The sequence below is a fragment of the Rhizobium sp. BR 314 genome (assembly GCF_047445805.1).
Taxonomy (GTDB): Bacteria; Pseudomonadota; Alphaproteobacteria; order Rhizobiales; family Rhizobiaceae; genus Rhizobium; species Rhizobium lusitanum_B.
In genome coordinates this window covers 1-230,686 of record NZ_JARWLA010000006.1, presented here as the reverse complement: position 1 = coordinate 230,686, position 230,686 = coordinate 1, and the positions used below count along the sequence as shown (strand labels likewise).

Here is a 230,686-nt window from a genome sequence, read left to right as displayed (position 1 = left end):
CGCAACTATATCCCGCGCTTCTGCTCCGAATTCGGCTGGCAGGCGCCCCCCACCTTTGCAACGCTTGCCCAATCCGTGCGAGAGAAAGATCGTGCCCCGGCTTCGCCGGGCGTACTGCATCATCAAAAGGCGACGACCGGCAACGACAAGCTGCTGATGGGATTGGAGGGCTGGTTCCCACATCCACAAACATTCGACGACTGGCTTTTCGTCACGCAGCTGAACCAAGCGCGCGCGATCAGCTACGGCATCGACCATATGCGCTCGCACCGGCCGACCTGCATGGGCACTATCGTCTGGCAACTCAATGATTGCTGGCCCGTCACCTCCTGGGCTGCCGTCGATGGCGCCGGCCGGAAGAAGCCGCTCTGGTACGCCTTGAAGCACAGCTATGCACCGCATCTCCTCACCATCCAGCCGCGCGGCGATGGTCTGACTGCGGTTGCCGTCAACGATTCAACCCTGTTCTGGCGCGTGCCCTTCACCGTTGAACGCTTCGATTTCAACGGCACTCTGCTTGCCCGTCACCATGTCTGGCGCGTTCTGTGCGATCGTTTCGAGAATGCTGACATCGAGATCCCCGCCGATGTCGCGACGCCCGGCGATCCCAGCCGGGAATATCTGCGCGCCCGCCTCGGCGATACCGAGGCCTGGTGGTTTTTCGAAAAGGATATGAAGCTGCGTTATCCGCAGCCGCGCTTCGACATCGAGAGCGCCGAAACGCCGGACGGGATAGCGGTGACCATCACCGCGCAGTCGCTTCTGCGCGACCTTTGCCTCTTCGTCGATCGCATCAGCCCGAATGCCGAGGTGGACGACATGCTCGTCACCCTCGCGCCAGGCGAAAGCAGGACATTCAAGGTGAAGGGCGTTTCCAGGGAGGCGTTCGACGATGCCGATCTGTCGACCGTCCTTCGCACGGCCAGTCAGGTTGCAGAGCGTTCGCATCATTGAACTTGGCACCGGCTTTTCCTGAAATTTCGGGCGCCTAGTGACGGATCGGAGCAGCTATCGCATGTAAACCGTCACGAAATATTGCGCAGGTGAACGAAGATTTGCCTCCTATGATCAGGCGCCGCCTTGTGATCTAGTGCCTCTTATCCGATCCATGAATCAGCGAGACACCGCTTATGTCCTTCGACGCCAATCGCAGCTTTCAAACGCCCCGTCGCGAAGAACTTGGCCTTCTCACGCTTGGCAATAGCGCCGGTCTTTCGGCCTCGGCTCTACCGAACGGCACGCTTTTCTCAATCGATTTCGCCGACCAGCAGGGCGGTGTCATGATCAGCCAGGTGCTCGGCTCGCCCGTTTACGGCGGAATAGGCAGGCTTTATCTGCGCGTTGGCGGCGCTAAGCCAAAGACGGCTGAAATTGTCGGGCCGAAGGCTGCGGTGCGGTTCGGTCATGCCGAAAGCGGCTTTTGCTGGAGCGGCGAGACGGCAGGTATCAGGCACACGGTCAACTTAACGCTTCATCCGAGTGAAGCGGCATGGTTCTGGCAAGTGTCGCTGGAAAATTCGACCGGCGCGGCTCTCGAGGCCGATCTTGTTCTTCTTCAGGACGTCGGCCTTGGCGACCGTGGCTTCCTGATGAACAGCGAAGCCTATGCCTCGCAATATATCGACCACCATATTGCCGGCCATGCCGCCTTCGGGCCTGTCATCATGAACAGGCAGAACCTCAAGCAAGGTGGTGGACGCAATCCATGGCTGGCGCAAGGTTGCCTGGAAGGAGCTGCAGCCTACGCGACCGATGCAATCCAGCTCCTCGTGCCGTCGAAAAACAATGACGGCGTTATGGTGCCTGACTTCGGCACTAGCTTGCCGAGTATCCGCAAGCAGCACGAGGTTGCCTGCCCGGCGATCCAGTCGAAGCCGCTGACGCTTGCGCCGACCGCAAACACAACGACAACCTTCTTTGGCGTGTTCGTCGCCGACCATCCGGCAGCCTCAAGCGATGCCGATCTTGCCCGCCTCGACAACCTCGCGACATTGCATGGCGCACTGACCAAGGACACAATCGCTGCCACCCAACCTGCCCGCAGCCTCGTCCAGGACGCGCCTCTCGCCGCGAGTGCGAGCCTCGGTCAGTCCGAAATCGATGCGCTTTACCCCAAGCGCATGCTCGAGGAGCACGTGGGCGGAAAGCTCGTTTCCTTCTTTGTGCCCGACGGTGGGCACGACCGACATGTCGTGCTCGCTGACAAGGAACATCTTGTGGCTCGCCGGCACGGATCCATCATCCGCAGCGGGCAGAACATTCTCCTCGATGACAAGACCTTGGCGGCCACCTGCTGGATGCAGGGTATTTTCGCCGCGCAACTGACCATCGGCAACACCTCTTTCCACAAGCTCTTCTCCGTCTCCCGCGACCCCTACAATCTGACCCGCGCGAGCGGCCTGCGCATTCTGGTGGATCTCGGCGAAGGCTGGCGTCTGCTCGGCGTACCCTCCACTTTCGAGATGGGCCTCAGCGATGTGAGCTGGACCTATCGGCTGTCTGGCCGCACCATATCCGTGTCCGCAATCGCTTCCGGCGACGATCCGGCCATGCAGTGGAGCGTCACCGTCGAAGGCGACGCCTGCCGCTTCCTCGTCTTCGGCCACATCGTTCTTGGCGAACGCGACTATGAAGCCGTGGCCAATATCGCCATCGACACGGTCAACAAGAGGATTTCCTTCCGCCCGCAACCCTCCTGGCTGTGGGACCGCTATCCGAATGCCGCCTACCACCTCGTCACGTCGACGCCGGATGCCTTCGAGGCCATCGGCGGCGACGAGCTGCTGTATAGCGACGGAATCTCGCGCAATGGTCCGTTCATCGCGCTGAAGTCGCATCCCACGCAGACCTTCCGCTTTGCCGTTACCGGTTCGATGGCCGACGCGGCGACCGGTGAGGCTTTTGCGGCACGTTATGCCAAGGGTGTGGAGAGCAGCGAGATGCTGGCGCCTGCGCAACGCTTCTGGAGCCACGTAACGCGCGGTACGCGTATCGAAGGCGATGGTCGGGATGTGGCGGCACAGTCCGTCATGGTGCCTTGGATCGCGCATGACGCCATCGTGCATCTGAGCGTGCCGCATGGGTTGGAGCAATATACGGGCGCGGCCTGGGGTACGCGCGACGTCTGCCAGGGGCCGATCGAGTTCCTGCTCGCCTATGAGCATGACGAAGAGGTCCGACAGATCCTCATTACGCTGTTCTCCGAACAATATCGGGATCGCGGCGACTGGCCGCAGTGGTTCATGCTGGAGCCCTACGCCAATATCCGTGCAGGCGAGGCGCATGGCGACATCGTCGTCTGGCCTTTGAAGGCACTCTGCGACTATATCGAGGCCACCGGCGATATCACCCTGCTTGCCGAAACCGTTCCGTGGCGGGCCGACGATACCGTACAATTGACCTCGGAACGCGCGACGATCTCCGATCATGTCGAGAAGCTGCTCGACACCGTGCGCAGCCGCTTCGTGCCAGGAACCAGCCTCATTCGCTATGGCGAAGGCGATTGGAACGACAGCCTGCAGCCGGCCGATCCGCACCTGCGCGACTGGATGGTAAGCAGTTGGACCGTTTCGCTGCTGTATGAGCAGCTCGTGCGCTATGCCAATATCCTGACGCTTGCCAGCCGCAACGAAGAGGCACAGTCGCTGCAGGCAACGGCTGCCACCATGCGCGCCGATTTCAACCGGCTGCTGATGCGCGACGGTATCGTCGCCGGCTACGGCGTCTTCGACCCGAGCCATGACGGCGTCGAACTGCTACTGCATCCCGACGATACAAGAACCGGTCTGCATTATTCGCTGATCGCGATGACCCAGCCGATGATCGGCGGCCTGTTCACACCCGATCAGCGTCATGCTCACATGAAGATCATCCGCGAGAACCTCCTGTTCCCGGATGGCGTGCGTTTGATGGAAAAGCCGGCGACCTATTCCGGCGGCCCGGAAAAGTTGTTCCGGCGCGCCGAATCCTCATCCTTCTTCGGTCGCGAAATCGGGCTGATGTATGTGCATGCGCATCTGCGCTACTGCGAGGCGCTGGCACTCGACGACGATGCGGAAGCAGTGTGGGAAGCGCTCGCGCTTGCCAATCCGATCGCCGTCAGCGGCAGGCTGGAGCATGCATCGCTGCGCCAGCGCAACACCTATTTCAGCAGCAGCGACGCCGCCTTCGACGACCGTTATCGCGCATCTGCGGATTGGGCTCGCGTCAAGGCGGGCGACATTGCCGTCGATGGTGGCTGGCGCACTTATTCCAGCGGTCCCGGCCTCTATACCAAGAGCCTGATAGGGAATGTCTTCGGCATTAAACGGCAGTTCGGCCAGCGCATCCGCAAACCGCTCTTGCCCGCCTCGATCGGCGCTTGTGAGGTCAAACTGGATTTCAAGGCCTGAAATCATCAGTAAAAAAGGGGGCCGTTGAGCGGCTCCCTTCTTAATTGTCCTGCGAGAGTTAAGCAGCTTCGTCCCAAACCGGCGCGAGCCCGTCGGGGCTGACGATACGGCCCTTCGGCTGCGCCAGTGCGTGGATCGCAGCCATCTCGTCCTGCGAAAGCGCAAAATCGAAGATGGCGGCATTTTCTGCCGCGCGGGTTTCCGACACCGTCTTGGAGAGGGTGATCAATCCCTGCTGGACGATCCAGCGCAGGACGATCTGGGCAATCGATTTTCCATGCCGATCGGCAATGTCCTTCAGCACCGGATCAGAAAGCACCTTGCCATCAGCCATAGCGTAATAGGCGGTTACCGACATGCCGAGGCTGACGGCGGTCTCCATGACAAGCGACTGGTCGAGATAGGGGTGATATTCGACCTGGTTGTTGACGAGCGGCAAATCGCTGACGCGAGCCGCCTCGCGCATCAAAGTCCGGTTGAAGTTGGAAACGCCGATATGGCGAACCTTGCCTGCCTTTGCTACCTCATTGAGGGCGCCGATCTGCTCAGCAAGCGGCACGGCGTCATTCGGCCAATGCAGAAGCAGGAGGTCGACGTAGTCTGTCTTCAGCTTCTTCAGACTTTCGTCGACCGAAGCGACGAAGGCGTTGTGGGAATAGTTCTCGACCCAGACCTTCGTGGTCAGGAACAGATCTGCGCGAGCGATACCCGAGCGGAGAATACCGTCGCCGACGTCAGCCTCGTTGCCGTAGATCTGGGCGGTATCGATGTGGCGATAGCCATTGCGCAGCACATGCTCTACCATGCGCTGGGTGTCCGGGCCGGGCATACGGAACGTGCCGAAGCCGAGAGCTGGGATGGATGCGCCATTGGCGTTGACGATTTCCATTGGGATAGTCCTTTCCTTTAGAGAGTATGATCAGGCGGCGTAGGAAACGGCCTGCGTTGCGGAAGCCGAGCGGCGATCGAGCGCGCCGCTCCAAAGGGTAAGCACCAGGGCAGCGACGACGAGAATTGCACCGACCCAAGGTGTGGCGCCGAGACCCAGCGAGGATTCCACCACCAGACCGCCGACCCAAGCGCCTGCGGCTATGCCGAGGTTGAAGGCAGCGATATTGAGCGCCGAGGCCACATCGACGGCGGCGGGGCGCACCTGCCGGGCAAGCTGGACGACATAGAGCTGCAGGCCCGGCACATTAGCGAATGACAGGAAGCCGAGAGCTGCGAGCGTCGGGATTGCAAGCCAAGGCGAGACGGCGGTGAAGCTGAAGAGGACAAGGACGACTGCTTGCGCGGCAAACAGCCAAATCAGAGCCCAAACCGGGTTGCGGTTGGCAAGGCGACCACCCACGACGTTGCCGATTGCGATCGCAATACCGTAAACCACCAGGATGAGGCTGACGGCCGACGCGGCAAAGCCGGTGACTTCCTGCAGGATAGAAGCCAGGAACGTGAAGGCGACGAAGGTGCCGCCGTAACCGAGCGCGGTCATGGCAAAGACGATCAGCAACCGACCACTGGCAAGCACTCCAATCTGCTCACGAATACTCGCAGGCGGAGCTTTCTTAAGATTGGCAGGCAGCAACAGCAATATACCGACAAAAGCGACGATCCCGAGGCCTGCGACAGCAGCAAAAGTCGCGCGCCAGCCAAAGGTCTGGCCAATGAACGTACCGAGGGGAACGCCGGTGACGATGGCAACGGTCAGACCCATGAACATCATGGCGATCGCCGAGGCACGACGGTTCTCCGGCACGAGATCGGCGGCAATTGTCGAGCCAACGGAGAAGAATACACCGTGAGCGAAGGCTGAGAGTACGCGCGCGACCAGCAGCGGCGCATAGGACGGGCTCAAGGCCGCCATGCTGTTGCCGATGATGAACAGCGCCATCAGCCCAAGCAGCAGCGGCTTGCGCTCGATGCGGCCGGTGAGTGCCGTCAGGATCGGCGCGCCGAAGGTGACGCCAAGCGCGTAGACGCTGACAATGAGCCCGGCAAGCGGCAGGTTGATATGGAGGTCGTTCGCCACGGTGGGCAGCAGGCCGACAATAACGAATTCGGTTGTGCCGATCGCATAGGCCGCGATCGTCAACGCAAAAAGTGCGAGAGGCATGGGATCACCCGATCGAGAAGGCAACCGGCAAACCCGGCTGCAGTGGTTCTTATTCGAAAGGGAATATGAGGCCGGGACATTCAATCGATAATCACCTATATTGCCTCAACACTTATGAATTAAATTCAAAGTTAGGAGGCAAGCTTGGATAATCGCGCTGGCGAGATGGACGTCTTCGTTCAAGCGGCGACGTTGAAAAGCTTTTCGGCGGCCGGCCGCAAACTGCGCCTTTCGCCCTCCGCAGTGAGCAAACTCGTCACGCGGCTGGAAGAGCGGCTGGGCACGCGCTTACTGGTACGCACCACCCGCTCGCTGGAGCTGACGCCCGAGGGAGAGATCTATTTCGAGAAAGCGCGGACGATCCTGACGGATATTCAGGAGGCAGAGCGGATCGTGGCATCCGGCGGCACCACGATCCCTCGCGGCCCACTGCGCGTCAGCGCTTCGGTCGCTTTCGGCGTTCAATGCCTTGTCCCGATCATGCCCGACTTCCTGCAGCGCTACCCGGAGATCGAACTCGATATCTCTCTGACGGACAGCGTGATCGATATTATCGGTGAGCGAGCCGATGTTGCCATCCGCTCGGGCGCTTTGCGGGACAGTTCACTCAAGGCGCGCAAGCTCTTGGAGAGCCGCCGCGTCATCGTTGCCGCCCCCTCCTATGCCGAGCGGAGAGGCCTGCCCAAAACGCCGGAGGAGCTCGACGATCACAATTGCCTGACGTTCAACTTTCGCCCGACGGCAGAGGGCTGGCCCTTTCGCGATCCGACAAGCGGCGTACATTTCGTCAAGATGGTACAGGGAAACTTGCAGGCCAACAACGGACCGACCGTTCGCAGCCTCTGCGTTGCGGGCATGGGCCTTGCCCGGATCGGTCAATTCCATGCCCAGCCGGACATCGACGCCGGCAGGCTCGTGCCCGTTCTCGAAGATTTCAATCCGGAAGACATAGAGCATGTCCATGCCGTCTATGCCGGCCATGAGCATCTGGCAGCCCGCATCCGCGCCTTTATCGACTTTCTGGTTAACCGAATCGGATAGAAATAGCCGGATGTGCAAAGCCCGGAGGCAGATTTGGAAACGGCGCTCTATCTCCCGATCAAGTCATTTCTCGAAGCCGCGGGCTACGCAGTGAAGGGCGAAATCGGCGGCTGCGACCTTGTCGGGCTGAACGATGACGAACCGCCGGTCGTCGTCATCTGCGAATTGAAGATGAGCTTTAATCTCGAGCTCATCCTGCAAGCGGTGGATCGGGCCGCGGCAAGCGACGAGGTCTGGATCGCCGCCCGCGTCTCGGCAAAGGGCAAGGGGCGAGAAGGAGATCGCCGCTTCCGCGATCTTTGCAGAAGGCTGGGCTTCGGCATGTTAACGGTATCGGACAGCGATGTCGTCGATATCATGGTCAGCCCAGTCGCTCCGATGCCGCGCAAGAATGTGCGACGCAGATCACGCCTTGTTGAAGAACATCGCCGGCGCAAGGGCGATCCGGCCCTCGGCGGCAGCACGCGCAAGCCGATCATGACAGCCTATCGGCAGCAGGCGCTTGTCTGCGCTGCTGCGATCGAAAATGGGGCGCAGCGGCCTAAGGAGATGCGTGAAGCAGCGCCGAAGGCCCCGCAAATTCTGAGGGATAACGTCTATGGCTGGTTCGAGCGCGTCGATCGCGGCATCTACGCGCTGACGGAGCTCGGCACAGAGGCGCTCAAGAGATGGCCGGTACCGCAGAGCTAAATATGGAAAAATTCCGGCAAACCAACATTAAATTCATGTAATATCTTACAGTTTTGCAATAAAAACATGATCAATATTTAATTTGTAAAAGTCGATTGGCGGATCATATTGTTCATCAGCGCCAATTCAGATTTATACTTCACTTCGCTGGAGTAAAAACGGGAAACCAAGGTTTCCCGAGTGATTTGACGCGGCCCCATTCGACGCCTGTCCCGGACATGGACAAGACGCCAATTCGCCAACAATCTCGCAAGGGACTTTTGCCATGTCATCTCTTCTCCGCAAGCACCGCACCGCCGCTATCGTAGGCGCCGCCATCATCGTCGGCGCTGGCGCACTGCCTTTCGCCTTCAGCAACTCCGCCACCGTCGCCGCTGCCGCCGAGCCCGCCGGCATTGTCGCACCCGGCGGCTCCTTCGCTCCCATCGTTGATGCCGACAAGCCGGCCGTTGTAACCGTCACCACGACCATGAAGGCGACCGACACCAGCGCCGACAGCAACTCACCGATGGACGAACAGTTCCGCCAGTTCTTCGAAAACCAGGGCATTCCCTTCCCGAAGCAGGCCCCGCGCCAGCAGCAGGGCCAGCGCACCATGGCGCTCGGCTCTGGCTTCGTCATCAGCCCTGACGGCATCATCGTCACCAACAACCACGTCATCCAAAACGCCGTCGATATCAAGGTAACGCTCGATGACGGCACCGAACTGCCGGCCAAGCTTTTGGGTGCCGATGCCAAATCCGACCTCGCCGTCCTCAAGATCAGCGCGCCGAAGCCGCTCGCAACCATCGCTTGGGGCGACTCCAACAGACTGAAGCTGGGTGACCAGATCCTGGCGATCGGCAATCCCTTCGGCATCGGCACGACGGTTACCGCCGGCATCGTCTCGGCCCGCGGCCGCGACCTGCATAGCGGCCCTTATGACGACTTCATCCAGATCGATGCCCCGATCAACCACGGCAATTCCGGCGGCCCGCTGGTCGACCGTGAAGGCAATGTCGTCGGCATCAACACGGCCATCTATTCGCCGAACGGTGGCAGCGTCGGGGTAGGCTTTGCCATTCCTTCCAACGAAGCCAAAGCGATCGTCGCCAAGCTGGAAAAGAGCGGTTCGATCGATCACGGCTATCTCGGCGTCGCGATCCAACCCGTGACATCCGACGTCGCGAACGCCATGGGTCTGTCGAAGACCGAAGGCGCGCTCGTTGCCAATGTCACAGACGACACGCCGGCGGCTCGCGCCGGCATCAAGAGTGGCGACATCGTGACCGCGGTCGGCAATGAGACAGTCAAGACGCCGAAGGATCTGTCGCGGCTCGTCGCCGATCTCTCCCCCGGCGACAAGCGTTCGGTTACGCTATGGCGCGATGGCAAGAGCGTAGATGTCAGTGTCACCATTGGCGGTAATGACGACACCAAACAGGCTGCCAACGACAATGGCGATGGCAAAATCCAGCCGTCCAATCAGCCGAGCATCGGTGTCGGCCTTGCCAATCTCACGCCAGATGTCCGTCAGCAGCTGAACCTGCCGCGCGGCGTGGAAGGTGCCGTCGTTGCCAGCGTCAATCCGGACAAGCCGGCCGCTGCCGCCGGCATCCAGACCGGCGACGTCATTGTCTCTGTCAACGACCAGCCGGTGCGTAACGCTCATGATGTACAGACAGCGGTGGCCAAAGCCGGCAAGGATGGCCGGAAATCCGTCCTGCTGCTGATCGAACGTGACGGCGGCAAGACCTTCGTTGCCGTGCCCTTCATCGCCGCCTAATCGTCGGAAGTACTGATGATCGGCCCGTTTCCTTCGAGGAAGCGGGCCGATTGTTGTTACATCACCAATATCCCCTGGCGCTCAGCAAGGCCGACCGTCGCCAGCGTTCCGGCATTAAAGGGCAGAAAATCCGCCTCGATGCCATCGCTGAAGATGATGCCATGCTCGGCCATTTCGGAAGTGACGGTCATCGGCATCTCTGCTGCGATCTGTCCCGAAACCAGCGAAACACCCGTTGTGCGGCTCGGGAACGGCTCCCGCACGAAATAGTGCAAGAAGTTCGCATCCCAGGGAAACGAAGCGTCGGCAATGCCCGCCGGCAACTCAATGCCGCAGCTCGCGGCCGCGCCGGCCCAACCGGCATAGAGGCTCTTCAGCCAGCCCGTCGACCCCATGCCTGTGGACACGATGATGCCGCTCGACGACTGCCTTTCGTGCCGTTCTCCAACCCGAAGATCGTAGCGTGCCGAGACATGGCTACGCGGGCCGATGAAGAGGTCGTTCACCGCATAAAGTACCTCGCCGGTATTGAGCGTGGCCCTTGCCATGCTGACGCGCTTGAGCGGCCGGCGCTGCGCCAAAGCTTCCTGCATGATTTTTCGCACGTCGGTCGCCTTAAATGGCAACAAGATGCCGTCCCATCGTTTCGGATCCGGGTTCACTCCAAGCACATTCTGGCCATCGAGATATTTCAGCGTATTGGCGACCAGACCGTCCTGCCCCAGCACGACGACGAGATCATCGGCACCGAAGATGAAGTTTGCGAGGTAGCGCCGGTTGAGCGTCTGCACTCGGGCGATCGCGCGCAGGCTTGCTTCCACCTCGCGCACAGCCGCTTGATAATGCTTCTGCTCTGCCAGGTAATCATCGAAATCCGCGCCGAGATGTTCGACGTAGAACTGCGCCTGCTGAACGGTGTTGAAGCGTGTGACGAGTTCATCGAGGCGGGTATCACGTGTGATCAGCACGATCTTGCGATCATCCGCCCTTCCATTGCTTGCCACCGGCATGGCTTATCTCCCTGCCTGCGGCTGCAGTATTTCGCGCAGGAGATCGGGAGTGACGTTCAGCTGGCCGATCTTGGTGGCGTTGTCGGCAAGGTCGCGGAAGGCGAGCGCCATCAACTGGCCGGGATCCATGCCGACCGAAGCCAGCGCCTGCAGCATCTTGGGATCGGCGTCGCCGAACGATTTCATCATGGCAGCCAGGCCATAGGCCTTGGCATCGGCTTCCTCGCGCGCATTGCCCGAAGCGAGAGCGACGAGGGCCTTGTTCTGTTCCTCGAGCGCGATCTTGCCGGTCATCTCCTCGCGGCGGATCTGCAGCTGCCGCTCCTGCACCGAGCGTTCCGCATCCATCTGCGCCTCGCGAACCTGACGCTTCTTGTTTTCAACGGCGATCTCGGTCGCCAGTTCATTCTCCTTGATGGTTCTTTCCTGCTCAACGCTTGCGTTGCGGCGGGCATAGATTGCCTCGTCGGCACTGCGCAGCAGCGCTTCACGCGCGCCGGCTTCCAGTGCCTTGGCGGTCTCCGGCTTGGGTTTGACCGCAAGGATCGACAGGCTGAGAAGTTCCAGACCCAGCGCTTGCAGCACCGGATGATCATGCAATACCCCTGCCACGCGGCCGACCAGCAGCTCGCCAGCGGCCAGTACCTCTTTCAGCGACAGAGCCTGCACCTCGGCGCGCATGACAACCTGAACCTGATCGATCAACCGCTGCGACAGCTTCTGCGGATCTTCCGAACCGTAGATCCCTTTGGCGTTAAGCGAAAAATCGAGGAGCTCCGCCGTCCGCTTCGGCTCGGCGATGCGATAGGTGATCTGCCCCTGAACGGTTACCTCCTGGAAGTCCGCGGTCACTTCCGGGAAAATGAAGGGCTCGTTGACACTCGCAGTCGGCACCACGACCAGCGAGGTCGACGGCGCGAAATACCAGAACGAGAGCCCTGCGCCCTCCCGCTGCGGCTGACCGCTGCGATACTGGATTACATATTGGGTCGGCTGAGCCTTGATGAAACGAAATCCGAACATGAATGCCTCCTGAAAAGTGGCTTTGCGACTGCGATGAGGCGAACAAACATCAGTTATTGTATTTTGTCAACTAAGTTAGTTGAAACTTTACACTAAGGCTTTACTGCGATATGTAGAAAGTCATGAACAGCCTAGATGACCTTCATCAAAGACCGATCGTTTCGGTCGATCTTGCAATTTTCGCATTGGCGCCAAACGAACTTGAGGTTCTGCTGGCGCAACGTGGAACGGAGCCGTTTGCCGGCAGCTGGGCCCTGCCCGGCGGCTGGATTCACGTCGATGAAGACCGAGACTTGGAGGCGGCGGCGCAACGTGTGCTCCACGACAAGACCGGGGTCGCCGCGCCCTATTTCGAGCAGGTTGGCGTTTTCGGCGATGCAGCGCGCGATCCCCGCGGCTGGAGCTTGAGCGTGACCTACATGGCGCTAATCGCCAAGGAAGCTGTCACCCTTAAGCACGGCGGCAATGTCACCGGCGCGGCATGGCATCCGATCGGAGGCCACACCACGACGGTCCCGCTTGCCTTCGACCACGCCGCCATTTTGAAGGCTGCTATCACGCGACTGCGCAACAAGGTGGAATACACGACCTTGCCCGTTCACCTCCTGCCCGAAGCGTTCACGCTTAGCGAATTGCAGGCGGTTTATGAGCGGCTTCTCGGACGCCTTCTCGATAAGTCTGCCTTCCGAAAACGCATTGCTGAGGTGGATTTCGTCGAGCCGATTGCGGGAGAGATGCGTCGGGCCAGCAATCGCCCGGCCCAGCTCTACCGGCTCAAACAGGCGCGCTCGACCGTCTTCTTCGACCGGACGATTTGAGCCAACCGATTTCCACAGATGAGGCAGTTCACCTTTGACACCGGCCTCTTTTTGTCCAAACTCTGCCTTTGTGATGGTACAAATAGGCCCGGGACCGATTGAAACGGCCCGACAAGACGTCTAAGCCCTGCCGCCAGCCCGGTTGCAAGGGCTCCAGAATCTAAAGGCCAGAGCGTGATGTTGTCCGAAAACCGCTTACACTTTTCGGCATCACGCTCTGGTAAACAGGAATAAGCGGCGGCAGGAGTTGGAGTGACTGATCCCTACGATATTCTCGGCGTTGCGCGCGATGCGAACGAAGAGCAGATCAAGTCGGCCTATCGCAAGCGTGCGAAAGCCGCGCATCCCGATTCCGGCGGCGACACGGATGCCTTCTCGCGATTGCAGAAGGCCTATGAGCTGCTTCTCGACCCGGTGCGCCGGAAAGTCTTCGATGACACCGGCTATGATGTCGAGTTGACGGATGCGGTCGACCTGCAGGCTCTGGTCGCCATCGAGAAGCTCATCACGGAGATGGTGCTGGACGAGCGCGAGCCTGGAACCTTCGATCCTGTTGCCAAGATGCGCGCGGCTCTGCTTGAGGAAATCCGCAAGGCGCATTTCAGCAAGAGCGAACTGGAGCGGCATTCCAACCGCATCGGCCTTCATCTCGATCGTCTCGGTAAGCGCCCCGGCAAGGATGTCGTCGGCCACATGCTGCGCGCCCGCATCAAGGCAATCGCGACCGCCATCACCGAAACGGAAGCAAAGATCGGCGCCAGCGAGCGTGCCTGCGATATGCTCGACGGCTATCTCTATGTCATGAACGAACCCGACGACGAGATTGAACTTGCGCCCGACATCGAGTGGGATGACGCGCCAAAAGTTCGCACCGCCGCTCAGTGAGGGCGCTCAGCGCTTAAGCCCTGCGGCCACGGCTGTTCACAGTTTTCTATGAGACCGACGGCAAGTGCCACCTCGTCTGGTCTCCGGCGGCGTTCGAGTTTGCGTTGAAAACGGCAGACATACGCGTTTATCTCGATCGTGGAATCTTTTTGGCAACGTAATGTTGCAATGCAACAACCATCCCTAGACAAATCGAAGAGCTGGCCTAGATCAAGCCTCCAGAACGACGCCTTCCAATCCATCGAAGGATGACGAAGCGGCGATTGACCGATGCCGGGCAAGGCTGGCGTCGGTTTGGGATCAAGAAGGCGAGGTATGCGGTTGCTGGCTTCCGAAGCAGATGAAATCGTCTTTGAACATCTGAGTGAAAACCGATCGCGGGCAGCCCTGAGAGGCGCGTTCTGGTCGGCCCTAGACACATTGATCCCGACCGCGCTCAACAGCCTCGTCTTCGTCGTGACCTCGCGATTTCTTCTGCCGCAGGATTTCGGCCTCGTTGCGCTCGCCTTCGCCATCGTCAGCTTCACTGCCGGCTTTGGCCCTACCGCCTTCGGCGAGGCGCTGATCCAGCAGAAGTCGATCCGACGCAGCCATCTCGATACCGTCTTCTGGCTTTCCTTCTTTTCGGCCGCCATTCTCTATGCCGCACTGTTCATGCTGTCACCGACGGTTGCCCATTGGGTCGGCCACGACGAGATCGTAAACCTTTTGATGATCATCGGGCTGAAGATCTTCTTCGACATGATGATCATCGTTCCGAACGCCCTGATCGGCAGGACGATGTCCTTCCATCTGGCAGCCGTTCGCACCGCGATCGCCACCTTCGTCTCGGCGACCATCTGCCTGTCGCTGATCCTTGCCGGCTTTGGCCTGTGGGCGCTCGCGATCGCGCAGATCGCCGCACCCGCCGCAGCCTGCGTTGCGGCCTTCTGGGGTGCAAGGTGGCTGCCTGGTGTCCGGATCAAGCTGGCGAGCCTGCGAGAGCTGCTGCATTACGGCATCTTCGCCTCCGGCAACCGCTTCCTGCAGACCATGAACCTCGATCAGCTAATCATCGGTACGCTGGTGAGTCCTGCCGCTCTCGGTATCTATAATTTCGCCCGACGGCTGTACGAGATGCTCAACAATGTCGTGGCTGGTGGCCTGACTTCAGTCAGCCACGTGCTGCTCTCCTCTCTACAGCACGACCAGAACAAGGTGCGCGAGGCCTTCCTCATGGCGACCTTCGGCTGTTCGCTAGTATCCTTTCCTGCCTTCATGGGGCTCGCGGCCGTCGCCGATGATGCCATTCCGCTGATCTTCGGCGCGCACTGGACGGCGGCGATCTGGCCGGTTCGCTTCTTCTGCGTCATCGGCCTCATGGGCGGCATCGGTGTGATCCAGGCGTCGCTCATCACCAGCCAGGGCAAGTCCGATTGGTGGTTCTATTATCAACTGGTGCGCAATATCGTCACCATTCTGACGGTCCTTGCCCTCTACCAATATGGCGTCTCGACCATCGTCTTTGCGCTGATGCTCGAAGTGCTGATGCTGTGGCCTGCCACATTGTGGATGGTCTCCCGACTGATCGGGCTCAGCATTCCGCAATATTTCGGCCAGTTCCTAAGGCCGATCGCTGCCTATCTCGGCATGCTCGTCGCGGTTCTGGCTACGTCGTCTGCCTTGAGCGACTGGTCCATGGCCGGACGCCTAGTCTGCGAGATTCTCGTCGGCGGTATCACCTATTCGGCCCTGATCTTCCTTCTATGCAGGGAAAGGATTCTCTTCCTGGTGCGCACGACCCTGCAAGGTCGCCGCGCCCGAACCCAATAAACGAGATTGCGGCTGCCAGACCCAGCAAAGACAAGGGCCTGCAGCGCCTCTTCAGTTCCCGCAACAGCCGTACCTTCTCTCAAAAGGGCGTGTCATGACACTGGTTACCTTCATCATCCCCGTTCGCCATCAGGCCAATTCCAACGATTGGCCCTCGCTGAAAAGCCGTCTATCCCAGACGATCGCCTCCATTTCCGGGCAATCCAACAGTGACTGGCGCGGCGTCATCGTTGCCAATGAAGGTGCCGATCTGCCGGACCTGCCGCCAAAATTCTCCGTTGAGCGGGTCACCTTCCCGCCGAACCAGCTGCATGACATCAATGGCGCCGACAGGGAAAAGGTCTATGACGCCTTTCGGCTGGACAAGGGGCGCCGAGTGTTAAGCGGCATGCTGGCGGCGCGCGACGCGCGCTTCTTCATGATTGTCGACGACGATGATTTCGTCAGCGCTAATATCGTCGAATTTGCCGGCAGGAACAGCAATGCCAATGGCTGGAAGATCGACCGCGGCTATCTCTGGAACGAAGGTGGCCGGTTGTTGCTGCATCACAATGACTTCGCCAATTTCTGCGGCACATCGCTGATTATCCGCTCCGACCTCTATGGGCTGCCGGCCAGTTTTGAGGAGGCCGATATCGACTACATCAAGTCGATGCTCGGCAGCCATGTCCGCATCGGCAAGATACTTGCGGATGCCGGTCACCCGCTCGGGTCGCTCCCCTTCCGCGGCGCCATCTACCGGGTCGGGCATGCCGGCGCACATAGCAAGTCCTCCAACCTCATCCGGACGCACTTTTTGAATGCATCGGTGCTGCGCCGCCCCCGCCAGCTCCTGGCCAATCTCTCGCGTGTCCGCCCGCTGGATCAAAGGCTGCGACGCGAGTTCTTCGGCGCCCGCACGGTCGGATAGAACACAAGCTGTGCTGTTATCCAAAAAGGTCTCGACCCATGACGGCTGATACGCCCAGACACAGATATGCCGCCCTGGACGCGATGCGCGGCCTCGCGGCACTCGCCGTTGTCGTCTATCACCTCGACAGGCCCTATGCGCCATCGGCCTATATCGCAGTCGACTTCTTCTTCGTGCTGAGCGGCTTCGTCATCGCTCGAGCCTATGGCGAAAAGCTCGCCGCTGGCATGACCGTCCCTGCCTTCATGAAGGCGCGCTACGCCCGCCTTTATCCGCTATTTCTGATTGGCAGCGTCTTCGGCCTCGTGCAATTGCTGATGCACTGGCAGGCAGCCGGCGTCGGACGGGCGGATCTTGGGGCGAGCATTTTATCGACCGTCTTCATGCTGCCGTCGCCGAGCTTCCTGACGCGATCGCCCGGCGATATCTGGCCGCTCTATCCGCTAAACGGGCCGGCATGGTCGCTGTTTTGGGAACTATTGGCCAATTTGGTCTTCGCGCTCGTATTGTTCAGGCTGAAAACGCGAAGCCTTGTTCTCATCGCCGCCGCATCCCTCGCGATGTTGGTCGGTTCGGTCTTCTTTCACAAATCGCTCGATCTCGGCTGGGAATGGCGCTCGGTCGACGGCGGTCTTGCGCGCGTCTTCTTCTCCTTCACGCTCGGTATGATCATCTATCGCCTTCGAAACGTCACCTCGCTCGGACGGACGGTAAACAGCTATGCCGCCCTGTTGCCCATCGCGGCGATCTGCCTCCTGCTGTTTCTGCCGACTTACTCGCTGAAATATGCGCTGGTGTTCTGTGTCCTGGTCTCGCCGCTGATCGTCCTTGCCGGCACGATGCTCGAATTGCCGCCCAAGCTGCAGCAACCAGGCATCTTTCTCGGCTATCTCTCCTACCCGATCTATATGTGCCATCGCGGTTTTACGGAGATCTACGGGCATCTAATGGGTGATATACAACTGCCTCATCCCATCTACATCGCGATCTACCTCATCGCGATCATCACCATAGCGCTCATTTCGGCGAAACTTGCAACGATGCTGGTTCGCTATACCGGGTCCTTGAAAGCGGCGCCGAAGAGCGCCAGAGCAACTCAGGGGAACTGATCTTGCCCGGTCACGTGTGAATGGCGGCTAGTGCGATGGCATCGGCCACCTCCTCGAGGCGTTCGGAAAGAGTGGCCGTTACTACGCGCAGGTGACTGCTCGGCAGAATAGAGAATTTTGCACCCGGACTGACCGCGATGCCGCGTGCTGCCAACGTGACCATTGCGAATGGTTCGGATGAAATCGGTATCCAGGCACATAGGCCAGCACCGTGCAGTGCAGGCACCTCGCGCTCGCCGAGCGCGTCGATCAGTGCAGCGCGGCGTTTAGCATAGACGTTGCGGGCATGATCCAAACAGGCTTCGGTCGCGGGATCGCGCAACAGCCACGCCGCCGCCGATTGAAGGATACGGCTCGTCCAGCCGGCACTGAAGCTGCGATAGGATTGAATCTGATCGACGATGGCCCGCGAACTCGACAGCACCGCCAGCCGCAGATCAGGCCCATGCGTCTTCGAAAACGAGAGAATATGGATGACGCGATCGGGAAAAAGATGTCCCATGGATTGGCGTGGCGCGGCGGAAATATCCGCCACGCCGTCATCCTCGACGATCAACGTATCCTTGTCGCGAAGGATCTCCGCAAGTTTTGTCATTCGGGTCTCGCTCACACTCTGGCCGGTAACGGAATGAAGACGCGGCTGAAAGACAAAGGCGACTGGGCGATATTTCATCGCCTCCTCCAGCGATGATGCCAGAGGGCCTTCTTCATCGCATCGCACCGGAATAATTCGAGCGCCGCGATCTTCGAGAATATCGAGAAGCCGCATGCCGGTCGGATCCTCGATGGCGACCGCGGCGCCCGGCATGACCAAAGCATTGATCAGCGTATAGACGGCATTGTATCCGCCGTTGGTCGCAAGGAGAGCCTCCGGCTCGTAGGGCCAGGTTTTCCTGACTGCCGCCTCGAGCTCCGGGAGAATACGGCTGCGTTCATAGCTATTGAGATTGGCGGCCGAAGCACCGTAAGCCATCGCGGCCTCCAGCTGCGGAAGCAGCCGCACATCCGGACCAGCCGACGTCAGATCAAGGACGTGATCGCCATAGTGTCCAGCGCTTGCAAGTCGGGCCGGCTGGTTGATGAAACGATCGCCGCTGACCCAAGTGCCATTGCGGCCACGCCCGCCGATGATTTTCTGGCGCCTAAGTTCGCTCCATGCTTCCGAGAGCGTCGCCGGGCTTATGCCGAGCGCAAATGCGAGATCGCGGATCGGAGGCAACTTCGTACCGACGGGCAGCGCTCCGGCGCGGATGAGAGCGCTCGTCTCCAATGCTATGCCACGAATTGTCCGGTCGTTCAATTTTTCGGCAAACCACGCCGCATCTCGATTTCCGCTCATTCTCGCGCCATTTTTAATGTTCAATAACGTAATAACATTTGATCACCTCATATTGAACATTTACTCACTTAGAAAACAAGTTTTTCCGCGAGTGAATTTCATGCCTCTTACGCTCCGCCTGGCCTTGCGCGATTGGGACTACATAACCCCGCTGATCCTGGGCGATGTCTCCTCCCCGAAACTTGACCTCAAGGTGGACCGGGTCGGAACCCTGATCTCGCATGTCGGCAAAAGCGACGACTATGACGCAGCCGAAACCTCGTTCAGCCGCTACACGCAGATGCGCATCGAAGGCGACGACAGCATCGTCGGCATGCCGAATTTCATCATGCGCGGCTTTCGCCACCGCTGCGTCATCACGACCAAGGAGAGCCCGGTCACGAGCTTTCCCCAGCTGGCGGGCAAGCGCATCGGCGTGACGGGCTGGCGGGATTCCGGCAACACCTGGACGCGCGCAGCGCTTCGCCGCGAAGGGGTCGGCGTCGAGGATGCCATGTGGTATGCCGGTCGCCTGACCGGGGCCCATCCGATCACCGACCGTCTCGATGGGTTCGGCCGCACCGGCCGCATCGAGGCTGCCTCCGGCGAACGCCCGATGATGGATCTGCTCAGGGAAGGCCAGCTCGACGCGGTTTTCACGCCTTTCATGCCGGACGGCTATTTCGCCGGCAATTCCGGTTTCCGCCAGCTTCTGCCGGATTTCCGTACCGCGGAGCATCGCTATTTTGCCGATGTGGGCTATGTACCCGGTATGCACCTGATCGGCTTCAAGTCGGAGTTTGTCGCAGAGCATCCGTGGGTCATGGCCGAATTGAACGCCCTGCTCGATGAATCGCAGCGCGTGTGGCTGAGCAAGCGGCGCAAGTATGCCGATACGACACCCTTCATACTCGACGAATTGTTGAAATCAGCAACCGAGTTGCCGGAGGGCTGGGATGCGAGCGGCTTTGCCGCCAATCGCAAGATGATCGCGGACTTCGCCTCGGAACTGCATGTGCAGGGCATTCTGCCGAGACTGATGACACCCGAGGAGCTCTTTCCGCTTGACGTCGACGGCAGCCGGACGAGCGACGCCTGATCATCATCAGAAATTCAACGACGCAAAGCAAAAGGGGAACAAGCATGTCATTGAAAAAACTCACATACGTCGCGGCGGCAAGCCTGATGATTTCCGGTTCGGCCTTCGCTGAGGATGCTGCATTGCCGAAGCTCTCGATCAATGAACAGCTCCATGCTAAATTGCCGGAGAACATTCGCACGTCGGGCAAGATGGTATCCGTCAACAGCGGCTCCTTCCCTCCCTATGAGATCGTCAACGGCGCCTCCGACGTTACCGGCGCGAGCGCCGAGTTGACCAAGGCGATCGGGCAGATTCTCGGCGTCGAGATCAGTCACGCGACGGTCGGCGGCCTGCCCGCCCTCTTGAGCGGAATCAATTCGGGTCGCTTCCAATATGCCGAAGGTCCTGTCGGTGATTTCAAGTCGCGTGAAGATGCCAATGACTTCGTCGACTATGTTCAGGAATTCGTCGTCTTCGCCGTCGAGAAGGGTAATCCGAAGGGCATCACTGCGCTCGACACCGCGTGCGGCCATCGCATCGCCGTGATGGCGGGCGGATCCGCGGAGAAAGTCATCAAGACGCAGGCCGAGAAGTGCACGAAGGACGGTAAGCCGGCGCTGCAGGTTCAATCCTTCACCGATCAGCCGACATCGATCCTATCGGTCCGTTCGAAGCGTTCCGACGCATTTTTCTCCTCGCAGGCACCTCTGACCTACTTCGTTTCGCAGGCAAACGGCCAGCTGGAGCTGGCAGGCGTCGGCCAGAAGAACGGCTTCGACGACCTGTTCCAAGGTGCGGTTTTGCCGAAGAATTCGCCGCTCAGCCCCATTTTGCACGATGCAATCAAAGAATTGGTCGACAACGGCACCTATGCGGCCATCATGAAGAAGTGGGGCCTTGAGAACAACATGATCAAGGAGCCCGGTATCAACCTGGCGGCACAGGCGAGCAAATGACGACCAATCCCAGAGACAGTGCACCGCCGCCATCCGGCGGTGCAGATCTTGAGCGGCGGGATGTGGCAAACGCCCATATGCCATTCCCCAAGGGTCGTGTCGCGGCCTGGACCGTGACGCTTTTGATTGCCGCCTACTGTGCTTGGTCGATCGCCCGTAACGACAATTTTGGCTGGCATGTCGTCGGCCAGTATTTCTTCGATCCGGTCGTTATCGATGGCCTTTACGTCTCGCTGGGGTTGACTGTCGTCGCTATGGCCTTCGGTATCGTGCTGGGCCTACTGCTGGCGATCGCCCGGCTATCGAAGGATACGCTGGCAAGCGCGCTCGCCTCGCTGTACATCTGGTTCTTCCGCGGCACGCCGCTGCTCGTGCAGTTGATCTTCTGGTACAATCTCTCGACACTCTTCCCGACGCTGTCGATCGGCATCCCCTTCGGCCCGACCTTCATCAGCTGGGACACCAATTCTGTCATCAGCCCGATGACGGCGGCGATCGCCGGCCTCGCCCTCAACGAAGCTGCCTATATGGCCGAGATCATCCGCGGCGGACTGCTTTCGGTCGACAAGGGCCAGTTCGAGACGGCCGAAGCCTTCGGCATGACGCGTATACGCGCTCTGCGCCGCATCATTATCCCGCAGGCCATGCGGTCCATCGTGCCGCCGACCGGTAACCAGCTGATCAGCATGATCAAGGCGACGTCACTCGTCAGCGTCATTGCCATGGCCGACCTGCTCTATTCCGTCCAGTCGATCTACAATCGCACCTTCGAAGTCATTCCGATGCTTCTGGTCGCGGTGATATGGTACCTGCTGATCACCTCAGTGCTCAATATCGGTCAGAGCTACGTAGAGCGCCATTATAGCCGCGCCGACCGTCGCTCCGCCGCCACGAAAGCTGCAAAGGAAGGCACGCCAGCGCTCGTGCCGGCACAGGAGGCGGGACAATGAACGTCGCAATGCATGCCGACACGACCGTGGAGCCGCTCGTTCGCGCCCGCAATGTCCACAAATCCTTCGAACATCTCGAGGTTCTAAAGGGCATCGACCTTGATGTGACACCGGGAGAAGTGGTCGCCATCCTCGGCCCATCCGGTTCCGGCAAGTCGACGTTCCTGCGCTGCATCAATCACCTGGAATCAATCAATCGCGGTTCCATCGAAGTGGATGGCGAGCAGATCGGCTACCGGCTGAACAAGGGGCGGCTCGTCAAGCTGTCCAACCATGCGATCGCGCTGCAGCGACGCAAGATCGGCATGGTGTTCCAGCAGTTCAATCTCTATCCGCATATGACGGCTCTGCAGAATGTTATCGAAGCGCCGATCGGCATCCATGGTGAAAGCCGAAAACGGGCAACCGACAATGCACGGGCGCTGCTCGATCGCGTCGGGCTTTCGGCCAAAGCCGACAATTACCCGCGCCAGCTCTCGGGCGGCCAGCAGCAGCGCGTGGCGATTGCCAGGGCGCTTGCGATCAAGCCGAAGCTGATGCTGTTCGACGAGCCGACCTCCGCTCTCGATCCAGAGCTGGTCGGCGAGGTGCTCGCCACCATGCGCGACCTTGCCAAACAGGGATTGACGATGATCGTCGTCACCCACGAAATCGGCTTTGCGCGCGAAGCGGCCGACCGGGTCGTCTTCATGGATGGCGGCAAGATCGTCGAGCAGGGTAAGCCGGAGGATGTAATCGGCAATCCGCAACATCCCCGCACCCGAAGCTTTCTGTCGCGCTTCATCTAGCGCGACAGCTCCATCATCACAAAAATGCCTTCACGCTCTATGGCGGATGGCGGCTCAAGCGACCCATTGGAACAGCCATGACCCTCGACAACGATTTCGCCCGCCTCACCGACTTCGAACCGATGAAAGCCGAGTTGATCGGTATCCGACAGCACCTGCACGCMAACCCGGAGCTTTCATTCGAAGAGGCTGAGACAGCCCGTTTTGTCGCTGAAAAGCTGGATGCCTGGGGCTATGAGGTGACGCGCAATGTCGGTGGCCATGGCGTCGTCGCCCGGCTTACCTCTGGAGCCGGCAAGAAGAGCATCGCCATCCGTGCCGACATGGATGCGCTGCCGATCCTCGAGCAGACCGGCCGCCCATATGCCAGCAAGACGCCGGGAAAAATGCATGCCTGCGGCCACGATGGCCATACGACGATGCTCCTGGGGGCTGCCGAGCATCTCGCCCGTACCCGCCGCTTCAACGGCACTGTGAACCTGATTTTCCAGCCCGCCGAGGAGGCCGGAGTGATCAGCGGCGCCCAGGCCATGATCGAGGACCGCCTGTTCGAACGCTTTCCCTTTGACGCGATTTTTGGCCTGCACAATCATCCAGGCGCTCCGGAGGGCAGCTGGCTGATGCGCTCAGGCCCGATGATGGCGGCAGCCGATACCGTCGAGATCACCATAACCGGCAAGGGCGGCCACGCCTCACGCCCGCACCTGACCATCGACCCCATCGTCGTCGCCTGCAACCTGGTCGTCAGCCTGCAGACGGTAGTTGCGCGTAGCATCGACCCGACGCAGACGGCCGTGGTGACGGTCGGCTCCATTCACGCCGGTGAAGCGTCAAACGTCATTCCTGAAAGTGCAAGGATGGCGCTGAGTGTGCGCTCCTTCGACCCGAAAATCCGCGAACTTCTGGAAACAAGGATCCGCCAGCTGACGCAATCCGTTGCCGAGGGTTATGGCGCCAGCGTCGATATCAACTACATCCGCGGCTATCCAGTCGTCGTCAATTCGGAAACGGAGACCGAACTGGCACGCACGGTGGCGGAGGAGCTTGTCGGCGCCGATAAAGTCTCGACCTGTAACCTCATTCCCGGCAGCGAAGACTTCGCCTACTTCCTGGAACATAAACCCGGCAGCTTCCTGCGCCTCGGCAATGGCGTCAACTCGCCGGTGCTGCACAGTGCAAAATATGATTTCGCCGATGAAAGTCTGACGGCCGGCGCTGCCATGTGGGCACGCCTGACCGAACGCTATCTCGACGCTTAGGACGCGATATCGCTCAGCATGCCGCAACAGCCCCGGGGTAGATAATCGGGGCCGTTGCGAGTTTCTTCTAGAGATACAGGGAAGAAGAACGGCGTCTGGCGCCGTTTGAAGATCTCTTCGGATCAGGGCGCGATCAACAGCGATCGCGGAAAGCCCATCATTTTTTCAAAGATGCAAGACGCTCTGTTGCGGCAGGTGCGGTATTCTCTCGAGTATCCGCGCGCAGCCCGGTCTTCAGCTGCAGATCCTGCGTCTGCACCAGCCGCCACTCGCTTTCGAGGCGATCAATCACATACGTAGGAATCTCATTTCTTACGTTTTCGAACTCTTGCATCACGACCTCCATTGTCATGCGACAATGGGATGACATGGAAGAGTTTCTTTGTAAATCAAGGCATTAAATAATTTAAACGATTAAAATTACTTTAATCGTTTGAAATCTCCGCGCTTGTGGAAAAGCGATAGGCTCCCTTCGCGTTTCACAGGCATCGCGCTCGCAACAAGGCGAATTTTCGGCATTAGTCACTGCCGCTTTGGTGAAGGAGCAGTTTCGGCGCCGCTCCGGTTTGAGGGCTGCGCCAGACCGTTGAGGCCGAAATCCTGCGCTCGCCAAACCGAATCGTGGTGTTCGCGCATCGCCTCGGCCGACTGGCGAACGACCTCAGAAATCCGCAGAAGCTGCTTGGCAAGCGGGCTCGTCTTGCGCCAGATCATGCCGATAGTCCGCGAGGGCTGCGGGCTCTGGAACCGCACGGCCGATACCGAGGCAGACCGCGTTTCGACGGCGACCGCCATCTCGGGGATCAGAGTGACGCCGATGCCGGCGCTGACCATTTGCACTAGCGTCGATAGCGAGCTGCCGTCCATCAACTCCCGGGGAAGCGCGGATTGTATGTTGCAGAAGGACAGCGCCTGATCGCGGAAACAATGTCCCTCCTCCAGCAACAACAGGCGCATTTCGCGCAGCGCTTCGCGATTAGGCACCGGCTTGCCTTCATCCTCGCTCGGCCGAACCAGCACGAAACTTTCGGAGAAAAGTGCCACCTCCGTCAGGGAGGGCTCGGAGACCGGCAGAGCAACGATGGCCGTATCCAATCGGCCCTCGGCCAGTTCCTCGACGAGCTTCGACGTGAGTGTCTCCCGCACATGAATATCGAGACCGTCATACAGGTTGGTGAGATTGCCGATGATCGTCGGCAGCAGATAGGGCGCGACCGTCGGGATGATGCCGATCCTCAGGCGTCCGACCGGCTGACTGCGGGAGGCCCGCGCGAGATCCCCCAACTCATCCACGGACCGCAAAATCTCACGGACGCGCTCAGCGAATGCCTCGCCGAAATTGGTGAGGCGAACCTGTCGGGCGCCCCTTTCAAAGAGATCGGTACCGAGTTGCTCTTCCAGCTCCTTGATCTGCATCGAGAGGGCGGGCTGGGAGATGGCGCAAACATCGGCCGCACGACCAAAGTGGCCGTGCTTTGCCAAAGCTTCGAAGTAACGCAGCTGCTTGAGGGTAAGATTTATCATAACCTCACCTTATCGCACCAATCAGGAAATCCAACTTAAATTAATCGAAGAGCTTGGCTAGACTGCACACAACAGCGGCGGGATGCCGTCGTATGTCATACGCAGCTCACATTGCGAGCTTTGACTAGGTGAATTCATCGATGCCCGGGATCGATCTGAATCTCGGGCATCGAACCGTGTTTTAGTTCCGGCAGACCCGCCACGCGGAGGCTGGAGCGACGAAAGTTCGAAGATTGCTTCCCCAGGGAAGCGCGACCCTTTTTTCGGCAGTACAATTCAAGGCATCCAAGGGAGAAAGTCATGGATACTAAGGTTGAAAACGCAGGCAAATGTCCGTTCCCGCACGGCAACACGAACGTCTCGGCAAGATCAAACCGCGACTGGTGGCCGAACCAGCTGAACCTCAAGATCCTTCACCAGGGTTCTTCCTTGTCCAGCCCGCTCGACAATGGCTTCAACTATGCCGAAGCGTTCAAGAAGCTCGACCTGAAGGCGCTCAAGCAAGACCTCGTCGCCCTGATGACGGATTCGCAGGATTGGTGGCCGGCAGACTTTGGTCATTACGGTCCGCTCTTCATTCGCATGGCCTGGCACAGTGCCGGCACTTACCGCACCGGCGACGGCCGCGGTGGCGCCTCCTCCGGCACGCAGCGCTTCGCCCCGCTCAATAGCTGGCCGGATAACGTCAACCTCGACAAGGCACGCCGCCTTCTCTGGCCGATCAAGCAGAAGTACGGCAACAGCATCTCCTGGGCCGACCTCCTGATCCTTACCGGCAACGTCGCGCTCGAATCCATGGGCTTCAAAACCTTCGGCTTCGGTGGCGGCCGCGAAGACGTCTGGGAACCGGAAGAAGACATCTATTGGGGTGCGGAAGACACCTGGCTCGGCGACAAGCGCTATAGCGGTGATCGCAATCTCGAAAATCCGCTTGCGGCCGTGCAAATGGGTCTCATCTACGTCAATCCGGAAGGCCCGAACGGCAATCCCGACCCGCTGGCCGCCGCGCGCGATATCCGCGAAACCTTCGCCCGCATGGCCATGAACGATGAGGAAACGGTTGCCCTCATCGCCGGCGGCCACACCTTCGGCAAAACGCACGGCGCAGGTGACGCTGCCCTCGTCGGTCCCGAACCGGAAGCGGCTGGCATTGAAGAGCAGGGCCTCGGCTGGAAGAACAGCTTCCGCAGCGGCAAGGGCGGCGATGCGATCGGCAGCGGTCTCGAAGTCACCTGGACCTCGACACCCACCAAGTGGAGCAACAACTTCTTCTGGAACCTGTTCGGTTACGATTGGGAACTGACGAAGAGCCCGGCCGGCGCGCATCAGTGGACGCCGAAGCATGGTGCAGGTGCCAACTCGGTGCCAGATGCGCACGACAAGTCCAAGCGCCATGCTCCGGCAATGCTGACCACAGACCTGGCGCTACGCTTCGACCCGGCTTACGAGAAGATCTCGCGCCACTTCTTCGAGAACCCGGAAGCCTTCGCCGATGCCTTTGCTCGCGCCTGGTTCAAGCTGACGCATCGTGACATGGGTCCCCGCGCACGCTACCTCGGCCCTGAGGTGCCGAGCGAAGAGCTCATCTGGCAGGATCCGATCCCGGATGCCGACTACGCGCAGATCGATGCCAACGATATCGCGGCACTCAAGGGTCAGATCGCAGCATCCGGCTTGACGATCCCGCAGCTCGTCTCGACAGCCTGGGCGTCTGCTTCGACCTTTCGCGGCTCCGACAAGCGCGGCGGCGCCAACGGCGCGCGCATCCGTCTTTCGCCGCAGAAGGACTGGGAGGCCAACCAGCCGACTCAGCTCGCTTCCGTGCTTGAGACACTCGAAGGCATCCAGAAGAAGTTCAACGACGCCCAGACCGGCGGCAAGAAGGTATCGATTGCCGATCTGATCGTTCTTGGCGGTTCTGTCGCCATCGAGCAGGCCGCAAAGAAGGCCGGCCATGACGTGGTCGTTCCGTTCACCGCCGGCCGCACCGATGCGTCGCAGGAACAGACAGACGTTGAGGCATTCGCCGTTCTGGAGCCGATCGTGGATGGCTTCCGCAACTATCAGCGGCAGGCATACACCGTTTCCTCGGAAGAGCTGCTGCTCGACAAGGCGCAGTTGCTGATGCTTTCGGCGCCGGAATTGACCGTGCTCATCGGTGGCCTGCGCGCGCTCGACGCCAATGTCGGCCAGACGCAGTATGGTGTCTTCACCAAGCGCCCGGAAACACTGACCAACGACTTCTTCGTCAACCTGCTCGATATGAGCACGGAGTGGAAGGCGATTTCCGACGCGAAGGATGTGTTCGAGGGGCGTGACCGCGCAACCGGTGACGTCAAATGGACCGCCACCCGCGCCGATCTGGTCTTCGGCTCCAACTCGCAGCTGCGAGCGATTGCCGAAGTCTATGGCCAGGCCGATGCCGAACAGAAGTTCGTGCACGACTTCGTGGCTGCCTGGACCAAGGTGATGAACGCGGACCGCTTCGACATCGCCTGATGTGACCTGGAAAGAGATTTGGACGCGGCAGCTTCAAGCCGCGTCCAAACATGCCGTGTGGCTAATATTGCGCGGTTGGATCAACCCGTTGTTGTAACAGCGCTTTGGGTCCGCTGTTTTCCGATCCATCCATTCAGTCGAGAGCGAGCCGGCTGTTCGATCAGATAGAAGCTGATGGCCCCGCACGAGATTCCCAATGCCAAAGCCAGAGGCGGCGACAGCAGGCCCTTCACAGCTGCAACAAAAAATGGCTGCTGCCAAATATAGAGCAAGAATGACATCCGACCGATCTGCCGGTGTCGCATGTCAGATACTCGATCACAGCCATCCAATTCGACTGTTGTTAGCAGTGCCCAGGAAAGGCCTCAGGGGAGCCGGCGCTTTATCGTGTCGTAGTCCACGCAGCTCAATGGTGCGGCATTCTGCAGAACCAGCGGCAGATCGAGGGACGGAATCGGAAGCGTCAACACGTCGAGCGTGGCCGTCTGCTCGGGCGACAGACGAACGTCCAGAGCGCCAAGATCGTCATCCAGTTGTTCCAGCGTATGCACGCCGATGATGGTCGACGATACGGCGGGCCGCGCCAACGCCCAAGCCAGCGCGACACGAGCAGTGGTCGTTTCAAGTTCCTCTGCGATGCGGATCAAGGCGTCGACGATGTCGAGGCGCTGCGCGTCAGGCTGTACAGCGAAAGGAGACGGGTGTTCGGACTCGAAGTTTGCGATATTCTTGCGGTTATATTTCCCGCTGATCAAACCGCCATTCAGCGGCGAATGCGAGACGACACCCAGGCCCATTCCCCGCGCCATCGGAATAAGTTCGCTTTCGAACAGCCGGGCCGCCAGCGAATACTCAATCTGCAGACCGATAAAGGGTGCCCAGCCATGAAACTGGGCAATGACCTGCGCATGCGCCACCTTCCAGGCGGGAGCATCGGAAATGCCGAAATAGCGCAATTTTCCCAAGCGGATGAGATCATTCAGTCCCGCCAATATTTCGTCGAGAGGAACCTGCATGTCCCAATTGTCAAGCCAAAAGAGATCGAGATAGTCAGTGCGCAGTCGGCGCAGGGTCTCTTCGCAGGCGGCAACGATCGCCTCGCGACCGTCGCCCTTTTCCTGCTGCTCGACGCCGAATTTGGCACCGAGGACAAGGCGGTCGCGGCTTGCCGCTTTCTGCGAGAGATAATTGCCGACAATCGTCTGGCCGCCAGGCTTTACATCGCCTCTACCGGTGTCGAGATAATTGCCGCCCCGGTCGAGATAACGATCCAGAATTGCCGCTGGTCGACTTGCCCGCGCCTGCCAAACGAAACTCTCGCCGAAAGTCATGGTTCCCAAGGCAAGCGGACTGACACGCAAGCCGGAGCGGCCGAGCGCGGCAAAATCTTCAAGATGCATTCCGAGTCCCCCGACCGGCATGAATTCCATGGACACACTACTAAGGCTACATAAGTAATATCGCCGACGAAAGGAATTAAGCGGCGATTTATGATTTTACTATTCGGGATTCCGGACAATGCGCCGGATTCCGACCGCGCCGCCTGTTTTGAAGAGGCGTCCGCTATTCGCCATCGTTGCAGACCTTGGATGCCGACATAGTCTGCAGTTTGCGGCGGTCCGGCTTCATGGTTTGAGATCAACCCCGATAGCTCAAGGTGTCGATCAGCAGCGAGAACGCGGCCGACGGCTGCCTGCGACTGGGATAATAGAGGTAGTAGCTGGAAAACGGCGCACACCAGTCGCCAAGCACCTGCACCAGGCGGCCAGTGGCCAAGATCCTCCGCACGTGATCTTACATGACGAAGCCGAGGCCTAGCCCTCCTTTCGCGACCCGCACGATCATACCGACGTTGTTGAACACCAACTGGCATCCACGCGGACACGCACCTCGCGCCCATCCTTTTCCAATTCCCACGCATATAGGCCGCCGGAGCTGAGCAGGCGCAGATTGATGCAATGGTGCTCGGCGAGATCGTTTGGCGCTCTTGGAGCGGGATGTCTTTCGAGATAGGCGGGCGAGCCGACAACCGCTATGCGCATGTCGGGGCTGATCCTCACCGCAATCATGTCTTTGGCGAACGCTTCCCCTAGGGCTATCTTGCCATTCGCCAGAAGGCACATGACGGCTTTGACCGTGTGTGCCGGTGGACGACGGAACCGTTTGGATTCAAGTCGCCTTCTTGAGGCGAACGCCAACACCGGCGATTTCGTCCTCGGGAATGAAGATGATCCCAGCTTCCTCCATGACTGCTCTGATGCGATCGAGCGTCGCAGGACGAAGCTCTTCACCCTTCTCACATCGGACAATTGTTTGCTGCGAGACATCGGCAGCTTTAGCCAACTCTCGTAGGCCCCATCCCAGAGCTACTCGCGCTAGGCGGCACTGAATTCCGATCAAATCATAGCGGTGCGATGATTTTGGTTGCGTTCTTTCGGTGTCCAAGGTATCGTCCTAGATAGTTGTCGGCCGTGCCGAGTGTTTGCACCACTCAGCACGACCTAACCACAACCAAGCTTTAGGGAGCTCGGATCATGGGTGATTCTGAGAATAGCAGAACTTYGTCTTCAAATACCCGYATAAACAYTATTTCGCGCACGACAGACTTTCTAATGCGAGGGCAGAAGCACCAAAACAGCAGCGYCGRTATCGATCCGGCGCATGCAAAGTGGTTGGAATGGAACGACGCTCATCGGGAATTCCGCCTGCGCTGCCATCAGCAGCAACGTCTGGAGACGCAATTGGTCGAGGCCGTCGGCTTTCCGAMAATARAGGTTAGCGTCCCCGGCAAGCCGACACCAGTCACCATCCAGAGTTATGCGGATATCGAATCCTGGCTGGATGGCCCGGATAACGCTGCAGCACGCGAAAAGGCCAGAGGAGACCTGTCGGCAAAACTCAGCCGCTGGAAGGCCGAAGATAAGGTCCTTGGATATTCCAAAGCACGGAAAGCCGAGCGCCTGGCCGGTGATCGCGAACTCGCTCTGGCCGCGGAATTATGGGACTTGCCTGCGAGGTCCATCGAAGGTGTGATCGCCAAGCTGCATGCCGTTCTAACCCTCGGAATATCAGGGCCGGACTGCAACGAGTTCCCCTGGCCACCACTGCGCTCGGTAATGAACGATCTCCTCGAAATGGTCAGAATGCAGCATTTCGTCGCATCGAATGGAGTGGCAGCAGCTCTTCCCGATCATCATTGCGATTTCAAAGGCATATGATATCGATCGAACCTTGGACCTGATCCTGTGCCACATGATACGGTTATTTGTCGTCAGCACCTATTGTATTGCGCCGCTGACCACTATTTGGCGAGCCGCCGGCGAACCGTCAGTTTTCTGGCTTCAGGACTGACGCCGGCCAGGGATTGCTGCCCTCGCGCAACCACTGAAGCGTATCGGTCCAGAAGCCGGCCGTATGGCTGTCGTGAAACAGGTTGAAGTGACCAACTGCCTTGCGGCCGAAGTCTTCCGGAGTCAGCAGCACCGCAACGCGCTCCGCTCCCACATAGTAGCTCAACGTCCGGCTAACTGCCCGCACTGTGCCAAGTTCATCATCAGAAACCACGACAGCAAGGATCGGCGCCCGGACGGCAGCAATCCGGCTCAATGCATCCTGCCTCTCGCTTTTCGGGTAGTTGAGCTCGAAGCGACGGCGACGAAAGCTCCATTCGTTGGCCACACCAGCCGGCAGATCCTCCAGCCACCCCAGCCGGCGACCAGGGAAATAGCCGCAGACAGCCGTCATGACAGGCATGACTAAATGCCATTTCAAGAACAGACCGAGCCGCCGGCCCGGCGCGTATTCTCCCCACCAGGCATATTGCGCACCCATGGTCAGGATACGGTCGATCATCCCGGCACTTTCCGCCAGACCCGGCAGGAAACCGCCGATACTGTGACCAACGACCATCAGCGGACCGCCGCGATGACGATCCGCCATGAGCCGCAGCGCGGCTTCGAAATCCTGCATACCCCAGTCGCGCCAGCGATAGCCAATGCCCTTGAGCTGCGGCGGACGGGACTGGCCGATGCCGCGATAATCGAAGGTCAGGACATCGAATCCGTGTCGCGTGAGAAATTGCGCGTAGCGATGATAATAGCGTGCGAGCACGCCTGTCGCCGGATTGATGATGACGCTGCCTTCCGGCCTATTCGCCTCCGCGAGCCAGAGATGCCCGCCGAGAACGACGCCATCCTGGCAGCGAACGGAAAGCGGCAAGCTGCTTGCACGTGAGGAAGGGATCGGTTGCTGGCTCATGGTCCGCAGGATGGAACGATCGTCGCGTTGTGTATACTCACTACGCGGTATACATTGAGCCATGAGAGACAACACCCAGCCGACACGTGAGCGCATTCTCCAAGCCGCCGGAAAGCTGTTTCGCCGGGACGGCATCCGCGCGATCAGCGTCGATGCGATCGCCGAAAAGGCCGGCGTTACCAAGCGTACGCTCTATTATCACTTCCGCAGCAAGGATGACCTGATCGCTGCACATTTGCAGGCGCGCGACGAGCCGAACCTCGCGCTCTTCAAACGCTGGTTTGATGAGGCGGACGGCGATATCGCGGCGAAAGTGGCCGGCATATTTCGCAATCTGGCTCAGTCAGCCCGCGACGCCAAATGGAGTGGATGCGGTTTCCTGCGCACCTCGGTCGAGCTGGTCAATCTTCCAGGCCATCCGGCCCTGATCGCGGCTCGCGCTCATAAAAAACGCGTCGAGGACTGGCTATGCACTCTTTTTGCAGAGGCCGGAGCTGGCGACGACGCGATGCCTCTTGCCCGCCGGATAATGCTGCTGCTCGACGGCTCGTTCGCAATCGTGCTGCTTCATCGAGATCCGAGCTACATGGAAACAGCCGCGGATGCAGCGGCTGACGCCATCAGGCACGGCCTCACCAGGTCAGCAGCATCGAGATCCAGCGATAACCCAAACTAACTGAACGACAAAAGGCTATACAGGCTGGCAGCTGCGTGATCGATCACCACCGACTTGTTCGCCTCGCCATCTCCGTCCTTCTTGTCGTCATCCTTCTGATGCGATCGCTTTTCGAGCGCGCGCGTGACTTTGTCGTTATCACCACCCTCCGTGGCGCTACTGATGACATCCTCAAGCGACAGGCCAAGCTTGTCGAGGCCGAGCTCTTTTTCGAGCCCATGAATAGCTCCTGCCGCGCCAGGTTGCACCTTTAACTCTCCGAAGGCCTTCTTCATCGCCGCGACAAAGTCGTCCATGGATGCGTAGTCGTTTCGCACAATGCCCAAAGCCTTGCCCGTGCGTTCGATAAGCTCGAGCTTTTGCTTGGCGATACTGTCCCCGTTCATGCTGAACATCGCTTCGGAGACTTTCGACTGGGCAGGGTTCGGCTGCTTGGAGACGCTTACGATATTCGGCTGACCGGTTGACACCGCAATCAGCTTGTCGGCGCTGGACTGCGGCGGCGTCACGCTTGCGTTCAACTGCTGGAGAATAGCCAGAGCCGCCGAAGGCGTGCTGGGAATCGATGTCATCGCGAACCCTCGAACGCTTCGGCCTCTCCCTCATGGGAGCCTAACGCAAGCCCTATCCCTCATGCGATAGTCGATGACGGAAATACTACCTGCGGTTAGTTAAGTCTTGAATAACAAAAGCTGCACAAATCCAGAGCGCGACCCCATAAGTTGTGTGATCTCCCGGCAAAAACTGCGGGGAAGATGCGTGGTAGTCCCACTGCGGCTGGACGATAGGGACATCGCTTTATGATCAATGATATTTCAAGCGCTCTCGCCCCAATATGGCTGACGCATCGACGCCGGCGATTGGCTGGGACAGATCACTTGAAATGTCACCTGCAAGCTGCAAGTCGAGATAGCGTGCGCAGCATACCCGCAGGAACGAGGTAAAATTGCCGAGATCGTGGCCGGCATCGATCGATTCATGGTGCAGCTTGGTAATCAGCTGCACCACGTTCATGCCGTCACGCCGTGCGATTTCCTCCAGCTTCGACCAGAAGAAGTTCTCCAGCCTGACGCTGGTCACCATGCCGTCGATGCGAAGGGAGCGCGTCGTGCTTTCCCAAAGTTTGGCATCGGCCTTGATGAACAATTCGCACATGCATGCCTCCCCTTTCGGTCTCAGGCGGCGTTTGCTTCCGACAATGCGGCGGCGTCGAGCACCGCCATGAACTGCCGTAGCCACGACGGATGCGCCGGCCAGGCCGGTGCGGTCACGAGGTTACCATCGGCGACAGCGTCATTGATGGCAATATCGGCGTAGATGCCACCGGCAAGTTCCACCTCGGGGCGGCAGGCCGGGTAGGCCGAGCAGGTACGTCCCTCGAGGACACCTGCAGCTGCAAGGAGTTGCGCGCCATGGCAGATGGCGGCAACGGGCTTGCCTGCCTCGAAGAAGTGCTGGACGGCCTTGATCACATCAGGATTGAGGCGAAGATATTCCGGCGCGCGGCCGCCTGGAATGACGAGCGCGTCGTAATCTTCGGCGCGGACACTGGCAAAGGTCGCGTTGAGCGCGAAATTATGCCCGCGCTTTTCCGAATAGGTCTGGTCGCCTTCGAAATCATGGATAGCGGTTGCGACGGTCTCGCCAGCATTTTTGCCGGGGCAGACGGCATGGACCGTATAGCCGCAGGCAAGCAGCGTCTGAAACGGCACCATGGTTTCGTAGTCCTCGGTGAAATCACCGGTGATCATCAAGATCTTTGCAGCTGGCATCGTCTTCCTCCCTGAAAACCAACGCCCGCACCCTAACAAAGGATTTCGCAGCACGGGTATTAGGCAAATACTACAGGCAAACATCCCGTCGTTTCATCGAGCCTGCGACCCGCCGATACCCGGAATGACGCAAGCCTCACCGCCGCCAAACAGGCGCGAGCGTGTGAGAAAGCGTTTCTCGCGCCCATTATCGAGAGAGAACATGCCACCGCGCCCGGGCACGACATCGATGATGAGCTGCGTGTGCTTCCATGCCTCGAACTGGCTGCCGCTGATGTAGACCGGCACGCCGCCGATCTCGCCCAGCTTGACGTCGTTGCCGCCGATCATGAACTCATTTGCCGGATAGCACATCGGCGAAGAGCCGTCGCAACAGCCGCCCGATTGGTGAAACAGGATATCGGGATGATCCTGCTGGATCTCCCGGATGAGGTCCAGTGCCTTGTCCGTCGCCAGAACCCTTGGCTCGGTGCCTGTGTTAGCCATGACCGTCCTCCTTGATAGGTCGTGACGTGCGAGGGCTCCCGGCCGCAACCGGGAGCCCCATTGACTTCGTTGGGAGGTCTTAAAAGAAGCCGAGCGCCTTCGGGCTGTAGCTGACCAGCATGTTCTTGGTTTGCTGGTAGTGGTCGAGCATCATCTTGTGGTTCTCGCGTCCAATGCCGGACTGCTTGTATCCGCCGAAGGCCGCATGCGCCGGGTAGGCATGGTAGCAATTCGTCCAGACACGCCCTGCTTGGATCTCGCGGCCGAAGCGATAGGCGCGGTTGCCGTCGCGGGTCCATACGCCGGCGCCGAGGCCATAGAGCGTGTCATTGGCGATTTCGAGTGCTTCCTTTTCGTCCTTGAAGGTCGTCACGGACACGACCGGGCCGAAGATCTCCTCCTGGAAGATGCGCATCTTGTTATGGCCTTTGAAGATGGTCGGCTTGATGTAATAGCCGCTTGCCAATTCACCACCAAGATCGGCGCGCGCGCCGCCCGTCAGCACCTCGGCACCTTCCTGTCTGCCAATGTCGAGATAAGAAAGAATCTTCTCCATCTGCTCGCTCGATGCTTGCGCACCGATCATGGTTGCGGAATCGAGCGGATTGCCCTGCTTGATCGCTTCCACACGCTTGATGGCCCTTTCCATGAAGCGGTCGTAGACGGATTCCTGGATCAGCGCGCGGCTCGGGCATGTGCAGACTTCGCCCTGGTTGAGGGCAAACATCGCAAAGCCTTCCAGCGCCTTGTCGAAGAAGTCGTCGTCCTCGGCAGCCACATCGGCAAAGAAGATGTTCGGCGATTTGCCGCCGAGCTCGAGCGTGACGGGAATCAGGTTCTGGCTGGCATATTGCATGATGAGCCGGCCGGTCGTCGTCTCGCCGGTAAAGGCGATCTTGGCGATGCGCGGGCTGGTCGCCAGCGGCTTGCCGGCCTCAAGGCCAAAACCGTTGACAATGTTGAGAACGCCCGGCGGCAGGAGATCGCCAACCAGTTCTGCCCAGACGAGCAGCGAAGCTGGCGTCTGTTCGGCAGGCTTGATGACGACGCAATTGCCAGCGGCAAGTGCGGGCGCAAGCTTCCAGGCTGCCATCAGGATCGGGAAGTTCCAGGGAATGATCTGGCCGACGACACCGAGTGGCTCATGGAAGTGATAGGCTACGGTATCGTGGTCGATCTCGCCGATCGAGCCTTCCTGCGCGCGGATGCAGGAGGCGAAATAGCGGAAGTGGTCGATGGCGAGCGGAATATCGGCTGCCATGGTCTCGCGGATCGGCTTGCCGTTGTCCCAGCTTTCCGCCTGCGCCAAGATCTCCAGCTTGTCTTCCATGCGCTGTGCGATCTTCATCAGGATGTTGGAACGCTCGGTGGTCGAGGTCTTGCCCCATTTGTCCTTGGCCGCGTGGGCGGCATCGAGCGCAGCGTTGATATCCTTCTCGTCGGAGCGCGGTATTTCGCAGATCTTCCCGCCGGTGATCGGCGTCAGATTGTCGAAATACTTGCCGGCAATCGGCTCGCGCCACTCGCCACCGATATAGTTGCCATATTTCAGCTTGAACGGAGATTCGACGATCTTTTGATGCAGCATGCCATCCTCCCTTGGTCGGCAGGTCCGATGAGCGAACCCGATGAGAGAAATCTGCGTCCGTCCGGTCGTAAACGGTAGTGCCCCTGCGCGATGCTGCAGCGCACAGTGTCGCAACTCTGCGACAGCTACGCCACGCAAGTGCAGATTGCCGAATGATCAGTGCAGATTGAGCCGCTTCATCTTGCGATGGAGTGTTGAACGGCTCATGCCGAGCGCCGCCGCTGCCTGCGAGACGTTGCCGCCGGCACGGGAAAGGGCACGCAGCAAGGCGGCACGCTCAGCCTCCAGTAGATCTTCTCCCGACTCCCCCCGCTGCTCGCGCAAAACGTCGGAAGCMGGGATTCCGGCCTCGATCCGATAATCGTCGAGTTTCAATGCGAGGCGAGCGGCTCGCGTCGCTCCAAGCACGAGATCGTTGCGATCGACGGCCAGAAGCGCCGAGGTGGAGGCGGTATCCGTTGGGACCATGACAAAACGAGCGCCGGCAAAGGCACTCCTGAACAGGTTGAGCTCGATGCGCACCGCCGCGTCGCGAACGGTCTGCGACAGGATTGCCAGGGTCGCATCGTTGACATCATCGCGGCAGGTAGAAATATCCAGCGCTCCGGCCAGCTGCCCGCGATGGTCACGGATCGGCGCGGTCGTGCAACTCAAGTCGATGTTGGCGCACAGGAAATGCTGATCGCGGAAAATAGCGACGGCCCGGTCGTCCGCCAATGCCGTTCCGATACCGTTCGTGCCGACGCTTGCCTCGGTCCAGACCGAGCCTGTCCAGAGACCGAGATCGCGAAACTCCTTGTCGTCGCCGGCTGCCCCGCGACGCTGGAGCGCAATACCATCCCGGTCGGTCAGCAGTAGGCAGCAGCCGGCCTTGCCGACTGCAAGGAAGAGACGATCCAATTCATTCGTAGCTTCGGCCATCAACCGCCCGGCACGCTCGACGGCGGCGGCAAACTCCTGTCCGCTCAACCGCATTGGTGAGCGCTTTTCCTCCGGAGCAAGACGATGCATGACCATGCAACGCCGCCAGGAGGCGGCAACAGGCGAACTCGCCGCAGCCGACTGAGCCGACGCATAGACCTGATCCGCATGCGCGGAATATTGATGCATCTGGCTCCTCCCACCGAACGCGAAGACGATTGTCGCTAAAAAAACAGGCCAAGGCAATCCTTCATTGGTTCCTTGCCTGTTCGCACCTACGGGGCAGTGGGGCGGCTTACTTCATGCCGAAGCCCCAAATTCCCGACTCCATCTCTTTCAGGCGGCTGTCAGCGTGTTGTTGTAACAGCAACGAAACGACAGGACGGAGCTTGAGACCCATTTTCATGAATGCCAGGTTCATTGGTGCGTATTTTGCCCGCCAGGGAGCGTTGACTTATTGCCTGCATCCGGATTTGTCCCGATGAAGCAAACCCTGATGGGCACCGCCGACACCTGCCGCGCACGCCTCATCAACGGCTTTCGTCGGTTTTTCGAAACGCCGGCATTCGCGCCGCCGGCCAACCGTCCGCTCCTCGAGCGCCCCGTCGCTGTTCTCATCATCTTCCTCGTGCTGTCCCTGCTCGTCATGACGACGGCAGACTACCCGCTTGGGGTCTGGATGAAGTCCTTTCCCGAGCAGTTGCGCGGAACGGCCAAATGGATCAGCAGTTTCGGCACCGGTCTTCTCGTTCTGTCATTCAGCGGCGCCCTTCTGATATTCGGTATCCTGATGCCGGCACACAGGCTGCGCAAGTCAGCCCGCACCGGAGCCGATCTCGTTGCGACCGCGGCAGCCTTCATCTTCCTGTCGGTTGCCGGCGGCGGCATCGTCGACTCGCTTTTGAAGAACTCAATTGGCCGCGCGCGCCCCGAACTTCTGGACACGAACGGCGCCTTTTCCTTTCGGCCTTTCGCCTTCCATGCCGATTTCGCATCGTTTCCGTCCGGGCACTCCGCAACGGCAGGAGCAATGGCCATGTCGCTGGCGCTCGTTTTTCCGCGTCTGCGCGCGGTATTCATATCGGCCGGCGTGCTGATCTGCCTGTCACGGCAATGGGTAGGTGCCCATTGGGCGAGCGACACCCTTATGGGCTGGGGTGTTGGCGTTGCGTTCGCCTTGTGGCTCGCTCACGCCTTTGCCCGTCGCAGATTGCTCTTCTCCTACTCCGCCGATGGTCGTCTGTGCCCTGGAGAGCGGTATAAGACCGTCTTAATGATCTTGCGTGTGCTGCTGCGCCGTGGGCTGACGAGGAACGCAAAGGGGCGGAAGACCTGCGCTTCGAAACCAAACCTTCCCTCCCCGGTGTTGGAAACACAGCCCTGATCAATCGCGGGATCATCGTCCCTCTCATTCCGTTCCTCTGACGAAAGAGCCGATCATTCGGCCGTTGACCCAGTGCAATGGCGAGTGAAACGCGCCTTCAATCTCTCCATCAAAGACCTCAGCGCTAGTTAGCACCGATCTCCCGGCGCCTCCCTTCCGGCCGCACTCAAATTTCTCGCGCAGGCCACGACGGATTTGCCGGTCTGCCTCGTTCAAGAACTGAAGGGATAACAATCCGTTTCTTCAGGAAGAGAGTACACCATGAAAAAGCTCACTTTGCTCGCCTTGGCGGCAGCAGCCTGCTTTGCAGCCATTTCACCGGCCGAAGCCCGCGATGGATGCGGCCTCGGCTTCCATCGCGGCCCATATGGCTATTGCCGCCCGAACGAACGGCCTGTCGTCGTCGTACCAGTCGGTCCGGCCGTTGGGATCTTCTATCCCGGCCGCGGCTATTGGGACGGACACCGCTATTGGGTGCACCGCGAACGGTGGCATGATGGCTGGCGCTACCGCTAAGAGGTCACGACCGACCCGATCCTCCTGATCGACATTGGACGGGATCCGTCTTGCATGGCCTGCAGACCAGCGTAGCCTTGCACGCGTTGGTCTGCAATTGACGCGCGGCTCACAACCGGGAAAAGCTGTCTTCGGAACTAGCGATAACGAGCACGGCCTCGCGCATGAGCGACAGCGACGACATCGACCATCACGGCCCCATCATCGTTTTCGATGCCATGTGCGTCCTGTGCTCTGCCAATGCACAATTCGTGCTGAGCCACGACCATATCGGTCGCTTTCGCCTCGCCTCGATGCAGAACGAAACCGGCGCCCGACTCTACCGGCGCTACGGCATCGATCCCGCCAACCCCGATAGCCTCATCATCGTGGATGGAACAATGGTGCTGCGCGATAGCGCCGCCGTGCTTTCCATCTATGCCGGTCTTGGCTGGCCCTGGAAAGCGCTTTCGCTGCTGCACCTTATACCGCGCGCATTGCGCGATCCCGCTTATCGCGCTCTGGCTCGGAATCGCTATCGATTTTTCGGGAAGCGCGAGACCTGCTGGGTACCGACGCCTGAACAAGCGAACCGCATACTTTGAAGAAGATTCTCGTCCTAGGCGGTTATGGCGGTTTCGGTTCGCGCCTGTCGCGACGACTGGCCGGCGATGGCTTCCAAGTTCTGGTTGCCGGGCGAAACCACGAGCTGGCAGCAGCGCTTGCCCGCCGGCTACCCAACGCACTTGCCCTTCGGGCCGACCGCAACGGCGACCTGACGGCAATCTTCAGGGAACACCGGCCCTTTCTCCTCATCGACGCCGCAGGTCCGTTTCAATCGAGCGGCTATCGCGTCGTCCAGGCCTGCATTGCTGCCGGAATCCACTATATCGATCTTGCCGATGCCCGCGATTTCGTCGGCGCGATCGGCACGTTTGATGAGCAGGCTCGTGCAGCGGGAGTTGCGGTCATCTCCGGTGCCTCGAGCGTCCCTACTCTTTCGAGCGCCGCCGTTGCCACTCTCACGCAGGATATGGATCAGGTGCGTTCGATCGAGATGTCGATCAGCGCCTCCAACCGTGCGACGGCGGGGGTCTCTGTCGCCTCTGCAATCCTCAGCTATGTCGGCAAGCCGGTGCGGCTGTGGCGCGGCCGGCGCTTTCAAGAAAAAACCGGCTGGCACATGTTGAAGCGTCAGGGCTATGCCGTTGCCGGAAAACCCGTTTTACGGCGGCTGGTTGCACTTGCCGACGTGCCGGATCACGATCTTCTGGTTGACGGCACATGCGGTCGACCGAGCGTTCTCTTCCGGGCCGGACCGGAATTTGCCTTCCAGACCCTGTTTCTCTGGCTGCTCTCCTTGCCTGTCATTTGGGGTTGGGTAACGTCACTGCGGCAAATCAGCCGCTTCCTGCTGCCACTGCAGGGCCTTACCGCACGGCTTGGTACAGCGCGATCGGCGATGACGATCGAGACGAAGGGCATCTCGCAAGGAACCATGCTGGGCCGACGCTGGACGCTCATCGCCGATAATGGCGATGGCGTTGAAATCCCGACCCTTCCGGCACAACTATTGGCGCGCGCCCTGCGCAACGGAAAACTCGCCGCCGGAGCTCGTCCGGGAAATGGCCTGCTGGAGCTTAGACAGTTTCGCGAACTGTTTCAGTCTCTGTCGATAAATGATGAAGTACAGGAAACACCTTACAGGCCGCTCTATCAGCGCGTCATGGGCGCGGGCTTTGCACGCCTGTCGGAACCTGTGCGCGCCATGCACGCGGTCTTCGGCGACGGCGGGGCAAAGGGCGATGCGCACGTCGATCGCGGGACGTCATTTGCGGCACGTCTCGTTGCCAGCATGTTCGGGTTTCCGCCCGCCGGCGATCACTCTCTGTATGTCTCCTTCGAAGAAGAAAATGGCATCGAACGATGGGAGCGCGATTTTTCCGGCGACCGCTTCTCCAGTTGCTTGAGCGAGCAGGACGGCCACCTTGTCGAGCGCTTCGGCCCATTTCGCTTCGCATTCGACCTCCTGCCGCGCGGCAACGGCCTCAGCATGGAAATACGCAAATGGTTTTTTCTCGGTGTTCGGCTACCGCTTGCCCTCGCACCGCGCAGCACCGCCTATGAGTGGACGCAAGACGACCGCTTTCACTTCGATGTCTCGATCGCCTTGCCGCTGATCGGCTTGATCGTCCACTATCGCGGCTGGCTGCGGCCACTTGCCTGACGTTGCCCATACCTCTGTGAGCGACCATCGCTACCGACTGACTGAGCGGCAGGTAGCGATGGTCTTAGAGTTCAGCCGCTTGCGCTTGCGGCGCTGAGGACGGCCTTGACCGTGGCGGCGGCGACGTCGTTATCGATACCTACGCCGAAGACCTGCGTACCGTCTGGCCGTACGCATTGCAGATAGGCGGCTGCCTTTGCATCCGTTCCGCGACGAAGCGCATGTTCCTGATAGTCCAGGACGTTGAGTGTCACACCGAATGCGTCAGCAATCGCAGAGAGGGTTGCCGAGACGAGGCCGTTGCCGCGACCGGTCACCGCAACGTCCCGCTCCCGATGACGAATGCGGCCGGTGAAGACACGCTCGGCACCTGCGGTTCGGCGAAAGCCGCCTTCATAATCGACAAGTTCGAAGCTCTCGATATCGTCGACGTGATAGGCGTGCACGAATTCCTTCCAGATATCTTCCGCCATCAGTTCGCGCTTGGTGCTGTCGGCCAGAAGCTGAACGCGCCTGCTGAAGTCGACCTGCATGGCACGCGGCAATCTCAGACCCTTGTCCTGTTCGATCACCCAGGCAACACCACCCTTGCCCGACTGACTGTTGACACGGATGACGGCCTCATAGTTCTCGCCGATATCTGCGGGATCGACGGGCAGATAGGGCATTTCCCAGACACCGTCATTGCGGCGCTCGTGGGCAGCAAATCCCTTGCGGATGGCATCCTGATGCGAGCCGGAGAAGGCCGTGTGCACCAGTTCACCAGCATAGGGATGGCGGGGATGAACCGGTAGCCCGTTGCAATATTCCACGGTCCTGACCACATCGCGGATCGACGGGAAGGAAAGACCGGGATCGATACCCTGCGTGTAGAGGTTCAAGGCCAGTGTCACGAGATCGACATTGCCGGTGCGCTCGCCATTGCCGAAGAGGCAACCTTCGACGCGGTCGGCGCCGGCCAGCAAAGCCTGTTCCGCCGAGGCGACCGCCGTGCCTCGATCATTATGGGGATGGACGCTGATAACGACGGCATCGCGCCGTGAAATATGGCGGCAGAACCATTCGATCTGGTCGGCATAGACGTTGGGCATCGCGACTTCGACCGTCGCCGGCAAATTGAGGATGGCGGGCCGCTCTGCCGTCGGCTGCCAAACATCGAGCACGCGTTCGCAGATTTCCAAAGCGAAATCAGGCTCGGTGAAGCAGAAGGTCTCGGGCGAATATTCGAAAGTCCACTCGGTCTCAGGCTGCTTACGGCTTTCCTCCAGCATCGTCGTGACGCCGCTGACGGCGAGATCGACGATCTCATGACGCTCCATGCCGAAGACCACACGCCGGAAGAGCGGTGCCGTCGCGTTGTAAAGGTGAACGATGGCCTTACGGGCACCGACCAGGGATTCGAAGGTACGCGCGATGAGATCGGCGCGAGACTGGGTCAGCACCTGTATCGTCACATCCTCGGGAATGCGGCCCTGCTCGATCAGCGCCCGAACGAAATCGAACTCGATCTGTGAGGCCGATGGGAAAGCAACCTCGATCTCCTTGAAGCCGCAAGCGATCAGCATGTCGTAGAAGCGCAGCTTGCGCTCGACATCCATCGGGTTGGCCAGCGCCTGATTGCCGTCTCGCAAATCCGTGGAGAGCCAGCGCGGCGCCTTGGCGAGCCGCCTGCCTGGCCATTGTCGACTAGGCAAGTCTATAGGGGAAACAAAGGGGCGATATTTGGTTTCGGGATTCGTCAACATGATCCGTTCCGTTGCGTATCGATATTCTTGGAAAAAGCGAACAGCAGCCTACGGTCGCCGGGAAGCCGTCAATCCCGACGACCGCCGCTAAGTCGAAGCGCAACGGAAAGAAGCTCACGAACGGACATGTCAGCGTGGCTCGCCAGCAGATGCAAGGGTGCGACGGCTGCGGAACGCCGCCACTCGGATCCATGCAAATTGCGGGATGGGATGAACACTTGACGATAGGTTCCTGCTTGAAAGGACCTATAGGCTATCGCCGCCAGCTCTGATAGTCTTGCGCGTATGGATCAATTATCGTCGCAAAAGGATCAAAGCTACCTGCAGCATGGCGCCAATGTTGCCGAAGGCATTGCCGTCATTGCGCATGACGAGCACCGTTTCTCCGGCCCTAGGCATAGCCACCGGCAGGCACAACTGCTCTACGCAGTCGACGGTGTAATATCCTTGACCACGGACAGCGGCACCTGGGTGGTGCCGCCAAGTCGCGCGGTGTGGCTGCCGCCCAATCTTGAGCATGCGACCGCAAGCCACACGAATGTTCAGTTTCGCTCGCTGCTGATCGATGTCGAGGGTAATGCCGCCCTGCCGAAAGAATGCATGGTGGTGGAAGTCACGCCGCTGTTGCGCGAGCTCATTCTCAGGCTGGTAAGCCTCGCAGAGAAACCGGATTGCCAGGAAATGGCGCAAGCGGTCGTTCGCCTATTGCTACTGGAGCTGACCTTCTTGCCGGCGCAGCCCCTCAATTTGCAGCTGCCGCGACATCAAGCGCTTGCGGCTTTCTGCGAGATTATGCGCAGAGATCTCGCAAAATCGATTTCGATCGAGGACGCGGCCGAGGCGCTGCACATGAGCCGTGCAACCCTCATGCGGCTGTTTCAACGGGAAACCGGCCTGAGCTTCGGCCGATGGCGCCAGCAGGCACGGACGCTGAAGGCGCTGGCTCTGCTAGCGGAAGGCAGAACCATCCTCGATGTCGCTCTGGAATGCGGCTATGACAGCCCGAGCGCCTTCTCGGCCATGTTCCGTCGATCGCTCGGCCGCTCGCCACGCGACTATTTTCATACGGCGAGAGCGCGAGAAGAAGCACCGTGAGCATCATGGAGGAGCAGTCCCAGTCCAGGCAGCGGATCAAAACCGGCCATAGGGGCGAGTTTAAGCATTGGTCAGCTCAATGGAGGACACGGGCGCGAACTCCTGCATTGCGCCCAAAAACGGCTTAGGCAAAGGGGCCGCATAGGAACTGCGCTTGCTGGTGCCGAGACCCAGTGACACCAGAGCTTCGGCCTGTTTGACAGCTGCGGCGACGCCGTCAACAACGGGGACGCCATAGAGCAGCTGGAGGTCTCTTGCGAGATCCGTCATGCCGGCGCAACCAAGCACGATCGCCTCCGAACCATCTTCGGCAAGCGCCTGCTCGATTGTCGCCCGCAGCTTGCCGATCGCCCCAGAAGACGAGTTCTCAAGCTCGAGGACAGGAATGTCCGAAGCGTGAACCTTGGCACGCGCACCCATGCCGTAACGTTGAACGAGATTGTCGATCAGAATCCGCGACCGCTCCAATGTCGTGACGACGCTGAAGCGCTGCGCGATGAAACCTGCCGTTGCGACTGCTGCTTCACACAGACCGACGACGGGCACGTCACAAAACATGCGGGCGGCATCCAGGCCGGTATCGTCGAAACAGCAGATGATGACGGCATCGTAGCCCGCCACCTGTCGTAGCTTCAATTCGCGCAGCATTCCAGGCACGGCAAGGGCGCCATCATAGTAGCCTTCGATGGATGCAGGCCCCGTCTGCGAGGTCACGGCGATGATCTCCGTGCCGACGCCCGCCACCGCCCGGGCGGCTATTGCGGCCTTCTCCGTCATGGACGCCGTCGTATTCGGATTGATGAGCAATAGGCGCATATGTCAACTCTTCTTGGCTTGTCGGCGACCGAGCATGGTCATGATTGCAAGTGCCAGCAGGATGATGGTGAAGGAAAAGAGTGTCGTGACCGTCCCAAGCGCGTAGAGCACCGGCGTCGTCACATTCGTCGTCATGCCGTAAATCTCAAGCGGCAGGGTGTTATAAGTACCTGAGGTCATCAGTGTGCGAGCGAACTCGTCGTAGGACAGCGTGAAGCCGAACAGACCGACACCAATCAGGCTTGGCGCGATCATCGGCAACACGACGTGACGGAAGGTTTGCCATGAGGTCGCGCCGAGATCGCGAGCAGCCTCTTCATAGGCCAGCGAAAAACGGTTGAAGACTGCGAGCATGATCAGCACACCAAAAGGCAGCGTCCAGGTCAGATGCGCGCCGAAAGCTGAGGAATACCAGGCCGGAGCGAGACCACCCTGCTGAAAGACGACGCCGATCCCGAGCGAAATGATGATTGAGGGCACGACGAGGCTAGCAACAGTGGCATAGAAAAGAAACGTCGAACCGCGAAAGCGCTTGCGAAAGGCGAGACCGGCCAGCAGCGACACGATAACGGTGACAAGCATGACCATCGCGCCGAGGATCAGCGATCGCAGAAACGACGCGCCGAAATCCCCGACTGCCTGCTTTTCGAAGAGATTGGCAAACCAGTGCAAGGATACGCCATTCAAGGGAAAAGTCAGGCCACCGTCCGGCCCCTGAAAGGACAGGATGACGATGGCTGATAGCGGACCATAAAGGAACAATACGAAGACAGCGAAGAAAATCGCCAGGACATAGAATTCCAGACTGCGCTTTTCGCGTTGCATTTCAAAGCTCCTTGCGGATGTCGACGATGCGCAGGATGGCGGCCACCATCAGTAGGACGATGATCAGCAGCACCACGGCATTGGCCGCCGCCGCAGGATATTGTAGCAGCGACATCTGGTTTTTCATCATCAGGGCGATGGACGCACTCTGGCCGCCTGACATGACCTGGACCGTGGAAAAATCCGCCATAACGAGCGTGACGACGAAAATACTGCCGATTGCAATTCCAGGCTTGGCCAGCGGTATGACCACGTTCCAGAGTATCTGCCATCCGCTGGCGCCTGCATCGCGGGCCGCTTCGAAGAGCGAGCGGTCAACGCGCATCAGCGTATTGAAGATCGGGGTCACCATGAAGAGCGTATAGAGATGCACCATGGCGAGCACGACAGCAAAGTCGGAGTAGAGCAGCCATTCGATCGGTCGGGGAATGAGGCCCATCTCGATCAGTGTCGAATTGACCAGGCCATTGCGCCCGAGCACGGGGATCCACGAGATCATGCGGATGATATTCGACGTCATGAACGGCACGGTGCAGACCAGAAAGAGGATCATCTGCGTCGAAGTGCGGCGAATATGGAAAGCGAGAAAGTAGGCAACCCAGAAGCCGATGAACAACGTCAGGGCCCAGACAATGGCGGTGAACTTCAAGGTGTTGAGATAGGTCTTCCAGGTCACCCATGAGCCGAGCGTTTCGATATAGTTGGTGGTCAGGAACGCGGGATAGAGACCGGCAAAATCATAATCCCAGAAGCTGACGATGCCGATCATGGCAATCGGTAGCAGGAAGAAGAAGCCAAGGATGAGGAAGAGCGGCGCGGCTTGCAGATAGGCCATGGCCCAGCTGGGAACGCCTAATCCGCCTCCGGTTTTTTGTCTTTCCTGCTCCAGATCCGAGGAAGCGATCGTCGCCATGTTCCGGTCTCTCCATTGATGGGATCCTCCCCCGGAATGACCGAGGGAGGAGATGATCGATGTCGGCCTAGGCGGCGATGAACTCGTTCCAGCGACGAACCATGTAGCGATCTTCGTCCATGACGGAATTCCAGCAGGCGACCGCACCCATGCGGGCCTCGAAGGAGCCGCCGTCTCGAACGGCCCCGGCCTTCTCCATGACCTTGCCTTCCGGAGAGAGAATATCGCCCTGCGCTGGCTTACCCTCAATCCAGTAGCCCCATTCGTCGGCTGACATGAACTGCTTGGCCGTTTCCATGCAGGCGGAGTAGTAGCCCTGCCGGTTGAGATAGCCGCCAACCCAGCCGGATGTGTACCAGTTGATATATTCATAGGCGGCATCAAGCTGCGCGCCCTTCAGATGCGAGGCGAGGCCGAGGCCGCCGCCCCAGGCGCGGTAGCCTTCCTTTAGCGGCTGGAAGGTGCAGGCAATTCCCTTCGAGCGCACGGCGGCGACGGCCGGCGACCACATCGACTGGATGACGACTTCGCCCGATGCCATCAGGTTGACGCTCTCGTCGAAAGACTTCCAGAAGGCGCGGAACTGTCCGTCCCCCTTGGTCTTGATCAGGAATTCAATTGTCTTGTCGATCTCCGCCTTCGTCATGTTGCCCTTGTCGGCATATTTGATCTTGCCGGCAGCCTCCATGATCATCGCTGCATCCATGATGCCGATGGATGGGATGTTGAGGATCGCGGTCTTGCCCTTGAAGGCCGGATCGAGAATGTCGGCCCAGCTTGTGATCGGACGGCCCGTGAGATCAGGGCGAATGCCGAGCGTATCGGCATTGTAGATGGTCGGAACCATCGTCATCCACTGCGTCGGCTCCTTGGCAAACTTCTTGGAACCCTGCGCTTCGACGAATCCGACCGTATGCGGCGCCGTCCCTTGCGCAATAACGCTATCCGGCTTCAGCTTGCCGTTGATGAAGAGAGGTACGATCTTATCAAAATACTTGAGCTTCTTGACGTCCATCGGCTGCAGCACGCCAGATGGGAATACTTTTTTGGCGATCCAGTATTCGATGTCGGCGATGTCGTAGCTGTTCGGCTGGGTGACGGCGCGCTGCGCTGCGGCATCGGAATCGGTCGCCGTCATCTCAAGCGTAATGCCAAGATCAGCCTTGCACTTCTCGGCGATGGCATTGATGTTCGACACGCCGGTGCCGAACTGGCGCAGTGTGATGTTCGATTGCGCCCATATGGTCGGAAAGCCCGTGATAACGCCGGAACCGGCCATGGCGCCGAGAGCGGCGGCACCGGTCTTGAGCAGCGAGCGGCGAGAAATGCTCTTGCTGATCTTGGTAGTCTTCACATCAGTCGTCATGTCAGTTCCCCTTTTTGATGATTAGGATTTTCATGCGGACATACGGCCCAGAAGGATGACGTCCTCCTGAGCCCAACTCAGTGAGACGGCGTCCCCGATAGCTACCGATCTGGCGGAGGCGTCGTCATTGCTTGTAATCACGGTGAAATCGTCGCTACCGGCGCCGATGATCGTGATCTTCAACGTCGCACCGCGGTATTCAACGTTGGAGATCACACCGTTGAAGCCGAGGCTTTTGTCAGCGGCAGGCTCAAGTCGAACTCGGTCCGTGCGAATGCCGATATCGACGGGCTCACCGACTTGGCGGCCTCTCCCGCGCGCGGAGAAGCTCTGCCCATGCGCCACGGTCATGGTAACGACGTCATCCTCGTTCGAAGTCACCCGCCCCGACAGCACATTATGGTCGCCCATGAAGCGGGCGACGAAGGCTGTTGCAGGATGCTCGAAGATCTGGCGTGGCGTTGCCGCCTGTTCAATACGGCCATCATTCATGACGACGATGACATCGGCGAGCGCCATTGCCTCCTCCTGGCTGTGCGTGACATGAACGAAGGTGATGCCGAGCGTCTTCTGCAGCCTCTTCAATTCGGCACGCATACGGATCTTCAGGAACGGATCGAGTGCTGAGAGCGGTTCGTCTAACAGAAGCGCCTCGGGATCGGTGATCAGGGCACGAGCCAGCGCAACGCGCTGCTGCTGACCGCCCGAAAGCTGTGCGGGGCGTCGGCTTGCGTAGGCCTCCATCTGCATCAGCCTCAGCATGTCGAGCGCCTTGGCGCGACGTTCGTCCTTGTTCACGCCCTTCATCTTCAGGCTGAAGGCGACATTGTCGACAAGATCGAGATGGGGGAAAAGCGCATAGGACTGAAACATCATCGCGGTGCCGCGCTTGGCGGGAGGAAAGTCCGTGACGACGATATTGCCAAGCCGGATGTCGCCGGACGAAATAGTTTCGTGTCCGGCAATCATGCGCAGCGTCGAGGTCTTGCCGCAGCCGGAAGGCCCCAGAAAGCAGCAATAGGCCCCTGCCGGGATTTTCAGGCTGATCGCGTGGACGGCCGTGATCGTCCCATAGACCTTCGAAACGGACGCAATGTCTATCTCTGCCGCTTTCGACATCATCTTCCCCTTTTGTTTGGGAAAGGCATTGCATCAATCGTGCCAGTTTTGCTGCGGTGCACTAACTTATTGTAGTATCTATATTTTCATTGCCGCCGCTGTCTTTGCCCTCCCGAGTGCAGAAATCAACTTGCTCATTAATTAGGCGATTGTCTGCGATACATACAGGCAATTGTATACGATTAAGTACTCCATTTGCCGCAAATTCCAGTTAACTTCCTCAGCAAACCGAGATATCGTTTGGTCAAATATCAGGTCAGCGACTTCATGAACTCTTCAGCAACTGCGCTTCACGCACCCGCCGATTCCACAGAAAATGGGTCCCAACAGATCCGCGACGCAATTCGCGAAGCGATCGTCGAGCGCAGGCTCGCACCTGGAACGAAACTGTCTGAGAGCGATGTCGGCAGCCTGTTCAACGTCAGCCGGACATTGGCGCGTGCGGCTTTGCAGGCGCTCTCCTACGAAGGCCTTGTCAGCGTCGAGAAAAACAGAGGTGCTTTCGTTGCCTACCCCTCGCCCGAGGAAGCCCGGCAGATATTCGCGGCTCGACGCTTGGTCGAGCCCGGCATTCTGAAAGCGGCGGCCGAAAGGATCACTCCGGTCGAACTGGCGCAGTTGCGGCAGTTGCTGCTGGACGAAGGACGATTGATGGCGGAGCGCGGACAGTCCGCTCGCCGCGCCGAAATCAAGGCATCCGGAGACTTCCATCTGATGCTCGCTTCGATGTCAGGCAATCTCGTCATGCAGAGGTTCATGGAAGAACTCGTTGCCCGCTCATCGCTGGTGATCGCTCTTTACGGCCAATCGAGTGCCTCCAGCTGCGGTCATTCCGAGCATGGTGACATTGTTTCTGCTCTAGAGCGCAAGGACGTCAATACCGCGTGCGATTTGATGCTTCACCATATCGCTCATATCGAAGCGGATCTCGATCTGCGCGAGCGTAAGTCCTTCGGCTTGCGAGAAGCGTTCGAGCAATAAGGCGACAATCTGACAACCTATGCCTACCGCATCTTGCGTCGGCGGTTCAGCCGGCGGCAAATTGGGCCTGGCTCTCGAAGGTCGCTTCGCCCAATTAACCGCGGCACGCGTCAGACACCTGTTATCATCGAAACGATCTCGTTCTTGTCCGTTTCGGATGTCTTGCGAATCCCGATCTGCTTTCCCCGGCGAAGCACGCAGATGCGATCGGAAAGCTTGAAGACCTGATCGAGACTGTGGCTGATGATCAAGACGCCGATATTGCGGGACTTCAGCGACTGCACGATGGCCTCAACCTTCGCCGTTTCAGCGACGCCGAGCGCTGCCGTCGGCTCGTCAAGCAGGATGAGCTTCTTTGCCCAACGCGTGGCGCGTGCGATTGCCACGCCCTGCCGCTGGCCTCCGGAAAGATCCTTGATCGTGGCATGTGCAGATGGGATGCGGACATCGAGTTCCTGCACCAGTTTCTCGGTTTCGGCGATCATCGTCTTGCGGTCGAGCAATCCAAATCCGTTGGTCAGCTCGCGCCCGAGAAACATGTTCATGTAGACGGTCTGCTGATCGGCGAGCGCCAGATCCTGGTAGACGACTTCGATGCCGTGCGAACGCGCCATCGTCGCGCTCGACATGGCGACCGTGTCGCCCTCGATGGTGATCGTCCCCGATGACGGCGCATAGACGCCGGAGATGATCTTGATCAATGTCGACTTGCCGGCGCCATTGTCGCCGACCAGCGCCACGATCTCTCCGGGATGGATATCGAGCGAAAAATTCTCGATCGCCACCACGGCATCGAAGTTCTTCTTGATGTCCTTAAGCGCAAGGACAGGAACGGAAGCGTTCATCTCGAATACCCCTATACCGGCCAGGACTCGGCTTCGCCGAGGCTGTTCTCGATCGTTTCGACTTTGGGCTGCCCTTTGGAAATACCCGACACTCCGACGACATAGGCGCGGGTAACGAAAGTCTGGCCACGGAAGCCGAACACTGCCGTATCGCCCGGCTTTGGCGCACCGGGGCCGCCGGCATCGATCATGGCATAGTAGTCGATCATCGATGGGGGCGGGATCTCCACGCTTCTAAGCGCTGTCGCCGCGACCGTCGGCTCGTCTGCGACAATAGCCTTGACGTCGTAGTCGGGGAAGACCGGATCGATGTAGAAGCCGCCGCCGAGGCAATAGGCTTTGCCACCCGACAGATGCGATACTTCGGTGACATAGCAGACGGCCGGCAGTTCCGGCAGATCCTCGACCGCATGCAGCGCCGTCGTGCCATGCAGGCCGTTGCCGGGCTCGCATTGGGTCGCACCGGCGTCTGCAAGCGCCTGCAACAATATCGACGACGTCGTCCCCGGTGCATTCACTTCGACATCGCTCCGGCCAGCCTTTGCAAGCACGTCGGCCGCCTTGGTCAGCGTCGCGAGATTGTGGGTCGGAATGACCTTGCGCGTCTTTTGATCGAAAAGCAGGGCGGGGAATGTGGTGATGCCGGCAAACCGGCCGCCATCAAGGCGATCGAAGCTATCAGCGACCTGGGCGACGTCTGCAGCATCGAAGCCGCCTTCATGACCGCGGTAGAAAGTATCGCCTTCGGCTTTGATACGGGCGAGCAGATTTTGCGTGTAGCCGGCCGCTTTCGCACCGGCGGCAGCTTCGCTCGCCTTTTCATCGTTGAAGACCGTCCAGTAATCGGGACGAAAACGCGCGGCTGCCGCTTCGGCCTCGTGACGCGCGACCTGCTGGAGATGGCCGAGATGGCCAACTTTCAGACCGGCGCGATGCGTCGCGCGGGCACAGGCCATATCAACGGCAACGGACCGGTCGATCCCGCCGCGCAGGACCGCCTGTGCAAAAGAGCTGGCGCGGCCAACCTGCTTGGTCATCGCGAAGATCTTCAGCCTCAGGCGGTCGGCTTCCGTCTTCAGGACACGCGCATTGGCCTCGACCGTATCGAGATCGAGCAGATAGGAATTGGCGGGGATCCGGCCCTCGCGGTGCAGCGCGATTGCTGCCTCGATGAATTTCGGATTGCGGCGGCGAAGTACGTCGAGAAACATTGGAGAACCCTTCTTCAGCGCTGCTTTTCGCGCAGCGACACGGCAACTGCCGCAAGAATGATGAAGCCACGGACGATCATCTGATCGGACACCGAAAGTCCCATGAGGATGAGGCCGTTATTGAGCATGCCCATCATCAGCGAGCCGACGAGTGCGCCCACGATCGAGCCCTTGCCGCCGTTCAGGAGCGTGCCGCCAACGATGACGGCGGCAATGACCGTCATCAGGTCAGTTTCGCCGAGCGTGTATTTGGCGGCCTGCAGGCGGCCGGCATAAAGCAGCCCCGCGAGACCGGCGAGACCACCGCTCAGCATCATGACCGTCAGGCGAATGCGCGCCACCTTGATACCGGAAACGCTGGCCGCGCGGGCATTGTCACCGACCGCGAGCACATGCGCGCCGAAGCGGGTCTCGCGATAGATAATGTGCCCGGCAAGGATGGCGAGGACGGTCCACCAGATGAGCGAGGGAATACCGAGGAGCGTCCCGGAGCCGAAGAAGCCGGTAAACATCTCATCGGTGACGGGTACGGAACGGAGATTGGTCAGCGACCGGGCAACGCCGGCAAAGAGCCCCATAGTCGCAAGGGTGACCAGGAAAGAGGGCAGCCGCACATAGGCGACCAAAACACCATTGGCAAAACCGATTGCCAGTCCAGCGCCTAAACCGGCGAGAATGCCTGGCACCATGCCGTAGCTTCCGATAGTGACGGCGGCGGTCAATGCCGACACTGCAACGATCGACCCGATAGAGAGATCGATCTCACCCGCCGACAGCACGAATACCAGGCCGATGGCCATGATGGTCACAGGCGCGGTCTGCAGCACGATATTGGAGAGGTTTCGCGCGGTCAGAAAGCCGCTGTCCTTCAGCACGACAGCAAAGAACAGAAAGATTGCGACGAAGCCGAAATAGACGACATATTGTTGAAGATTGATGCGGCTTTTCATGGGCATGGCCGTTGCGCCTGTTTTACTAGCGATAGACAAATCGGTTCTTCCGAGCGGGATGAAGCGGCAGGACAAGCCTGCCGCCATGCGTTATTTCAAAGCGGCGGCAATGCTTGCCGGCACATCCTTGTGAAGCGACTTTTGCCAGCCTTCCTTCACGCCATCCTTGGTAACGGCGAGTGAATCGACCACCAGGAACGGCGCTGCCTGTTTGCCGACCAGCGATCCGGCCGTTGCCCGCGCTGCGGTCACGCCGATATTGTAGGCCTCATCCGCGACGAGTGCCGTAACATTGCCACCCTTGACCATATCGAGTGCCGCCGGCTCATTGAGGTCGAGCGCAACGATCTTGGTGTGGGTATTGCCGGCAGAACGCAAAGTCGAAAGTACGCTCAGCGCAGGCTCCGCCCAGGTGACGTAGATGCCGTCGAGGTCGGGATGCTGCGTCACGAGCGCCTGGGCGATTTCCTCGGCACGTGCCGGATCGGCCATGCCCTGCTCCGCGACCATCTTGATCTCGGGATAGTCCTGCTCGATGGTCTTCTTGAAGGCCTGGTCGCGCTGGTTGGTCACATAGAAATCGGCATCATGGAAGATGTAGCCGACCTTGCCCTTCTTACCGAGGGCAGTTGCCATCGCAACGCCGGCCTTCTGCCCCATCTGGAAGAGATCGTCGGAGACGATCGTCACGTAATCCTTGCCCTGCGCATAGCCGACGGGAGAATTGTCGACGAAGCCAAGCTTCACGCCAGCCTTGAGGGCGGGATCATAAACATTGGCTGCCGTGGCGGGATCGACGGGCAGCGACAGGATAATCGCCGGCTTCTTGGCAAGCACCGTCTCGATGTCGGACTTCTGCCGCGCGGCGTCGAAGCCGGCATTGGTCTCTGCGATCACCTCAACGCCAAGCCGCGTGAATTCGTCTCGGGCGCCAGCATTGACCGCCGTCGTGTATTCGCTCATTTCGTGCCAGACGAGAGCAGCGGAGAACTTTCCGTCCTTGATCTTTTGTTCTTCTGCAGAGGTCAGGGTGTAGCTTGCTGCCGCTGTCGGCTTTTCACCGTGCGGGCCGGAGGTCTGGCCCTCCGCTGCGAGGGCGTGGCCGGAGACGAAGGCTGCCGCGACGGTGAGTGAAAACGCGGAAATCATACGCATGGAGTTTACTCCGAAAATGTGCCGGGGAGCCGGCGGCGATATGAGCCGCCGGCCTGAGCAATTACTTTGCAGCGTCGAGAACCGACTTCGGCGCATCGCGATTGAGCGACTCTTTCCAGCCCTCGGCAACATTGGCCTTGGTCACGGTCAGCGCCGGCGCGATGATGAACGGTGGCGTCTTTTCGCCGATCAGCGACTTCAATCCGGCTGCGGCCATGACGCGGCCCAACTCATAGGCCTTGTCGGCAACGATGGCGGTGACGTTGCCCCCCTTGACCATATCGAGGCCGACGGGCTCCGAGAGGTCGAGCGTGACCACCTTAGCGTGCTTGTTGCCGGCGCCCCGCAATGCGGCGAGTACGCCGTCGGCAGGCTCGGCCCAGGTCACGTAGATACCGTCGAGATCGGGATGCTGCAGGAGCATGGCGTTTGCAAGTTCTTCGGCACGCGCTGGATCGGAGATGCCTTGCTCGGCAACGATCTTGATATCCGGATAATCCTTTTCGATCGTCGATTTGAAAGCACGATCGCGCTGGTTGGTGACGTAGTAGGTCGCGTCGTGGAAGATGTAACCAACCTTACCCTTCTTGCCGATCGCCGTCGCAAGCGCATCCGCTGCCTGCTTGCCCATCTGGAAGAGATCGTCGGTCGCGATCGCGGCGTAGTCGGAATCGTGCTTGTAGCCAGCCGGTACATTGGAAAGGAAGACAAGCTTGGTACCATCCTTGACCGCCTGCCGGAACGCTTCCGCAGAGGTGGTTGGGTCGAGCGGCAGCGCCAGAATGACGTTCGGCTTCGCGGCAAGTGCGGTTTCGATGTCGCTGCGCTGCTTGGCTGCATCGAAGCCGGCATCCGTGGTCACAGCGACCTCGACGCCAGCCTTGGCGAACTCATCCTTGGCGCCGGCCGAGACCGCATTGGTGAAATCCGACGACGTGTGCCAGAGCAAGGCCGCCTTGTAGTTCTTGCCCTTGAGCTTGGCGAGATCGGCGTCGGAGAGCTTGATTTCAGCGCTCTTCGTAGCGGGTTCGCCGGCCGGGCCGACCGTGTCTGCGTGCGCGAGCATCGGCGTGGCAATCAGCGCACCGGCCAGAAGCGCTGTAGTCAACATTGTCCTCATCAGCATGGTTGTGTTCCCTTTTGCTTTGTTGGTTCTGCACTTTTTATTCCGCCACGCCGCAATAGCGCGCCATGAAGCTGGCAAAGGCGACTATTCCGGCGAGGTATTCATCGATCTCGACATGTTCCTCGAATGTATGGCAGTTGCGGATGTCACCCGGCGCGCAATAGACAGCCGGAATGTTCAGCCGATTGACGAAAAAGGGCGTTTCAGACCAAAACGGAGCGCCCTTCAGTTCGCCGCGGCCCGCCATCGCCTTGGCAACTGAGGCGCAGAGCATCGATACTGCGGGCAGATCCGGATCGATCTCTGCCGCCGAACCGCCCACTTCGTGATCGCGGCCGGCCGGATAGGAGATCGCCACCTTGATATCGGGGGCGCCGATTGCACCGCGAATAACCGCTTCCACCTCCTGCGCGGCATCACCGAGCGATTCTCCGGGAAGCAACTTGCGAATGAGCGACAGCGTGCACTCCTCGGGCACCGCGATGAAACCGCCACCGGTAAGCCCGGTAATCAGCAGGAAGCCGCGCCCGATCAGCGGATGTTCTGCACGCGCTGCAATTTCATCGGAATGCTTCCATAGCGCCGACATGACGGCATGGCTTGCCTTCAGCGCATCCTTGCCAAGCTCCGGTACGCCGAAATAGGCCGATTTGCCTGTTATGGTAATGTCGGCGATGAAAAAGCCGATCTGGGCGGGATAGACGGCAAGACGGGTCGGCTCGGTGTAGACGACGAAATCTGGCCTGGCGACTTCACCGGCCTCAATGCGAGCGACATAATCCTTCACGCCAGCGGAAATGCCCGTGCCGGGCTGGCCGCTTTCCTCGTCGCCGACATAGGCGAAACCAAGATCGCCCTTCAGCCTGATGCCGGCTTTGTCGAGGAGCGACAGAGCCGCGAGCGATGTGCAGATGCCGGCTTTGAGGTCGCCCGAGCCGCGTCCCCATATCTGTCCATCGATAACATGCGCACCGAACGGATTCTCGCGCTCAGTGCCGGCCCAGTGCTCCCGCCATCCGTCGACATGCACCGTGTCGGTATGACCGATAAACTGCAGCCGCTTGCCGCCACCAGCGCCCTTACGCTCGCCCCAGACATTCGGCCGGCCGGGGAGAAACTCGGCCACACGCACATTCTCGATCCCGCGCGACTGCATCTCAGCGTGGAGCAACGAGACGAAATTGGCTTCATTACCGGTAATGCTCTCACGACCGATTGCGGCGCGCAGCAGCGCGATCGCATCGTCACGGTCAAGCGCCGCGGCAAGTTGTTCGGTGATGTCATCAGCAATCATCGCACGGCCTCCTTGAAGGACACTGTTTCGGCCGGCGGCAAAGACATCCGGCTGTCGGGCGCGTCGGCGCCAAAAAGTGCATTGTGCAGATGGCTCAACCCGATCGCAGTCGCCCCGACGATTGCCGCACGTGCGCCGAGCACGCTTGTCTCGACCTCGACCGGATAGGGAAAGCATTGCGGCAGGAACTTCCGCACCCGCACGACCAGTTCCTCGCGCAGACCGATTGAGCCGCCGAGAATGACCTTCTGCGGATTGGCGATCGCSGCGATCGCCGCGACGCCCTGCGCAAGAAGTCTGGCCGTCTCATCGAGCACCGTGGCCGCCTTTTCGTCGCCGGCCGCAGCCTTTTCGAAGATCTCCGGAACTGTTGCTGCCTCGCCGACCAGCCTGCGATAGCGCTCGATGATGCCGAACGAGGCCACAACGCGCTCGTAGGCACCCGTACGCAAGGATTCCGGATCAAATGGATCTGCGCCGAAAGGCAAGAAGCCCAGTTCGCCGGCGGCATTGCCAACGCCACGCACGAGTTGGCCATTGACCATCAGCCCGCCGCCGATACCGGTGCCGACTGCGATGTAGGCGAGATTGTCGATCCCCTGCCCCTGACCCAGCCAGTTCTCGCCGATGACGCAAAGATTGACGTCATTTTCAAGGGTGACATCGAAACCGAGCGCCTTCTCGAGCGCCGACGCGACATCCATATCCTGAATGCCGGGAATGTTCGGCGCCATGAGGATGCGGCCGGTCGACTGCTCGGGCGCACCGGGCGCACCAACCACGGCCATGCGGATTTTTTCGCGGGGAATATTCTGAGCAGCGGCGGCCTGCCAGCAGAGCGCTGCAATCTGATCAACGACGAACTGGCCACCTCTGCGATCGGTAGGCGCGACCTCCTCGGCAAAGACGTGGCAGGCAAGATCGGCGATTGCGACCCGCACCTTGGTGCCGCCAAGATCGACGGCCGCGATGTAAGCCGCATCTGGAATGAGCTCGTAGGTCACGGCGGTACGGCCGATATGGCCTGACGTTCGACCGGTCTCTCTAATCCAGCCTTCCAGCTCAAGCTGACGGACAATCTCGGAGATCGTCTGCTTGGACAGGTCCGTCTGCTTGGCAATCGAAGCGCGCGAAATCGGCCCACCTTGGACGATCGCTTCCATGACAGCACGCTGGGAGAACTTTCTGGAGATGCGCTGGGTATCGCTCACGACGTCCTCAATTAATTCGTTCTATCACCGAACTAAATCACGACGAAAGAACTGAGTCAAGAACCGTGATGTCCTGAAAAACGCAATCGGGTTATAAAGCGCTGACTGTGCGAGCTGCCGTGCAGCGGGTTTTGAATAAGGCCGGCCCGAGCCTAGGCGGATGGCGCCAGTGGCTTCGAATATCGGAGGTGCTGATTTTGCCGGCGGAAAAGCGAACGCATTCGCGATGTCGCTCAGGAACCGGTCAGCCTGAGCGCATCTTCAGCCCCGCTCGACCGATTGCTTGATCGCACGCCCCGCGACCGTTCTTGCGCCGCGCTCCTGGCAGAAGAAACAGATAGACATATGGTTGGGAAGGTAGTTACCGATCGCCGGCTAAACAGCCGAACATGCGGAAATCATGGAAGGCGCCTTTGAACCGCGCCTTCTGGCGAAGCGTGCCCTCATAGCGGAATCCCGCCTTTTCGAGAACCCGATCGGATCCCCCGTTTCCGGGTAGCGTCCAGGCCTCGATCCGGTTCAGTGAAAAATAGTCGAAGCCGCATTGAACGACCGCCTGCGCCGCCTCGCTCATCAGCCCTTTACCCCAAGCCGCAGGATGCAGTTCGTATCCGAGCTCGGCACAGCTCGCACGCCGGTCAAATCGGTTGAAACGGATAGCCCCAAGCAGGTCACCGGCACCCCGATCCTCGATAAACCAGGTACATCCCGTTCCCTTGGGGAAGATTTGACACATCCATTTCAAGGTCCGGTCGATTTGCGCCTTTGTCGGCGCATCGTACCAGTTCGAGAAGCGCGTGACTTCCGAAATCGAAATCAATGCGTGGAAGCTGTCTCTATCATCCATGCTTGGCTCGCGAAGCCGCAGCCGCTCGGTTATGAGTGCCGGGAATTCGCGGTCCGGCGCAGCTATCCTCATTCCTTTAAGCCTCCAGGAAGTTGGCAAGGATGATCTCCCGCCAGACCCGCGTCGGCGTAATCCAGGCATCCCAGAAATTATACTTGCCGGAGTAGATGACCGCGGCGATCCCGGCATCGGGCATCAGCCAGAGCCTCTGTCCGCCATTTCCGAAACCTGCATACCAGGGACGCGGATCAGCAAATGCCGGCGCCGGAGCATCCCCGGAGAACCATAGCCTTCCGTAGCCCAAACCATCCTCGGTCGATAATATTGCCGGCGCGAGCGATTGCGCGACCCAATCTTCCGAGACAATTCTCTGGCCGTTCCAGGCACCCTTCTGGACAAAAAGTGTGCCGATCTTCAGCAGATCGGGAGCGGTCAGGCGCAATCCGGATGCCGCCGACGCGACCCCGTCATGTCCGGCCGACCAGTGAAATTTCGCAATATCGAGCGGCGCGAAAAGAACCTCTTGCGCGAAGTCTGGCAATCGCTTGCCGGTACCCCTCTCGATAATGGCGCCGATCAGAGCAACGCTGCCGCCGGAGTAAATCCAGCGGGTCCCAGGCTCCGCAATGATTGAGCGCTCGAGAACGAAACGATAGCGATCCGGTGCATTCTCCATCGCAAGTTCGCTGTTCAGCGGGTCGTAATAGGGGCGGCTCTCATCCCACTCCATCCCGAGCGTCATCGTCAGCGCATGGTTGATGGTAATCCCGGCGCGAGCGGGATCCTTGGCCAGATCGCCATATTCCGGAAACTGCTCATATAGCGAGGCATCCAGGGAAGGGACCAATCCCCTGTCCAAGGCTATGCCGTAAAGCAGGCCGGTGACACTCTTCGTCACGGAGCGAAGATCGTGCAGCGTATCGGCGTCAAAGGCCACGTCCCCGAGAGAGGTCCCCCAGTTTTCATCAGGGCCAGTGCCGTAATATTCCAAGAATGTCTGCCCGGAACGGGCGGCTACCACCACATGCAAATCACGCAATAGGCCAGCTTCGATACCAGCCGCAAACTTGCGCCCAAGCGCGGGATCGAAGCCCAAGGCCTGCAAGGTTTCGCTATATGGCGCTGAACGTGAACTACCCTGTATTCCGGTCATGAATTCGCGCCTCCGCTATGCAACCTCTTGCAGCCTACAATCGAAGCGCGCATCCAGCAAGGCGACAAAACCGGTTTCTTTTGTCAATCGCAGCTCTGCAAACCTGCCCTATCCCCGTTTCAACTCTCCCTCGGCCGCCATGGCAAACGCGGCGACCGTTTTGTTGCGCCCACTCAACTTGGCCTGCAGCAGGGCGCCGTCGGCACGATTGATCAGTGTCGTCGTTGGTCCAGAAACCGGAGACGAAGCGACGCCGACGGAGATCGAAAGTGGGCCGACGATGCGACCGCGATAGGAGAAGGGAGTCGTGAAGACGCTCATGCGGAGCTTCTCGGCAATATCGAAGCCCCTTTCATCCGCAATGTCGGTCGCAATGACCGTGAGTTCCTCGCCGCCAAACCGATAGACCGTGCCGACATCGCCGACGGTGTCGGAAACGATCTGCGCGACATGACGCAAAACCTCATCACCGGCGTCATGGCCGAACTCGTCGTTGAAGCGCTTGAAATGATCGATGTCGATCATCATGCAGACAACCGTTCGCGCGGACTGATCCCTGTGAAGATTGTTCAGGGCTTCATCCAGGGAGCGACGATTGAACAGGCCGGTCAGCGCGTCGCGCACGGCAAGATTTACAAGCTTGTCACGCAGCTGCAGATTGGCGATAGCGAGGCCGATATTTTCGGCGATCAGCTCAAGATAGAGCTGCGGCGCATCGACGGCCGTCGCATCCTCCGTCCGATCTTCGAAATAGAGAAGCCCGATCGCCTCGCCGAGCGCGGTCAAGGGAACACAAAGACCAGGCACTCCGGACTCGTCCAGATGCTGGCAGGCAATATCGTTGTCGGCAACATGGCTCACATGCGGGCGTCCGCGGCGCAGCCCCCAGCAGGCCGTCGCTGGGAACGAGGGCTGCGTGTGTATCGGGTCCAGCCATCGGCTAACCTCGGTCAGCGCCGACTTGCTTTCGTTCATCGTATAGAGGCAGCCGGCAATACCCGGGAAGATCTGCGGCACGAACAGCGCCACTACCTCCGTCAGCTCATTCTGAGCGTAGCAGGCCTGCAGGCGGTGCATCATCTGCAGGATGAGGTCCTTTGTCTGCAGATCACGTTTCCGCTCGGCGTCCAGCCTGTTTCGTTCGAGACCATTCTCCCGGAAAATCTGGATCGCATCGTTCATCTCGCCGATCTCGTCGCGCCGGCGTTCGGTGGGAAGCTCGACGGCATAGTCTTGCCGCGCCAGCCGATTGACGACACCCGTCATCTGGACCAGAGGCAGCGCAACCCTGCGCCGAAGAATGAAATAAAGCACGCCGAGAAATATCACCGCCGTCAAGGCAAGTATGATCTTGGCCGCATCGCCCCAAAAGTTACTACGCGCCTGAGCGCTGTGGACCGCGGCCTCAGTGCGCGCCGTCGCCAAGGAACGGAACTGACTGACATCGTTGAGGAGCGCCGTCTGAAGACGCTCATGCTCCGGGCCGAACAGCATGTCCCGTGCACCCGCCTGATTACCGCCGCGATAGGTCGCAACCGCCGCTTCTTCAATTTTGTCCAGGGCCTCAGCGTCGCCGACGGCCTCTTCGACGATCTGCAACTCGCCATCGGGAATGCCAAGGCCACGCAGCTTGTTAATTGCGGCATCGCGCCGGCGCTCTTCGCCCTCATCGACGGTGAAGGCGTCGAGATGCCGCGTCTCGCCGCGCATGACATAGAGGCGCGCTTCGTCCGTGGTCTCTTCCGCGCCAAGCGCTAGCTCTTCACCCATGCTGCTCAACAAAAGGTGCTGCTCGACCGCCTGTCGCTCCTGTGTTGCACTTCGAGCCGACAGAATGAAAGCCACAGCGGACAGCACGGTCAGGACGACGGTAATGCCGTAGGCCCAATTCGTAATTGTCGTAATTCTCATCTGCCGACTTCCCTTGCGACTGGCTCTTGGATGCCTCAATCACCTGCTTTGCTGATCCCCCAGTTAAGACATCCATTTCTAGGGATAAAGGCAATTAAGCCATATGGGAGAGCCATTAGGGCAATTTGAAACAACTCTTCTTATGCCGACCGGTCGCCATGCGCTGCACCCTGGCATCGTCATTGCGTTCTACTGACGAGAATCCCGGCTCCGGCCGATGGCTAGCTCCGGGACTCCCGGCTGTCGTCAGGGGTGCGTACGACAGCGCGGTCAACAAATCGATTTTCAGACCGGCAATCCAGAAGTGGACCGCAAATTGGCAAATGCGAACTTAACTTCCACAAGTGACTGCCCCATTTCGAGGCACCGCCCTCGCGGGTCCGAAATCAATCTCCGCCATGATTGAATTCGTCCTCCGCAATTATTGTCCATATTGCTGGTGGCACAGGCGATGCTACCAACACAACTTCAACGCTGCGTGCAATTTCCTGAATTGCTCCTCGCTGTCTGCACGTTTTCTGCAAAGACGCGCACCACGATGGCGGCATGAACAAAGCGCCCGAAGAAATCTCCAACCCGCCCGTCCGCCTGCCTACCAGTCTTCTCCGGGAAAGCTGGTGGCTGGTAGACGATCACCCCCTTCAAACTGAGCTGCCTGTTCGAGAAGCTCAAATCATCCCCTTTGTCGCCGCCGAACGAACAACACGGAGCCGATGCTGATGAGCCTCTCGGATGCGCCTACTTTTTCGACGAAACCCGCAAGCAACTCCAATCGCAAACCTCTCCTACTGATCCTTCTCATCATACTGGCCGATATCCTGCTTTTCGATCGGGATCCGGGCCTCAACCTCTTCCTTTTCACCAATCTCGTCACCGTCGGTCTTCTGATATGCTCTCGCAGGCGATTGTCCATTCCAAGAATTTTAGCGGGTGTCGCGTTCAGCCTTGTCGTGTCGGTTCCCCTTGTCGAAACCGCATCCTGGATGGGTATCGCTGTCAGCCTGCTCGGCCTTTCCTGCGTGTCGCTCGGTGCCGCCGGGCTTATTCCTAGACAGTGGAGTCACCTACCGCTCGGCCTGCTCCGCCTCTTTCTGGAGGCACCGATGCGACCCTTTCGGCATTCGAGCTATCGTTGGCTGCAAAGATCGCGGAAGCCATCGTCGCAAACTGTCTGGCATCATCTGCGCGGCTGGATCGTACCGCTGGGTTTTGCCGCCGGTTTCCTCGCTCTCTTTGCCATGGCCAATCCTCTGATCGACAAGACGCTGCGCAGCATCGACCTCACGTTCCTATCGCAGTTGTTCAGTGTCTGGCGCGTCGGCTTCTGGCTCCTCGCCGCTGCATTGCTATCCCTTTTGCTTCGCCCGCGCCTGAAGCGGCACCATGCTCGCCGCGACAAGATAGCGACCAAATCCCTCCCACTCGAAGACGAAGTTTTCGGTCGTACTGCACTGCTGCGCTCGCTCGTCGTCTTCAACGCCTTGTTTGCCGTGGAGACACTGCTCGATCTTGCCTATCTTTGGGGAGGAGCAAACCTGCCCGATGGCATGAGCCATGCCGAATACACCCATCGCGGCGCCTATCCGCTGATGATAACTGCGCTTCTCGCCGCAGCCTTCGTGCTCGTGGCGATGCGCCGGAACGGGCCTGGCGCCGGAAGTGCACTCCTGCGTGGCCTGGTGCATCTGTGGATCGCACAGAATATTATGCTGTGCTTCTCCTCCATTCTGCGGCTAGATCTTTATGTCGAAGTCTATTCGCTGACGGAGTTGCGCGTTGCCGCCGGCATTTGGATGGGGCTTGTGGCAATCGGCCTCTTTCTTATCCTCCTGCGCATTCTGCTGCATCGCTCCAATGAATGGCTGATCGCGCTTACTTCCGCGACGCTGGCCATCACGCTCTATGCCGCCGCACTGATCGACATCCCTGCGTTCATCGCCCGCTTCAATGTCGCCCACAGCCGCGAGGTATCGGGTGCAGGCATCCCTCTCGACGCCAACTATCTCGCGGCGCTCGGCCCGGCGAGCATACCTGCCCTCGATACCTACCTGGTATCGCTGCCTGCTGACACAACCGTCCGCAGGATACGCGAAGAGCTTGTCTGGCGCCATTTCGAACACTCACATGACTGGCGAAGCTGGACATATCGGGTCGAGCGCCTCGATGCCTACCTCAAGAAGATGCAACTCTTGCAAGATGAAGCCGAAACGAAGAAAACGGACGGGTAAACCAGGACCTCTATCGCATGGCCCAGCGCATCCTCGTCGTCGACGACGAACCCAATATTCGTGACGTGATCTGCTTCGCGCTCGATCGCGCCGGCATGGCAACGACGACGGCCCGCAACGGCACCGAGGCCATGATGGCCTTTCATCGCGGAGGCCTCGATCTGATCGTGCTCGACATCGGCATGCCTGACATGGATGGACTAGAGGTCTGCCGACGCATTCGTAAGACATCCGATCTTCCAATCCTGTTCCTGTCGGCGCGCGACGAGGAAATCGATCGGATCCTGGGTCTCGAGATCGGCGGCGACGACTACGTCACCAAGCCATTCAGCCCGCGCGAACTGGTCGCCCGGGTCAAGACCATCCTGAAGCGCAGTGGCCACGGTTCGGAGCCTCATATGAGCACCGGTTCTGTCTCCGTGGGATCGCTGCGGCTTCACCGAGGCGGCCGCACCGCGAGTTACGCCGATATGCCGCTTACCTTGACCGCACTCGAATTTGCTATCCTCGACACGCTTCTGTCGCGCCCCGAGATCGTTTTCAGCCGCGATCAGTTGATGGAGGCGGCCTATGGTGCCGACATGCAGGTCGCGGACCGCACCATCGATAGCCATATCCGTAATATTCGCGCCAAGCTTTCCGCCGCCGGCGGCCAGGGCATCATCGCTACGGTGCACGGTATCGGCTTCAAGCTGACCTCAAATACGGAAGGAAGTGCGTGATGCGCCCGCCACGGGTAAAGACTAAGTGGCGGCCGCCGCTTTACCTTATCGTCTATGCGGTGCTTCTCACCGTGATGACATTGCCGGTCCTGACCGTCGTCTGGTTTCGTGCAGTGCGGGCCGCTTCCGGCGCGATGGCGCCTGCTGAAATCGCCACACTTGCCGTCGTTCTGATTCTCACACTCACAGTCGCCTACGTGCTGACGCGCACGCTGACGGTGCCGATCAATGCCCTGATCGCCAGAACCGACGAAATCGCCCGAGGCGGCAGAGCTGCGATCCGGCCGCTCGACAATTATGGCACGCGGGAAGTCGCGACGCTGTCACAGAGTTTTCTCGACCTTGCTGGCAAGCTGGTCGATCATTCCGATCATGTCCGCACCTTCGCGGCACATGTCTCGCATGAACTGAAATCCCCCCTCACCTCGATCAAGGGCGCGGCGGAGCTGCTGCGCGACGATGATGAGGGCAACCCAATGAGCCAGGAGCAGCGCAACCGCTTTCTCGCCAATATCATCGCCGATGCGGAGCGGCTGGACACACTGCTGTCGCGTCTTCGGGACCTGGCGAAAGCCGAGCTGCCTTCCGAACAGGGGGCCAGCAGCGTCGGGGACATCGTCGTCCAACTCAAGAAGCAATTTCGCCAGTTGGCCATCAGCGATGACGAATGCGGTGAGGAGAGGCTAGCCCTCCCCGGCGAGGCGGCAGGCATTGTTTTCGCCAATCTGGCGGAGAATGCCTTTCAAAACGGCGCCAACAGTTTTGTGATCGACGCGAGCGGTGATGGACGCAGAATGACGGTTCGAATTCGCGACAATGGTCGCGGCATTGCCGACGGTAATCGCGAACGCATCTTCGAGCCCTTTTTCTCGACCCGGCGAGAGGATGGCGGCACCGGCATGGGTCTTGGCATCGTCCGGGCGATGCTCGCTTCGCATGGCGGCAGCATTGAGCTGCTGGACAGCAGCCAGGACGGCACGATTTTTCAGATTACGCTGCCGCCGGCCTCCTAACTTGGGGTCAAGCCTTAACGGCAAGGGCCGGTCGGTTGCTTGAACTACCGACCGGCCCCTTCTGCTAGGTGATGAGGCTTACGCCGCCTGTTGCTCTGAAAGGCCTTGAAGCGCCATGGCGCGGGCCGTCACGAAATCTACCTTGCCGGAGCCGAGAACCGGCACCTTGCCTACTGACACTTCGGCTGGGACCATCATTTCCGTGGCCCCCTTCGACTTGGCGAAGGCCAGAAAATCGCTTCGCGTCGCATTCGGGGCATCGGTCAAGAGGATGAGGCGTTCCCCCTTCTTGGCGTCAGGCACCGAGGAGACGACGCTGAGCGCACCCGGCCAAAGCTGTGCGGCTAGCGTTTCCACCGCTGCAAGCGAGACCATTTCGCCGCCGATCTTGGCAAACCGTTTGGCACGGCCACGGATCTTGACGAAGCCATCCTCATCGATGGTAACGATGTCGCCGGTATCGTGCCAGCCTTCCGGCAGCGGTTCGAGGACGCCAGGATTGTCGGCACGCAGGTAGCCGGACATGACGTTGGCGCCGCGGATGAAAAGACGGCCGCCTTCGTCGATACCCTGAACCGGCTCGAGCTTCCACTCCATGCCCGGCATGATCTTTCCGACTGTTCCGGAGCGATTATACATCGGTGTATTCAGCGATATCACCGGCGCAGCTTCGGTCACGCCGTAGCCTTCGAGGATACGCAGGCCGAATTTCTCCATATAGACCTCGCGGGTCGAGGCCTTCACCGGCTCGGCGCCCGAGAAGATGTAGCGGATCGACCTCAGGTCGTAGGGATGGGCACTGCGCGCATAGCCGTTCAGGAACGTGTCCGTGCCGAAAACGATGGTGGCATTCGAGACATAGATCAGCTCCGGCACAATGCGATAGTGCAGCGGAGACGGATAGAAAAAGACCGGGACGCCCGAGACCAGCGGCAAAATCGTGCCCGCCGTCAGGCCAAAGGAGTGGAACATCGGCAGTATGTTAAACACCTTGTCGCCGGGGTGGAAATCGATGCGCGAAGCGGCCTGGGCTGCGTTCGACAGGATATTGCGGTGGCTCAGCACCACGCCTTTCGGCGCCCCCTCCGAACCGGAGGTGAAGAGGATGACGGCCGGATCATCGGCATTGCGCTTAACCAGCGGCCGATACTTGCGCAGGAGACCGACGATCTTGTCGAGGAAGGTGACCTGCGTGCGCAGCTCATCCAGCCAGACGAACGTCACCTGCTTTTCGAGTTCATCGACCACCGGGCCAAGCTTTGCCTGCGTTATGAAGGCGCGCGAGGACAGAACGTGCTTTACCTCCGCCGTCCGGCAGGCAGACAGGATATTGGCAGCACCGGCTGTGAAGTTTAGCATGGCCGGAACCTTGCCCGCCGACATGACACCGAGGACGGTTGCGGCGGTGCCGTTGGCGTTCGGCAACATGACGCCGAGCGTCTTTTCCTTCGGGAACATTTTCCGGAACTTCGCACCGAGCACCGCAGCGCCGGTCAGAAGCTTGGCATAGGACAGCTTACCGGCAATCGGATCCTCGACGGCAAGCTTCTTGCCGCCATATTCGTGGGCGCTTTCGATAACGCGGCCGAGGACCGTGTTGTCGATGTCGGCAGTGCGGAACATCAGCGCCGACATGATCTGATAGAGCGCGGCACCGGCGGCGATGCGCCGCTTGCGACCCTTGAGCTCGGCCGGAACCTCGAGCTTGACGGGCTCAAGGATTGTCACCTTAACCTTGGGAAAGAGGCGGCGGCGGACATGACTCGACGTCAGATAGGAGGCGTAGCTCTTTTCCAAGCCGTCGATGCGCACCGGTACGATCATCGTCCCCGTCTTGTCGGCCACCATGGCGGCACCATCGTAAACTTTCATCAACGTGCCCGTCACGGTCAATCGACCCTCTGGGAAGATACCGACCGGACTGCCGTCCTGGATGACCTTGATCAGCGAGCGCGTTGCCATCGGCTTCGTCGGGTCGAGCGGCAGGAACTTGCATTTCTTCAGCAACGGCCGCACCCACCATTTCTTGGCGAAGGAATAATCGATCGCAAAGACGGGTTCCTCCTCGGTGATGGCAAGTGCCAGGGCGCCGTCGAGCAGGCTCACATGGTTGAGCGCGATGATCGGCGCGGGGCCTGCCTTGCGGATGTTTTCCAGGCCTTCCACTTCCAATCGCATGAACGCGCGGAAGATGATGGAGATGAGATCGCGGAAGGCATTGGTCGGCAGCATCTCCAGCATGAGCCAGGCGATGGCAACATTGAGCGCGGAGATGCTGAGAATGATGACCGGGATCGATAGACCGACGGCCTGCAGGACGGCCACAAGTGCCAGACCCACCGCGATGAAGAGGGCCGACAGGACATTCGATGCTCCGATGACGCGGGCGCGGCGATCTTCATTCGCCCAGCTCTGCATGGCCGAGAAGGTCGGGACAGCGAGGAAAGCACCGCCGATCGCCATGCCGGCGAGATCGATGGCGACACGAACGGTCTTTGGCCCAGCGAAGAAGCCGAGTATAGTCTCGGCATGGCTCGTCGACTGCAACCCCCACAGGTTCCAGGCGAGATCGACGCCGAAGAGCGCAACGATCAGCATTCCTACAGGAGCCGGCAAGAGTACAATGCGGCCGGCCGCCATCCATCCGGCGATGGCCGAGCCGATGGCGACTGAAATGGCGAAGATCGCGAGGTAGGCCGGAACGACGATTTCCGAGCCGCCGAGAATATCGGTGACCATGACCGGCAGCATCGACATGATGAAGGCGCCGACGAACCAGAACCAGCAGTTCATCAGCGAGGCACGCCAGATGCGGCTGTCGGCGCGCAGCTCGTTGACCAGCCTGTAGCTGGAACGCACGACATTGGTGTCGATGGCGAGATCGGGCGCCTTGGAGCCGGTAGAAGGGATCATGCGGGCTGCAAACCAGCAGAGGACGGAAAGCCCCATCATCATCGGTCCGAAGATCCAGACATTCTCGCCCTCACGGAAGGCGACCGCGGCGACCATGGTACCGGTCAAGATGGCGATGAAGGTGCCGCCCTCGATCCAGGCATTGGCCTTGGGGAGATCACGGTTCGCCAGATGATCCGGCAGGATACCGTATTTGATCGGCCCGAAGAGCGAGGAAATGACGCCGAAGCCGAAGAGCGCCAGCATCAGGATCCAGATGGAAGAGAAGGCGATGCCGACGACGGAAATCGCGGCTACTCCAAGTTCGCAGCGCTTCAAGAGCTCCGCCAGTTTGGCCTTGTCGTATTTGTCGGCAAGCTCGCCGGCGATCGCCGAGAGCAGCAGGAACGGCACGATGAAGATACCACCGGCAAGCGTTACCAGAGCCGCGCCTGCGGTCGCCATCTGCGCGAGAATGACGAAAACCAGAGTCTGCTTGAGGAAATTATCGTTGAAGGCAGTAAGGAACTGCGTCCAGAACAGCGGCGCGAACTTCCTCGATCTCATCAGGTGCTTTTGCATGGCGTACCCCTCGTTTGCCAACAAGACGCCACAGAGTTGTTACGCAAAGGTTGAGCGCAGATACAACCCTGTGGCGCGGTTAATAAAGTTTAGTCCTGACCGTCACGATTGAACTTAACCAGGAGCTTCTCCGTGCGGGCATCCTCCACCTTGCGGATCAGCTTGTCGGCCTCGGAATTGTCTCGAACCGTCTTAGTAACATTGACGGTCGTCTGCACCAGCATCAGGATACCCATGGCAAGATAGCCTTTGCCCCAAAGGTCGATCGGCATCATGTAGAGACCAACAAGCAGCATGAATGCGGCGGCGGCGAAGGAAATATAGGAGAAGCTGACCCAGGCCTGGGAATGTTTCTGGAAGCTGTCGTTCATGATCTTACCCTCTCAATGATCTGATATGTTCGATGTGTTCGGTTTCAGGCTACGGAATTCATGCGCTGGCGAAGGCGGGTCAGTACGTCGTCGGCTGACGGACCGAGCGGTGCGCCAAAGCCTGCATTGGCAAGCTTTTCGATAATGCTTGCCTGCCGGCTTGAAGCGTCCATTTCTTTCATGATGGAGGCGGCGACTTCGCAACGGTTCTGGTAGGCTTGAAGGCGAGCAAGCGTCTCCTCGGCTTCGTCCAGGCTCGCAAGGCCCGAATTGTCGTCGCAGGCAACGCTCAACTTCTGTGTTTGCTGGGTTGCCCGCGCCAAACGTTCGCCGCGCTGCAATTCTTGCAGTCGCGCTTCCGATGCGCGAACCATTGCCTTCAACCTGCCGATCGTCTGGGTGAATTGTGTCTGCGCTTTTTCGGAAGCATCACGCTCGGCTTCGAGCTGTGCGATCGCCTCCGCCGCTTCACGGGCAAGCTCATCGCTTCCCTTCTGAAGCGCGGCAACTGCGCGCGTTTCAAGATCGGCAATGCGGCTGAGGATGGCTGAGTAATGGCTCTTTTCCTGCTCATTCTGAGCAACGGCGATTGCCACTGCGCGCCGTGCCGACTGAATACCGAGGGCTGCGTCGCGGATCTGCTGCGCAAGCAGAGGCACGGCATTGCGATCGATGAATGCCTGCTCCGCCTCATGGGCTCTACCGCGGATCAGCGTCAGAATTGAATTGAACATTTGTCGTCTCCCGTTTATGAACGATGTTCACGAAACGATGTATGGCAGAACCGTGAACGTTGTTCAAGAATTATTTTGAACAACGTTCAAAAAAGTAGATTGGAGTGCGCGATGGCTAGAAAAACACAGGAAAAACGTGAGGACCTGAAGCTCCGGCTGATCGAGGCGGCACGCAATCGCATCATATCCGATGGCCTCGCCAATCTGCGGGCACGCGATGTCACCCAGGATGTGGGCTGCTCGCTTGGGGGTCTCTATACAGTCTTTACGGATCTCGACGACCTGGTCATTCACGTCAACTCAGCAACCCTGAAAGTTCTCGAGGCGTCTCTTGCTCTGGCGGAGGCCAAGGATCGCACGCCGACCGACAGGCTGCGCAATCTCGCGCGCGGTTACCTTCATTTCGCGGTCAGCCATCGCAATCTATGGAAATCGCTCTTCGACCATCAGCCGCCGGCCGGTCGCCCAAGCCCCGAATGGCATCTCGAAGAACATATGTTCCTCATGGGCGTGATCGCCGAACCGCTGGCCGAGCTGCAGCCTGATATGTACGAGACGGCGCGCGCCATTCGCGCAAGAACCCTGTTCGGAGCGGTGCACGGGATCGTCAGCATAAGCCTCGAAGGGCGCTTCGTCGGCCTGCCGATTGAGAGCCTGGAACAGGAACTCGACGATTTCATCGTCACCGTCGCAGCAGGTGCTGCCGCGCGCTAGAGTAATTCCGAGAAAGGTGCGGAGTGACTTTCGTCCGTAATGCGTGAGGAAACAGCAGGTTAGAATAGTCAGGGATTTGACGGCGCATAGCTTCGGATATCGCCGAACGCATAACCGCGCTGCTTCAGTTTCTGGATGAGAGATTGCAGCTTCCCCTGCCCATCGAACTGATCCTGAAACATCTCATCATGCATGAGCAGGATCATCTTGCCGGGTTGTGCAAAGCGACCATACTGAAACAGATGATCGATCTCGCTCACCAGACGGTCCACCGATTGCACCGGCTTGCCGTCGTCGCTATGCACCCATTCGAAATCCCAGCCATAGAGATAGAAGCCGGCCTCGGCGACGAGTTCGTAGTCCAGCCACTCGCGCTCCCACTGCGCGACATTGATGGACAGGTCTTCCCTCGACACTGTCGGAAGCCGAAAGACATCCCTGCCAGGCAACCGCGCATGCACGATCGGCGTCAGCCCGAGAACCTGATTAGCATGCAGCATATCGGCGACGACAGCTTTGGTGTTGGCATAGAATCGCCTGTAGCGATTGTTGGCGTGGTTGTAGCTATGGTTCCCGACCGTCACCAGCGACATCGACTTGGCTTCGGCCAGCAAGTCCCGACCATTGGGGATGGTCTCGACATGCAAGCCGACCATGAACATAGCGGCGGGAACATTCTCCTGGCTCAATACGGAAAGGACGTTTTTCGTGCCCGGCAACGGGCCGTCCTCAAACGTCAGAAAGATCGTCCTATCTGCCGCCGAAGCGCCGACAGCGCATGCAGCAAGCATCGCGCCCGCAAGCGCCGATCCGAACAGCGCATTCCATAGACGATTCATCTGTACAAGCCTGATGTTCCCCAAATGATTCCAGCAAACTGGCACATCGCCCCAGACAAGAAAAGCACTTGAAAAAGCAAAGGGCGCTCGACCCACTTCTGGGGAGCGCCCTTGCTTCTTTACCCGGACAGCGAACACCGGCGCGACACAGAAATGTCAGCACGGCAGGCCATCGATACAGGTGATGTCCGTGAGATAAGCGCGAATCACCCATTTTGCAAGGGCGATTTACAAAAATCTCGCTCGTCAGCCACATGAAACGATTAGTGGCATCCGGCGCGCTGCCAAATGGCGCCTAGTTCCCGTCATGCGGCCTTCAAAGCCGCATCGCGCGGGATTTCGACATCGATCTCCAGCATGGAGACGTCCTTGTCGCGATCCATCTTCACCTGTACCTTGTCGCGGTCGACCTGGACATGCTTGGCGATGACGGCGAGGATTTCCTCTCTCAGCACGGATACGAGATCCGAGCCCACGGAGGCGCGTTCGTGGGCAAGAAGGATCTGCAGACGCTCGCGCGCCATCGGTGCAGATCTATGCTTACGAAACAGTCCAAAAATGCTCATGCGGCCCTCCTTGCGAAGATCTTGCCGAAGATGCCCCGCTTCTCGCCGGGGATAGTGACCGGCAGCTGCTCGCCGGCGAGACGGCGTGCGGCTTCGAAATAGGCGACCGACGGCGCGCAGCGTGCGTCGGCAAGCGTGACCGGCGAGCCAAGGTTGGAGGCGCGCAGGACGTCCGTGCTCTCCGGAATGATACCGAGCAGCGGAATGGAGAGAATTTCCAGTACGTCATCGACCTTCAGCATGTCGCCACGCTCGGCGCGGCCGGCGTCGAAGCGGGTTAGCAGAAGATGCTTTTCCATGCGCTCGCCGCGCTCAGCCTTCAGCGTCTTCGAATCGAGCAGGCCGATGATGCGGTCGGAATCACGCACCGAGGAGACTTCCGGATTGGTGACAACGACGGCAACGTCGGCATGGCGCATCGCAAGCGTTGCGCCGCGCTCGATACCGGCCGGGCTGTCGCAGATGACCCAGTCGAAATAGTTCTTGAGCTCGTTGATGACGCGCTCGACACCCTCGGGGGTGAGATTGTCCTTGTCGCGGGTCTGCGAAGCCGGCAGGAGGAAGAGCGTCTCCAGCCGCTTGTCGCGGATCAGCGCCTGCGGCAGTTTCGCGTCGCCGTGAATGACGTTGACCAGGTCGTAAACGACGCGGCGTTCCGCACCCATGACCAGATCGAGATTGCGCAGACCGACGTCGAAATCGACAACGACGACCTTCTCATTTCTCTGTGCCAGAGCCGCCCCCAATGCGGCTGTCGAAGTTGTCTTTCCAACTCCGCCCTTGCCCGATGTGACGACGATTACCTTGCCCATCTCGCTCTCCTGTTTTGGCCGGCTTCGGCTCAGATTAGTTTTTCAGCCATGATCGTTTCACCATCCAGCCAGAGCTGGACAGGCTGCCCCCTGAGGCTGGGTGATATGTCTTCTGCCATTTTGTAAATTCCATCGATCGCCAGAAGCTCGGCTTCGAGCTTGCGACAAAAGATTCGCGCCGAGGCATTGCCGATCGAGCCCGCCATGGCGCGGCCACGCAGGGCGCCATAGATATGGACTGAGCCGCCGGCGATGACTTCCGCGCCGGATGCCACCGAACCGATCACGGTAACATCCCCCTCGGGAAAGATCACCGACTGGCCCGAACGCACAGGCTCGCGGATAATCAGCGACTGCGTAACCGGCCGGATCTCCGGAGGCGGCGCCTTCGGCTCGCTGTTACGACGCTCTACCACAGGCTCCGCCTCGGTGACCTCGAAATCGGCTGCCGGACGCCCACCCTTCAATATCGGCGGCATGCCTGGCCCGGCGATCGACGGACGACCGCCCTCGATGCCCATGATGCTGACATTGCGGGCCGAAAGCTCTGCGATCAGCTCCTTGAGCTGCGCTTTATCGATCGGCAGATCGGTGATGTCGAGCACGACCGGCCGCCCCAGAAAGAAGCCGGCCGAGCGGGCTGCGAGATCGTCAAGCCTGACCAGCCACTGATCCAGCGGCAGATCTGGCGAAAGCATGACCGCAAGAAAGGAGCGGCCCTTGATACGGATCGAGCGAGCGTCTGTTAGCACTTTGGTCATCTGTGTAAATAAATCGTTGACCTCATGTACCGCTAATATGGTTAACAAGTGGTTAACGCGAGGCTCCATTCAGGCCTTAACCGCCCCACAAAACAGCGAGGCTCGTAAGCGCCGAAGGCTCGTTGGAACTGGCGTCGTAGACGCATGGAGCGGCAAAAAGCGCAGCCCCTACAAGGAGAAGAATGATCAGTCTCATGAGATCCTCCAACGGCAAGACACGACATGCGGCACAGGCTATTCGATGCAGAAAAATTAACGATTCTGCGCGCCGCGCTTTCGGCGGCGGCGCGCAACCTGATTTTGGAGATGATTCTCAGGCGAGCTTCAGTTCGACATTGATGTTGCCGCGGGTCGCCTTCGAATAAGGGCAAGTCTGATGAGCTTCTTCGATCAGCGTGCGTGCAAGTTCAGGCTCGATGCCGGGCATGCTGATGGTAAGGCGTGCCTGAAGGAAATAGGCGCCTTCCGTGGTGCCGAGATCGACTTCGGCGTCGACGGCAAGATCAGCCGGAAGCTTGATCTTTCGCTTGCCGGCGGCAAGGCCCATGGCACCGATGAAGCATGCCGACCAGCCGGCAGCGAAGAGCTGTTCGGGATTGGTGCCGGCATGGGCACTGCCCGGAGGCGAAAGCTTGACTTCGAGCTGGCCGTCATCGCTGAGGGCCGAACCGTCGCGGCCGCCGATGGTGTGGGTTCTGCCAGTATAAAGAACCTTGTCGATCTTGGTCATGGAACACTCCTTTGTTGCGTCGCCCGGCTTGTGTTGTCGAGAGGGGCAACGTCTGTTGACGGAGTTGTTTTTGATGGATCGACGTATCCGGCATGTTTCCGGAATCGCCGGAAGTGTTACAAAACGTTGGCTCCAACAAGCCGGATACAAATGCTTACAAATCGCCCGAAAATCTTTCGAAGAGGCCGATCAGGAAATCACGATTTCGGCGGCAAGGCCGCCGCCGTCGCGATTATAAAGCCTGACGGAGCCGCCGAGCGTCTGCGCCAGCTGCTGGGCAATCGCCAGCCCGAGCCCGGTGCCGCCGGTATTGCGGTTACGCGACTGTTCGAGCCGGAAGAAAGGTTGCATGGCCGCCTCGATTTGATCTTGCGGAATGCCCGGCCCGCGATCCAGCACGGTTACGGCAACCTGGCCTGCCTCTCGGCGCTCCACGGCGATTTCGGCTGCGCCTGCAAACTTGATAGCATTGTCGATGAAGTTGGTGAGGATACGACGAAGCGCATGCGGCTTCGTCGCAACCGTTCCCTGAATCAGGCCCAGAATCTCGACGGATTTCCCCGTGTCCTGATAGTCGTAGCAGATGCTCTCGATGAAGGAGGCAAGATCGATGCGCGAGCTCTTCTCGCCGTTGCTGTGTGCGCTACGGGCATAGGCGATCCCATCCTGCACCAGACGCTCGATCTCACCCAAGTCCTGCAGCAGCTTGGTCTTTTCCGGAGAATCGTCGGCAATGTCGGCGCGCAAGCGCATGCGGGTGATCGGCGTCTGCAGATCATGGGAAATGGCGGCGAGAATCTGCACGCGCTCTTCGAGATAATGGGCGATCCGGTCACGCATGGCGTTGAAGGCCCTGGCGGCATTCGCCACCTCGCTCGGTCCGCTATCGCCAAGCGCCGGCCCCTTCTTGTTGGGATCGAGCGCGTCGGCTGCGGCAGCAAAATCGGCAAGCGGGCGGATCACCAGTCGGACCGCAAACCAGGTGCACAGGACGATCACCAGCATCTGCACGACGAAGACATAAGGCAACCAGTCAGCAATGGGCATGATGCCCTTCGGCATGATGTCGATCGTCAACGGACTGCCATCGCTCAAATTCAGATGCGCCTGCAGGTGAGGGACCGGGCCGGGTATCGCTTCCACATGGATGGGGAAACGATGGCCGACTGCGTCCTCTATCTTCGCGGCTATCTCGGTACTGCGAGCAGACGTGTCAGGCACGCCTGGCAGACCCGTTCCCAATTCGAAGTTGTAGTTGCCGCGACTGAGCCATTCGGTGAAGTTTGTTCTTTCGCCGGCTGGCAGACGGTCGAGGACGGCGATCGAGGTCGCAACGTCGCTCTCCAGTGTGCCGAGCATGACGGCCTTTGCCGACATGTAGCGCTCCAGGTACAGGACGCTGAAGGAAAGCCCGTAAGCGATAGCAAGTCCGAGCAGAAGGACGAAAAAGATGCGCGAACGCAAGGTGCGAGGCCACAACAGGCTCCGACGCAATAGGGTCGTTGCGCTCATGGGCGCAGCTCTGCAATTTCGACGGGGACGGAGAATACATATCCCTCGCTGCGAACCGTCTTGATATAGGTCGGCTCGCGCGCATCGTCGCCCAAGCGCTGGCGAACGCGGCTGACAAGCAGGTCGATCGAGCGATCGAAGAGATCCGCGTCACGGCCCTGGGTGAGGTTCAGCAATTGATCGCGATTGAGCACCCGCTGAGGGTGGTCGATGAAGACACGGAGCAGGCGGTATTCGGCTCCGCTCAACGCAATTTCCGTTCCATCCTTGTCGAGCAGGTGACGGCCGACTGTGTCGAGCCGCCAATCGCCGAAGACCAGCAACTGGCCTGCTTCGCTGATCTGCAGGTTGGGCGGCAGCATGCGGGTTCGCCGGAGCACTGCCTTGATGCGGGCAAGCAACTCGCGAGCGGCAAAAGGTTTGGCCAGATAATCATCCGCGCCCATTTCCAGGCCGAGAATGCGGTCCATTTCATCGTCCCGCGCCGTCAGCATCAAGACCGGTGTCGCCTTGTGCTTTCCGGCACGAAGCTCTCGACACAGCACGAGGCCGTCATCACCGGGCATCATCACGTCGAGCACGATCAGATCGACGGAATTGGCCTCGAGAAAACTGCGCATTTGTCGGCCATCGGCAGCTGTTGTCGTCCTCAAACCGTTCTTTTTGAGATAGCTCGACACCAGCTCGCGGATTTCCCGATCATCATCCACGATCAGGATATGGTCGACATGCTCCATCTTGATTTCCCATTCAGCATCGTAAGCAAGGGCCTACGAATATTCATTCACATATCGCGACAACGGCTTAAGGGCGACAGCTCGTGCCGGCGCCTTCTCGCACACTACCGCCGAACTAGAAACGATCAACATCTATCACAGCCTGTGCAAAGGCTTGCGGCGCTTCCTGGGGAAGGTTGTGTCCGATGCCGCCGGTGATGGTACGATGCTCGTACTTGCCCGAGAACTTGCCACGATAGGCCGAGGGCTCGGGGTGAGGCGCGCCGTTGGCATCGCCTTCCATGGTGATCGTCGGGATCGAAATCACCGGTCCCATAGCGAGTCTCTTCTCTAGCGCCTCGAACTTTGTCTCACCTTCGACGAGACCCAGGCGCCAGCGGTAGTTGTGAATGACGATATCGACATGATCGGGATTGTCGAAGGCCGCAGCCGAACGATTGAAGGTGGCGTCGTCGAAAGCCCATTGCGGCGAGGCGGTGTGCCAGATCAGCTTTGCGAAATCGTGCCGATTTTCCTGGTAGCCGAGGCGACCACGCTCGGTGGCAAAGTAGAACTGGTACCACCAGGCAAGTTCGGCCTTCGGCGGCAGCGGCTTGCGATTGATCTCCTGGCTGCCGATGAGATAGCCGCTGACCGAGACCAGTGCCTTGCAACGCTCCGGCCAAAGGGCTGCCATGATATCGGCCGTGCGGCCGCCCCAGTCGTAGCCTGCAATGACGGCCTTTTCGATCTTCAGCGCATCGAGAAGCGCGATCATGTCGGCAGCAAGCGCTGCCTGCTGACCGTTGCGCGGTGTATCCTTCGAAAGGAAACGGGTGGTCCCGTAGCCGCGAAGATAGGGGATGATGACGCGGTAGCCGGCACCAGCCAAAAGCGGAGCGACATCGACGAAGCTGTAGATATCATAGGGCCAGCCGTGCAGCAGCAGCACGACCGGGCCATTGGCCGGACCCGCTTCAGCGTAACCGACATTAAGCACACCCGCATCTATCTGCTTCAGGGCGTCGAAGGACGTGCGGCTGCCAGCCTTGACGGTGGGCAAGGCTGACGCGACGGGCTTTGCCTCTTCGGCGCCGGCAAGCGCTGGCAGACCGAATTCGGCGGCTGCGACGGCAACGGCGGCAATCCCGAAGAAGCGGCGGCGGGTATGGTTGATTTCCTCAGACATCTGTCTCTCCTGTCAATTGGATCGTGAGCTTAAGAAAGCCGGTCGCATGTATCGCCGATGTGTCGCTGGCGATGGCCTTTTGAATGCCTTTGTAGCTTCGGGGCGCGCCGATACAGTCTGATACAATCCGCTCCACCTGACAGGACAGCGACGCGAACGGCTGGTATTGCCGCGAAATCGCGCTGAAATCGCTCACTTTGTATCCCATTGTATCGCGCCCCAAGACATCGACGTTTCGGTACATACTCCCCTCCCGCCAGACACATTCGAGATACGTCGCCGACGGCAGATAGCGTCACTGCTGGGCACGGCGCATCGCCGTCGCCAGCCGGTCAATCGCTTCTAAAGGAACAAGACGATGACGCTTCTCATCATTGCCTATCTTGGCGGTGCGCTGACGATCCTCAGTCCGTGCATCCTGCCTATTCTCCCCTTCGTCTTTGCCCGCGCCGGACAGCCTTTTGTCCGGAGCACGCTGCCCATGCTTGCGGGCATGGCGCTTACCTTTGCTGTTGTCGCAACCCTTGCTGCAGTCGGCGGCGCCTGGGCGATCCGCGCCAATGAATATGGTCGCCTCGCGGCGATCGTCTTGCTCGGGCTCTTCGGCCTGAGCCTGATTTCGCCTCGCATAGCGACCGTACTTTCGCGGCCGGTTGTCGATCTCGGCAATAACCTCCTGAGCGCTGCCGGCGCTCAGCGCAACGCTGCAAGCGTCAGAAGCTCCTTCGTGCTCGGCATTGCGACCGGCCTGCTCTGGGCGCCCTGTGCCGGTCCGATCCTGGGTCTCGTCCTGACCGGCGCCGCCTTGAAGGGTGCCAATCTGCAGACGACATTCCTGCTGCTCGCCTACGGCGCCGGTGCTGCAACCTCGCTTGCTGTCGCCTTGTTTGCCGGCGGCGAGATCTTTGCCCGCATGAAGCAGTCCCTCGGCGTCAGTGAACGCATCCGCCAGTTCACCGGGGCCGCGGTTCTTTCCGGCGTTGCAGCCATCGCGCTTGGTCTCGACACCGGCCTGCTCGCCCGGCTCTCCTATGCAAGCACCGGCTCCTTCGAACAGGTCTTGCTGGAGAAACTGCACCCCAGGGCTTCAGGCACTGGAATCGAGGTTGCGAGCAACGGAGCTATAAAGATCGCCAGCGATGCGGCCCGCCCATTCCATAGCGATCTTCCGGTCGAGGGCCCCGCTCCGTCGTTCGACGGCGCTGTGACCTGGCTTAACTCTCCGCCGCTGACGTCAACAGAGCTTCGCGGCAAGGTCGTACTCGTCGACTTCTGGACCTATTCCTGCATCAACTGCATCCGCACCATCCCTTACGTTCGTGCCTGGGCGGAAAAATATAAGGATCAGGGCCTCGTCGTGATCGGCGTCCATGCTCCGGAATTCGCCTTCGAAAAGAATGTCGATAACGTCAAGAAGGCGATCGACGATTTCCAAATCGGCTACCCGGTGGCGATCGACAACAACTATACGATCTGGCGTGCCTTCGAGAACAATTACTGGCCTGCCCACTACCTGATCGATGCCAAGGGCCAGGTCCGCTACCAGCACTTCGGCGAAGGCAATTATCGCCAGACCGAACAAGCAATCCAGGATCTCCTGCGTGAAGCAGGCAGCGATATGGCCCAAAGTGGGGCCGTCGTTCCGGATGCAAAGGGCGCGGAAGCAAGCCCCGACCTCGGTCATATCCGCTCCGGCGAGACCTATGTCGGCTACAAGCAGGCGACGGGCTTCGTCTCTCCGGAAAGAGTTAAGGCGGATGCCGCCGCCGACTATTCGGTCGCTAATCCCGGCCTCAATCAATGGGGTCTGACAGGCAGCTGGACTGTCGGCGCGGAGCAGGCATCGCTTAACAAGGCAGGCGGCGGCATCAGCTATCGCTTCAGCGCCCGCGACCTGCATCTCGTGCTCGGTCCCTCGGCAGACGGAAAGCCGATCCGCTTCCAAGTGACCGTGGATGGAAAAGCGCCTGGCGCCGACCACGGCTCCGATATCGATGCCGCCGGAAACGGAACGGTGACTGCGACCAAGCTCTACCAGCTCGTCCGCCAGTCCGGCGATGTCACTGCCCGCAACTTCGAGATCCACTTCCTCGACCCCGGAGTTCAGGCCTACGCCTTCACCTTCGGCTGAAATGTCCCCTTCAACTCAAACATGAACCTCTAAACACAGGAGTCCCATCATGAAGTCTCGTTTTCTTTCCATCGCAGCCCTCGGCCTTGTCGCAAGCACCATGGCATTTGCGGCGCAGGCAGCCGAGGTCAAGAATATCGTCATCGTCCACGGTGCTCTTGCCGATGGCTCCGGATGGCGCAAGACCGCCGATATCCTAGAGAAGGACGGCTTCAACGTCACGGTGGTACAGGAGCCGATCAGCTCGCTTGCCGACGATGTCGCTGCCACCAAACGCGTGCTTGATCTTCAGACCGGGCCGAGCCTGCTCGTCGGCCACAGCTATGGCGGCATGGTTATTACCGAAGCGGGCAATCGCCCGGATGTCGCAGGCCTCGTTTATGTCGCGGCGTTCCAGCCGGACAAGGACGAAAGCCTGATCAGTCTCGCAAGCTCGAAGCCGGCAGGCAGCATGAACATCCGCGAAACCAAGGATGGACAGTATCTCTACCTGGATCCCGCAACATTCGCCGCCGACTTTGCCGCTGACCTGCCGAAGGACGAAGCCGCTTTCCTGGCGAAATCGCAGGTCTTTGCATCGAAGGCCGCCTTCACCGCCAAGATCGAGAACCCCGCGTGGAAAGCCAAGAAGAGCTGGGCCGTCGTTGCCAGTGACGATCGCTCCATCAATCCCGAACTCGAGCGCAGTATGGCAAAACGTGCCGGCAGCGATGTCACCGAAATCAAGGGAAGCCACGCCGTCTTTGCATCGCAGCCAGAAAAGGTCGCTGCCGTGATCGAGAAGGCGGCCAAGGACACCGGCAAGTAGCAATAGACCGGCGGCGGCCCCCTTCCGGGGCCGTCGCTTGCTGCTTATGCGGGATCGTATCGGCTGACTTCGATGCCGGAACCAACAGGCAGCAGAACGGATGTAATACCCGGCTTGGTACGAACTGCCTCGCCATAGCGCTTCACGTCTTCGTTTGCCGGCATGTACATGTTGTCGGCAACGATGATCGCGCCCGGATTGAGCTTTGGGTAGAAGGCCTCAAGGCAGGGGATGTAGAGATCCTTCCACAGGTCGAGGAGAACGAAGTCGACACCCGATGGCAGTGCCTTGATCATCTCGACAGCATCGCCGATCCTGAAATCGATATACTCCGTGAGCCCGGCCTTCCCAGCCATTTCCCTTGCGAACTCGGCCTTGTAGGCATGAAGCTCCATAGATATGAGCCGTCCGCCGCTGGCACGCGCCGCCTCTGCGAGCCAGATGCCGGAATAGCCGAAGGACGTCCCAAGCTCGAGAATGGCCGGCGCTTTCAGGCTCTTCGCCAAAATGTTGATAAATCGGCCGGTCTTCGGGCCAACAGCCCTTAACCGGCGATCCTGCCCACCATCGCGACCGCCGGGCGGCATTTCCCTAGGCTTGCTCTGCTCTTCACGGATGAGCTGATGATAGGCCTCAAGAACGGCTTCGATCTTCTGATCCATAACAAACTCCTCATCGCATTATTCGCTCGCCTGCGCACAATTGACCAGGCGGCATCGTCAAGCGCGATGACCGTGGCCTGGCCGCCACATTGATCGGTCATCTCGATATAGTCCGCAATATATAGCGTTGAGCCTATTTGAAATTTAATCTTCTATCCGGGAGCTACCATGTGCTGCCTGTTCACGGATAAGTTCGATCAAGGCACGGAGCCTGGCGGGCATCTGACGCCGCTGCGCGAAGTAGAGGCTAAGCCCCGGATAGGGCGGGCTCCAATCCTCCAATACGGGAATCAAGCGGCCCGCTGCAATGTGATCAGCCATGGAGGGTTCGCCAATATAGGCAAGCCCAGCCCCTTCCAGAACGGCCGTCAGCATCAGGTCGGACGCGTCGAGCGTCAGGCTTCCCGGCGCATCGATCAGCATTGTCTGCGCATGACGTTCGAACTCCCAGCGGTAGAGCTTGCCGCTTGCCATGCGAGCGCGAATGCAGCGGTGCTGCAAAAGGTCGCCGGGAGTAAGCGGCTTTGGCCGATTGCTGAAATAGCCGGGCGATCCGACAACGAGCGAGCGGACCGTCGGGACGATTGGTATAGCCACCATATCCGCCGGGACAGCTTCGGCGAGACGCACACCCGCATCGAAGCCCTTGCCGATCACGTCAACGAGAGCGTTGTCGGTGACGATCTCGATCTCCACATTGGGAAAGCGCCGCCCGTATTCGAGGATAAGCGGCACCAAAAGCATACGCGCGGCGCCGGGTGCCATGTTCAGTCGCAGCGTGCCAGAAACCGAGCCGGACGACAGGCCGGCATTCTCGATGGCTCTGTCGATCGAGGCGAGTGCGGGGGCTATCTCCGCGACAAAACGCTCGCCCGCGTCCGATAGCGTCACGCTGCGCGTCGTTCTATTGAAAATCCTGACAGATAGACGCTCCTCCAGCGTCGCGACAGCATGGCTGAGCGCCGACGATGACATGCCGAGTTCACGAGCAGCGGCCCGAAAGCCGCCGTGGCGCGCGACAGCCGCAATTGCCTCAAGCTCGGCCAAGCTTGCCTTCATTGCGCTATTTTCCTTATCAGCCTGTCCATCTTTGTCCTGCTACAACGATCAAATAGCGCAACTTACCTTTATCGGGAAGATGAAGGAGACACGCATGCGCAAGATAGACACCATCTACATCAACGGTCGCTTCGTTCAGCCCCATGGCACAGAAGTCGCCCCCCTTTTCAACCCAACCACTGAAGAACAGATCGGCACGGTGCGTCTTGGAAACGAGCGGGACGTCGACGATGCCGTTAGCGCCGCCAAGGCTGCGTTCGCGGGCCTGGCGCAAAGCTCAAAGACGGATCGCGTTGCGATGCTGCACGGTTTGCATGAGGCGGTTTCGGCCCGGGCAGGCGACCTTACGGATGCCATGCGCGAGGAATACGGTGCTCCCGCCTCCTTCATCGGCTTTTCAGTGCCCCATGCGGCAACGGCTTTTCTGCATATGGCTGAGACACTCAAGAGCTATCAGTTCCGACGCCGCATCGGCCACGCAGACGTGGAAATGAGACCCGCCGGCATCGCCGCCGCCATTACACCCTGGAACAGCAATTACGGCTTCATCTGCAGCAAGCTGGCGACAGCGATTGCCGCCGGCACGACCATTGTCATCAAACCCTCGGAAATGAGCGCGATCCAGACCCAGTTGATCACCGAATGCCTGCACGCCGCAGGCCTGCCGGATGGCGTGTTTAACATCGTCAACGGCTATGGCCATGTTGCCGGCGCTGCACTTAGCGCTCATCGCGACATCGCAAAGATCAGCTTCACGGGTTCGACGGCGACCGGACGTGCCATCTTCCAGGCCGCATCGATGACCATGAAGCGGGTCACCCTCGAGCTTGGCGGCAAGAGCCCGACTATCATTCTGCATGATGCCGATCTTGATCTCGTTATCCCGCAGGTTCTGGCGGCAGGTTTTGCCAACAGCGGCCAGGCGTGCATTGCCGGCACCCGCATTCTCGCTCCCGCGAGCCGCCTGGATGAGATCAACGAGCGGCTGACTGCCGCCGTTTCGGCGATCAAGGTGGGCGACACCAGAGACCCGACCGTCGGCGTCGGTCCGATGGTCAGCCAGAAGCAATGGGATCGGGTGCAGTCCTATATTCACCTCGGCCAGCAGGAAGGCGCTGAGATGATCGTCGGCGGCGAAGGGCGGCCCGAAGGGCTCGGTCGCGGCTGGTTCGTTCGCCCGACGGTCTTTTCCCGCGTCAACAACGATATGCGGATTGCGCGCGAAGAGATCTTCGGCCCCGTGCTTTGCGTCATCCCCTATCGCGATGAGGTCCACGCCGTCGAAATCGCAAACGACACGGTCTACGGACTGCAGGCCTATGTTTTCTCCGCCGATGTCGACAGGGCGAAGCGGGTGGCTGAGCAGATCGAAGCGGGTCGCGTCGTCATCAACGGTGCGCCACACGAGCCGCTGGCGCCCTTCGGTGGCTTCAAGCAATCCGGCATGGGTCGCGAATTCGGCGAATACGGCCTGGAATCGTTTCTGGAGCCCCGCGCCGTGTTGAGCTGACGGCAACCGCCCGGAGAGCCATGATGGCTCTCCGGAATATCCTACCGGTGCCTACCCCATGTAATGGATGAGGAGACTCGACGGTCATTCCGGCCGATCATACTGGTTCGGAACAAAGCGCAGCGGACTATGACGACATTCAGGTTCTCGTTAGAATCATGCTCTACCTTTAGAACAATTCCAATCTAAGGAGAGCCGATGCCAGCTAGATCCGCCTATTCCGTTCCGCAACGCATCCTTCATTGGCTTATGGCCATACTGATCTTCTTCAATCTCTTGTTTCCCGACGGCATGAATGCGTGGCGGCGTCTTATTCGCCATGGACAGACGCCGACGTCTGCCGATATCGCCAGTGCCAACATCCACGCCTATGCGGGGATCGCCATCCTGCTGCTGGCCGTCGTGCGTCTTGGCTTGAGATTGGTGTCCGATGTCCCAACGCCGCCGGACGATCAGCCCGCGCTTCTGCATTACATCGCTAGCGTAACGCACTTCCTACTCTACGCACTGATTTTCGCAATGCCCCTATCGGGAATAGCCGCCTACTATTTCGGCATCGACACGGCCGCCTTCGTTCATGGCGGCCCAATCAAATCCCTGCTCTGGGCCGTCGTAGTCCTGCATATATTCGGTGCGCTCGTGCAGCACTTCTACTTCAGGTCGGACGTGTTGCGACGGATGACGATCGGCTAGACCGTCTTTGAAATTGGCGGCTGAGCCAATTGGCCGCCAAAGTGCCTTTCGAACGAGAAGAGAGCGGTCGGCAGCGCGCTGCCGCCCTGAAGAGCCAGATCCGCGAGAATTTCGCCGACGACACTGGTGAACTTAAACCCATGACCGGAGCAAGCCGAGGAAACCACCACATTCGGCTGCCCAGGTAGCGAATCGATCAGAAAATCCTCGCTCGGCAGCATGGTGTAGCGGCAAGTCGTCGCCCGGACGCGATAGGAAGCGGCGTCCGGCAGGCGCGTATGGGCGAAGCTGTCGAGCAGATCGGTATCCGCCTCATTGACCGGCGGGTTGGGAGCCTTCGGATCGATCGGCTCCCGGAAATGGGCGTGGCGGCCAATCTTGACGCCATCGACGCCGATGGCCGGAAAGCCGAAATAGGAACCTCCAGCACCTTCATCGCGCAGGAAGCAGGGCATGCGCTGCGGCTCAGCGACAAATCCGTCCTTAGGCTGGTACCAGGCAACCACCTGACGGATAGGCTGCGCATGTGCCTTCAACTGCGGCACAAGCTCGGCAATCCATGCGCCAGTCGCGACAATCACCTTGCGCGCCCGATATCGACCGGTCGTCGAAACGACCGTGACGCCTGCATCATCCGGCTCGATGGCAAAGACGCGTTCACCGAAATGCAGGACAGCGCCGTCTTCGGCCGCAAGCTTCAGATAGCCCATGATCGCCGCTTCCGGACGCACATAGCCGCCCTGTGGATCGAGCAGCGCTATCTCGCCCTCTTCGAGCGCGAATGCCGGAAAGCGCCGCTTCATGGCATCCCTGTCCAGGATCTCATGCGGCAATCCATGCATGTCGCAGGAAGCGCGCGTGCCGCTGACGATCTTGCCGTCAGGCCCGCCGATCTGCAGAACGCCGGTCACGGTCAAAATCTCGGCCCGCAGCCGCGCCTCGAGCGAGCGCCAGTTTTGATAGGCGCGCTGCAGCAGAGGGACATAAGACGGATCTTCGAAGTAGCCGAGGCGGATCAGGCGGCTATCGCCATGCGAAGAGCTCAGCGCATGCGCCGGAAAATGCGCTTCTATGCCGATCGCCTTTGCGCCGCGGGCGGCGGCGAAAGACAAAGCAGCACTTCCCATCGCACCAAGGCCGATGACGGCAACGTCGAACTCCACGGGCATGTCAGGCTCCAGTTTCACTTTCAGCTGGCGGCGCAGTTTGCGCGAGCAGGTCCCGCAGGTTCTCCATATCTGTATTCAACGGATGGTCGTCACCGTACAGGGGAACGCGCGACCGAACCGCAGTATAGAGACGATCGGTTCCCGGCGCCCTTGTCGCCTTCGAAGCCAAGAAGTCATGTGCCTGCGCGGCTGCCATCAGTTCGATCGCCAGAATATATTCGGCATTGTCGAGGATCGTGAGCAGCTTGCTGGCGGCGGCAGTCGGATGCGCGAGAAAATCCTCCTGCAGCCCTGATGTGAGACCACCGTCGAGCGAGGCGGGAGCGGCGAGACGACGGTTGTCGTTGCTGAGCGCCGCGGCCGTATATTGCGCGATCATGAAGCCGGAATGGCTGCCGGCATCGCTTGCAAGGAATGGCGGCAAGCCACTGACCAACGGATTGACCAGTCGATCCATCCGCCGCTCGCTCATGGCGGCAATCTGAGCGATGGCAACCGCCAGACTATCGGCAGCCTGACCGAGCGCAGGTGCGACAGCGTGAGCCTCCGAGGAAACGAAAGGCTGTTCCGGTGTGCCCGAAACCGCAGGATTGTCCGTGACCGAGGCCAATTCCTGATCGACAATGCGCGCGGTTTGCTCGAAGACATCCCAGGCGGCGCCATGGGCGTGCGGTACAGATCTCAGGCTCAGAGCGTCCTGCGTTCGCCGGCCAAGAGCTGCGGCGACGAGGCCGCTGCCCCGCAAGTGATTGCGTAGTCTTTGACCAACCTTGGCAATTCCCGCCGAAGGGCGAAGGGCAAGCACGGCCTCATCGAAGGCGGCCATTTGACAACCGGCCGCTTCCAGCGTCAGCGCGGCGATGGCGTCGGCCCAATCCAGCAAATGCTCGGCGCGCGAGACTGCGAGTGCCGACAATCCCGTGGCGCAAGCCGTACCGTTGACGAGGCTCAGCCCTTCCTTGGCACCAAGCACCAGGGGGCTCAAACCGATCGCCGCAAGCGCATCGGCGCCGCTCATGGACTTGCCCTTAACGGAAGCCCTGCCCTCGCCGATCAGGACGAGTGCGGTGTGAGCATTGTGCGTGAGATAGCCCGCGGAGCCCTTGGACGGAACTTCGGGGATGCAATCACGCTCAAGAAATGCGGCAAGATGGCTTATGATTTCCGGCCGTACGCCGGAATGACCATGGGCAAAATTGCCGATCTGCGCGGCAATGATGGCCCGGACTTCCCGAGCCGACAGCAGGGGGCCGACGCCGCAGGCATGGCTCATGATGATATTGCGCGAAAGGCGGCTTTGCGAGGGGCGGTCGACGACGGTGTCGGACAGCGCGCCGACGCCGGTATTGACACCATAGGCGCGGACGCCAGTCTCGACGATGCGCTCGACGATACGACTTGCCTCGCCGACACGCTTCCACGCCGCTTCGGACAGGGCCAGCGGTTCGCCGATGCTGACGCGCGCGACGTCCTGCCAGGATAGTGGCTTGTCGATGGTGACGGTCATTGACCGTTTCCGAAATGGCCGATGAACTGGCGGAAGGCAGGCGAAGCGCCGCCGCCGAACATCTCGTCCGGCGTGCCCGTGCTTTCGACGAGGCCTTCCTTCATGAAGACGACGCGGTTGGAGACATTGCGGGCAAAGCTCATTTCGTGGGTCACGACGAGCATTGTCATGCCTTCCTCGGCAAGGGCGCGCATGACGCGCAGGACTTCGCCGACGAGTTCGGGATCGAGCGCAGAGGTCGGTTCGTCGAACAGCATGACCTTGGGCTTCATGGCAAGAGCGCGGGCGATTGCCGCGCGCTGCTGCTGGCCGCCGGACAAATGCGCCGGATAGGCATGGCGCTTGTCGGCGATGCCGACCTTCTCAAGAAGCGCTTCGGCCTCGGCGATGCACTCGGCGCGCGAACGCTTCAGGACATGGATCGGTCCCTCGATGACGTTCTGGAGGATAGTCATATGGGACCAGAGATTGAAGCTCTGGAACACCATGCCGAGTTCGGAACGGATGTGATCCACCTGTTTGTGGCTAGCCGGGCGGCTCTTGCCGTTCTTGTGGATCATGCGGATCTGCTCGCCATCCACCCAGATCTCGCCGTCGGTGGCGATTTCAAGCAGGTTGATGCAGCGAAGGAAGGTCGACTTGCCGGAACCCGAGGCACCGAGCAAGGAGATGACGTCGCCATCCTGGGCATCGAGCGATATGCCGCGCAAGACCTCATGATTGCCGAAGCTTTTGCGGATGTTGCGAACTGAAAGTCGGGTGACACCTGGCATGATTTGCCTGCTCCAATGACGTCTTTAGGCCTTCACCGCCGGCGGAACGGCGCGGCGATGGCGGGACAGCGAATATTCCAGCAGAGCCATAGCCTGCAGAATGATGAAATTCAGCACGAGATAGATGATCGCGGCGCAGAGGAAGACCTCCATCGTCCGATAGGTATGCGAAATGAGACGCTGGGCAACGCCTGTCACTTCCCAAACGGTGACGAGGCTGGCAAGCGCCGTCGATTTCATCATCAGGACGATCTCGGTCGAGTAGGCCGGTAGCGCATGGCGAAAGGCGATCGGCGCGATGATGCGGCGCACGAGCAGAAAGCGCGACATGCCGATGGAACGAGCGGCCTCGATTTCCTTCGGCGAAACAGCACGAATGCCGCCGCGGAAGATCTCGGCCGTATAGCCTGCCGTGCAAAGCGCCAACGACAGGATCGCGCAGACAACCGGCTCACGCAGGAAAGGCCAGAGGAACGAATAGCGGATGATGGAGAACTGCGCCAAACCATAAAAGATCAGGAACATCTGGATCAGCAGCGGGGAGCCGCGAAAGACAAAGATGTAACCCTTGGCGAAACCCGACAGAATCGGATTGCCGCTCACACGCAGGGCGACGATAATCAGCGCCAGCAGGCCGCCCGTCACGATCGACAGGGAGAATAGCAGCAGCGTCATTGGCACTGCCTGCAGTAGCGTGATCATCGTGCTCGAGAGGAAGTCGAAATCCATGTCGTCCTCCTCAGGCCTGGCCGATGGTCGCTGCGGGCATGCTGCGATTGGCGCGCCGTTCAGCTTTGTTGAACACCCGATCCGACAGGCTCGTCAGGATCAGATAGAGAATGCCGCCCACGATGAAGAACAGGAAATATTGGCGGGTTGAGCCTGCTGCGACCTGGCTGGTGCGCATCAATTCCGCAAGGCCGGTGACCGAGATCAAGGCGGAATCCTTGAGGCTGAGCTGCCAGACATTGCCGAGACCGGGAATAGCGTAGCGGATGACCTGCGGAATGATGATGCGGCGAAGGCGCAGGCTTCCATGCATGCCAATCGCCGATGCTGCTTCCAGCTCGCCCTTGGCAATGGCGAGATAGGCGCCGCGAAAAACTTCGGCCTGATAGGCACCGGAAATGATGCCGACGGCAAGCGCGCCCGCTGCAAAGGACGGCAAACCGAGAAAGCCGTCGTAACCCAGCCATTTGCCGACTGACGTGACCGCCGAAGAACCGCCGAAATAGATGAGGTAGATGATCAGAAGCTCTGGCACGCCGCGAAAGACGGTCGTGTAGACATTGCCGAGCGTCTTCAAGATGAGGCTGCCGGAGAGCTTGGCCGAGGCAATGATCGCGCCTAGAACCGCTCCGATCAATAGCGCTGTCGCGGTGACGGCGAGCGTCATCAAGGCTGCGACGAGCAGCAGCGCGCCCCACCCGTTCGAGCCGAAGCCCAGCAGTTGCAAGGTTGCCATAGCGTCCATTCCCCGTCCGTGGCAGTTTCAAGCGTCAGGATATCAAAGGGTCTCCGGCGGCAACGCCGGAGACCGATGGCAGCGACCCGGAGGTCGCGCTATCAATTCGGGCTGACGTCGACCTTGAACCACTTCATCGACAGGGTCTTGATGGTGCCGTCGGCAAGGGCGGACTTAATCGCTTCGTTGAGCTTGTCGCGCAGGTCCGTATCGGCCTGGCGGATGCCGAGACCTTCGCCCTCACCCCAGATGGAGCCGGCGATTTCCGGGCCGGTGAAAGCAAGCGTGTCGTTGGCGCTGGCAAAAGCATTCATGAAGTAAACGGCATCGTCGAAGCCGAGATCGATACGGCCGTTCTGAAGATCGAGGTCGCGATCGGCACCGGTCTTGTATTCGCGGATCGTGGCGATCGAGCCGAAATTGTCATAGACGAACTTGGCATAAACGGTGGCGGCCTGGATACCGATCGTCTTGCCCTTGAAGGCTTCCTTAAGCGCATCGACTTCCTTGACGCCGGTCTGGCCGGGGGTCATCTTGATCGTGCTGCCGGTGCCTGCGGCCTTGGCAAGCGGGCTATCTTTTGCGGTCGCGAAAGCAGCAGGTGTCGCGGCGTAGGGAACGGTGAACCCGATGACCTGCTTGCGCTCATCGGTGATCGACAGCGCATCCATGATAACGTCAAACTTACCGGCGTTCAGAGCCGGGATCATGCCGTCCCAATCGGAAGCGACAAGCTTGCAATCGATCTTCGCGCGCTCGCAAAGAACCTTGGCGAGTTCCGGCTCGAAGCCGCCGAGCGTGCCGTCGGCATTCGTCATGTTCCAGGGCGCATAGGCGCCTTCCAGGGTAATCGTCGCGGTCTTCCAGTCCTTGGCGACAGCCGGAACCGCAAAAGCAGCGGCAGCCATGACGCCTGACAAGAGAATTGCACTGAATTTCATCGTGTTGAGCTCCTCTGAGGTTGAAACAGGCCTTGCAGCACTTCCTACCGATCTTCGCCGGCTTGCCCGCTTTTCCCAATTTACTTTTAGGATTGATTGCGAGGTTGTATAGGGTACCATATGAGATAATTTATGATATGCAAGTGGGAAAGTTGTTTTCGAGGCAGATATCAGTCCGCGCAAAGGAAATAGTCAATGAAGCGCTCAGGCGAGATGAAACGCGAACTGGCGGAAAACGACGCAGCACCGCTTTATGCCGGAGTGAAACAGATGATACTCGACCGCATCCACAGCGGCGAGTGGCCCCCCAAGCATCGCGTCCCCTCCGAAAATGAACTCGTGACCGAACTCGGCGTCAGCAAGATGACGGCTAATCGCGCACTTCGCGAACTCGCCAGCGAGGGAGAGCTGGTCCGCATCCAGGGTGTCGGCTCCTTCGTTGCCGAACGCAAGGGCGCATCGGCCTTATTCGAAGTGCGCAACATTGCCGAAGAAATCGCAGAACGCGGCCATTCTCACCAAGCAACAGTGGTAGTTCTCGCCAGAGAGGCCGCATCGCCCGACGTTGCGGATGCACTGGAACTGCCAATTGGATCATTCGTCTTTCACTCGCTGATCGTCCACAGCGAGAACGGTGTGCCGGTGCAGATCGAGGATCGCCACGTGCATCCCGAAGCCGCGCCAGACTACCTCCAGCAGGACTTCACAGGCATGACGCCGAACGCCTATCTTTCGAACGTCGCACCCCTCAGCGGTTCCGAACACGTGGTCGAGGCGGTCATGCCTCAGGCCTGGGAATGCAAGTTGCTGACGATCCTAAAAACCGAGCCATGCCTGACGATCCGTCGGCGCACATGGTCGGCCCGCGGCGTCGTCTCATTGGCCCGCCTCGTCTATCCAGGGCATCGCTACCGCCTGGAGAGCCAAAGCGGCAAACCTTCGGATCGCTAGTTGTATATGGAAGATAAGGCCATTCTTGCCGTACAGGATTGCAGTGGGACCGCCAGGCCCTGACGACCAGCGCCAAAACGCGTCGAAATCTTCAAGGATCGCCTGGCCTTTGACTTAGCCGATATCGCTGTTGCAAAAGGCGCTGAACGTCTTTCGCGCTACGCTTTTGGGTCAAAATGCCTGCAACAGGCACTCCATGAACAGCGCCCCCAAAAGCAAGCCTGATACCGTGGCCAGCACCTTTAAGATTGCCCGTTCGATCCGCAGGCACTTCTCGGGCAGGACCAACGCCATCATCTCGCTTGCCGCCGCTACGGAAATGCACACGAGGGCAACAATGCGCCGGTCCTCGGGGTAGGCCATGACGAACAGGAACCCCATGAGTGCGAAAGGGACCACGCTGTCGATGTTCGCCATCGCCATGAATGGATACTTCGCCCTGACAGGGACGACGGTGGTGAGCACGACCAGACCAAGCATGGTCCAGGCAAGGGCGTGAACGAGCAGAGTGAGTTCCATACGAAATCATAACAACAAGAAGAAAGTTTTCAAGTTGCACCCAGGTGGACACGCCGCCGCCAACCGGGCCGAGTCGATCGATCGGAGCAACGGCGGGCGAAGCCCCCAATAATGGCTCCCTTCAACGCGCTCCAAATCCACGAAAAGGCCGCGTTGTGATTGACAAAGGCTCGTTCTGTCGAGTGTATCGACATATCGAACGAACAGGATGGGATCCGATCATGCCTGATGCACGCCCCCAGACGCAGCCCGCCACATGGCGCATCGTACTTGCCGCGATCTTCGATTTCCTGATGGCGTTTTTTGTATTCGGTTTCGTCCTTGCGTCGATCTTCGGCGGGAGAACGGACGGCGGCTTCAAGCTGACCGGCATGCCGGCGCTTCTGCTGTTCGTCCTCATCATCGCCTATTTCATCGTTTTCAACCGCTATCTCGGCGGCACTGTCTGGAAAAGGATATTGCGCGCGCAGCGTCCGTGAATACAGAAAAGCCGAAACGTCGCACCCGACGATTTCGGCAGGGACTGCCGTCAGAGACTGCTTAGCAACAGGCTGGTTTCGCTGTTGGCGACGCCGTCGATCATGCGGACCTCGCGCAGGACGCGATCAAAATCCGAGAGGCTGATCGCCCGGATGTTGGCCACGAGGTCCCAATTGCCGTTCGTCGTGTGCAGCGAGTAGATTTCGGGCAAGCCCCGGAGCTTGCGGATGACCTGAGTCGTCGATTTTCCCACCACCTCGATCATCATGACCGCATGGACTGTCTGCTCGTCGTAGTCCTCCCGTACCCGCACGGTAAAGCCCATCAACGTGCCTGTTTCGATGAGGCGATCCAGCCGGTTCTGAACGGTGCCGCGCGCCACGCCCAGAACGTCCGATAGCTTGGAAAGGGAGGCGCGGCCATCGGCTCGCAGATGGGCGATGATCCGTCGGTCGAGATCATCGGGAATATATTTGGCAGATGCCATTGTCGAATCCAGACTCTGTCATTTTCACAATAACTGCTATACAATCTGCACAGCATCGTACCAGAACTGGCACAGTTTTGCGATTTCAGTCAATCGGCCTGCTTGTTACCCTGTTGGCAACAATCTGATCGAGGACACCCAAAATGCCCGCACCGCTTCCGTCGGAAAAAGCCTACATTCCCTTCGTCAGCGTCGAAAATATGATGCGCCTCGTGCATCATGTCGGCATCGAAACCATGCTGGTCGAACTGACGGATGCCGTCGAAGCGGACTTCCGCCGCTGGGATCTGTTCGACAAGACGCCCCGTGTTGCCTCCCATTCCCATGATGGCGTGATCGAGCTGATGCCGACCTCCGACGGCACGGTCTACAGCTTCAAATATGTCAACGGCCATCCGAAGAACATGTCGCAGGGGCTGCAGACCGTCACGGCCTTCGGCCTGCTGGCGGAAGTATCGACGGGCTATCCTCTGCTGCTGACGGAAATGACGCTGCTGACGGCGTTGCGCACCGCAGCGACTTCCGCCATGGCCGCGCGCCATCTCGCGCCAAAGGGAACCCGCACGCTGGCGATGATCGGCAACGGCGCACAAGCCGAATTCCAGGTGCTGGCAATGAAAGCAGTCCTCGGGATCGAGGAAGTTCGCCTCTATGACATCGACCCGAAGGCGACGGAAAAGGCAGCCCGCAACCTTGCGGGGAAAGGTCTGCGGCTGATTTCGTGCTCGACCGCACAAGCGGCCATCGAGGGCGCCGGCATCATCACGACCTGCACGGCTGACAAGCAGTTTGCCACCATCCTGACGGACAACATGGTCGGCGCAGGCGTTCATATCAACGCCATCGGCGGCGACTGCCCCGGCAAGACCGAGCTTCATCGTGACATTCTGCTGCGCGCCGACACCTTCGTCGAATATCCGCCGCAGACGCGCATCGAAGGCGAGATTCAGCAAATGGACCCGGACTATCCGGTCACGGAGCTTTGGCAGGTCATCAACGGCCGCGCTCAGGGACGCAGCAGCGAGCGGCAGATCACCTTGTTCGATAGCGTCGGCTTCGCTATCGAGGACTTCTCCGCCCTGCGCTACGTCCGCGAGAAACTCGCTGGTACGGATTACTTCCAGAAGCTCGATATCATCGCCGACCCGGACGACCCGCGCGATCTCTTCGGCATGTTGCAGCGGGCGGAGTGAACAAGCGTCAAGATCGACAGTTTGATCCAGCCTTTGCGGCGCCGCACCGCATCGCTTTGTATAAGATATGCAGACGGCGGCCATCGGCCGCCGTCTGCATTTCCGCAATGCAAGCCATAGCAGCGCGTGAGTTTCATGCATTGAAAGGTGCATTTCGTCAGCGCCGGCAAACGACAAAAGGTGTCCAACGGCAGCTTGCTGACTTGCAAATTCCGCGCGGTATTAAACCGATACTAAGCCGTCGATGATACCCGGGAATCTGACCAACTTGGTTAGATTGTGCCCGTAGGCCAAGTGGCCTTTTGCCGGCCTGGGATCAAGGCAAGGCATACATAGCAAGATTCGCCTATGTCACTTAGAACACATCGAAATTTGCACGCTTTCCCCCTGCACCTCGGCGCGGAGATTATGCTATGAGTCCTCGCGAATAAGGGGAAGATGAGACAGCCCCGTACGGCTGCTCTCGTTGAAGAGAGGAAGTTGTCCTGAACGTCATGCCCGAACTGGCAGCCCACACCGGCAAGATGGCAGCACTCATTTCCGGCTTCGACTGGACAAGATCCGGTCTGGGGCCAAGATCGGCTTGGCCGCCTTGCCTCACTGCGGCCGTCGACATCATGCTCTCGGCACAAGCACAGATCGTCCTGTTCTGGGGCGAGGATTTCATCGCGCTCTATAACGACGCCTATGCACCGACCATCGGTGAGAAGCATCCGCGCGCGCTCGGGCGCCCGGCACGAGAGAACTGGTCTGAATTATGGGACGATCTCGAGCCTCTCTTGCGAAACGTGCTGGACGAGGGCAAGACCGTTGTTGCCAAGGATCGGCCGTTCTACATCGAACGCCATGACTACCCTGAGACTGTCTATTTCGACATCTCCTACTCGCCAGTGCGCGATAGCGACGGCAAAGTGCGTGGCGTGTTCTGCATCGTCAACGAAACGACCGAGCGCGTTCGCGCGGAACAGGCATTGCGGGAGAGCGAAGAGCGGGTCAGCGCCATTATTTCCCAGTCGGCGACCGGAATTGCCCAGTATGAACTTGATGGCCGCTTCTCCCTTGTAAACAAGCGATTTTGCGAGATTGTCGGCTATTCGCAAGACGAGCTTCTCGACCTGCGGATTCAGGACATCATCTATCCGGACGATCGTCGCGATATCATGCAATTATTCGACGTCATGTTGGCGAATGGAGAAAGTTTCGAGATCGAGCAGCGCTATGTCCGCAAGGACGGCAGCCTCGTCTGGGTAACCAATTCGGCGTCCGGCGTACGAGACCGATCTGCCGGCAAGGTCTGGCGCGCCGTAAGCGTCGTCATCGATATCAGCGAGCGCAAGCGCGCGCAGGAAGTGGAACGACGGCTTGCATCTATCATCGCGTCGTCGGACGACGCGATCCTCAGCACCGATCTCAACATGACGGTCACCAGCTGGAACCTTGGCGCCGAGAGACTCTACGGTCACTCGGCCGAGGAAGCGATCGGCCAGTCGGTGATGATGCTCGTTCCCGATGATCGCAGCGAGGAGGAACCGGCAATCCTCGCGCAGATCCGCGCGGGCCAAAAGGTGGAACCTTACGAGACCAAGAGGCGGCGCGCCGACGGCCAATTGGTCGACGTCCTGCTCAGCGTTTCCCCGATCTACGATACCTATGGCAGGATCGTCGGAGCATCGAAGATCGCGCACGATATCAGCGCCAAGAAGGAGGCCGAGCACCTTCAGAGTGTTCTCGTCGGCGAACTCAACCATCGCGTCAAGAACGTGCTGGCAACCGTCATGGCCATAGCGCGTCAGACCTTGGGACGTGAGGACGTAAGCAAGACATCCGTCGAGACATTCGAAGCGCGGCTGGCCTCCATGGCGCGCGCGCACGATCTGCTGATCCATGGAAAGTGGGAGGAAGCCGACCTGATGGCCGTCATAAGCCAGGCGCTGTCGCCCTATCCCAGGGAGAGGTTCGAGATTTCCGGGCCGGCCATCAAGCTCGCACCGAGAACGGTGGTTTCCATCTCGCTTGCCCTGCACGAGTTGGCGACAAATGCAGCAAAATACGGGGCACTGTCCACATCCGACGGGCGCGTTGCCATTGTGTGGTCTCTGGAAACCCAGGAGGCAGAACGGCTGGTCTTGCGCTGGCAGGAGACTGGCGGCCCCATCGTGACGCCGCCGACGCGCAAGGGCTTCGGCTCAAGGCTGATCGAAAATCTGCTGGCTGCGGAGCTGAACGGCCAAGTCAACATCACCTATGATCCGGGCGGATTGATCTGCGAAGTTCATGCGGCGACTGGCATGGGCTGGGATCAGACCTGAGAACAGGCTTAAGGCGACCTAAGAGTCGGCGGCGCTCGAAATCCCCCGACGCCCCTCGGCACCAGGCTCTGTCTATTGCCCAGGAATTCGCTTGTTCACCGCAGATTTTTCGACCGCGTCGCAAGCACGTTGCGGATCGAGAAGCTCGAATGGATCCGTAGCACCCCCGGCAATGCCGAGAGGATTTCCTTGTGAATGCGCTCGAAGTCGCCGGCCGTAGCGACCTCGACGCGGAGCAGGTAATCGGAGCCGCCCGTCATCAGAAAGCACTCGCGAATCTCGGGATGTTTTCGGACTGCCGCCTCGAAACGATCGAGATGATCTTCCGTCTGCCGCTCAAGCGTGATGTTGATGATGACGGCAATCGCCGCTTCGGCCTGCGACGTGTCCACCAGCGCGGTGTAGCCGCGGATCACGCCCGCCTGCTCCATCAATTTGATGCGCCGCAAGCAGGCGGATGGCGATAGCCCGACCTCGCTCGCCAGGCTGGCATTGCTGACGCGCGCATCGAGGCGCAGCAGCCGAAGAATATTACGGTCGATGGCATCGAGAGCCGCCATATGGATTCTTTCAAAAATTCGCCGTTTCTTTCAATATCCTTGCAACTACACAATAATCAATCACTGTTTGATGGGTAATTTCACGATCATTTCAATAATCTCGCCGCGAAGAAGCGAGGGTGGACATGGACGGCGGTTTGGTGGATTCGCGGACGTCAAAACTGACGATCGACAGCGGTGCTTGCGGTTATCTGACAATCGATCTGACGGCTCTGTGCAGAAATTACGACAAGCTCTCGTCCATCGTTGCGCCGGCGCGTGCCGCAGCCGTCGTCAAGGCAGATTCCTACGGACTCGGAGCGGACCGGGTCTCCAAGGCCCTCTACGGACGCGGGTGCCGTGACTTCTTCGTCGCGCATTTCGTCGAAGCGCTGCGGCTGCGCCCGCATCTGCCGCGCGATGCGTCGATTTTCGTGCTGAACGGCCTGTTGCCGGGCAACGAAACGGCCTGTGCGGAAGGCGGCTTCATTCCAGTCGTCAATTCGCTTGAGCAAATGCGACTGTGGTCAGAAACCGCCCGCTCGCTGCAGCGCAAGCTTCCCGCCGTCCTGCAGTTCGATACCGGCATGTCGCGGCTCGGCATCCCTCCGGAAGACAGAGCCGCCGTCGCAGCTCACCTTGCAGCCACCGACCATCTCGATATCCTCTTTATCATGAGCCATCTGGCGTCCGCAGACGAGACCGACAGCGTTCAGAACGGCGACCAGCTTGCCGAGATGCGTCGCGTCGCTAAGGAATTTGAGGGCTATGATCTCTCCTTCGCCAATTCCGGCGGCATCTTCCTTGGCGATGATTTTCACGGCGTATTGGCACGGCCAGGTATTGCACTCTATGGCGGCGCCCCGACCGGCGGCGTAGCCAATCCGATGGAACCCGTCGTGCGGCTCGATGTTGCCGTCGTTCAGACACGAACCGTTCCGGCCGGCGCTCGCGTCGGCTATGGCGGCGTGCACGTGACGAAGGCGGAAACCCGGCTTGCAACAGTCGCTGCCGGCTACGCCGATGGTCTTCCCCGCAGCTTAAGCGATCGCGGATCGGTCTATTACAACGGCGTGCGGCTACCGACCGTTGGCCGTGTGTCGATGGACAGCATGACAATCGATATCAGCGCCTTGCCCGAAGGAACCCTGTCGTTGGGTAGCCTGGTGGAAGTTTTGGGAGACCATCAAACGATCGATGATCTCGCCCGGGACGCCGGCTTGATTTCCTACGAAATCCTAACCAGTCTCGGCGATCGCTACACCAGGCAATACCGCTGACCTTCCCATTGCTCAATTCACTGAGGACATCATGAAAGTCGTCGTTCTGGGGGCCGGCATCGTCGGCGTCACATCTGCCTATCAACTCGCCAAGGCAGGCCACGAGGTCACGGTCATCGATCGGCAGCAGGGGCCGGCGCTGGAAACGAGTTTTGCCAATGCGGGCGAAGTCTCCTTCGGCTATTGCTCGCCATGGGCCGCGCCGGGTATTCCAATGAAAGCGGTCAAGTGGCTGTTCATGCATCACGCACCGCTCATCCTTCGCCCCAAGGTCGATGGCGCGATGCTGTCCTGGCTCGTGAAGATGCTTTCGAACTGCACGTCGGAACGCTATGCGATCAACAAAAGCCGCATGCTGCGCCTTGCCGACTACAGCCGCATCTCGCTGGCTGCCGTCCGCGAGGAAACTGGTATTGCCTATGACGAGCGGATGCAGGGTACGCTGCAGCTTTTCCGCACACAACAGCAGCTAGATGCCTCCGCGAAGGACGTCAAGGCTCTGGCCGCCGACGGCATTCCCTATGAAGTACTCGATCCCGAAGGCTGCATCCGCGTCGAACCGGCTTTGCGGCATGTTCGCGAAAAGATCGTTGGCGGCCTGCTGACGCCGAAGGACGAGACGGGCGACTGCTTTAAATTTACCAATGCGCTTGCCGCCAAGGCAGTCGAACTAGGCGTACGCTTCCAGTACGGCACAACGATCAAGGGGCTCGACGTGCAGGGCGGTCAGGTGCGCAGCGTCGTGACCGACCGTGGTCGCGTGGACGGCGATGCCGTTGTCGTTGCGCTCGGCAGCTACTCCCCGATCATGCTCAGGCCCCTCGGCATCAAGCTGTCGGTCTATCCGGTCAAGGGCTACTCGCTGACGATCCCGATCACCGATCCCTCGCGTTCGCCAGAATCGACCGTGATGGACGAAACCTACAAGATCGCCATAACCCGCCTCGGTGATCGCATTCGCGTTGGCGGCATGGCTGAAATCTCGGGCTATACCAATGATCTCGGCCTTGCCCGACGGCAGACGCTCGAACATTCCGTGACCGATCTCTTCCCCGGCGGCGACGTCGCCAAGGCATCCTTCTGGTCTGGTCTGCGGCCGATGACACCGGATGGTACGCCGGTCATCGGACCGACGAAGGTCAAGGGCCTGTTCCTCAACACGGGACACGGCACGCTGGGATGGACGATGAGCTCCGGTTCGGCACGCGTGATCAGCGATCTCGTCAGCGGCCGCAAGCCTGACATCGACGCGACGGACCTTGCGATCAGCCGCTACGCCTGATCCGGTTTCTCTGCGCAATTGTCCAAACAATTGAGGCGGTGTTCTTCACGGACACCGCCTCAATTGCTTTAATTTTGCAGGAAGCGAGGCCCGGCGCGCTCGCGCGCCAAGCTTGAGGTCAATGCCTCGGAATGCGCGGCAGGAAGATCGTAAACAGGCCGAGCAGAGGCAGATACGAGCAGATCGTGTAGACGAAGGCGATGCCGTGCGTGTCGGCGAAGTCTCCGAGCGCGGCCGCGCCGAGACCGCCGGCCCCGAAGGCAAAACCGAAGAAGATGCCGCCGATCAATCCAACCCGGCCGGGGATCAATTCCTGTGCGAATACGACGATCGCGGGGAATGCCGAGGCAAAGACCAAGCCGATTATGACAGTCAGGACGCAAGTCCAGAACAGATCGGCGTAGGGCATCAGCAGCGCAAAAGGAATAACGCCAAGGATCGAGAACCAGATCACGAAGCGCGCACCCAGACGGTCGCCGACCGGCCCACCCATGATCGTTCCGGCAGCGACCGAACCCAAAAACAGGAACAGCATCAGCTGGGCATCGCGAACATCGAGGTGGAACTTGTCGATGACGTAGAAGGTGAAATAGCTCGAGATGCTCGCCATGTAGACGTTCTTTGTCGCTGTCAGCAGAATGAGGATGGCAAGCGCCCACATCGCCTTGTTGCGCGCGATCGGCAAGGTGCGGTTGGGCACGGGACGGCTTGCCTGCTGGCGGCGGTGATTGACGTACCAGGTTCCGACCCAGCTCAGAACAATGAAACCGATGACGGCAAGCACCGAAAGCCAGGCAACGCTCTTCTGGCCATGCTGCAGGACGAAGAATGCCGCGATCAACGGGCCGATTGCCGAGCCGGCATTGCCGCCGAGCTGGAACAGCGATTGCGCGAGACCATGACGGCCGCCGGAGGCCAGGCGCGCGACGCGGGACGCTTCCGGATGGAAGACGGCCGAGCCGAAGCCGATCAGGCAGGCAGCGCCGAGCAGCATGGTGAAGCTTCCGGCATAGCCGAGAAGCAACAGACCCAGGAATGTGCTAACCATGCCCACAGGCAGCGAATAGGGCATGGGCCATTTATCGGTGACGATCCCGACTACCGGCTGAAGCAGCGAAGCGGTAATCTGGAACATCATCGTCAGCAGCCCGATCTGCACGAAATCGAGCGCATAATTTTCCCTGAACATCGGATAGAGCGACGACAGCAGCGATTGCATGATGTCATTCAGCAGATGACAGGTGCTGACGGCAATGACGACAGAGAGCGTCGTCTTCTCGAAGCGGGTCTGCGCACCCGAAAACGCGGCAACCATGCAAATTCCTTCCAGGGCCGGCCTCCCGCCGGCCAAATCGTTTGATCCGCGTTTTACACGGCTTGCGAGTGACCTTCTTTCGTGTTTTGGTCCAATAGTTTCTCGATTGGGCCATTATGGAAAAGCTGTCGAAACAATTGCTGGCAACCCTCGATGACGTGCATGTCCAGAGCATGCGCTGGATGGAGGAATCGGACGCGGATGTGCTCGTCCATAGCGCCGAGCCGCCGCAGGGCTACACGGTTCCGTGGCATCATCATCGCCGAACGCAACTGCTTTGTATTTTCTCCGGCGTTGCCCTGATCATGACAGCAAGGGGCCGCTGGATGGTTCCGCCGGGGCATGCCCTCTTCATCCCCGTCGGGCTGGAACATTCCATCGAGATTCTGAGCGATGTCAGCATGAAGTCCGTCTATGTCGCTCCGCGCGGCCAGGCGCAGAAAGACGAGGTTCCGCGCGTCGTCGAGGTGACGGATCTTGCCCGTAGCCTGTTGCTGGAAGCGATCCGATTGCGGGAGGCGCCGGTGAGCCATCGCAAGGCCAAGCTGGTGCTGTCGCTGCTTGTCGAGGAGATCACCACCTTGCCGGAGCGCCCGCTCGGTCTGCCCTTCCCTTCCGATCGCCGGCTGACCGCACTTTGCCGCGACTATCTCGCCAATCCTTCGCCCAATGCCAGGCTGGACGACTGGGCCGAGAAGCTCGCGATGAGCCGGCGGACGTTCACCCGACAGTTCCGCAAGGAAACCGGTATCAGCTTCACCACCTGGCGCCAACAGGCAAGCGTTTTTGCCTGTCTGCCCCGACTGGCCGGAGGCGCTCCTGTGACCAATGTCGCGCTTGAAGCGGGCTATGAAAGCGTTGCGGCTTTCACCACCATGTTCCGGCGCATGCTTGGCGCTTCACCGCGTGCCTATACGATCAACCGCTGGGCCTTCGAGCGACAGGCCTAGGTCGGCGCGCCCGATCTCACTGCCATACCCTTGAAACGGGCTGCCTCTTCCGGCAAACAGCGCTGAAAACAAGGACCAGCACATGCGGCAAATTCATATCGTCGGTATCGGCACCGGAAATCCCGAGCATGTGACCGTGCAGGCGATCAATGCGCTGAATGCCGCCAACGTTATCTTCATCCCCAGCAAGGGCGCAGCGAAGGCTGAGCTCGCCGATGTCCGCAAGGATATCTGCGAACGTTACGTCACCAACAATGCGATCCGTTTTATCGGCTATGACGTGCCATCGCGCCGCACGGCCGACCGCAGCTACGTGCAAGGTGTCGATGAATGGCATGAAGAGATTTCAGCCATCTACGAACGGCTTTTCCTTGACCATCTGGCCGACAACGAAAGCGCCGCTTTCCTCGTTTGGGGCGACCCCGGTCTTTACGACAGCACGCTGCGCATCATCGAGCGCGTTGTCGCGCGCCGCAAGGTCGCGCTCGACTACAACATCATCCCCGGCATCACCAGCATCCAGGCGCTGACCGCAAGCCACCGCATCCCCCTCAATCTCGTCGGGAAACCGGTGCAGGTCACCACCGGACGCAGGCTCGCCGAGAGCTTTCCGGGCGTCGCGGAAACAGCCGTCGTCATGCTCGACGGCGAGCAGGCCTTCAGCAAGATCGACGATCCGGACGCCTATATCTATTGGGGAGCCTATCTCGGCACGAAGGACGAGATTATCATAGCCGGCAGGCTCGCCGATGTTTCCGAGCGCATCGTCTCGACACGGGAGGAAGCGCGCGCACGACACGGGTGGATCATGGACATCTACCTGCTGCGCAAGGGCCAGGATTTCGACGATCGGACATGAACCGTCGCTGAGCCAAATCATTTGCCCACCGATCCGGTTTGTGCAAGGAAGTGTCCCCTATGAAGGGCAATCTCTTGGTTGCGGCCAACGGACAGATGATGGACGAACCCGCGTGCTTCTCGCAAGAGCCAGCCGAAGGCTTCGTCGACGCCTCACCGCTAGCGCCCATTGTTCGCGGCGCCTGCCCGTCGCTCAGCGATCCGATGCAAACAGGCGACGGTCTGCTCGTCCGGCTGCGACCGGCGACGCCGGGGTTGACGGTTGCGCAGTTTCTCGCGCTGGCGGAAGCCGCCGAAACTCATGGCAACGGCCTGCTCGAAATCACGGCGCGCGGCAATCTGCAACTGCGCGGCCTGACCCCTCAGACCGTTGGGGCGCTTGCCATCGACATAGATCGCGCCGGCATTGTCGTGCAAAGCGGCGTGGCCATCGAGACGCCGCCCCTCAGTGGCCTGGACCCATCCGAAATTGGGGCTGCCCGTACGCTCGCGGAGCAACTACGACAAGCCATTGAAGGCGTTTTCCCCAAACCGCTGCTGGCGGCGAAGCTCGCCATCATCATCGATGGCGGCGGCCAGCCCACTCTTGACGAGATGACCGCGGATATCAGGTTGAAGGCGACACAATCCGACGATGGCACAGACTATCTCTGGATGTTGTCGATCGCTGGAACGGCAGCCACGGCAACGCCGCTTGCCATATTGCCCAGCGACCAGGTGATTGCCGATGTGGTCATGTTGCTCAAGCGATTGAGCCTGCTCGGACCCCGCGCCCGCGGCCGCGACCTTGATACGGAGGAGCTGCGAGGGCTTTTTCCGGAAGTCCGCATCCATGCCCAAGCGGCAGCGGCGCCCACCACCACCCCAATCGGGATCATCGCGCTCACGAAGAGCGGTTTTGCGCTCGGATTGCGCCCTTCCTTCGGACAGATCCACGCGCGGGATCTCGCCCGCTTTCTTGCCGCTGCCGAAGAGAGCGGCGTCAATGAAATCCGAACCGGGCCGGAACACAGCATTCTGTTGCTTGGCCCAGTGGCCGACAAACTTGAACGCCTCCGCTTGCTCGCCGCCTCCAGCGGCTTCCAAACGCGCGGCGACGATCCAGCCAATCATATAGTCCTATGCTCCGGCGCAGGAGCCTGCGCATCCGCGCACTACACGACCAAACAGGCGGCCGCTGATTGTGTCGATGTCGCTCCCGAATTGCTCGACGGTTCGTTCAAACTGCATTTGTCCGGTTGCCCGAAGGGGTGCGCGCATCCTTCTCCGGCAGCGCTTGCCATCGTCGGCGTTCCCGCTGGTCATGTGATCGTCCTGGATGGACCGGCGTCAGCAGAACCCGCGGTGAATATCGGCAAAGAGAATCTGAAATCAGTATTGGCTCGACTTGGCGAGCTGGTGCGAAACAACAAAGTTGCTGGCGAATCGGCGCGCCAGTGTCTTAAACGGCTCGGCCGGGACGCAATCGCGACGGCTCTACGACAGGGATAAAGATGCCTGACTATGACTATATCCGCGAGGGGCAAGCGATCTACGAACGCTCCTTCGCGATCATCCGCAGCGAAGCCGATCTCAAGCGCTTTTCCGACGCCGAGGCCGATGTAGCAGTCCGCATGATCCATGCTTGCGGACAGGTAGAAGCCGCACAACGTTTCCATTTTTCGCCCGGCTTCGTCGCCGTGGCCCGCAAAGCTCTAAGTGATGGCGCGCCCATTCTTTGCGATGCCGAAATGGTTGCCCGTGGCGTCACACGCGCCCGTTTGCCGGCAGCCAACGAAGTCATCTGCACTTTGCAGGATCCGCGTACGGCGGAAATCGCAAAGACGATCGGCAATACGCGTTCGGCCGCCGCGATGCATCTCTGGACCGACCAGCTTGCCGGCGCCGTCGTTGCAATCGGCAATGCCCCGACCGCGCTTTTCCACCTTCTTGAAATGCTGCGCGACGGCGCACCGAAACCTGCCGCCATCATCGGCATGCCTGTGGGCTTCGTTGGCGCGGCCGAATCCAAGGACGCGCTTGCCGAGAATTCCTATGGCGTCCCGTTTGCCATCGTACGCGGGAGACTTGGCGGCAGTCCGATGACGGCAGCTGCCCTCAATGCCTTAGCGAGGCCGGGCCTATGAGCGCGCCTTCTGGACAGCTGATCGGTGTCGGCACCGGTCCCGGCGACCCGGAACTACTGACGGTCAAGGCCGTCAGGGCTCTGGAGCGCGCCGAAGTCGTCGCCTATTTCGCCAAGCAGGGCAGAGGCGGTAACGGCAGGGCCATTGTCGGCGACCAGCTGAGAGCGGACGTGACGTTGCTGCCGCTCTATTATCCGGTTACGACCGAGGTCGATAAGGACACGCCGGACTACATCAGCCAGATCACCGCCTTCTATGATGCCTCGGCCGAAGCGGTGGCGACGCATCTGCGCGAAGGAAAGACTGTTGCCGTGCTCAGCGAAGGCGACCCACTCTTCTACGGCTCCTACATGCACCTCCATGTGCGCCTTGCCGATCGCTTTCCGACCGAGGTCATTCCAGGGGTAACAGCCATGTCCGGCTGCTGGTCGCTCGCCGGCTTGCCGATGGTGCAAGGAGACGACGTGCTCTCCGTCCTGCCGGGAACCATGGCGGAAGCCGAGCTTGCTCGCCGCCTTGGCGACACGCAGGCAGCGGTCATCATGAAGGTCGGCCGCAACCTACCGAAAATCCGCCGCGCGCTCGATGCCGCCGGCCGGCTGAACGAGGCCATCTATGTCGAGCGCGGTACGATGGCAAATGGCGCCATGACGCCGCTTGCGAGCCGTGACGATGCCGAGGCGCCCTATTTCTCGCTGGTTCTTGTTCCGGGCTGGGAAGGAAGGCCATGAGCGGGCGTCTTTATGTCATAGGCACCGGCCCCGGCAATCCCTCGCAGACGACGCCTGAAGCCTTGGCTGCCGTCGCGGATGCCCATGAATTCTACGGTTACGGCCCCTACCTCGACCGCCTGACGCTGCGCGGCGATCAGATCCGCCAAGCGTCCGATAATCGTGAAGAGCTGGATCGCGCCAAGGTGGCGTTGCAGCGAGCCGCGGCGGGCGTCAATGTCTGCGTTGTCTCCGGCGGTGATCCCGGCGTCTTTGCCATGGCGGCGGCCGTTTGTGAGGCGATCGATCACGGTCCGACGGAATGGCGCGCAATCGACCTCGTGGTGGTGCCCGGCATCACGGCCATGCTGGCAGTCGCTGCTCGCATCGGCGCCCCCCTCGGGCATGATTTCTGTGCGATCTCGCTGTCGGACAATCTCAAGCCCTGGCCACTCATCGAAAGCCGGCTTCGAGCTGTTGCAGAAGCTGGTTTCGTCATCGCGCTCTATAACCCGATCAGCAAGGCGCGGCCGTGGCAGCTCGGCAGAGCTTTCGAAATCGTCCGCGATATCTTGCCAGCGGACACGCCGGTCATTTTCGGGCGGGCCGCCGGCCGGCCCGATGAGCGCATGACGGTTGCGCGGCTTGGCGATGCCCAGGCCTCGCGGGCCGATATGGCGACCTGTGTCATCATCGGCTCGACCGAGACGCGCATCGTCGCCCGCGACGGTCGTCCGGATCTGGTCTATACGCCACGTTTCATCAGGGAAAAGACGAAATGATCGATCCGATCGAGCGCGGCAGCGACTGTTTCGACCACCGGCAGGCCGGTGGTCTCCGCACGCTCGATCATGACCACTTTGATACCGAGACGCCTGGCCGCCTCGATCTTTCCGTAGGTCGCATCGCCGCCACTGTTCTTGGCGACGACCACGTCGATCGCATACCGCTGCAGCATGTCGAGCTCATCTGCGAACCGGAACGGTCCCCTGCTATGGATGTAGGCGACTTTGGGCACGGTCAGCGGCGGCTCGACAGGATCGACGCTGCGGACCCAGTAATGGTGTTGCGGGGCCGCGTTCGCCTGATGAGCCTCCTGCCGGCCCGTTGCCAGGAAAACCCGCAGGGGCTCGGCCCCAAGCGCTGCAACGGCTTGCGCGACGCTATGCACCGAGAGCCAGTCATCGCCTTCGACCGGCACCCAGGCTGGACGGCGCAGCGCGAAGGCCGATACGCCGCTGCGAGCCGCCGCCTCGCTAGCATTGGTGGAAATGCGGGCGGCGAAAGGGTGGGTAGCATCGATCAGCAGATCGATCGCTTCGTCATGCAGATAGCGGGCCAGCCCTTCCGCACCACCGAAACCACCGCTGCGAACGGGAACAGGCTGCGACGCCGGATCGACAGTCCTGCCGGCAAGCGACAGGATAACGTCAAGGTCTGTCCGAGCGGCGAGCGACGTTGCCAAAGCACGAGCCTCCGTCGTGCCGCCAAGGATCAGAATGCGGACCTTGCCCATGGCTGAGATATCTTTCGTTCAACGTTGGCTCACTATTATCGGCATCGGCGAGGACGGTCCAGCGGGGCTCGGCGACGAGGCAAAACAGCTGATCGCTTCGGCACCGATCATCTTCGGCGGAGAGCGTCATATCGAGCTAATGAGCCCGGTGATAACAGGCGAAACGCATCAGTGGCTTTCACCATTCGAAAGATCGGTCGAGGCGGTCCTTGCCCGGCGGGGCGAGCCGACGGTTGTTCTCGCCTCCGGCGATCCCTTCTTTTACGGCGTCGGCGCGACGCTCTCGCGGGGCATTCCGGCCAGTGAGATGTCCGTCATTCCGGCTCCCTCCTCTTTCAGCCTCGCAGCATCGCGTCTCGGCTGGCCCTTGCAGGAGATAACGGTTCTGTCACTTCACGGACGGCCGATCAATCTCATCCGGCCGCATCTCCATCCAGGCCGCAAGATCCTGGCGCTGACATCGGACGGCAAGGGGCCGGCCGATTTAGCCGCTTTGCTGCAAGCCTCCGGCTTCGGTCAGTCTGAACTTATGGTCTTGGAAGCGCTCGGCGGCCCGCATGAAAAAGCCTCCCGGCAAACGGCTGATGACTTCGCCCTCTCCGGCGTCAACGATCTGAATATTTGCGGCGTCGAGGTCAAAGCCGGCGCAGGTGCAAGGATTCTATCGCTAAGCGCCGGCTTGGCCGACGAACTATTCGAGCATGACGGCCAGATCACCAAGCGGGAGATCCGCGCGATGACGCTCTCCGCACTTGCACCGCGTCACGGCGAGCTGCTCTGGGACATCGGCGCCGGCTCCGGCTCGGTCGGCATCGAATGGATGCTGGCGGACACATCGTTGCGCGCCATCGCCATAGAAGCATCATCAGAGCGCGCGGCGCGGATCCGTCGCAACACGGCGAATTTCGGCGTACCAGGTCTGACCGTCGTCGAGGGAGAGGCGCCGGATGCGCTTGCCGGGCTACCCGTTCCGGATGCCATCTTCATCGGCGGCGGCGGCAGCGACGCGGGGGTACTCGATGCCTCCATCGACCAATTGAGAAAGGGCGGCAGGCTGGTGGCCAATGCCGTCACGACCGAAATGGAAGCGCTTCTGCTTGCCGAACAGGCACGCCGGGGTGGCTCGCTGATTCGTATCGATATCGCACGTGCGGCCCCTATCGGCCGCATGACGGGCTGGCGTCCGGCCATGCCGGTAACGCAATGGTCGTGGATCAAGCCATAGTTCAAAACGAGGTAAAGCGATGACAGTGCATTTCATTGGCGCGGGCCCCGGAGCCGCCGACCTGATCACCGTGCGTGGCCGGGATCTGATCGGCAAATGCCCGGTCTGCCTCTATGCCGGCTCGATCGTCTCGCCGGAACTTCTCCAATATTGCCCACCCGGCGCCCGCATCATCGACACCGCGCCGCTGTCGCTTGACGAGCTCGAGACGGAATATCTAAAGGCTGCCAAAGTTGGCGAGGATGTCGCGCGCCTTCACTCCGGCGACCTGTCCGTCTGGAGCGCCGTTGCCGAGCAGATCCGCCGGCTGGAACGGCACGGCATCGACTACACGCTGACGCCTGGTGTTCCGGCTTTCGCTGCAGCGGCGTCAGCGCTCGGGCGCGAGCTGACCATCCCGGCAGTCGCTCAGAGTCTGGTGTTGACGCGCGTTTCCGGTCGCGCTTCACCGATGCCGAATAACGAGACGCTGGAGAAATTCGGCGCGACCGGTGCGACCCTTGCCATCCATCTGGCGATCCACGCACTCCCAAAGATCGTCGAGGATCTGACACCGCACTACGGTGCGGATTGTCCGGTTGCGATCGTCGTCAAGGCCTCTTGGCCCGACGAGCGGATCGTTCGCGGCACGCTTGCAACCATTGAGGCAATGGTGGCCGCCGAGCCGATCGAGCGCACGGCGTTGATCTTCGTCGGCCCGTCGCTTTCCGCCAGCGATTTCCGCGAAAGCTCGCTTTACGACCCCACTTATCAGCGACGCTTCCGCGGCCGGCAATAGTTCAAGCAACCGTTGCAAAACCCGCCGAAATTTTCTCTAGTCTGCTTCCGAAGCCCACGTCACGGAAGAGGATCAGGGGATGCAGCGCATTACCATCACAATAGATGATGATCTTCTCGAGACCATCGACAAGATCAGCACGCAACGTGGCTATGCCAGCCGTTCGGAAACCTTGCGCGATCTGGTTCGCGACGCCGTGACGCGCGCCCAGCCAACCATCGATGGCGAGGCTGGCTGCTACGCAGCTCTCACCTATGTCTATGAACACGAAACCCGCGATCTGTCGCGCCGGCTGACGAGCGCACAACACAGCCATTACGATCTTTCAGTTTCGACGCTTCATGTTCATATCGACGAGCACGATTGCCTTGAAGTCTCTGTGTTGAAAGGCAGGGCAGCGGAAATCAAGGCCTTTGCGGACAGGGTAGTGACGCAGCGAGGCGTGCGCTTCGGCAATCTGCACCTGATCCCCTCGGATCATGGCGCAGACCATCGCGAAGTGCATTCGCACGACTGAGCTCACAGGCGAGTTGCCCGCGGACTACAAGGTCAATCAGAGCTGGCCTTTGATATAGGCCATGCTTTCCTTGAGGGCGCCGATCGGTTCCTTCAAGGCATGGACGGTCGGGGCAAAGGGTTCGAAAGATGCCGGGCCGGCATAGCCGGCCGACAGCAGCGACTGTAGCTGGCCGACATTATCGAGACGGTCCTCTGCATCGACCAGAACGCGATGCGGATCGCGCATGTCGGCAACCGAGACATCGAGATCGCTGACACCGGAAATATGAACAAGACCCGTCAATTGCGGGAAAGTTGCTGCTTCGCCGGCGAGATGATGATGGAAAGTATCATGTACGAGGCGGAAGATGGACTTCGCACCAAGTTCCTCAATGGCATCAGCCGCTTCACTCTTCAGGCGCAGCGAGCAGATCTCAAAGCCGAGGGGCTCGACAAGCCCGATAATACCGGCCGCCTCCAGCATCGGCTTCAGGGCCGACAGTGCCTTGCGGAGATTAGCGCGGCGCACGTCCGGTTCGCGGCCGCTGCCGTCGTTGACTGGAACGAGCACGAGGGCCTTTGCGCCGCAATCGCGCGCATAGTCGATCAGCTCTGCCGCTTCGCCGGCGCGCTCGTCGTTCCATTCATTGAAACGCTGCAGCGCATTGATCGAGATGATTGTTAGCCCCTGGCGCACGGCCAATTCCCTAACGGCTTTTGCCGGCGTGCCATCCAGTATCGCGTTCCCGGCGAGATCGTTGCGGATCTCGACGTTTTCGATGCCAAGTTCCTTTGCGGCGGCAAAGAACGATTCCAGCTTCATGGATGGCGCACACATATGATTGAGCGCGAAACGAATAGAACTCATGATGGGCATTCCTCCTCAAGGCCTCCGGCCGCAGAGACATTCCAGATCCGCAGCGCTTGCTTGTGAAGCACTAGCGATATTCATGCTTCTCTTCCATCCGATTCAGCCGTCATTCCTGATAGAATTCTCCGAGAAATGATGGAATTCCATCATTCCATTCAGATGTTTTCCGAGAGAAAAATTTCAAACGGCAGGAAGCTCTGCCCGGGGACCACGGCCTCATTGCTTTCGACAGACCTGATCATCAGGTTCATCAGTTCGCTACAGAGCGCCGGCAGCGGCGTGCCGATCGCCATGGCGACGACATCGTCGGCAAGCGCCGCCTTTGATTCCGGCGTCAATTCGTTGACGACGGCAATCAGCTGGCCGGACAACTGCTCTTCGCGAATGGCCGAAATCGCTCCCTCCATACCGCCGCCGCAGACGTAGAAGCCGATGAGGTCGGGATGCTTTTTCAGGAGATCGAGCGTCGCCTCATGCGTAATTTCGGGCGTATCGAGATTGATGAGCGTATCCAGCACTTCGAAATCGGGTGCGTTCTCGCGGAAATAGGAGCGAAAGCCGATTTCGCGCAACTCATGGCCAAGAAAGCGATGACTGCCGACGAAGCAAGCGACCTTCCCTGGGCGGCGCGCCGAACGCGCAATGATCCAGGCGGCCGTGCGCCCAACCTTGCGGTTGTCGACGCCGATATAGCCCTGGCGCGCAGTGGTGGAGAAATCCGACAGCAAGGAAAAGACCGGAATACCCTTCTCCTTCAATTCCTCGATCGCAGCCGTCACAGCCGGGTAATCCGGCGCGACAAGCGCAACGGCCTGGCTGCGAGCAGCCACCATTTTCAGCTTCTCGACAATCGCCGTCGGCGTTGAGGCGGTTACGAACTCAATTTGGGCGTTGATCCGCGCTGTCGTGACCGCTTGCGCCGCCACCGCGATCTCCTTGGCAAAAGCCTGGTAGAAGGCCTGAGCGGGCTTCTGCAGGACGAAACCCAATCGATACTGCGGCAGGTCCTCAAAGACTCGTTGCCGAAGGAGGCCAACGGCATGATACCCTATTTCCTGCGCTGCCTCGTAGACCCGGCGTGCCGTTTCCTCTCGCACCCGATGCCGTCCGTTCAGCACGCGATCGATCGTGGCAACACTGACGCCGGATGCCTTGGCGAGATCCGATATGGTTGGGCGACGCATGGCTGCTCCTGAGATATACCATCACTGATGACGCTTGCATTTGATATGTTTTGATAGATTCCATCATTTCCGCATTGAGGCAAGCGAAAAGTCGATCTATCGTTTCCGACATCAGGGGCGATGGGCTGTTGCACGTCGCAGGAGGCAGGGATGACGACGATTATCAAGCGTGACTACGATCTGCTCGGCGCGAGCGGCAAACTGGCGGTGGAGACCGGACTGGCCGCCGCCGAATGGTATCACACAGATGTTGTGCGCAAGGACATGAAGGCGCTGATGCAGCGCTCGGATGCTCCGGCAATCCGCGACACCATCATCTGGCTTGGCAGTATGCTGGCCTTCGCCGCGCTGGGTGTCTACTTCTGGGGATCCTGGGTCTGTCTTCCGTTCTTTCTCGCCTATGGCGTGCTCTACGGTTCGGCCTCCGACAGCCGCTGGCATGAATGCGGCCATGGCACGGCCTTCAAGACCCGGTGGATGAACGACGCGGTCTATCAGATCGCCTGCTTCATGATCATGCGCAATCCGGTGACCTGGCGCTGGAGCCATACACGCCACCACACGGATACCGTCATCGTCGGCCGTGACCCCGAAATTGCCGTCATGCGACCGCCGGATCTCTTCCGCCTCGTCCTAAATTTCATTGGCGTCCTCGATGCCTGGCACGCCGTCATCGACATGTTGCGCAACGCTTCCGGGGTTGTCAGCGCCGCGGAAAGGACCTTCATACCCGAGATGGAACAGCCGAAGGCTATTCGCATCGCCCGCATCTGGCTTGCCATCTATATCGTGACCATAGCGACGGCGATCGCCACGGGCTCCATCCTGCCGCTGATGTTGATCGGTCTTCCGCGCTTCTACGGCGCCTGGCATCACGTCCTGACCGGCCTGCTGCAGCATGGCGGCCTCGCCGACAACGTCATCGATCATCGGCTGAACAGCCGCACCGTGATTATGAATCCGATCAGCCGCTTCATCTACTGGAACATGAACTATCACGTCGAACACCACATGTTCCCTATGGTGCCCTATCACGCGCTGCCGAAGCTGCATGCGATGATCAAGCACGACCTGCCGGAGCCGAACCCATCCATGTGGTCCGGCTATCGCGAGATGATACCAGCTTTCCTGCGGCAATTGCGTAATGAGGACTATTTCCTGAAGCGCGAACTGCCGCCGACGGCTCGGCCCTATCGCGATGAGTTCCACAGCGGACTTCCAGCCGCAGCCGCTCAATAAACTGGACGTATAGAGGGAGGAAAATATGAGCAACTGGATCGAAGTCTGTACTGCCGACGCGATCGATGAAGAAGATGTCATCCGTTTCGACCATGACGGGCGAACCTTTGCCGTCTACCGTAGCCCCGAGGATAATTATTTCGCCACTGACGGCCTGTGCACCCACGAGAAGATCCATCTCGCCGATGGTCTCGTCATGGACAACATCATCGAATGTCCCAAGCACAATGGCCGCTTCGACTATCGCACCGGCGAAGCCAAGGGAGCTCCGGTCTGCGTCAACCTGCAGACCTATCCGGTCAAAGTCGAAAACGGCACCGTCTTCATCGGGCTCTGAGGAGGAGACCATGCCGCGTTTTGTCATCATCGGCGCAGGTGAATGCGGCGCGCGCGCTGCCTTCTCACTCCGCGAAAAGGGATTTGAGGGCGAGATTACCCTTGTTGGCGCCGAGCCGATTGCCCCATACGAACGTCCGCCACTTTCGAAAGGCGGATCAGGTGATGCGCCGGAGCCGAAATTCGTCGCAACATTGGAACGGTATCAGGAGCAGTCGATCAACCTAAGGCTCGATGCGACGGTGACGGCGATTGACCCGGTTTCGAAAACAACCAGCCTCGTTGACGGGCAGATACTCGGTTACGACAAGCTTCTGCTCGCGACCGGAGCCTCGGCGCGCAACTTTCCCGGCGCCGATGGCGTGTCCCCTCGCATCCGCATGTTGCGGACCCATGCGGATGCGTTAGCTTTGCACACGGGCATTCATCCCGGCCGGCATCTTGCCATCATCGGCGGCGGTTTCATCGGTCTCGAATTCGCGGCTACGGCGCGCCTCCGTGGCGCGGATGTCACCGTCATCGAGGGCCTGCCGCGGGTGTTGAAGCGCGGCGTGCCGGAGGAGATCGCCGGAGCGATCACGGAACGCCATCGTCAGGAGGGAGCAAATATCCGTTGCGGCCAGAGCATCCAGGCCGTGCAAGAGGATACCGACAAGATCGTTGTCCGTTTGGCCAATGGCGAAATCGTCTCGGCCGATCTGTTGCTTGTCGGCATCGGTGCCTTGCCGAATATCGCGCTTGCTGCGCAAGCGGGGCTTGTGATCGACAACGGTATTGCCGTCAATGAGCGCCTTGAAACCTCCATTGCCGACATCTATGCGGCGGGCGACTGCTGCTCCTTCCCCCTGGCACTTTACGGCGGTCGGCGCGTGCGCCTCGAATCCTGGCGCAACGCACAGGAACAGGCAAATCTGGCTGCGGCCAATATGCTGGGAGAAGGTGCGGAAATATCCGCCGTACCGTGGTTCTGGTCGGATCAATATGATCTGACGCTGCAGATCGTCGGTCTGGCGGATGAGGCGACCGTTCATGTAAGGCGAGACCTCGATAACGGGGCATTCATCCTGTTTCATTTGAGCGCCGATGGGCGATTGCTCGCCGCAAGCGGCATCGGGCGCGGCAATGCCATCGCGCGCGACATTCGCCTCGCCGAAATGCTGATTGCAGCGCGCGCCCATCCGGATCACAATGCCCTGGCGGCAAGCACTGTCAAACTGAAGTCGTTGCTTGCAGCATAAGATCGCGCCTGGAACTTGACGAAAGGCGTCAAACCATAAATGTCTTCCTGTAACGGCAAACGGGGGAAGCGATGAAGATACTCGGCATTTCTGGCAGCCTGCGCAAAGGCTCATTCAACACGGCCCTGCTTCACGCCGCCGTCGAACTGGCACCAAGCGGCGTCGAGCTGATCGCTCGGACCATTCATGGCGTGCCGCTCTATGACGCGGATCTCGAAGCTGCCGAGGGAATTCCGGAAAAGGTGCGTGAACTCAAGGAGCTAGCCATCGCCGCTGATGGAGTGATCCTGTTTACGCCCGAATACAACAATTCGCTCCCCGGCGTCTTCAAGAATGCCATCGACTGGATGAGCCGCCCCTCGAGCGACATCGCGCAGGTCTTCGGTGGCAAGCCGATCGCTGTGCTCGGCGCCTCGCCCGGCAATTTCGGCACGATCCTCAGCCAGAATGCCTGGTTAACGGTGCTGCGTACGCTTGGCGCCGAGGCATGGTTTGGCGGCCGGCTGATGGTGTCGCGAGCCGGCAGCGTCTTTGATGTCGACGGCGCCATCGTGGACGAGAAGGTGAAGCATAATCTCGCAGCCTTTGTCGAAGGCTTTGCCGCTTTCGTCGCGAATCAAAAGAAGCCGTGACCCGCAGGCCTTCGGAAGGCCGGAGAGCGAACGCCACGCCTATGATTGACCCAGCGAATGGCCTAAGGTGAATGCGGCGCCGGCATTCTGCGCCTCCGGGGCTCCGCACATTTCCTTTCGTCGAAAACCATGAAATCCAATAGTACCGGTTACGTCTTCACGCTGTTGGCCATCAGCATCTTCGCCATCCAGGACGGCATATCCAAACACCTCGTCAGCGCCTATCCGCCGCTTCTGGTGGCGATGATCCGCTATTGGGCTTTCATGCTTTTCGCCATCGCAATGGCTTCGCGAGCACCCGGCGGCTTGCGGCGCAACGTCAGGACCCGGCACCCCGCCCTGCAGGTTGCCCGAGGCCTATTGCTTGCCGCGCAGATCGTTGTCGCCATTTCGTCCTTCGTCATCGTCGGACTTGCCCATTCGCAAGCGATATTTTCATCCGGCCCGCTCATGGTGGCGCTATTGTCCATCCCGATCCTCGGTGAGAAAGTCGGCTGGCGGCGATGGCTGGCGATCTGTTTCGGCTTTGTCGGCGTGCTCTTTATTTTGAAGCCGGAGAGCGGCGTTTTCGACGCGCGCTTCCTGGTGCCGCTTTCCGGTGCGTTGCTGTTCTCGTTTTACGTCGTCCTCACCCGCTACGTCAGTCGTGAGGACAATGCCATGACCAGCTTTTTCTATACGGGCGTGGTCGGTGCCGTCGCCATGAGCTGCATAGGCCCATTCTTCTGGACGACGCTTGCCCCGCATGACTGGATCTTCATGGGCATCCTCTGCCTGACGGGCGTATCGAGCCATTACTTCCTCATCCGCGCGTACGACACACTCGATGCGGTGGTGATCCAGCCCCTGACCTATTTGCAGCTCGTCTTCTCCGCCATTATCGGCGTCACCATATTCGGGGAAAAACTAAGCGCGCCCATGGTTCTGGGCGCGCTGATCGTCGTTGCGGCCGGCATGTTCACGATCTGGCGTGAACATGCCTTGGCCAAGACCAAGATCAAGGCCGCGAAGTCCTAGACGCCTTACGCATCTACCTGAGCGCGCGGCTGCGCCTCGGTGTAATAGCTCACATATTTCTGGCGATAGCGTTCCGTTCCGCCGAAATCGCTGTAGCGCGGCAGTTCCGACATGTCGGTCTTGTTGAGGATGACGCCGAGAATGCGCGAACTGATCTGCGGCTCCTGTTCCAGAATGTCGCGCACCAAATTGGTCGGCGTCGCACCCCATTCGGTAACCAGCAGGAAGGCATCGACCTGCGGGGCAAAGGCTTTCGCGTCGATCACCGGACCGAGAGGTGCAAGGTCGACAACCACGTAGTCGAACATCTTGCGTGCATTTTCCATCAGATGCTGCATGCCCTGCGAGGACAGAAGCTCGCTAGTGTGCAGCAATTGATCGCGGACGGCGACCGGCAGAATGGCGAGCTTGGTGCGCGGATCGACCTTTACGACATTCGTCCACGGCACTTCGCCGAGCACGGCCTCGATCAAGCCTGCCTGCGGCGGCGACTTCAGCGTTCGGCTAAGACCCGGATTGCGCAAGTCGGCATCGATGAGCAGCGTGCGCTTGCCGCTGCTGGCAAGCAGGGCGGCAAAATTGGCGGCTGTCGTCGACTTGCCCTCGCCCGGCAGCGCCGAGACGACGCCGATGACGCGGTCGGCACGACCCTGCAACATCACGTCGCTGGCGAGCTTGGCATTTCTCAACGTCTCGGCAAAAATCGAGCGCGGGGCTTCGACCGATATGCGCATGATACGCTCGAAGGCGACACCATTTTCCGGCTCTTCCGCCGTTGCCGGATCCGCTCCGACATTGGTCTTGCGTTTCTTTTTTGTGCTCTTGCCCTGCTGACCAAGCAGCGGCAGATAGCCCAGGAACTTCAATCCAAGTGCGGAACGCACATCGGCTTCGACACGGAAGAAGCGATCCCGGAACTCCTGCAAGGCAGCCAATCCACAGCCGGCCATCAGGCCAATGATGACCGAAAGTGCCATGACAAGCGTCCTCTTCGGGCTCGACGGCGATGTCGGCACCCCAGCAACCGAGATGACGCGGGCCTTGGCAATCGGGAAGGAACGTTGCTGGGTCGCTTCTTCGAAACGGCCGAGATAGGATTCATAAAGCGTCTTCAGCGCCGTCGCCTTCTGGTTCAGCTCGTTCAGATGCACCAAAGACTTGTTGGCTTCGGAATTCTTGCCGACGACGTTCTCAATACTTTCACGCAGCGATGCCGAGCGCGACTGTGCCACGTCAAGCTCGTTCTTGTAGCTGGCGGTAAGCTGTTGAAGGACCTGATAGATCTGCCGGGTAATGTCCTGCCGCTCAGCCTTGAGGGCGATGGCCTGCGGGTGCTGGGCTCCGAAATTCTGTGTGACATCCTGCTCGCGCTTTTCCACGGCAAGGTAACGCGTCTTCAGATCCTGCAGCACCGAGTTATCGGTTGTGTTTGACGAAATCGTCGCGTTCTTGACAGCGTTGTCCGGGCCTTGGTCGATGATCGACTTATACTGGTTGTAACGCGCCGCAGCACTGGCGGTATCCGCCTGGGCGATGATCAGCTGCTTGTTCAAATCCGAAATCTGTTGCTCCGACATCAGCTCGCCGCCGGTCGACGTCAGGCCATTCTCGGCCTTGTATTTCTCGACCTCAAGTGATGCTTCCTGGGCGCGCTGACGCAGATCATTAAGGCGCTCCTGCAACCAAACGGAGGCTCGTTCCGTCGCGTCGAAATTGGCATTCAACTGATCGGTCAAATAGGCATCGGCATAGGCACGCGTGACCTTGGCGGCCAGCAGCTTGTCCGTCGAACTGAAAGAAACGGCGACGACAGAGCTTCGCGTGACACGCTCGACCTTGAGATTGTCCTGCAGCACGGCGGCCACCTTCTGGCGCTGCGCTTCGCGCTGCTCTCCCGGCGTCATCGGCGGGCGGCCAGGCGTAAAGACACTGACGATCAAGCCGACGCCGGATTTGAGCAAGGCTGTCGGCGAAACCGGCGGATTGAGCAGCGTGTTGTTGTCGGCGAGGCCAGCCTGATCGACGACGCGGAGCGCCATTTCGTTCGACTTGAGGATCTCGACCGCGCTGGCGATCTCCATATCCGCCTGCTGACTGCTAGCGGCAGGTCGTTGGTCTTCCGCATATTTCGTCATCGTTTCATCGAGCAATATCTGCGTCTGCGACGTGTAACTCGATGTGGCGGTGAGCAAATAGGCCACCGCCAGAATGACGAATGCGGCCATAGCAAGGAGGATCGTGCGGATGCGACGTGTCACGACCGCCATCAGCTTATCGAGGTCTATGAAGCTATCCTGGGGCTCTCCTTGCGAAGGAGTGCTGTGGAAAGTGAAATTCTTCTGATGCATGGCGACCACCTTGTCGAAGAAGCCTGAATGAACAATAGCCATGGCCTGCAGCCTTCCGGCCGCAGGCCACAATGTGAACAGGCTTAAGCGGCGGTCATCTGCGCTTCGTGCGAGACGACCAAGTTGCGGATCGAGTCATAGACCAAGCCGCCAATATCGGAGCGAGCGAGCGCAAAAGCGACGTTCGCTTCGATGAAGCCATGCTTGGATCCGCAGTCGAATGTGCGTCCATTATAGACCTGGGCATGGAAGGACTGCGTCTCGGAAAGGCGCAGCATCCCGTCGGTCAGCTGGATCTCGTTGCCGGCGCCGCGCTCCTGACGGGCCAGAATATCGAAGATCTCCGGCTGAAGAATATAACGGCCATTGAGGTAAAAGTTTGAAGGCGCCTCAGACGGATGCGGCTTTTCGACCATCTTGGTTACAGCAAAGCCATGGCGAACAGCCGCGCCCTTGCCGATAATGCCGTATTTCGACGTCTCCTCCGGAGCACATTCCTCGACTGCGACGATATTGCCGCCAGTCTCGTTATAGAGGTCCATGAGGCCGGCCATGCAGCCGCGCATGCCATAGCAGAGCATGTCGGGCAAAAGCAGGGCGAAGGGCTCATTGCCGATCAGGTCGCGGGCACACCAGACGGCGTGGCCGAGGCCAAGCGGCGCCTGCTGGCGCGTGAAGCTGACGGCACCCGGCCGCGGCAGGAGGCGTTCCAGCTCGCTGACCTGATGGCTCTTTCCTGCCCGTTGCAGTGAGGAAATCAGCTCCGGCGTATCATCGAAATGGTCTTCAATCGCCGACTTGTTGCGGCTTGTGACGAAGACAATGTGCTCGATGCCGGCCTCGATGGCTTCATCGACGGCATACTGCACGACCGGACGATCGACGATCGTCAGCATTTCCTTCGGCATTGCTTTTGTCGCGGGCAGGAAACGGGTTCCGTTGCCGGCAACCGGAATGACTGCTTTTCTCACGCGGTGCTTGGGGTCCATGGCTCTATCCTTTGTTAGAGTGAGGGCCTGCGCCCATTTCGGGCAGGGGCGAGGAGAGTTGAGGGGTTGACGTCGGCTGGCGGCCGCTCCGAAGAGACGCGGCCAGACGGCGAAAACGGGCGGCAACCGGCATGCTCAGATGTCGGACTGCGCGTGGGTTGAGGCAGGCGATCTTGAGGATCGCGGGAAGCTCGCGCTCCTTGATGCTGTCGACCAGCATCAGGAACGCCTTGACTTCCTTCAGATTGCGCGTCCGTCGCCTTTGAGCGGCGAGAGCTGCGGCCCCGAAGGGGTGTTCGGCAAAGAACCGGACGTCGGCGGCGAGCATCGCATCGACATGCTCCTTCTTCAGGACACGCGAGATCGACCCGTCGCGAATGTAATAGAGGTAGCCGACTGTCGGCTCGACGACACAGACACCGCCGCGGGCAAGTGCGGAAGCAAGAAAGGTATAGTCCTCGCCGATCCTCAACGTCTCATCAAAGCGCAGACGATGTTGTTCCAGGAACGCGCGCTGGAACACCGGCTTCATGTAGCCGAAATTGTGCTCGGACGCGAAAATCATGTTCGCGGCAATGAATTTCGCCAGCGTCAGCAACGGCAGGCGCGCTAGCATCGCCTCGGGGAACATCGGCGATGTCGTGCCGACATCCTCGCGGATGACATCAAGATTATCAACCGCGATCTGCGCATCGGCTTTCTCTGCTCTCGCGATCAGCCGCGCCATGCGATCCGGACGAAGGGCATCGTCGGAATCGAGCACCGCCACCCAGCGCCCGCGAGCAGCATCAAGACCTGCATTGCGGGCGGCACCCGGACCGCCGTTGCGCGGCATGGCGACGAGGCGGACACGCGGATCGGGATGGTTGCTCACGATCTCACGCGTGCTGTCGGTCGAGCAGTCGTCGACGACGACGACCTCCATGCTGACCGCCCCCTGGGCAAGCGCGCTGTCGATGGCACGTTCAAGCGTTTCCTCGGCATTATAGGCTGCGATGACGAAGCTGACATCGGGGATGAAATCCGTCATTGCGGTGCTTTCTCCAGGTTTCCGTATTGCTCGATCTCGCGTACGCCGAAGAGGCCGCTGACGACACCGGCATGCATGATCCCGCGCAGGCCATAGCGATGCCGCCTGACCGCCGATGCGGCGAGCAGCGCTGCGGCAACGAAGCAATAGGCGGACTTGGTGCCGGCAAGCGCGATCGCGCGCCAATGCCGCCCGCTCGCCCTGCCCTCCAGCAACATCCGTCCGTGGGTCTGCCCCATGCGGAATCGGCGCTTGGCAAGCCAGGTAACCGTGGCGCGCTTGCCGGGAACCGGCTCTTGCACCAGCGCGTCCTCGGCATAGGCGATCCTGCCCCCGGCCTGGTGCATGTGAGTAAAGAATTCGGTGTCTTCGCCGCCCGTACGCCCGAGCGCGATGTTGAAGCGACGGCCAACGAGCGAGGGTGCGCTGCGGCGCAACAGGACATTGCAGGTATAGCCCGTGCGGATTTCGCCTGCGACCCAGACCGGCAATGTCGAGTGGAAGTCGCCACTGCGCATCCAGGCAGGCGCGCCATTCGCGTAAATCGCCTGCACCGGGCCAAGAACAGCGTCAGCGCCGGTCATATCGGCCATCACCAGCAACTCTGACAGCCAATCTTCCGACGCCGTCTCATCATCGTCTATGAAGGCGACAAAATCGCCATTTGCGTGATCGAGGCATGCATTGCGGGCGATCGAGATATTCGATGCCGGGCAATGCACGTAGGCGATCTCGAAAGGAACCGCCGAGCGGATCGCATCGACACGATCTCGCGCGCTCGGCTTCACGTCATTATCGGCCACGATAATGCGTACCAGCGCGCCGGCTGGAATGCTCAAAACGGCAAGCGACAGCAATGTCTGATCCAGCTCTGCGCGGCGATAGGTGCAGATGGCGATGTCAATTCTTATCGGGCGACGGAGAGCTTGTGTCATGACGCGACCCTGCGGCTGCGAAAGCTTAGCACTTCCATCCAGAAGCCCATCGACCAGGCGAAATGCATGACCATGGCGGAGATAGCGGCCAGTGGCCCATAAGGATTCCTCTGGCCGACTGCGATCCAGAAACCATAGGCGATGCAGGCGACGGCCCAGAGGCTCACCGGAATGACGGCGATCCAGTTAAGGATCGCCAGGAAAGCGCCGATGAAGATCGGCACCACGGCGAGCGGCAACATCTGGCGCAAGCTCGGCATACTGCGATGCTTGAGGATATTGCGGGCTCGGCCGCGGCCGTAGCCGAGGTATTGTTTGAAGAGCGTCGAGATGCTCGCCCGCGGATAGTAGGTCATCGCGGTCTTGTCGGTGAGCCAAATCCGATAGCCGGCCTTGTGAAGCCGGTAGTCTAGCTCGGCATCCTCGTTATGGCTGAAGGTTTCGTCGTAGCCGCCGACGGCGCGGAAGGCAGCAACGCGCATCAATGCATGATGCCCATGTTCAGCCCAATGCCCCTTCGCTCCCTCTCGATGCTTCGAGCCGCCATTGCCAAGCTTGGAGTTCTGGGCGACCGCCGTTGCCTTCTGAAAAGCGCTGAAGCCCATGGTGCGCATGGCGACAACCACGGAGTCCGCCTCGGTAGCGCCGGCTTCCCGCACCAGCGTCTGGCAATAGTCATCCGGATAGTCGCCATGGGCATCGATGCGGATGAAATATTCGTAACCGTCGCCGAAGGTCTCGATCGCGAGATTGATCGCGGCACTTTGCAGCCGCTTCGGATTGTCGATTAGCAGCACGCGCGGATCACGGGCGGCGATTTCCCTGACGATATCGCGCGTCCGGTCACTGCTGCCGCCATCGGCAACCACGATGCGGGCATCGAGCTCATCCAGAGCCTGTTTAAGCTTGCCGATCAGCGGCTCTATGTGCCGTTCCTCGTTTAGGCAAGGAATGACGATCACACAATGCATGTCCCTTGAACTTTCAGTCGTCATTGCAATCCACCTCTATTGCGATGCAGTTGCGGGAGGGCCTTTGCGTCCATGCTCTGCTCATTGCTGCGCGTCAGGGCGGCCAGCCTGTGGACCAGTCCCTGACAGTCGGCCCGATCGATCATCCATTGCTTGCGATCCTGCGCCGCAACGGCGTTGAAGGCGGCGAGATAGTGCTGCTCGTCCATTGCGCCCAAAAGCGCAACGAGGTGATCCGCATCCGGCTTTTCGAGCGCGAGCCCGATTCTTCGAGTGGTCAGAAACCGGGCGGTTTCCGTGCCATCAACGGCAATCGGCACAGCGCCATAGAGCCCGCCCTCGTAGAGACGGTTCGGCAGCAGCCAGCTCGAATTCAGTCCTTCTTCGAAGAAATCGATCGCCCAGGAAAACTGGACATCATTATAGATCGTCGAAAGGTCCTCTGGATTCTTGTAGGCGCCAGCGAAATTCATGAAGGGCGCATCGCGCACGAAGCCATCAAAATCTGCAAATTCCGAGCGGGCCGGCCGGCCCCGCAGAACGATTTCGAAACGTCCGTCCATCCGCCGCGAGAACTCATCGAGCAAAGCCAGGGACTTGCGGCAGCGCAACGCGCCGAACCAGCCGATCTTCCATGGTTTGCCACCTGCTGGTGGTCGCGCCATGGGCGCGACTTCCCGCGCGGCAGTCTCAATCGAGAGAACCTTGTTCTCAAGCAACATGAACGGCAATTTCAGGCCGGAACGAGGACGGAAATAGCGCTCCACGAAGGCTGGCGAACTGGTGATGAGCAGGTCCGCGCCTGCACCGAAATGGCGCTCGGCACCACGAAGCGCGCCGCCCAGCACGTCGTCGCGGAGCAGCAGCCGATGGATATCGAGGCACTCGTAGACGACAGGCATGTCGCCGCCGAAAATCGACTTGGCACGATCGGCAAGCGCCAGCATTTCCAGATTGCGGCCGATAATGACATCGGGCCGGGCGACCGAACGCAAGGCGCTGCGCAGTTTCATCGCCGATTTGGCAATCGCGGTGATGCGCTGGCCGAACTGAGCATCTTTCGTCCTACCGAGCTCGATCGGCTCGATACCATGAATGGCGGCAAGCACGTTGGCGTCGCGCCGGAAACCCGCCAGCGTTACCAGCGCCCCACCGGCCTGCAGCATCAGCACCCGCCTGCGCACGGCAGGATCGGCGAGATCGTGGACGAAATACAGAATATGCAGCATCAAAAGTCCCGCTTTCGCGGCCGGCATGAACCGGGCGCCTGGTGTGGTTGGTGTTGCATCATGGCATCGTAACCGGCCGCCCAGCCCCCGAGGCGGCCGATATGGCTCAATCGAGCTTGCAGGTGATCGATTCCGGAAACAGGCACTTCTCTCCCGGAGCGGTGAAGGCGACGCGCTTGATCTGCATGATCGCCGGCTCACCGCTATAGGCGAATTTTCCCATCCAGCCGCTCAGCGTATCCGTGCCCCAAAGGCTGAAGAAGATCTTCTGGGCATTGGTCGGTATCTTCGAGGGATCGGTAACTTCCTGAACGAGCTTGCCGTTCACGAAATAGCGCAGGCGATCTTTCTCCCAGACGAAGGCATAGTCATTGAAGCCCTGATCGGCACCGCCGGCGACCGGGGCCAGCTTCTCATTACCGCCCTTGGCCGAGATATATTGGTTGACCTGCACCTGGCCGGCATTTTTGCCCAGGACTTCGAAATCGATCTCGTCATGGGGTTTCTTGTCGGCAGGGCCGATATAGGTGAAGAAGGCGGAGTTCAGTCCCGAGCCGGTCGCAGTGCGATAGCGCGCCTCGTAGGTGCCGTAACCATAGCGCTTCATCGTCTGGATCTCTCCACATGCGTAATCGCGCTCACCCGTTTTCGCATGCACGAAGCCCAGTTCTAACACCCCGTCCTTGATGCTCACCTGCTTTCGCGACCAGGTGCAATTCTGATGCGCTCCGTTGTTCCAGCCATCGGAGATATACCAACGGCTAGTATCCAGGCGCTGGAAATTGTCGACGAAGGATGCGCCCGTCGATTGAGCATCCTGTGCGGACCCCAGCTGTGGCAGGACGCAGGCGCTCATGAGAGCGATGGAGACAAGGCCAAATACTCGCACGTGGCTTTTAGACGTCGTCATGGCATCACCTTTTCTCGGAACGCACACGCCGATCGTCGGCGCCGCGGTTCTGGACGGTATGGGTCGCCGCCAGCGGCCGAACTCGGCTGCCAGTCAGCAGATTGTAGAAGCTCGGCAGGGCGTTACGCGCCATGCCGTTGGTCAAGGGCAACAGCAGCAAAGCGAGAGCAGCCGCAAGAACGTAGAAAACCGGGTAGAGATCGCTGCCGCCGCGGTTCCAAAGAACCCAGAGACAGAACAGCAGCGGATAGTGGGCGCAAAAGATCCAGAAACTCAATCCGCCGGTTGCTGCCAGACCCTGCCCGACGCGGCTGCGGATCAAGAGTGCCGACAGCGCCCAGAAGCCTGGAATCCCCACAAGCACCATCAGATTGCGGCAAACCTCGAGCCATAGCGGCAAGCCCGGGCCAGCCTTATAAGCAACGGTCGCCAGAAGCGCGGCAAGCGCGAGAAACACGGGCCCGATCAAGGCGGCATAGCGATCCATGATCGTCACATCGATACGATGAAGGCTCAAATAGATACCGAAGCTGAAGCTGAACAGGATCGAATTCCGCAGAACGATACCGATGGATATCGGCCAGGCCGCAAGCAGCAGCAGAAAGCTTAGAGTCAGCAACGGCGCGCGACGGATAAGAAATGCCAGCAGAGGAGACAGCAATATGCAAACGAACAGATCTCGCAGGAAATAGAGTGGCAGATTGATCGGCGTACCATCAATCGCAAACAGAAGGGTCGTTAGTGTATGTGGGCTTGCTTCCGATAGATCCGGCAGAAACCCATCTCCAATTCCATAATACTGAAGCGTCAGTACGAATGTAAAAAAGGCGCAGTTCCACAAGAAAAACGGCAGCATCACTGTCTTCGTCTTACGACGGATCGTCTTTCCATACTCTATCGACGCCGATCCATTGCGAAACAATAGATAACCAGAAATAGCGCTCAAGCAAGGAACTCCAACTCGAAATAAACTCTCACGCAGAAACACCCTCAACCAATCGAAAAGACCATAAGCTCCATCAAATGGGCTGCTATTCGTATCGAACGGTATGTGGACAAAGACGATGCCGGAGATCAGCACGATACGCATAAGGTTTATCCGCAGAGACACGTTTGCAGTCACGTTCACGATGTCTGTCACCCCTTCTTCGGGCCGCATCCCCCTCGCAGCCGTTTCAATGAGAGCAGAGCAAAGCTCGCAGACGGTAACCTAGGGCGCTCGTTGGAAAGGAAATACGGCATCGCAGCAAAAATCAGCGCAAAGCGACGTCGCGTGATGTCTCTGAGATGGTATCCAGGCGCGCTTTAGAGGCGAAACAATCGATTTAGGATGGAAAAAACCCTTGTGGAAAAAGGTATTTAAGCAATCTTCATTATTTCAGAACTCTGCTCAGAGGGTTGTTTTCGGCGTGCAAGATTTTTTTCCGGAAGGTGAAACTTTTTTTGCGGCGCAGCAGAACACGGGAAGCAAAGCGTGACCAAAATGCGGCACCACTGCAATTCATGTGGGAAGATTGCGACGCGCTATTCTTCTCATGGATGCACATATCGACATCTTGCTGGTGCCGAAGCGTCAGCACGGCTCGTCTGAAATGAATGGCGCGCTCGCAGGAGAGCAGCGCCAATCCTTAAGACGTGATTGGCACGGAAGATCGATAAAGTTCGAGAAATCGTCATAGCCGACATTGCTACGTATCGAATGAACGCTACCTGTTGGCGTCACGGCGGCGCCCGCAAGCGGATAAACAACGACGCATTGGCGGTCGGTGAAGCCGAAGAGCCGCGGTCACGTCCGCAAGAGACGAGACCACAAGCCCCTGAATCGAAACCGTAAAGGTGGGAAATGGCGTCCATTACGATTGTTATTCCATTCTACCAGAAACAAACCGGCGTTCTGCAGCGCGCCTTGAGTTCGATTTCCCGGCAGACGTTTCAGGATTTCGATATTCTCATCGTTGACGATGAATCGCCGCTTCCGGCGGAAACCGAACTGCAATCGTTGAGCAGCAAGGAGCGAAAGCACATACGGGTGATCCGCCAGGCGAATGCCGGCCCCGGGGGCGCACGCAACACGGGCTTGAACAACGTGCCAGCCGAAAGCAGGTTCGTGGCGTTTCTCGACTCCGACGACGAATGGGCGCCGGAGCATCTGAGCAACGCCTTCGGAACGCTGACCCACTACAAGGCGGATTGCTATTGGGACTCCATCGATGGCGGGAAGGAGTTCTACTATCACTTCAGCATCGCGGAACTCGGGAAATCGACCGATACGCTGCGATTGTCGGATAAGCCGTCTGTCGTCGAAATTCCGAATATTGCCAGCGTCATGCTGCAGGACTGGAGTTTCCTGCATATGTCCTGCATGGTGATCGGGCGTCCTCTCATCGAAAAGATCCGTTTCGAGCCGACTTTGCGGCTGGCGGCAGAGGACGTGCTTTTCTTCTGCGATTGCATCCTGGCCGCCAAGCGGGTGCTGCTATGCGAGGACGCGGGCGCCCTGCGTGGGGAAGGCGTGAATATTTTTCACAGCATCGACAATGACTCGCCGCAATTCCTGCGCCAGCAGTTCAATACCTGGACGGCGCTCAACACTCTTGAGCAGAGATTTTCGCGCCGGCCACAGGATGTTGCCGCTATCCGGCTCTACAAAAATCGCGCTCGCCGCCAGGCGCTCTGGAGCCAAGCACGGCAGGTAAAACGCCGGCAAATGCCGCAGTTCGCGCTGCTGGCCAAATGGGCGCTGCGCGACCCGGCAATTTTACAGAGCGCCATGCAGCTTGCCGTGGGCAAACTCGCGCCCTAGTTTTGCACCGCAGCATAACCTGCCCATGCCGCAACGATGAGCCACGGCATGCCCGCTATCATTTGGATCAGCAAGGAGTCCTTCATGAAGCCGTTCCACTGGGAATCCACCCATGGTAATTTCGGTGACGACCTCAATCTCTGGCTTTGGGATTTTCTACTCCCCGGCCTTCGCAACACCCATGAAGATACCTTGCTGGTCGGCGTCGGCACCGTCCTCAACACGGAGATCTTGCCGGCCGAGGGTCGTAAACTGGTGATCGGCAGCGGTTTCGGCTATGGCTCGCTTCCCGACATCGGCGACCGGTCGCAATGGGATGTCCGCTGTGTACGCGGTCCGCTGACAGCGCAAAAGGCCGGCCTACCCACAGAAATGGGTATTGTTGACCCAGCCGTGCTTGTAACAGAGATGCCGGAGTTCCAGAACCTGTCGAAAACAGGAAAACGCACCTTCATACCGCATTGGGAATCGGCCGCCGCCGGTCTTTGGCCCGAAATCTGCAAGACTGTGGGACTTTCCTATCTCGACCCTCGCGGCGAAGCGAAAGCGGTTATCCGCGAGCTTGCAACATCGGAGCTTGTCGTCGCGGAATCGATGCATGGCGCAATCCTCGCTGATGCGTTCCGCGTGCCGTGGATTGCGGTTAGTTCGTCGCGCTCGATCAATAGCTTCAAGTGGAACGATTGGGCACGCTCGCTCGGCGTGACCTACGCGCCGAAACACATCCCAGTCTCGACCCGCGCCGAAGCAATCGCCAAGGGCGCCAAGTTCTGGGGCGTCGGTTTCGAACGCAACAAGCAGGCGGCAGCGGAGCTGGAAAAGCAGCGACAGGGGGAAACGGTTCTGCTCGCCGATCCCGAACAGACGCCTCTGCGGTCGATGGCCAAGCAGGCGCTTGCCATGCCTTCTACGCTTGCTCTGTGGCAAGCCAGCAAAGCAAAGCCGCAACTGAGCAAAGACGGAGCATTGGCCGCATGCAAGGAACGCCTGATGGAGGTGATCGCGGGCGTGCGCCGCGACTACCTCTAATTTCCTGCAGGAATTATTCCGGAGCGGCCTGCAAAAGATAGCGCAGGCCGTTCGCCCCCGAATGCGCAATCGGTGAGCCCCTTTTGCGGAAGCGCTCGGTTTTGTCGGCCAGGATTCCGCTGGCTATGGCGGAAACGGCAAAGGGATGGGCAAGCGCATAGCCGGCCGCGGCAACGAAGCCCGACTGAGATTTAATATCCAGAAAATGGCGCAGTTCGTATCGATCACGGATGTGTCGCTCATGGCGGCGGATCGCGGCGGCATCGCCGTGTGAGAGCCCTCCCTTTGCAAGGATCGATCGATCCGCTTCGTAGAGCCGTCTTAGATCTTCCGTTCTGTGCCGGCCGCTCAGCGAGTCGCCGCGGACCACCGCGCCATAGCCACAGCTATGGATGATCTTATAGCGGGCCGACTTGGCGAGTGCACGGACATAGAGATCATAATCTTCTCCCAGGCGCAGCGCTTCATTGTATCGCAGCCCATGTTCGTTCAAGAAGGAACGGCGCATGAGCGGCTTCAGAAAGCCGATCTCCCCGCGACGGACACCGCGCTTGGAGATGTTGCCCTCGACGAAGCCGACAAGATCGAGAAACCGGGGCCTAGCGTCGAAATGGTCGAGCCTGTTGTGAGCCTCAGGCACGGTATCGGCACTAACGAAGGCAATGTTGTCGGCGACAAAATCCCAATTATCATCCGCGAGAAGCGATCTGAAGCGACCGGGGAAGAAGAAATCGTCGGCGTCGAGAATACCAATCAACGGAGCGGTGGATATTTCGATCGCATGGTTGCGCGCAGCCGCGGGGCCGCGATTTCTCTCGAATGTCTGGACATTTAGCCTGCCGCTACCGTCATCTGCCTGGGCCGCGACGGCTGCAGTGCCGTCTGTCGAACCGTCGTCTATTACGACAACTTCGGCAACCTCCGGCTCCCGAAGGGCCGAGGCGACGGCAAGGCCGATGGTGTCGCCGGCATTCTTTGCCGCAATGATTACGCAGACACTTTTCTCTGCACTATCGGTCACGTCAGCCTCCAATGGTTCTGCGGGAGACTTAGTACGTGGCATTGATCCGACAACCTGTCGGTCTGCAAAAGATATGATGGAATACGGTGTTACGGGTTGAACGGTTCGGAACGATTGAGATTGGATGCCGGTATGCCAGTGACTTTCGCGTCTTCGCCAACGGGCGCGGACGCCTTGTCTTCGCTCAACGATGCATCCCGCGCCTTGCGCTCTTTCCAGACAAGGTAGAGCACGCCAATGAAGTAGCCAACCTGTAGGAGCACGGCGCAAATGGCCGTTTCGATCAAGGTCGTTGCGAGAGAGTTCGTTAGAAAGTAGGTCGCGATGGCAAATACGGCCAACGTGCCAAGCATGCTTATGAAGACGCGCGGCGCATACATAATGTTACCTCGCCCGCCCGGCTATTGGAAAAAAAGCAATCAAGGTCTTTCCTCCCCTATCAGACCTACAGGTCAAATATATTTTATGATTCATTGAGATTCAACCAAGTCCCGATGATCCGTTACGAATTGGCACGATCCTAGCGCTGCCCTCGTTAAAACTACGCATCGATAATAATTACAATTGAATTTGTTCGTTTTCCCGCACGCATTCATAGGGTGCACTGCTGCAACTACACAATTCCATGGATACATATCGAGCTATGTGACGGCGCAATTTTCGTCGCTATTCAATCAACTTTTATTACAAAGTGCGACTATCGGGATCTCCAGTATGTGCGTCGCAATATCTTGCTGCAACGCAATATATCCAAATAGCGGATCAAGTTCGCACACGCAAAATCCCAGAGGATGACAAGGCTAGATAAGCCGTGGGTAATGAATAGCTTGCCCTTGGATACCTACAAGATCCTCGAACGGCATCATTAGCAATGCGATTGAGCTATCGACCTTGTCTCTATACGCAGCCTGGCACAGTACAGCACATATATAGAGAATTCCTGATTTAAACCGGCGCACCAACGATGCGGTATCAATATACCATCATTCCATATCGCTACAAAAGTTAGGATCAAAAAGTCAAAATCGCCGCCTACACTCCCGCCATCGTAGCCCTAGTTACGCGTCCGAGAATTTCCGACCAATTCGCCAACATGAATGGAGTTTTCTCTATGAAGTCTGCGACGAGATCGGCCACATCGGCTTTTTTCAGCGCCGCGGAAAGTGATGTCTTTCCGCCCACTGGTGGAGTACTAAAGCGCGTTTTCGACGTCTCTGCCGCAATGATTGCCCTGGTTTTCATCAGCCCCATCTTCTTGATGCTGATGATACTGGTGAAGTTTTCCGATCGGGGGCCGGCCTTCTATGGCCATCGCCGCATCGGCCATAACGGCAAGAGCTTCCGTTGCCTGAAGTTCCGGACAATGGTCGTCAATGGCGACAAGGTCCTTCAGGCTCACCTGCACGCCAATCCCAAGGCAATGGAGGAATGGCGTGCCACGCGCAAGCTGCAGAACGACCCGCGAGTGACCCTCGTCGGCGCCGTGCTGCGCAAACTCAGCCTCGACGAGCTGCCGCAGTTGATCAACATCATCCGCGGCGAGATGAGTATTGTCGGTCCACGCCCCGTCGTGGAAGATGAGCTTGAGCTCTACGAGACCGCGGCGATCTATTATCTGCAGTCCCGCCCGGGCCTGACCGGTCTTTGGCAGGTCAGCGGCCGCAATGACGTTTCTTATGAAAGCCGCGTTGCCTTCGATACGCACTACGTCAAGAACTGGTCGCTCAGCAGCGACATGATGATCATCGCCAAAACAATCCCGGCCGTCTGCCTGTCTCGCGGCAGCTATTGATGACGACCAGCAGTGGCCGCAGGGCGCTTCCTGCGGTTTCCCACATCCGTGGGACTGCGATCCAATAACAGGGAAGATCCTGCATGATTGAATTTCAGCCTTCCAAGAGGCTTGCTCGCGCATTTACCTCGGTCCGATATACGGCCCTCCTTGTCTTCGGCGTCTGCGCAATAACGGGCGCAGCCCATGCCGATAATCTTCCCGGATATCATCTGGGCGTCATGGACAAGCTGCATGTGCGCGTCGCTGAATGGCAGACTGCCGAGGGCACCATCCGCGACTGGTCGGTGGTTTCGGGTGATTATACGGTTGGCCCTTCCGGCTCGATTTCGATCCCCTTCATCGGCGACATGCCCGCCATGGGCAAAACGACGGACGAAATCGCCACGGCCATCGGCCTGGGCTTACAGAAGCAGTTTGGCCTGCGCGACAGGCCCTCGGCCTCCGTCGAGATGTCGCAGTTCCGCCCGATCTATCTTTCCGGTGAGATCCAGAACCCGGGAGAGTTTCCCTTTGTCCCGAACCTGACTGTGCTCAAGGCGGTAAGCCTCGGCGGCGGCATGCGCCGCGCCGATGCCGGCCAGCGCTTCGCACGTGACTTCATCAATGCCAAGGGCGACGCGGTCGTCTACATGGCGGAACGCGGGCGCCTGCTCATGCGCAAGGCGCGCCTGCTGGCCGAAGTGACCGGCAAGGATGACATCGAGACCCCAGCGGAACTCAAGCAGTTGCCGCAGGCAGCAAATCTCCTCGCAAGCGAGAAGGCATTGATGCAAACGCGCAGCCAGCGGATGAAGACGCAGCTGCAATCGCTGGAGGATCTGAAAACACTCCTGCAGAATGAAGTCGAGGCGCTGAGCAAGAAGAACGAGACGCAGAGCCGCCAGCTCGATCTTGCCAAGGCCGACCGCGACAAGGTCGAAAGCCTTGCCGAACGCGGGCTGGAGCTCGCCTCCCGCCGTATTTCCGCCGAACAGCGCGCATCCGACCTAGAAGCCACTCTTCTCGACACCGAAACGGCATCGCTGAAAGCCCAGCAGGATATCAACAAGGCCAACCAGGACGAAATTACATTGCGCAATGACTGGCAGGGCTCGTTGGCGCAGGATATGCAGGATACCGACAAGCAGCTGGAAACATTGCAGCTGAAGCTCTCCACCAGCCAGTCCCTCATGCAGGAAGCGGTCGCTCAATCCGCTGACGCAAGCAATCTGGATCCCAGCGGGCAGAACGTGAATGTCGTCTACACGATCATTCGCGATGACAACGGTCAGACGAAAGAGTTTCAGGCCCAGGAAAATACGCAGGTTCTGCCCGGCGACCTTATCAAGGTCAGCACCGGCCTTGCCATGCGATAAGGAAAATCGATGCGGATTGCCAAATCGGTCTTCGTACGTCCGGGCAGCAACGCCACCTATGGCATGGTGGCTGTTGCGCTGTCCTTTTTCGTCTTCGCCTATTCGTCCCGCTTCGGCCAGCCGTCCATTCTGCTTTACTACGCTCTATGGTTCCCGTTGGTCCTGATCGATTATCGCAGCGCACTCGGCAGCTATCGGAAGCAGCTCTGGCTCTATGCCTTCGGCGTTTTGACGTGTCTGTCGATCTTCTGGTCGGCAGTGCCCGCGGTCACTGCACGTGCATCGATCCAGTATATGACCCATATCTTCTGCGCCCTGGTCGCCGTGCGTACTCTCGATATCCGCACGCTGGCGCGCGGCGCGATCGCCGGGACGGCGATCGTGCTCCTGTATTCAATCCTGTTCGGATATTACGCCTACGATCCCATTGATGGCACCTACAGCTTTGTCGGCGCTTTCGACTCCAAGAACCAGCTCGGCTTCTACGCCTCCCTCGGTATCTACTTCGCCTTTGCCGCCGTTTTCGTCCTGGGCGAACGGCGGATCTGGCTGATTGGCGGCGGTGTTGCCGGATTATTGTCGGCCTACTGCCTGCTCGCCTCGCAATCGGCGACATCGGTCCTGACAACCGCCTTGATCGTCGTGCTTTGCATCAGCCTGCGCGTTATTCTTTTTCTATCGCCGAAGCAGCGTAAGAGACTGTTTGCCGCAGTTGCGATCTCCGGCGTCATCCTTGTCGTCGCCGGCGCCTACCTAGGGGCAGCCGATGTCATTCTTGGCCTTTTCGGTAAGGATTCGACCCTCACGGGCCGCACCTATCTCTGGCAACAGGGCATTGCTACCGCGCAGCTCAATCCCTTCTTCGGCGTTGGATACCAGGCCTATTGGGTTCAGGGCTTTTCCGAGCCGGAGCGGCTGTGGGAAGAATTCTATATCGGCTCTCGAGCAGGCTTCCACTTTCACAATACCTATATCGAAACGGCGGTTGAAACCGGGCTGGTCGGAGTACTTCTGCTTGCATCGATCCTCGTGACTGCTGTCAGCGGTCACATTGGGCGCTTCCTTGGCGACAACAGAAATGACGAATCCTACGTCCTCCTTGGGGTCGCAGCGCTGCTTCTTATCCGCTCCTTTGTCGAGATCGATATTCTGAACCCCTATCACGTCGGCTCCTTCCTGTTCTATTTCACGGCAGGAAAGCTATCGATGCGGGCGCATGCGCCAAGGGCCGATCCTCGTATTGCCTACGACCGGATGGAATTCGCACCGGCAGCAAACTGGAAGCCGGAGGCCGGTCGATGAAGACACTCTACGGCATACAATATCTCCGTGCCGTTGCTGCGCTGGCGGTCGTGCTGTTTCACGCAGCCGAGCGCAGCGGCGGGCATTTTCGCATCGGAGCGGCCGGCGTCGACGTCTTCTTCGTGATCAGCGGCTTCATTATGTGGACCATGAGCGTGCGTCGACCAGTGACGCCGGTACGCTTTCTGGTCGATCGTCTGCAACGCATCGCACCATCCTACTGGATCGTTACGGCAATCATGATCGCGGGTGCAGTCATCGGGCTGTTTCCGAGCATGAAATTGACGGCCAGCCATATTTTCGGATCGTTGCTGTTCATTCCTGTCCGCTCGCCCAGCAACGGCGAGATCTGGCCGGTGCTGGTACAGGGATGGACTCTGAATTTCGAGATGTTCTTCTACGTCCTCTTTGCAGCAAGCATGCTTCTGCCACATCGCGCGCGGCTGGTTGGCATGATCGCCGTCTTTGCCGCCTTCGTCGCGGCCGGCGCCATACTCCATCCGCAATCGCCGCTGCTTGCTACCTATACGAGGCCAATCATCCTCGAATTTGTGGCTGGCGCCATTCTTGGTCAGCTATGGCTGAAGGGAAACTTCGCCGGCGCGGGCCTCGGCCTTGCCCTCGTCATTGCGTCGGTCTGCGGCTTTGCGGCAATCGAAATTCTCGGGCTGGAATTCGACGAGACGACCTGTGGTCCGCTCGCTGTAGCGCTGGTGCTGGGAATGGTTTCCGTTGAGCGCAGCGGACGCCTGCCACAGATTGCGCCGCTTATCTACCTCGGCAACGCCTCCTATTCGATCTATCTCTGGCATACGCTGGCAATTTCCGTCGTTGTGAAGGTGGTTGCTTCCACGCCAATTCCATCAGATGCCGTCGCCTTCGTCGCTGCGATATCGGGGACGCTACTCGGCGTTTGCGCCTATGAACTGGTGGAGAAACCTCTGCGCAATCGATTGCGGAATTTCAGCTGGCGAAGGACACGTCCCTCGCCAGCATGATCGAATGAATTGCCTTACAGTCGTCGGCGACGCAGCTGGTCGAAATAGACGATCACGATGATCAGCACGCCGGTGATGATGCGCTGCCAGAAGGAATTCAGGTTCAGCAGATTAGCGCCATTGTTGATGGTGGCCAGGATGAAGGCGCCGATCAGCGGGCCATAAACGGAGCCGACTGCGCCGAACAGGCTGGTGCCGCCAATGACGGACGAAGCAATTGCCTGCAGCTCCCAGCCGTCAGCCTGAGTGGCATTGCCGATCGCGATACGCGAGGCAAGCAGAACACCGACGAAAGCAGCGCATGTCCCCGACAGGATATAGGCAAGGTAGATCATACCGTTGACGTTGACACCGGAAAGGCGTGCCGCCTCGCGATTGGAGCCGACGGCGAAAAGATAGCGACCCCATCGGCTAAGATGCAGGAAGATGACGGCCGGGATTGCCACCAAGATCACCATCCAGAACAGGCTCGGAATGCCAAGAAATTCGGCGACCGCGAAGTTGGTGAAATCGTCATTGACGATGTTGATCGTGGAGCCGTTGGTAATGAGCAGGCCGATGCCGCGGAGCGAAGTTAGCGTCGCCAGCGTGATGATGAACGGCGGCAAGCCCATCCGCACGATACCGAAACCGTGAAACGCACCAATCAGCACGCCGAATAGCAGCGTGATGAGGATGGCCGCCCAGACTGGAAACCCGGCCTGAAGAAGCCACGCGATGATGACGGTGCAGAAGCCCACGATCGCCCCGACAGACAGATCAATGCCCGCCGTGATGATGACAAAGGTCTGACCTAACGCAAGAATGGCCGTCATCGACCCCTGGCGCATCAGGTTGGTGATGTTGAGCGGCGTCCAGAACTTGTCGGTCCAGAATCCAAGTAGGACCCACAGCGCCAGCAGGAGCAGGATCAACGTTAGACTGAAGAGGATATTCATCTTGCGCCGCGGCGCAACGGTGGGGCCATCTGTCGTATTCGCGGCCATTCTCGTTCTCCCTCTTTAGACTTTTTATCGTTCAGACACCGATCGCCTCGCCGAGGACTTCCTCGTGCGTGGCGGCGTGAAAATCATGGCTGGCGACCAATTGGCCGCGACGGAAGACATGGAGCCGGTCGGCAAGTTCGTAAACCTCAGGTAAATATGAGGATATGACGATGATACCGGCACCCTCGCGAAGCAGTTTGGCGAATAGACGATAGATCTCCGCCTTGGTTCCCACATCGACGCCGACAGTCGGCTCATCGAAGATGAACAGCTTGGCGCCATGGCTCAGCCATTTGCCAATGACCACCTTCTGCTGGTTGCCGCCGGACATGGCAGAGACCAGTACCCGCCGGCTCGGCGTCTTGATGCTGAGATCGCGGATCTGCTTGTCGGCGTTGACGGCCTCGCTCTTGTTGTTGATGATAGGACCGTGGCTCAGCCGCCTGAAAACCGGCAGGTTGATGTTGAGACCTATCGGCAGATTGAGGCAGAGTCCCTGGTCACGGCGACTTTCAGGCGCAAGAGCGATGCCGAGCTCCATCGCGTCTCGTTCGCTGCGAATGTCGACCTTGCGTCCCTGCCAATGGATCTCCCCGGCAGAAATTGGCTGGCGACCATAGAGGCCCAGCGCAAATTCGCTGCGGCCGGCACCGATCAAGCCGTAAAGCCCAACGATTTCGCCAGCGCGGACGCTGAGCGAGACATTCTCGAAACCCGGGCCGGAAAGTCCGCGCGTTTCGAGAATGGTTTCGCCGATAGGGATATCCTCTTTGTGGTAGATCTGCTCGATCGAGCGGTTGATCATCAGCTTGATCAGCTCGTCCTCGTTGGTCTCCGCGATTGTGCGCGTGCCGACATGCGTTCCATCGCGCAGCACGGAAACGCGATCCGCCAGCTCGAAGACTTCTTCCATGCGATGGCTGATATAGACGATCGTCACGCCTTCGCTCTGCAGGCGGCGGATCAGCTTAAAGAGCTGCGCCGATTCCTTACGCGTGAGATAGGCCGTCGGCTCGTCGAAGATCAGAAACTGCGTGCCGCGCATCGCCGCTCTTGCCGTTGCGACCAGTTGCTGCTGGCCGATCGTTAACGAGCTTAGAAGGTCGGCCGCCGGCAAGCCGAAGCCGAGATCGTCGAGCACCGCCTGCGCCAAGGCGATCATCTGCTTTTTGCGCATGAGCCCAAAGCGATTGACTTCGTCGCCGAGGAAGAGATTGGCCGCGACGGTTAGATGCGGACATAGGACGACTTCCTGGTGCACGGCATTGATGCCGCGGGCAATCGCCTCATTGGGCGTCGCAAGTGCCACGGGGTGGCCACACCAGAAAATTTCACCCCCCGTCCGCGTAATGACGCCGGTCAAAAGCTTGATGAGGGTCGATTTGCCGGCGCCGTTTTCGCCGACGATGGCATGGATTTCTCCCGCCAGAAACGTGACGGTCGCGGGTTTCAGCGCCTCGACATAGCCATAGCGCTTCTGCAGACCTTTAAGCTCCAGAATCGGCGATCCAGCCGGAATGCGGTTCGCTTCCGTCTTGACGGTATCGTCGTGCCGATGGCTGATTTCTTCAAGGCTCGTCATGAGGTCTCCTCCCTCTCGCATCACCACGCGGCCGCCCAGGAGGCGGACAGAGCATGAGGCCGAAAAATGTAAGCGGATTTCGGCATCACGCTCCACCTTCTTGATGCTAGAGCGCAATCAGATCTTACGTCGAATAGACCTAAAATCATCCGGCTCTAGACGAAAAGGCTGCACCCGACGGATCGGGTGCAGCCTCGGAGCCTTACTTGACCTTCGGGTTCAACAGGGCGTCGATCTTCGGGTCGCTCATATTCGCCTTGGTCACCAGGTTGGCGCCGGTGTCGACGTTGGCTTCGACCTTCTCTTTCTTGGAGGCAGCGAGCGCCGTCTTGATACCGTCATAACCCATGCGATACGGATCCTGGACCACGAGGCCGGCAAGAACGCCCGACTTCAGGAAGCCCACGGTCTTGTCGTCATTATCGAAGCCGATGACTTTGATTTTGTCGCCGAGCTTGTTTTCGGCAATCGCCTGGCCCACGCCCTGCGCCATGATCAGGTTGGAGGCGAAGACGCCGACAAGCTTCGGATTAGCCGTGATCAGGTCGGTCATGATGTTGAGGCCGGTGGTTGCCTGACCGTCCGCATATTTATCCGCGACAACCTTCAGGCCCGGATACTTGCTCTTGACCTCTTCCAGGAAGCCCTGGCGGCGCTGGTCGAGAGAGCCGACGCCCGGCAGGCTGGTGATGATGGCGATATCACCCTCTTCCTTGCCGGTCATGCCCTTGATCGCCGCGGCAAGACCGTCAGCGGCGATACGGCCGCCCTGGACGTTGTCGGTCGTCAGGAACGAGACGAAGGATTTGGAATCGGCGGCAGAGTCGATACCGACGATCGGTACCGATTTGGCGGCTTCATCCACGGGCTTACCGAGCGCCTTGAACTCGGTCGGCGAAATGACCACCGCCGCCGGCTTGCCGGCAACGGCGTTTTCGAGAATGCTGATCTGGCCGTTGATATCGGATTCCGACTGCGCACCAAGCTCCGGCACCTTGACGCCGAGATCCTTACCCGCCTGGCGAGCGCCGGCGAGAACGATCTGCCAGTAGAAGGATGTCGTATCCTTGACGATGATCGGAATGGTCACGTCAGCCGCGAAGGACTGCACCGGCATCGCCATCGCGATGATGGCAGCGCCGGCAAGACCGGCAAAGCTGCGGCGGGACAGAAGTGACTTGGCAATTTTCATCTGCTTCTCCTCTCAACGCGCTCTGCTCTCCTGCACACCGGCCGCTGAACGCTTACGGCTCGGTATCGCGACGCCTTGCGGCGTCACGCATCGCGCGGCGGAAAGGCCACCGACGCCAAAACAGGCTTTCCTCCTCGTCGAAGCCGCCTCTCCCGACGGCTCGATAGCTCCCAATCTGTTGGAGCGGTTTAGGAATGCAAAACCGCTCCCTCTGCTGTCTCACGCAATTCCGGACGAAAAACCGCTGCGGACTTTTCCTTGAATCGCTCTAGACGCGGACCGCCTCGTCTCCCAACGGAGGCGCGACCACAGTCAATCCCTCGAATTCCGCATAGAGGTCGTCCGGGATCCTTGGCTCCACGAGCTGCATATTGCGGACAAGACTTTCTGGCTTCGCCGTACCGATCAGCACCGAAGCCACACTTTGATTGCGCAGCGGGAACTGAATTGCCGGTTGAGCGAGCGGTACGCCATGCTTGCGGGCGATCTCCTCCATCGCCCCAACCTTAGCCAAAATTTCCGGCGTTGCCGGCAAATAGTCGAAATGCGCACCAGGTACCGGACCCGTCGCCAGAATGCCGGAGTTGAAAACGCCGCCCACGACCAGCGACGTTCCCTTCTTCTCACAAAACGGCAACAGCTCGGCAACGGCGGAACGATCCAGCAGAGTATAGCGCCCCGCCATGAGAATGCAGTCGATATCAGCGGCGTGCATGACATCGAGACAAACGGGCACTTCATTGACGCCAAGGCCATAGGCCTTGATCGCACCCGACGACTTCAGCTCCTCCAATGCTTTCAGACCGGAGCCCAGAAGCTGCCCGAGATAATGCTCGTTCAGCGCCTTGCCGTGAGTATAACTGCCGATATCGTGCACGTAGAGAATATCGATGCGATTGAGGCCTAGGCGGGCATAGCTGAACTCGACCGAACGCATGATGCCATCATAGGAATAGTCATAGGTCGCATCGAATGGCAGCGGATCGATATAACCGTAGTTCGGCACCTTGTCTGTCGGCACCGGATGCATCAGGCGTCCGACCTTGGTCGACAGAACATAGCTGTCATCCGGCTGCTCACGCAGAAAATCGCCGACGCGGCGCTCGCCGAGGCCGAAGCCATACCAGGGTGCAACATCGAAGTAGCGAATGCCGCTATCCCAGGCGGCCTGCAGGGTCTCCATTGCCTGATCGCGAGGGCAAGCACGATACAGTCCCCCCAGCGCCGCAGCACCGAAGCTGATCTCCGTAACCTTAAGATCGGTCCTGCCTATTGTCCTAGTCTGCATCACCCTTCCTTCACGATGAGCGGTATCTCAATTCTCGTCGCGAACGACTCAACGGAACCGCTATCGTCATTTCAAACAACGTCCATCGGTAGTGCTATACGACAACAAGCGGCCCTGGATTGCAACGGCACCCCATCTCCCCCCTATTCATCGGCCTTATCGAACAACCCTCAACAGTCGTCACCAATTGATTTTGTTTTTTATCTACAATAAACAATTTGGAGTCAACGAGGAAATCACCGCCCGCCGGGGTGGAAGGCGGCAAAGAAGGCCCGGACAAGACTCCTGCAATTGACTGCCATTCGAACATGGTTCAGACAGCGCCGCCAGGAAAGCGCGGCGATGCTACGCGAGGGGGGAAATGGCTAGACAAAACACGCTCTTCAAGGAGGCCTACAACCGCTATGCGGCCCGCCTGAAGGCCGATACGGAGCTGCCGAGCGAGCCCGAGATTGCAGCCGAACTCGGCGTCAGCCGCAGCACGGCGCGCGCAATCCTGATGCGCCTCAGCGACGCCGGGATCATTCTCTGGAACAAGCGGCAGAAGACCGTACTGCGCCTGCCAAACGAGGCTGATTTCTTTCCGAAGGAAGAGACCGATTCCCTGCACGACATTATCGAGCGCAGCTTCATGATGCGGATCATGTCTGATGAAGCCCAGCCCGGCATGCAGATCAACGAATTGGAACTGGCGCGTGAGATCGGCACCGGCACATCCGTCGTGCGCGAATTCCTCATCCGCTTCAGCCGCTTCGGCCTGATCGAGAAACGACCGAACAGCCATTGGATCCTCAAGGGCTTCACCAGCGAATTCGCACTTGAGCTTGCTGATGTGCGCGAGATGTTCGAGCTGCATTCTGCCGCAGAATTCGGCCGCCTGCCTCCAAGCCACCGCGCTTGGGAGGATTTGAAGGCGATCGAGCGCGAACATTACGCGCTGTTGAAGGATTTCGATGCGCATTACCGCGACTTCTCACGCCTCGACGAGAAGTTCCACCTGCTCATCCATCGCGCCTCAAGCAATCGCTTCATTGCCGATTTCTACGATGTCATTGCCATCGTGTTCCACTATCACTTCCAGTGGAGCAAGGCCTTCGCTCGCGAGCGCAATGCCCGCGCTGTCGCCGAGCATCTCGATTATATCGCGGCGCTGCAATCGCGCGACCCACAACGGATCGACGCCGCCTGCCGCACGCATCTCGCCTCGGCAAGGCAAACGCTGCTGCAATCCATTCCGCAAAGCACGGGGGATAGTACTACCGGCTCAGCCGCTTGACGGGCCGAGCCGGCTGACGGTTCACTTAGCGATCAGATGCACCCGTTGGCTGGCAAAGCGCGGGGATGAGACTTCGAGCTCGACGGCGCCGACCTCGCCCGTTGCCTGTAGCCAGAAACCTGTGGTTCCTCCTTGGAACGCCGCGGTTGCCGGTCCGATGACTTTCGCCGGACCATTCACCTTGATGGTGATGGCTTCATTGATAAAAGCCAGGCGCGAGCCGGCCTGATCGAGCGCGCGCACGATGATGCGCACCGTATCGCGTTCGCCTGCGCTCAAGGTATCAGCATCGGCGTCGACTTGAAGCGAGGTCGGCAGCGGATTGGCGACCATATGCTGCTCGACCACTGGCCTGCCGCCGATATAGCCGGTGAAATGCACATCCTCCCACTCCATTCCCCAAACGCCAAGCTCGTCTGGCGTGAAGGACCGGTGATCGAAGACAACGGGCGCATGCGGCAAGTGCGGGAACGTTTCCCGGTCTGGCGTCAGCCGCTTGGTAAGCGAACCATAACGCAGCTCGATCTCTTCGCAATTCGTCAGAACGATCAGCGGCAGAGCGCCGCCGATGTTGCGCTCGCCCCGCGCCCAGATCGTCACGGGCTTCATGACCACCTCTTCGGATGGCCCACACTGGCTGGCATAGACATAGGCAGCGAACTTCGGTTCGCGGAACATGTCCATCACGCCGTGGTAGCAGATGCGGTCGCCCGAGCCGAAATCGCTGTGGGTATTATAGTCGAACATGCACCAGCCGATGGCACCCGAAATCGACGGGTCGCCATAGGCGGCATTCAGGACCTCCAGATGCCGGCGCACATGCTCGGTCTGGCGCTGCTCCTGATCGTAGATCTTCGTCGGATACATGTGCCCGCCGAATTCGGTGATCAGATAGGGCACATCCTTGGCAAGACCGGTATTTTCCTGCTGCGGCCTCAGCGGCGTGCGCGGTCGGTTGGCGCCGGGCAGTTCCTCATTGCCGAGGATAAAATCATTCATCGTGTAGACGTCTTCGAGCAGCTCGCTCTCGGTAATGTAACGCACGCCGCCGGTCTGGCGCGTCGGATCGAGCTCCCGCGCTAACCGGTTCGTTTCGGCATAAAATTCATGAGAATCCTGGGACTCGTTGATGCGCACGCCCCAGATGACGATCGAGGGATGGTTCCAGTCGCGTTCGATCATGCGACGCACATTGCGGATAGATTCCTGCTGCCACTCCTCATCGCCGATATGCTGCCAGCCGGGAATTTCCTCAAAGACGAGCAGGCCGATACGGTCGCAATGGTCGAGGAACCATTTTGACTGAGGATAATGCGAGGTGCGCACGATGTTGCATTTAAGCGTATGCTTCATCAGCTCCGCATCGCGCTCCTGGGCCGAACGGCCCATCGCATAGCCGACATAGGGAAACGCCTGATGGCGGTTGAGCCCAAGCAGCTTCAGCACTTTACCGTTCAGGAGAAAACCCTCGGCGGTAAAGCTTGCCGTGCGGAAACCGAACGTCGCGGCATGACGATCCGTGCCGCGATCACTCGCAAGCTCCACCTCCGCCGAATAGAGGACGGGATTATCGAGATCCCAAAGCGATAGGCCCGAGAGACCATCGAAGCTGAGCGTTACGCTTTCGCCTGATGTGGCCGCCTCGCCCGAAGCAATCTCCTTGCCGTCGACGGACCGCAGGGTCACTTTCACATGGCCGTTGAAGGCGAGGCTTTGCGGATTGTTGATATCGCAGCGGACGGTCGCAGATTTACCGTCGGAAAGGACATCTGCGGTTTCGACCTTGATATTGTCGATAAAGACGGGATCCGTGAGCTTCAGCCACACATCGCGGTAGATCCCCGCATAGGTCAGGTAATCGATCCGGCCGCCGAAGGGCGGGATTTCAGGATTCTCGCTCCCATCGATCTTGACGGTGATGAGGTTTTCGCCCTCTCGCAGACGTCCGGTCAGGCGCGCCACGAACGGCGTGTAGCCGTCCTTGTGTGCAACGATCTCCTCGCCGTTCAGATAGACTGCGGCGTCAGCCATCGCTGCATCAAAAACCAACGATATCTCGCGACCTGTATAGGCCTCGTCCCAGACGATTGTCTTCTGGTAGGTGAAGGCACGCTGATAGGATTTCTCGTCGAAATAGTTGAAAGGCAGCTCGATGGCACTATGCGGCAACGTGACGGGTTGGCCCTCCTGCAAACGGCCTGCATTGGCCCGGGAAAACCCCTCGCGAAATGTCCAGCATTGGTTGAAGGCAACAACTGAGCGCATATTCAGTCCTATCGATTAAGCCCGTCACATCGGGGGAAGAACACATATTGCATGGAAAATCAGGTGCGAGGCGCGGCGGGCATGGTGCCGCGGGGCGATATCTATACAGGCTCGTCGCCGACACGCAATGCGACCGGTTGGCGGATTACAGCTCTTCGACTTTGAACAACGGCGACGCCGGTCGCCCCGCACCAGCCTACCGGTTGCGGCTGCCCTTTCCCTCTTCGACGGGGCTGCGCACCGCTGCATACATGCCTGTTGTGCGGAACTCCGTAGGATTGATGCCGTAGATGCGGCGAAACACCTTGGAGAAATAGTTGGCGTCATCGAAACCCGACATGATCGCGACCTCCTTGACCGGAATGAATGCGGCCTTCGTGAGCAGCTTTGCTGCGCGCTGCATCCGCTGCTGCAGCACGAATTCCGCCGGCGGCACCCCTTCGCTTTCAGCAAAGACGCGGGAGAAATGCGCGCGGCTGAGGCCACTTACCCTGGCAAGCTCGTCGACAGGAAGCGGCTTGTCGAGATTGGCCTCAATATGGTCGATGACGATCTGCATGGCTGAACGATCGGCGGCAAAGGCATGCGAGCCAAAAACGTCGTCATAGAGCGCCATGGCGGCCTCATAGGCGATGGCTGAAGCCGACGCGGGCGTGCTCGCGCCCCTGACCAGCCGCAGACTGCAATCGGCAAGATGATCGATGGTCGCTTGCTGCAGCTTCAAGACCGGACCCGCCGCAGACAAAATCAGACGATGGATGCGCAATGCCTCCTCGCCATTCATCGATATCCAGAAATATTCCCAGCGCCGGCCTTTCTCGAGCCAGTAGCGATGATTGTGCGGTACGAGCACAAGTAGCGTATCGCCGGCATTCACACGATGATTGCGACTTTCATAACGCAGTCGCCCGGTGCCGCTGATGGTATGCTGAAGCACGGTAAAAGGCGTCTGACCGCGGCGGCGCCCATCCCAATCATAGGGCTCGTCCTGCCGGATTTCATAGCCCGCACTGGTCGGCATGGCATGCAGCCTGTGGCGTCCGCGTGGCAGCGAAACCGTCCGCATGACCTGTCCATTATTGATCAATTCCTGCAGCACAAAATTACCCCTGAAAGCATAATAGTTCTCTGTTCCCTTCGCTGATTATAGGCATAATCCCGCCAGAAAACAGCGCATGACCGCCGAAGAGGATCGGCGTTTGGAGGAAAAACCACGATTTCGGCCCGTTTCGCAAGCGATGCGGTCATGGGGCGAAAACGCTGTTATCTTCCCTGCCGCTGCCTGTTCGACCGACTTGAAGGTGAGGATCATGAGTTTCAAAATCGCTATTATCGGCGCGGGCAGCGTCGGCTTCACGAAAAAGCTGTTCACCGATATTCTCTGCGTGCCGGAATTCCGCGACGTCGAATTTGCGCTGACTGATGTGAGCGAGCACAATCTGACGATGATCAAGGCGATCCTTGATCGGATCGTCGAGGCAAACAAGCTGCCGACACGCGTGACGGCCACGACAGATCGTCGCAAGGCGCTCACGGGCGCTCGCTACATCATCAGCTGCGTTCGCGTCGGCGGCCTGGAGGCTTATGCCGAAGATATCCGCATTCCGCTGAAATACGGCATCGACCAATGCGTCGGCGACACGATCTGCGCCGGCGGCATTCTCTATGGTCAGCGCAACATTCCGGTCATCCTCGATTTCTGCAAGGACATCCGCGAGGTCGCCGAGAGCGGTGCCAAATTCCTGAACTATGCCAACCCGATGGCGATGAACACCTGGGCGGCGATCGAATACGGCAAGGTCGACACGATCGGCCTTTGCCACGGTGTCCAACATGGTGCCGAACAGATCGCCGAGGTGCTTGGCGCCAAGGACAAGAGCGAGCTCGACTATATCTGCTCAGGCATCAACCATCAGACCTGGTTCGTCGACCTTCGCCTCAATGGCCGCAAGATCGGCAAGGACGAGCTGATCGCTGCCTTCGAAGCACATTCGGTCTTCTCGCAGCAGGAAAAGCTGCGCATCGACGTGCTGAAGCGTTTCGGCGTCTATTCGACCGAGAGCAACGGCCACCTGTCCGAGTACCTGCCCTGGTATCGCAAGCGTCCCGACGAGATCAACAAGTGGATCGACATGTCGGACTGGATCCATGGCGAGACGGGCGGCTATCTGCGTCACTCCACCGAGACGCGCAACTGGTTCGAGACGGAATTCCCGCAGATCCTCGATAGTGCCTCCCAGCCGATCGATCCGGCGCGCCGCTCGAATGAGCATGCGAGCCACATACTGGAGGCACTCGAAACCAACCGCGTCTATCGCGGCCATTTCAACGTCAAGAACAATGGCGTCATCACCAATCTGCCCGCCGATGCCGTCATCGAATCCCCCGGCTTCGTCGATCGTTTCGGCATCAACATGGTGGCCGGCATTACTCTGCCCGAGGCATGTGCCGCCACCTGCATTTCCTCAATCAATGTTCAGCGCATGTCGGTCCATGCCGCCATCAGCGGCGATATCGACCTCTTGAAGCTCGCCGTCCTGCACGACCCGCTGGTCGGCGCCGTCGCCACACCGGAGGAGGTTTGGCAGATGGTCGACGAAATGGTCGTCGCTGAGGCACGTTGGCTGCCGCAATACGCTCATGCAGTGGCGGACGCCAAGGATCGCCTGTCGCGCAGCAAGGTCAAGACGCGCGACTGGAAGGGCGCAGCGAGTCGCAATGTCCGCTCGATCGAGGAGCTGCGCGCGGAAAAGGCCGCTGTGAAGCAGGCAGGCTAGTGAACATGCAGGCCGAAAGATAAGGTATTGAGGCGGGGTCTTAAGGGGATATCCCGCCTCAACCGACCATCTTTCGTTTCAAGGGAGGAACGCGAGGCCTCGAACGGGACGCTCGCGAATTTGGGAGAGAGAACAAGATGAGACATTTTCGACCGATCGGCCTTCTCGCCGCGTTGACGATTGCCACGTCCGCAATCGCGATCACCGCTCATGCGGCCGAGCCGACAGTGCCACCCGTTCCACCGGTCTTCCCCGCAGAAGGCAAGATCAAATATGTCGAGCGCAGCTCCATCCTGGAGTTCAAGGCGCTGCCAGACTACCACGAGCCTTCCTGGGTCACAGACAAGTTCGTCAAGACCGGCAAGCTGCCGGCCGTCAAGGATCGCCTCCCGAAGGAACCGCTTGTCTTTAAGACCGGCAACATGCCCGACGGCATCGGCGTCTATGGCGACACGCTGCGCCATGTCATCGGCGGCCGTCCGGAAGGCTGGAATTACACGGGCGGTCAGAGCCAGGGCTGGGGCGGCATCGACATCGGCCTTTCCGAATGCCTGACGCGCACAGCGCCGCTTTTCCAGGTCGAGGCTAAGGATACCGAGCCGCTGCCGAACCTCGCCAAGAGCTGGGATTGGTCTGCGGACGGCCACAAGCTCACCATGCACCTGATCGAAGGCGCGAAGTGGTCCGACGGCGTGCCCTTCAATGCCGACGACCTGATGTTCTACTGGGACGACGAGGTCAACGATCACAACGTCTCACCCTTGAACGGCGCGAGCCCCGAGACGTTCGGGGCCGGCACGACGCTGAAGAAGATCGACGACTACACCGTCGAATGGACCTTCAAGGATGCGTTTCCGAGGCAGTATCTCTATGCCATGGCCTACGGCACCTTCTGCCCCGGCCCTTCACATATCCTGAAGCCGCAGCACCCGAAATATTCGAAGAACACCTATGAGCAGTTCAAGAACGCCTTCCCGCCGGAATTCATGAACATGCCTGTCATGGGCGCCTGGGTGCCGGTCGAATATCGCTCCGACGACATCATCGTCATGCGCCGCAACCCCTATTACTGGAAGGTCGATGAGAAGGGCAATCAGCTGCCTTACCTCAACGAGCTGCACTATAAGCTCTCGACCTGGGCAGACCGTGACGTGCAAGCCGTTGCCGGCTCGGGGGACTTCTCCAACCTCGAGCAGCCGGAAAACTTCGTTGCTTCGCTGAAGCGCGCCGCGCAGTCGGAAGCGCCGGCCCGTCTCGCTTTCGGCCCGCGTCTCATCGGCTATAATCTGCAGATGAATTTCTCGGCCAACGGCTGGGGCAGTCCGGATGCGCGCGGCCAGGCCGTCAGGGACCTGAATCGCAACGAGCATTTCCGCAAGGCCGTCACCATGGCGCTCGACCGCAAGGCGCTTGGCGAATCTCTGGTCAAGGGGCCGTTCACCGCGATCTATCCGGGCGGGCTGTCTTCAGGCAGCACCTTCTATGACCGCAACTCCACGGTCTACTATCCATTCGATCTTGCAGCGGCCAAAGCCGAATTGGCTAAGGCCGGCCTCAAGGACACCGATGGCGACGGCATCGTCAATTACCCGGCCAGCGTCAACGGCGGCAAGGATGTCGAGATTACCCTGCTGGTCAACAGCGGCTATACGACGGACAAGAGCCTTGCCGAGGGGGTAATCGCCCAGATGGAGAAGCTCGGGCTGCGCGTCGTCATCAACGCCCTCGACGGCAACCAGCGCGACGATGCCAACTACAGTGGCCGCTTCGACTGGATGGTGCGGCGCAACACCACGGAACTTGCTTCCGTAGTGCAGAACACCGAGCAGCTCGCTCCGGTCGGTCCGCGCACGAGCTGGAACCATCGCGCCGGTTCGGACGGCAAAGTCGATCTGATGCCATTCGAAAAGGATATGGTCGAGATCGTCAACAAGTTCACGCAGTCGCAGAAAAGCGAAGAGCGTGTGGCTCTGATGAAGCAGTTCCAGAAGGTGTCGACCGAGAACCTCTACAATATCGGCCTGACCGAATATCCGGGTGCGCTGATTATTAACAAGCGCTTCTCCAACGTTCCTCCGGGTACGCCGATCTTCCTGTTCAACTGGGCAGAGGACTCAGTCCTGCGCGAGCGTCTGTGGGTCGCGGCCGACAAGCAGGGCAAATACGAGCTCTTCGCCGACCAGCTTCCGGGTGCCCCGGGCAGCGCCGGTCCGATCAAGTAAGACCGCACGAGACCCCATGGCGGCCGGCATGATGCCGTCTGCCATGGGACCCGAGACATCCAGCGATCAGCTATCGCCGGGTAAAATGAACCGCTGGCGCACATCCTCCGCAAGGAGCGGGAGTGCCGACAGCATCAAAGAGAAGCGAACCGTCCCATGTTACGATTCCTGCTCGTTCGCATAGCCTCAGCAATCCCCGTGCTCTTCATCCTGAGCGTGGTGACTTTCGCCATCATTCAGGCGCCGCCGGGCGACTATGCCGATTACATCCGCTCGCAGTTGATGAACCAGGGCGGCGCATCCTTCGAACAGGCTGATGCCCAGGCGCAGGCCTATCGAAAGGAACATGGTCTCGATAAGCCGATGATCGTTCAATATTTCAACTGGGTCGGCGGCATCGTCACCAAAGGCGATTTCGGCTACAGCATGGTCTACAACAAGCCGGTTGCCGATGTCGTCGGCGAGCGCCTGCCACGAACGCTGGCGCTGGCGCTGGTGTGCCACATATTCGCATCCATTCTCGGCATAGGTTTCGGCATATGGGCGGCGACGCGCCAATATAGCTGGGTCGACAATCTGCTGGCCGGCGTCTCCTTTCTCGGCATGACGGTGCCACGCTTCCTGATGGCGCTGATTATCGTCTATATCCTTGTCTTCCAGCTCAACGTCTCGGAGATCGGCAGTTTCTTCTCGCCGCAATATGGTGGAGCGCCTTGGTCGTGGGCGAAGTTCGTCGATCTGGTCAAGCATGTCTGGCCGGTCGTTGCGATCGCCACCTTCGGCGGCCTCGCTTATAATATGCGCGTCATGCGCGGCAATCTTCTCGACACGCTGAACGCTCAATATGTCGAAACCGCACGGGCAAAAGGTCTTTCCGGCGGCGCCGTCGTCATGCGCCATGCCGTGCCGAATGCCCTGCATCCGCTGATCATGTATCAGGGCGTCGTGCTTCCCTACATGCTGACCGGGGAAATCGAGACCGCAATCATCTTCTCGCTGCCGACAGTCGGGCCGGCCATCGTCGGCTCCATGGCGGTCGGCGACGTCTATGTCACGGCAACCTTCATGATGGTGCTTTCGGCAACCCTCATCATCGGCAATATCATCGCCGACATGCTGCTTGCCCTGCTCGATCCGCGCGTGCGTCAACAGGGAGGGATCCACTAATGCTCGCCTTCAGCAACTCCCCACCTGTGCCGGAAGAAAAGGTCAAACACAAAGGCGGTGGCGAAAGTTACATCGCACTGGTCTGGCGACGCCTGAAGCGTTCCTGGACGGGCATGAGCGGCCTTATCCTCGTCGTGCTGCTGTTGCTAATGGCAGTGTTCGCCGAATTCGTCGCGCCACTTGACCCCAAGGCGACCGACACCGGCTTCGCGCCGCCGCAAATTATCAGCTTTCACGGCAAGGACGGCAATATCGTCTTCCAGCCCCGCGTCTACGCACTGGTCGAAACCACCGATCTCGATCCCGTCACGTTCCAGCCCATCGTCGGTCCAGACTACGATCATCCCCGCCTGCTCGGCTTGTTCGTCAAAGGCGATCCCTACTATTTGTTCGGCCTGATCCCCGGCAACCGGCATCTGTTCGGCACGACCGATGGCGGTCCGGTGCATTTCCTCGGTACCGACAAGTTCGGTCGCGACGTGCTGTCACGTGCCATATACGGCTCTCGCATTTCGCTGATGATCGCTCTCACGGTCGTCGCCATCGTGACGATTGTCGGCACCAGCATCGGCATGATCTCCGGCTATTTCGGCGGCGTGCTCGATACCTGGATCCAGCGCTTTGTCGAGGTCGTTCTCGCCTTCCCGCAAGTGCCGCTTTATCTGGCCTTGACTTCGCTGATCCCCGTGACCGCGCCGACCAATGTCTTCCTTGCCTTCGTCATCATCGTCATGTCTGCACTCGGCTGGGCGCAGATGTCACGCGAGGTTCGCGGCAAGACACTGGCATTGGCAAGGATCGACTATGTGCGAGCAGCGATGGCGATCGGGGCCACCGACCGGCGTATCATCCTGCAGCACATATTCCCGAACGTCATGAGCCACGTCATCGTCGCCGTGACGCTTGCGATCCCGAGCGTGGTTCTGCTCGAATCCTTCCTGGGTTTCCTCGGCTTTGCCGTCAAGCCGCCGCTGATCTCCTGGGGTCTGATGTTGCAGGATACGTCGACCTATTCGGTCATCGGTTCCTACCCCTGGATTTTGTCGCCCGTCGCCTTCGTCCTCGTCACCGTCTTCGCCTTCAATGCACTCGGCGACGGACTGCGCGACGCGATCGATCCCTATTGAGAGGAGAACGGATATGGCTCTCGCACTCGTCAATCCCTTCGCTCCAGACCTTCGCTTCGATGCCGGCGAAAGGGCCATCGCGCCTGTTATCGATGCCCGCAATATCGCCGTCAAATTCAAGGTCGAGGACGGCATGGTCGATGCCGTCAAGGACATCTCCTTCCAGCTCTATCGCGGCGAAACCATCGCCATCGTTGGCGAGTCCGGCTCGGGAAAGTCGGTGACGGCCCGTACGGTGATGGGGCTTTTGACCAAGCGCGCGGTGGTTTCGGACAAATCCACTGTTCATTATGATGGCAAGAATGTCCTGAAATTCTCGGAGCGGGCGCGCCGACAGCTGCGCGGCGACCGCATCTCGATGATTTTCCAGGAGCCGATGAGTTCGCTTAACCCGATCTATACCATCGGCAGCCAGATCGTCGAGGCGATTCGGGTTCATCGCAAGGTCAGCCGCCGGGACGCTGAGAAACGGGCTCTCGACTTGCTGAAGCAGGTGCAGATCCCCGACCCGGAAGCGCGGCTGAAGCAATATCCGCATCAGCTCTCCGGCGGTCAGCGCCAGCGCGTGATGATCGCCATGGCGCTTGCCAACGATCCGGACGTGCTGATCGCCGACGAGCCGACGACGGCGCTCGACGTGACCGTGCAGGCACAGATCCTGAACCTCATCCGCGACCTGCAAAAGCAGCTTGGCATGGCGGTGATCCTCATCACCCACGACCTGACCGTCGTGCGCCAGTTCTCTGACTACGTCTACGTGATGCAGCATGGAGAAATGCGCGAGCACAATACGACGGAAGCCTTGTTTGCTCATCCGCAGCACCCCTACACGAAGCATCTCCTGTCGTCGGAGCCGCGCGGCCGGGCAAAACCACTGCCGCCGAATTGCGATACCGTGCTCGAAGGAAAATCCGTCAAGGTTGCTTTCATGCTGCGGCATGGAAGCTTCTTTAAGCCGGATATGCGCGAGCTTGTCGCTGTCAATGGCCTGAATCTGGAATTGCGCCGTCATGAAACGCTCGGGCTGGTCGGTGAATCCGGATCCGGCAAGACCACCTTCGGCCAGGCGCTTCTGCGCTTGATTGATGCCGATAGCGGCGAGATCTTCTTCGACGGGCAAGCGATACACGGCAGATCTCGCGCCGAGATGCGGCCTTTGCGGTCCCGTATGCAAATCGTCTTTCAGGATCCGTTCTCGTCGCTCAATCCGCGCATGACCATCGGCCAGATCATTTCCGAGGGGTTGGTGGTCAACAATATCGGCGCCAACAAAGCCGAGCGGCTGGAACGCGTGCAGGACGCACTCGTCAGTGCCGGCATGCCCGCCAATATCCTCTCACGCTTCCCGCACGAATTTTCAGGCGGCCAGCGTCAGCGCATCGCGATTGCCCGCGCCATCGCGCTCGAGCCGGAATTCATTCTGCTCGACGAGCCGACCTCGGCGCTCGATCTCTCCGTTCAGGCTCAGATCATCGATCTTCTGCGCAAGCTGCAGGACGAGCGCGGCCTGAGCTATCTCTTTATCTCGCACGACCTCAAGGTCGTCCGCGCCCTCTGCCATCGCGTGATCGTCATGCAGCACGGCAGGATCATGGAAGAAGGGCCGGTCGACGAAGTTCTATCCCATCCCAAGACCGCCTACACCGAACGCCTCGTCAGAGCGGCGTTCGAGGTAGCTTCATAGCATCCAGGAGATTTTGAAATGACACGCACTCCCAAGATCACCTTCATCGGTGCCGGCTCGACCGTCTTCATGAAGAACATTATCGGCGACGTCCTACAGCGCCCGGCACTTGCCAATGCACGAATCGCACTGATGGATATCAATCCGCAGCGGCTGGAAGAGAGCGCCATCGTCGCGCGCAAGCTCGCTTCGACACTCGGCGCTCCAGCGACGGTCGAGACTTTCACCGATCAGCGTAAGGCGCTCGATGGCGCCCACTTCGTCGTCGTCGCCTTCCAGATCGGCGGATACGAACCCTGCACCGTAACGGACTTCGAGGTTCCGAAGAAGTATGGTCTTCGCCAGACGATTGCCGACACGCTCGGCGTCGGTGGCATCATGCGCGGCCTGCGCACGGTTCCGCATCTGTGGAAGATATGCGAGGACATGCTCGCCGTCTGCCCGAATGCGATCATGCTGCAATATGTGAACCCGATGGCCATTAACACCTGGGCGATTGGCGAGAAATACCCCACGATCAAGCAGGTCGGTCTTTGCCATTCCGTGCAGGGAACGGCCATGGAACTGGCGCATGATCTCGACATTCCCTATGACGAGATCCGCTATCGTTCGGCCGGTATCAACCACATGGCCTTCTACCTCGCCTTCGAGCATCGTCAGCCGGATGGTTCCTACCGCAACCTCTATCCTGATCTCGTCCGTGCCTACCGAGAAGGACGCGCGCCGAAGCCGGGCTGGAACCCACGCTGCCCGAACAAGGTGCGTTACGAGATGTTGACCCGCCTCGGCTATTTCGTCACCGAGAGCTCCGAGCATTTCGCCGAATATACGCCCTACTTCATCAAGGAAGGCCGCGAGGATCTGATCGAGAAGTTCGGCATTCCGCTCGATGAATATCCGAAGCGCTGCATCGAGCAGGTAGCTCGCTGGAAGAACCAGGCGGAAGAGTATCGCACGGCAGAGAAGATCGAGGTCAAGCAATCGAAGGAATATGCGTCTTCGATCATCAATTCCGTCTGGACCGGCGAACCCTCCGTCATCTATGGCAACGTCCGCAACAATGGCTGCATTACATCACTGCCTAGCAATTGCGCTGCCGAAGTGCCGTGCCTTGTCGATGCATCAGGCATTCAACCAACCTATATCGGCGACCTGCCACCGCAGCTGACAGCCCTCATCCGCACCAACATCAACGTGCAGGAGCTGACGGTAAAGGCCCTGTTGACGGAAAATCGCGAGCACATCTACCACGCCGCAATGATGGACCCGCATACGGCAGCCGAGCTCGATCTCGACGAGATCTGGTCGCTGGTCGATGAGCTGCTGGCAGCCCATGGCGAATGGCTGCCGGAATGGGCACGCGGCAATCGCAAGGTTCAGGCCGCCTGAAGCCACTCTCTCCCGGCTTGCGGCCCAAAAGGCCTCGCGGTGTTGCCGCGGGGCCTTACGCTTTTGGTCACACGAGGGAAAAGGAAATACGAAACGCAATGAATGACACATCGAAAGACGATGACAAGGCATGATCGACTGCGTTAAAAACACTCGCGGTTTGGAGGAGACGAACGACATGGCCAGCTCGGATACATTCACCACAGGAACATTCGTCGGTCGCATTTGGCGTCCGGACGCTGAAGGCCCTGCCCTCGTCACCGTCCGCGACGGCACACTCCATGACATCACCTCGAAACAAGCGCCGACCATGCGCGATCTTCTCGAGATGGACGATCCGGTTGCGTTTGTCCGCGCTCAGAAAGGCGAAGCGGTCGGTAGCCTCAAGACTCTTCTCGCAGCCAAGCCCGATCGCTCGGCAATCCATCTTCTCGCGCCGATCGATCTTCAGGCGATCAAGGCTTGCGGCGTGACCTTCGCCCGCTCGATGCTTGAACGCGTCATCGAGGAGCGTGCGGCCGGTAATCCGGATCTTGCAGAAGCGATCCGCGGCAAGGTGACCGCCCTGATCGGCGACAGCCTGCGCAACCTCAAGGCCGGCTCGCCTGAGGCCACCAAGGTCAAAGCCGCGCTGATCGAAGAAGGTGTCTGGTCGCAATATCTCGAAGTCGGTATCGGGCCCGATGCGGAGGTCTTCTCCAAATCACAGGTGATGTCCTCAATGGGACCAGGCGCGGATGTCGGCTTGCACCCGATCTCGAAATGGAACAATCCGGAGCCGGAAATCGTCCTGGCAGTCGATAGCCGGGGGCGAGTCAGAGGCGCAACGCTTGGCAATGACGTCAACCTGCGCGATGTCGAGGGACGCTCTGCCCTGCTGCTCGGCAAGGCCAAGGACAACAACGCCTCCTGCTCGATCGGTCCCTTCATCCGTCTGTTCGATGAGACTTACGGTCTAGACGATGTCCGCAATGCCGATCTCGACCTGAAGGTCGAAGGCGAGGACGGCTATGTGCTGCATGGCCGCTCGTCGATGAAGGAAATCAGCCGCGATCCGCTCGATCTCGTCTCCCAGACCATCGGCCGCCATCACCAATATCCCGATGGTCTCGTGCTGTTTATGGGAACGCTTTTCGCGCCGGTGGAAGATCGCGACACCCCTGGGCAGGGTTTTACCCATAAGGTCGGTGACATCGTCACCATCTCCAACGACAGGCTCGGCGCGTTGCGAAACCGCGTGTTGTTGTCGACCGAATGCCTACCATGGACTTTCGGCACTTCGCACCTGATGCGCAATCTCGCGCGGCGCGGATTGATTTGAAGTGCGAGCTAGCAGGCGAGAGACTGAAGCGATAGCAATTTCGCCGCCAATTGCCCGGCATCGATGGATGCAAGATTGCCGCCGGCGAAGAACGGGTCGCGCGAGACGTCGCGCCCGACCCAGGGCGGGAGTATGAAGGTTTCGAGCGCAATGGCCGACTGCAATTCGAGTTCACCTAAAGCCAAGCCGGCAAGATGATCTTCGAAGACATCGATGCAGAATGCGGAGGGAATGACGTCGTATCGTTTCTTCCGCAAGCCTTTAGCGGGCAGCGCTGAGAACAAATCATGTTCCCGTGCCGTCAGGTAAATATTGACGATTGCGAGCGGCTCGTCGCCCTCGCTCGGGTACTTTTTGCACAGCTTGTACTGTGTGTCCCGATCCCGGCTCGTGATCTTGCGCAGGCGTAGTCTCGTGCCATCGAAATAGAGATCTTCGATCAGTCGAAATCTCCTGTCGGAAAGATCGGGAATGTCGCCAAGTAGGAATCGCCGCTCAAATTCAGGCCGCGCATATTTCGGAATTGAGTGCACCATCTCGCAATGAGGCGCCTGCCGCTCGAAGGCACAAGCGCCTAACAACCTCTCGATATCAATGCGTGGACATCGGCTGCGGTTGGCTCAGACGGCTGCGAACGGCCGTGAGTTCTGAGGTGGTATGGTTCAGACGATCGGCGAGAACGCGCATGATCTCGACGGCCATTTCCGGAAAGTCGCTGAGCAATTTCAGGAAGTGTTCCTTGCTGATCTTCAGGGCTTCAAGCCTTGAGGTCGCCTTTACGGTCGCGGTACGGGAGACGTCGCAAAGAATGGCGATTTCACCAACGATGGAGTTGAGATCGACCTCGGCAACCTTGATCTCGCCGGAAGGGCTGTCGACGAGAATATCAGCGGTTCCTGAAAGAACAACATAGGCGGCATCGCCTTGATCGCCCTGATGAAACAGGGTCTGTCCAGCATTGTAGCTGACGCGATCCGACGTAAACGCCAAAAGTTTCAACTTCGCCGGTGCGATGCGCGAAAAAATCGGCACCCGCTTCAGCATTTCAACTTCATCTTTCAGAAGCATGAGCTTCAAACCCCCAGTGTTCGGCCCCAGACGCCACTGTCGAGATAGGATATTACGATAACAGTTCTTTGAACATACCGTTTTTCTCTAAAAGATCGGTCGTTGAACCGCTTTCGACAAGGTTGCCGTGATCGAATACCAATACGCGGTCGAACAGCTCGGCAAAACTCGGGTTGGACAGGACCCAGATTATGGCCGGCGCGTAGCCCGCGCTATCGAGATCCCCCAGTATAGCTCTCGCAATCTGATCCTGAACACGATGATCAAGCGCTGGCAGGGGGCGATTGCAGATGATGTAATCCGCCCGCTTCAACAGCGCGCGGCCCAGATTGAGCTTCTGCCGCTGCACGTTCGTCAGGCGCTTGCCGCCTGAACCGACGTCGAAATCCAGGCCGATCGACAGGACGCCATCATGCATGCCGAGACGCCCGAAGACATCGAACATGATCTGATGGATGCGCTCGGGGGCATTGGCCTGCTGATGCGCGATACGCCCGAACAGAACATTGTCCATCAGGGTCGCCGATGCCGTGAAGCGCTCGGGATCGTAACGCTCGATGACGCTGGCAAGATCGGCGGGAATGTTCTCATAGAATTTCGCGCGCGCCTGCACGATCTTCTCCATGAGCATCTGCGTCAGGAGACCGAAACGGTGGCGGGGCTCGATGTAGGAAAAGCTCAACCGGATAATCGCCGATCTCTCGTCGTCGGTCGCCGCCTCGTAGCCCTTGCCATTCAGCTTCTGTAGCAGCGCCTCATAGGTCGGTATGTCCTCCGCCGTCATGAAGGTCAGTTGCTGAAAGAACGGATGATCCGGCGGCAAGTCCGTGAAGAGCTCGACGGCGTTTTCCGCAATCTCCAGGCCCATGTCATAGAGATCGGAGATCAGCCCGGTTTCTGCGAACAGTTGCCGGAAATATGGATGTGCTGCCAGCTTGCGGTTGGTCATCTGCGGCCGCTTCAAGGTGCCGAACAGCAGATTTTCGCCGACGGTCGCCTGCAGATTATAGGCGTCGAACTGGAAGGGAACGACGAGATCTTCGAGCTTTTCTTCCTGCAGCCGCTCCCGCAATGCCTGTCGCAGTTCCACAATGCGTGACGTCAGATCCTGGTGTGATGCGGTGTCGACATTCGAGCGCAACGCCATGTCGAAAATATCCTGAGACATCGCCACGGCATCGAGAACAGGGCGGATCACTGAATAGATATCTTCCGGGCCGCTCGCTCCCGCAGCGGCGTAGTCGACCCAGTCGCCATTGAGATCGAGTTCCGGATTGGCAGCTCGCCGCGCCTCGTTCATCTGCCACTTGGCTTTGGTCGCCTCCTCCTCACTATAGGCGGGGGGAATAAGTGGCGCGTGCTTGAGACCATAGAGCAGATTGCTGCGCAACGTACCGTGGAAGAAGAAGGTCTCGGATGAGGCATAGGCGATCCGCCGCCCGGTCAGCGACTCCGGCAGCTCCAATATGTCACGTCCATCAATCGAAACACGGCCGCTGTCCGGCCAGACTAGTCGGCCGAAGGCTTCAGCCAGATATTCGCCACCGGCACCGCTGTCGCCGACGATCGCAACCTTTTCTCCGGGCTGGATTTCGACGGATACGTGATCGAGTACGCGCGCGCCGCTGTCGTCGACGACAGTCACATTGGTCGCAAGAAGCGAATGGGTAATGCGGCCGGCCGGGGCCGGCGAGACGACCTGGATCTTCGGGTCGATCAGATTGTCGACGCTGAATTGCTCGACAACCTGATTATATTTCACCTGTACATCCTGGCGTGACTGATCCCAGTCGATCAGTTCCTTGAGAGGACCGGGTAGATCCTTGTAGGCATTGATGACGGCAACGAGCTGACCAATATCCAGCCGACCCTGCAGGGCCAGGAAGCCGCCGACCAGATAGAACAGGAACGGTGTGACCTGCGCGAGGAAGTTGTTGATGAATTTCACCATGAACTTCCATTGGTAAAGATCGTAGCGGATCGAAAAGATCAGTCCCAGGCGATGCGCGATATCCGCGCGCTCCAGGTTCGTCGTGTCGTTCGCATGGATCGTGCCGATCCCGTCAACAATCTCGCCGACGCGCCCGGAAAGCTCGCGCGCCGTCAGCTGTCGCTGACGACCGAGCTCCAAAAGGCGCTTGCGCATGCGCGGAATGACGACCGCCTGCACTGCGACGATGGCTGCGGCAATCATGCCCAGCCAGAAATTCTGCATGATGATGAAGATGAGGGCCGTCACCGCTTGGCCACCCAGGAGCGCTGGCTGCACGAAGGCATCGCCGGTGAAACCGCCCATCGGCTCCACCTCGTCTTTGATCATCGTTGCAATCTCGGCAGGCTTCACCCGCTTGAAATGCGCCGGCGGAAACCGCAGCACCCGATCAATCAGCTCGAAACGGATGCGGCGCAGCATGCGTTCGCCAAGCCGGCCCTTGTAGGTGTTGATATAGAGCTTGAAGAGGCCGTTGAGCACGACAAGCGCCAGAAACACAAGGCTCAGCGCCACCAGCATCCACATGCGGGTGAGCTGGAATCCATGGAACACTTCGATATGACCGATCAACGGTACGTCGAAGGCAATATGCATGAAGGTCTGCGTGTCGCCTGGATGCTCGAAGCCCTTACCCTGAATGGGTCCATTGACGATCTGCTTCGGCAGGTCGAACGACAGGAAGTACGGAATCATCGAAGCGGCGACAACAAGCAGTATCCAAATCTGCTCCAGCCGGGTATTCGACCAAATGTAACGCGCTAGGCTTTTTTCCATCGCTTATTGCAGGCTTTCAGATTCAATCGCCCAGCGCCGGCGAGATGCCGGCACCGATGTTACAGAAATGCAGGATGAGCTTGTTGCGGATGCGTGGCCCCATTGTGAAAAGGGACGCTGCCCGGTCTTTCGTCCACGCTCCCCCGATTCATCGATTTTTCGATTTATATCACAAGATTGCAGGAATCCAGGAACATAAAACGGCAGGATATATCGATCATTGCGCCATCTCGGCGCTCACGCGATCTGGCGAATGATAGCCGAGGTCCTGGCCGCGCCACCGAGGTCGATATCAGCGCTGCCAGGCTTGGGCCGCGACAAGGCCGTCTCAACCGCCTTGACCAGCAGATCCGTGGTCAGTCCGGCCTCGGGTAGCGCCTGCGCAAGACCAAGCTTCTCAAGCCGCTCAGCCCTCACGGACTGCTCGGTCTCCCCGCCGGCGGTGAACGGCACCAGAATGGCGCGGCAACCTGTGACAAGGAGATCGCCAACCGTGTTGTAACCGGCTTGGGAAATCGACAGCTCCGCCCCTCTCAGCAATGAAGGGAAATCCTTGCGGAAGCGCACGATTTCAACATTACCGGGTGCATCCTTGGTCAAATCCGCAAAATCCTGTTCGGGCAGGTTCGGGCCGGTGACGAGCAGCCAGCGACGCGAGGTCGCCACTCGGCTCGCCGCCTCAAGCGAGGCGCGGATAAGATCGCGGCCGACGGCACCGCCGCCGGCGGAAACGACAATATCGAAGGTCTCGACAGGCTCGGGAGGCAGCGCAGGTGCCACAAGCCCGGTGTAGGCGATCTTATCGGCGATAGAACCGGTCAGAGGAAATGTTTCTTCCAGCCGGATGAAGTGGGGATCCCCGTGGACGAGAACGCCATCGAAATGATCGCGCAGCAGCCCTACCGTCTCCTCGTCGCGTCCCGGCTTCTTCTGCTGCTGCAGGATATCGCGCACCGACGAATAAAGCCGAGGCTTCGGATCAGCCTTGGCAACCGCGTCCAGCAAGGGCAGCAGCTCAAAACGCATCTGCCGGCGCCCGAAGGGAAATGCTTCTATGACGACAACGTCCGGCGCTGCGTGCCGAAACGCCTCAAGCAGACGCTCGCGGCGCTGTGTTAGGAACGCTTCATCGACTGGGTTGCCGGATTGATCGGCGAGCCCGGAAAAACCGGAACTGCTGGCGACCACCGCCGGCAGCGTAACCGAGGTCACATCGCTACCTGGAAAGCCATTCACCGGGATGCCGCCGGTAACGACAGTTACCTGGCAGCCATCCGCGGTCATGGCGCTAGCAATGCGGCTGGCTCTTGCAAGATGGCCAATTCCGAGCAGATGCTGAACATAGAAGAATATGCGCAAGGGACGGATGTCTGCTGACGTCATGCGGATTTCCGCCATTGGTCTTCCTTCTGCCACTGATCTTCGAACAGCCGCGTCAATTGCCGAATGCTGGCGTGATGATCGAAATGCTCGCGCACCCGCCTTTCCGCCGCATCTCCAAGCCTGTGGCGCAGCATCGGATTGCGGATCGCTGATTCCAGCCCTGCCGCAAGCGCCTGGGGGTCCTCCGGGGGAACGACGAGACCGTTCTCTCCGTCTTCGAGCAGCTCTGGAACGCCCGAAATATTGGTGGAGATGCACACGAGACGCTGGCTGGAAGCCTCGACGAGCACGTTCGGCAGGCCGTCCCTATCGCCATCTGCGGCAACGCGGCAGGCGAGTGCAAAAATATCCGCCTGACGGTAATGCGCCAGCACCTCTTCCTGCGCCAAGGCACCCTTCCAGGCGATGCGGTCGCCAATGCCGAGTGTTTCGGCAAGCGCCTTCAACTTTGCCAGCCCATCGCCACCGCCAATATGGGTGAAACGCCAATGGAGATCACCTGGCAGCAGAGCCAGCGCCCTCAACAATACGTCATATCCCTTCTTCTCCACAGCGCGCCCGACGCTGAGGATGAAAACGGGGTCGGCCACATCCATACCGTCACGATTGGAATGCTCGCCTGCGAAGGGGCCGAAGCGATCGAGATCGAGGCCATGATAGCTCAGATACACGTTGTCACGCATGTCGGTCAGATCGCGCATATGCTCGAAACCGCTGCGCGTGCAGGTGACCGCCCAACGGGCGCGGCCGAGCTTTTCCGAAAGCTCCCAGTCCGGCGAGGTCCAGATATCCTTGGCATGCGCCGAGCACGTCCAGGGAATGCCGGTCATGGTGCTGGCATAGGCGGTCACGGAGGCCGGCGTATGGATGAAGTGCGCATGTAGCCATTCACCGCCGTCGGGCCATTCATGCGCCAGCACTAGGGCCTGGCCGAAACGTCGAACGCGGTTCGGAGTAACGTCCCGCTTCAAGTCGGCCCAGAATTGCTTCAAGAGCGGCCAGAAGCCGGGCTTGCCGATGCTGGCAAAGAAAGCGCGCAGAACTCTCAGCGGTTCGTTGTGCAGATACTCAGGCAGATAGACCACGCGCGCCTTGATCTCGTCGTGAACCGGATGGCGCTTCTTGTCCGTCGGCTTTCGCATCGAAATCAGCGTCAGATCAAATCCGGCCCTTTCCAGGCCGAGCAGCTCTTGCGCGATAAAGGTTTCCGACAGGCGGGGATAGCCCTTGAGGACTACCAGTATTTTCTTTCGCATCAAAAGGTCTCGAAGATCCCAGGCATTTCCGTTTTCAACGGAGCCGCGGCAATACTCTGTCTCGCTGTCTTCACGCAAATCCGAACGCGAAAATCGCTTCGCGCCTATGCTCGAATTGCACTACTCGGCAACAATCGACAGCGGCGGATAGCGCTCGCGATCATCGAACCACTCGCCGACCGTGTGCGAAATATGCACGAGCCCCTCAAGGCGCATGTTGCTGCTGCTTGCAGAAGGAGGCGCGCGGTTCGGCAAGCGCTTCAGGGCGGCGGCAAGCTGCTTCGGATCGGCCGATTCCTCCGGCAACAGCATATCGACGAGACCCAGCTCGCTTGCCCGCTGCGCCCGGATCAGTTGCTCCTCGCGCGGCCGCGTGCGTGGAATGATCAGCGCCGGCTTATCGAAGGACAGGATCTCGCAATAGGTGTTGTAGCCGCCCATGGCAACGACAGCCCTAGCGCCGGCGATGAGCTCTTCCATCTTGTTGTCGAATTCGATCACCTGCAGACAGTCGATCTTGCCCGCCCGTTCCAGCAGCTGACTGCGCTCCTTGGCCGGCATATAGGGGCCAAGGACGATCAATGTCTTTTGCGTCAGCGAGCTGTCGTGCTCGAAAGCGCCGATGACATCGCTGACCAGATCGGCGCCATCGCCACCACCACCCGTCGTCACCAGGATGTAGTCCTCGTCGGGTACATGTTCGGACTTCGTGCCGAGCTTGGAAACGCTGCGCTGCAGGAAGCCGACGAATTCCATCTTCCGCCGCACGCCAGCCGGCACGTCGAGGCCGACGAGCGGATCATGGAAATCCGGCGGCCCATAGACCCAGACGCGATCGTAGAACTGATCGATCTTCTGCAGGACGTTGTTCTTCTTCCACTCCGCTTCCAAGAGGTGCGGTGCGTCCATGACATCGCGCATGCCGAGAACGAGCGTCGTGCCGCGCGCCTTGAGATAGGTCAGCGTCTCCTCGACCTCGCCCTTGAGCCCAAGGGGCTCTTTGTCAACGATGAAGACGTCGGGCTGAAAGGTTTCGGCGGTGTGCCGGATGATCGACTGCCGCATCTTCAGCGTTTCCTGCAGCGCGACATGGCTCGCCATCGACGTATATTCGCCGTCGCGCAGCTTGATGACGCTCGGCACTTTTACGAAATCGACGCGCGCGCGATAATCAAAAGCGCCGGCGATCGTCGCGCCGGAGATAATCAACACATTCAGGCCACGATAATCCTCAACGAGAGCATGTGCGATCGTCCGGCATCGCCGCAAATGGCCGAGACCGAACGTGTCGTGGCTGTACATTAGGATTCGAGCATCTTCTAAGCGCCGCTTCATGGGCAAAACCTCTGGGGGATGAAAGTCATGTACGCGGTCTGTCGGCAAACGACATCCACGTCCGCTCCTCGAATTGCAATCCTGTCTTCGCCATTCACCCTGCTATTTGTAGGGATCGGCGGCATCGCGCAAGCCGTCTCCTAAAAAGTTGAACGCCAGAATGACCAAAATCACCGGGATCATCGGAAAAAGAAGCCATGGATAGAAGGCGATCACACTCACGTCCTTTGCCTCGGTCAACAGAATACCCCAGCTCGTGATCGGCGGGCGCAGACCCAATCCGAGGAAGCTCAGCGCCGTCTCGCCGAGAATCATGCGAGGAACCGCGGTCGTCGCCGCAGCGATCAGATAGGACATGAACCCCGGCACAAGATGGCGGCCGATGATGCGCCTTGTGGGTGCGCCCATCAGCTGCGCGGCAAGCACATAGTCTTCCTCGCGCAGGGATAGAAGCTTGGAGCGAACTGCACGCGCAAGACCCGTCCAGTCCAGAATACCGAGAATGATGGTAATGCCGAAATAGACTATGATCGGGCTCCAGCTCACAGGCATGATCGCGGCTAGCGCCATCCATAACGGCAGGCTTGGTACCGATTGAAGGATCTCGATCACGCGCTGAACAAGCAGGTCGAACAGGCCGCCGTGATATCCCGCAAGACCGCCGATGACGATCCCGAGCACGAAGCTGATGGCAATGCCGATCAACCCGATCGTCAGGGATATGCGTGCGCCGTAGATGATCCGCGACAGCACGTCACGGCCGAGCCGGTCGGTTCCCAGCAGATACATCTGACCGCCGATGGCCGGGCAAACCAGATGGACGTTTGATTCTACCAGACCCCAGAAGCGATAGGCATCACCGCGACAGAAGAAGCGGATGGGCTGCACGTCCGATGTGTTGTCGGTGTAGTTCCTGCGCAGCGTGTCGATATCGAGTGTCATCTTGCGACCATAGACGAACGGCCCGACGAAGTTGCCCTTATCGAAAAAATGAACCGCCTGCGGTGGCGAATGAATATAGTCGACGTTACGGCTGTGCAGCCCATAAGGCGCCACGAACTCCACGATCAGGATCATCCCATACATTAGCGCCAGAAAGATGCCGGATGCGAGCGCGAGCTTGTGCTTCTTGAATTTCCACCACATCAGCTTCTTTTGCGAGGCCATGTAGTAGCGTTGCTGGCCAGCGGACATGGCTTCGAACTGATCCGGATCGAAATCCGCGCTCGAGACATAATGCTCCAGTGGGGCGCCAGGGCTTGGCAGAGGTGCGGTCACTTTGTACTCCTGCCTTGCAAGCGGATGCGGGGATCGAGAAAGCCGAGAGCGATATCGGAAATCAACACGCCGATGACATTGAGGAAGGCCAGGAACATCAGGAACGAGCCGGCAAGATACATGTCCTGGCTCTGCAAGGCCCGGATCAGCATCGGGCCGGTCGTCTCAAGCGATAGCACAATGGCGGTGATTTCGGCGCCGGAAATGATCGATGGCAGGATGGAACCGATATCGGCGACGAAGAAGTTCAACGCCATACGCAACGGGTATTTGACCAGCGCCCTTAGCGGATGCAGGCCCTTGGCGTGCGCTGTGACGACATATTGCTTCGGCATTTCATCGAGCAGGTTGGCGCGAAGGCGGCGGATCATCCCGGCCGTCCCGGCGGTGCCGACGATGATGACCGGGATCCAGAGATGCGCCAGGATCGAGCGCGCTTTTTCCCAGCTCATCGGTTGCGACAGATATTTTTGATCCATCAGGTGGCCAACCGACACGCCGAACCAGACATTGGCGAAATACATCAGGATCAGCGCCAGCATGAAGTTCGGGATGGCGATGCCAAGCAAGCCGAGAAAGGTAAGGCCGTAGTCGCCCCAGCTATATTGATGCGTGGCCGAATAGATGCCGATCGGGAAGGCGATCAGCCACGTCACGATGATCGTCGTCACCGACACCAAGATAGTCAGCCACAGGCGATCGCCGACCACATCCGACACCGGCAACTGATATTCGAAGGAGTAGCCGAAATCGCCGTGCAGCATGCCGGCGACCCAACGGAGATATTGAATCGGAAGCGGCCGGTCGAGCCCATATTCGTGGCGAAGCTCCTCAATCTTCTGAAGGTCAGCGGTCTCGCCCTGAGCGCGCAGCTCGGCGATCTGGCTTTCGAAGAAATCGCCCGGCGGGAGCTGGATGATGGTAAAGACCAGCATGGAGATGACAATCAACGTCGGGACCATCACCGCAATGCGCCAGAAGATATATCTAAGCATTGGGACGATCCTCCTTCATCCAGAAGGTGTCTGGCATGTAAACCCCGAGATAGCAGGTCGGAGTGAAGCCGTAGAGCGCCTTATCGGGCACGTTCTGCATGCGCGACGAGTGAACGATCGGCTGCAGCGTGCCATTGACAAGCCCGATGGAGAAGACCTGGTCCGAATAGATCGCCAGCATGTTATGCCAGATCTCGGCACGCTCGAAGGAGGATGCGGCCTCCTCCCACTCATGAAGCAGCTTGACGAGTTTGGCCGCCTCCGGAACGTCGGGCGCAACCCCTTTCGTCTCACGCGAGAGGTAGTACATGCCCCAGAGCGGCCATTGCATCTGGTCGTTGGTCGTCGGTGCCAGCTCCGCCGGGGTCATGTCCGCCGTCGGCGCGCCGTTGTCGAGGCCGAACCACAACGACATCTGAATGCGGCCGCCCATGGCGCGGCTTTGAAAAACATCGCGTTGCGAGACGCGGGTGAAAAGCGCAATGCCTACCTTGCGCCAGTGATCGGTCACCAGTTCTAGGACGTCCGAATCGAGCGTGCTTTCACCCGGTGTTTCCACAGTGATCTCCATCCGCCGCCCATCCGGCAACAGACGGATGCCGTCATCGTCGCGCCTGGCGAGACCGGCGTCATCGAGAAGAGCATTGGCCCGATCCGGATCGTGCGCGATCCAGGCCGACGCATATTCAGGCTTAAAGAGCGGGCTGTCCGGCAGGACGGTATTGGCGCTCTCCGTGCCAAGGCCGTAGAAGACGGCCATGTTAATCTCGCGGCGGTCGATCGCCAGCGACATGGCCCTGCGCACCCTGACATCGCGCAGGACATCCCTCCAGACAGGATCGGCACTGTTCAGATTTGGAAACAGCGCAACGCGCGAGCCACGCACCGATTTCCACAGATTGACTTTGACCGGATAGCGCTTCTCTGCCTCCTTCAGGAAAGTATAGTCGCTGAAGTCGATGCCGGTTGCCTGCAGATCGCTCTCTCCCGCACCGGTCTTGGCGGCGATGATCGACGACGAGCTGATACTCAGGATCATACGGTCGATATAGGGGAGCTGTCGCCCATTCTCGTCAACGCGATGAAAATAGGGGTTACGTTCGAATATGAATTGCTCGGCCGGCGGTGCCGTCGTGTTTTTCCAGGGATCGAGGACCGGTAGATTGGGATTTTCAGGCCGGTACGAGCGGCCCATCTTGATATGAAGGTCTTGCCACTTCTTTGCCCGATTTTCCTTCATCAGCGAGGCGAGGCGAATGCTGTCCTGGTATTTCTTGTGGAACTGCTTAAGGTAGTGCGCCGGGCCGGCAATAACCAGCGGCTGCGGGGCGGCAAGAATCGACAGAAAGCCCGGATTGGGATCATCCCAGGAATAGCGCACCGTCAATTCGTCGAGCACCTCAAAACGCGGCAGGCTGCCGTGCGGTCGCAGTTCCAAGGCCCCGCCGCCAGGCGTCAACTCTTTGTTGAGGATGACGTCTTCCCACCAGTAGCGGAAGTCATTGGCAGTGAAGGGCTGCCCGTCCGACCATTTATGCCCTTCGCGCAACTTGAAGGTGAAAACCATGTCGTCGACGGAGGAAAACGACTCTAGAATATCCGGCTGCAGCGTCAGGTTTCGGTCGTAACCGACGAGACGGGCATAACCGTAGATCGTCATGAAACGAAGGTCGTTCTGGCTGCCGATGATCGTGCGCACCGAACCGCCATAGTGGCCCGGCACACGCCCCATGGCGGCAACGTTGACGACGCGTGGGAATTTCGGCAGGCGCTTGGCGAGATGCGGCAATTGGCCGGCTCTCAGCCAATCGGCGAGATATTGGGGCTCATTGTCGACATCGGCTGCGGCAAGAGGCGAAGGAAGCACCGTCGAGGCCAGCAGGCCAAGAAAGGTTCTGCGAGTTACCATTTGCGCAACTCCTGAGCATCGACACCCCGGCGTGCGCGAACGAAATGACCGCCGCCCAGATCGGCATAGGCGAGCTCTGCATCCCCGCTTTCAGAAAACTGTGGCCCCCATTTCTGCCTGGCTGCAGGCCCCTCGCTATTCAGCGCCGAGAAATTCAACGGCCGGTCAAGATCGGGGAACGGAACGGCGGCAAGCAGCGAGCGGGTGTAGGGGTGGACGGGCTCGCGCAAGATGATCTCACGCGGCGCGATTTCAACGATCCGACCCCGCGCCATGACGGCAATTCGGTCGGCCATATAGTCGACCACGGCGAGATTGTGCGAGATGAACAGATAGGTTAGGCCGAGCTCCTTCTGCAGATCCTTGAGCAAATTGAGGATCTGCGCCTGGACCGACACGTCGAGCGCCGAGACGGGCTCATCGAGGATCAAAAGCTTCGGCCCCAGCGCCAAAGCACGCGCAATGCCGATGCGCTGGCGCTGGCCGCCCGAGAAGCTGTGGGGATAGCGGCTCAGATAGCGCATGTCGAGCCCAATCGCCTGCATCAGCGCCTTGACCTTCTCCTTGCGTTCCTCGCTATCGCCATGCCTATGGATTTCCAGGGGCTCGCTTAGGATATTGCGGACCGTCATGCGCGGCGAGAGCGACGAAACAGGGTCCTGGAAAACCATCTGTATCTTTGTGCGCAGATCCATCAATTCCTTGTCCCTCGCGGCGAGCAGGTCGATCTTGCCGCTGCCATCGTCGAAGCTCACGGAGCCGCTGTCGGCCCTGATCGCCCGCATGAGGATCTTGCTCACCGTCGTCTTGCCGCAGCCGCTTTCGCCGACGAGACCAAGACATTCGCCGCGGCGGATCTCGAAACTGACATCATCCACCGCGCGGAATTTCGTGCCACTCCGCTTGCCGAACAGCCCGCCGGCTTTCGAAGTATAGGTCTTGGTCAAGTTGCGAACGCTAAGCAAGACCTCGGGCGTCGTACCGGCGGCTGTTGCCGCGCCGTTGCCGATCAGCTTTTTCTTGCCGGAGAAGGTGCCGAGGTTGATTGGAACGTCGCGCAGCGACTTCAAGCGCTCTCCAGGCTTCATGTCGAAATGCGGTACAGCCGCCATGAGCGCCTTCAGATAGCGGTGCTGGGGCTTGCGAAAGATCGTGTCGACCGGACCCGCTTCCATGATCTCGCCGTGATAGATGACGACGACCTCATCGGCCATGTTGGCAACGACGCCCAGATCATGAGTGATCAGCAGCATCGCCATGTTGAAGCTTTGCTGCAGATTGCGCAGCAATCCGAGAATCTGTGCCTGAATGGTGACATCGAGTGCCGTCGTCGGCTCGTCGGCAATCAAGAGCGCCGGATTGCATATGAGCGCCATGGCGATCATCGCGCGCTGACGCATCCCGCCTGAAAGCTCGAACGGATACATATCGAATGTGTGGACGGGATCCTGAAAGCCGACGAGGCTCAGCATCTCCTCCGTCTTCTCGCGTTGCTCCGCCCTGCTGGTGCCAGGGTTATGAATGCGCAGCGCCTCGCTGATCTGATTGCCGACCGTATGCAGCGGCGATAGCGAAGTCATCGGCTCCTGGAAGATCTTGGCCATTCGAGCGCCGCGCAACCGGCGCATGGCAACACCGTCACGTGGCAGTTGGAGAAGGTCCGTCGTCTGGCCATCAAGCGGATCGGTAAACAGAATGCGCCCCGTTGCCCCTGCGGCAGCAGGAAGAATGCCCATGATCGACTGACTGATAATCGACTTTCCGGACCCGGATTCACCGACAAGTGCAGTGACTTTGCCGGGAAGCACTCTCAAGTTGGCATTCTTGACGACGCTCAGCTTTTCCCCATAGAGCGAGAACGAAACGTCGAGGTTCTCGATACGCAGCAGATCAGTCCCTGACGCCATACATATTACTTCCCGCTCACATGACCTTTGTGGCCTTATACGGCACACTAACGTAGGCCAGAACGGGTGTCTAGCTGGTCAAAGTAGTGAGGGCCCCGTTAAAAAACTGTCGTCTTTCCAGTGATATATGGGCTTATGTTATACTCCGCGTAGGCGGTAGTCACGGGGCATGCTTTTCGACTTGAAAACGGCTCTCGAATTTCTTGGCATCCCTGTGTAGCAGAATGACCTGCTCTGCTTCGGAGAGGCCATCCGTCTCGGCATCGCTAAAGATCTCCGCTACGCGACTGGAGGCCGTGGCAGCCTTCGGAGAGACGACAGTAAAGCGCTGGCGCACGCCCCGCAGCTTTTCCTCCCCGAGCGTTCCCCACTCGCAATCGGTGTAGCCTGAGAATGCCTGGCTGGCGACGACTTCCGTCGCATATTTTTTCGTCAGCGATTGAAGCCGCTCCACCTCGTTGACGGCAGCGCCGAAGGCAGAGAAAGTCAGCCGGTCCTTCAATCCCACGTTGCCGAACATGACGTTGCCGACATGAAGGCCGATGCCGTATCGCACCTCGCTCAAGCTACGTGACCGGCGATCCTCGTTCAACGCGGCAACGCGGCGCTGAGCTTCGAAGACGGCGGAAAGCGCCGCTTCGCAAGCAACCTTCGACGGGTCCTTATGCCGACCACAGGGGTAAACGGCCAGAAATCCGTCGCCGAGGAAGCTCATGATCTCACCGCCATTGCGATTGAACGGCGCGGCGATCGCATCGAAGAACTCGTTGAGCGTATCGATATAGGCTTGCCGCCCCTCCTTCTCAGCATAGACTGTGGACTGCCGCATGTCGCCCATAACGAGCGCCGCGCGGATCGTCTCGCCGTCGCCGCGACGGATCTGCCCATTCAGCACGCGCTTGCCGGCATCGCCGCCGAGATAGGTCGTCAACATGTTGTTGGTGAGCTTGCCGAGAACCGCCATCTTGGCAGCCATGGCCAGATGATTCTGGATGCGCATGAGCGCACCGATCATGTCCTCGCTGAAGCCGCCGATGCCATCGGTGGACCAGGATCCCATCATCCCCTGCATGGACCCTGCACCGAAGGTCTGCACGAAGGCAAGATAATCGGTGATCTTCTCCTTGCGCAGATCGTCGAAGATGGGAAATTCCACGGCGCCATCCAGATCGATGCGGCGGCGCAAATGCAGAAGATTGTTGGACAAAAGGTAATAATAAGGGCTCTGCATGAATCGTTCCGGCCGTTCATTCGCATGCCGGTAGCCCTCTATCGTCAATCCACCAGTCCTGCGCCACGTAAAGCCGAGCGCGTCATAGAGCGGGTGCAGCATCGAAAAGGTCAGATGCACGCGATAGAGGGGCATGCCGGTGGCAGCCATACGCTCGCAGAACCCGCGCACGATGGTCTCCAAGTTTTCGCCAGTCAATGCCGCGTGCGTCAGCCACTCCGCAACCTTGTCGAGAAGAATATTGGAAACAGTCGAATGAGCAGTCATTATCCCCACAGCCTATCTTTGATTTATCGATGCACGCTCCGGCAACACAGCGCCTGCCAGATCACCGGACTGCCCTCTGCTGCGATGCCGATCTCCCGGCTCAATCAAATAAATAATCATTCAAGGCGTCGGCGCATGCTCCAGACACTGGATTAACCCTGACGCCATAAGAAACCAACTGCACGCGCTCCCAAAACAGGAAGCAACAAAACGCTGCAAAATGACAGCCGCAAAATCATCGACTCTCGTTTTGTTCTCATTGAGATAAGGCGCACATACCGCTGAAACAATGGGTGAAACGCCAGTCGCAGCGATAAATTTGCTTTGGCGGCAAAATAGCCGACAAAATATATCTGTCACGCTCGGGCAGGTATAGTCACGCGCCGGCGGCAAGTTCAGGTGGCTTTTTGCCCCGCATTGCCATGGCAGCCATGGCGTATCCGCCGCTCGCTCCGTCGATGAAATGCATATGATCGCGCATCAGGGGCGTTGGTACGAAACAGGTCATCAATGCACTGTCCTGCCGATGCAAGCCATAGCGACAGACGCCTTCCGCCTCAGCCTGCCGCAGACGTGCTTCGATGCGCGACAATCGTTCCGCGTCGACATCGATGGTCATCTTCAAGCCGTCATCGAACTTGCGAAAATCAGAGTTCGCGGCAAGGTCGCTGCGATAAATCCTGGCATCGAAGGCCGCCATTCGGAACCCTAACCTGTCGAGAATGTAGATGAGGACGATCTGAGCGCCGATGGCAAGCTTGCGCCACCAGCGATCGGCTGTCTGCGCCTGTGCGCGAGCCTCCATCTCCGCCCCCTCGAAGATCAGCGACGGCGTCGGCCCCTCGACAGGGACCGGATGGCCATCACGGCTCTCCTCCTTTGCGATTGCGATGATGTCGGCAACGAGCAGCTGGAACTTCGCGCTGTTTCCAATGTCGCCCGGAACAGCGATGATGGAGACGATCTCGCCATTATGCGCCTTGATCGGGTTCCAGCGGCAGGACAGACCCGTCAAATCGGGACGGGCTTGCGGGGCGGCGGCCTCGACGATGAAATGCCCTGCCTTCATCTGCCTCTCGGCCCAGCTTGTGCCGCCGCCAAAAAACATGGCGTAGGAGACATGTTCGCTCGGGCTGAAGCGCGCGACCATGACGTCCAACCCTTCGCTGCGAATTGCCGACATCGGAACGAGAGCGGTTCGCAGCTCCAGCTGCAATTCTTCGATAACCCAAGTCCGCACGGCGGCAAGCGCCTGCCGCACCCGTGCTTCACCTGACGGCGGGATGGCCACCAAGGCGCCGTCGCCGCCGAAAACGAAAGGATAGTCGCCCTTGTCCAATGCGTTGAGAATGGCCGAGATCACACTGGCACCGGCCATATTGACGGATTTGTAGCGGCCCGCAGCTATTGCCTTTGTCGAGCTAACGATATCGGCTACTGCGATCAGCCAATCATCCGGGAGAGGCTGATAGTTGGTACTGTCTGTCACCCCTTCGAAACGGGTGAAGGCCGTCAGCTTGTGGAAGAAATCGTCGTTGGATAAGTCAACCATGACAGTTCCCCCTTTTGTCAATACCTCAACAGTCTATCCCTACAACAAACATCGCGAAAAGCCAGCGGGCGGTCGACCGCCAACGCCAGTCGTGCTACTGCGGGCGCCGAAGGGGCACTGGAGCCGGATGATCTTAGGTTAATAAGCCCTAAAATCTGAATCGGCTCCTAAACCATGGAAGCAGAGCATAATGTCGCCCGAAATCTCCCGACACTTTTCGGCATCATGCTCTAAAATGCCAAGGACAAGACAGATACGATGAGCCGCCTGGATAGTTTCATTCGCCGCCTGAGCGCCCAGCGCGATATTCTCAACACCGTCGCCAATGACGTCAGAATGATCGAAGGGCCGGTTCTCGAACTCGGGCTCGGCAATGGCCGCACGTTTGATCATCTGCGCGAGCTTTTCCCCGACCGGCGCATCATCGCGTTCGATCGGGCGGCGAATGCCTATGGCCCCTCCATGCCTTCAGCCGACAACCTTATTCTCGGGGAGATCAAGGATACAGCGAGGAATTTTATTGGCGCGGAAGCTTCGCTTGTCCATGCGGATATCGGGACGGGCTATGAAGATAAGGATGCGGTGACGCTCACCTGGCTGCCGCAGATCATGGCCGGCACACTGAGGGCAGGCGGTCTTGCGATCTGCGGTCTCCCGCTGGACCACGCCGACCTGCAGCTCTTACCGCTACCCGACAGCGTCAAGGAAGGACGCTATTTCATCTATCGGCGCCGGTAGAGCATCCCAGGGAAAGGTGCGCCATGCTTTTCCGTCTGGAATATGCGAGAGCCAGGGAAGCAGCGTTTCCGCTAATAAACAGAAGGCGGGAACGATCTCATATCAGCGCAGAAACAGGACATCGAACTGCTCGCCCTCCGTCGGCAGATCGGCCACTTTCATAGCTTGCTCGCGCTCTTCGAAGAAGGCGAGGCATTCGGTGTAGTGGCGGGCGAGGTTGTCCACGAAAGCCCTAGCCTGCTCCTTACCGTAGAATGCCGGCGTAAACTCCATGTAGAGCGGGACCTGACGCGTCATCAGCGCCAGCATTGAACGACAGGCGACCGGCTCATAGCCCTCGATATCCATCCAGATTAGGGTGATCTCAGCCGGATCGACACCTGCTTGCGCGAGAATGTCGGCAACCGGCCGGACCGGCACTGAAATCTGCTCATCGCTGGCGCTCTGCCGCAATGCGCTGCTTTTGCCATGGTTCTTATGGTTTAGGTAGAAATCGAGCTGTCCTTCCCGATCTCCGGCCGCGCAATTGACCGCAGTCACGATGGCCTGAAAGCCATTATCGGCTATGTTCGCCGAGAGCAGCCGAAAATTCCGCGGATCCGGTTCGACGCTGACGATGCGGCCATAGACACCGCTGAGAGCGAAATAGCAGGTCTGTGTGCCGATATTGCCGCCAAGCTCAAGTAGGGCCGACCCCTTGCGCAACAGGCCGTGCTCGCGCAGTACGCTCAGCAACCGGTCGACATGATCGCGCTCGAAATGTCCCTTGCGGAAAACCTTGCGACCGATGTAATCGGCCGGCGAAAAGCTCATGACGTGATCACCGCAATCCACCGTCATACTTTTGACGCGCGGTCCAAGCGCGCTGACGAGAATGTCTCGGCCGAGACGCGTATCGAACAGCCGCGTCGCAATCGCGTCCCGCTTCTTGCGGAAGGCGCGTTTCCAGTATTTTCTCGTGAGGATCTTGCCGTCGAACATAGGCGCCATCCCTACACCACCGCATTCACCTTGCAAACCGGGAAGGTCATCCCGCGCAGCAACCGTGTGAACCGCTGAAGCATCAGGCAAAGCGGCGGCTCGCCTCTTTCGAGACGATATAAACCCTTAGCGGCTCGCCGCGTCCGCGAACGGCGATCTCCCGGCTTTCGACGCCATTAATATCGATCCCGGATAGGCGAGCGACGGGCTCGGAGAAAACGAGCGCGGTATTATATTCCTTGGCGACACTTTCGAGGCGGCTGGCAACATTGACGGTATCGCCAATCGCCGTCACGTTCTTGACGCTGCCATACCCCATAGAGCCGACCACTGCCAAACCGGTGTGGAGACCGATCGCGATCTCGAGGGGCGAGCTAAGCTCGTCCGCCAATTCTGCACTGAGCTTGTCGATTTCCCGAACGATCGCGGCAGCCGCCTTCAGCGCCTGACGATTTGCCTCCTTGGGCGTGGCGCGAAGACCGAAGAGAGCCATGGCGCCATCGCCGATGAACTTGTCCATCCGCCCGCCATTTTCCTCAACGATACGCCCGACCAGAGCAAAATAGCGGTTGAGCAGGAAAACAATGTCGAAAGGCAGCCGTGATTCAGTCAACGCCGTAAAATGGCGAAGATCGCAGAAGAACACGACGATTTCACGCTCGCGACCTGGGCTTGCGGCCTGGGTATAGACCGGAATTGCGGCTTCAGCCATCGGCGTCAGCAGCGGCACGACGCTCACATTTCCGGAGGGCCGCAACTGGCAGGCAAGCCGGACATCCGGCGTGGCGCCGATGCGGTTCAGCGTTTTCTGCTCCAGCGCTTCCGGCGGCGGCAGGTTTTCGGCGCCGTCGATAATCTGCACGCGACAGGTCGAACACTGCCCCTTGCCGCCGCAGATGGAGTAATGCGGAATACCGCCGAGACGGCTCGCCTCCAGCACGCTGAAGCCGCGCGGCGCATGCACGACCTCGCCGCCGGGATAGCGGATGGCGACCTGATACTGCCGCTCGCGCAGCCGGCGATGCGCACGGAAAGCGAAGAGACCGACGATCGACAGGCTGAAGGCGCCATAGAAGCCGGCGCGATATGGCCAGAGCGTGTCGGCCATCTGGCTTCCAGGCACCGAACCCGTCTCGCCGAAGCTTCTTATGTCGCTGTAGTAGCCGCCAGCATAGCCGCGCTCGTCCGGTTGGGCGGCGTCATGCGTGACGATCTTGCCCATTGCAGCAAAGCCAAGCAGGGCAAGAACCGGAAGGACAATGGCGAAGGACAGCAAAACCGGAGCAATCGCGATGTACCAGGGCCGAAAGCGAAGCCAGAAATGTACGCCGATACAGCCATGAAGCCAGACGATGACCAACAGGATGGATTGGCGCACGCCGCTAGTAGGCGATGTCAGCCACAAAGTGTGGACGATGGCCCTGTAGGTATCGTGATAGCCGTAGACCACATGCACGACGCGCGTGGCGACGATGTGATCGATCAGGAGGAGCGGCACCAGAAGGCCGGTGACGATCTGGAACGCCTCACCGGGCGGCATGATCAGAGTCCGACGTATGTAGAGAAGCCGCAGTACCAGCAGGATATGGACGATCAGCGCACTGTACAGAAGCAGCGTTCCGACGGGATGGCGCCAGACGGCCATGAACCATTGCTGCGCACGTTCGGCCGCACTGAGGGATATGAGCCCGAGGGAATGATTGGCCAGATGCATGATCACAAAGGAAAAGACGACCAAGCCGGAGCCAAGGCGGAATTTCCGCACGAGACGATCGGAAATGATTGGCTTTCTTGCCTGGATGGTCATCAAACCCAATGTATATTGTCCGTTCACAACAGGAGCGAAAACGGTTATCGCCTATTCATCTAGCCGCAACGCCGCATGCTGTCGAGGATGCGGCTTTTTGAAGCAGGCACCTTATTGACACGCAACCGGTCGGAATTCGGGCAATCCTCTCACAATTCGGGCTTCCGTAATCACTTAATCGTCAACCGTATGCCGGCACAATGAACATCGCTTTCTATGCACCGCTGAAACCGCCCGGCCATCCCGTACCCTCGGGCGACCGCTTGATGGCCCGGCAGATTATGGAAGCACTGCGCATGGCGGGACACCAGGTCGAGGTGGCTTCAGAACTGCGGAGCTTCACGCCGACCCCTGAAGCCGATCTGCGCGCGGCGATCGTACGACAAGCCGGGGATGAGACATTGCGTCTGCTTGCGGGATGGCAAAGCAGGCAGACACCCGATTTGTGGTTCACCTATCATCCTTACTACAAGACACCCGATCTCATCGGTCCGCCAATCGCTCGGCAACTCGGCATTCCCTATGTCACTGCGGAAGCCTCTTACTCCCGGCGCCAGGATGACAATGGCTGGGCCGAAAGCCAGCGTCTAATTGCCGATGCTGTCCTGTTGGCAGCGGTCAATCTGTGCTTTACCGAGCGGGACCGCGTCGGTCTTGTGGAAGCAATACCGTATGGGCGCTACGAGCGGTTCCTACCCTTCATCGATGCCGCCCAGTTCCAACACTCGGCCTCCGCTCCGGACCCAAGGCGACTGATCACCGTTGCGATGCTTCGAAAGGGAGACAAATTCGACAGCTACGTCATGCTCGCCAAGGCACTCGATCTTATCCGCGATCGGGATTGGACCCTGACCATAGTCGGAGACGGGCCGATGCGGAGCGAGGTGCGATCGATGTTTTCGAGCTTCAGTGACGAGCGAATTGCCTGGCGCGGCGAACGCCCGACGTCGGAGATTGCAACAGAGCTTGCAACAGCCGGCCTCTATGTCTGGCCCGGCTGCAACGAGGCCTATGGGCTTGCCTATCTGGAAGCACAGGCAGCAGGCCTGCCGGTCGTCGCCCAGGCAACTGCGGGCGTGCCGGAAGTGGTGCTGGCCGGTAAGACCGGACTATTGACACCGGAAGGCGATATCGGCGCCTATGCCCATGCCGTCGCCGAACTTCTGAGCGATCAAGGCAAGCGGCAAGCCATGGCAGACGCGGCCCACACTTTTGTGCACGAGGAGCGCTCCTTGACGGCCGCTTCCAAACAACTTGAAACCATTCTTCGAAAGCATCTGGGAGATACCTATTATGAGCGATAGCGCGGAATGGCAGCCCTTGCGCGACGAACTGCGCCGCTGGACGGAAGCTGGACGAAAGGTGAAGCTCTGGTTCCGTGACGACGACGCCATAGAACCGACCCCAGCCCTCGATCGGTTGCTCTCGCTTTCCGATGGTTTCGAAGTGCCGATGGCGTTGGCGATCATTCCGGGTCCCACCAGCGAGCCGCTCGCCGAGCGCCTTGAGCAGAAAAACCGCATCACCGCCACAGTCCATGGCTGGACGCACCAGAACTATGCGCCTGATGACACCAAAAAACAGGAACTCGGGCTGCATCGGCCCAAGGAGATCGTGCTCGATGAGCTGCATCGCGGCTTCGACAAGTTGAAGGCGCTTTACCCCTCACAGTTTGTCCCGCTGCTGGTGCCGCCGTGGAACCGCATCGATGATGCATTGCTGCCGCACCTCACTCCCTTCGGATATCGCGCCGTCTCTGTCTTTGGATTGGCAAAACAGGCGCCAATCGGCCTGATCAACACTCATATCGACATCATGCGATGGCATGGTGTGCGGGGTGGCCTGCCGCATGCCGAGATAATCGAGCGTCTGGTCGAAGAGCTGCGGAACCGTTTCGACGGCAATGAGGAGCCGATCGGTGTGATGACGCACCATCTCGCGCATGACGATCTAGCGTGGGGTTTCGTCGAAACGCTGTTCGAGGAGACTGTCGGCCATGCCGCCATCGAATGGCGGCCGGTCGGCGACTTTATACACTAGCTGCGCTCATCTGGTTCGGTCGTCGCTGCGAGCGCTCAGAGCTGCAGCGACTGCCCGTCAAAGGCGAAGAATGCTTCGGAGAAGCTCTTCTGCGCCTCGCGCTGCATGTCATCCAGCTCGCGGTCCGTGCGGCCGGGCGCATGATGAAACAGGGCGAGCCGCTTGGCGCCTGCCTTTTTGGCAAGCTTGATGCCTTGGTTCCAGGTGGAGTGACCGAAGCCCAGATATTTCGGCATTTCCGCTTCGATGTAAGTTGCGTCGTATATGGCAAGATCGGCATCGGCCATCAATGCGAGCGCAGCCTCATCAAGCTGACCGTCGGCGTGCTCGGTATCATAGACCATCGCGATCACCCGACCGGACCATTCGATGCGATAGCCGATGCAGCCGCCCGGATGGTTGAGGCGGGTCGTATGCATGACGATGCCCGGATGCGGTTTCAGCGTATCGCCCGCAGCAAAATCGCGAAAATTCATGGTGGCACGACAGATGTCAGGTTCGACCGGGAACCATGGCGGCCGCATGAACTGGCCGATCAGCTGCCGTGTCGTCGTCTTGCCGGCGAGATGGCCGGACCAGAGATCGACGCTGACGCGCGGATCATAGATGGCGTTGAAGAATGGCAGGCCGATAATGTGATCGTAGTGCGAATGCGTGAAGAAGAGATCGATGTTACGAACCCCTTCCTTGGCAAGAAATGCGGCCGCTTCGCGCAAACCGGTCCCCGCGTCGAACAGTATGTGCCTACCTGCGTGTCTTAACTCGATGCACGACGTATTGCCGCCGTACCGCTCAAATTCCGGACCCGACACGGGGATGCTCCCCCGAACGCCCCAAAATTTAAGCTCGAAACTATCGTTGTTCATAGAAGTTTTTACACCATTCCCCTTTCGGTCAAAAAAAGCACACTTTTGCTATCATGCGAAGCCAGCATTTTCCAAAAGTCGTGCGGAGGTGAAAACTGGATCTCTTCGTTCGGCCCATGCGGCTCCTCGAACGAGCCCGGGCGGCACACCGCACAGACCTAATATAGGTATGAGATGACAAAATAGATAAGGGGCGCGGATTCGCCGTGTTTAGGACCCCGCCTTGCGAACGCCAATACGAGATCGAGGCTGATAAGGCAGGGCTTATAAGGTAGCCGCAGACCGCGCGGCCTGTTCATAGTAGCCGGACAATGCCCTGAGATGAGATGCGATGTCGGAAAGGCCACCCTGCGAGAGGCCGGAGACCTTGGTTGCCTCAACCAGCAGCCGCTCGCGAATTTCGGTATAGCGCTTCAGCGCATCCAGACCCTTGTCGGTGACGCGGATCGTCTTTTCCTTGCCGGCCTTGCCGCTCTTGACCAAGCCCGCCGCTTCCAGCTTCTTGATGGCGTAATTGGCCACATGCGTATCCTCGATGTCGAGGACAAGGCAGAGATCGGCAAGCGTCTTCGGTCGATCGCGATGGCGCACCGAATGAATGATGAGGATTTCGACCGGAGAAAGGCCAGGCACGCCGGCAGCGGCCATGCAGCGGACCAGCCAGCGATTGAACGCATGGGAAAAGAGGATCGATCCGTATTCGAGCTCGGACAGGGCCGGCGAGCTGCCATCCGCCAGATGGGCCGACGAGACGATCAAATCGCGCGGTCTACTCTTTTCCTCGGACGTCACCTGAAAACTCCTTCGAACGGATCAAGGCATCTGCAGACTAGTTGAGCCGAGCAACCAATGGGCGCTCGGCTCTTGCGTTGCGTTCCTAGTTGTCCCGCTTTCCGTAACCGCCGCCTGTGGGAGTCACAACGGTAAAGGCTTCACCTGCCTCAAGCACAGTGTGGGCCGAACCGATCAGTTCATCGATCTTGCCATCGTTGCGGCGGACGTAGTTGCGGCCGGTCTGACCCGCTTCACCGCCCTTGACGCCGAAAGGCGCCACGCGCCGATGGCCGGACAGGATGGCGAACTCCAGCTTTTCGCGGGTGCGGATGGTGCGCTGGGTACCGTTGCCGGAATTCCACTTCCCGCGCCCGCCCGAATTCGGACGAATGTGGAAATCCTCCAGCACGACCGGAAAGCGCGTCTCAAGGATTTCGGGGTCGGTCAGGCGCGAATTGGTCATGTGCGTGTGAACTGCATCGGCGCCATTGAAGCCTGGGCCTGCCGGCGCGCCGGAGCAGATCGTCTCATAATATTGGTAGGCGTCGTTGCCGAAGGTCAGATTGTTCATCGTCCCTTGTGCTGCGGCGAGCGCCTCGACCGCGCCAAACAGGCAGTTGGTCACGGCCTGGCTGACTTCGACATTGCCGGCGACGACTGCGGCCGGATACTTTGGCGTCAGCATCGTGCCTTCGGGGATGATGATACGGATCGGCCTCAGGCAGCCGGCATTCATCGGAATATCCGCCTCAACGAGAACACGGAAGACATAGAGCACGGCGGCGCGTGTGACCGGCTGCGGCGCATTGAAATTATCCGGGCGCTGTGCAGACGTGCCGCTGAAATCGACCGTCGCCTCCCGCTTGTCCTTATCGATCGAGATCTGGACGACGATCTTGCAGCCCTGATCCATCTCATAGCTGAATTCGCCATCCGAAAGACGATCGAGAACGCGGCGCACGCTTTCGGCCGCGTTATCCTGAACGTGACCCATATAGGCGTCGACGACATCTTCCCCGAAGAGCGCGATCATCTTCTTCAGCTCGGCAACGCCCTTTTCGTTGGCGGCGACCTGTGCCTTCAGATCATTGATGTTCTGCGCAAGCGTGCGCACCGGATAGCGCGCGCCCGTCAGCAGTTTGGTAAGCTCCGATTCACAGAAGCGGCCGCGATCAAGCAGCTTGAAATTGTCGATGTAGACGCCTTCCTCCTCGATGTGCGTCGCAAGCGGCGACATCGATCCCGGCGAAATACCGCCGATATCGGCGTGATGGCCGCGGCTGGCGACCCAAAAACGGATCTTCTGGCCGGCATCGTCGAAGACAGGGGTGCAGACGGTCAGATCGGGCAGATGTGTGCCGCCATTGTAGGGGGCGTTGATCAGAAAGACGTCGCCGGGATGGATGACGGCATTTTCGCGGATTGCCGTTGCCACCGACGCATCCATGGAGCCGAGATGAACCGGCATATGCGGCGCGTTGGCGACCAGATTGCCTTCGGCATCGAAGACGGCACAGGAGAAATCCAGCCGCTCTTTGATGTTAACCGAATAGGCGGTGTTCTGCAGCGTCATGCCCATCTGCTCGGCAATCGACATGAAGAGATTGTTGAAGATCTCCAGCATGACGGGATCGGCCCTGGTGCCGATGGCATTGCGCTCCGGCAGAGCCTTGATGCGCGTCAGGACGATATGATCCCTATGTGTCAGCTGCGCCTGCCAGCCATCCTCGATAACGATCGTCTGGTTGGGTTCGATGATGATGGCCGGGCCGGTTACCGTCTGGCCGGGCTTGATCGCCTGTCGCAGAACAACGGCCGCATCGCGGCTCTCGCCGCCCGAATAGAAGGCAGTACGCTTCGTGGCCTGCGCCTCGCCCTCGGCTGAAGCCTCCAGCTCGATTGCGATATCGGCAGCTGCGCCACCGATCGTTTCGATTTCCACTGCCTCGACCACCAAGGGCTTGTCTTCGGCAACGAAGCCGAAACGGCGCTTGTGCAGCGTCTCGAATTGGCCGCGCAGCCGTGCCGGAGTGTCCGCTTCCGGGAAGGTCGTCTCCACCGCCAGCAAGGTATCCGTGCCAGCATAGCGGATATGGGCGCGCTGGACCGTCTTGATCTCGTTCGTTGCGACACCCTGCGCTTCCAGCTCGGGCACGCATTCGCGGCGCAATTCGTTGCCAAGGCCCGTAATGGCGGCGGGCGCTGCATCATCAAGAGCGACACCGAGCGCCTTCTGGCGCGTCGCCCTGATGTCGGCAAGCCCCATGCCATAGGCGGAGAGAAGGCCGGACATAGGATGCAGAAGGATGCTTTTCATGCCGAGCGCGTCGGCAACCAGGCAGGCGTGCTGCCCGCCGGCGCCGCCGAAGCAGTTCAGCGCATAACGCGTAACGTCATAGCCGCGTTGAACGGAGATCTTCTTGATCGCCTCGACCATGTTGGCAACGGCGATGCGGATGAAGCCATCGGCAACATCTTCCGGGCTGCGACCATCGCCGATTTCGGCTGCGAGCGCCGCGAATTTGCCACGCACCGCTTCGACGTCGAGCGGCTGATCCTGGTTTGGCCCGAATATGGAGGGGAAGAATTCCGGCAGCAGCTTGCCAGCCATGACATTCGCATCGGTGACTGCCAAAGGGCCGCCATTGCGATAGCAAGCTGGACCTGGGAAAGCGCCTGCCGAATCCGGGCCGACGCGGAAGCGATCGCCATCGAAATGCAGGATCGAGCCGCCGCCCGCCGCAACGGTATGGATCAGCATCATCGGCGCGCGAACACGCACGCCGGCCACTTCTGTTTCGAAGGCGCGCTCATATTCGCCGTCAAAATGCGCCACGTCCGTCGAGGTGCCGCCCATGTCGAAGCCGATAACATTGGCAAAACCAGCCTGCTCGCCGGTTTTGGCAAGGCCGACCACGCCGCCGGCCGGTCCGGAAAGGATGGCGTCCTTGCCCTGGAACATGTCGGCAGCCGTCAACCCGCCCGACGACATCATGAACATGACGCGCGCGCCGGTGCGCTCAACATCGAGCTCATCACAAACCTGGCGGATATAGCGGCCGAGCACCGGCGAGAGATAGGCGTCGATAACGGCCGTATCGCCACGACCGACGAGCTTGATCAGCGGTGAGACCTCATGGCTGACGGAGACCTGCTCGAAGCCAATTGATCTCGCGATTTTGGCGACGGCACCCTCATGCGCTGGAAACTTGTAAGCATGCATGAAGACGATGGCAACAGAGCGATAACCCTTGGCGAGAAGCTCGCGCAGCGCCACCTCGGCGGCATTTTCATTCAGAGCGAGCTCGACCGTGCCGTCGGCAAGCACGCGCTCGTCGATCTCGACGACATCTTCGTAGAGCGCTTCCGGCTTGACGATCTCGGTCGCAAAGATCTTCTTGCGCTCCTGATAACCGATGCGCAGAGCGTCACGGAAACCCTTCGTCGTCACCAGAGCAAGGCGTTCGCCCTTGCGCTCGAGCAGCGCGTTGGTGGCGACGGTCGTGCCCATGCGGACCTCACCGATTGCGCCTTCGGGAACCGGCTCGCCCTTGCCGAGACCGAGATGGAGACGGATACCGTGAACGGCCGCATCGCTATAGGCCTCGGGATTTTCCGACAGCACCTTGCGGGCATGGAGAGCGCCAGATGGATCACGCCCGACGACGTCGGTAAAGGTACCGCCGCGATCGATCCAGAAATCCCAACGACCCGAAGTGTTCTCCGACAAATCCGCCTCCAGCAGAACGACGCAACAATGATAATATATCGATAAATCGTCAACGTTTTGTCGTCAATATGAATTCCCAATAGCGAGCACCGTCGACAGGTTTTGTCAGCATAATCCTTTGTTCGAGTGCGCCCTAACCCTCCGAGCGGGCCGCCGCCTCACGGTCGCGCTCATATCGCCTCGCGAGCGGAAACGCGGGCAGCCAGGCTTCGCGTCGAACTGTCCAGAGTTCGTAAGTCGGTGTCAGCTGATCCGGAGCATCGAGTGACCCGAGATTTATTTCGATTTCATCTGCGCTTCGTGAAAAGACAGACGAGCCGCAATGGGGACAGAAAAACCGACCGGCATAGTTCCTCGTCTCGCCTTCGATCGTCACCATACCCTCAGGAAAGATCGCCGACGCGTGAAACAACGCGCCATGGAACTTCCTGCAGTCGAGACAATGGCAGATGCCGACCCGGTAAGGGCGTCCCGACGCCACAAATCCCACTTTGCCGCACAGGCAGCCGCCGGTGAATCGGTCCATGTCGCACCCCTTTTTGACATCAAACAGGCGGAATGTTTACGACAAGCGGAACAGTCACGGCAATCGCGCCATCGCTAGGCCGTGCCGCTATTATACTGCCGGAAACGGCGGCACGCGCTAGTGCAATCCGCCGACGCCAAGCAGGCGCTCCACGGCCTGATGATCCGCGGTAAGCGCCTCGGGCGTGCCCTTCCAGGCAAGCCGTCCGCGCTCCAGAATGATGACGTCACTGGCAAAGTCGAGCGCGCTTTGAATGCGCTGCTCCACGAGAAGGATGGTCATATCGCCGGTTTCGGCGAGCTTTGTAAAGGCCGCCATCAGCTCCTCGCAAATGACGGGGGCAAGCCCTTCCAGGGGTTCGTCGAGAAGCAGTACCGAGGGACGGCCGAGGATCGTGCGAGCGGTCGACAACATCTGCTGCTCGCCGCCGGATAGCTGGCCGCCGAGGTTTCGGCGGCGCTCATTCAGGCGCGGGAACATGTCGTAGGCTTCCTGCAGGGCGCTCTTCGGCCGACCTTTCAGCCCAACGGAAAGATTTTCCTCAACCGTCAGGGTCGGAAAGACGTCGCGCGTCTGCGGCACGTAGCCGAGGCCCTGATGGGCGCGTCTGGCACTTGGCAAACCGGCAATTTCAGCCGAGCCAAGCCGGATGCGGCCATCATAGCGCCGTGTCTGACCGGCAAGCGTCGCAAGCAGCGTGCTCTTGCCCATGCCGTTGCGACCGAGCACGGCAAGCCGGCCGCCGGCCGGCACTGAGAAGGAGACGCCTTCCAGCACGCGCGTGGGGCCATAACCGGCCAACAGATTTTCGACTTCAAGCGGCGTGGCCGGCATTGGCATAGCTCCCAAGATAGGCTTCGCGCACACGCGCATCCTGTGTCACGTCTTTCGGCGAACCGTCGAAGATGATCGTGCCGGCCGCCAGCACGACGACGCGCTTGGCGAAGCGGAAGACCAGATCCATGTCGTGCTCGATCATCAACACGGCGAGATCGGCAGGCAGATCGGTGAGCGCCTTCTCGATCCGACCGGTATCGCTTTGCGGCACACCGGCGGCCGGCTCGTCAAGCAACAGCACTTTCGGCTTCAAGGCCATGGCGACGGCAATTTCGAGCAGCCGTTGCTGGCCATAGGCAATCTCGCTGACCCTGCGATGCGCCAAAGCGGCAAGGCCGAGCGTACCGAGCAGTTCCTCCGTCTCCTCCATGACATCACGCATGCTGAGAAAGTTGCCGAACATGCGGCCGAAGCGGCCCGTCCGCTGCAACACCGCCATGCCGACATGCTCGGCGGGGGTCATGTCCTGAAACAGTCGCGTCACCTGGAAGGACCTCACCAGGCCACGCCTGACACGGCCGATGGCATCGACCTTGTTGACGTTTTGCCCGGCAATGCGAACCTCGCCTGAGTCAGCCGGCAGATTGCCCGTGACGAGATTGACGAAGCTGGTCTTGCCGGCACCGTTCGGGCCGATCAAGGCGACACGGTCGCCCGGCGCCATCGACAGGGTGACACCATTGGTGACGGTCAGCCCGCCGAAAGCTTTCCTGAGATTGTCGACCTCGAAAATCGCGCTCATGCCCGCGCCTCCCGGCGGCGAGCCACATAGGCGACGGCAGTGCCATAAATGCCCTTCGGCGCAAAGAGAACCACGAGGATCAGCAGCGCGCCGACAATGGTCAGCCAATGGAAGGGATTGGCGGCGGAAACATAATCCTCGAACAGCATGAAAATCAGCGTGCCGACAAGTGCCCCGAATAGGGAGCCTGTACCGCCAAGCACGAGCATGACAAGGGCCTCGGCCGATTGTGTGAACGACAGGCTGTCGAGGCCGACGACCTGTGTCGAGATCGCGTTCAAAGCGCCGCCGATGCCGGCAACCGCGCCCGAAATCACGTACATCTTGATCAGCGCGATCTTCGGCGAAGCACCCATAGCGCGGATGCGCAGGGGATCCTGCCGGATGCCGCGGCAAAGCATGCCGAACGGAGAGCGCACTAGAATGCGCAGCAATACAAGCACGAGCAGCAGCAGGGCGACCGCATAGATGTAGGCCGTATGCCCGAAGAGATCGAATTCGAAGCTGCCGAACAACGGATCCGGGGCGATGCCGGACAGGCCGTCGCTGCCACCGGTCCAGCTCGAAGCCTTGTTGGCGAACTCGTGGAAGAGATAGATCAGCGCGATCGAGAGCACGAGTTGCGGCAGGCCATGCGCTCTCAAAATGACGACGGAACAGACCAGCCCCGCGACCGCGCCGCCGAGGATGCCGGCAAGCGTCATCAAGAGAGGATCGTTGATGCCGTAATGCGCCGACGCAATGCCGGCGGCGTAGGCGCCGGCGCCGAAAAGGGCGGCATGACCGAGCGTCGCCACGCCGCAATAGCCAGTGACGAGATCAAGCGACAGGACCAGCAGAGCAATCGCAATCAGACGCGTCAGAAGAGCAAGGTTGTCGGGAAACAGAATGTAGCCGATCGCAGCCAACGCCGCGATCACGGCAATCGCAATCACATCCTGTCCAAGAGTACGGTGTCTGGTCACGGCGGGAATGGCCTCTCTTTCCAGGGTCGTCAGCGCCATCTTACTTCATCCTCCCGGCAAAGCCGCGCGGGAAGACGCAGACGATGGCAATGACGGCCAGATAGAAGAAAAACTCGCCATATTCGGGCATGAGGTAACGGCCGGTCGTGTCGATGCAGCCGAGGATAAGACAGGCAAGCAGCGCGCCGGAAATGGAGCCCGCACCGCCGACCGAGACGACGACGAGAAAAGTCACCATGTAGCGCAAGGCATAATAGGGTTCGACAGGCAGCAGTTCAGCGCCGACGACGCCCCCGAAAGCGGCAAGGCCGACGGCAATGGCAAAGCTGACGGCGTAGACGATTTCGGTACGCACGCCGAGAGCCGCCGCCATCGAGGCATTGTCGACGGAGGCGCGCAGCTTGACGCCGAACGACGTCTTCTCGATCGTGAACCACAGTGCCAGAGCGACGATCAGGCCACAGACGATCGCGAAGATGCGATGCATGCCGATGGTGCGGAAGCCGAGATCGACCGAGCCTTGCAGTTCGCCCGGCAGCGGTATGGTCTTCAGCGTCGGACCGAAGACGTAATTGGCGATGCCAATGATGCAGAAGGTGATGCCGATGGTCATCAGCACCTGCGTCAACTCCGGCGCCCCGTAGATGCGCCGATAAAGCAGACGCTCGATCGGAATGGAGATAATGACCGTGCCAACCACGGCCAAGAGCACGGCCGCAACATAGCCCAGACTGAGATCGCGCGCCGCATAGGAGGCGATATAGCCGCCGATCATGGCGAAGGCGCCGTGGGCCAGATTGACGACGCGCATCAGCCCCATGGTGACGGAGAGGCCAATAGAGATGACGAACAGCACCATGCCGTAAGCGAGGGCATCGACTGCTATGCTGAGCACGGTTTGCATTGATATCGCTGGTCCGGTTCGTGTTACGTCTCCGCCGTCATCCGCTCAAGCAGAGTTTTCAGCTCAAGCGGATGACCTCACAGGAGCGCTTTACTTTGCAGCAGCAAGGCCGGGGTCGCCCTGCTTCTCGAAGGTCTGGATTTCCTTGTTGTAGTACTTGCCGTCGTCACCTTTGGTGACTTCGCGCAGATAGATGTTCTGGGTGATATGTCGGCTTTCCGCATCGATGGTGACGGGACCACGCGGGCTGGCCCAGGACAGGCCCTTCACCGCATCAACGGCCTTCTGCGCATCCTGCTTGCCGCCGGTCGCCTCGATCATCTTGTAGATGACATGCATACCGTCGAAAGCACCGACGGCGGGGAAGGTCAATTCTGCAGGATTGCCGATCGCCTTGTCGGCGGCGGCGATGAATGCCTTGTTTTCGGCTGAGTCATGCGAAATCGCATAATGGAAAGTCGTCTGCATGCCGAGTGCAGCATCGCCGAGTGCCGGCAGATCGGATTCCTGTGTCAGGTCGCCCGGAGCAAAAAGCTTGATGCCACCGGCCTTCAGACCATTCTCATTGTAGGCCTTAACGAAGCCGAGCGTCGTCGGGCCGGAGGGCAGGAAGGCGAAGACGCCTTGCGCGCCGGAATCCTTGATGCGCTGCATGATCGGGCTGAAGTCGTTGGTCGACAGCGGCATGCGGATCGCCTGAACGATCTGACCACCTTGCTTCTCGAAGCCGGCCTTGAAGGCATTTTCGGCATCGACACCCGGGCCATAATCGCTGACGACGGAGATGATTTTCTTTACGCCAGCGTCGTAGGCGACCTTGGCGATCGGCGTGGAGGTCTGCCAGGTGGTGAACGAGGTGCGCACGACCAGCGGGCTCTTGGTGACGATTGCCGAGGTCGCGGCATTGAAGATAACCATCGGCACATTGGCCTGCTTGAGGATCGGCGTCACGGCCATCGCGTCCGGCGTGAAATAAAAGCCGGCGAGATACTGAACCTTCTCCTTGACGACGAGTTCCTGGGCCAGTGCCTTTGACTGCGCCGGATCGGCCTGCGGCACGTCGCGGTAGATCACCTCGACTTCGTTATTGCCGACCTTCTTGCCGTTGAGCGCCATATAGGCGTCGATACCGGCCTTGAAATTCTTGCCCTGCAGCGCGAACGGACCGGAGAAGGGTCCAATGACGCCAACCTTGATCGTGTCGGCATAGGCAGCACCGCCAAGAGCAACAGCCGCGATGGCGGCCAATATAAACCGTTTCATTTTTCTCCTCCCGGCAGTCGCTTCGCGGACTGCCCTTGATCGTTCGAAACCTGATCGCCACCAATTTCCCATAAGAAATGGTGATGTAAAATGAAATAAAGGCCATCATCCATATTAATTTGGTTATGGATGATCATGAAAATCCTATTCAGTTATCGTTCCTAGGCGCTTGATCATGCCGATCAGTTGCAGCGCCTGACGCAGCGCCGCCGCGGTTGCCGCCACCATAGGCGGCAATAGCAGCCATTCCAACGTCCAGGCAGCCCCGGAGCGTTCCTGTTCGTGCACGAGCGACTGATGAATGCCCGAAAGCTGCACGGCATTGAAGCGGGCAAACGTGACCAGCACTTCGGCGGCAACCGGGTTCTGCTTGTGCGGCATGGCCGAGGAACCGCCGCCGCCCGCCAGTTCGATCTCATCGCCGGCCTGCGCCAGAAGCGCGACATCCTGGCCAATTTTACCAAGGCTGCCCGAAATCATGGAAAGCAATCCCGCAAGTTCGGCCATGCGCGCCCTCTGGCTTTGCCATTGCGGTTCGTCTGCCAGCCCGAGAGCCTGCGCCAGTAAGCCTCTGATTGCAGCCGCTTGCGGCCCGAGCTTCTCGAGCGTGCCGGCGGCACCGCCGAATTGCAGCGGAAACCTCTCCTGTGTCAGCCGATCGCGATATTGATCGAGTGGATGGCGCCACGCCAGCAGCCGATCCGACACCGTGATCGGAATCGCCGCCTGCATCCGGGTGCGACCCATCAGTCTATTCGATCCGAAACGCTCTTCCAGTTTGGAAAGCGCTGATGATACGGCAAAGAGACGACCGCTGAGGACAAACGCAACTGCTTTCAGCCGCAGCATCAGGCTGGTGTCGATGACGTCCTGACTGGTGGCGCCGAAGTGGACATGGCCACTCGCATCTCCACCAACCGCCTTGCGCAGCTGCCTGACAAGATCGGGCACGACGACGCCATCAGACGCAGTTGCAGTCTTCAAGCTCTCCAGATCGGGCTCGAAGCTTTTGCAGACCTCAGCGATCCGCTCGGCCGCAGCCGGCGGAATCAGCCCCTGCCGCCCCTCGACCTCGGCAAGTGCGACTTCGAAGGCAAGCATAGATCGAATATCGGCCCTGGCCGAAAAATAGTCCGCGATCTCTTCGTCACCGAGGAGGCCGGACAGGAACGGGTGGTCGAAAGGAGAAGCGCTCATGGCCTATATATCGAGGAAAACCGTTTCCTTGTCGCCCTGCAAATGGACATCGAAGGTGTAGGTGGAGCCTTCCTTCACGCCAATCATTGTCGCGACACGATCCTTATGTTCGATCCGCACGAGTAAGGGGTCTTCTGCGTTTGCGGCAGTCTCCTCCGGGAAATACATGCGCGTGTGCAGACCGATATTGATACCCCGCGCCACGATCCAGAAGGTGATGTGCGGCGCCATCTTACGGCCGTCCTTGAAGGGCGCACGCCCCGGCTTGATAGTCTCGAAACGAAAAACGCCGTCAGTCGAGTTGGTCGGGCAGCGCCCCCAGCCAGTAAAATTCGGGTCGGCGGTGCCACGCAGCTCCGAGGGGCTGTTGTAAAGCCCTGCGCTGTCTGCCTGCCAGATCTCCAGAACGGCATCCCTGACCGGCGCACCCGCGCCATCGAGTACCCTGCCCGTGATTGTTATGCGCTCACCGAGCGTCTTGTCGTTGACCATGGTGGAGCCGAGATCGGCCTCATAGACGCCGACGATCTCGCTATAGTTCGGCGTGAGGCCGATATGAACGTAGGGGCCCGCCGTCTGTGACGGCGTTTCCTTGAGATAGCCGAGTTCCTGTACCATCAATTGCCCTCCAGCCGGTTTTCGAACAGGGTCGAACGGCGACCGCGCAACACGATATCGAATTTGTAGGCGCGAGCATCCATCGGGATCGTGTTACCCCAGTCGAGCGGCGCGATCAGCTGCTCGACCGCCTGCTTGTCGGGGATCGTCCCGACGATCGGACATTTCCAGATCATCGGGTCACCCTCGAAATACATCTGCGTGATCAGCCGCTGGGCAAAGCCATGGCCGAACACCGAGAAGTGGATATGCGCCGGCCGCCAATCATTGACGCCATTCGGCCAGGGATAGGCGCCGGGGCGGATGGTGCGGAAGGCATAGCGGCCTTCGTCGTCGGTAATGGCACGGCCGCAACCGCCGAAATTCGGATCGATGGCAGCGAGATAGGTTTCCTTCTTGTGGCGATAACGCCCGCCGGCATTGGCCTGCCAGAATTCGAGCAGGACACCCGGCACCGGCCGGCCACGCTCGTCGAGTACGCGGCCGTGAACAATGATCCGCTCGCCGATAGCGCTTTCGCCCGCCCTGGCAAAATTGTGGATCAGGTCGTTGTCGAGCTCATTCAGTATCGAATGGCCGAAAACCGGCCCGGTGATCTCCGAAATCGTGCCGTCGAGCGAAAGCAATGCGCGTTGCGGCGAGCGCAGCACGGAAGTCTTGTAGCCAGGCGAAAATGCCGGCGGATGCCAGGCCCGGTCTCTGGAGAAAAAGGCGCCCGTCTCGGGCTTGCTATTGCTTCTGTCGGACATGTCTGCCTCGCTTCATGCCGCTTCTTCGGCGTCCATCTGTTCGAAAACCTGCTTGGCGATCTTGATCGCATGGTTTGCCGCCGGCACGCCGGCATAGATCGCCACATGCAGAAGCGCTTCGCACACGTCGTCCCGCGTCGCGCCTGTATTGCGCGTCGCGCGCACGTGCATGGCCACCTCGTCATCCTGACCGAGCGCCGCCAGCAGCGCGATCGTAACGATGGACCGTTCACGCCAGCTGAGCGTCGGGCGCGACCAGACATGTCCCCAGGCGGCCTCGGTGATCAGCTCCTGGAAAGGCCGATCGAACTCGGTGACGCCGTGTTGGGCACGATCGACATGGCCGTCGCCCAGCACGGCGCGGCGGGTCGCCATGCCCTGCTGGTAACGCTCGGACGGCGTGTTGGGGTCATTCATGGGGCTTGTTCTCCACGCAGGACGACGTCGATGAAGGCACGGATGACTTCGGTCAACGCCTCGGGTTGTTCGACGCAGGGAATATGGCCGGCGTCCTTGATGACTTCATAGCGCGCATTCGGAATAAGTTTCGCCGTCGAGAGCACCAGCTCCGGCGGCGTCGAACCGTCCTGATCGCCGACGATGCAAATGGTCGGCACGGCGATCTTTGCGGCGGCCTCGGTCAGATCGGCGTCGCGAAGCGCGGCGCAGGTTGCGGCATAACCTTCAACCGGTTGCCGGATCAGCATGTTGCAATAGCCGGCGTAGGCGATGTTTTCCGGACGGCGAAAGGCAGGCGTGAACCAGCGCTCCATAATCGCATCGACGATGGATTCGATGCCTTCAGCCTCTACTGCCGCGATACGGGCATTCCAGCTTTCGGCCGTGCCGATCTTGTGGGCGGTATCGCAAAGGATTAGCGCCCGCACCAAATCCGGGCGACGCTGATAGAGCGACTGGGCAACCAGCCCGCCAACCGAAAGACCGCAAATGATGGCATTCTTCACCGAGAGAAAATCGAGCAGACCGGCAAGGTCTGTCGCATGATCCTCGATGGAATAGGGCATTTGACCGAGATCGGAGAGGCCATGGCCGCGCTTGTCGTAGAGTACAATGGCGAAATCGCCGGCGAGCCGCACGATCACATCGCGCCAGATCCGGAAATCGGTACCCAGCGAATTGGCAAAGACAAGCACCGGCTTATCGGCGGGGCCACCAATGATCTGGTAATGGATCGTGACGTCGTTAATACGGGCAAACTGCACTGGAAATCTCCTCGGGCGCGAGATTGGATGTATAATCTGGTTAGGTAAAATGATATTTCTTTGCTCTACGATAACTCAATGGTTATGAATGGGCATGCTCGACGCACGCATTAAATTCCGCCATCTGCAGACCTTTGTCGAGGTTGCGCGCCAGAAAAGCGTGATCAAGGCGGCGGGACTGCTGAATATCAGCCAACCGGCAGTGACGAAGACGATCCGCGAACTCGAGGAGGCGCTGGGCGTCGCCGTCTTCGAACGTGACGGACGCGGCATTCGCATTACCCGCTACGGCGAAGTCTTCCTGCGCCATGCGGGTGCGGCGCTGACGGCGCTCCGCCAAGGTCTGGATTCGGTATCGCAGGAACGCTCGGGCGAAGCGCCGCCGATCCGCGTCGGCGCCCTGCCGACAGTTTCGACGCGGATCATGCCTCGGGCGATGGACCTGTTTCTCAAGGAAGAGACCTGGAGCCGCATCAAGATCGTGACCGGCGAAAACGCTGTGCTTTTAGAGCAGTTGCGCGTCGGCGATCTCGACCTGGTCGTCGGGCGGCTTGCCAGCCCCGAAAACATGGCTGGTTTTTCTTTCGAGCACCTCTATTCCGAACAAGTGGTCTTCGCCGTGAGAGCCGGCCACCCATTGCTGTCCGACAAGCAATCGCTGTTTTCCGATCTCAACCGCTACACGATCCTGATGCCGACGCGCGGTTCGATCATCCGTCCCTTTGTCGAGAGCTTTCTGATCGCCAATGGCGCGGGCGGCGTGCCCAACCAGATCGAAACCGTTTCGGACTCCTTCGGCCGCGCCTTCGTGCGATCGAGCGACGCCATCTGGATCATCTCGGCCGGCGTCGTTGCCGGCGATGTCGAAGACGGGCTGCTGGCGCTGCTGCCGATCGACACAAGCGAGACGAAGGGGCCGGTGGGCTTGACCGTTCGCACCGACGCCATTCCCACCTTGCCTTTGTCGATCTTGATGCAAACCATTCGAGAAGCGGCAAGCGAGGTTACCAAGAAGGCCTAGATTGCGCTCACAACGGCAGGCCGACATAGTTCTCGGCCAGCGCGGTCGATGCGGCACGCGAATGGGTGAGATAATCGAGTTCGGCTTCCTGGATCTTCTGATCGAAATCGCTGGTATCGGGAAAGCGATGCATCATCGTCGTCATCCACCATGAGAAGCGGACTGCTTTCCAGACCCGGGCGAGCGCCCGCGCGGAATAGGCATCCAGTCCTGCATTCGAGCGATCCTGATAGTGCTCGACAAGACCTGAGAACAGATAATGGACGTCGCTCGCCGCCAGATTGAGCCCCTTGGCACCCGTCGGTGGCACGATATGAGCGGCATCGCCGACGAGGAAAAGGCGGCCGAAGCGCATGGGTTCTGCCACGAAGGAGCGCAGCGGCGCGATCGATTTTTCGAAAGATGGGGCCGTGATGAGTGCCTCGGCATGATGGGTTGGCAGCCGACGGCGCAACTCATCCCAAAAGCGGTCGTCGCTCCAGTCCCCCACCTTCTCGTCGAGCGGACATTGGATGTAGTAACGGCTGCGCGTCATCGAGCGCATGGAGCATAGCGCAAAGCCGCGCGGATGGTTGGCATAGATCAGCTCGTGATTGACGGGCGCCACTTCGGCCAGCACACCAAGCCAGCCGAAGGGATAGACCTTCTCGAAGCTGCGTACCGCCTTTTCCGGAACCAATTTGCGGCTGACGCCGTGAAATCCGTCGCAGCCGGCGATGAAATCGCAATCGATGCGATGGGAAACGCCGTCCTTCTCGTAGGTCAGATAGGGCGTGTCGCCATCGAAGCCGTGCGGCTGGACATTGGCCGCGCTGTAGATGGTCGGTGCGCCGCTTTCCTCGCGACGGACCATCAGGTCGCGGGTCATCTCCGTTTGGCCGTAGATGACGACTCGCTTGCCGCCGGTGAGCCCATGAAGGTCGATACGATGATCACGACCGTCGAAGGCAAGCGAGAAGCCGTCATGCGGCAAACCCTCTGCATGCAGACGCGTGCTGGACTTCGCCGCATCCAGCAACTGCACGGTGCCCTCCTCCAGGACGCCGGCGCGCACGCGTCCGAGAATGTAGTCCTTGCCGACGCGATCGAGAATGACATTGTCGATGCCGGCCTCCGTCAACAGCTGACCGAGCAGCAGCCCGGACGGGCCTGAGCCGATAATGGCGACTTGAGTGCGCATCTCATCCTCCCATGCGTGTCATTTCCCCTCAAGTCTGTTCGGCGCGCGGCGGATCCGCAATGGACATTTCGATCATGAAATTGCACAAATCGAACATGACGGAAGAGGAAAGCCATGACCAGGAACGTGCCGACCTATGAGCTCTACGGCGAAAATACCGGCCAAAAGCCGGATTTTTGGCTCCATTGCGAAACAATTCCCTCCCGTAGCAGCCTTCATCATTGGGAGATCCGCCCGCACCGGCACGAGAGCTTCTTTCAGATCTTGTACATAGACGCCGGATCCGGTGACGCGGTCTTCGACGGCATTCCGCATGCAATCGTGCCGCCCGCCGTCATTACCGTGCCGCCGCGTCTCAACCACGGCTTCCGGTTCTCGCGCGACATAGACGGCTTCGTCATCACGGTGCTGATCTCGCATCTGAAGGCCTCTCCAGGCGATCGCAGTCGCCTTGGCACATGGCTTGCCGAACCGCATCTGACCTTGCTGGATACCGGTGACGGAGATGCAGTCCACGTCGCCGGCACGTTAAGGCGCCTCGGTGAGGAATTCGCCAGCCAGCGCAGCGGCCGTACCGATCTTCTCGAAGCATATCTGACAACGGCACTGCTGCTAACGGCACGGATCGCCCGGAAAGCGGATGAACCCGCCAATCCGGACGATGAGACCGAGCGCCGGGTGGAGATGCTGCAGGCCCTCATCCAACGCCACTTCCGCTCTCATAAACCGGCCGCGTTCTACGCCGAGAGCTTGGGTATTTCACTCGCCCATCTCAGCCGCATCGTGCGCAGCCGGACCGGGCACGGCGCGCACGAGCTGATCACCCGCAAGCTGCTTGACGAAGCCAAGCGCGAGCTGGTCTTCACCTTCGCGACCGTCCAGGAAATCAGCTATCGCCTCGGCTTTGCCGACCCAGCCTATTTCTCCCGCTTCTTTGCCAAGCAGACCGGCCAAACACCCCGCGCCTGGCGTATCGAGGAACAGGAACGGCTAGGGATGTAAGAGATAATCGGCCTTCCTCTATGCTCATTCTGAGGTGCTCAGCCGAAGACGGAGCCGCGAAGGACGAGGATGGCTCCGAAAAATACAAAAGCTACGGCAGGACCAGCCGCAGCGCCTTTTGCGTCTCCTTCAGCAGCGGCAGAAATCGCTCCGCCATCTCGGCGGCGGCGACATAGGCGGCCGGTGCGCCGATATTGATCGCAGCGACCGTCTGACCTCGGTCATTTTCGACAGGCACGGCAATCGAGCAGAGGCCGATTTCCAACTCTTGATCAATGACAGCGTATCCCTGCCCCCTCACCCGGCGGAACTCCGCCATCAGTTCCTCGGGATCGGTTTTAGTATTTGGCGTGTTGGCCTTGAGGTCGGTCCGTTCAAGCACTGCGCGTGCCTCGCTTTCCGGCAAGGCGGACAGCAGGACACGGCCCATCGAGGCGCAGAAGGCCGGAAGGCGGCTGCCCGGCGTCAGGTTGATCGACATCACCCGGCGCTGGGAGGCGCGGGCGATATAGACGACTTCCGTTCCATCGAGCACCGAGGCCGAAGCATTCTGTCCGGCACGCTCGGAGAGCAGGTCGAGATGCGGCTGGATGATTATCGGCAGGGGCGTTGCCGCCAGATAGGCATGGCCGAGCCGCAAGACCTTCGGCGTCAAGGTGAAGAACTTTCCATCATAGACGGCATAGCCGAGCTCCGAGAGCGTCAGCAATGAGCGGCGCACCGTCGCGCGGTCGAGCCCCGTCAGCTTCGACGCCTCGGCAATCGTCAGGCGCTGCCGCGTCTCACCGAAGGCTTCGATGACTTTCAACCCCTTGGCAAACCCACTAACGAAATCTGTTTCGCGCATATCGCATCCCCAAAGTCGCGCTCATTTTGTGCGATATATGAACAAATGTCAAATATCGCACAAATCCGTTGACGATCCTCAGTCGAAGGCGCTTATTGACGCCCACACGAGCAGCACTTTTTGAGGAGGCCCTATGGCGAAGATCCTATCGCTCTCACAGGCGGTGGCGGAGAATGTGCGGGATGGCGATACAGTCGCCATGGAGGGGTTCACCCATCTCATTCCTTACGCCGCGGGCCACGAAATCATCCGTCAGGGCAGAAAGGATCTCTTCCTGATCCGCATGACGCCGGACATTCTGTACGACCAACTGATTGGTGTCGGCGCAGCACGAGGCATGAAATTTTCGTGGGGCGGCAACCCGGGCGTCGGCTCGCTTCATCGCTTCCGCGACGCGGTCGAGAACCAGTGGCCTCGCCCACTGGTTCTCGAAGAGCATTCGCACGCCGCCATGGCCAATGCCTATGAAGCCGGTGCCGCAAACCTGCCATTTGCCATGCTGCGCGGCTATATCGGCGCCGACCTGCCCAAGGTCAACCCGAACATCAAGAGCGTCACCTGCCCCTTCACTGGCGAAGTACTCGCCGCCGTTCCTGCCATCCGGCCAGACGTTTCCATCATCCATGCGCTGCGTGCCGACCGAGAGGGCAATGTGTTGCTCGAAGGCATCGTCGGCGTCCAGAAAGAGGCAGTGCTCGCCGCCAAGCGCTCGATCGTCACGGTCGAGGAAATCGTCGACGAACTGAACCCGCCTTCGCCCAATTCCGTCGTGTTGCCGACATGGGCGGTAACAGCGGTCGCACTCGTCCCGGGCGGCGCTTTCCCATCCTACGCCCAGGGCTACTACGCGCGCTCCAACGCCTTCTATATCGCCTGGGACGAAATCGCCCGCGATCGCGAGAGCTTCCAGGCGTGGATCGAAGAGCATGTGATGAAGGCCAGTCCGGAGGACTTTGCCAAACATGCCGACAAGAAGCCGGTCAAATCGGCGTAGGGAGGTCAAGATGAGCGATTTTACGCCTACAGAAATGATGACGATTGCGGCGGCCCGCGCACTGACGAATGACGATGTCTGCTTCGTCGGCATCGGCGCGCCGTCAGCCGCCTGCAACGTCGCGCGGCTGACCCATGCGCCCGATATCACCCTGATCTACGAAAGCGGCACGGTCGGCACCAAGCCTGACGTTCTGCCGCTCTCGATCGGTGACGGCGAGCTTTGCGACACCGCACTCTTTACCGTTTCCGTGCCGGAGATGTTCCGCTACTGGCTGCAGGGCGGCCGCATCACCACCGGCTTCCTCGGCGGTGCGCAGATCGACAAATTCGCGAACCTGAACACGACCGTCGTCGGCCCTTACGATCACCCCAAGGTTCGCCTGCCCGGCGGCGGCGGAGCACCGGAAATTGCCAGCAATTGCGGCCAGATCTTCATCACCATGGCATTGTCGAAGCGCGGCTTCATCGAGAAGCTGCCCTTCATCACCTCGATGGGCCATGGCGAGGGCGGCAGTCATCGCGAGCGCTTGGGCATGAAGACGAAAGGCCCGACTCGCGTTATTACCGATCTCTGCATTCTCGAGCCTGATCCGGTCACCAAGGAATTGACTGTCGTGTCGATCCACAAAGGTGTAACCCGGGAGCAGATCACTGAGAATTGCGGCTGGACGCTCAAGTTTGCCGATGAGGTAATCGAGACGCCGGTACCGACCGAAACCGAACTATCCGTCCTGCGCGATATCAACGCGCGCACCAAGAAAGCCCATGAGGCAGCCTAATGACCGAAGCCTTTATCTGTGACTATATCCGCACTCCGATCGGCCGCTTTGGCGGATCGCTCTCCTCCGTTCGCGCCGATGATCTTGGAGCGGTGCCGCTGAAGGCGCTTATCGCGCGCAACCGCTCGGTCGACTGGGATGCCATCGACGACGTGATCTACGGCTGCGCCAACCAGGCAGGCGAGGACAATCGCAATGTAGCGCGCATGGCAATCTTGCTTGCTGGCCTACCGATCTCAGTGCCGGGCACGACGATCAACCGGCTTTGCGGTTCAGGCATGGACGCCATCATTGCAGCCGCCCGCGCCATCCGTGCCGGAGAGGCCGACATCATGATTGCGGGCGGCGTCGAAAGCATGTCGCGTGCACCCTTCGTGCTTCCCAAGGCCGAAAGCGCTTTTTCGCGCAACGCCGAAATCTACGACACCACCATCGGCTGGCGCTTCATCAATCCTGTCATGAAGAAGCAATACGGCGTCGACTCCATGCCGGAGACGGGCGAAAACGTTGCGGAAGATTATAAGGTCACCCGCGAAGATCAGGACGCCTTTGCCGTTCGTTCACAGGCCAAAGCTGCCGCAGCGCAGGAAAACGGCCGGCTTGCCAAGGAAATCACCTCGGTCACGATCCCGCAGCGCAAGGGCGATCCGGTCGTTGTCGGCAAGGACGAGCATCCGCGTGCGACCACGATGGAAGCACTCGCCAAGCTCGGCACACCCTTTAAAAAGGAAGGCGGTACGGTGACGGCCGGCAATGCTTCCGGGGTCAATGATGGTGCTGCCGCGCTCATCATCGCCTCCGAGGCGGCCGCTAGGAAATACGGACTGACGCCGATCGCACGCCTCCTCGGCGGTGCTGCTGCCGGCGTCGCCCCGCGTATCATGGGTATCGGCCCGGTTCCGGCGTCACGCAAGCTGATGGCCCGGCTCGGCATGCGCCAGGAGCAGTTCGACGTCATCGAACTCAACGAGGCCTTCGCCTCGCAGGGGCTTGCCGTGCTGCGCGAACTCGGCATTGCCGACGACGACGCCCGCGTCAATCGTAACGGCGGCGCGATCGCGCTTGGCCATCCCCTCGGCATGTCTGGCGCTCGCATCACCGGCACGGCAGCTCTGGAACTCAAGGAAACCGGCGGGCGCTACTCGCTCTCGACCATGTGCATCGGTGTCGGCCAGGGCATAGCCATCGCGCTGGAACGAGTCTGATCTTTTCGATCGCCTATGGTCCGTCGCCCCAACCGCGGCGGACCTCCGATATCAGCGCACCCCGCATGACAAATCAAATATGGCCGCAATTACCGAAGTGATCGGGAACGGCGGACGCTTTGATGCGTTTTCCTACTGCTCAGTGGGATCGATCGATGTCGTCACGCCAGAATTGCATAAAGTCATTTTCGTCAAACGTCCTTATCATTGTCATTGCCATCATCCTGTCGTTGTCGATAGCGCAAGCCGCTTTGGCAGCAGAAGGGCAGAATGCCAGCCATCCCTCGGAAGGGTTGTTTCTGGCCCAGATCGTTTTGCTTGTCATATCGGGCAGATTGCTCGGCGAATTGATGGTGCGGTTCGGCCAACCATCGATCATGGGACAGATCATTGCCGGCATCATTCTCGGCCCGTCCCTTTTCGGCCTGGCTTTCCCGCATGCGCAAGCGAGCCTCTTCCCATCAACTGAAGCGCAGAAGAGTATGGCCGACGCAGTGGCCCAGCTCGGCATCCTCTTTCTCCTGCTACTTGCCGGCATGGAGACCGATCTCGGCCTGGCAAAGCGCCTGCGCAAATCCGCGGCAGGCGTATCGCTGGCGGGCATCGTCATTCCTTTTGCCGCAGGCTTCGCCCTCGGCGAGTTTATTCCTGACTCCCTGCTTCCCGACCCTCAGAAACGGTTGGTCACCTCGCTCTTTCTCGGCACTGCGCTTTCCATTTCTTCGGTAAAGATCGTCGCCTCCGTCGTTCGGGAGATGGACTTCATGCGCCGAAACATCGGCCAGCTGATCGTTGCCTCTGCCATCATCGACGACACGGTCGGATGGGTGATCATCGCCATAACCTTCAGCCTCGCAGAAAAGGGCATGGTCGATCTGACGACGCTGGCGACAAGCGTCATCGGCACGCTAGCTTTCATGGCCGTCAGCTTCACGGTCGGGCGGCGGATCGTCTTCGAGATCATCCGCTGGACCAACGACAATTTTCGCAGTGACCTGCCGGCGCTGAGCGCCATCATCGCGATCATGGGCGCGATGGCGATCATCACCAATCTCATCGGCGTTCACACCGTGCTCGGCGCTTTCGTCGCTGGCATCCTGGTTGGTGAATCGCCGATCCTCACCCGCCAGATCGATGTGCAGCTTCGAGGGTTGACGACGGCACTCTTCATGCCCGTCTTCTTCGGCCTGACCGGTCTGCAGACCGATCTCACGGTGCTCGCCGATCCCTCGATCCTGTTGCTGACGGCAGCCGTCGTGATCATCGCAAGTGTCGGCAAGTTTGGTGGCGCCTTCGCCGCTGCCAAGATCAGCGGTTACTCGGGATCCGAAGCCCTGGCGCTGGGCTGCGGCATGAATGCCAGGGGGTCGACGGAGGTTATCGTCGCGACCATAGGTCTTTCTGTCGGCGTCCTCGACGAAAAACTGTTCTCCGTCATTGTCGCCATGGCCGTCATCACGACGATGGCCATGCCGCCGACGCTTCGCTGGGCGCTGGCGCGCCTGCCATTGCGGAAGGAAGAGCGCGACCGGCTGGAGCGCGAGGAATTCGAAAGCGAAAGCTTCCTCGGCAATTTCGAACGCATCCTGTTGACCGTCGACGGCTCGCAAAGTAGCCGCCTTGCCGCCTGGATCGCCGCCTTCTTCACGGTAACCCGCAGGATGCCGATCACCGTACTCGATGTCCGCGCGCCGATTGATGAGAGTGCAGAACGGGAGATGGCAAGCGCAAACGGTCAGCAAGTGCCACCCCAGAGCGGAACGGTTGCGCAGGAACTGCGCGAGTTCGCGACCGATCTGCTCTCGACGGCTGCTCCAGATGGCAGCCTGACCGCTGCGAGCGACATCCACATAACCGTCCGGGATAGGAATGGCGATCTCGAGACCGTGCTTAGCGATATTTCCAGCACCGGTCACGACCTTCTCTTTACCGGGGTGGAACCTTCCATGGGTCAGGATGGCCGCTTCAGCCGGCCACTTCAAATCATGACATCCGCCTTCAAGGGCACCTCGGCCATCGTCTCAGCCCGAGGCCCGCTCCCCGAACGCCCGCGGGACTTGCGGATTCTGCTGCCGGTGAGCGGTACCGAGCGCTCGATACGGGCGGCCGAGTTCGGGCTTGCCATCGCCAAGGCAGCCGGTGCCCATTGCGCGCTGCTGTTGATCGTGGAACCGCGACAGGTCAGGGCCATCCCGCGCATCAGCGACCGCGGTAGCGACCATCAGGATGTTCTGAGGATCGTCGGTGAAATCGCCGGTTATTACGGTGTGGAGGTAGAAAAGGTCATCCAGGAGGGCCCCTCTCCGGAACTGTCGATCCTGCGTCACGCTCGCAGCGGCAGGTACAATCTGATCGTGCTGGGGGTGAGCAAGCGGGCAAGCGGCGGTCTTTCCTATGGAAGCGTCGCCGACACGCTTCTGCAGACCGCCGACCGGTCATGCATATTCATCGAAACCAATCTGGCGCCCAGCGCGGCGCTGCCGAACCAGTCTTGATCGCTTTTTGATATCCGGCTGCGTCATCAAGGCTGCAATCTGCTTGCTTGGACGGGCGGCCGCACTCATCGTCTTTCAAGCTGAGCGGAGATGGCCGCCTTCTCTATGACCGACCAGACGTCATGGATCCGCCCTTGCAAAAATTCGTAGAAGACGTTTTCCGAAAACTGCACTCTTTTGCCATTCACCGGCAGGCCGAACAGCATGCCCTTCGGCGTACAGTCAAAGCGCAAGCGGCTGGCAACACGCGGCGGCTCGCAAACCAACAGGCCGATGTCGAAATGAAGATCGGGTATCGCACGAAAATCTCCTTCGAGCATCTCGCGATATCCTAATAGTCCGATATAGTTTCCGTTGTAGCTGATATCATCGTGGACGAAATCGGCCAAGTTCGCCCAGTCCTGCCGATTCAGGCAGGCAATATAGCCTCGATAGATCTCGGAAAGGCCGGCGCTGGACATCTTGTTGCCTTTGTAGTTCTCCCAGCACCGGCAGATCGCTTAAGCTGATACCTGCCATCGCCGGCGCCCTGCCTGCCTCATCGCAATCGGATGCTTGAGCGGCGGTGCCGGACGGCCGATATGGTAGCCTTGAACAGCGTCGATACCAAAGGATTTGACGAGGTCGAGCTGCTCCTCATCTTCAACGCCTTCGACCAGGATGCGATGGCCGCGGTTGCGCACTAGAACGATAATGTCCTCAAGCAGAACCTTAGCACCCTCGCTTTTTACAGCATCGTGAAGGAACGACTTGTCGATCTTGACGGTCTCGAACTCCATTAGGCGCAGCCAGGAGAGCCCTGCAAATCCGGTTCCGAAATCGTCAAGCCAGAACTTGATGCCGAGCCTCTTCAGATCCTGAATGCTTTCGAGCACGTCCGGGCGTATTTCCATCTCGACGCCTTCGGTGATTTCGAAGGCCACCCTGTGTCCCGAGACACCCGTTTCCGCCAGGATCGCCGCGACCTGCGCGGCAAAGCCTGGCGCGCGAAGCTGGATCGGGGATACATTGACACTGACCGTTTCAACGAGATCACGCGAAAGCAAATCGCAACATGCTCTTCTGATCGCCCAGTAACCAAGCTCGATGATTGCGCCAGTGCGTTCTGCTACCGGGATGAAGACCGCCGGAGACGAGCTCGACCCGTCGAGCAGTTGCAGCCGCATCAGGGCTTCATAGGCGCCGATCTCTCCCGTCTCCAGAGATTGGATCGGCTGATAAACCAGCGAAACGAGGTTCTGCTGAATGGCGATCTTCAATATCGCTGCGATATTCTCGCTCGCATCCCCGCCGGGAAGCTCGTTCGGATCGAATATCCTCGCGCAGTTGCGGCCGCTCGCTTTCGCCGAATAGAGCGCACGATCGGCCTCGTTGATGACGTTTTCCAGCTTCGTGCCGACGATGTCTCTGGTGATGGTCGCCCCGACACTCACCGTGACGTGCCTGAAGCCATCCAGTCGCTGCGCATGGACGATATCAAGCGCTTCAATCCCCTCGCAGATGGCTTGGGCCAAAGCCAACGCATCCGCACTGCGATCAAGATCGATAATGACGATGAACTCCTCGCCGCCGTATCGCCCCACCGTCGCGCCCAGAGGGGCCACAATATCCGACAGGGCGTTTGCGACCGTGACGAGACAATGGTCGCCTTCCTGATGGCCATAGTAATCGTTGTACTTCTTGAAGAAATCGACGTCGACCAACAGCACCGCGAATGCAACCGCATCCTGACGCCAGCGTTCCCAGAACTGCTTGAGGCGGATATCGGCGGCTCTTCGATTTTCCATCCCCGTCAGGGAGTCCGTGATCGACAGGCGCAGAAGGGCTTCGCCGCGCTCCGTCGCCTGGCGCTGCTGCAACTCGGCTTCCCTCGCATTGAGAAAGACGTTGAAGCGCTCCTTGTTCAGCTTCCAGTTTACATAGGATGTGAAAATGAAGCAGCAGGAATAGAAGGTCGTGAACGCAAGGCAATAGGCCAGGCTGTAGTGGAACTGGGTGAGCGACAGCAGAAAGGAAACGAAGATCAGCCCCGATGAGACAACTGCGAGGCTGAATTCGAGGCTGAAGAACAAATTGACGCCCATCATGAAGATAGCGCCGAAAGCGGCATAATAGGAGAAGGCCTCGGCATTTGCGGTCTGCAACGCCGGTACCAGCCATACGATATATCCGAGGACCACCGCGGCTGCGCATGTAGCCTCAAGTTCGCCAGCACGGCGCTGGTGCGCAAACTGGATTTCCAGAACCAGCAGCGAGATGATGCCAATCAGGAAACGCGCCGGAATCGTCACATGCGAAACGTCGGGAATGAAGATTAGGTCCGTTACCAGGAACAGAACATAGACCGGCACAGCAAGCCATAGGCCGCTGCGTGCCACGGCACGGCGCGTCTCGTCACTGTAATCCTTATAAACAGTGCGCAACCCGACGGGGTCGCTCGTCCGGCGTGGCCCTCCCCGGTCAGAATCGCTTCCTCTCGACAATCGACGCATGTTCACCATCACCCGAGTTAGCCGAGACTTCATGTCCACCGCAGTTCGCTTTGCGTCGCTCAACCGAACAAAATGCTTGCTTCACCGGGCTGCTAATTTGCTTCGTTTGATAACGACAGCGTTGCAACAGTGACATTAACAAAACCATAGCGCTCACATTTTATGTGGGATATGGTTTTCATAGTCTTCACGGAATCATTTAAAATTGAAACAATTTCAAATTGCTCTCGACGGCTACAGCCTTGTAACCGCACAATCGATCTCGGAGCACGCGAGATCTACGGTTAACAATTTTACAATCGACCAAACTAAGGAGGGCGAAGCAGAACTCGCCCTCATTCTGTCATTGACGCAACAGGCATTTGAAACCAACGCGCCCGTTCACGGCATCATGAAAGTCCTGACTGAACGGTTGCAGACACTGAAGAACAAGGTAACACCGCTGACCTGGACGCACCTTGCTGCGCTGGCACAGATGCATCCGGTCTCGTCCTACCTGTTTCAGGATCCCCTGACCCGGTGGTCGTTCGAAAAACCACGCGGGTACAGCGGTGATGCCCAATTGCTGGATTTCATCTACGAGCACCCGGCAGTCGCCTCCCAGGTGAAAGAAGCAACGCCGCTTGGAGCCGAAATCTACGATTTCACGCGGCAGGCAGCATCGGCGGTCGCCGTGCGCGAAAGGCGTGATCTTCTTGCCGGGCATATCGATGCCGTTGCCAACGAGAGGCCGAATGCAGAGGTCCTGGCGATCGCCGCCGGGCACCTGCGCGAAGCGGAGCGCTCGGATGCCTTTAAGAGCGGCAAGCTCAGACGCTGGGTCGCGCTCGATCAGGATCCGATCAGCGTCGGATCCGTCAGCTCGACCTTTCACGGCAGTTGCATCGAAGCGGTCAACGGATCCGTTCGCACCATTCTCGGACGAGCGCAGAAGCTCGGAACTTTCGATTTCATCTACGCAGCGGGCCTATATGACTATCTGGCAGAAAGCGTCGCCGTAAAATTGACGGAGCGGTGCCTGCAGATGCTAAAGCCGGGCGGAAAGTTTCTTCTCGCGAACTTTGCCCAGGATATCGGCGTCGAGGGTTACATGGAAACGTTCATGAATTGGCCGCTGATCTGGCGAACCGACCGGGATGTCCAATCGATCGTGGATAAGGTCAAGCACCCGATCGCCGACAGCATCGTCACGCGCGGCGAAAACGGCGGCGTTATCTATGCGATGCTGACCGTTTGATGCCTGTGATGGGCAGCTCACGGCCGAGCCGCGTTGCGGCTTGGCCGGCTGAGACGATACCCCATAAACAGTAGCGGATAAGCTAGCATGATTGCGGCGAAAGCTGCGGGCAGGGCAATGTCCTGATCGAACATGTGCCTGCGCAGCATATAGCCCGATACAAGATAAGGCGTGTTCCAGAGAGCCGCGCCCAAAAAGGTTGCGATCGCAAAGCGCATGGCGGGCAAGGCAAGCGCTCCGGCGGGAAATGCGAGATAGACCCTCGCAACCGGAATGATCTGGCCGACAAAGGTGACGCCAAACCGGTGATCACGATACCCGTCTTTCAGTCTCCAATACCAACCGCTTCCCACCCCAAAACGTTTCTCCATTTGCGAAACAAACGCGTCCCCGCGTTCGACGCCGAACCAGCGGCCCAGCGCATACCAGAACAACGAGCCGGTCGTTGACCCCGCAGCCGTAACGGCAACAACCCATGGCATCTTGCTCAAGTCGGACACCCCGAACATCCCGAGCATGATGAGCATGCCGCCGGAGGGGACGATGGGGATCAACTTCTCCACTGCGGAACAGAGAGCAAGGCCAAGCAGGCCCCATGCAGCCAAAGCCGGCAAGAAGTCGAGGACGTCGGTTTGATTGATCATGCCCCGACCGCCGACTGCTTTAACGGCTTTCGTCGCACGATCTTATAGACACGCGCGGGCGGAAAGTTGCGCAGCACCCATCCGTGCAGCGTCGCCTTGAAGCCAAAGCGATCGAGCAGGCGATGTGGCACTGGACAGCGCATCCCGTAAGTGAACTGATAGAGCGCACCGCCCTCGCGCAACCGCGATAACGCCCCATCGAGGATTGCAACGACTGCCTTTGGAGACATGTTTAAGAGCGGCAGGCCGCTGATCACGCAACCAAACAAAGGCCCTTCCGGCGGGATATGGGTGCCGAGCCTTGCGGCATTGGCACATAGGACGCGGGCGTCCGGAAAGCGCCTTTGCAACATGACTGCAAAATCGGCACTGAATTCCACCAGGGTGAGATCGCTTTCCCTGACGCCGCGAGCAAGCAGCGCCTCGGTGAAAACGCCGGTGCCAGGCCCAAGCTCAAGAATAGGCCCAGAAGATGGGTTCACCTCGCTGGTGATAAGGTCGGCCAATATCGGGCCGGATGGAGCAATTGCGCCCACCATGCGTGGGTTGATCAAAAGAGTTCGCAAGAATAGTGAGGTGTTGGACATCTGTTCCCGTCCCGTGCGGTCCTGGAGATTCGGTTGTTGTCCAACAGTCCTAACGTTGGGCCGATTGCGAGAACATTGCATCAATTGGCCACAAACTGGCCTTAAGCGGCCGACGGGAAAGTCAGCCGGAAGGCTGCGCCGCCGCTCGAGCCTTCCAATACAGAGACCTGTCCGCCATGGAGTCTCGCAATCTCCTGCACGAGGTTGAGGCCGAGGCCGAACCCCTTGCCGTAGCCGGTAAGCCGATGAAACGGCTCAAAAATACGCCCACGTTGGTCGGCCGGAATTCCCTTGCCCTCATCCGTCACGGTGATACCGGTCGCTCGACTAACATCGACAGTAATGGCGCCCTTCCGCCCGCCATGCTGGATCGCATTCTGCACGAGATTGGCAACTGCGCGCTCGAGGGCGACGCGATCGCCGATGATTTCGACTGCGTCCTCATCCGCATGGAAACAGGGTTCGTAGTTGGCAGCGATCGCAAGCGGAGCCAATTCGGATACGACGTGACGCGCCACATCGACGAGGTTGACCGGAGCGGGTTCAAATCGATGATTGAGCCGCTGCAGATCGAGGAACTGCTCGGCCAGCGTCGCAAGCCGTACGGTATCCTCGAAGATCCTCTCCTTCAGCGGACCGGGGGGCAGGCCATCGAGACGCGCCTGCAGGATCGCGACAGGCGTGCGCCACTCATGCGCCAGGTGAGCAAAAAGCCGCTTCTGGCGCTCGTGGCCCTCATCCAATCGGCTCAGGGCGTCGTTGATCGCTTCGACCAGCGGCAGGATCTCCTGGGGAACATCTTCGACGGGCAGCCGTGTCCCCTGCCGATCGACATCGATCTGGCCGGCACGGGTAACGGCGGAATCGAGCGAGGAAAAAGCGCGGCGAACCACCAGCGGCGCCGCCACCATCGTCGCGACGGCAGTAACAATGAGCAGCGGCAAAAGAGTGCTGAAAAAGACAAGACCGGTCGCGGCCATGGCCCTCGATGGCGATACGCTGCCTTCAACACCCGTCAGAACCTGTATCTCGCCTACCGGCGAGCCGACCCATTGGAGCCGCGCGACCGGGACGATATTTCCGCCGAAATTGCTGCCGAAGCGGGCCTGCCCGATACCATCGAGCGTACCGCCGATGCCGGCATAGGCCTGCGGCACCTTCCCCTCCGTGACCGTCGAGCCGGCGTGGTCTCTTACCACGAACCAGAGATCGGGTAGCTCGACGCGTCGTGCCGCAAGCGCCGGTGTGCTTTTTACACCAAGTGCGCCGTCCTTGGCGCGCTCAATCGACTGCGCAATCGCATCGATGGTCTCATCCTCCGGCTGAAGCGAGATGACGCTTCCAGTCATCCAAAGGGCACCCACGATCAGGATGGCAAGAATACTAAGAAGAACCGCCTGCAGCGAGGCGAGCCGCAGCACCAGGCGCCATCGCAATGAGGGCTGGCCTCTGCTCATGAGGTCTGCTTCATGAGATAGCCGACACCCCGCACCGGGTGGATCTCGAGGCCGGCATCCGCAGCGATGAGCTTCCGCCGCAAGCGGGATATATGCGCATCCAGCGAGTTGGACTGGATATCGTCCTCGAAACCATAGACGGCCTCTTCGAGCATGTGCCGCTGAACCGTACGGCCGATCCGGCGGGCCAGCGTTTCGAACACCAGCAGTTCCCGGCGCGGCAATTCGAGCCGGTGACCGGCCACATGCGCCTCCCGGCAACCGAAATCGTAGGACATTCGCCCTAGATTGACCACTTCGACGCGAACATCGCCCGGCCGGCGCATGACGGCACGCAATCGCGCAAGAAGCTCCTCGATTGCAAAAGGCTTGACGAGATAGTCGTCGGCCCCGGTATCGAGGCCATCGATGCGGTCGTCAAGCTGCCCCCGCGCCGTCAGTATGATGACGGGAGCACTCACGCCATTGCCACGAAGTCTGGGAATGAGCGACAGGCCATCGCCGTCAGGCACCTGTCGGTCGAGAAGGATGACATCGTATATGACGGCCTTTGTTGCCTCTTCCGCATCGGCAAGCGTTATCATGTGATCGACAACGGCATCGCGGGAGCGCAGCGCACTACACAGCGCGGACGCCATCTCCGGCTCGTCCTCAAGCAGCAGTATTCGCAATGTCCCACCTCTGCGCAAAGAATGCCTGCATTGCATAGGCGCATTGCAAGAACATTGCGACCCCGATCTTGTCGCCCCCCTGTCGCTGCTGCGGAGGCGGAAGGACCAAGGCGATAGGGCTGGCATTTGGGCCGTGGATCAATAGCTGCGCGTCGACAGGGGAAGGCATCGCTTGCCTTCCCCTGTCGGGATTCAGACGCGAACGCGCAAGAATTGTAAGCCATGGCGCACAAATGCACATGGCTCCGTTCTGCGAGCCATGCTCTTCACATGCCTGGCTTGCGAGCAAGGGACGCTGCTCGAACCCGGTCCCTTTGCCCGGCCTTTTGCCGGAAAACACCCACCGGCATCCACTCCGGATCAATCGAAGCGACGCAGATGCGGCGGCATGAAATACGGTGAACTCGACCTGGTCAACCGGTCGGAAAGACCGATATCGCGAAGCTGGTGGTCCGAGAGATCAGCTACCTGCATGCGCGTCTGACGCTGCCGCCAAATGACGAACAGCAGGGCACCGGCAGTCCTCCATGCACCGAATTTCTGGTACAGTTCATCGACCGTTGCCGTCAGGTTTTCGGCAACTACTAATTGTGAAGACGTCATTATATTTTCCAGGTGCAATTAAGCAGCCCGGTCCTCTTGAAGCTCGACTGGCCTCAGGAGCTGACACGTCTGCGACGCGCCAAATTATTCCCGTAGCAAGTCATATAGGTTTAGTGGGAATTTGCCCAAATGGCAGCAGATAAAGCGTTTTGGGCTTTAATTATAGAGTCGTCGAGAATTTGGTCCGACACAGACCAAGGTCATCGAGATCATTCCGCCAGTGGCGTTTGTAAACATTTGATGATGATGCATTTCACGCCTCCTGTGTTTGATTTGCGGACGAGCGTATAATACGCAAGATCCGATATTCGGCAACCCCACAATTTCGAATTGCAGAGATCTTGCTCATTCTGTTGCTCTGACGCAACAGTGACTTTCCCGCGCCATGGCACGACCACAGAGATCAAAACGCACAGGAGGGTCCGTTATCAGCTCCACTCCTGTACGCCCGAATTCGTCAAAACGAATTGACGATGCCGCCACCAGTCCGCATCTGCTGCACCATGATATGGGCGTGATAGTGCATGGCGCACTTGATTGCGTAGATCTGCAATATGACCGGAGATCGCCGATGCCGCAAGAGCTTGAAAAACCGCTGGCGATACACGGCCCGCAGATCTGCCTCCTTCACTCTGCGCATCAATCGGACGAAAATGCCGACCGCTTCCAAGGCCCATGTCGCGTTGAGAGCGAGCAGCCGCAGCGGATGACGACGTAGATGGCGTAAGCGGGTGCTTTCCGGCTTGATGTTGCCATCGATATAGAGGGCATCGAGCCGATCGAAATAGGCAGACGGCTGATGCAGGTCGCTCAGCACCGAAAGATACCCATCCCGGAGCATTTCGCGGGAGAGATTGAGCGGAATGACGTTGGTGCCGTATGCCGGCGGATCGTCGTGATCGAGCCGCCCCTCCTTGGCGAGGCGCGTGTAGAGCGGCGTCTTCGGAATAGCGGCCAGCATGCCGATCATGGCGTTGACAATGCGCGCATCCTTGATGAAGACGCGCTGAGCATCGAAGATCGTAGCGTCGTCGCTGTCGAAACCGAGGATCATGCCACACCAGACTTCCATGCCGGTCTGCTGGATGGAGTGGATCTTTTCCAGCATCGTGCCGCCTTTGCGAAGATTCTGCAGCTTCTTGGTCTCGCGCAGCGCCTCCTCATTCGGCGTCTCGATGCCGATGAAGACGACGCGAATATTGGCGTCGACCATCAGCTGCATCAGTTCGGCATCGTCCGCCAAATCGATCGACGCTTCCGTCAGGAAGGTCATCGGATAGTGACGGCTTTCCTGCCAGGCGACGACATCGCGCAGGACTTCCTTGATCGCCTTCTTGTTGCCGATCAGATTGTCGTCGACGATGAAGGCCGTATCCATGCCGGACGCCAGCAGCGCCTCCATTTCGGCGATGACCTGGGCACTCTGTTTGATGCGCGGCTTGCGGCCAAAGACGACGATAATATCGCAGAAATCGCAAGTGAACGGACAGCCCCGTGAGAATTGAACGCTGCCGACCGCATATTCGTCCATTTTCAGGAGATCGAAGCGCGGCACCGGCACTTTGCTCATATCCGTCTTGTCGGACTGCTCATAGCGCCGTGCGTGGCTGCCTTCCTCCCATTCGAGCAGGAACTTCGGCCAGGTCTCTTCCGCTTCGCCGATGAAGGAGACATCGACAAGATTGCCGAAATAATCTTCCTTGACCGTGATCCAAGGCCCGCCGACCACGGTGAAGCAATTGCGCCCTTTGAGCTCGGTCAATATTTCCGTCATGCGGAAGCGCTGGACGATCATCCCCGTCAACGCGACGATATCAGCCTTCTCGCACAGATCGAAGTCTATGGGTTCGATGTTCTCGTCCACAAGGGTGACGGTATGTTCCGAAGGCGTGAGCGCCGCCAGCAACGGCAGGCAGGCCACCGGCAGGTTGGCCTTAACATCGAACAGCGGCAGTGCATGTTCCATGCCCCAGTAGGAGGTTTCGAAACGCGGATTGATGATGACGATATGAGCCATTGAATATGCCGCCTCATGACTGTGAAGATCTGCTTCTGTATCATGTCAAGCTTGCATGCCATTCCCCCCGCTTGCGCTGCAACAACGAAGCAGGTCTCCAATATAGAGGCGGCACCCTTAGCAGCCCTATATGAGCCGAAGATTAAATTGGCTTGGCGAAGCGTGCAATGGCGATACGGTGTTTCCGGCTGTCGAGAAATTTTTCAGACGGTAATGTCGAAATGTGGAGGGCGCGACCGTCTTTACTGAGACGGGTTGCGAAACACGGACACCGGATGCTTCCCGTCGCGGGTCGAACCATTGAAGAGGAGCCGGGAGATGAGTTCGTCATATCGTTGGGTGATTGTCAGCGCAGGCGCGCTGATGACCTGTGTCGCACTTGGTACAATGTTTTCTCTCGCCATCTTTCAGGTGCCTATCGCCACCGATACCGGCTGGTCACATGCCGGCATCGCAGCCGCTATGACATTGAACTTCCTCGTGATGGGGCTAGGAGCGTTTGCATGGGGCGCTGCGAGCGATCGCTTCGGCATCCGTATCGTTGTCGTCATTGGCGCGTTGCTGCTCGGGCTTGCACTGGTGCTGGCGAGCCGCGCCACCTCGCTCCTGCAGTTCCAGCTGACGTACGGCATTTTGGTCGGGCTTGCAGCCAGCGCCTTTTTCGCGCCGATGATCGCAGCAACAACCGCTTGGTTCGAGAAGGGCAGAAGCCTTGCGGTATCGCTGGTGTCGGCGGGCATGGGCGTCGCCCCGATGACGGTATCGCCTTTCGCCCGTTACCTGATTTCCGCCTATGATTGGCGTTTCGCCATGCTGCTGATCGGGATCATGGCGTGGGTCCTTCTGATACCGGCAGCGTTGCTGGTGCGCCGTGCGCCGGTCCTCGCCGAAGAGCCTGGGACCAACGGGCAAATGGCTGAGCAGAATCTGCCGCTTCGGCGGATTTTCCGTTCTCCGCAGTTCCTTGTTCTGGGCGCCACCTTCTTTGCCTGCTGCGCGGCGCATTCCGGCCCGATCTTTCACATGGTGAGCTACGCGACGATCTGCGGAGTGGGACCTATGGCCGCCGTGAGCATCTACAGCGTCGAGGGTCTGGCCGGTCTTGGTGGACGCCTGTTCTACGGCACGCTTGCGGATCGACTGGGCGTCAAGCCCGTGCTGATTGCAGGGCTTCTGGTTCAGGCCATCGCGCTCGCCACCTATTTGCGTGTCAGCGAACTTGGCGAATTCTATGCCCTGGCCGTTGTCTTCGGCAGCGCTTATGGCGGTGTCATGCCCCTCTACGCGGTACTTGCCCGCGAATACTTCGGACCGCGGGTCATCGGCACCGTGTTCGGCGCCGCATCGATGCTGTCGAGCATCGGCATGGCGGCCGGCCCGCTGATCGGCGGCTGGATATTCGATAACTTCGGCAATTACTCGTGGCTCTTTCTCGGATCCTCGATGGTGGGGTTGGGCGCAGCCGCCGTTGCGCTCGCATTTCCGCCCATGCAGCGCCTGCGGCTGCAGGCAGCATAGTCCCTACCTGAAGCGACAGGAATTCCCACGCTTTTGCCTGGCCGGGTGCGTCAACTTTCGATGCGCCCGGCTTCCATCTTTGCGAATAAATCAAGCACAGTCATGCCGGATGGTGATATATTCGTATTCCTTGATGCTTACACACAGTTATTCATAAGCGCCGGCAGTTGCAGGCATTGCAATTTTCAATTTTTAGCCAAAACTCGCGGCTGCATCAGGTGCGTGATCTCCTCGGGGAGGAAATCGGGAGAGCACCCACTGGCGCGACATTCCGCGCTTATTCGGCCGGAAAGTTCTGCGTAATTCATCATGGGGGACATGAGACAGATCGATTGAAGATGTCCCTGGTGCAATTGGGAGGATTGAGTAATGGCAACCACGTCCATGGCCGAGACAACGGGTCGAGGCATGACGAGGGAAGAGAAGAAGGTCATCTTCGCCTCATCCCTTGGAACAGTGTTCGAATGGTATGACTTCTATCTTTACGGATCCCTGGCTGCCTTCATCGGCACGACCTTCTTCAGTGATTATCCGGAGGCAACCCGAAACATCTTCGCCCTGCTCGCCTTTGCGGCAGGCTTCCTCGTCCGGCCGTTCGGCGCCCTGGTCTTCGGTCGCATCGGCGACCTTGTCGGACGCAAGTACACCTTTCTCGTCACGATCCTGATCATGGGTCTTTCGACCTTCCTGGTCGGCGTTCTTCCCGGATCGGCAAGCTGGGGCATCGCCGCCCCTGTCATCCTTATCATCCTGCGCATGCTGCAGGGCCTTGCGCTCGGCGGCGAATATGGCGGGGCCGCCACCTATGTCGCCGAGCATGCGCCGGACGACAAACGCGGCTATTATACGTCATGGATCCAGACGACGGCGACCCTCGGGCTTTTCCTGTCACTGATCGTCATCCTGGTCGTTCAAAACGCCATGGGTAAGGATGCCTTCGCCACCTGGGGCTGGCGCATTCCTTTCCTCGTATCCTGCCTTCTGCTCGCCATCTCGGTCTGGATCCGCATGTCGCTTAGCGAATCCCCGGCCTTCAAGAAGATGAAGGAAGAAGGCAAGGGATCCAAGGCGCCGCTCTCTGAGGCCTTCGGCCAATGGAAAAATGCCAGGATCGCGCTTATCGCGCTGCTCGGCCTCACCGCCGGTCAGGCTGTCGTCTGGTATGCCGGTCAGTTTTATTCGCTGTTCTTCCTGCAGAACGTACTGAAAGTCGATGGCCAGTCGGTCAATATCATGATCGCGATCGCGCTGTTCATCGGCAGCGGATTCTTCGTGTTCTTCGGCTGGCTTTCCGACAAAATCGGCCGCAAGCCCATCATCATGGCAGGCCTTGCGCTCGCAATCCTCACCTATTTCCCTCTGTTTAACGCGCTGACACGGGCCGCCAATCCGGCTCTTGCCCAGGCGGAGCAGACCATCCATGCCACCGTTACGGCAGCACCTGGCGATTGCACATTCCAGTTCAACCCTGTGGGAACGGCGAAGTTCAACAATTCCTGCGATATCGCGACCTCGTTCCTGTCGAAGTCATCCGTTCCCTATACGATTGCCGATGGCCCTGCGGGTCAGCCGGCAACGGTCAAGGTCGGCGACGCGACGATAACATCCTATGATGCGACCGCCGCCGGAAAGGACGCCGCAGCCAAGGGCGTCGCTTTCACCCATGACATGAACCTTGCGCTGCAAAAATCCGGCTTCCCGCTGGCGCGCGATCCAGCCAAGGTTCCCGACGCAAAACTCGATGCCTTCATCGCAGCAAACCCTGAACTCGGGCTCAACGCAGCCACGGTTCGAGCTGGCGAAAAGACCGTCACGCCGGTCGCCGATCTCGTCAAGGCCAAGCTTTTGACGGCGGAGCAGGCAGGCGGCGCGACGGACATGCCTGTCTATACCATCGCCAAAGGCGGTGCCTTCAAGATGGTTGCCGACCCCGCAGGCATCAATTGGCCGCTGACCATCCTCATTCTGACGATCCTCGTCATCTATGTGACCATGGTTTACGGTCCGATCGCCGCCATTCTAGTGGAGATGTTCCCGACCCGCATCCGCTATACCGGCATGTCGCTGCCCTATCATATCGGCAACGGCTGGTTCGGCGGTCTGCTTCCGGCAACCGTTTTTGCCATGAGCGCAGCCAAGGGCGATATCTACTATGGCCTTTGGTATCCCATCGCGATCGCCGCAATGACACTGGTCATCGGCCTGATCTTCGTGCGCGAGACCAAGGGCGTCAATCTCGACTCGATCAACTAAGGACAATGTGGCCCGGCGCAGCAAACTGCGCCGGGTTCTCGTTCCATTCCGGCGCCCGCATCGCGCGCAGCAGAAGCCCCTTTTTCCTCCCATGATCTCCGTGTTGTATGTTTCGATAGCAACGTCCTTGCGGTTGAAAAATACCCGTATAGGCGGCTCGCCTTGCACCCGCACGCGCCATCAATGGCGGAAATAGAAAATTATTTCCATAGAATAAGTGATGAAAGGAAGATCGCCCTTGTGATCGGATAGCAGAAGCTTACGAGTGTCGCAGACTTTCATCGAACCTGCCTCCATGACCCTGCTGACCATCCAAAATCTGTCCCGTGCTTTCGGCTCGACGCAAGCCCTGGTGAATGCATCTCTGACAATCGACAAGGGCGAGATCGTCGCGCTGATGGGCGCCAACGGCGCCGGCAAATCGACGCTGGTAAAGATCCTGTCCGGCATTCATTCGGCCGACGCGGGCAGCATCCTGTGGAACGGCAGGGAGTATCGTGCCGATAGCCCAGCGCAGGCAGTGGCTCAAGGCATCGTCACCGTGCACCAGTCCACTGATGTTGTCGGCGTCGCCGGCCTTTCCGTCGCGGATGCGCTGCTGCTCAATCAGTTCGTCGACGGGCGGCAACCGTTCTTCCTATCGCGCCGTTCGGTCCGAAAGAGAGCTGCCGCGATATTGGAGGAGGCAGGTTTTGACCTTCCGTTTGACCGGGATTTCGGCGATCTTGGAACCGCCGACCGGCAAATGGTCGCCATCGCCCGCGCCCTATCGAACAAGGCGCAACTGCTGATCCTCGACGAACCCACAGCGAGCCTTTCGGCAAGAGAGGCAACCCGGCTCTATGAAATCGTCCGCCAGCTGAAGGCACGCGGGATCGGCATTCTCTACATCTCTCACCGCACCGCCGATCTCGACGCGCTCGCCGATCGCGTCGTCATCCTGCGCGGTGGACGCAATGTCGGCGCCTTTGCCCGGCCGATCGATTTCGACGCAGCCATCGAGACTATGATCGGCCGGTCGATGAAAGCCGCACGCCCGCATCGGCGCGAACAGTTCGACCGGACAGTGCTCCAACTTCAGGGTATCGGGCTATTTCCCGACAGCCCATCCTTTGACCTTTCGTTGCATGCGGGCGAAGTCGTGGCCGTAACCGGGGTGCTCGGCGCAGGCAAGAGCCGGCTGCTCTCGGCGCTCTTCGGCATAGAACGTTTTGCAACCGGCGGAGTGCTGCTGGACGGCAAGCCCTACGGGCCGCGTTCGCCGGCCGAGGCCATCGCGCGCGGCGTTGTCTTGGCGGCCGCGGACCGTCACCGCTCTTCACTAATGCCACCAGACTGGCCGGGCGAGAGCATTGCAGCCACGATCAGTCTGCCGCACCTGAAGCAATGGTATGCATCCGGCTTCCTTTTTTCCGGGCGGGAAACCCGCGAGGGAGAAAAGGCCATCGGCCGACTTGGCATCAAGGCATCGGGACCGGATGCATCGGTCTGGTCGCTTTCGGGCGGTAACCAGCAAAAGGTCGTGTTGGCGCGCTGGGAGGCCGAACCAAGCCGGCTGTTGCTTCTCGATGAGCCGTTTCAGGGTGTGGATGTCGGCGCTCGCCAGGACATCATCGCAGCCATACGTGCCCACAGCGATCGCGCCACGTTGATTGCGACGTCAGATCCGGAGGAGGCGCTCGAAGTCGCCGACAGGGTGTTGGTCATGGAACATCATAGCCTGAAGGACGTCACACCGACGACCGCTGATATCAAGCAAAGCGAGGAATACGCCAGATGAGCGACGGTAGCGTCCAAATCGGGGAAAAAGGAAAGTCGGCACGCGAAGCGTTCTCGCTCAAGGAACTTGTCCGGCGGGGCGCGGTGTTTTTCCTGCTCTTTGCCCTGATCGTCATCTTCAGCTTTGCCCAGCCGGCCTTCATCAACATCAACAATCTGATGAGCATCCTGCAGGCAGTCTCCGTCGTCGCCATCATTGGCGCCGGTGTCACCATCACGCTTGCAATCGGTGGCTTTGATTTGTCGGTCGGTGCAGTTGCCGCCTCGAGCGTCATGGCCGCCAGCTACGCGATGATCGTGCTCGATCTCAATGCCTATCAGACTGTGCCGTTGGTGCTTGTGTTCGGCGCGCTCGTCGGGTTCGTCAACTCCTTTCTGATCGTGCGCCTAAAGGTGCCGGATCTGCTGGCCACCCTTGCCACCATGTTTCTCCTGACCGGTCTCCAACTGATCCCCACCGCCGGGCGCTCGATCTCCGTAGGCTTGATCCTTCCGAGCGGGGCCACCGCGACGGGTAAGGTCGACCCGGCATTCCTGACCATCGGCAGGTCGAGCCTCTTCGGAACCATTCCCCTGCCTGTCATCTTCATGCTGGTCGTCGCGCTCGTGCTCGACGTCCTGACGGAGCGTACCCGGCTTGGGCGCCTCCTCTATGCAACCGGCGGCAACGAAGCCGCGACGCGGCTTGCAGGAGCAAACGTGCCCCGTCTGAAGACCATCGCCTATGTGATGTCGGGCGTTCTTGCGTCGCTCGGCGGCATCATCGTTGCCGCGCGTGTCGGACGCGGCGACGTTTCGTCCGGCGCATCATTGCTGATGGATTCCGTTGCCGCTTCGCTCATCGGCTTTGCAGTGCTCGGTCTTCGGCGGCCAAACGTCCTTGGAACCACGATCGGCGCAGTCTTTGTCGGCATTCTCCTCAACGGCCTGACGATGCTGAACGCGCCGTATTACACCCAGGACTTCATCAAGGGCGCCGTGCTCGTTGGTGCGCTTGCACTGACCTATGGCATCAGCCGCGGCAAGACGTAAAGGCTGCGGGAACACTCACTCCAACCTAAAGCTCAATGGATTTTCAATGATGAAATTGCTCAGCACAATCGCAGCCGCCGTCGTCGCCGGTTCGCTTCTGACAACAGTCGCATCGGCTGCGGGCCTCCCCGGCGCACCTGCCCCCTTCGACAAGAAGGCGGTCAACATCGCCGTCGTCAGCTTCCTCGGCAGCGGCGACTGGCTGCAGGCCTTCGAGGCCGGCGTCAAGCGGCAGGCCGATGCCCTTGGTGTCAATCTCACTGTTTCGGAGGCCCGCAACGACAACGACACGCAGCGCAATCTAATCGAGCAGGCGATCAACCTCGGCGTCGACGGTATCATCATCAACAATGGCCGCCCTGAAGTCCTCAAGGACGTCGCGCAAAAGGCTCTCGACAAGGGCATCAAGGTCGTCGCCTATGACGTCGATCTCAACAATCCGCAGGTGCCGCAGATCGAACAGAGCGATAAGGACATGGCCAAGCTGATTCTCGATCAAGCCGTCAAGGACAAGGGCGAAGGCTTTACCGGCGGTGCCGTCTATGTCGCCGGTTTTGCGCCGCTCGACCGCCGCTATGCCGTCTGGAAAGATTTCATTGCCAAGCACAACTTGAAGGAAAAGGCCGTCTGGGGCGTCGTCAACGACACCGTTCCGGCCTCCGTCGCCGACCAGACCAAGGCGGCACTGCGCGCCAATCCGGATATTTCGGTGATCTTCACGCCCTGGGATGAATTCGCAAAGGGCGCGAAGCTCGCAATCGACGAACTCGGTCTCTCAAGCCAAGTGAAGATCTATGGCGTCGACACCTCGACCGCTGACATCCAACTGATGGTCGAGCCGGACAGTGCGTGGGTCGCGACTGCAGCAACCAACGCCGCCGTCGTCGGCGAAGTCTCAGTCCGCGCTGTCTCGCTTGCAATTGCAGGCCAATCCCTGGGCCGTTCCGTCCTCCTCCAGCCGACGCTCATCACCCGCGACGATCTGGTCAACAACAACATCGGCACGATTGAGGAACTGCAGCAGAAGTTTCCTGCTTTCCTCAAGAGCGATGCGGCAACGGCATCCTGGATTCCGGCAGCGAAAAACTAAATCGCGCCACCATTGGCCAAATGTGCCGCTCCGCCTTCCGGAGCGGCATTTCTTGTTTTCAGAAGACATGTGAGGAAGACCCATGCCATCGACCGAGCTGCGAAAGCCGGATTTCGCCCGCAACATGAAACTCATCGGCCATAGCGATGTCGGTGGCCGCGGCGATGGGCTGCAGCTGATGGTTCACCGCGGCTACGCCTATGTCGCTCACCCCTGGTCGCAAGGTTTTTCGATTGTCGACGTTCGCGATGCAAAGAACCCGCAGACGGTGAACTATGTGGCGGCACCGGCAAACACCTGGAACATCCATCTGCAAACCGATGATGACCTGTTGCTGGTCATCAACGCTCTCGACCTGTTCGCAGATGTGGAGACGTTCACCAACGAGAAGATCTACTACACGCAATCGGTCGGCGAGACTGTTGCCTCAAGAAAGCGCGAGCGCGCCTGGACGGCTGGCATGAGCGTGTTCGACATCTCCGTTCCGGACAGGCCGCGCAAGATCGGCCAGCTTGATGTCGAAGGCGTCGGTTTCCACCGGCTCTGGTATGTCGGCGGCCGCTATGCCTATGCCTCGGCGCTGCTCGACGGCTTCACCGACTACATCTTCGTCACCATCGACATTGCCGATCCGACCAAACCGCTTCTCGTCGGCCAATGGTGGCTTCCCGGCATGAACCGGGCGGCAGGAGAAGCGCCTGACTGGGGTGACGGCAAGCGCTATGCCTTGCACCACGCGCTCGTCCACGGCGATACGGCCTATGCCTGCTGGCGGGACGGAGGCTTGACGCTTCTCGACATCAAGGATCATTCCGCGCCCAAGCTCATCAAGCATCATAACTGGTGCCCACCCTATGGCGGCGGCACACACTCACCGCTGCCGCTTCCGGGCCGCGAGCTGCTGGTGGTGGCCGATGAAGCCGTGCTGGACAATGAGGAGGACGGCCGCAAGCACACCTGGATCTTCGACATCCGCGTGCCGGAAAACCCGATCAGTATCTCGACTTTCCCTACCCCTGCCGAGATCGACTATACCAAGAAAGGCGGCCATTTCGGTCCGCACAATCTGCACGAAAACCGGCCCGGCTCACTTGTCTCCGAAACGCTGATCTTTGCCACCTGGCAAAACGCCGGCATTCGCGCCTTCGACATTTCCGACCCATATCATCCGGTTGAAACAGGCGCGCTTGTCCCGGCAGGCCCAACTGTCATGACGGACCGCCGCCTCGGCCGGCCAAAGGTCATCCAGTCCGCAGACGTCTTCGTCGACGCAAACGGTCTGATCTACGCAACAGACTACAATGCCGGTCTCGAAATCATCGAATATGGCGGCTGAGCAAACTGCTCTGCCTGTCGCAAGGTGATCTGCCCGGCATATCGGGCAGATCGTTAAAACCTCTTAGACCAGTTCCTCATGCGAGGGCTTTTCCCAGAGATTGATGCCGCCTTCGACGGCGTAACGATCGATCTCGGCAAGCTCCTCGGGGCTGAAGCTCAGGTCGTTGAGAGCGGCCACGTTTTCTTCTACCTGCCGCGCCGAGCTTGCGCCGATCAATGCCGACGTCACGCGCGGATCCCGGAGAACCCAGGCGATGGCGAGCTGGGCAAGCGATTGGCCGCGGCGCTTGGCGATCTCATTGAGAGCGCGGGCGCGTTCGATGTTCTCTTCTTTCAAATGCTCCGGCCGCAGAGGGTCGCCACCGGGTCGATTGACGCGGGAATCCTGCGGGACGCCATTCAGATATTTGTTCGTCAGCAGGCCTTGAGCAAGCGGCGTGAAGGCAATGATACCCGCTCCGACCTCGTCCGAGGCAGCGAGCAGATCCTTCTCGACCCAGCGGTTGAAGAGGTTGTAGGACGGCTGATTGATCAGCAGCGGCACCTGCCGCTCCTTCAGCAACGCGGCGATTTCGCGTGTCTTGTTGCCTGAATAGGAGGACACGCCGACATAGAGCGCCTTGCCCTGCCGGACCGCCTGCGCAAGCGCATCGGCCGTCTCTTCCAGAGGCGTCTCGGCGTCGAAGCGATGGGAGTAGAAAATATCGACATAGTCGAGGCCAAGCCGGTTAAGACTCTGATCCAGGCTCGAAAGCAGCGCCTTCTTCGATCCGCCGCCACGGCCGTAGGGACCGGGCCACATGTCCCAGCCTGCCTTGGACGAAATGATGAGTTCATCGCGATACCCGGCCAGGTCCTGTTTCAGGATATGGCCGAAATTGATCTCGGCGCTTCCCGCCGGCGGGCCATAATTATTGGCGAGATCGAAATGCGTGATGCCGAGATCGAAGGCCTTGAAGAGGATTGACCTCTGAGTATCGAGAGGCGTCGCATCGCCGAAATTGTGCCAAAGGCCAAAGGAAATTGCCGGCAGCTTGAGGCCACTTCGGCCGACCCGGCGGAAATGTGCCGAGTCATAGCGTTCCCGATCGGGATGGTAGGTCATGAATTCTCTTCCTGTTGGTCATATTGTGCCGACACCAGCGGGGACTGGCCAAAAGCCTGTCGCGCTCGCCCTTACAACACCCCGAGAATGGCAGAGTCCAATCGAATAAAAAGCCATTCCATGTTTTTTATCTCGTCATTCGGAGATGTTTTTTCCAGAGCCAAATGCATCCGCGCATATGACCGGCATAGAGCGGCCGATGCGATCATCATGCCAAGGCGCCCGCCATCTTGCTTACGCATCCGAACCAAAACGCGCCCGATAAAAGCCGGGGGTCACTCCAAGATGTTTGAGAAATGCCCGATGTAAAGTATCCAGGCTTTTGAAACCGGAACGCTCGGCAATCCGCGCAAGCGACCAATCCGAGGTTTCAAGCAGTGCCTTGGCGCGATTCAGTCTCGCGGTTTCCACAAATTGCGCCGGGGTCGTGCCCGTTTCCTTGCGGAAACTGCGCGAAAACGTGCGTTCACTCATCCCTGCCCGGCTTGCCAATGCCGGGATAGACAAATCGTCCGCCGGCGCCTCAATAATCTCGTTCAAAAGCTTGCGCAGCTTCGGTGTCGCATTTGTCTGAATGGAGAGACTGGTGCTAAACTGGGATTGCCCGCCTGGCCGGCGCATGAACAAGACCATTTGGCGTGCGACGGCCAGAGCCGCCTGCGGGCCGCAATCAGCCTCGACAAGTGCCAGGCACAAATCGATGCCGGCGGTAATGCCCGCCGAAGTGTACACCGGCGGTGCGGCAACGAAGATCGCATCCGGCTCGATTTCGATTTGCGGCCGCAACTCCTTCAGAAGAGCGCAGGAGCTCCAATGGGTGGTCGCACGTCTGCCGTCGAGAAATCCGCCGGCGGCAAGTATGAAGGCGCCGGTGCAAACACTCGCCATGCGTCGGGTGACGGTTTTGCGCGAATGCAGCCAGTCCAACAGAGCCGAGCCGAATATCACTTGCCGCAGCCCGGTTTCGCTTCCACCGGCCAGTATGATGCTATCGAGATCGACGGGCAGTTGCTCCAGCGCCGTTGTCTCGCCGAACACCAGTCCTCCGGCCGAACTGCTCTTCACAGCCCCACCCGCCGGAGAGGCAAGGACAACCTCATAGGGAGGCACTCCCAGCGGCAGATAAAAGTTCGCCATCGCAAACACTTCCATCGGGCCGACAATATCGAGCGCCTGGACGCCATCATAGCCGATGACGGCGATACGTTTGGGATGAAGGGCGGGTTCCTGCATTGGCGTAAATTGCGATATCTTTGACATTTCCGCCAGTCGGCTCCGCGAATAATTCTCCAGTCGAGAACATCGCACCTTTGGACTATCCCATGTATCGCCTCTATCTCAGACCCTTCCTCCTTTTCCTGTTCGCATTCGGCACCATCGGCTGGGCTTCGATTACCTTCGCGGCGGGCCAAAACCCGATCCAAATCCCACCACTCAAAGCGCACCGAACACGACCCCTCATCGTCATCGTCGCGGACAACAAGGGCACCGAGACGACGGATCTCGTCGTCCCCCATGGCATTATCCGCAGCGCCGGCATCGCCGACCTACTCGTGGTTTCGACCCATGCGGGCGTCGTGGATCTGATGCCTGCACTGAAAATCCGACCGGACACGACCATGTCGGATTTCGATCGGGAACATCCGGAAGGTGCCGACATCGTCATTGTCCCGGCCATGCATGACGATCGCAACCGCAATGTCATCGCCTGGATCCGTCAACAATTCTCGAAACGCGCAATGGTCGTCTCGATTTGCGAAGGCGCATGGCTTGCGGCACGAGCAGGTGTTTTTGACGGTAGGCGCGCCACGACCCACTGGTACGCTTTCGACAAGATGAAGCGCACCTTTCCCCGGGCGAATTGGGTTCGCAACCAGCGCTATGTCGTCGACGGCAATGTGGTGAGCACGACGGGCGTCACGGCCTCGATCCCGGCTTCACTTGCGCTCGTTGAGGCGATCGGCGGACGGGCTAAGGCGCAATCAGTCGCAGCCGGCCTTGGTGTCGACGGATGGAGTGCAGCTCATGACGCGACGCCGTTTCGCATGACCACGGGCCGGCTCTGGCGCTTCGCTGCCAACTATCTCGCCTTCTGGGGCCATGAGACTATCCGCTTGCCGGTGCAGGATGGCTTCGACGAAATCGCTCTGGCACTGGCCGCTGATGCATGGTCCAGAACCTTCCGTTCGCAGGCGCTCGTTGTCGAACAGGCGGCATCTATTCGCTCGCGCAATGGCCTTGTGCTGGTGCCCGATGTTTCCGCGGAAAACAGCGCTTCCAGCATGGAAATTCCCCTGCTTCCGCCCGCGAGAATTCTCGACGACGCGCTATCTCAAATCGCCGCGCGCTACGGCTCGCGAACATCCGATATCGTCGCATTGCAGCTGGAATATTCGACAAGGCATTGAGTCAGGCGCAAGCGACGAAAGATCTGTCGTTGGGTCGGACCAAGGTTTGAGCCGCATGCTTGCGCGGTGCGGCTCAAACCTGCCTGCCGCTAGAGCAGTTTTTCCAGTGTAATCGGCAAGTCGCGGATGCGCTTGCCAGTCGCATGGAACACGGCATTGGCGATGGCTGGCGCCACGCCGACAATACCAACTTCGCCGACGCCCTTGCCCCCGAGCGCCGAGGCATTGTGATCGGGCACGCCGACGGAGATCACCTGGATATCCGGAATGTCCGAATTGGTCGGCACGAGATAGTCGCCAACATTGTTGTTGACGGTTCGTCCGTTGCGCTGATCGATCAACCCTTCCTCGAGAAGCGCCTGACCGATGCCCATGATGATGCCGCCTCGCCACTGGCTTTCGACCAGCTTTGGATTGTAGAGGCGGCCGCAATCGAAGGCGGATACCATGCGGGAGACGCGCACCGTGCCGAAATCCTCGTCGACCCGCACTTCGGCAAAATGGGCGCACCAGCTGTGCAAGGAGAAGTCGCCCATGGTCGGGCCCTGAACCCTGGCCATCGTCGTCCAGGCCTGAAGCTGCTCCTGCGCGTTAGCGCCATCCGGCAAGGTATTGCGCCGAACTTCGATCTCCCCACGCTTGAGGGCGGACATCAGTTCCGCGAGCGTCAGTGACGGCGCTTCGCCGCGCGGAGCAGCGACGCGCCCCTCGGCAAAGTTCAGCGTGTTCGCACCCGTATCGCGGAAAGGCGAATTGGCATCGCTGAGCGCTAGGCCGATAAGCTCATCGCGCGCCGCGACCGCAGCCTTATGAACAGCCCCCATGATCGACCCGGCGAGCATCGAGCCGCCGGCGATCGCCGAACCGGGTAGGCGTGAATCGCCGAGATGGACTTCGACCTGATCCACTGGAATGCCGAAGACCTCCGCGGCACTCTGGGCAAGGATGGTATAAGTCCCCTGCCCCATGTCGATGGCACCGCTGACGACTTCCACGCGGCCATTGGCGAGAATGCGGATCATGGCCTCGCTCGGCGCCCGGATGACCGGGAAGGTGCCGCAGCCGATACCCCAGCCGATCAGCGTCTTGCCGTCGCGCATCGAGCGCGGCGTGTGGCTGCGCCGCGACCAGCCGAAGGCCTCGGCGCCCTCGGCCAAGGCTTCGCGGAGCCGGCGCGTCGACCACGGCTTGCCGGACTGGTAGTCGTGATCGGCATAGTTCTTCAGCCTGAGCGCGAGCGGATCCATGCCGAGCCTGTAGGCGAGTTCTTCGATGGCGCATTCGATACCGTAGGCGCTTGGGTTCTTGCCCGGGCCACGCAGGGCCCCGGGCGTGACGCTGTTGACCGGCACGATGCGATGCTCCGACGAGAAATTCTCGACCTTGTAGAGGATGGACGTTGCCGCACCCGTCTGCTCAGGCCAGTCGGCATAAACCGAAGTCTCGCTGGCGCCGCGGTGGACGATCGCCTGCAGGATGCCGTCTTCCGTCGCGCCAAGCGCAATCTTCTGTCTGGTTCCGGCGCGACCGCCATAGCTCGTGAAGTTTTGCGGCCGGGTGACCGCAAGCTTCACTGGCCGGCCAAGCTTTCTTGCGGCCACAATCGCAACAGCACCATAAGCGAGCGGCTGCCCCTTCGATCCGAAGCCGCCGCCGATGAAGGGTGAGATGATCCGGACATTCTCATAGGGCATATCGAACCATTCGGAATACATGCGCGCCATGCCGTGCGACCATTGGGTTGGCTCCCAGATCGTCAGCTGATCGCCGTCCCATTTCGCCGTCAGGCCATGCGGCTCCATCGCGACGTGATATTCGCGAGGCGTGGAATATTCGGCCTCGATCCTAACCGGTGATGCCGCAAGCGCCGCCTCGGCATCACCCCAGGCGATCGAAAGCGGCTCCACGAGCTTGCCCTCACCGGCATTCGGATCGTTGAGATCGGCGACATGCTCGCTCGCCTCATAGGTGACCTGCACCAGTCTGGCCGCTTCTGTCGCCTGCTCGCGACTTTCCGCCACGACAGCGGCGATCGATTGACCGTTGAACTGCACGTCGCGCGGCAGCGGATAATAGGGTCCATCGACCGGCTTGTTGCCGCCCCAGTCAGCCGAAAGCTTGAGGCCGAGATCGTCGTCCGGAGTCAAAGCCAGCAGCACGCCTGGCATGGCGAGCGCTGCCGAAACATCAACCTCCAGAACACGGCCAGCCGGGATCGTACTTTGCACAAGGACGGCGTAGGCGAGGTTTTCGACAGGGTATTCCAGCGCATAGGTGGCGGTTCCCGTCACCTTCATATTGCCTTCAAAGCGCGACTGGCGGCCACCGATCGTGCCGTCGGAAGCAGCGCCATGTTTGCGTGGTTCCATCATGGTCATGCGAGGCCTCCTATCTGCAGAATGGCGCGGGCGAGAACGCGCGGCGCAAGTTCGATCTTGTAGCGGTTGCTGCCGTGAGAAACGGCACCCTCCATGGCGAGACGGCTGGCTTTTTCCACGAGCTCGGCGCTCAGGCCCTTACCGACAAGCGCCTGCTCGACATCGCGCGCGCGCCAGGGCTTGGTGGCGACGCCGCCGAGCGCGATACGAATATCGCGGACAGTCCTGCCATCCGCTTCCAGCTCAAGGCCGACAGCGGCACTCGCGGCAGCAAATTCGTAGGATTGCCGATCGCGCACCTTGATGTAAGTGGAATTCCGGGCAGCGGCGGACACCGGGATAGTGACAACGGTAATGATCTCGCCGGACTGGAGAACCGTTTCTTTGTTCGGCGTATTGCCAGGAATGAGGAAAAAATCTTCGATGGCGATCTTACGACTATTCGTTTCGACCGCCGCATCGAATGCGACGAGGGCCACTGCCAGATCGCCGGGATAAGAAGCGATGCAAGCTTTGCTCGTTCCGAGCACAGCGTGATTACGCGTGACGCCGCCGATCGCCGAGCAGCCGGAGCCGGGACTGCGTTTGTTGCAGGCGGGAAAGGCACCGGGATCGCGAAAATAAGCACAGCGCGTCCGCTGCAGGAGGTTGCCGCCGATGGTCGCCATATTACGCAGCTGGGCGGAGGCAGCAAGTGACAGCGATTCCGAGACTGCCGGGAAAGCCGCACGAACATCCTGGTGATCTGCAACCTCGCTCATCCTCGCAAGGGCACCGATCGTGGCGCCGGCGACGTCGATGGTGATGCCGCCCATGCCGGAAAGATGGGTGATGTCGATGACCGTCTCTGGCTCAGTCACCCCGCATTTGGCGAGGTCGAGCAAAGTCGTGCCGCCTGCAAGCAGCATGGCGCCGGCCTGTTGCGCCGCGTGGGCGGCTTCGGCTGTCGATGTGGCACGGACATACGAAAAGTTTCGCATTACGCTACCTCCGCGGCCTGGCGCACCGCCGCAACAATGCTGTTATAGGCCCCGCACCGACAGAGATTGCCGGACATATATTCACGGATCTCCGTATCGGAACCGGCATGTCCCTCGCGAATACAGGCGACCGCCGACATGATCTGGCCCGGTGTGCAATAGCCGCACTGGAAAGCGTCATGCTCGATGAATGCCGCTTGCACTGGATGCAGATCCCCCGTCTCGCCGATGATTCCCTCGATCGTCGTGATGGCACGCCCTTCGACTTGCGCGGCAAGCGTCAGACAGGAAAGCACGCGCTTGCCGTCAACATGGCAGGTGCAGGCGCCGCATTGGCCCTGATCGCACCCTTTCTTGGTGCCGGTCAGCGAAAGATGCTCGCGCAGCGCATCCAGCAAGGTCACGCGTGGCTCGAGATCGAGTTCGTGGCGCTGTCCGTTGATATCAAGTGCAATATGAATGGTTCGTGTCATGATAAGCTCCTGCCATCGTCACGAAGATCAGCCGTACGAGATCTAGAATAATCTATTCGACGGTCTACCGGTTGCTATAGGATATTTTCAGGAAGACGAGGCCGGTGGCTTGCTTCGCGAACACAGCGCTCATCAGAACTAGGGAACGAAAGACGCCGCAGATAAACGGAGGCGCCTCCGTTTAAATTAATGCCTGGCGCTCTTTCGTCAAGCCCTGATCGGCTCCTGAGCGTTTTTCCGGATTTCCGAACGGTTTGGCGCGATTAGGCGTGGATGTGACAACCGGCCTTTATCAGCCGCACCGCCCCTTGTGGGGGGCAGTGCGGCGTGATTAACTCACCTGCGAAGAACGCGTCGGCGTTTGAAAGCTTCCACACCTAGCCGTGACTCACCCCGGCTCTCAATGGCCAAGGAAGGCGCGATGAAGCTTCTCCTCACCTCTGGCGGCGTCAGCAACCAGAGCATCCGCAACGCCCTCATCGACATGCTGGGCAAGTCGATCGCCGAATCCACCGCCCTGTGCATCCCCACCGCGATGTACGGCATGCTGCCGAGAACCGCGGTCATGACGTGGCGACAGATCGCCGGGCAGACGTCAACGCCCATGGTCGAGTTGGGATGGAAGTCCATAGGAATGCTCGAGCTGACCGCATTGCCGAGCATCGACGAGAATAACTGGATCCCCTTGGTCCGGGAGACCGATGCCCTGCTGGTATGCGGCGGCGACGTCCTTTATCTGCACCATTGGATGCTTCAGTCCGGCCTGGCGGATCTGTTCCCATCGCTCAGCAAGACGGTCTATGTGGGATTGAGCGCAGGCAGCATGGTAATGGCTCCGCACGTCGGCGACGAGTTCGTGGGCTGGAAACCGGCCGCCGGCGGGGACAGCGCGCTTGGCATGGTCTGCTTCTCGATCTTCCCGCATCTGGACAATCCCGCGTGCCCGGAGAACACTATGGCCGACGCCGAGAAGTGGGCTGCGCGCCTGCCGGTGCCGGGCTACGCAGTCGACGACGAGACGGCTATCAAGGTGGTGGACGGTGGCGTCGAGGTGATTTCCGAAGGGCACTGGAGGCTCTTCGAGCGCTGAAGCAAACTCATGGAAGCAGAAAGCCGGGACACAGCCCCGGCTCCCGAATCTATTTTGGAAATCCGCGCAGCGGAAAGGCAGCTCTCGGCGATTAGCCGTTTTGATCGCCACTATTGTCGGCGGCCGGCTTCTCTTCTTTTTCTTTCAGCACGTCCGTCAGCTTGTTCACGCCCTCAAAACCCGCGACCGCAGCGGCAGCCTTCGTCAGAATGCCTGCATTCGGATCGACAGCGTCTACGGCGTCTTCAGCGGCAACGGCGCCAGCTACTTCTTCAATCAGCTTTCCGATACCCATTTTAAGCTCCTGTTTTTTCGCTCTGCTGCTGGATTGCGGCGTTCGAGCGTTATGAACACCTCGTCCCCGGCATTTGAAAGGTCACAGACTTCCACATGAAGGCAACCTTTCCGTCCTGAGGCAAGGCATGGTTCTCCCCGGCTCTCGCCATTTAGGCAACCAAGCTGAAAGCGCCCTTAAGCCAGAGTGACGCGAAAATGAAATCAGCCATTTGCGGAGCGATATCATCATCCGCTCTGGCGTCTCGCCTGTCGTACCGTCATAACCGCCTCACAGGTCCGGATTATGTTTCAGGGAATCTTGAGGAACGCCCAAGCTATTTGAACAAGGGAACCTTTGTGCATGACAGTCTCCCGCCGCGTCACCGCCCTTACCGCCTCTTTTCTCCCCCTTCTCTTCGCTCCCGCCTTTGCCGATTCCGATGTGTTGTGGAAGATCGTGCATGACAAATGCGCCGTCCAGACCGCGCCCTGCCTCTCAGTGAACACGGGCGAACACTATGCGATCCTCAAGGACTTGAGAGGCATCGCGCAGGTTCTTCTGATCCCTACCGACAAACTCACCGGCATGGAAAGTGCCGCCCTCCTCGATCCCGCGACGCATAATTTCTTCGCCGACGCGTGGACTGAACGGGCCAATGTCAACGCCCGCCTGCCACACGCCGTCCCGCGGGATGGCTTGAGCCTTGCCGTCAACGCGCAGCAGGCCCGCTCGCAGAACCAGCTGCACATCCACGTCGACTGCCTCAGCGCCGATGCCCGAGCCGCCTTGAAGGCGGATGCGGACCGTGTCGGCACGGATTGGACGCCCCTTCCCGATACCATCGCCGGACATCAGTTCACGGCGCTGCGGGTCAAGGGGCGGGTCAAGGG

204 protein-coding genes and 1 pseudogene (1 of these 205 cut by a window edge) are annotated in these 230,686 nt (G+C 59.5%); 85 read left to right on the top strand and 120 right to left on the bottom strand.

Annotated features, from left to right (window positions below):
• Positions 1–954: the 3' portion of a glycoside hydrolase family 2 protein gene (locus QD461_RS11290; RefSeq protein ID WP_414087843.1), read on the top strand. The gene continues 1,515 nt to the left of window position 1, outside the view; 954 of the gene's 2,469 nt are visible here — the last part of the coding sequence; its start codon lies beyond the left edge, outside the window; the stop codon is at positions 952–954.
• 176 nt (positions 955–1,130) lie between these two features.
• Positions 1,131–4,391: a GH36-type glycosyl hydrolase domain-containing protein gene (locus QD461_RS11285; protein WP_414087842.1), complete on the top strand. Its 3,261-nt coding sequence runs from the start codon at positions 1,131–1,133 to the stop codon at positions 4,389–4,391.
• Between the two features lie 58 nt (positions 4,392–4,449).
• Here the strand turns inward: QD461_RS11285 and QD461_RS11280 are convergent, their stop codons facing one another.
• Entirely contained in the window at positions 4,450–5,280 is an 831-nt protein-coding gene (locus QD461_RS11280) for an aldo/keto reductase (protein ID WP_414087841.1), read from the bottom strand.
• Positions 5,281–5,310: 30 nt separating this feature from the next.
• The gene (locus tag QD461_RS11275) at positions 5,311–6,504 is read right to left on the bottom strand and encodes an MFS transporter (RefSeq protein WP_414087840.1); all 1,194 of its coding nucleotides are present in this window, start codon (positions 6,502–6,504) and stop codon (positions 5,311–5,313) included.
• Positions 6,505–6,648: 144 nt separating this feature from the next.
• Between QD461_RS11275 and QD461_RS11270 the strand changes: the two genes are divergently transcribed.
• The 3 genes from QD461_RS11270 (at position 6,649) to QD461_RS11260 (ending at position 10,000) form a co-directional block, all read left to right on the top strand.
• A complete protein-coding gene (locus QD461_RS11270; protein WP_414087839.1) occupies positions 6,649–7,545 on the top strand; it encodes a LysR family transcriptional regulator in 897 nt (298 codons plus the stop codon).
• 33 nt (positions 7,546–7,578) lie between these two features.
• Positions 7,579–8,235 (top strand): DUF2161 domain-containing phosphodiesterase, encoded by a 657-nt coding sequence (locus tag QD461_RS11265; RefSeq protein WP_414087838.1) that lies wholly within the window; start codon positions 7,579–7,581, stop codon positions 8,233–8,235.
• A gap of 265 nt (positions 8,236–8,500) precedes the next feature.
• On the top strand, positions 8,501–10,000 hold the full coding sequence (locus tag QD461_RS11260; RefSeq protein WP_414087837.1) for a DegQ family serine endoprotease: 1,500 nt from the start codon (positions 8,501–8,503) through the stop codon (positions 9,998–10,000).
• Positions 10,001–10,056: 56 nt separating this feature from the next.
• On the opposite strand, the gene QD461_RS11255 is transcribed toward QD461_RS11260, so the two are convergent.
• Positions 10,057–11,010: a sugar kinase gene (locus tag QD461_RS11255; RefSeq protein ID WP_414087836.1), complete on the bottom strand. Its 954-nt coding sequence runs from the start codon at positions 11,008–11,010 to the stop codon at positions 10,057–10,059.
• 3 nt (positions 11,011–11,013) lie between these two features.
• A complete protein-coding gene (locus tag QD461_RS11250) occupies positions 11,014–12,033 on the bottom strand; it encodes an SPFH domain-containing protein (protein WP_414087835.1) in 1,020 nt (339 codons plus the stop codon).
• Between the two features lie 122 nt (positions 12,034–12,155).
• Between QD461_RS11250 and QD461_RS11245 the strand changes: the two genes are divergently transcribed.
• From QD461_RS11245 to QD461_RS11225, 5 genes are all read left to right on the top strand, one after another.
• Entirely contained in the window at positions 12,156–12,851 is a 696-nt protein-coding gene (locus tag QD461_RS11245) for an NUDIX hydrolase (protein ID WP_414087834.1), read from the top strand.
• A 252-nt stretch (positions 12,852–13,103) separates the two neighbouring features.
• Positions 13,104–13,736 carry a J domain-containing protein gene (locus QD461_RS11240; RefSeq protein WP_414087833.1) on the top strand — a complete coding sequence of 211 codons (633 nt, stop codon included), beginning with the start codon at positions 13,104–13,106 and terminating at the stop codon, positions 13,734–13,736.
• Positions 13,737–14,051: 315 nt separating this feature from the next.
• Complete coding sequence (locus QD461_RS11235; RefSeq protein WP_414087832.1) at positions 14,052–15,548, top strand: lipopolysaccharide biosynthesis protein; 1,497 nt, start codon at positions 14,052–14,054, stop codon at positions 15,546–15,548.
• A gap of 94 nt (positions 15,549–15,642) precedes the next feature.
• Complete coding sequence (locus QD461_RS11230) at positions 15,643–16,458, top strand: galactosyl transferase (protein ID WP_414087831.1); 816 nt, start codon at positions 15,643–15,645, stop codon at positions 16,456–16,458.
• Between the two features lie 38 nt (positions 16,459–16,496).
• The gene (locus QD461_RS11225) at positions 16,497–17,567 is read left to right on the top strand and encodes an acyltransferase family protein (RefSeq protein WP_414087830.1); all 1,071 of its coding nucleotides are present in this window, start codon (positions 16,497–16,499) and stop codon (positions 17,565–17,567) included.
• A 10-nt stretch (positions 17,568–17,577) separates the two neighbouring features.
• Here the strand turns inward: QD461_RS11225 and QD461_RS11220 are convergent, their stop codons facing one another.
• Positions 17,578–18,906 carry a PLP-dependent aminotransferase family protein gene (locus QD461_RS11220; RefSeq protein WP_414087829.1) on the bottom strand — a complete coding sequence of 443 codons (1,329 nt, stop codon included), beginning with the start codon at positions 18,904–18,906 and terminating at the stop codon, positions 17,578–17,580.
• A gap of 100 nt (positions 18,907–19,006) precedes the next feature.
• On the opposite strand from QD461_RS11220, the gene QD461_RS11215 reads away from it, so the two are divergent.
• The 5 genes from QD461_RS11215 (at position 19,007) to QD461_RS11195 (ending at position 23,919) form a co-directional block, all read left to right on the top strand.
• The gene (locus tag QD461_RS11215; RefSeq protein WP_414087828.1) at positions 19,007–19,984 is read left to right on the top strand and encodes a nitrate ABC transporter substrate-binding protein; all 978 of its coding nucleotides are present in this window, start codon (positions 19,007–19,009) and stop codon (positions 19,982–19,984) included.
• A gap of 44 nt (positions 19,985–20,028) precedes the next feature.
• A complete protein-coding gene (locus tag QD461_RS11210; protein ID WP_414087827.1) occupies positions 20,029–20,922 on the top strand; it encodes an ABC transporter substrate-binding protein in 894 nt (297 codons plus the stop codon).
• Positions 20,919–21,872 (top strand): amino acid ABC transporter permease, encoded by a 954-nt coding sequence (locus QD461_RS11205; RefSeq protein ID WP_414087826.1) that lies wholly within the window; start codon positions 20,919–20,921, stop codon positions 21,870–21,872. The genes QD461_RS11210 and QD461_RS11205 overlap by 4 nt, the downstream gene beginning before the upstream one ends.
• A gap of 8 nt (positions 21,873–21,880) precedes the next feature.
• Entirely contained in the window at positions 21,881–22,660 is a 780-nt protein-coding gene (locus QD461_RS11200) for an amino acid ABC transporter ATP-binding protein (protein ID WP_414087934.1), read from the top strand.
• 77 nt (positions 22,661–22,737) lie between these two features.
• Positions 22,738–23,919, top strand: coding sequence for a M20 aminoacylase family protein (locus tag QD461_RS11195; protein ID WP_414087825.1), 1,182 nt, complete (start codon positions 22,738–22,740; stop codon positions 23,917–23,919).
• 157 nt (positions 23,920–24,076) lie between these two features.
• Here the strand turns inward: QD461_RS11195 and QD461_RS11190 are convergent, their stop codons facing one another.
• Both QD461_RS11190 and QD461_RS11185 read right to left on the bottom strand, forming a co-directional pair.
• Positions 24,077–24,253 carry a hypothetical protein gene (locus tag QD461_RS11190; RefSeq protein WP_414087824.1) on the bottom strand — a complete coding sequence of 59 codons (177 nt, stop codon included), beginning with the start codon at positions 24,251–24,253 and terminating at the stop codon, positions 24,077–24,079.
• A gap of 188 nt (positions 24,254–24,441) precedes the next feature.
• On the bottom strand, positions 24,442–25,443 hold the full coding sequence (locus QD461_RS11185) for a LysR substrate-binding domain-containing protein (RefSeq protein ID WP_414087823.1): 1,002 nt from the start codon (positions 25,441–25,443) through the stop codon (positions 24,442–24,444).
• 300 nt (positions 25,444–25,743) lie between these two features.
• On the opposite strand from QD461_RS11185, the gene katG reads away from it, so the two are divergent.
• A complete protein-coding gene (gene katG / locus QD461_RS11180; protein ID WP_414087822.1) occupies positions 25,744–27,942 on the top strand; it encodes a catalase/peroxidase HPI in 2,199 nt (732 codons plus the stop codon).
• Between the two features lie 365 nt (positions 27,943–28,307).
• Here katG and QD461_RS11175 read toward each other — a convergent pair whose 3' ends face one another.
• The 3 genes and pseudogenes from QD461_RS11175 to QD461_RS11165 all read right to left on the bottom strand — a co-directional run bounded on the left by QD461_RS11175 (position 28,308) and on the right by QD461_RS11165 (position 30,342).
• Positions 28,308–29,342: an aldo/keto reductase gene (locus tag QD461_RS11175; RefSeq protein ID WP_414087821.1), complete on the bottom strand. Its 1,035-nt coding sequence runs from the start codon at positions 29,340–29,342 to the stop codon at positions 28,308–28,310.
• Between the two features lie 238 nt (positions 29,343–29,580).
• Positions 29,581–30,041, bottom strand: a pseudogene (locus tag QD461_RS11170) (LysR substrate-binding domain-containing protein); the annotation flags it as partial.
• Positions 30,042–30,111: 70 nt separating this feature from the next.
• Entirely contained in the window at positions 30,112–30,342 is a 231-nt protein-coding gene (locus tag QD461_RS11165) for a helix-turn-helix domain-containing protein (protein WP_414087933.1), read from the bottom strand.
• Between the two features lie 341 nt (positions 30,343–30,683).
• Between QD461_RS11165 and QD461_RS11160 the strand changes: the two genes are divergently transcribed.
• Complete coding sequence (locus QD461_RS11160; RefSeq protein ID WP_414087820.1) at positions 30,684–31,160, top strand: hypothetical protein; 477 nt, start codon at positions 30,684–30,686, stop codon at positions 31,158–31,160.
• A 109-nt stretch (positions 31,161–31,269) separates the two neighbouring features.
• Here QD461_RS11160 and QD461_RS11155 read toward each other — a convergent pair whose 3' ends face one another.
• Positions 31,270–32,199 carry an alpha/beta fold hydrolase gene (locus QD461_RS11155; protein ID WP_414087819.1) on the bottom strand — a complete coding sequence of 310 codons (930 nt, stop codon included), beginning with the start codon at positions 32,197–32,199 and terminating at the stop codon, positions 31,270–31,272.
• Between the two features lie 61 nt (positions 32,200–32,260).
• Between QD461_RS11155 and QD461_RS11150 the strand changes: the two genes are divergently transcribed.
• Entirely contained in the window at positions 32,261–32,875 is a 615-nt protein-coding gene (locus QD461_RS11150) for a TetR/AcrR family transcriptional regulator (RefSeq protein WP_414087818.1), read from the top strand.
• On the opposite strand, the gene QD461_RS11145 is transcribed toward QD461_RS11150, so the two are convergent.
• The 6 genes from QD461_RS11145 to QD461_RS11120 form a co-directional block, all read right to left on the bottom strand.
• A complete protein-coding gene (locus tag QD461_RS11145; protein WP_414087817.1) occupies positions 32,872–33,447 on the bottom strand; it encodes a hypothetical protein in 576 nt (191 codons plus the stop codon). The two genes, QD461_RS11150 and QD461_RS11145, sit on opposite strands and share 4 nt — an antisense overlap.
• A 232-nt stretch (positions 33,448–33,679) precedes the next feature.
• Complete coding sequence (locus tag QD461_RS11140) at positions 33,680–34,030, bottom strand: ribbon-helix-helix domain-containing protein (protein WP_414087816.1); 351 nt, start codon at positions 34,028–34,030, stop codon at positions 33,680–33,682.
• Between the two features lie 20 nt (positions 34,031–34,050).
• Entirely contained in the window at positions 34,051–34,647 is a 597-nt protein-coding gene (locus QD461_RS11135; protein ID WP_414087815.1) for a DJ-1/PfpI family protein, read from the bottom strand.
• 93 nt (positions 34,648–34,740) lie between these two features.
• Positions 34,741–35,133: a DUF779 domain-containing protein gene (locus tag QD461_RS11130; protein ID WP_414087814.1), complete on the bottom strand. Its 393-nt coding sequence runs from the start codon at positions 35,131–35,133 to the stop codon at positions 34,741–34,743.
• A gap of 79 nt (positions 35,134–35,212) precedes the next feature.
• On the bottom strand, positions 35,213–36,721 hold the full coding sequence (gene adh, locus QD461_RS11125) for an aldehyde dehydrogenase (RefSeq protein WP_184703254.1): 1,509 nt from the start codon (positions 36,719–36,721) through the stop codon (positions 35,213–35,215).
• Positions 36,722–36,877: 156 nt separating this feature from the next.
• Positions 36,878–37,831, bottom strand: a complete 954-nt coding sequence (locus QD461_RS11120; protein WP_414087813.1) for a helix-turn-helix domain-containing protein — start codon at positions 37,829–37,831, stop codon at positions 36,878–36,880.
• A 292-nt stretch (positions 37,832–38,123) separates the two neighbouring features.
• Between QD461_RS11120 and QD461_RS11115 the strand changes: the two genes are divergently transcribed.
• From QD461_RS11115 to QD461_RS11100, 4 genes are all read left to right on the top strand, one after another.
• Entirely contained in the window at positions 38,124–39,026 is a 903-nt protein-coding gene (locus tag QD461_RS11115; protein ID WP_414087812.1) for a phosphatase PAP2 family protein, read from the top strand.
• 261 nt (positions 39,027–39,287) lie between these two features.
• A complete protein-coding gene (locus QD461_RS11110; RefSeq protein ID WP_414087811.1) occupies positions 39,288–39,542 on the top strand; it encodes a GCG_CRPN prefix-to-repeats domain-containing protein in 255 nt (84 codons plus the stop codon).
• Between the two features lie 164 nt (positions 39,543–39,706).
• A complete protein-coding gene (locus QD461_RS11105; protein WP_414087810.1) occupies positions 39,707–40,126 on the top strand; it encodes a thiol-disulfide oxidoreductase DCC family protein in 420 nt (139 codons plus the stop codon).
• Positions 40,123–41,748, top strand: a complete 1,626-nt coding sequence (locus QD461_RS11100) for a DUF4166 domain-containing protein (protein ID WP_414087809.1) — start codon at positions 40,123–40,125, stop codon at positions 41,746–41,748. Before QD461_RS11105 ends, QD461_RS11100 begins: the two co-directional genes overlap by 4 nt.
• A gap of 71 nt (positions 41,749–41,819) precedes the next feature.
• Here QD461_RS11100 and leuA read toward each other — a convergent pair whose 3' ends face one another.
• Positions 41,820–43,493, bottom strand: a complete 1,674-nt coding sequence (leuA, locus tag QD461_RS11095; RefSeq protein WP_414087808.1) for a 2-isopropylmalate synthase — start codon at positions 43,491–43,493, stop codon at positions 41,820–41,822.
• Positions 43,494–43,778: 285 nt separating this feature from the next.
• Here leuA and QD461_RS11090 point away from each other — a divergent pair, with 285 nt between their 5' ends.
• The gene (locus QD461_RS11090; RefSeq protein WP_414087807.1) at positions 43,779–44,588 is read left to right on the top strand and encodes an AraC family transcriptional regulator; all 810 of its coding nucleotides are present in this window, start codon (positions 43,779–43,781) and stop codon (positions 44,586–44,588) included.
• A gap of 60 nt (positions 44,589–44,648) precedes the next feature.
• Here QD461_RS11090 and QD461_RS11085 read toward each other — a convergent pair whose 3' ends face one another.
• From QD461_RS11085 to QD461_RS11065, 5 genes are all read right to left on the bottom strand, one after another.
• Positions 44,649–45,404: an aspartate/glutamate racemase family protein gene (locus tag QD461_RS11085; protein WP_414087806.1), complete on the bottom strand. Its 756-nt coding sequence runs from the start codon at positions 45,402–45,404 to the stop codon at positions 44,649–44,651.
• A 3-nt stretch (positions 45,405–45,407) separates the two neighbouring features.
• Positions 45,408–46,229, bottom strand: a complete 822-nt coding sequence (locus tag QD461_RS11080; RefSeq protein ID WP_414087805.1) for an ABC transporter permease — start codon at positions 46,227–46,229, stop codon at positions 45,408–45,410.
• A gap of 1 nt (position 46,230) precedes the next feature.
• A complete protein-coding gene (locus QD461_RS11075; RefSeq protein WP_414087804.1) occupies positions 46,231–47,142 on the bottom strand; it encodes an ABC transporter permease in 912 nt (303 codons plus the stop codon).
• A 67-nt stretch (positions 47,143–47,209) separates the two neighbouring features.
• On the bottom strand, positions 47,210–48,508 hold the full coding sequence (locus QD461_RS11070) for an ABC transporter substrate-binding protein (protein ID WP_414087803.1): 1,299 nt from the start codon (positions 48,506–48,508) through the stop codon (positions 47,210–47,212).
• Between the two features lie 30 nt (positions 48,509–48,538).
• Entirely contained in the window at positions 48,539–49,627 is a 1,089-nt protein-coding gene (locus QD461_RS11065) for an ABC transporter ATP-binding protein (protein WP_414087932.1), read from the bottom strand.
• Positions 49,628–49,894: 267 nt separating this feature from the next.
• Between QD461_RS11065 and QD461_RS11060 the strand changes: the two genes are divergently transcribed.
• On the top strand, positions 49,895–50,608 hold the full coding sequence (locus QD461_RS11060) for a GntR family transcriptional regulator (RefSeq protein WP_414087802.1): 714 nt from the start codon (positions 49,895–49,897) through the stop codon (positions 50,606–50,608).
• A gap of 110 nt (positions 50,609–50,718) precedes the next feature.
• Here the strand turns inward: QD461_RS11060 and QD461_RS11055 are convergent, their stop codons facing one another.
• The 10 genes from QD461_RS11055 to QD461_RS11010 all read right to left on the bottom strand — a co-directional run bounded on the left by QD461_RS11055 (position 50,719) and on the right by QD461_RS11010 (position 62,311).
• On the bottom strand, positions 50,719–51,453 hold the full coding sequence (locus QD461_RS11055) for an ATP-binding cassette domain-containing protein (protein ID WP_414087801.1): 735 nt from the start codon (positions 51,451–51,453) through the stop codon (positions 50,719–50,721).
• A gap of 11 nt (positions 51,454–51,464) precedes the next feature.
• The gene (locus QD461_RS11050; RefSeq protein ID WP_414087800.1) at positions 51,465–52,664 is read right to left on the bottom strand and encodes an alanine racemase; all 1,200 of its coding nucleotides are present in this window, start codon (positions 52,662–52,664) and stop codon (positions 51,465–51,467) included.
• A 14-nt stretch (positions 52,665–52,678) separates the two neighbouring features.
• Positions 52,679–53,620 carry an ABC transporter permease gene (locus QD461_RS11045; protein WP_246806241.1) on the bottom strand — a complete coding sequence of 314 codons (942 nt, stop codon included), beginning with the start codon at positions 53,618–53,620 and terminating at the stop codon, positions 52,679–52,681.
• Between the two features lie 84 nt (positions 53,621–53,704).
• Positions 53,705–54,769, bottom strand: coding sequence for a substrate-binding domain-containing protein (locus tag QD461_RS11040; protein ID WP_414087799.1), 1,065 nt, complete (start codon positions 54,767–54,769; stop codon positions 53,705–53,707).
• 61 nt (positions 54,770–54,830) lie between these two features.
• Positions 54,831–55,889 (bottom strand): substrate-binding domain-containing protein, encoded by a 1,059-nt coding sequence (locus QD461_RS11035; RefSeq protein WP_414087931.1) that lies wholly within the window; start codon positions 55,887–55,889, stop codon positions 54,831–54,833.
• Between the two features lie 43 nt (positions 55,890–55,932).
• Complete coding sequence (locus QD461_RS11030) at positions 55,933–57,189, bottom strand: M20 family metallopeptidase (protein WP_414087798.1); 1,257 nt, start codon at positions 57,187–57,189, stop codon at positions 55,933–55,935.
• Positions 57,186–58,400 (bottom strand): ROK family transcriptional regulator, encoded by a 1,215-nt coding sequence (locus tag QD461_RS11025; RefSeq protein ID WP_414087797.1) that lies wholly within the window; start codon positions 58,398–58,400, stop codon positions 57,186–57,188. Before QD461_RS11025 ends, QD461_RS11030 begins: the two co-directional genes overlap by 4 nt.
• Before the next feature lie 361 nt (positions 58,401–58,761).
• Positions 58,762–59,319 (bottom strand): GNAT family N-acetyltransferase, encoded by a 558-nt coding sequence (locus tag QD461_RS11020; RefSeq protein WP_210325502.1) that lies wholly within the window; start codon positions 59,317–59,319, stop codon positions 58,762–58,764.
• Between the two features lie 4 nt (positions 59,320–59,323).
• Positions 59,324–60,400, bottom strand: a complete 1,077-nt coding sequence (locus QD461_RS11015; protein ID WP_414087796.1) for a serine hydrolase domain-containing protein — start codon at positions 60,398–60,400, stop codon at positions 59,324–59,326.
• A 108-nt stretch (positions 60,401–60,508) separates the two neighbouring features.
• Positions 60,509–62,311, bottom strand: coding sequence for a diguanylate cyclase (locus QD461_RS11010; protein ID WP_414087795.1), 1,803 nt, complete (start codon positions 62,309–62,311; stop codon positions 60,509–60,511).
• 719 nt (positions 62,312–63,030) lie between these two features.
• Here QD461_RS11010 and QD461_RS11005 point away from each other — a divergent pair.
• From QD461_RS11005 to QD461_RS10995, 3 genes are read left to right on the top strand one after another with little or no spacing between them, the layout of a single operon-like run.
• Positions 63,031–64,539: a DUF4173 domain-containing protein gene (locus QD461_RS11005; RefSeq protein WP_414087794.1), complete on the top strand. Its 1,509-nt coding sequence runs from the start codon at positions 63,031–63,033 to the stop codon at positions 64,537–64,539.
• 17 nt (positions 64,540–64,556) lie between these two features.
• Positions 64,557–65,261 (top strand): response regulator, encoded by a 705-nt coding sequence (locus tag QD461_RS11000; protein ID WP_414087793.1) that lies wholly within the window; start codon positions 64,557–64,559, stop codon positions 65,259–65,261.
• On the top strand, positions 65,261–66,274 hold the full coding sequence (locus QD461_RS10995) for an ATP-binding protein (RefSeq protein WP_414087791.1): 1,014 nt from the start codon (positions 65,261–65,263) through the stop codon (positions 66,272–66,274). The genes QD461_RS11000 and QD461_RS10995 overlap by 1 nt, the downstream gene beginning before the upstream one ends.
• A 78-nt stretch (positions 66,275–66,352) precedes the next feature.
• On the opposite strand, the gene QD461_RS10990 is transcribed toward QD461_RS10995, so the two are convergent.
• From QD461_RS10990 to QD461_RS10980, 3 genes are all read right to left on the bottom strand, one after another.
• Positions 66,353–69,748, bottom strand: coding sequence for an acyl-[ACP]--phospholipid O-acyltransferase (locus QD461_RS10990; RefSeq protein WP_414087790.1), 3,396 nt, complete (start codon positions 69,746–69,748; stop codon positions 66,353–66,355).
• A gap of 89 nt (positions 69,749–69,837) precedes the next feature.
• Entirely contained in the window at positions 69,838–70,119 is a 282-nt protein-coding gene (locus QD461_RS10985) for a YiaA/YiaB family inner membrane protein (RefSeq protein ID WP_414087789.1), read from the bottom strand.
• Positions 70,120–70,163: 44 nt separating this feature from the next.
• Positions 70,164–70,853, bottom strand: a complete 690-nt coding sequence (locus QD461_RS10980; RefSeq protein WP_414087788.1) for a PspA/IM30 family protein — start codon at positions 70,851–70,853, stop codon at positions 70,164–70,166.
• A 111-nt stretch (positions 70,854–70,964) separates the two neighbouring features.
• Between QD461_RS10980 and QD461_RS10975 the strand changes: the two genes are divergently transcribed.
• A complete protein-coding gene (locus QD461_RS10975) occupies positions 70,965–71,567 on the top strand; it encodes a TetR/AcrR family transcriptional regulator (protein WP_414087787.1) in 603 nt (200 codons plus the stop codon).
• A gap of 68 nt (positions 71,568–71,635) precedes the next feature.
• Here QD461_RS10975 and QD461_RS10970 read toward each other — a convergent pair whose 3' ends face one another.
• The 9 genes from QD461_RS10970 to QD461_RS10930 form a co-directional block, all read right to left on the bottom strand.
• Positions 71,636–72,406, bottom strand: a complete 771-nt coding sequence (locus tag QD461_RS10970; protein WP_414087786.1) for a polysaccharide deacetylase family protein — start codon at positions 72,404–72,406, stop codon at positions 71,636–71,638.
• Positions 72,407–72,711: 305 nt separating this feature from the next.
• Complete coding sequence (gene minE / locus QD461_RS10965) at positions 72,712–72,972, bottom strand: cell division topological specificity factor MinE (RefSeq protein ID WP_184703282.1); 261 nt, start codon at positions 72,970–72,972, stop codon at positions 72,712–72,714.
• The gene (minD, locus tag QD461_RS10960) at positions 72,969–73,784 is read right to left on the bottom strand and encodes a septum site-determining protein MinD (RefSeq protein ID WP_184703283.1); all 816 of its coding nucleotides are present in this window, start codon (positions 73,782–73,784) and stop codon (positions 72,969–72,971) included. Before minD ends, minE begins: the two co-directional genes overlap by 4 nt.
• Before the next feature lie 29 nt (positions 73,785–73,813).
• Positions 73,814–74,545: a septum site-determining protein MinC gene (minC, locus tag QD461_RS10955; RefSeq protein ID WP_414087785.1), complete on the bottom strand. Its 732-nt coding sequence runs from the start codon at positions 74,543–74,545 to the stop codon at positions 73,814–73,816.
• A gap of 313 nt (positions 74,546–74,858) precedes the next feature.
• A complete protein-coding gene (locus QD461_RS10950; protein WP_414087784.1) occupies positions 74,859–75,275 on the bottom strand; it encodes an organic hydroperoxide resistance protein in 417 nt (138 codons plus the stop codon).
• A 189-nt stretch (positions 75,276–75,464) separates the two neighbouring features.
• Positions 75,465–76,787, bottom strand: coding sequence for a sensor histidine kinase (locus QD461_RS10945; protein WP_414087783.1), 1,323 nt, complete (start codon positions 76,785–76,787; stop codon positions 75,465–75,467).
• Positions 76,784–77,524, bottom strand: a complete 741-nt coding sequence (locus QD461_RS10940; RefSeq protein ID WP_184703289.1) for a response regulator — start codon at positions 77,522–77,524, stop codon at positions 76,784–76,786. The genes QD461_RS10945 and QD461_RS10940 overlap by 4 nt, the downstream gene beginning before the upstream one ends.
• A gap of 115 nt (positions 77,525–77,639) precedes the next feature.
• Positions 77,640–78,692 carry an alpha/beta fold hydrolase gene (locus QD461_RS10935; RefSeq protein WP_414087782.1) on the bottom strand — a complete coding sequence of 351 codons (1,053 nt, stop codon included), beginning with the start codon at positions 78,690–78,692 and terminating at the stop codon, positions 77,640–77,642.
• Positions 78,685–78,936 carry a hypothetical protein gene (locus QD461_RS10930; protein ID WP_414087781.1) on the bottom strand — a complete coding sequence of 84 codons (252 nt, stop codon included), beginning with the start codon at positions 78,934–78,936 and terminating at the stop codon, positions 78,685–78,687. Before QD461_RS10930 ends, QD461_RS10935 begins: the two co-directional genes overlap by 8 nt.
• 114 nt (positions 78,937–79,050) lie before the next feature.
• On the opposite strand from QD461_RS10930, the gene QD461_RS10925 reads away from it, so the two are divergent.
• Positions 79,051–80,823 (top strand): cytochrome c biogenesis protein DipZ, encoded by a 1,773-nt coding sequence (locus tag QD461_RS10925; protein WP_414087780.1) that lies wholly within the window; start codon positions 79,051–79,053, stop codon positions 80,821–80,823.
• A 49-nt stretch (positions 80,824–80,872) separates the two neighbouring features.
• Positions 80,873–81,631: an alpha/beta fold hydrolase gene (locus QD461_RS10920; RefSeq protein WP_414087779.1), complete on the top strand. Its 759-nt coding sequence runs from the start codon at positions 80,873–80,875 to the stop codon at positions 81,629–81,631.
• Positions 81,632–81,675: 44 nt separating this feature from the next.
• Here the strand turns inward: QD461_RS10920 and QD461_RS10915 are convergent, their stop codons facing one another.
• Together QD461_RS10915 and QD461_RS10910 are read right to left on the bottom strand one after the other, a co-directional pair.
• Complete coding sequence (locus QD461_RS10915) at positions 81,676–82,293, bottom strand: O-methyltransferase (RefSeq protein ID WP_414087778.1); 618 nt, start codon at positions 82,291–82,293, stop codon at positions 81,676–81,678.
• A gap of 144 nt (positions 82,294–82,437) precedes the next feature.
• Positions 82,438–83,352, bottom strand: a complete 915-nt coding sequence (locus QD461_RS10910; protein ID WP_414087777.1) for a LysR family transcriptional regulator — start codon at positions 83,350–83,352, stop codon at positions 82,438–82,440.
• Positions 83,353–83,446: 94 nt separating this feature from the next.
• On the opposite strand from QD461_RS10910, the gene QD461_RS10905 reads away from it, so the two are divergent.
• Both QD461_RS10905 and QD461_RS10900 read left to right on the top strand, forming a co-directional pair.
• Positions 83,447–84,862, top strand: coding sequence for an aldehyde dehydrogenase family protein (locus QD461_RS10905; protein ID WP_414087776.1), 1,416 nt, complete (start codon positions 83,447–83,449; stop codon positions 84,860–84,862).
• 198 nt (positions 84,863–85,060) lie between these two features.
• Complete coding sequence (locus QD461_RS10900; protein ID WP_184703297.1) at positions 85,061–85,555, top strand: cytochrome b; 495 nt, start codon at positions 85,061–85,063, stop codon at positions 85,553–85,555.
• On the opposite strand, the gene solA is transcribed toward QD461_RS10900, so the two are convergent.
• From solA to QD461_RS10870, 6 genes are all read right to left on the bottom strand, one after another.
• Positions 85,552–86,724, bottom strand: coding sequence for an N-methyl-L-tryptophan oxidase (gene solA, locus QD461_RS10895; RefSeq protein WP_414087775.1), 1,173 nt, complete (start codon positions 86,722–86,724; stop codon positions 85,552–85,554). The genes QD461_RS10900 and solA overlap by 4 nt on opposite strands.
• Before the next feature lies 1 nt (position 86,725).
• Positions 86,726–88,231, bottom strand: coding sequence for an HAL/PAL/TAL family ammonia-lyase (locus QD461_RS10890; protein ID WP_414087774.1), 1,506 nt, complete (start codon positions 88,229–88,231; stop codon positions 86,726–86,728).
• Complete coding sequence (locus QD461_RS10885; RefSeq protein WP_199096150.1) at positions 88,228–89,004, bottom strand: ATP-binding cassette domain-containing protein; 777 nt, start codon at positions 89,002–89,004, stop codon at positions 88,228–88,230. Before QD461_RS10885 ends, QD461_RS10890 begins: the two co-directional genes overlap by 4 nt.
• A gap of 24 nt (positions 89,005–89,028) precedes the next feature.
• Positions 89,029–89,733, bottom strand: a complete 705-nt coding sequence (locus tag QD461_RS10880; RefSeq protein ID WP_414087773.1) for an ABC transporter permease — start codon at positions 89,731–89,733, stop codon at positions 89,029–89,031.
• Positions 89,734–89,743: 10 nt separating this feature from the next.
• Entirely contained in the window at positions 89,744–90,469 is a 726-nt protein-coding gene (locus tag QD461_RS10875) for an ABC transporter permease (RefSeq protein ID WP_414087772.1), read from the bottom strand.
• Positions 90,470–90,570: 101 nt separating this feature from the next.
• The gene (locus QD461_RS10870) at positions 90,571–91,410 is read right to left on the bottom strand and encodes a transporter substrate-binding domain-containing protein (RefSeq protein ID WP_414087771.1); all 840 of its coding nucleotides are present in this window, start codon (positions 91,408–91,410) and stop codon (positions 90,571–90,573) included.
• A 195-nt stretch (positions 91,411–91,605) separates the two neighbouring features.
• On the opposite strand from QD461_RS10870, the gene hutC reads away from it, so the two are divergent.
• Positions 91,606–92,361 carry a histidine utilization repressor gene (gene hutC / locus QD461_RS10865; protein ID WP_184703304.1) on the top strand — a complete coding sequence of 252 codons (756 nt, stop codon included), beginning with the start codon at positions 91,606–91,608 and terminating at the stop codon, positions 92,359–92,361.
• A 171-nt stretch (positions 92,362–92,532) separates the two neighbouring features.
• Here hutC and QD461_RS10860 read toward each other — a convergent pair whose 3' ends face one another.
• Positions 92,533–92,880, bottom strand: coding sequence for a hypothetical protein (locus tag QD461_RS10860; protein WP_414087770.1), 348 nt, complete (start codon positions 92,878–92,880; stop codon positions 92,533–92,535).
• A gap of 221 nt (positions 92,881–93,101) precedes the next feature.
• On the opposite strand from QD461_RS10860, the gene QD461_RS10855 reads away from it, so the two are divergent.
• The gene (locus QD461_RS10855) at positions 93,102–93,359 is read left to right on the top strand and encodes a hypothetical protein (protein WP_414087769.1); all 258 of its coding nucleotides are present in this window, start codon (positions 93,102–93,104) and stop codon (positions 93,357–93,359) included.
• 50 nt (positions 93,360–93,409) lie between these two features.
• Here QD461_RS10855 and QD461_RS10850 read toward each other — a convergent pair whose 3' ends face one another.
• Positions 93,410–93,847: an Lrp/AsnC family transcriptional regulator gene (locus QD461_RS10850; RefSeq protein WP_184703307.1), complete on the bottom strand. Its 438-nt coding sequence runs from the start codon at positions 93,845–93,847 to the stop codon at positions 93,410–93,412.
• Positions 93,848–93,990: 143 nt separating this feature from the next.
• On the opposite strand from QD461_RS10850, the gene QD461_RS10845 reads away from it, so the two are divergent.
• Both QD461_RS10845 and QD461_RS10840 read left to right on the top strand, forming a co-directional pair.
• Positions 93,991–95,040, top strand: coding sequence for an ornithine cyclodeaminase (locus tag QD461_RS10845; RefSeq protein ID WP_414087768.1), 1,050 nt, complete (start codon positions 93,991–93,993; stop codon positions 95,038–95,040).
• 494 nt (positions 95,041–95,534) lie between these two features.
• Positions 95,535–97,349: a PAS domain S-box protein gene (locus QD461_RS10840; protein ID WP_414087767.1), complete on the top strand. Its 1,815-nt coding sequence runs from the start codon at positions 95,535–95,537 to the stop codon at positions 97,347–97,349.
• A gap of 95 nt (positions 97,350–97,444) precedes the next feature.
• Here QD461_RS10840 and QD461_RS10835 read toward each other — a convergent pair whose 3' ends face one another.
• On the bottom strand, positions 97,445–97,909 hold the full coding sequence (locus QD461_RS10835) for an Lrp/AsnC family transcriptional regulator (protein WP_414087766.1): 465 nt from the start codon (positions 97,907–97,909) through the stop codon (positions 97,445–97,447).
• 125 nt (positions 97,910–98,034) lie between these two features.
• On the opposite strand from QD461_RS10835, the gene alr reads away from it, so the two are divergent.
• The gene (gene alr, locus QD461_RS10830) at positions 98,035–99,168 is read left to right on the top strand and encodes an alanine racemase (RefSeq protein WP_414087765.1); all 1,134 of its coding nucleotides are present in this window, start codon (positions 98,035–98,037) and stop codon (positions 99,166–99,168) included.
• 31 nt (positions 99,169–99,199) lie between these two features.
• Complete coding sequence (locus tag QD461_RS10825) at positions 99,200–100,450, top strand: D-amino acid dehydrogenase (RefSeq protein ID WP_414087764.1); 1,251 nt, start codon at positions 99,200–99,202, stop codon at positions 100,448–100,450.
• 118 nt (positions 100,451–100,568) lie between these two features.
• Here QD461_RS10825 and QD461_RS10820 read toward each other — a convergent pair whose 3' ends face one another.
• Positions 100,569–101,765: an MFS transporter gene (locus QD461_RS10820; RefSeq protein ID WP_184703312.1), complete on the bottom strand. Its 1,197-nt coding sequence runs from the start codon at positions 101,763–101,765 to the stop codon at positions 100,569–100,571.
• Between the two features lie 116 nt (positions 101,766–101,881).
• On the opposite strand from QD461_RS10820, the gene QD461_RS10815 reads away from it, so the two are divergent.
• The 6 genes from QD461_RS10815 to QD461_RS10790 all read left to right on the top strand — a co-directional run bounded on the left by QD461_RS10815 (position 101,882) and on the right by QD461_RS10790 (position 107,191).
• The gene (locus QD461_RS10815; protein WP_414087763.1) at positions 101,882–102,715 is read left to right on the top strand and encodes an AraC family transcriptional regulator; all 834 of its coding nucleotides are present in this window, start codon (positions 101,882–101,884) and stop codon (positions 102,713–102,715) included.
• 82 nt (positions 102,716–102,797) lie between these two features.
• Entirely contained in the window at positions 102,798–103,574 is a 777-nt protein-coding gene (gene cobF / locus QD461_RS10810; protein ID WP_414087762.1) for a precorrin-6A synthase (deacetylating), read from the top strand.
• Between the two features lie 59 nt (positions 103,575–103,633).
• Positions 103,634–105,064: a precorrin-3B synthase gene (gene cobG, locus QD461_RS10805; protein ID WP_414087761.1), complete on the top strand. Its 1,431-nt coding sequence runs from the start codon at positions 103,634–103,636 to the stop codon at positions 105,062–105,064.
• A 2-nt stretch (positions 105,065–105,066) separates the two neighbouring features.
• Positions 105,067–105,699: a precorrin-8X methylmutase gene (locus tag QD461_RS10800; protein WP_414087760.1), complete on the top strand. Its 633-nt coding sequence runs from the start codon at positions 105,067–105,069 to the stop codon at positions 105,697–105,699.
• Entirely contained in the window at positions 105,696–106,430 is a 735-nt protein-coding gene (locus QD461_RS10795; protein WP_414087759.1) for a precorrin-2 C(20)-methyltransferase, read from the top strand. The genes QD461_RS10800 and QD461_RS10795 overlap by 4 nt, the downstream gene beginning before the upstream one ends.
• Entirely contained in the window at positions 106,427–107,191 is a 765-nt protein-coding gene (locus QD461_RS10790) for a precorrin-3B C(17)-methyltransferase (RefSeq protein WP_414087758.1), read from the top strand. Before QD461_RS10795 ends, QD461_RS10790 begins: the two co-directional genes overlap by 4 nt.
• Here QD461_RS10790 and QD461_RS10785 read toward each other — a convergent pair.
• Positions 107,155–107,925, bottom strand: a complete 771-nt coding sequence (locus QD461_RS10785; protein ID WP_414087757.1) for a cobalt-precorrin-6A reductase — start codon at positions 107,923–107,925, stop codon at positions 107,155–107,157. The two genes, QD461_RS10790 and QD461_RS10785, sit on opposite strands and share 37 nt — an antisense overlap.
• On the opposite strand from QD461_RS10785, the gene cbiE reads away from it, so the two are divergent.
• The 3 genes from cbiE (at position 107,924) to nikR (ending at position 110,445) form a co-directional block, all read left to right on the top strand.
• On the top strand, positions 107,924–109,150 hold the full coding sequence (gene cbiE / locus QD461_RS10780) for a precorrin-6y C5,15-methyltransferase (decarboxylating) subunit CbiE (RefSeq protein WP_414087756.1): 1,227 nt from the start codon (positions 107,924–107,926) through the stop codon (positions 109,148–109,150). The two genes, QD461_RS10785 and cbiE, sit on opposite strands and share 2 nt — an antisense overlap.
• A 19-nt stretch (positions 109,151–109,169) precedes the next feature.
• On the top strand, positions 109,170–109,928 hold the full coding sequence (gene cobM, locus QD461_RS10775; RefSeq protein ID WP_414087755.1) for a precorrin-4 C(11)-methyltransferase: 759 nt from the start codon (positions 109,170–109,172) through the stop codon (positions 109,926–109,928).
• A 79-nt stretch (positions 109,929–110,007) separates the two neighbouring features.
• Positions 110,008–110,445: a nickel-responsive transcriptional regulator NikR gene (nikR, locus tag QD461_RS10770; RefSeq protein WP_414087754.1), complete on the top strand. Its 438-nt coding sequence runs from the start codon at positions 110,008–110,010 to the stop codon at positions 110,443–110,445.
• A gap of 36 nt (positions 110,446–110,481) precedes the next feature.
• Here the strand turns inward: nikR and QD461_RS10765 are convergent, their stop codons facing one another.
• Positions 110,482–111,294, bottom strand: coding sequence for a TIM barrel protein (locus QD461_RS10765; RefSeq protein ID WP_414087753.1), 813 nt, complete (start codon positions 111,292–111,294; stop codon positions 110,482–110,484).
• Positions 111,295–111,452: 158 nt separating this feature from the next.
• On the bottom strand, positions 111,453–112,481 hold the full coding sequence (locus tag QD461_RS10760) for a LacI family DNA-binding transcriptional regulator (protein ID WP_414087752.1): 1,029 nt from the start codon (positions 112,479–112,481) through the stop codon (positions 111,453–111,455).
• Positions 112,482–112,631: 150 nt separating this feature from the next.
• On the opposite strand from QD461_RS10760, the gene QD461_RS10755 reads away from it, so the two are divergent.
• From QD461_RS10755 to QD461_RS10735, 5 genes are all read left to right on the top strand, one after another.
• Positions 112,632–113,720 (top strand): fatty acid desaturase family protein, encoded by a 1,089-nt coding sequence (locus QD461_RS10755; protein ID WP_414087751.1) that lies wholly within the window; start codon positions 112,632–112,634, stop codon positions 113,718–113,720.
• A 25-nt stretch (positions 113,721–113,745) separates the two neighbouring features.
• Positions 113,746–114,057: a MocE family 2Fe-2S type ferredoxin gene (locus QD461_RS10750; RefSeq protein WP_414087750.1), complete on the top strand. Its 312-nt coding sequence runs from the start codon at positions 113,746–113,748 to the stop codon at positions 114,055–114,057.
• Between the two features lie 10 nt (positions 114,058–114,067).
• The gene (locus tag QD461_RS10745) at positions 114,068–115,294 is read left to right on the top strand and encodes an NAD(P)/FAD-dependent oxidoreductase (RefSeq protein WP_414087749.1); all 1,227 of its coding nucleotides are present in this window, start codon (positions 114,068–114,070) and stop codon (positions 115,292–115,294) included.
• Between the two features lie 71 nt (positions 115,295–115,365).
• Entirely contained in the window at positions 115,366–115,926 is a 561-nt protein-coding gene (locus tag QD461_RS10740) for an NADPH-dependent FMN reductase (protein ID WP_414087748.1), read from the top strand.
• Between the two features lie 129 nt (positions 115,927–116,055).
• Positions 116,056–116,943, top strand: coding sequence for a DMT family transporter (locus tag QD461_RS10735; protein WP_414087747.1), 888 nt, complete (start codon positions 116,056–116,058; stop codon positions 116,941–116,943).
• A 5-nt stretch (positions 116,944–116,948) separates the two neighbouring features.
• Here QD461_RS10735 and QD461_RS10730 read toward each other — a convergent pair whose 3' ends face one another.
• The 8 genes from QD461_RS10730 to QD461_RS10695 all read right to left on the bottom strand — a co-directional run bounded on the left by QD461_RS10730 (position 116,949) and on the right by QD461_RS10695 (position 126,445).
• Positions 116,949–119,291 (bottom strand): polysaccharide biosynthesis tyrosine autokinase, encoded by a 2,343-nt coding sequence (locus QD461_RS10730; RefSeq protein ID WP_414087930.1) that lies wholly within the window; start codon positions 119,289–119,291, stop codon positions 116,949–116,951.
• 83 nt (positions 119,292–119,374) lie between these two features.
• Positions 119,375–120,280, bottom strand: a complete 906-nt coding sequence (gene galU, locus QD461_RS10725; RefSeq protein WP_414087746.1) for a UTP--glucose-1-phosphate uridylyltransferase GalU — start codon at positions 120,278–120,280, stop codon at positions 119,375–119,377.
• Positions 120,281–120,284: 4 nt separating this feature from the next.
• On the bottom strand, positions 120,285–121,310 hold the full coding sequence (locus QD461_RS10720; protein ID WP_414087745.1) for a glycosyltransferase family 2 protein: 1,026 nt from the start codon (positions 121,308–121,310) through the stop codon (positions 120,285–120,287).
• The gene (locus tag QD461_RS10715; RefSeq protein WP_414087744.1) at positions 121,307–122,245 is read right to left on the bottom strand and encodes a glycosyltransferase; all 939 of its coding nucleotides are present in this window, start codon (positions 122,243–122,245) and stop codon (positions 121,307–121,309) included. The genes QD461_RS10720 and QD461_RS10715 overlap by 4 nt, the downstream gene beginning before the upstream one ends.
• On the bottom strand, positions 122,242–123,240 hold the full coding sequence (locus QD461_RS10710) for a glycosyltransferase family 2 protein (RefSeq protein WP_414087743.1): 999 nt from the start codon (positions 123,238–123,240) through the stop codon (positions 122,242–122,244). The genes QD461_RS10715 and QD461_RS10710 overlap by 4 nt, the downstream gene beginning before the upstream one ends.
• Positions 123,237–124,445, bottom strand: coding sequence for a glycosyl transferase family 1 (locus QD461_RS10705; protein WP_414087742.1), 1,209 nt, complete (start codon positions 124,443–124,445; stop codon positions 123,237–123,239). The genes QD461_RS10710 and QD461_RS10705 overlap by 4 nt, the downstream gene beginning before the upstream one ends.
• Positions 124,446–124,551: 106 nt before the next feature.
• Positions 124,552–125,355, bottom strand: a complete 804-nt coding sequence (locus tag QD461_RS10700; protein WP_414087741.1) for a glycoside hydrolase family 16 protein — start codon at positions 125,353–125,355, stop codon at positions 124,552–124,554.
• A 4-nt stretch (positions 125,356–125,359) separates the two neighbouring features.
• Positions 125,360–126,445 carry an acyltransferase family protein gene (locus QD461_RS10695; protein WP_414087740.1) on the bottom strand — a complete coding sequence of 362 codons (1,086 nt, stop codon included), beginning with the start codon at positions 126,443–126,445 and terminating at the stop codon, positions 125,360–125,362.
• Between the two features lie 753 nt (positions 126,446–127,198).
• Here QD461_RS10695 and QD461_RS10690 point away from each other — a divergent pair.
• Together QD461_RS10690 and QD461_RS10685 are read left to right on the top strand one after the other, a co-directional pair.
• Complete coding sequence (locus QD461_RS10690; protein ID WP_184703336.1) at positions 127,199–128,158, top strand: glycosyltransferase family 2 protein; 960 nt, start codon at positions 127,199–127,201, stop codon at positions 128,156–128,158.
• 84 nt (positions 128,159–128,242) lie between these two features.
• A complete protein-coding gene (locus tag QD461_RS10685) occupies positions 128,243–129,187 on the top strand; it encodes a polysaccharide pyruvyl transferase family protein (protein WP_414087929.1) in 945 nt (314 codons plus the stop codon).
• Positions 129,188–129,200: 13 nt separating this feature from the next.
• Here QD461_RS10685 and QD461_RS10680 read toward each other — a convergent pair whose 3' ends face one another.
• Entirely contained in the window at positions 129,201–130,208 is a 1,008-nt protein-coding gene (locus QD461_RS10680; protein WP_414087739.1) for a glycosyltransferase family 2 protein, read from the bottom strand.
• An 89-nt stretch (positions 130,209–130,297) separates the two neighbouring features.
• Positions 130,298–130,588, bottom strand: coding sequence for an exopolysaccharide production repressor protein (locus QD461_RS10675; RefSeq protein WP_414087738.1), 291 nt, complete (start codon positions 130,586–130,588; stop codon positions 130,298–130,300).
• A 731-nt stretch (positions 130,589–131,319) separates the two neighbouring features.
• Here QD461_RS10675 and QD461_RS10670 point away from each other — a divergent pair.
• The 4 genes from QD461_RS10670 to QD461_RS10655 all read left to right on the top strand — a co-directional run bounded on the left by QD461_RS10670 (position 131,320) and on the right by QD461_RS10655 (position 135,658).
• Positions 131,320–132,000: a sugar transferase gene (locus tag QD461_RS10670; protein ID WP_414087737.1), complete on the top strand. Its 681-nt coding sequence runs from the start codon at positions 131,320–131,322 to the stop codon at positions 131,998–132,000.
• A gap of 83 nt (positions 132,001–132,083) precedes the next feature.
• Positions 132,084–133,358 carry a polysaccharide biosynthesis/export family protein gene (locus QD461_RS10665; protein WP_414087736.1) on the top strand — a complete coding sequence of 425 codons (1,275 nt, stop codon included), beginning with the start codon at positions 132,084–132,086 and terminating at the stop codon, positions 133,356–133,358.
• 9 nt (positions 133,359–133,367) lie between these two features.
• Entirely contained in the window at positions 133,368–134,660 is a 1,293-nt protein-coding gene (locus QD461_RS10660; protein ID WP_414087735.1) for an O-antigen ligase family protein, read from the top strand.
• Complete coding sequence (locus QD461_RS10655; RefSeq protein ID WP_414087734.1) at positions 134,657–135,658, top strand: acyltransferase family protein; 1,002 nt, start codon at positions 134,657–134,659, stop codon at positions 135,656–135,658. Before QD461_RS10660 ends, QD461_RS10655 begins: the two co-directional genes overlap by 4 nt.
• Before the next feature lie 14 nt (positions 135,659–135,672).
• On the opposite strand, the gene QD461_RS10650 is transcribed toward QD461_RS10655, so the two are convergent.
• The 4 genes from QD461_RS10650 to QD461_RS10635 all read right to left on the bottom strand — a co-directional run bounded on the left by QD461_RS10650 (position 135,673) and on the right by QD461_RS10635 (position 140,706).
• Positions 135,673–136,644: an ABC transporter permease gene (locus tag QD461_RS10650; RefSeq protein ID WP_414087733.1), complete on the bottom strand. Its 972-nt coding sequence runs from the start codon at positions 136,642–136,644 to the stop codon at positions 135,673–135,675.
• Between the two features lie 31 nt (positions 136,645–136,675).
• On the bottom strand, positions 136,676–138,226 hold the full coding sequence (locus QD461_RS10645) for a sugar ABC transporter ATP-binding protein (protein WP_414087732.1): 1,551 nt from the start codon (positions 138,224–138,226) through the stop codon (positions 136,676–136,678).
• Positions 138,227–138,428: 202 nt separating this feature from the next.
• Positions 138,429–139,418 carry an ABC transporter substrate-binding protein gene (locus tag QD461_RS10640; RefSeq protein WP_414087731.1) on the bottom strand — a complete coding sequence of 330 codons (990 nt, stop codon included), beginning with the start codon at positions 139,416–139,418 and terminating at the stop codon, positions 138,429–138,431.
• 268 nt (positions 139,419–139,686) lie between these two features.
• The gene (locus QD461_RS10635; RefSeq protein ID WP_414087730.1) at positions 139,687–140,706 is read right to left on the bottom strand and encodes an aldo/keto reductase; all 1,020 of its coding nucleotides are present in this window, start codon (positions 140,704–140,706) and stop codon (positions 139,687–139,689) included.
• Positions 140,707–141,067: 361 nt separating this feature from the next.
• Here QD461_RS10635 and QD461_RS10630 point away from each other — a divergent pair, with 361 nt between their 5' ends.
• Positions 141,068–141,982, top strand: coding sequence for a GntR family transcriptional regulator (locus QD461_RS10630; RefSeq protein WP_414087729.1), 915 nt, complete (start codon positions 141,068–141,070; stop codon positions 141,980–141,982).
• 21 nt (positions 141,983–142,003) lie between these two features.
• Here the strand turns inward: QD461_RS10630 and QD461_RS10625 are convergent, their stop codons facing one another.
• Both QD461_RS10625 and QD461_RS10620 read right to left on the bottom strand, forming a co-directional pair.
• The gene (locus tag QD461_RS10625; RefSeq protein WP_414087728.1) at positions 142,004–144,247 is read right to left on the bottom strand and encodes a glycoside hydrolase family 2 protein; all 2,244 of its coding nucleotides are present in this window, start codon (positions 144,245–144,247) and stop codon (positions 142,004–142,006) included.
• A 196-nt stretch (positions 144,248–144,443) separates the two neighbouring features.
• Positions 144,444–145,346 carry an AraC family ligand binding domain-containing protein gene (locus tag QD461_RS10620; protein ID WP_414087727.1) on the bottom strand — a complete coding sequence of 301 codons (903 nt, stop codon included), beginning with the start codon at positions 145,344–145,346 and terminating at the stop codon, positions 144,444–144,446.
• Positions 145,347–145,557: 211 nt separating this feature from the next.
• Here QD461_RS10620 and QD461_RS10615 point away from each other — a divergent pair, with 211 nt between their 5' ends.
• The 7 genes from QD461_RS10615 to QD461_RS10585 all read left to right on the top strand — a co-directional run bounded on the left by QD461_RS10615 (position 145,558) and on the right by QD461_RS10585 (position 155,934).
• On the top strand, positions 145,558–147,024 hold the full coding sequence (locus tag QD461_RS10615; protein WP_414087726.1) for an alpha-glucosidase/alpha-galactosidase: 1,467 nt from the start codon (positions 145,558–145,560) through the stop codon (positions 147,022–147,024).
• A 137-nt stretch (positions 147,025–147,161) separates the two neighbouring features.
• A complete protein-coding gene (locus QD461_RS10610) occupies positions 147,162–149,246 on the top strand; it encodes an ABC transporter substrate-binding protein (protein WP_414087725.1) in 2,085 nt (694 codons plus the stop codon).
• A 156-nt stretch (positions 149,247–149,402) separates the two neighbouring features.
• Positions 149,403–150,413 (top strand): ABC transporter permease, encoded by a 1,011-nt coding sequence (locus QD461_RS10605; RefSeq protein ID WP_184703352.1) that lies wholly within the window; start codon positions 149,403–149,405, stop codon positions 150,411–150,413.
• Complete coding sequence (locus tag QD461_RS10600; protein WP_414087724.1) at positions 150,413–151,540, top strand: ABC transporter permease; 1,128 nt, start codon at positions 150,413–150,415, stop codon at positions 151,538–151,540. The genes QD461_RS10605 and QD461_RS10600 overlap by 1 nt, the downstream gene beginning before the upstream one ends.
• Before the next feature lie 13 nt (positions 151,541–151,553).
• Entirely contained in the window at positions 151,554–153,224 is a 1,671-nt protein-coding gene (locus tag QD461_RS10595; protein WP_414087723.1) for an ABC transporter ATP-binding protein, read from the top strand.
• Between the two features lie 18 nt (positions 153,225–153,242).
• Positions 153,243–154,613, top strand: a complete 1,371-nt coding sequence (locus QD461_RS10590; RefSeq protein WP_414087722.1) for an alpha-glucosidase/alpha-galactosidase — start codon at positions 153,243–153,245, stop codon at positions 154,611–154,613.
• A 178-nt stretch (positions 154,614–154,791) separates the two neighbouring features.
• Positions 154,792–155,934 (top strand): fumarylacetoacetate hydrolase family protein, encoded by a 1,143-nt coding sequence (locus QD461_RS10585; protein WP_414087721.1) that lies wholly within the window; start codon positions 154,792–154,794, stop codon positions 155,932–155,934.
• An 8-nt stretch (positions 155,935–155,942) separates the two neighbouring features.
• Here QD461_RS10585 and QD461_RS10580 read toward each other — a convergent pair whose 3' ends face one another.
• From QD461_RS10580 to QD461_RS10525, 12 genes are all read right to left on the bottom strand, one after another.
• On the bottom strand, positions 155,943–156,470 hold the full coding sequence (locus QD461_RS10580; RefSeq protein WP_414087720.1) for a hypothetical protein: 528 nt from the start codon (positions 156,468–156,470) through the stop codon (positions 155,943–155,945).
• 55 nt (positions 156,471–156,525) lie between these two features.
• Entirely contained in the window at positions 156,526–157,002 is a 477-nt protein-coding gene (locus QD461_RS10575; protein ID WP_414087719.1) for a cyclic nucleotide-binding domain-containing protein, read from the bottom strand.
• A gap of 52 nt (positions 157,003–157,054) precedes the next feature.
• Positions 157,055–159,769: an ABC transporter transmembrane domain-containing protein gene (locus QD461_RS10570; RefSeq protein WP_414087718.1), complete on the bottom strand. Its 2,715-nt coding sequence runs from the start codon at positions 159,767–159,769 to the stop codon at positions 157,055–157,057.
• Positions 159,770–160,006: 237 nt separating this feature from the next.
• Positions 160,007–161,152: a glycosyltransferase family protein gene (locus QD461_RS10565; protein WP_414087717.1), complete on the bottom strand. Its 1,146-nt coding sequence runs from the start codon at positions 161,150–161,152 to the stop codon at positions 160,007–160,009.
• Complete coding sequence (locus QD461_RS10560; protein ID WP_414087716.1) at positions 161,149–162,408, bottom strand: glycosyltransferase family 4 protein; 1,260 nt, start codon at positions 162,406–162,408, stop codon at positions 161,149–161,151. The genes QD461_RS10565 and QD461_RS10560 overlap by 4 nt, the downstream gene beginning before the upstream one ends.
• Before the next feature lie 120 nt (positions 162,409–162,528).
• Entirely contained in the window at positions 162,529–163,743 is a 1,215-nt protein-coding gene (locus QD461_RS10555; protein WP_414087715.1) for a glycosyltransferase family protein, read from the bottom strand.
• A 102-nt stretch (positions 163,744–163,845) separates the two neighbouring features.
• Complete coding sequence (locus QD461_RS10550; RefSeq protein ID WP_184703363.1) at positions 163,846–165,021, bottom strand: ABC transporter permease; 1,176 nt, start codon at positions 165,019–165,021, stop codon at positions 163,846–163,848.
• Positions 165,018–166,016: an ABC transporter permease gene (locus tag QD461_RS10545; RefSeq protein ID WP_414087714.1), complete on the bottom strand. Its 999-nt coding sequence runs from the start codon at positions 166,014–166,016 to the stop codon at positions 165,018–165,020. Before QD461_RS10545 ends, QD461_RS10550 begins: the two co-directional genes overlap by 4 nt.
• Complete coding sequence (locus QD461_RS10540; protein WP_414087713.1) at positions 166,009–167,925, bottom strand: ABC transporter substrate-binding protein; 1,917 nt, start codon at positions 167,923–167,925, stop codon at positions 166,009–166,011. The genes QD461_RS10545 and QD461_RS10540 overlap by 8 nt, the downstream gene beginning before the upstream one ends.
• On the bottom strand, positions 167,919–169,832 hold the full coding sequence (locus QD461_RS10535; protein WP_414087712.1) for an ABC transporter ATP-binding protein: 1,914 nt from the start codon (positions 169,830–169,832) through the stop codon (positions 167,919–167,921). The genes QD461_RS10540 and QD461_RS10535 overlap by 7 nt, the downstream gene beginning before the upstream one ends.
• Positions 169,833–169,992: 160 nt before the next feature.
• Positions 169,993–171,330, bottom strand: a complete 1,338-nt coding sequence (locus tag QD461_RS10530) for an adenylate/guanylate cyclase domain-containing protein (protein WP_414087711.1) — start codon at positions 171,328–171,330, stop codon at positions 169,993–169,995.
• Between the two features lie 376 nt (positions 171,331–171,706).
• Positions 171,707–172,882, bottom strand: a complete 1,176-nt coding sequence (locus QD461_RS10525) for a DUF3095 domain-containing protein (RefSeq protein ID WP_414087710.1) — start codon at positions 172,880–172,882, stop codon at positions 171,707–171,709.
• A 258-nt stretch (positions 172,883–173,140) separates the two neighbouring features.
• Between QD461_RS10525 and QD461_RS10520 the strand changes: the two genes are divergently transcribed.
• Entirely contained in the window at positions 173,141–173,620 is a 480-nt protein-coding gene (locus QD461_RS10520; RefSeq protein ID WP_414087709.1) for a class I SAM-dependent methyltransferase, read from the top strand.
• A gap of 102 nt (positions 173,621–173,722) precedes the next feature.
• On the opposite strand, the gene QD461_RS10515 is transcribed toward QD461_RS10520, so the two are convergent.
• Both QD461_RS10515 and QD461_RS10510 read right to left on the bottom strand, forming a co-directional pair.
• Positions 173,723–174,601 carry an FkbM family methyltransferase gene (locus QD461_RS10515; protein ID WP_414087708.1) on the bottom strand — a complete coding sequence of 293 codons (879 nt, stop codon included), beginning with the start codon at positions 174,599–174,601 and terminating at the stop codon, positions 173,723–173,725.
• Positions 174,602–174,683: 82 nt separating this feature from the next.
• A complete protein-coding gene (locus tag QD461_RS10510) occupies positions 174,684–176,408 on the bottom strand; it encodes an adenylate/guanylate cyclase domain-containing protein (RefSeq protein ID WP_414087928.1) in 1,725 nt (574 codons plus the stop codon).
• A 200-nt stretch (positions 176,409–176,608) separates the two neighbouring features.
• On the opposite strand from QD461_RS10510, the gene QD461_RS10505 reads away from it, so the two are divergent.
• Complete coding sequence (locus tag QD461_RS10505) at positions 176,609–177,712, top strand: glycosyltransferase family 4 protein (RefSeq protein ID WP_414087707.1); 1,104 nt, start codon at positions 176,609–176,611, stop codon at positions 177,710–177,712.
• Positions 177,702–178,448: a polysaccharide deacetylase family protein gene (locus tag QD461_RS10500; RefSeq protein ID WP_414087706.1), complete on the top strand. Its 747-nt coding sequence runs from the start codon at positions 177,702–177,704 to the stop codon at positions 178,446–178,448. Before QD461_RS10505 ends, QD461_RS10500 begins: the two co-directional genes overlap by 11 nt.
• 35 nt (positions 178,449–178,483) lie before the next feature.
• Here QD461_RS10500 and QD461_RS10495 read toward each other — a convergent pair whose 3' ends face one another.
• From QD461_RS10495 to pcaD, 14 genes are all read right to left on the bottom strand, one after another.
• Entirely contained in the window at positions 178,484–179,314 is an 831-nt protein-coding gene (locus QD461_RS10495; RefSeq protein ID WP_414087705.1) for an MBL fold metallo-hydrolase, read from the bottom strand.
• A gap of 264 nt (positions 179,315–179,578) precedes the next feature.
• Positions 179,579–180,106 carry a winged helix DNA-binding protein gene (locus QD461_RS10490; protein ID WP_414087704.1) on the bottom strand — a complete coding sequence of 176 codons (528 nt, stop codon included), beginning with the start codon at positions 180,104–180,106 and terminating at the stop codon, positions 179,579–179,581.
• Between the two features lie 85 nt (positions 180,107–180,191).
• On the bottom strand, positions 180,192–183,818 hold the full coding sequence (locus QD461_RS10485) for a hydantoinase B/oxoprolinase family protein (RefSeq protein ID WP_414087703.1): 3,627 nt from the start codon (positions 183,816–183,818) through the stop codon (positions 180,192–180,194).
• A 133-nt stretch (positions 183,819–183,951) separates the two neighbouring features.
• Entirely contained in the window at positions 183,952–184,344 is a 393-nt protein-coding gene (locus QD461_RS10480) for a GFA family protein (RefSeq protein WP_414087702.1), read from the bottom strand.
• A gap of 117 nt (positions 184,345–184,461) precedes the next feature.
• On the bottom strand, positions 184,462–185,178 hold the full coding sequence (locus QD461_RS10475; protein ID WP_414087701.1) for an ABC transporter ATP-binding protein: 717 nt from the start codon (positions 185,176–185,178) through the stop codon (positions 184,462–184,464).
• The gene (locus tag QD461_RS10470; RefSeq protein WP_414087700.1) at positions 185,159–185,923 is read right to left on the bottom strand and encodes an ABC transporter ATP-binding protein; all 765 of its coding nucleotides are present in this window, start codon (positions 185,921–185,923) and stop codon (positions 185,159–185,161) included. The genes QD461_RS10475 and QD461_RS10470 overlap by 20 nt, the downstream gene beginning before the upstream one ends.
• The gene (locus QD461_RS10465) at positions 185,920–186,927 is read right to left on the bottom strand and encodes a branched-chain amino acid ABC transporter permease (RefSeq protein ID WP_414087699.1); all 1,008 of its coding nucleotides are present in this window, start codon (positions 186,925–186,927) and stop codon (positions 185,920–185,922) included. Before QD461_RS10465 ends, QD461_RS10470 begins: the two co-directional genes overlap by 4 nt.
• A gap of 1 nt (position 186,928) precedes the next feature.
• Positions 186,929–187,792, bottom strand: a complete 864-nt coding sequence (locus tag QD461_RS10460) for a branched-chain amino acid ABC transporter permease (RefSeq protein WP_414087698.1) — start codon at positions 187,790–187,792, stop codon at positions 186,929–186,931.
• A 90-nt stretch (positions 187,793–187,882) separates the two neighbouring features.
• Complete coding sequence (locus QD461_RS10455) at positions 187,883–189,055, bottom strand: ABC transporter substrate-binding protein (RefSeq protein WP_414087697.1); 1,173 nt, start codon at positions 189,053–189,055, stop codon at positions 187,883–187,885.
• Positions 189,056–189,199: 144 nt separating this feature from the next.
• The gene (locus QD461_RS10450; RefSeq protein WP_414087696.1) at positions 189,200–190,252 is read right to left on the bottom strand and encodes a 3-carboxy-cis,cis-muconate cycloisomerase; all 1,053 of its coding nucleotides are present in this window, start codon (positions 190,250–190,252) and stop codon (positions 189,200–189,202) included.
• A 3-nt stretch (positions 190,253–190,255) separates the two neighbouring features.
• Positions 190,256–190,870, bottom strand: coding sequence for a protocatechuate 3,4-dioxygenase subunit alpha (pcaG, locus tag QD461_RS10445; protein WP_414087695.1), 615 nt, complete (start codon positions 190,868–190,870; stop codon positions 190,256–190,258).
• On the bottom strand, positions 190,870–191,619 hold the full coding sequence (gene pcaH, locus QD461_RS10440; protein WP_414087694.1) for a protocatechuate 3,4-dioxygenase subunit beta: 750 nt from the start codon (positions 191,617–191,619) through the stop codon (positions 190,870–190,872). Before pcaH ends, pcaG begins: the two co-directional genes overlap by 1 nt.
• Before the next feature lie 12 nt (positions 191,620–191,631).
• Positions 191,632–192,036 carry a 4-carboxymuconolactone decarboxylase gene (gene pcaC, locus QD461_RS10435; protein ID WP_414087693.1) on the bottom strand — a complete coding sequence of 135 codons (405 nt, stop codon included), beginning with the start codon at positions 192,034–192,036 and terminating at the stop codon, positions 191,632–191,634.
• A complete protein-coding gene (gene pcaD / locus QD461_RS10430) occupies positions 192,033–192,842 on the bottom strand; it encodes a 3-oxoadipate enol-lactonase (RefSeq protein WP_414087692.1) in 810 nt (269 codons plus the stop codon). Before pcaD ends, pcaC begins: the two co-directional genes overlap by 4 nt.
• A 94-nt stretch (positions 192,843–192,936) precedes the next feature.
• On the opposite strand from pcaD, the gene pcaQ reads away from it, so the two are divergent.
• Positions 192,937–193,863, top strand: coding sequence for a pca operon transcription factor PcaQ (pcaQ, locus tag QD461_RS10425; protein WP_414087691.1), 927 nt, complete (start codon positions 192,937–192,939; stop codon positions 193,861–193,863).
• A 7-nt stretch (positions 193,864–193,870) separates the two neighbouring features.
• On the opposite strand, the gene pobA is transcribed toward pcaQ, so the two are convergent.
• Positions 193,871–195,043 (bottom strand): 4-hydroxybenzoate 3-monooxygenase, encoded by a 1,173-nt coding sequence (gene pobA / locus QD461_RS10420; protein ID WP_414087690.1) that lies wholly within the window; start codon positions 195,041–195,043, stop codon positions 193,871–193,873.
• Between the two features lie 114 nt (positions 195,044–195,157).
• Here pobA and QD461_RS10415 point away from each other — a divergent pair, with 114 nt between their 5' ends.
• The gene (locus tag QD461_RS10415; RefSeq protein ID WP_414087689.1) at positions 195,158–196,045 is read left to right on the top strand and encodes a helix-turn-helix domain-containing protein; all 888 of its coding nucleotides are present in this window, start codon (positions 195,158–195,160) and stop codon (positions 196,043–196,045) included.
• Positions 196,046–196,136: 91 nt separating this feature from the next.
• On the opposite strand, the gene QD461_RS10410 is transcribed toward QD461_RS10415, so the two are convergent.
• Positions 196,137–196,892, bottom strand: a complete 756-nt coding sequence (locus QD461_RS10410; protein ID WP_414087688.1) for an IclR family transcriptional regulator — start codon at positions 196,890–196,892, stop codon at positions 196,137–196,139.
• A 133-nt stretch (positions 196,893–197,025) separates the two neighbouring features.
• Here QD461_RS10410 and QD461_RS10405 point away from each other — a divergent pair, with 133 nt between their 5' ends.
• The 4 genes from QD461_RS10405 (at position 197,026) to QD461_RS10390 (ending at position 202,367) form a co-directional block, all read left to right on the top strand.
• Positions 197,026–197,886, top strand: a complete 861-nt coding sequence (locus QD461_RS10405) for a CoA transferase subunit A (RefSeq protein WP_414087687.1) — start codon at positions 197,026–197,028, stop codon at positions 197,884–197,886.
• 10 nt (positions 197,887–197,896) lie between these two features.
• On the top strand, positions 197,897–198,667 hold the full coding sequence (locus QD461_RS10400) for a CoA-transferase subunit beta (RefSeq protein WP_414087686.1): 771 nt from the start codon (positions 197,897–197,899) through the stop codon (positions 198,665–198,667).
• Positions 198,667–199,872 carry a 3-oxoadipyl-CoA thiolase gene (gene pcaF / locus QD461_RS10395; RefSeq protein WP_414087685.1) on the top strand — a complete coding sequence of 402 codons (1,206 nt, stop codon included), beginning with the start codon at positions 198,667–198,669 and terminating at the stop codon, positions 199,870–199,872. The genes QD461_RS10400 and pcaF overlap by 1 nt, the downstream gene beginning before the upstream one ends.
• Before the next feature lie 155 nt (positions 199,873–200,027).
• On the top strand, positions 200,028–202,367 hold the full coding sequence (locus QD461_RS10390) for a cation:proton antiporter (protein ID WP_414087684.1): 2,340 nt from the start codon (positions 200,028–200,030) through the stop codon (positions 202,365–202,367).
• A gap of 65 nt (positions 202,368–202,432) precedes the next feature.
• On the opposite strand, the gene QD461_RS10385 is transcribed toward QD461_RS10390, so the two are convergent.
• Positions 202,433–202,828, bottom strand: coding sequence for an ester cyclase (locus QD461_RS10385; protein ID WP_414087683.1), 396 nt, complete (start codon positions 202,826–202,828; stop codon positions 202,433–202,435).
• A 39-nt stretch (positions 202,829–202,867) separates the two neighbouring features.
• Positions 202,868–204,790: a putative bifunctional diguanylate cyclase/phosphodiesterase gene (locus tag QD461_RS10380; protein ID WP_414087682.1), complete on the bottom strand. Its 1,923-nt coding sequence runs from the start codon at positions 204,788–204,790 to the stop codon at positions 202,868–202,870.
• Positions 204,791–205,064: 274 nt separating this feature from the next.
• Here QD461_RS10380 and QD461_RS10375 point away from each other — a divergent pair, with 274 nt between their 5' ends.
• Positions 205,065–206,096, top strand: coding sequence for a class I SAM-dependent methyltransferase (locus tag QD461_RS10375; protein WP_414087681.1), 1,032 nt, complete (start codon positions 205,065–205,067; stop codon positions 206,094–206,096).
• Positions 206,097–206,113: 17 nt separating this feature from the next.
• Here QD461_RS10375 and QD461_RS10370 read toward each other — a convergent pair whose 3' ends face one another.
• The 6 genes from QD461_RS10370 to QD461_RS10345 all read right to left on the bottom strand — a co-directional run bounded on the left by QD461_RS10370 (position 206,114) and on the right by QD461_RS10345 (position 212,075).
• Entirely contained in the window at positions 206,114–206,740 is a 627-nt protein-coding gene (locus tag QD461_RS10370; RefSeq protein ID WP_414087680.1) for a DedA family protein, read from the bottom strand.
• Positions 206,737–207,327: a class I SAM-dependent methyltransferase gene (locus QD461_RS10365; protein WP_414087679.1), complete on the bottom strand. Its 591-nt coding sequence runs from the start codon at positions 207,325–207,327 to the stop codon at positions 206,737–206,739. The genes QD461_RS10370 and QD461_RS10365 overlap by 4 nt, the downstream gene beginning before the upstream one ends.
• A 101-nt stretch (positions 207,328–207,428) precedes the next feature.
• Positions 207,429–208,784, bottom strand: a complete 1,356-nt coding sequence (locus QD461_RS10360; protein ID WP_414087678.1) for a sensor histidine kinase — start codon at positions 208,782–208,784, stop codon at positions 207,429–207,431.
• Positions 208,781–209,455, bottom strand: a complete 675-nt coding sequence (locus QD461_RS10355; RefSeq protein ID WP_414087677.1) for a response regulator transcription factor — start codon at positions 209,453–209,455, stop codon at positions 208,781–208,783. Before QD461_RS10355 ends, QD461_RS10360 begins: the two co-directional genes overlap by 4 nt.
• Before the next feature lie 360 nt (positions 209,456–209,815).
• Positions 209,816–210,058 (bottom strand): DUF1127 domain-containing protein, encoded by a 243-nt coding sequence (locus QD461_RS10350; protein ID WP_414087676.1) that lies wholly within the window; start codon positions 210,056–210,058, stop codon positions 209,816–209,818.
• A 457-nt stretch (positions 210,059–210,515) separates the two neighbouring features.
• Positions 210,516–212,075 (bottom strand): DUF4070 domain-containing protein, encoded by a 1,560-nt coding sequence (locus tag QD461_RS10345; RefSeq protein ID WP_414087675.1) that lies wholly within the window; start codon positions 212,073–212,075, stop codon positions 210,516–210,518.
• Positions 212,076–212,393: 318 nt separating this feature from the next.
• Here QD461_RS10345 and QD461_RS10340 point away from each other — a divergent pair, with 318 nt between their 5' ends.
• From QD461_RS10340 to QD461_RS10315, 6 genes are all read left to right on the top strand, one after another.
• Positions 212,394–213,593 carry an MFS transporter gene (locus QD461_RS10340; protein WP_414087674.1) on the top strand — a complete coding sequence of 400 codons (1,200 nt, stop codon included), beginning with the start codon at positions 212,394–212,396 and terminating at the stop codon, positions 213,591–213,593.
• 369 nt (positions 213,594–213,962) lie between these two features.
• Positions 213,963–215,846, top strand: a complete 1,884-nt coding sequence (locus tag QD461_RS10335) for an MFS transporter (RefSeq protein WP_414087673.1) — start codon at positions 213,963–213,965, stop codon at positions 215,844–215,846.
• A 295-nt stretch (positions 215,847–216,141) separates the two neighbouring features.
• Entirely contained in the window at positions 216,142–217,626 is a 1,485-nt protein-coding gene (locus QD461_RS10330; protein ID WP_414087927.1) for a sugar ABC transporter ATP-binding protein, read from the top strand.
• Complete coding sequence (locus QD461_RS10325; RefSeq protein WP_414087672.1) at positions 217,623–218,657, top strand: ABC transporter permease; 1,035 nt, start codon at positions 217,623–217,625, stop codon at positions 218,655–218,657. Before QD461_RS10330 ends, QD461_RS10325 begins: the two co-directional genes overlap by 4 nt.
• A 46-nt stretch (positions 218,658–218,703) precedes the next feature.
• Positions 218,704–219,747, top strand: coding sequence for a substrate-binding domain-containing protein (locus QD461_RS10320; RefSeq protein ID WP_414087671.1), 1,044 nt, complete (start codon positions 218,704–218,706; stop codon positions 219,745–219,747).
• An 82-nt stretch (positions 219,748–219,829) separates the two neighbouring features.
• Complete coding sequence (locus tag QD461_RS10315) at positions 219,830–221,083, top strand: LVIVD repeat-containing protein (protein ID WP_414087670.1); 1,254 nt, start codon at positions 219,830–219,832, stop codon at positions 221,081–221,083.
• Positions 221,084–221,146: 63 nt separating this feature from the next.
• Here the strand turns inward: QD461_RS10315 and mgrA are convergent, their stop codons facing one another.
• On the bottom strand, positions 221,147–222,190 hold the full coding sequence (gene mgrA, locus QD461_RS10310; protein ID WP_414087669.1) for an L-glyceraldehyde 3-phosphate reductase: 1,044 nt from the start codon (positions 222,188–222,190) through the stop codon (positions 221,147–221,149).
• A 234-nt stretch (positions 222,191–222,424) separates the two neighbouring features.
• Positions 222,425–223,450 carry a GlxA family transcriptional regulator gene (locus QD461_RS10305; protein WP_414087668.1) on the bottom strand — a complete coding sequence of 342 codons (1,026 nt, stop codon included), beginning with the start codon at positions 223,448–223,450 and terminating at the stop codon, positions 222,425–222,427.
• 62 nt (positions 223,451–223,512) lie between these two features.
• Here QD461_RS10305 and QD461_RS10300 point away from each other — a divergent pair, with 62 nt between their 5' ends.
• Positions 223,513–224,598: a DJ-1/PfpI family protein gene (locus QD461_RS10300; RefSeq protein ID WP_414087667.1), complete on the top strand. Its 1,086-nt coding sequence runs from the start codon at positions 223,513–223,515 to the stop codon at positions 224,596–224,598.
• Between the two features lie 89 nt (positions 224,599–224,687).
• Here QD461_RS10300 and QD461_RS10295 read toward each other — a convergent pair whose 3' ends face one another.
• Genes QD461_RS10295 through QD461_RS10285 form a run of 3 tightly spaced genes read right to left on the bottom strand, consistent with a single transcriptional unit; the run spans position 224,688 to position 228,429 of the window.
• A complete protein-coding gene (locus QD461_RS10295; protein ID WP_414087666.1) occupies positions 224,688–226,976 on the bottom strand; it encodes a xanthine dehydrogenase family protein molybdopterin-binding subunit in 2,289 nt (762 codons plus the stop codon).
• Positions 226,973–227,956, bottom strand: a complete 984-nt coding sequence (locus tag QD461_RS10290) for an FAD binding domain-containing protein (RefSeq protein WP_414087665.1) — start codon at positions 227,954–227,956, stop codon at positions 226,973–226,975. The genes QD461_RS10295 and QD461_RS10290 overlap by 4 nt, the downstream gene beginning before the upstream one ends.
• Positions 227,956–228,429, bottom strand: coding sequence for a (2Fe-2S)-binding protein (locus tag QD461_RS10285; protein WP_414087664.1), 474 nt, complete (start codon positions 228,427–228,429; stop codon positions 227,956–227,958). Before QD461_RS10285 ends, QD461_RS10290 begins: the two co-directional genes overlap by 1 nt.
• Before the next feature lie 421 nt (positions 228,430–228,850).
• On the opposite strand from QD461_RS10285, the gene QD461_RS10280 reads away from it, so the two are divergent.
• Entirely contained in the window at positions 228,851–229,519 is a 669-nt protein-coding gene (locus QD461_RS10280) for a Type 1 glutamine amidotransferase-like domain-containing protein (RefSeq protein ID WP_414087663.1), read from the top strand.
• A gap of 91 nt (positions 229,520–229,610) precedes the next feature.
• Here QD461_RS10280 and QD461_RS10275 read toward each other — a convergent pair whose 3' ends face one another.
• On the bottom strand, positions 229,611–229,814 hold the full coding sequence (locus QD461_RS10275) for a hypothetical protein (RefSeq protein ID WP_414087662.1): 204 nt from the start codon (positions 229,812–229,814) through the stop codon (positions 229,611–229,613).
• A gap of 342 nt (positions 229,815–230,156) precedes the next feature.
• Between QD461_RS10275 and QD461_RS10270 the strand changes: the two genes are divergently transcribed.
• Positions 230,157–230,686: CDP-diacylglycerol diphosphatase (locus QD461_RS10270; RefSeq protein WP_414087661.1), on the top strand; the 530-nt coding region annotated here is incomplete at its 3' end.

What these genes read in the sequence shown, in the direction of transcription:
- QD461_RS10900 (WP_184703297.1), top strand. Translation starts at nt 85,061, where the DNA reads ATGCCAGCTAGATCCGCCTATTCCGTTCCGCAACGCATCCTTCATTGG.
- QD461_RS10915 (WP_414087778.1), bottom strand. Translation starts at nt 82,293, where the DNA reads ATGGATCAGAAGATCGAAGCCGTTCTTGAGGCCTATCATCAGCTCATC.
- QD461_RS10595 (WP_414087723.1), top strand. Translation starts at nt 151,554, where the DNA reads ATGGCTCTCGCACTCGTCAATCCCTTCGCTCCAGACCTTCGCTTCGAT.
- QD461_RS10995 (WP_414087791.1), top strand. Translation starts at nt 65,261, where the DNA reads ATGCGCCCGCCACGGGTAAAGACTAAGTGGCGGCCGCCGCTTTACCTT.
- QD461_RS11085 (WP_414087806.1), bottom strand. Translation starts at nt 45,404, where the DNA reads ATGCGCCTATTGCTCATCAATCCGAATACGACGGCGTCCATGACGGAG.
- QD461_RS10950 (WP_414087784.1), bottom strand. Translation starts at nt 75,275, where the DNA reads ATGACCAAGATCGACAAGGTTCTTTATACTGGCAGAACCCACACCATC.
- QD461_RS10515 (WP_414087708.1), bottom strand. Translation starts at nt 174,601, where the DNA reads ATGTTCGACGGCAAGATCCTCACGAGAAAATACTGGAAACGCGCCTTC.
- QD461_RS10600 (WP_414087724.1), top strand. Translation starts at nt 150,413, where the DNA reads ATGCTCGCCTTCAGCAACTCCCCACCTGTGCCGGAAGAAAAGGTCAAA.
- QD461_RS10925 (WP_414087780.1), top strand. Translation starts at nt 79,051, where the DNA reads ATGACGCTTCTCATCATTGCCTATCTTGGCGGTGCGCTGACGATCCTC.
- QD461_RS10410 (WP_414087688.1), bottom strand. Translation starts at nt 196,892, where the DNA reads ATGCGCGAAACAGATTTCGTTAGTGGGTTTGCCAAGGGGTTGAAAGTC.
- QD461_RS11020 (WP_210325502.1), bottom strand. Translation starts at nt 59,319, where the DNA reads ATGAGGATAGCTGCGCCGGACCGCGAATTCCCGGCACTCATAACCGAG.
- QD461_RS10560 (WP_414087716.1), bottom strand. Translation starts at nt 162,408, where the DNA reads ATGCGAAAGAAAATACTGGTAGTCCTCAAGGGCTATCCCCGCCTGTCG.
- QD461_RS10635 (WP_414087730.1), bottom strand. Translation starts at nt 140,706, where the DNA reads ATGCAGACTAGGACAATAGGCAGGACCGATCTTAAGGTTACGGAGATC.
- QD461_RS11200 (WP_414087934.1), top strand. Translation starts at nt 21,881, where the DNA reads ATGCATGCCGACACGACCGTGGAGCCGCTCGTTCGCGCCCGCAATGTC.
- cbiE (WP_414087756.1), top strand. Translation starts at nt 107,924, where the DNA reads ATGGCTGAGATATCTTTCGTTCAACGTTGGCTCACTATTATCGGCATC.
- QD461_RS11280 (WP_414087841.1), bottom strand. Translation starts at nt 5,280, where the DNA reads ATGGAAATCGTCAACGCCAATGGCGCATCCATCCCAGCTCTCGGCTTC.
- QD461_RS11260 (WP_414087837.1), top strand. Translation starts at nt 8,501, where the DNA reads ATGTCATCTCTTCTCCGCAAGCACCGCACCGCCGCTATCGTAGGCGCC.
- QD461_RS10470 (WP_414087700.1), bottom strand. Translation starts at nt 185,923, where the DNA reads ATGAGCGCGATTTTCGAGGTCGACAATCTCAGGAAAGCTTTCGGCGGG.
- QD461_RS11275 (WP_414087840.1), bottom strand. Translation starts at nt 6,504, where the DNA reads ATGCCTCTCGCACTTTTTGCGTTGACGATCGCGGCCTATGCGATCGGC.
- QD461_RS10875 (WP_414087772.1), bottom strand. Translation starts at nt 90,469, where the DNA reads ATGGCAACCTTGCAACTGCTGGGCTTCGGCTCGAACGGGTGGGGCGCG.
- QD461_RS10910 (WP_414087777.1), bottom strand. Translation starts at nt 83,352, where the DNA reads ATGAAGGCAAGCTTGGCCGAGCTTGAGGCAATTGCGGCTGTCGCGCGC.
- QD461_RS10980 (WP_414087788.1), bottom strand. Translation starts at nt 70,853, where the DNA reads ATGTTCAATTCAATTCTGACGCTGATCCGCGGTAGAGCCCATGAGGCG.
- pcaH (WP_414087694.1), bottom strand. Translation starts at nt 191,619, where the DNA reads ATGTCCGACAGAAGCAATAGCAAGCCCGAGACGGGCGCCTTTTTCTCC.
- alr (WP_414087765.1), top strand. Translation starts at nt 98,035, where the DNA reads ATGGACGGCGGTTTGGTGGATTCGCGGACGTCAAAACTGACGATCGAC.
- QD461_RS10455 (WP_414087697.1), bottom strand. Translation starts at nt 189,055, where the DNA reads ATGAAACGGTTTATATTGGCCGCCATCGCGGCTGTTGCTCTTGGCGGT.
- QD461_RS10340 (WP_414087674.1), top strand. Translation starts at nt 212,394, where the DNA reads ATGAGTTCGTCATATCGTTGGGTGATTGTCAGCGCAGGCGCGCTGATG.
- QD461_RS10890 (WP_414087774.1), bottom strand. Translation starts at nt 88,231, where the DNA reads ATGACCGTCACCATCGACAAGCCACTATCCTGGCAGGACGTCGCGCGC.
- QD461_RS10735 (WP_414087747.1), top strand. Translation starts at nt 116,056, where the DNA reads ATGAAATCCAATAGTACCGGTTACGTCTTCACGCTGTTGGCCATCAGC.
- QD461_RS10545 (WP_414087714.1), bottom strand. Translation starts at nt 166,016, where the DNA reads ATGCTTAGATATATCTTCTGGCGCATTGCGGTGATGGTCCCGACGTTG.
- QD461_RS11030 (WP_414087798.1), bottom strand. Translation starts at nt 57,189, where the DNA reads ATGATTGCTGATGACATCACCGAACAACTTGCCGCGGCGCTTGACCGT.
- QD461_RS10530 (WP_414087711.1), bottom strand. Translation starts at nt 171,330, where the DNA reads ATGACTGCTCATTCGACTGTTTCCAATATTCTTCTCGACAAGGTTGCG.
- QD461_RS11080 (WP_414087805.1), bottom strand. Translation starts at nt 46,229, where the DNA reads ATGCAACGCGAAAAGCGCAGTCTGGAATTCTATGTCCTGGCGATTTTC.
- QD461_RS11220 (WP_414087829.1), bottom strand. Translation starts at nt 18,906, where the DNA reads ATGAGCGGAAATCGAGATGCGGCGTGGTTTGCCGAAAAATTGAACGAC.
- QD461_RS10300 (WP_414087667.1), top strand. Translation starts at nt 223,513, where the DNA reads ATGTATCGCCTCTATCTCAGACCCTTCCTCCTTTTCCTGTTCGCATTC.
- QD461_RS10755 (WP_414087751.1), top strand. Translation starts at nt 112,632, where the DNA reads ATGACGACGATTATCAAGCGTGACTACGATCTGCTCGGCGCGAGCGGC.
- QD461_RS10970 (WP_414087786.1), bottom strand. Translation starts at nt 72,406, where the DNA reads ATGAATCGTCTATGGAATGCGCTGTTCGGATCGGCGCTTGCGGGCGCG.
- QD461_RS10480 (WP_414087702.1), bottom strand. Translation starts at nt 184,344, where the DNA reads ATGGACCGATTCACCGGCGGCTGCCTGTGCGGCAAAGTGGGATTTGTG.
- QD461_RS10575 (WP_414087719.1), bottom strand. Translation starts at nt 157,002, where the DNA reads ATGCTTCTGAAAGATGAAGTTGAAATGCTGAAGCGGGTGCCGATTTTT.
- QD461_RS10760 (WP_414087752.1), bottom strand. Translation starts at nt 112,481, where the DNA reads ATGCGTCGCCCAACCATATCGGATCTCGCCAAGGCATCCGGCGTCAGT.
- minD (WP_184703283.1), bottom strand. Translation starts at nt 73,784, where the DNA reads ATGGGCAAGGTAATCGTCGTCACATCGGGCAAGGGCGGAGTTGGAAAG.
- leuA (WP_414087808.1), bottom strand. Translation starts at nt 43,493, where the DNA reads ATGTTGACGAATCCCGAAACCAAATATCGCCCCTTTGTTTCCCCTATA.
- QD461_RS10285 (WP_414087664.1), bottom strand. Translation starts at nt 228,429, where the DNA reads ATGACACGAACCATTCATATTGCACTTGATATCAACGGACAGCGCCAC.
- QD461_RS11060 (WP_414087802.1), top strand. Translation starts at nt 49,895, where the DNA reads ATGAACTCTTCAGCAACTGCGCTTCACGCACCCGCCGATTCCACAGAA.
- QD461_RS10405 (WP_414087687.1), top strand. Translation starts at nt 197,026, where the DNA reads ATGGCGAAGATCCTATCGCTCTCACAGGCGGTGGCGGAGAATGTGCGG.
- QD461_RS10450 (WP_414087696.1), bottom strand. Translation starts at nt 190,252, where the DNA reads ATGAGCGCTTCTCCTTTCGACCACCCGTTCCTGTCCGGCCTCCTCGGT.
- QD461_RS10400 (WP_414087686.1), top strand. Translation starts at nt 197,897, where the DNA reads ATGAGCGATTTTACGCCTACAGAAATGATGACGATTGCGGCGGCCCGC.
- QD461_RS10710 (WP_414087743.1), bottom strand. Translation starts at nt 123,240, where the DNA reads ATGACGACTGAAAGTTCAAGGGACATGCATTGTGTGATCGTCATTCCT.
- pcaC (WP_414087693.1), bottom strand. Translation starts at nt 192,036, where the DNA reads ATGAATGACCCCAACACGCCGTCCGAGCGTTACCAGCAGGGCATGGCG.
- QD461_RS11035 (WP_414087931.1), bottom strand. Translation starts at nt 55,889, where the DNA reads ATGAGGACAATGTTGACTACAGCGCTTCTGGCCGGTGCGCTGATTGCC.
- QD461_RS10365 (WP_414087679.1), bottom strand. Translation starts at nt 207,327, where the DNA reads ATGTCCAACACCTCACTATTCTTGCGAACTCTTTTGATCAACCCACGC.
- QD461_RS10685 (WP_414087929.1), top strand. Translation starts at nt 128,243, where the DNA reads ATGAAGCCGTTCCACTGGGAATCCACCCATGGTAATTTCGGTGACGAC.
- QD461_RS11075 (WP_414087804.1), bottom strand. Translation starts at nt 47,142, where the DNA reads ATGGCGACGATCGCTTCCTCGGATCTGGAGCAGGAAAGACAAAAAACC.
- QD461_RS11230 (WP_414087831.1), top strand. Translation starts at nt 15,643, where the DNA reads ATGACACTGGTTACCTTCATCATCCCCGTTCGCCATCAGGCCAATTCC.
- pcaF (WP_414087685.1), top strand. Translation starts at nt 198,667, where the DNA reads ATGACCGAAGCCTTTATCTGTGACTATATCCGCACTCCGATCGGCCGC.
- QD461_RS10290 (WP_414087665.1), bottom strand. Translation starts at nt 227,956, where the DNA reads ATGCGAAACTTTTCGTATGTCCGTGCCACATCGACAGCCGAAGCCGCC.
- QD461_RS11190 (WP_414087824.1), bottom strand. Translation starts at nt 24,253, where the DNA reads ATGCAAGAGTTCGAAAACGTAAGAAATGAGATTCCTACGTATGTGATT.
- QD461_RS10880 (WP_414087773.1), bottom strand. Translation starts at nt 89,733, where the DNA reads ATGGATTTCGACTTCCTCTCGAGCACGATGATCACGCTACTGCAGGCA.
- QD461_RS10610 (WP_414087725.1), top strand. Translation starts at nt 147,162, where the DNA reads ATGAGACATTTTCGACCGATCGGCCTTCTCGCCGCGTTGACGATTGCC.
- QD461_RS11000 (WP_414087793.1), top strand. Translation starts at nt 64,557, where the DNA reads ATGGCCCAGCGCATCCTCGTCGTCGACGACGAACCCAATATTCGTGAC.
- QD461_RS10885 (WP_199096150.1), bottom strand. Translation starts at nt 89,004, where the DNA reads ATGCCAGGTGTCACCCGACTTTCAGTTCGCAACATCCGCAAAAGCTTC.
- QD461_RS10795 (WP_414087759.1), top strand. Translation starts at nt 105,696, where the DNA reads ATGAGCGCGCCTTCTGGACAGCTGATCGGTGTCGGCACCGGTCCCGGC.
- QD461_RS10675 (WP_414087738.1), bottom strand. Translation starts at nt 130,588, where the DNA reads ATGTATGCGCCGCGCGTCTTCATAAGCATGCTTGGCACGTTGGCCGTA.
- QD461_RS10605 (WP_184703352.1), top strand. Translation starts at nt 149,403, where the DNA reads ATGTTACGATTCCTGCTCGTTCGCATAGCCTCAGCAATCCCCGTGCTC.
- QD461_RS10820 (WP_184703312.1), bottom strand. Translation starts at nt 101,765, where the DNA reads ATGGTTGCCGCGTTTTCGGGTGCGCAGACCCGCTTCGAGAAGACGACG.
- QD461_RS10790 (WP_414087758.1), top strand. Translation starts at nt 106,427, where the DNA reads ATGAGCGGGCGTCTTTATGTCATAGGCACCGGCCCCGGCAATCCCTCG.
- QD461_RS11205 (WP_414087826.1), top strand. Translation starts at nt 20,919, where the DNA reads ATGACGACCAATCCCAGAGACAGTGCACCGCCGCCATCCGGCGGTGCA.
- QD461_RS10845 (WP_414087768.1), top strand. Translation starts at nt 93,991, where the DNA reads ATGCCCGCACCGCTTCCGTCGGAAAAAGCCTACATTCCCTTCGTCAGC.
- QD461_RS11040 (WP_414087799.1), bottom strand. Translation starts at nt 54,769, where the DNA reads ATGCGTATGATTTCCGCGTTTTCACTCACCGTCGCGGCAGCCTTCGTC.
- QD461_RS10905 (WP_414087776.1), top strand. Translation starts at nt 83,447, where the DNA reads ATGCGCAAGATAGACACCATCTACATCAACGGTCGCTTCGTTCAGCCC.
- QD461_RS10370 (WP_414087680.1), bottom strand. Translation starts at nt 206,740, where the DNA reads ATGATCAATCAAACCGACGTCCTCGACTTCTTGCCGGCTTTGGCTGCA.
- QD461_RS11015 (WP_414087796.1), bottom strand. Translation starts at nt 60,400, where the DNA reads ATGACCGGAATACAGGGTAGTTCACGTTCAGCGCCATATAGCGAAACC.
- QD461_RS10655 (WP_414087734.1), top strand. Translation starts at nt 134,657, where the DNA reads ATGAAGACACTCTACGGCATACAATATCTCCGTGCCGTTGCTGCGCTG.
- QD461_RS10305 (WP_414087668.1), bottom strand. Translation starts at nt 223,450, where the DNA reads ATGTCAAAGATATCGCAATTTACGCCAATGCAGGAACCCGCCCTTCAT.
- QD461_RS11210 (WP_414087827.1), top strand. Translation starts at nt 20,029, where the DNA reads ATGTCATTGAAAAAACTCACATACGTCGCGGCGGCAAGCCTGATGATT.
- QD461_RS11065 (WP_414087932.1), bottom strand. Translation starts at nt 49,627, where the DNA reads ATGTCGAAAGCGGCAGAGATAGACATTGCGTCCGTTTCGAAGGTCTAT.
- QD461_RS10650 (WP_414087733.1), bottom strand. Translation starts at nt 136,644, where the DNA reads ATGGCCGCGAATACGACAGATGGCCCCACCGTTGCGCCGCGGCGCAAG.
- QD461_RS10385 (WP_414087683.1), bottom strand. Translation starts at nt 202,828, where the DNA reads ATGTCCAGCGCCGGCCTTTCCGAGATCTATCGAGGCTATATTGCCTGC.
- pcaG (WP_414087695.1), bottom strand. Translation starts at nt 190,870, where the DNA reads ATGGTACAGGAACTCGGCTATCTCAAGGAAACGCCGTCACAGACGGCG.
- QD461_RS10720 (WP_414087745.1), bottom strand. Translation starts at nt 121,310, where the DNA reads ATGACGGATTTCATCCCCGATGTCAGCTTCGTCATCGCAGCCTATAAT.
- QD461_RS10990 (WP_414087790.1), bottom strand. Translation starts at nt 69,748, where the DNA reads ATGCAAAAGCACCTGATGAGATCGAGGAAGTTCGCGCCGCTGTTCTGG.
- QD461_RS10325 (WP_414087672.1), top strand. Translation starts at nt 217,623, where the DNA reads ATGAGCGACGGTAGCGTCCAAATCGGGGAAAAAGGAAAGTCGGCACGC.
- QD461_RS10360 (WP_414087678.1), bottom strand. Translation starts at nt 208,784, where the DNA reads ATGAGCAGAGGCCAGCCCTCATTGCGATGGCGCCTGGTGCTGCGGCTC.
- QD461_RS11250 (WP_414087835.1), bottom strand. Translation starts at nt 12,033, where the DNA reads ATGTTCGGATTTCGTTTCATCAAGGCTCAGCCGACCCAATATGTAATC.
- QD461_RS10540 (WP_414087713.1), bottom strand. Translation starts at nt 167,925, where the DNA reads ATGGTAACTCGCAGAACCTTTCTTGGCCTGCTGGCCTCGACGGTGCTT.
- QD461_RS10850 (WP_184703307.1), bottom strand. Translation starts at nt 93,847, where the DNA reads ATGGCATCTGCCAAATATATTCCCGATGATCTCGACCGACGGATCATC.
- QD461_RS10295 (WP_414087666.1), bottom strand. Translation starts at nt 226,976, where the DNA reads ATGACCATGATGGAACCACGCAAACATGGCGCTGCTTCCGACGGCACG.
- QD461_RS11115 (WP_414087812.1), top strand. Translation starts at nt 38,124, where the DNA reads ATGAAGCAAACCCTGATGGGCACCGCCGACACCTGCCGCGCACGCCTC.
- QD461_RS10665 (WP_414087736.1), top strand. Translation starts at nt 132,084, where the DNA reads ATGATTGAATTTCAGCCTTCCAAGAGGCTTGCTCGCGCATTTACCTCG.
- QD461_RS10580 (WP_414087720.1), bottom strand. Translation starts at nt 156,470, where the DNA reads ATGGTGCACTCAATTCCGAAATATGCGCGGCCTGAATTTGAGCGGCGA.
- QD461_RS10940 (WP_184703289.1), bottom strand. Translation starts at nt 77,524, where the DNA reads ATGGAGCATGTCGACCATATCCTGATCGTGGATGATGATCGGGAAATC.
- QD461_RS10525 (WP_414087710.1), bottom strand. Translation starts at nt 172,882, where the DNA reads ATGGTTGACTTATCCAACGACGATTTCTTCCACAAGCTGACGGCCTTC.
- QD461_RS10590 (WP_414087722.1), top strand. Translation starts at nt 153,243, where the DNA reads ATGACACGCACTCCCAAGATCACCTTCATCGGTGCCGGCTCGACCGTC.
- QD461_RS10740 (WP_414087748.1), top strand. Translation starts at nt 115,366, where the DNA reads ATGAAGATACTCGGCATTTCTGGCAGCCTGCGCAAAGGCTCATTCAAC.
- QD461_RS10345 (WP_414087675.1), bottom strand. Translation starts at nt 212,075, where the DNA reads ATGGCTCATATCGTCATCATCAATCCGCGTTTCGAAACCTCCTACTGG.
- cobG (WP_414087761.1), top strand. Translation starts at nt 103,634, where the DNA reads ATGAAGGGCAATCTCTTGGTTGCGGCCAACGGACAGATGATGGACGAA.
- QD461_RS10730 (WP_414087930.1), bottom strand. Translation starts at nt 119,291, where the DNA reads ATGCATCAGAAGAATTTCACTTTCCACAGCACTCCTTCGCAAGGAGAG.
- QD461_RS10390 (WP_414087684.1), top strand. Translation starts at nt 200,028, where the DNA reads ATGTCGTCACGCCAGAATTGCATAAAGTCATTTTCGTCAAACGTCCTT.
- QD461_RS11175 (WP_414087821.1), bottom strand. Translation starts at nt 29,342, where the DNA reads ATGCATCTTGAAGATTTTGCCGCGCTCGGCCGCTCCGGCTTGCGTGTC.
- QD461_RS11155 (WP_414087819.1), bottom strand. Translation starts at nt 32,199, where the DNA reads ATGAGCCAGCAACCGATCCCTTCCTCACGTGCAAGCAGCTTGCCGCTT.
- minC (WP_414087785.1), bottom strand. Translation starts at nt 74,545, where the DNA reads ATGACCAAAGTGCTAACAGACGCTCGCTCGATCCGTATCAAGGGCCGC.
- QD461_RS10630 (WP_414087729.1), top strand. Translation starts at nt 141,068, where the DNA reads ATGGCTAGACAAAACACGCTCTTCAAGGAGGCCTACAACCGCTATGCG.
- QD461_RS10660 (WP_414087735.1), top strand. Translation starts at nt 133,368, where the DNA reads ATGCGGATTGCCAAATCGGTCTTCGTACGTCCGGGCAGCAACGCCACC.
- QD461_RS10835 (WP_414087766.1), bottom strand. Translation starts at nt 97,909, where the DNA reads ATGGCGGCTCTCGATGCCATCGACCGTAATATTCTTCGGCTGCTGCGC.
- QD461_RS10465 (WP_414087699.1), bottom strand. Translation starts at nt 186,927, where the DNA reads ATGGCGCTGACGACCCTGGAAAGAGAGGCCATTCCCGCCGTGACCAGA.
- QD461_RS11135 (WP_414087815.1), bottom strand. Translation starts at nt 34,647, where the DNA reads ATGCCAGCTGCAAAGATCTTGATGATCACCGGTGATTTCACCGAGGAC.
- QD461_RS10800 (WP_414087760.1), top strand. Translation starts at nt 105,067, where the DNA reads ATGCCTGACTATGACTATATCCGCGAGGGGCAAGCGATCTACGAACGC.
- QD461_RS10705 (WP_414087742.1), bottom strand. Translation starts at nt 124,445, where the DNA reads ATGCTGCATATTCTGTATTTCGTCCACGATCTCGCCGATCCTGCCGTG.
- QD461_RS10825 (WP_414087764.1), top strand. Translation starts at nt 99,200, where the DNA reads ATGAAAGTCGTCGTTCTGGGGGCCGGCATCGTCGGCGTCACATCTGCC.
- QD461_RS10570 (WP_414087718.1), bottom strand. Translation starts at nt 159,769, where the DNA reads ATGGAAAAAAGCCTAGCGCGTTACATTTGGTCGAATACCCGGCTGGAG.
- cobF (WP_414087762.1), top strand. Translation starts at nt 102,798, where the DNA reads ATGCGGCAAATTCATATCGTCGGTATCGGCACCGGAAATCCCGAGCAT.
- QD461_RS10350 (WP_414087676.1), bottom strand. Translation starts at nt 210,058, where the DNA reads ATGACGTCTTCACAATTAGTAGTTGCCGAAAACCTGACGGCAACGGTC.
- QD461_RS10615 (WP_414087726.1), top strand. Translation starts at nt 145,558, where the DNA reads ATGAGTTTCAAAATCGCTATTATCGGCGCGGGCAGCGTCGGCTTCACG.
- QD461_RS10690 (WP_184703336.1), top strand. Translation starts at nt 127,199, where the DNA reads ATGGCGTCCATTACGATTGTTATTCCATTCTACCAGAAACAAACCGGC.
- QD461_RS11055 (WP_414087801.1), bottom strand. Translation starts at nt 51,453, where the DNA reads ATGAACGCTTCCGTTCCTGTCCTTGCGCTTAAGGACATCAAGAAGAAC.
- QD461_RS10335 (WP_414087673.1), top strand. Translation starts at nt 213,963, where the DNA reads ATGGCAACCACGTCCATGGCCGAGACAACGGGTCGAGGCATGACGAGG.
- minE (WP_184703282.1), bottom strand. Translation starts at nt 72,972, where the DNA reads ATGAGCATTTTTGGACTGTTTCGTAAGCATAGATCTGCACCGATGGCG.
- QD461_RS11185 (WP_414087823.1), bottom strand. Translation starts at nt 25,443, where the DNA reads ATGATAAATCTTACCCTCAAGCAGCTGCGTTACTTCGAAGCTTTGGCA.
- adh (WP_184703254.1), bottom strand. Translation starts at nt 36,721, where the DNA reads ATGCTGCATCAAAAGATCGTCGAATCTCCGTTCAAGCTGAAATATGGC.
- QD461_RS10750 (WP_414087750.1), top strand. Translation starts at nt 113,746, where the DNA reads ATGAGCAACTGGATCGAAGTCTGTACTGCCGACGCGATCGATGAAGAA.
- katG (WP_414087822.1), top strand. Translation starts at nt 25,744, where the DNA reads ATGGATACTAAGGTTGAAAACGCAGGCAAATGTCCGTTCCCGCACGGC.
- QD461_RS10500 (WP_414087706.1), top strand. Translation starts at nt 177,702, where the DNA reads ATGAGCGATAGCGCGGAATGGCAGCCCTTGCGCGACGAACTGCGCCGC.
- QD461_RS10745 (WP_414087749.1), top strand. Translation starts at nt 114,068, where the DNA reads ATGCCGCGTTTTGTCATCATCGGCGCAGGTGAATGCGGCGCGCGCGCT.
- QD461_RS10975 (WP_414087787.1), top strand. Translation starts at nt 70,965, where the DNA reads ATGGCTAGAAAAACACAGGAAAAACGTGAGGACCTGAAGCTCCGGCTG.
- QD461_RS10945 (WP_414087783.1), bottom strand. Translation starts at nt 76,787, where the DNA reads ATGAGCGCAACGACCCTATTGCGTCGGAGCCTGTTGTGGCCTCGCACC.
- QD461_RS10475 (WP_414087701.1), bottom strand. Translation starts at nt 185,178, where the DNA reads ATGCCGGCCACGCCGCTTGAAGTCGAAAATCTGTTGGCCGGTTATGGC.
- QD461_RS10510 (WP_414087928.1), bottom strand. Translation starts at nt 176,408, where the DNA reads ATGACCATCCAGGCAAGAAAGCCAATCATTTCCGATCGTCTCGTGCGG.
- mgrA (WP_414087669.1), bottom strand. Translation starts at nt 222,190, where the DNA reads ATGACCTACCATCCCGATCGGGAACGCTATGACTCGGCACATTTCCGC.
- QD461_RS11215 (WP_414087828.1), top strand. Translation starts at nt 19,007, where the DNA reads ATGCCTCTTACGCTCCGCCTGGCCTTGCGCGATTGGGACTACATAACC.
- QD461_RS11140 (WP_414087816.1), bottom strand. Translation starts at nt 34,030, where the DNA reads ATGTGCGAATTGTTCATCAAGGCCGATGCCAAACTTTGGGAAAGCACG.
- QD461_RS11245 (WP_414087834.1), top strand. Translation starts at nt 12,156, where the DNA reads ATGAACAGCCTAGATGACCTTCATCAAAGACCGATCGTTTCGGTCGAT.
- QD461_RS11105 (WP_414087810.1), top strand. Translation starts at nt 39,707, where the DNA reads ATGAGCGACAGCGACGACATCGACCATCACGGCCCCATCATCGTTTTC.
- QD461_RS11285 (WP_414087842.1), top strand. Translation starts at nt 1,131, where the DNA reads ATGTCCTTCGACGCCAATCGCAGCTTTCAAACGCCCCGTCGCGAAGAA.
- QD461_RS10640 (WP_414087731.1), bottom strand. Translation starts at nt 139,418, where the DNA reads ATGAAAATTGCCAAGTCACTTCTGTCCCGCCGCAGCTTTGCCGGTCTT.
- QD461_RS10840 (WP_414087767.1), top strand. Translation starts at nt 95,535, where the DNA reads ATGCCCGAACTGGCAGCCCACACCGGCAAGATGGCAGCACTCATTTCC.
- QD461_RS10315 (WP_414087670.1), top strand. Translation starts at nt 219,830, where the DNA reads ATGCCATCGACCGAGCTGCGAAAGCCGGATTTCGCCCGCAACATGAAA.
- QD461_RS10495 (WP_414087705.1), bottom strand. Translation starts at nt 179,314, where the DNA reads ATGAACAACGATAGTTTCGAGCTTAAATTTTGGGGCGTTCGGGGGAGC.
- QD461_RS11110 (WP_414087811.1), top strand. Translation starts at nt 39,288, where the DNA reads ATGAAAAAGCTCACTTTGCTCGCCTTGGCGGCAGCAGCCTGCTTTGCA.
- QD461_RS10625 (WP_414087728.1), bottom strand. Translation starts at nt 144,247, where the DNA reads ATGCGCTCAGTTGTTGCCTTCAACCAATGCTGGACATTTCGCGAGGGG.
- QD461_RS10765 (WP_414087753.1), bottom strand. Translation starts at nt 111,294, where the DNA reads ATGAGTTCTATTCGTTTCGCGCTCAATCATATGTGTGCGCCATCCATG.
- QD461_RS11145 (WP_414087817.1), bottom strand. Translation starts at nt 33,447, where the DNA reads ATGACATCGATTCCCAGCACGCCTTCGGCGGCTCTGGCTATTCTCCAG.
- QD461_RS10275 (WP_414087662.1), bottom strand. Translation starts at nt 229,814, where the DNA reads ATGGGTATCGGAAAGCTGATTGAAGAAGTAGCTGGCGCCGTTGCCGCT.
- QD461_RS11070 (WP_414087803.1), bottom strand. Translation starts at nt 48,508, where the DNA reads ATGACGACTGATGTGAAGACTACCAAGATCAGCAAGAGCATTTCTCGC.
- QD461_RS10280 (WP_414087663.1), top strand. Translation starts at nt 228,851, where the DNA reads ATGAAGCTTCTCCTCACCTCTGGCGGCGTCAGCAACCAGAGCATCCGC.
- cobM (WP_414087755.1), top strand. Translation starts at nt 109,170, where the DNA reads ATGACAGTGCATTTCATTGGCGCGGGCCCCGGAGCCGCCGACCTGATC.
- QD461_RS10415 (WP_414087689.1), top strand. Translation starts at nt 195,158, where the DNA reads ATGACCAGGAACGTGCCGACCTATGAGCTCTACGGCGAAAATACCGGC.
- QD461_RS10645 (WP_414087732.1), bottom strand. Translation starts at nt 138,226, where the DNA reads ATGACGAGCCTTGAAGAAATCAGCCATCGGCACGACGATACCGTCAAG.
- QD461_RS10565 (WP_414087717.1), bottom strand. Translation starts at nt 161,152, where the DNA reads ATGACGTCAGCAGACATCCGTCCCTTGCGCATATTCTTCTATGTTCAG.
- QD461_RS11235 (WP_414087832.1), top strand. Translation starts at nt 14,052, where the DNA reads ATGCGGTTGCTGGCTTCCGAAGCAGATGAAATCGTCTTTGAACATCTG.
- QD461_RS11255 (WP_414087836.1), bottom strand. Translation starts at nt 11,010, where the DNA reads ATGCCGGTGGCAAGCAATGGAAGGGCGGATGATCGCAAGATCGTGCTG.
- QD461_RS11225 (WP_414087830.1), top strand. Translation starts at nt 16,497, where the DNA reads ATGACGGCTGATACGCCCAGACACAGATATGCCGCCCTGGACGCGATG.
- QD461_RS10715 (WP_414087744.1), bottom strand. Translation starts at nt 122,245, where the DNA reads ATGACACAAGCTCTCCGTCGCCCGATAAGAATTGACATCGCCATCTGC.
- QD461_RS10520 (WP_414087709.1), top strand. Translation starts at nt 173,141, where the DNA reads ATGAGCCGCCTGGATAGTTTCATTCGCCGCCTGAGCGCCCAGCGCGAT.
- QD461_RS11150 (WP_414087818.1), top strand. Translation starts at nt 32,261, where the DNA reads ATGAGAGACAACACCCAGCCGACACGTGAGCGCATTCTCCAAGCCGCC.
- QD461_RS10860 (WP_414087770.1), bottom strand. Translation starts at nt 92,880, where the DNA reads ATGGAACTCACTCTGCTCGTTCACGCCCTTGCCTGGACCATGCTTGGT.
- QD461_RS10330 (WP_414087927.1), top strand. Translation starts at nt 216,142, where the DNA reads ATGACCCTGCTGACCATCCAAAATCTGTCCCGTGCTTTCGGCTCGACG.
- QD461_RS10505 (WP_414087707.1), top strand. Translation starts at nt 176,609, where the DNA reads ATGAACATCGCTTTCTATGCACCGCTGAAACCGCCCGGCCATCCCGTA.
- nikR (WP_414087754.1), top strand. Translation starts at nt 110,008, where the DNA reads ATGCAGCGCATTACCATCACAATAGATGATGATCTTCTCGAGACCATC.
- solA (WP_414087775.1), bottom strand. Translation starts at nt 86,724, where the DNA reads ATGCCCGTGGAGTTCGACGTTGCCGTCATCGGCCTTGGTGCGATGGGA.
- QD461_RS10985 (WP_414087789.1), bottom strand. Translation starts at nt 70,119, where the DNA reads ATGAACGACAGCTTCCAGAAACATTCCCAGGCCTGGGTCAGCTTCTCC.
- QD461_RS10670 (WP_414087737.1), top strand. Translation starts at nt 131,320, where the DNA reads ATGAAGTCTGCGACGAGATCGGCCACATCGGCTTTTTTCAGCGCCGCG.
- QD461_RS10700 (WP_414087741.1), bottom strand. Translation starts at nt 125,355, where the DNA reads ATGACGACGTCTAAAAGCCACGTGCGAGTATTTGGCCTTGTCTCCATC.
- QD461_RS11010 (WP_414087795.1), bottom strand. Translation starts at nt 62,311, where the DNA reads ATGAGAATTACGACAATTACGAATTGGGCCTACGGCATTACCGTCGTC.
- QD461_RS11050 (WP_414087800.1), bottom strand. Translation starts at nt 52,664, where the DNA reads ATGTTTCTCGACGTACTTCGCCGCCGCAATCCGAAATTCATCGAGGCA.
- QD461_RS10585 (WP_414087721.1), top strand. Translation starts at nt 154,792, where the DNA reads ATGGCCAGCTCGGATACATTCACCACAGGAACATTCGTCGGTCGCATT.
- QD461_RS10535 (WP_414087712.1), bottom strand. Translation starts at nt 169,832, where the DNA reads ATGGCGTCAGGGACTGATCTGCTGCGTATCGAGAACCTCGACGTTTCG.
- QD461_RS11130 (WP_414087814.1), bottom strand. Translation starts at nt 35,133, where the DNA reads ATGGCTAACACAGGCACCGAGCCAAGGGTTCTGGCGACGGACAAGGCA.
- QD461_RS10870 (WP_414087771.1), bottom strand. Translation starts at nt 91,410, where the DNA reads ATGAAATTCAGTGCAATTCTCTTGTCAGGCGTCATGGCTGCCGCTGCT.
- QD461_RS11090 (WP_414087807.1), top strand. Translation starts at nt 43,779, where the DNA reads ATGGATCAATTATCGTCGCAAAAGGATCAAAGCTACCTGCAGCATGGC.
- QD461_RS10460 (WP_414087698.1), bottom strand. Translation starts at nt 187,792, where the DNA reads ATGCAAACCGTGCTCAGCATAGCAGTCGATGCCCTCGCTTACGGCATG.
- QD461_RS10320 (WP_414087671.1), top strand. Translation starts at nt 218,704, where the DNA reads ATGATGAAATTGCTCAGCACAATCGCAGCCGCCGTCGTCGCCGGTTCG.
- QD461_RS10920 (WP_414087779.1), top strand. Translation starts at nt 80,873, where the DNA reads ATGAAGTCTCGTTTTCTTTCCATCGCAGCCCTCGGCCTTGTCGCAAGC.
- QD461_RS10935 (WP_414087782.1), bottom strand. Translation starts at nt 78,692, where the DNA reads ATGTCTGAGGAAATCAACCATACCCGCCGCCGCTTCTTCGGGATTGCC.
- QD461_RS11005 (WP_414087794.1), top strand. Translation starts at nt 63,031, where the DNA reads ATGAGCCTCTCGGATGCGCCTACTTTTTCGACGAAACCCGCAAGCAAC.
- QD461_RS10555 (WP_414087715.1), bottom strand. Translation starts at nt 163,743, where the DNA reads ATGAAGCGGCGCTTAGAAGATGCTCGAATCCTAATGTACAGCCACGAC.
- pobA (WP_414087690.1), bottom strand. Translation starts at nt 195,043, where the DNA reads ATGCGCACTCAAGTCGCCATTATCGGCTCAGGCCCGTCCGGGCTGCTG.
- pcaQ (WP_414087691.1), top strand. Translation starts at nt 192,937, where the DNA reads ATGCTCGACGCACGCATTAAATTCCGCCATCTGCAGACCTTTGTCGAG.
- QD461_RS10930 (WP_414087781.1), bottom strand. Translation starts at nt 78,936, where the DNA reads ATGTACCGAAACGTCGATGTCTTGGGGCGCGATACAATGGGATACAAA.
- QD461_RS10695 (WP_414087740.1), bottom strand. Translation starts at nt 126,445, where the DNA reads ATGCGTATCGTGCTGATCTCCGGCATCGTCTTTGTCCACATACCGTTC.
- QD461_RS11045 (WP_246806241.1), bottom strand. Translation starts at nt 53,620, where the DNA reads ATGCCCATGAAAAGCCGCATCAATCTTCAACAATATGTCGTCTATTTC.
- QD461_RS10855 (WP_414087769.1), top strand. Translation starts at nt 93,102, where the DNA reads ATGCCTGATGCACGCCCCCAGACGCAGCCCGCCACATGGCGCATCGTA.
- QD461_RS10815 (WP_414087763.1), top strand. Translation starts at nt 101,882, where the DNA reads ATGGAAAAGCTGTCGAAACAATTGCTGGCAACCCTCGATGACGTGCAT.
- hutC (WP_184703304.1), top strand. Translation starts at nt 91,606, where the DNA reads ATGAAGCGCTCAGGCGAGATGAAACGCGAACTGGCGGAAAACGACGCA.
- QD461_RS10785 (WP_414087757.1), bottom strand. Translation starts at nt 107,925, where the DNA reads ATGGGCAAGGTCCGCATTCTGATCCTTGGCGGCACGACGGAGGCTCGT.
- galU (WP_414087746.1), bottom strand. Translation starts at nt 120,280, where the DNA reads ATGGACCCCAAGCACCGCGTGAGAAAAGCAGTCATTCCGGTTGCCGGC.